Source organism: Anaerolineaceae bacterium oral taxon 439 (assembly GCA_001717545.1).
In the GTDB taxonomy this organism is placed as follows: Bacteria; Chloroflexota; Anaerolineae; order Anaerolineales; family Anaerolineaceae; genus Flexilinea.
Genome location: CP017039.1, coordinates 2419676 through 2650361 on the forward strand (window position 1 = coordinate 2419676; position 230686 = coordinate 2650361).

Sequence of the window (230686 nt, forward strand, 5' to 3'; positions counted from 1 at the left end):
GGTCCATATGCCGCGAGTAGTTCTCAATCCCCGCGCAGTACCCCGTCGCTCGAATCATCTCCAGATCAAAATTCGTCCGCTGCTCGATCCGCTGCGCTTCGAGGAACATCCCGCGATCCTTAAAATACCGGATCCGCTCCGCGAGCTCCGCTTCAATATCCGCGAGCGCCTGCTTCATGCGCGATTCTTCCGTGATATAGTGTTTCGCGGGAAAAACCTGAATTTCGTCTTCTACGCGAAGAACCTCCCCGGTAAGCGGATTAATCGCGGTAATTTTTTCGATCTCGTCGTCGAAATAAGAAATCCGGTACACGAGCGAATCTTCGTAAGCCGGATAAATATCGAGCGTATCGCCGCGGACGCGGAACGTTCCGGCGTGAAAGTCCGTGTCGTTCCGCTCGTAACGATTCTCGATCAGGTTGCGTAAAAGCGCGTTGCGGCGATGAATCGCACCGGTCTTCAGCGTAATCACCGCTTTCCCGTACGCTTCCGGATCGCCCAGACCATAGATACAGCTGACCGACGCAATAATAATCACATCCGACCGCGACGACAGCGCGGCAGTCGCCGCCAGCCGCAGCCGGTCGATCTCATCGTTCGTATCAACCTCTTTTTCAATATATAAATCACGGCGCGGAACGTAAGCCTCCGGCTGATAATAGTCATAATAAGAAACGAAATATTCGACCGCGTTATTCGGAAAAAACTCTTTAAATTCGGCGTACAGCTGCGCCGCCAGTGTTTTATTATGCGCCATGACGACGGCGGGGATTTGCAGCTCCTGAATAATATTCGCCATCGTAAACGTTTTCCCCGTCCCAGTCGCCCCTAAGAGGACCTGATGACGGTTGCCGGCGCGGACGCCGTCGACCAGCTCGCGGATCGCCTGCGGCTGGTCCCCCATCGGCTGATACGGCGCGTGAAGGTCAAAAAGTTGATGCATATCGAATCTCCGCTCTTATTATAACGGATATCGAACAGAATTTCAGAAAACCAACGAAAAATCGCAGGAACCGTTTTGACAACAGGTTTCAAATTAACGCATCAGACCCGCTTCCGCAGCGAAAACGCCGGCTCGGACTCAACCCGGACCCGATCCTCATGATCGATATAGCGCCAATACCCGTCGTCCAACCGGAACCCCTCGAAGCCCGCGTCCTTATAAAACGTCAGCGCCGCCTGATTCGATCGCGCGCAGTTCAGAATTAACAGCGGCAACCCCTCCCGCTGCGCGATCAGCTCCGCCATCTTCATCATCAATGTCCCCAATCCGCGGCCGCGAAATGGTTCTTTGACCCGGAATGAGCTGATAAACAGGTAGCGGTCCTCGGGACTGAACGTTGGGTTCGGCTCCTTCTTCGTAAGGAATACCTGCCCAACGATTCCGTCGTCCGGCGACTCAGCGATCAGCGCCGTCGTCAATCCGATCAGCTGGTTCCTGAAAACCTCGCGGTAGACCTTCCGATAACGCGCATATTCCCCGTCCCATTCGATCAGCGGCAAGTCCTCCTCGACCATCTTCCGGATCCTGACCCTATCCAACCATTCGCTCACCCGTCCCCCCTTTCCGCTCCGTCCGATCCAGCGCGCCCTCCCGTTCCAGCTCCGAAATCAGCCGCATCCGCAGCGCGGCCTCCTCTTCATCACGCTCGATCTCGCCGTCGATCCGCGCCGCGCGAAGCCGATCCAAAACCTCCCGCATCCATGCCCCCGGCGGATACCCCATCTTTTTCAGGAACGCGCCGTCGGTCGCCGGCCGCCGGTGACGCCAGCCGCATAAATAATCGCGAAGGAATGCGTGAATCGCGGCGTCGTCCGACATTGCGTCATAGCAAAACAGCGACGCGAACGGAACCTTTTCCAAAAAGAAAACCGCTTCGCTCCGCCGCGATTTCAGCTTCGCCGCGAACCCGCTGAAAAGCGATTCCAGCCCGCGGATCGCGGCGGCGACGCGCGCCGGGAACTGGAACCGATCGCAAAGCGCCTCGATCGTCGTCCGCCGCTCCGTTCCCAGCCAGGAAATCAGCCCTCCCCAGCTCGCCAGAAAATCCGGGAGCTCCGCGTCCGCCTCGATCCAGGCGCTGTCGAACGGAAACGCGACGAGACGGCGGTAATCCGCGGTGTCCTGCGTCGTCCAGTGCAGGTCTGGATGAACGTTTTTTAACAGGCCCAGCGCCTCCAGCCGCGCGAAACAGGCCGGCGGATCACTCTCCTTAAACAACAGCTGGAATTCATGGCGGATACGCTGACCGGAAACCTGCTTCAGGAGGCTCCCGCTCAAGCGCAGCCGTTCCAGCGTATTCGCCTCGATCGTAAACGCGAACCGCTGTTCAAAGCGAATCGCGCGGATCATCCGTGTCGGATCGTCAGTGAAGGAAAGCGAATGCAGCGTACGGATTTGCCGCTGCGTCAGGTCATTCATCCCACCCCAGAAATCGAGAAGATCGCCGAACGCTTCGCCGTCCAGCCGAAGCGCCAGCGTATTAATCGTGAAATCGCGCCGATGCAAATCCAGTTTAATCGAACTGCGTTCGACAGTCGGGAGCGCCGTGGGGTAATCGTAAAACTCTGTTCGCGCGGAAATCAGGTCGAGAGAATCGGGGAGTCCTTCGTTCGTTCCCGCCGAAAAGGGCGCCGCGCCCGGCTTCAGCGAACCAACCTCCCACTTCGCCGTGCCAAATTGCGGATGCGACCGGATGACGCCGCCGTATCGGCCGGCTAAGCGCCGCGCGACCGCAACCGCGTCCCCCTCGATAACAATATCGAAATCCTTAACCGGGAGCCCTAAGAGTAGGTCGCGGACAAATCCGCCGACGATATAAACCGGATATCGGAACTGCCGCGCGATCTCGGAAACGGCGTCGATCAGCGCCCGCGCCACGGGCGAAAGCGCCGCCGCTAATTTTTCGCGATAATTCCGCCGCTCGCATTGAAGTCCGCCGCGAAGCGCCTGGATCAGGTCGGTCCGCGTCACGATTCCCGTAATTTTCCCCCCGTCCGCGTCACGGACCGGAATCTGACCCCAGCCCGACAGGCTCATCATCTCGCGCACCGTCTCGACCATGTCGTCGGCGGTCACGGAATAATCGCCGATATCCATGATCTCAGAAATTGGTTTATTCAGCTGAAACGCGCGCGCATGATCGAGCTGACGACGGTTCAGCAGCCCGACCAGCCTCCCGTCCTGATCGACGACGGGGAAACCTTCATATCCGTAGCGCTGGACAATCGCCGAAGCCTCCTGAACCGTAAGCCCACTCTGGAGCGTCAGCGGATTCGCCGATTGAATCGACGCGACCGTCAGCGGCGGCGAAACGTACGCAGGAAGAATCGAAACCAGCCGCTCGCGAACCTCCGCCATCTTCGCGTCCGTCGTCTCGCTCTCGTCGAGCGCGATCAGCCCCGCCGCCGCGCGCGCGTGCCCGCCGCCATGAAAATTCTTCATGACCTGACCGACGTTGATCCGGTCGTTCGTCGCCCGCCCGATCATGCGCAGTCCGACCCTCGTCCGCAGCAGGATAAAAATCGCGTCCGGGTTCATCATGTCGCGTAAATAATGCGCGACGGTCGAGTATTCGTCATGAATATCCGTCGCGTCGGCGGTCGCTAAAACGATCTCTTCTCCCGCGATCCGAAGCGTCTCGGCCGACGCCAGGCAGCGGTCCGCCAGGACGAGCTGATTCTCGGTCAGCGGCTGACGCAGGTACCGCTGAAGAACGTTAAGATCCGCGCCCTGCTCGACGAGCCAGGTCGCGGCGCGCATGTCCTCAACCGTCGTCGAACCGTATGTCAGGTTTCCCGTATCCTCGTAAATCCCCAGGAGCAGCAAATTCGCCGCTTCCTGTCTCAGTTTAATTTCGCGACGGCGCAGCTCACGAATCAGAATACTCGTGCACGCCCCCAACGCTTCGAACCGGCAGTCCCAATCCGGCGACAACGACGTACCGGGAAGATGATGATCGACGACACTGATCTCCGTATCCGCGCCGACGAATCCCTGCGAAAAGAGACGGTGTGTATCGACAAGAAGGATCCGCGCCGCTTTTTCGTTCGGGAGCTGCCTGATCAGTTGAAACGGGAATTCGTTCCGATACTCTTTCAGGAAAACCGCGACGTTGCGGTTAACATGAATCGGACGCGCCGCGATATAATCAGGATAAATCAGCTGCGCCGCCGCCAGCGAAGCGATCGCGTCAAAATCCGCGTGTTCATGGGTAAAGATCAGCTTCATTTTCAAGCTCCAACATCGATCTCAGCCATACCTCCCTTTTATTGTACTTCAGGAGGAACTCCGTAATTCATGATTAAGCGGCGCTTACTTTTATACGGTTGGGCATGTGGAAATTTGAAACACAGACCAGACTTCACCAATTCCCGCGAGGCGTGTCAACTTATGGTAAAATATTTTCCGGCTTGGTTGAAAACCAAACGACACGATGGATTGATCATGGGGTCGTCGTGAGGAACAGCGTTAGGAAACGCCGCCGCGCGAGATACCGGGGAAAACTTAGAACGAAAGGAAATACTGAAATGGCGAAATGTGAAATTTGCGGAAAAACGACAACGTTCGGGCATAACCGAAGTTTCTCGCAGCGAGCGACCAACCGTCCGTTTTATCCCAATTTGCAGCGAGTGACCTTATTCGTCGATGGCGTGAAAGTCCGGAAGACGTTATGCACGAAGTGCATCCGCACCATGTCGAAAATCGAAAAGTAAACCTTCCAATTCTGCATATAAAAAAGAGGCTTGAGCCTCTTTTTTTTGCCGATTCGCCCGTCATACCGGGGCCGTCTTTCGAATCAGCCCCAATGGAGCGCTCAGCCTTCAAAACCGAATCGAAACCGGCTCGCCAGTATGCATCAGGTTTATCGCGTAGCTTCGCCGTTCCAGGGATCGGGTATAATTTTCAGACATGCGCAAGACCTTTTTCCGATCCGCACTTCTCGTCCTGATGGCCTGCATCCTCCGCCCGTACGTCGTGAACGGCTGTCCAGCTGGAACTCCCGGACAGCGGATCGAATTTCATATAGAAGCGCCCGGCGCGTCCCGACGCGGCGCGTTCGCCGTCTACGTTCCGCCCTGCTACGATCCCGACCGTAAGGACCCATATCCGCTCCTGATCCTGCTGCATGGACATGACATGTCGCTGCAAACCTGGGACCAGCTCGGACTCAACGCCGCCTACAGCAGCTACGCGAAGTCCGTTAACCACAAGCCATATATTATCCTGACGATTCTCGAATCGAACAACCTTATATCCCTTAACGCGTCCGAATTCGATCTCTTTATCCTGAACGATATTCTCCCATGGGTTGAAAGCAACTTCAACACCGGCGGAAGTCGAAAGCTCCGCGCGCTCGGCGGCATCTCCCGCGGAGCTTACTGGGCCGCCGATATCGTCTTCCGTCACCCGGATATATTCGAGACCGTCGGGCTGCATTCACTTCCCGGCTCCCCCTTCTACGACCTCGAGTTTCATTACCTCGCCGAAGAAGCCAGCGAAAACGGCGATACCTTTAACGTTTCCCTCGACATCGGCGAAAAAGACCCCTACGGCCCTGGAAGCCAGGTCTTCGAAAAACAGCTCGAAAACGAAAAAATCCCCTACCGATCGCTCGTTCAGCCGGGGGACCACTCGCTGTCTTACTGGGAAACGTATCTGGCCGATTATCTGACCTGGTACGGGAAATCGTTCGCCGTCGACGAGAAATCCGCGTCCAGCGGCAGCGTCGCCAAATAGCCCCGCGCGAAATCAATATCCGACCCCACCTGCCGAACCAGCGCACTGCTATTCGAAAACTTCATCTCCGGACGAATAAACGCATGGAAATCGATCCGCGCCGCTTTCCCGTACCCGTCGACCGACGCATCCAGCAAATACGACTCGATCGTCAGATCGCTCTTATCATAAAACGTCGGACGCACGCCGATCGCCGTCACCGAATCATACCGTACGCCATCCAGCTCGGTCCGCGTAACGTAGACCCCATTCGCTAAAACGATTTTCTCATCCGGAAAGCGCAGGTTCAGCGTCGGAATACCGATCTTCGTTCCAAGCCTTACGCCATGCAGGATCGTATTCCGGATAAAAAAAGGATAGCCGAGAAGCCGCTTCGCGTTCGAAACGTCTCCATCTCGAAGAAAAGCGCGAATCCGCGTAGACGAAATTTCCCCGTCAGGAAGCCGGAGACGCGGATGCACGATTAAATCGAACCCATACCGCCCGGCGACGCCGGCTAAAACCCGCTCCCTGCCCTCGCGATTTTTTCCCAGCGAAAAACCTTCTCCGACGCGAAGCTCCTTCATCCCAATCGCGCCCGCCAACCGGCGCAGGAACGCATCCGCGGATTGGTCCGCGAGCGAACGGTCGAACGGGACGGAGATCATCGCGTCCAGCCCCAACGCGGCCGCGAATTCAGCCCCCTCTTCCGGAAGCAGGAGACGACTATTGACCGGGAGACGGCCAAAAAAAACCGCCGGAAGCGGCGAAAACGTCACGAGGACGGTCGGGAGCTTCCGCCTTCGCGCGCCCGCGATCATCGGGACCAGAATCGAACGGTGCCCGATATGAAAACCGTCGTAAGCGCCGATCGCCGCGACCGAAGCGTCAAACCGAATCGAATCAAAATCGGAAGCCAGCAGCATACGTTCAGCTTCTCACGGCCCTGCGGTCGCGCCCCTTACGAAATAAGCACCTTTTTCGGCTTCCAGAGCGCCGCCTCAGCGTCATACTGAAGAACGGCGACCAGCTCGCCCTGAAGCGAGACCGCTTTCGCGAACGCCGAATCCATGTTGATCGCGGCTTCCGCCTGAATCGCCCTCCCGCAGCGGATATCGCGTTCCAACTCAAGATCAAGCTGGATCTCCGTAAAATCCGCCAACGAGTCGATCGCCGGGATCAGGTACTGGTACCAGTCCCCATTCTCGAACGCGGCCTTCAGCTCCTCCAACGTCGCAGCCTGGCGAAGCGAAAAATGACCGCTTTTCGTACGCCGAAGCTCGCTCAAATACGCGCCGCAGCCCAACGCCGCCCCGAGCTCATGCGCTAACGATCGGATATACGTCCCCGATGAACAGTCGACCTCGACGGAAATATCCGGCGGATTAAACTCAACCAGGTCGAAAGCGTAAATCGTAACGCGCCGCTCCGGAATCTCGAAAACTTCGCCGGCGCGCGCACGCTCGTACGCCTTTTTCCCGCCGATTTTCAACGCAGAATAATTCGGCGGGCGCTGGACAATTTCGCCGGTAAATTGCTTCATCGCCGCTGAAACGCTTTCCTCGTCCAGCTCCGGCGCGCCACCAGTCTTGACAACCTCGCCGTCCGCGTCATACGTATTCGAGACCGCGCCGAAAGTAAACTGCGCCTCGTAGCGTTTTCGATCGGTAATCAGGTATTCGCTGAGCCGGACCGCCGGCCCGACCAACAGGACCAGAACGCCGGACGCGCGTGGATCCAACGTTCCAATATGACCAATCCGACGGATTCCCGTTCCGCGCCGAACGATCTGTACGACGTCATGCGAAGTCATTCCCGGCGGCTTATCGACGACCAGAACGCCGGAAATCGTATTTTTATATTTCTTACTCTCTTCGTTCAATTTTACGTCCTATCTCGCGCCGTTTTAACCGGCGCCGGATCGTCAGAATATAACCGCCTCAACTTCAGAGCATAGTTTACCATGCATTACGCTGAGAAACCGCGGATCACGCCGAACGAGCTGCGCAAGAGATCATCAGCTTCGTCGCCGCGACAACCGCGTCGCGCACGTCCGCCAACCGTCCGGCAATATCCGCCCCGGCCGCGGCGATATGCCCGCCGCCGCCGAACGAACTCGCGACGCTGGCTACGTTATACCCGGGTTTCGCCCGCCAGGAAACCTTCGTCCGCTCGCCGTCCTCGGATTCCATGAAAACGATCGCAACCTTCACCCCGTTCGAGGACAACAGCCGGTTCACGACGTTCGCGTCGTCCCCATCCGGATATTTCGCCGCGACGCGTTCCGAATGCCGGATTGTACTCCAGATCAGCGGCAGCTCGACGACCGTATTCCGCAGCGCAGCTTCCCAAAGCGCGTTCGCTTCGAGCGAATGAGCCTTGATGACGTCAGCGAATATCTCATAAAGCTTTCCGCCCTGATCGACGAGCTCCGACGCCAGCCGGAGCGTCTTCGCCGAAACGTTCGACGTGCTGAAACCCTGCGTATCGGTCAACACGCCGGAAAGGAGGAAATTCGCGCTGATTTCGTCAATCTCCAGCCCCAGAACCGGCATGATTTCCGCCAGAATCTCGCAATTCGACGCCGCTTCCGCGTCAACATAGTTCAGCGCGCCAAAACCCGGATTCGAATAATGATGATCGATAACGATATCGGGCGTCAGCTCCGGACGTTCGTCAAAAAACGCGCCGCAGCGGTCGCGCGAACTGATATCCACGCAGATCGACAAATCAAACGCCTCTTCGGGCGCGCTCCGGACACGCTCCGGCAGATCGCAGCCCGAATTCGTCAACCAGCCCTCCTTCGGGAGCGGATCGCTGGAGATCAACTGAACCGATTTTCCGGCGTTTAAGAGCGCGCGTCCTAATCCAAAAAGCGATCCCAACGTATCGCCGTCGGGACGTATATGCGAAAAGATCGCGACCCGCGCCGCGTTTTCGATTTTTTCACGAATCTGTTCCAGAATTCTCTGATCGTACATTTTCGTCGACTCTCCTCTATATAAGATATATCGATATGTCCATAAACCCTGACGCCGCGGATAAACGCGGCACGATTAACAGACAGATCGCCCGGCGCTGACTTCTCTCCGGGCGATCTGGTATCCGTTCGCTTCATTCGGAACCATTCTTCCAATTCAGGAAACAGACGCTAACCGTTTCCGCCGGCGGTTCCTTCGTCCGGCGAGCCCGCGTCAGTTCCACCATCGAGACCCTTTTCGATCCGCTCCCGTTCGAGCGCATGGAACAATTCTTCCATCCGCGCTGCGTTTTCGGGCGTCGGGTCCCAATAGAAGCGCAGCCTCGGAAACTGGCGCAGATCGACCGACTGCGCCAGCCCGCGCCGAATATACCCCGCCGCGGACGTCAGCGCGGCGAGAACCTCGACGCTCCGCTCCATCCCCTCAACCGCCGAAACGTAAATCGACGCATATTCCAACTCGCGGTCCACCTTAACGCCGGTCACCATCACGCCGGACAGGCGCGGATCTTCAATTTCGTACAGGAACATCTCCGCCAGCTCGTCGCGGATCCGATCCTCGATCTTTCGTATTCTGATAGCTGAAGGCATCCAGCCCTCCTTTCAACCAGCGGGCGCGATCAGGAACCGAACCGGTTCAGCGTAAACGCCTCGATCAGGTCGCCCGGCTTGAAATCCTCAAAGCCTTTTATCCCAATCCCGCAGTCTAACCCGCTCTTCACTTCTTTAACGTCGTCCTTCTCATGCCGCAGCGACGTAATTTCGCCGGTAAAAACCTTCTCGCCTTCGCGGATAACATGCGCCTTCGCTCCGCGGCGCATCTCGCCTTCCCTGACCCGTGAACCAGCGATCGTCCCGACCTTCGAAATATTGAACGTCATCAGGACCTCCGCCCGACCGACCATCGTCTCGACAAATTCCGGCTCAAGCATTCCTTTAACCGCCTTTTCGACATCTTCCATCAGGCGGTAAATAACGTTGTAAATTCGGACCGAAACACCTTCGGTTTCGGCGCGCTTCCGGGTCGCCGGGTCTGCCTGAACGTTGAAACCCAGAACGATCCCATGCGACGCGGCGGCCAGCATGATATCGTTCTCGCTGATATTTCCGGCTTCGGAATGCAGAATATTGATCTTAATCTCGCCTTCTTTATTCAGCTCTTCAAGAGAACTGACAATCGGCTCCAGCGAACCATGGACGTCCGTCTTGATCACGAGACAGAGCTCCTTCGCCTCGCCCGCCCGGAAACGGGCAAACAGCTCTTCAAGCGTCGCTTTCGGCTGATTCGGCGCCAACGCGGCGTCGGCTTTCGCCTGCGCGATCACGGCGCGGGCTTCCTTCTCCGACGCGTACGTCTGGAAAACGTCGCCGGCGGCCGGAACTTCCGTCAGGCCCATGACCTGAACCGGGGTCGACGGACCGGCTTTCTGAAGCTTTTTCCCGCGATAATCGAACATGGCCTTGATCCGGCCCATCGATCGCCCCGCGAGAACGACATCGCCCATTTTTAACGTCCCGTTCTGAACCAGGAGCGTCGCCATGACGCCCTTCTTCGGATCGACGGACGCTTCGATAACCGTCCCGAAAACCTTTCCTTTCGGGTTGGCGAAAATATTCATGTCTTCCGCCGTCACCAGAATCGCTTCCAAAAGATCGTCGATCCCCTGCTTCTGTTTCGCGGAAACCGGAACGACGAGCGTATCCCCGTCCCATTCGTCAGGAACCAACCCCTGCTCGGAAAGCTGTTTCCTGACCAGATCCGGGTTCGCGTCCGAACGGTCGATCTTATTCAGCGCGACGATGATCGGGACCTGCGCCGCTTTCGCATGCGCAATCGCTTCCTTTGTCTGCGGCATGACGCCGTCGTTCGCCGCAACCACCAGAATGACAATATCCGCTCCCTGCGCTCCGCGCGCGCGCATCGCGCTGAACGCGGCGTGGCCCGGGGTATCCAGGAACGTGATCAGCTTTTTCTTCGTTTCGATCTGATACGCGCCGATATGCTGCGTAATTCCGCCCGCTTCGCCGACCGCGACGTCGGTATGGCGAATTGCGTCCAGGAGCGACGTCTTGCCATGGTCGACATGTCCCAGGATCGTCACGACCGGCGGACGTTGGATCAATGATTTTGGATCCTCCCGGTTGATCAACTGCCGCCAGAGCGGAATATCTCCGACGTTTTCTTCTCTCGTTTCCGCTTCGACCGTCGGCGGAACCGCCTCAAAGCCCAAATCGTTAGCAACAATCGCCGCCGTATCGAAATCAATCGTCTGATTGATATTCGCCATCACGCCGTTCATCATCAGGATCTTCATCACCTGAATACTGTTCGCCTGAAGCAAGGAAGCCAAATCACGAACCGAGATACTGTAAGGGATCTTAATTTTCTTCAATTCTTTTGTCATAGGTTCTCTCTCTCTTTCCGTGTCTTTTCCCTAATGATTAGGCGATTCTTTAAGCTCCGGTCGAGCCGTCTTCCGCCGGAAGCTCGTCCATCCATTTTATCAAATTAGCCTGATCCGTTTCGGTCAGCTCGATCTTCAGGTTCCGCGCTAACGAACCGCGCTGAATCGCCTTTTCCCAACAACTCCGTTTATCATGCAGATACGCGCCGCGTCCCGCTAACTTACCGGTCTTATCCAGCTGAACGCCGCCGTCAGTTCGGACGATCCGGATCAGCCCCCGTTTCGCCAGCACCTCGCGGCATCCGACACAGGTTCGCTGCGGGACATGTTTCGGACGTGGACCCTTTTTCGCGCCCATCGTCTACCAGCCCCAGTCCTCGTCCCCGCGGCGGTGTTTCTTGCGGACGACGGTTGAATCGCTGTCGGGGTCATACTCGATCTCGGTATTCTTCCTCCGGCCCTTCTTCTTCTTTTTACGGTCCGAATCGCCGGACACCTCGCCGAAGTCTTCCGAATAATCGATCTCGGACGCAACCGGGATCAGCTTGAACAAGTCGTCGAACGAAACGTCTTCTTCCGGTTCGCTCTCCGCCGCGCTTTCGGACGCAGGAGCCGTAACCGTCGTTTCCGCGGCCAAATCCTCAGCCGCCTCGCCGCTTTCCGCGGCCGGGGCCGGCTCGTCGGCCTCGCGTTCCGAATCCGCCGCCGGAGCCTCCGGCTCGGCCGCTTCTTCCTGCACCGGGGCCGGGTTGGCCTCCGCGTTTCGCCGATCCTCAACCAGCCGGACCAGCGACGCGATATCGTCCATAACGCTCGGCGTCGTACCCTGAAGCTTGAAAATCTCTTCCGGGTCGGCCTTGACGCTCTTATATAAATCCTCGACCGTCTTAAACCCATTGTACCGTAGAACCGAAACGACAAAGTTCGGCAGCCCGACCTCGCTGACCGGCAGCGCCATCAGCTCGTCGGACGGCTTCCCGGACTGGTACAGCTTCCGCACCGTCTCGCGGACCGTACTTTCGTTAAAGCCCGCCGTTTTCGCCTTTTCAACGCGATCGACAAAGCGGTTCAGCTTCTCATCCTCTTCAAAGTTCAGCGGATGCCCGTCGGATTTCTTCTGGAGTATTGCGCGGATTTCGTCCGGCGTCTCTTTTCCCTCGACGAAATATGAATCCCAGGCAAGCATGACGACGCGCTTATCCTGTTCCGGATCGGGAATCGTATAATCCTCCTGCGCGTCGTAAGCCGCTAAGATATCGGCCGCAGCCTCGCTGACGCTCTTGATATCGATCCGCCAATTTGTCAATTTCGCCGCCAGACGGGCGTTCTGGCCGTCTTTCCCGATCGCCAGCGACAGCTGGTCATCCGGAACGACGACAGTCGTGTTCCGTCCGCCGCTCAGGTAGACCCCGATCACCTTCGCCGGAGAAATCGCCTTCGCGATAAACAGCGCCGGATCGGGGTTCCATTCGATCACGTCAATTTTCTCACCACAGAGCTCCTTAACGATCGGCTGAATCCGCTTCCCCTGCATTCCGACGCAGGCGCCGACCGGGTCGATCCCGGCCTGCGTCGCAGAAACCGCGATTTTAGCGCGGGCCCCCGGTTCGCGCGCGATCGAACGAACTTCGACGATGCCATGAAAAATTTCCGGAACGTCGATCTCGAGGAGCCGGTAAAGGAATTTCCGATCGACGCGCGACAGGAGAATCAGCGGACCGCGCGGAGAATCCTTGACTTCGGTAATGATCGCGCGGATATGCTTATGAAGCTGAATCGACCGTTCTTCGTCGCGGATAACGTCCTTTTTCAGCAGCGTCCCTTCGGCTTTTTTATCCAGACCAATCGTGTATCCGTCCCGATTGATCGACTGAACGACGCCGGAAACGATCTCGCCGACCTTCTTTTCATAGTAGCCGATCTGCTCGGCGCGCTCCGCGTCGCGGAGCCGCTGCTGGATGACCTGGCGCGCGGTCTGCGCCGCGATGCGCCCGAAATCCTCCGGCGTGCTTTCGACGATCACGAGATCCCCGTATTCAGCGGCCGGATTAAATTGACGCGCCGTCTCCAGCGAAACTTCGGTCCGATCGTCGACGACGGAATCTACGACTTCTTTTTCAGCGTAGATCTGAAACTTACCCTCTTCGAGATTCAAGACCGCCTCGACGTGCTGCGCCGCGGAAGCGGTAACCGCTTTCCGATACGCCGATACCATCGCCGATTCCAACGCTTTGGTGACAACTTCACGCGAAAGCTGTTTTTCTTCAACCATCTCGTTGAACGCCAGAAAAAAATCAGTCTTCATTCCAACAAAATCTCCCAAATAAACCTGACGACGAATAAAAACAGAAGCGGGGCCGCCCCCACTTCCACAAATGCCAAATCTTGGGTTAAAATCCAATCTTCAACAACCACAATTTTAACATATTCCTCGCGACAACGCAAAAAACATGACGCCTTTTTGCGTGAAAATCTCCGGAGCCGCTCAATTCCCAAACGGCAGAGCGAAACCCGGGCTCCGGTTCTTCTCCTGCGCTGGACTGAATCGCGGCGCCAAAGCAAAAACGGACGGCGAAATTTTAAGAATAAGACATAATCCGCCGTCTGTAAGAAAATACTACCCACCGCGCAAGCCGAACGGGGCGCACGGGACTCCCTGAATTCCAATTTTCTATTTGCAATTACCCTGCCAAAACTGTATAATATGGGGAAAGTGGGATAAATTCCCATGATGTGCCAAAGAGGGCGGCGATTTCCCGGAAATCCCACCTTCCGCCGCAATCGAGGAAGCCGGAGTCCGGCTTGATCTGTTTAAAACGAGGTTGCCGAACAAATGTTCACTGGGTTTTACGAACATACCATCGATAAAAAAGGGCGCACGTCGCTTCCCGCTCGCTACCGGGCGGAATTAGCGCGCGGGGCTTATATTACCGTTGGAATCGATAAGAACCTCGTCATCTATCCAATCGAATACTTTGAGCGAATCGCGAACGAACTCAGTAAGTTCCCGCTCGCCGATCCAATCGCGCGGAAATATCGCCGGCGAATCTTCAACAAAGCGGAGCTCATCGAATTCGACGCCAACGGCCGCTTCCTGATCCCCAATTTCCTGCGCGACGAATTCCAATTCGGAGACGGCGACAAAATCGTTTTCGCCGGGTCAGACGAGTATATTGAACTCTGGACGACGGAAGCCTGGGAAAAAGCGGAAACCGAAACCTTCGACGACGAAGAAACGACCGCGCAATTCGCGCAGCTTTTCGATCGTCGTTCAGCGTAACGAAAAATTATCTTTAAAGAAAGGATCGCCATGATAACCCTCACGCCGCACTATTCCGTCATGCTCCCCGAAGTCCTCAGCGCGCTATCGCTGAGCGGAGCTTCGCGCTGCCTGGACGGAACGCTCGGCGCCGGCGGGCATACCGAAGCGATCCTTCAGCAGACCGCTCCGAACGGAACCGTCGCCGCTTTCGAGCTCGACCCGAACGCGATCGCGATCGCCAGGGAACGCCTCGCCCCGTTCGCCGGACGGCTGACAATCTATCACGCGTCCTACGCCGACGCGGTGGATTACCTCGAACCGGAAAGCCTCGACGGCGCGCTCCTCGATTTAGGCGTTTCTTCGATGCAGCTCGACAACGCGGAGCGCGGGTTCTCCTTCCTGAAAGACGGGCCGCTCGACATGCGTTTCGATCCCGACGGCGGAAGAATCAGCGCCGCCGAGTTGATCGCGTCCGCCAGCGAGGAAGAGCTCAGCGATATCATCTGGAAATATGGCGAGGAACGAGCCTCGCGCCGAATCGCCGCCGAGATCGTCCGCGAACGGAAAACGTCCGCATTCGTCACGACGACGCAGTTAGCAGAGTGCGTCGCGCGCGTTTTACCCCGCAATCCCAAAAGCGGGCGTCATCCGGCGACGACCGTCTTTCAGGCGCTCCGGATCGCGGTCAACGGCGAACTCGATACCGTCGAGAGCGCGCTTCCGCGGATCGCCGGCCTCCTGAAACCCGGCGGACGATTCGTCGTACTGACGTTTCATTCCCTCGAAGACCGGATCGTAAAAAACTATTTCCGCCGCGAAAGCGCGGACTGCCTCTGTCCTCCGGAACAGCTGGTTTGCAGCTGCGGTCACCGCGCGTCGCTGAAACGCGTCCGTATCGGAACGTTCCAGCCCGGGAAAAGCGAACTTTCCGAAAACGTCCGGAGCCGGAGCGCGAAGCTCCGCGTCGCCGAGAAGCTCCCGAGGGAGGACGCATGAACCGGCAGCAGGCCTACCGAACGCCCCCCTGGAAGAAGCAGATGCAAACGCTGATCCGCGTCGGGGCGGGATTAATTATTCTCTTCGTGATCGCGCTGGTTTACCTGAATTATTCGGCGCGACTCTCCGAAGTCCGGCTCAAGATCCAACAGGCCCACGCCGACCGGAATACGCTGATGCGCCAGATCGCGGAATATCAGACGAGAAGGGGCGCGCTGACCTCGTTCGAATCCATGCGCCGGCGCGCGGAGCAATCCGGCTACGCCGATATCGATTTTTACGACGATTCACAGTTCGTCTATCTCCCGCTCGACGGATACGACCCGAACGTGGAGCTGATCCGCGCGGATCGGTTTGCGCCGTCCGCGCCGCCCGTTTCGCTCCTGCGTCCGGAATACACGATCAGCCTGCAAACCTATCTTCGAGAGCGGCTCCTCGAATCGCCGAATAACGCCTGGGGGCTGCCATGAAGGATTTCGAAAAGCGCTTCCGTTTCTTTAATATTGCCGTCGCCGGGTTGGTTGTCTTCATGATTTTCCACCTGCTGACGATTCAGACGAACGCGAACGTGCTGACGCTGACCGAAAAGATCCGCGAAGAAACCGAGTATACGACGCTCTCGGTCAACACGGAACGCGGCAATATCTACGACCGCTCCGGCTACCTCCTCGCGGGCAACACTGTCGCATATACAATCCTCCTCGACCTGAACTTATCGAACGGGCATGGCGATTTTATTGCCGAATACCTCGCTCCGATTCTTGACATGGACGAGCAGACAATCCGCAAATACGCCGAAATTCCTTACGTCGAAAAACGCGCGGTTTCGGTTCCGATTAAAAATTTCGCCTCACGGCAGCAAATCGACCAGATCGACCAGCGCAAAGCGTTTTTAGCCGAGAAGAAAACGACCTCCCTCAAGTCCAAATCCGGATTCCAGGAGAATCTCGACGCGGTCAGCTATCTTCCGAACGTATACCGTTACTATCCGAACGGTTCTCTCGCTTCGAATATTATCGGTTTCTTCCCGTTCCTGAACCCGTCGGCCGGCGCCGCGTACGGAATTGAGAGCTATTACGACGAAATCCTCTCGTCCGAGACGATCCATAAAAAATTCGCGCTCGACCCGAATATTCCGGAAGTCCTGCCGTACCTGCCGTCAAACGCCGCGATTCACCTGACAATCGACCGCAAGATCCAATCGATCGCAGAGTCGCAGATCGAAGCCACCGTTACACATCAAAAAGCCAAGTCCGGAACGATCGTCATTATCGATCCAAAAACCGGCGAGGTCCAGGCAATGGCGACCTGGCCGCGGATCAACCTGAACAATTATTCGGAAACCGCGAACGTCTTCACCCGGGAAAACCGCTTCAACCCCGCCGTCATGCAGCCGTACGAGGTCGGGTCAGTTTTCAAGGTATTCACCCTGGCGATCGGGCTGGATTCCGGGACGATCCAGCCGACCGACGTTTACAACGACGTCGGCACGTTCGTCGTCGACGGCCAGACAATTTATAACTGGAACCGGATCGCCTCCGGGCCGCAGTCGATCACCGACTGCATGGCGCATTCGCTCAATACCTGCATGTCCTGGATCGCGACCGAAGTCGGGAAAGATAAATTCTACGAATATCTTCGCGCCTTTCATCTCGACCGCCCGACCGGAATCGAGCTGGCGGACGAGGAATACTATCCGTACGTCGAGCCCGGCGACACCGGCTGGACGAACCTGTCCCTCCCGAATCATTCGTTCGGGCAGGGGTTAATGACGACGCCGATCCAGATGGTCAAAGCGATCAGCGCTATCGCCAACGATGGGATCATGATGCAGCCGCATATCGTCAAAGCGATCGAATACGAAGACCATACCGAAATCGTCGAACCGGAAATCGTCGGGAACCCGATCAGCGCCGCGACCGCGCGAAAAGTCACGGAAATTCTGACGAATTCGCTCGAAGGCGAAGCCGAAACCGCGATGATCCCCGGAATGCATATTGCAGGGAAGACCGGAACCGGCGAGATCGCGATCGAAGGGCAGGGCTACGTCAGCAGCTTGACCAACGCCTCGTTCGTCGGCTGGGGGCCGTCGGAAAATCCGCAGTTCGTCGCTTATGCCTGGCTTCAGGAGCCGGCGGGGAATATCTGGGGGTCGGAAGTCGCCGCGCCGTTATTCGCCGACCTGATGAACGAAGTCCTGCCGTACCTGCGGATCCCGTATGACCGCCAGTACGCGAACGACTTCGCGCTCTTAGCCTGGAGCGGGGAACCGGCTCCGTAAATTAAATATAATTCTAAGGAAAGGAGGAGTAAAAATGTTTTCGCTTAACGAAATAATCGCCGCCCTCGGCGGCCCCGTTCGATCGGGGAGAAGTCTTCTTTTCAGCGAAGCCGTTATCGACAGCCGCCAGCTGATCAACGGGACGCTTTTCGTCGCGCTGACCGGCGAAAAAACCGACGGGCATTCGTACGTCACGGAAGCTTTCCGCAAAGGCGCGCTCGCCGCGCTCGTCAGCCGCCCGATCGACGGAACGCGCGCGCTCGACCTGCGGAGCGGCTCCGCTGTCCCGGAAGATCAGGTTCCGGAAGCGCCATTCTGCATCCTCGTTGAGGATCCGCTCCTCGCGCTCCAGAAAATCGCCGCCTGGCACCGCAGTCAGCTCAAGCTGACCGTCATCGGGATCACCGGAACCGTCGGAAAATCGACGACGAAAGAGCTGATCTGGGAAGTTGCGTCCCGCTCGTTCATGACGCTGAAAAACAGCGGCAACCTCAACAACGAAATCGGACTGCCGCTGACGCTCCTCCGCGCCGGGAAAGGCCACGAGGCCGCCGTTCTGGAAATGGGCTTCTACGTTCCCGGCGAAATTAAACTCCTCTGCGATATTGCCAGGCCGCAGATCGGCGTGCTGACCAACGTTGGAACGGTTCACGCCGAACGGGCCGGCTCGATCGAAAATATCGCCAGGGGCAAAAGCGAACTCGTCGCCGAACTTCCGGCGGACGGCGTCGCGATCCTCAACTATGACGATCCGTATGTCCTGCCGATGCGCGGCGTGACGAAAGCGGCGGTTCTCACCTACGGACTCGATAACCGCGCCGATCTCTGGGCGGACGAAATCGAAAGCTTCGGGCTGGATGGGATCCGTTTCCGGCTTCATTCGGGCTCGGAAACGTTCCAGATCCGCGTCCCGCTGATCGGAAGGCACTCAGTCCACACCGCGCTCCGGGCGATCGCTGTCGGACGCGCGTTGAAAATGCGCTGGGAGGAGATTTTCCGCGGCCTCGATAACGGCCAGTCGCAGCTGCGAATGTCGGTCATGATGAGCCGCGAGGGCGCAATGATCATCGACGATACCTACAACGCGTCGCCCGATTCTGTGATCGCCGCGCTTGACCTGCTCGACGAGATCCATAACGAGAAGGCGACGAACGCGAAGAAAATCGCGATCCTCGGCGACATGCGCGAGCTGGGACAGTACGAAATCCAGGGCCACCGGGCCGTCGGCCAACGGGCCGCGCAAAGCTGCGACGAGCTCATCGCCGTCGGCAGATCGGCCCGGGAAATCGTCTTCGCCGCCGTCAACGCCGGGATGAAACCGGAGAAAATAAAATGGTTCGCGACCGTCGCCGAGACGATCGAATACGTCGAACTGCGTAAGTTTGCGGAAGGCGAAACCGTTCTCGTCAAGGGATCGCGCTCCCTGCAAATGGAACAGATTATCGCTATCATGGAGAGCTGAGCAACAATGAACAACGCATCGTCAACCATTACGCTATCTATCCTCGGTTTCCTGATGACGGTTATCTGGGGAGAACCGTTTATCCTTTTCCTGAAACGGTTCCGCCTCGGGAAAGTCGTCCGCGCCGAAGGGCCGCAGGAGCAATTCGATAAGGGCGGAACGCCGACGATGGGCGGCGTCATGTTCATCGTTCCGACGCTCCTCGTCACGATCATGCTGAACGCCGCGTCCCTCTTCGGCGTCGATATTATCGGTCAGACGTTCGTTACCCCGATGGTCGCGCTCGTGATCTTCGGCATCCTCGGAGGAATCGACGACTGGATCGGAATGGATAAGCGGCGCGAAGGAAAGGGGTTCCGCGCGCGCGATAAATTTATCCTTCAAGTCGTCTTCGCGCTCGCGATCGCCTGGGCAATTAAATACGGATTGGGGATATCCTGCTTTTATTGGCCCGGGAACCCGGAACCGATCGAGCTCGGGTATTTCTTTATCCCGCTCGCCGCGTTTATTATCGTCGGCGAATCCAACGCGATCAACCTGACCGATGGAATGGACGGGCTGGCCGGAATGATCTCCGCGACCGCGTTCGCCGGCTACGGGATTATCGCCCTGATGGTCGGACAGCCGCATATCGGCGGGTTCTGCTTCATTATTGTCGGAGCGATCCTTGCGTTCCTCTGGTACAACGTTCATCCGGCGCAGCTGTTCATGGGCGACTGCGGTTCGCTTTCGCTCGGCGCAACGCTCGCCGTAATCGCGCTGATCACGGGCCACCTGCTCGTGCTGCCGCTGATTACGATTATCCCGATGGCGGAGACGCTTTCGGATATTATCCAAATCGTTTATTTCAGGTTTTCCGGTGGGAACCGTTTCTTCCTGATGGCCCCGCTGCATCATCATTTCAACAAACTGGGCTGGTCCGAGGTTCAAATCGTCCAGCGTTTCTGGCTGATCAGTATTCTCGCCGTCCTGTTCGGGGTCGCGATTTCAATGGTCTAACGATCGAAAAATAAAAACGATTTACAGGGAAACCGTATGGAAAACACAGTGGAAATCAAATCAACGCATTGGGACGAGAAAAATGTCGTGATCGTCGGGGCAGGCCGCCAGGGCCAGGCCGCCGCGCGCTTCCTGATTTCCCGCCATGTGAACGTTACGGTAACCGATCGCGCGCCCGGAGAGAAATGCGCCGCGGCGATCGAAGCGCTGAGCGGACTGCCGATCCGCTGGGTCACGGGAGGCCACCCGCTCTCGCTCCTGGACGAGGCGGATTTCGTCTGCGTCAGCGGCGGCGCCGACCTGCGGCAGCCTTTCCTCGCCGAAGCGGTTAACCGTGGGATCCCGCTTCTCAACGATACCGAAATCTTTTTTCAGGAGTCTCCGGCCCCGATTATCGGGCTGACCGGCTCGGCCGGAAAAACGACGACGACAACGCTCGTCGGACGAATCGCCGAATCCGACCGGCAGCGGCGTCATTCGCGGACCTCCGTTTTCGTCGGGGGGAATATCGGAACGCCGCTGATCGCGAGAATCGACGAAATCGGGGCGAACGACTGCGTCATTCTCGAATTATCGTCGTTCCAGCTTGAGCTCGTGACGATCAGTCCGCATATCGCCGCCGTACTGAATATCACCCCGAACCATCTCGACCGCCATGGCACAATGGAAGAATATATCCGCGCGAAACGGAATATCCTGAATTTCCAGTCCGAATCCGACTGGGCGGTCCTGAGCCGCGACGACGGGAACAGCGCCGCGCTCCGAACCGCGGTCCGGGGAAAATCAGCGACGTTCGGATTCGAACCGCCGTTCGGAGACGAGGCGATTGCGGTAGGGATCGACGAAGGCTTCGTCTTCGCGACGATCAACGGGAAGCGGAAAAACCTCCTGAAAAGAATTGAAATCAGCCTTCCCGGGCGGCATAACCTCTCCAACGTCATGGCCGCCGCCGCGATCGCGCTCAGCGCCGGCTTTGACCCGCTGTCGATCCAAGGCGGGATCCGCGGTTTCAGCGGCGTCCCGCACCGGCTCGAAACGGTCGGCAAGCTCCATGGCGTCCGTTATATTAACGACTCGATCGCGACCGCGCCGGAACGGACGCTCGCCGCTTTGAACGCGTTCAGCGATCCGATGATCCTCCTGCTCGGCGGGCGCGATAAAAAGCTTCCCTGGGGGAAGCTCGCCGACGAGCTCAACCGCAAGGCCAAAGCCGCCGTCTGCTTCGGGGAGGCCGGCCCGATGATCGCGCAGGCGCTCGAATCCAGCCCGGTCCGGAACCCGCGCTTCGTCGTCCGTCGGGCCGCTACAATGCTCGATGCGCTCGAAATCGCGAGGGAACTGGGCGAAGCCGGCGATCTTGTCCTTCTCTCGCCCGGAGGAACGAGCTACGACGCGTATAAAGACTTTGAAGAAAGGGGGAACGAATTCCGCTCATGGGTCAGATCGCAAATCTCCAATTCCTGAACCAGAAGAAAATCCGCGTTTCGACGCGGCTCCTGATCGACGTCCCGTTGATCATCGTCGTTTTTATGCTGGTCATGATCGGGCTGGTCTTCGTTTACTCCGCGAGCTGGTCATTCTCGATTCAGGCGTTCGACAACGCCGCTTACATGGTCAGCAAGCAGGCCCTCTGGCTCTTTCTGGGCGTCGCCGCCGCGCTGATCATGGGCTTCCTGATTCCCTACCGCTGGCTCCAGCCGCTCTCGCCGTATCTCCTGATCGGGACGATGATTTCGCTGTTGATCCTGCTGCTGATCCCCGCTGCGGCCGGCGTTACGCGAACCTTTTTCGGCGGCTCGGTTCAACCGTCCGAAATCGCTAAAATCGCGATTATTATCTACCTGGCCGCGCTGTATACGAAACGCGCCGAGCTCGTCGAATCCGGCGGGCTCCGCTCGCTCGAACCGTTTATTATCCCGACAATCTGCGCCGTTCTCGTCATGGTCCAGCCGGACTTCAGCGCCGCGATTACGATCCTCGCGCTTTCCGCGATGATCTACATGCTCGCCGGCGGGCAGATCAACTGGGTGATTACGATTCTTTTCGTCGCGCTCTTCCTGACGATAATCGCGTACTTTTTCTTCGATAAAGTCCGCGTCCGAACCGATGAATATATATCCGGCTTCCTGAACCCCGAAGAAGCCTCGTATCATATTCAGCGCGTCCTGAAATCGATTATCAACGGCGGCTGGTTCGGGACCGGCGTCGGAAAAGGAATCGGGAAAATGACGGGGCTGCCCGTTCCCTGGACCGATAGTATCTACGTCGTGATTATCGAGGAAACCGGCGTTGCCGGCGGAATCTTCGTCTTAGGACTGTACCTGATGATCCTCTGGCGCGGGTTCCGAATCTCGATCGGCGCCCCGGACGCTTTCGGAAAGCTTCTCGCCGCCGGAATAACGCTTTGGATCACGTTTGAAGCGCTCCTGAATATCGGCGTCCTGCTGAATATTTTCCCGTTCGCCGGAAACGCGCTCCCGTTAATCAGCTACGGCGGAACGAATATGGTCGTAACGCTCGGGAGTATCGGAATCCTGCTGAATATCTCGCGCCAGACCGCGATCTACAATCTTGAGAAAGGAAAGACCGTACCCGATGCGATGGTTAATCTGCGCGGGGGGACCGGGGGTGGCGTGTATCCAGCCTTGGCCGTTCTCCAAGAACAAAAAAGTAAAGAGAACGTCGACGAGATCCTCTGGGTCGGCGGCGCCGATGGTATCGAAAAACGGCTCGTCGAACGGGAAGGAATCCCTTTCAAGGGGATCGCCGCCGCCGGGCTGCATGGCGTCGGACTGAAGAGACTCCCGGGGAACCTGCTGCGCCTGATCCGCGGGTTCTTCGAATCGCTGGCGATTATCCGTGACTTTGATCCGGACGTCCTGTTTTTCACCGGCGGGTACGTCGGCTTTCCGGTCGCGCTGGCCGGACTTTTCCGGAGAAAGGTCATCTTCATTCCTGATATCGAGCCGGCCGTCGCGCTGAGCGCGCTGAGTAAAGTCGCCGACCGGATAACCGTCGTCGCCGAAGAAAGTCGCCGCTATCTTCCGAAACGCGCGAACGTCGCCGTCACGGGTTACCCGACGAGACCGGCGCTGACCGCCGTCCGCCGCGAAGATGCGCTCGCCGGGTTTGGGCTGGATCCCGAGCTTCCGACGGTCTTCTTCTTCGGCGGCTCGAAAGGCGCGGCCTCCATTAACAGCGCTCTCTGGAAAATCCTGCCGCGGCTCTGCGAACATGCGCAGGTCCTGCACGCGACCGGAGAGGCGAACTGGGGCGACGCGCGAACGAAGCTTGAAGCGCTCCCGGAAACGATCCGCGGCCGCTATCACGCTTACCCATACCTGCACGAAACGATCGGCGCGGCGTTCAGAGCCGCCGACCTGATCGTCTCACGGGCCGGCGCGTCGACGATCGGGGAATTCCCGCTTTTCGCCGTCCCGGCGATCCTCGTCCCATACCCGCATGCCTGGCGCTATCAGCGGGTCAACGCGGAGTACCTCGTCAACAAAGGCGCGGCCCTGCTCCTTCGCGACGAAGAGCTGACGGACGGATTGCTTCCGAGCGTACTTGACGTCTTAACCGACGCCGAAAAACGCGAACGCATGAGCGCCGCGATGCGCTCGCTCGCGAAACCGGACGCCGCGGACGCGATCGCCGCGGTCCTCCTCGAAGCCGGCGGCAAAACGAATAAAAAAAGAAAAAAATAACGGAGACGGAAACGGAAAATGCGAAACGGATTAAACGTACCCATTCATATCATCGGCATCGGCGGAACCGGCATGTCCGCGATCGCTGTCGTTCTGCGCGAGAGTGGCGCGAACGTCCGCGGTTCGGATCAGGCTGAATCCGCGATGACCGAGCGGCTCCGTTCGCTGGGGATTCCGGTTCAAATCGGGCATTCGGCCGAAAACGTCGCAGGCGCCGGTCTCGTTCTTTACTCCTCCGCCGTCCATCCGGAAAATCCTGAACTGATCGCCGCGCGCACGGCGGGAATCCCGACGCTGAAACGGTCCGAATTCCTGACCCGGCTCTTAGACGGGCGGAACCTCGTCGCCGTCGCCGGGACGCACGGGAAAACGACGACGACCTCGATGATCGCCTGGATCCTGACGCGCGCGAACGTCCGTCCCGGCTTCATTATCGGTTCAACGCCGAAAAATTCTGGAACGAACGCCGCCGCTGGAGCGTCGGAAACGTTCGTTATTGAAGCCGACGAATATGACCGGATGTTCCTTGGGCTGCGTCCGTCGACGGCCGTATTAACGCTGATCGAACCGGATCATCCGGACTGCTTCCCGACCGACGACGCCTATTATCAGGCGTTCCGCGACTTCATCGCCTGCTGCAAAGCCGGCGCGCGCGTCCTGATTTTCAGCGGCGATCCGATCCAGCGCCAGCTCGTCGAGGACTCCGGCGCGAACGTTTCCGTCCGAAGCTACGGTTTCGGCGCTGACGACGATTATCGGATCGAAAACGCCGAAGTCGCCGAAAACGGCGCTTATCGTTTTACGCTGACCGCGCGCGCTTCCGGACGCGGAGTCTCGATCCAGCTCGCCGTCCCGGGGCTGCATAACGTCGCAAACGCCGCCGCCGCGCTCGCCGCCGTCCTGGAATCCGCTGCGCTGCCGAACGAAGCCGAAGCGTTGAACACGGCCGCCGAAGCGCTTTCCGAATTCGCCGGAAGCGCGCGCCGTTTCGAAACAATCGCCGATCAGGACGGGGTCCTGGTCATCGACGACTATGCGCATCATCCAACCGAGATTCGCGCCGCGCTGTCCGCGGCGAAAAACGCCTGGCCGAAGCGGCGAATCTGGGCGCTCTGGCAGCCGCACACCTTCTCGCGAACGCGGCAGCTCCTCGACGCCTTCCGCCGAGCGTTCGGAGACGCCGATAAGCTCCTCATAACGCCGATTTACGCCGCCCGGGAAAACGAAAACGGGTTCTCGAACGCGGCGCTGAAAAAAGCGATCCGCGCCGTACGTCCGGACGCGATCTTCGCGGAGACGAACGAACGCGCCGCCGAGCTGCTGACGATGGGGCTGAGGCCCGGCGACGTCGTCCTGACGCTCTCCGCCGGGGACGCGAACCGGATCGGGCCAGCCGCCTTAGACGCGATCGCCCGCGAGGCCCGGCCGGCCAATCCAGCCGAGCTCGACGCACGGATCGAAAAGAACGCGCCGATCGCGATCATCTCGAACCTGCGCGTCGGCGGACCGGCGAAAGAAACGCTGATCGTGGAAAGCGAAGCCGAACTGATCGCCGCCGTCCGCGCGGCACGGCAAGCTGCGCTGACATTCAAGGTCGTCGGCGGCTTATCGAATATCCTTTTCAGCGACGACGGTTTCGCCGGACGAATCATCGTTAATCGTTCTTCCGCAATCCGGCTTATCGAAATCGGGAACGGCCGTGCCCGGATCCGCGCCGCCTCCGGCGTTCCGCTGAATTCGCTCGTTCGCGCGGCGATCGATTTCGGCCTGACAGGATTGGAATGGGCGACGCGGATTCCCGGCTCGGTCGGCGGCGCGGTCTACGGAAACGCCGGCGCGTACGGGAGCGAGATCAATGAAACGCTGCGAACGGTAACCGTCCTGAGCGAGGACGGACGCGTTATCAACCTCCGAAGGGACGAGATCCCGTTCGTTTATCGGGCGAGCGGCTTCAAGTCCGGCGAGCTGCGCGGGACGATCCTCGCGGCCGAATTCGAGCTCGCGTCCGGGGACCCGGACGCAATCGAAGCGCGCGCCGCTGAAGTCTGGGGAAAGCGTGAAAAATTCAACTTCAGGAACCAGGGATCGCTCGGCTCGGTCTTCCGGAACCCGAACGGGGATTACGCCGGACGGCTGATTACGGAATGCGGACTGAGGAACGCGGCGGAAGGAGGAGCGGCCGTCAGCGACTTCCACGGTAATATCTTCGTTACGAACCCGGGCGCGACCGCCGCCGATTTCCGCCGTCTCGTTGAGCGCGTCCGCACGGCGGTTCAGGCGAGCTTCGGGATCACGCTGCAAACCGAGATCGAGATTTACGAAGGAAAGGAGGACGCATGAACTTCGGATTCGGTTCCAACAATCGGGACCGCCTGGATCGGATCGGCGCCGCGCCCGGAAATAATCGAATCGAAAGTGAACGGCTGAAAACGAATTCGGAACGGATCCCGTCGAGGAAAACCAAATCCGGACGGACGTCCGCGCGGATCCTGTCGCTGATCAGCGCCGCTCTCTTCGCGCTCGCGCTTGGACTGTACCTGCGTCTTCCCGATTTCCGCGTCGCCTCCGTTCAAATTTACGGGCACGAGAACGTCAATCCGGAAGAACTGATCTACTACACCGGCATGAAAAACCAGGCGATCGGGACGGTTGATCCTGAGGTTATCGAACGGAATATCTTCCGCCGCTACCCGGAAAACCGCGCGATCAGCGTGCATGCCGCGCTTCCGAACCGTCTTGACGTCTACTTTGAGCAGCGGGTCGCCGCAGTCGAATGGAACTTCGGGGGAAGCCGCTTCTGGATCGACGAAGAAGGGTTCGTCTTTAACGAGAACCTTTCCGCCAGCCCGGAAATTATCGTCTACGCCAATAGCTTCCCCGGCGCGATGAATCGGAACGACCGTACGGTCCCGAAAAAATTCCGGAAGGAGATCGTCGATTCGGCCCGACGAATCTTCGCCGTCAAGCCCGCCGAATCACGGCTGAATTTCACGTATGATAACGGCTATGGCTGGGACAGCGGCAAAGGCTACATGCTCTGGATCGGCGTCAACGATTCGGGCCTGAACGAGAAAATGGCGATGGCGAACGGATTGGACCGGTATTTCAAAGCGAACGAAATCGAACCGGAAATGCTCAGTCTTGAGTTTATCAACGCACCTTATTATCGATTCGCGGATTAGAAAGATGGAAAAATTACATTTAGCAACAATTGACATCGGCACCTCGAAAATCTGCACGCTGATCGCTCAGGTCGAGAGCGAAAACGCGGTCAAAATCCTGGGCGTCGGGATCGAACCCTCGCAGGGCGTCCGCAAGGGCATGGTTTACGATATTCAGCAGGCGACCGCCGCGATCTCCAAATCGATCCGAAAAGCCGAACGCACTTCCGGGTTCCAGATTTCCGACGCGATTATTTCGATCGCAGGGTCGCATATCAACGCAATTAACAATAAAGCGACCGTCTCGATCGTCGGCGGCTGTATCGATGAATACGAGATTCGCCGCGTTATCGACTCGGTCAAAGCGGTTCCGATCCCCAATAACCGCACGATTCTGCATACGATGCAACGGACGTACAGCGTCGACGGTATCGAAGGCATCCGCAGCCCGCTCGGCATGTACGGACGGCGGCTCGACGTCGAAGCGCATATTATCACCGGCGCGACCGCGACCGTCGAGAACCTGAAGCAATGCATCCTCGCCAACGAGATCGAGGTCAACTCCTTCGTGCTGAATTCGTTAGCCGCCGGAGAGGTCGTCCTGAGCGATATCGAAAAGCAGAGCGGCGTTTTCGTCTGCGACCTGGGCGCGGGAACCGCCGATCTCGCGATTTATTTCAATAACGACGTCTGGCATACCAATTCGCTCCCGATCGGCGGCGCGCATATCACCAACGATATCGCCCAGATCTTCCATCTTTCATACAATCAGGCGGAAGAAGTCAAAAAAATTCATGGGTCCGCGCTTCCGGAGCTTATCGACGACGAGGAATTTTTCTACGCCCGCTCCTTCGGGCAGGAGGAATCGGCGAAATATTCCCGAAAAGAGCTGGCCTCGGTTATCTCCGTCCGCGTCGAAGAAATCTTCCAGCTTATCCGTCAGGATATCAAACGCTCCGGCATCGATCATATCCTCCCCGCCGGAATGGTCCTGACGGGCGGCTGTGCGCTGCTTCCCGGGATCGAGCGCGTCGCCTCGAACGTTCTCGGACTCCCCGTCCGCGTCGCGAAACCGGAAAACCTGACCGGCATGATCGATCAATTAGATAGCCCCGCCTTTTCAGCGTCTGTGGGCCTGCTGTATTGGCGGATGAAAACCGAAGTCATAGAAGATCCGCAATCCAGGAAAGCGGATCCCGGCGAAGCCTTGTCCAAGGTCAGGCGATTTATTCGGATGTTATTCCCATAGGAGCTGATAATGAACAGAATCAATAAATTAATACCCTGATCCAGCTCCGAGACAGGACTGAAAAATCTGTAAATCATGTACAATTTGGCGTATCACTTTGAACGCCTTGGTCAATAGAAATACTACTGCAATGGTATGGATGACAAGTAAGGGAATGGTGAAAAATGGAAAACACGTATCAGAACTTAGGCGAAAGCTCCGCTAATATCAAAGTCGTCGGCGTTGGCGGCGCGGGCTGCAACGCGATCAATCGCATGATTGAGAGCGGCATGCAGGGGGTTGAATTTATCGCGGTCAATACAGACGCGCAGGCGCTCATCGCATCCAAAGCGGATCAGCGCGTCCGGATCGGCGAAAAAGCCACGCGCGGTCTCGGCGCGGGGGCGAATCCGGAAGTCGGACGTCTCGCCGCGGAAGAATCGCGCGAGGAGCTGCGAACGGCGCTGAAAGAGGCCGATATGGTCTTTATCACGGCCGGAATGGGCGGCGGAACCGGAACCGGCGCCGCGCCCGTCATCGCCTCGATCTGCCGTGAAATCGAAGCGTTGACGATCGGCGTCGTGACGCGTCCGTTCGACTACGAGGGACTTCCGCGGGCGAACGCAGCGCTGACCGGGATCCGGACGCTGAAAAAAGAGGTCGATACGCTGATCGTCGTCCCGAACCAGCGCCTTTACGAAGTCGTCGACAAGAATACGCCGATGATCAAGGCGTTCCGCATGATCGACGATATCCTGCGCCAGGGGGTTCAGGGAATTTCCGAACTGATTACGCTCCAGGGGATTATCAACCTCGACTTCGCCGACGTGAAGACAATTATGTCGAACGGCGGCTCGGCGCTGATGGCGATTGGGGTCGGGATCGGCGAGAACCGCGCGGCGAAGGCGGCGGAAGCGGCGATTACGAACCGCCTGATCGATAAAAATATCGACGGAGCGACGCGGATCCTGTTCAATATTACCGTCGGCGAAGATTTTACGCCGTACGAACTCGAAGAAGCGGCGTCAATCGTCCGCGCGACCGCCGACCCGAACGCGAACTTTATCATGGGCGCTGTCCTCGATCCGGGCCTGAAAGACGAAGTCCGGATTACCGTCGTCGCGACCGGGTTCCCCGACGAGCTGGAAGGGAGCGATGAAACGCCGCAGTTTCCGCCCTTCGCCAGAGTAAAACCGGCGTCGGTACCGGATCGCCAGCCGACCGCCTCGAAAAACGGGAGCGCGCCGAAAAAGGAAAAAGAACCGGCCGAATTCCGCCGCCGTGAAGGCTCCGACGATATTCCTGCGTTCATGCGCCTGATGGATCGGAATTCATAAAAGAAAACGCCCTGAGCCTGAGGGAAATAAGGAAGAAGGGAACGCGTCCCTTCTTCCCGATACGTCTTCCAAATATGCCCGCCGCTGCGTTCGCCGCGATTTCGCTGGTACGGCCCGCCGCCTACCAATCATGCTTTCTTGCGATGATCAACCCATGATTGGAGCTGCCTAAAATCGACGGTTCTTCGCAGGTTCGGATATGATAATCGGCCCAGCGGTTAAAATACGCCGGTTTCAGGTCGTTGATCCGTTCGGCCAGCATGCGCGCCGTCCCGTCCTGAGCGAGATGATGACAGACGCGCACCGGAAACTCCGAAAGCATCGCTTCCATTTCGCTCGGCTTCGAGAACCAGGCGTCCGTCCAGAAACAATCCGGATCGTCGGACTTCATCGCCCCCTGCTCGATAATCGTCTGGTACCACTTTTCCTGTAGAAATTGCTTATTCTGCGTCGCCAGATGCGCGAAGGTAAAAAATTTATTAATATACGCAACATAAAGCATCCCGCCGCGCTTCAATACGCGCAGCGATTCCGCCAGCGCCCTGCGCCGGTCAGCAGCTTCGACTAAATGATAAATTGGCCCCATGCAGAATACTGTGTCGAACGTCTCGTCCGGGAACATGCTTAAATCGCGGGCGTCGTTCTGAAACGACTCGATCGAGAGATTCTGTTCTCTGGCTTTCCGCCGGATAATTTCGACGTAGGACGGCGTAATATCGAGCGCGGTAACGTCCAGCCCGCGCGCCGCGTAATACAGCGCGTATGCGCCGCCGCCCGCCGCAACGTCCAGGACCTTATCGCCCTCTTTCAGGTATTTATTCATGTAGACCAGCGTCGTCATAAACTCCAACCGGCGCACGTTATCCGCTTCCAAACGCTTATCCTCGTCGTACGTCTCGTACGCGCGGATTACGTTTTTCAAGGATGAATCCGTCGTTTCCATCATTTGTCCACCTCCGATAAATCCTGCGAATTGCGCCGGAACCGTCCGGCCTCGATTATAGATTAATTATAGTTCAGCCTCCATCAAAATCCGTCGAAAGCTCTCAATAACTCCCAGATCGCGGGCTTCGCCGAACGGCAGGGCCTATTTGCCGTACAATAATTGAAACCTTGCGAAAACGAAAAACGTCTTTCGTAATAAGAACAGGAGGCAATACGCATGAATTCCATCAGTTCCATCCTCAGCGCAAGCGGAGCGTCGATCCGAAAATCCTTCCGCCGTTTCCCGATGACGCAGGCCGCGTTAGCTTTATTCATTATCCTGACCGCATTCGCGACGGACTTTTTCGGGCGCGCGAACGGATTCAAGCCGATCGATCACGTCATAACGCCGTTCCTGATGATGCTGACGTTTGGTTTATTCCTGATTGAGGCGTCGGCGATCCGAAAGAATGGCATAAAAATCGGGATGATCGCGCTCGCGGCAGCGATCGCCGCCTTTTTCGCCCTGACGCATCCCGAAATCAATCCGATGAAGCTTGACGAGGCCGCCCGCGAAACCGTCGAACGCATCCGGACGTTTTACGTCGTTCTTTGCCTCTGCCTCGCGGTTCGGGCGATCCTGAGCCAGGCACATATTTCGATCGACGAATTCGCCAAAAAAATCTACGGCCATGGCTTCGCCGCCGCGATCGTCCTCGGCTGTTTTTCGCTTGGCGTCCTGCTCGTGACCGGAATTTTCGAGACACTTTTTCTTTCGGGGAGCTATGAACTGATCCCGCGCGTCTGGATTTTCTGCGCCCTGTCGTCGTTCTCGATCGGCGTTTTCTACGCGATCGAAAACCTGGATCAGGCACCGGGAAAATTCTTTATCACGATCGGGAAATATGTCCTGCTCCCGGTCCTGGCGCTCGCTTTCATGATTATCTACGGATATATCGCCAAAATCCTGATCACGCAGATCATCCCGTCCAACGAAATCTTCCCCATCCTGAGCAGCCTGTTCTGTATTGGCGCTCCGATCTGGACGATGAACCGCGCGATGGATCATGACGACCGCACGGGTAAGCTGGTCGACCTGCTGCCGCTGCTGTTTATACCGTTTATCGCGCTTCAGGGGTATTCGATCTGGCTGCGTATTTCCGAATTCGGGCTGACAACGACGCGTTATCTCGGCTGCGCGCTGATCGCGCTGGAGATCGTCTATTTCACGCTGTACTTTTTTCATGGACGGAAGACGGAAGGCGTCCTGACCGCCGCCGTCGTCCTCGCTGCGCTCGCCTACGTTGTTCCCGGGATTAACTCCCGCGACCTGCCGTTCAATCGACAGTTGGCTGCGCTGAACGCTTACGCCACCAACCCGGACACGTTCGACGAAAGCGATTTGTATCGCGTCGCCGGCGCTTACAACTACCTGAAATCCGTACCCGGCGGCATGGAGGCCATGGAAACGATTGACGCGAAGATCCTCGATAAAATCGAATCGCTCCCGCTCGCGAGGTCCGAAGACAGGAGCTATTACAATTTTTGGGGCGAAAATAACGAAAAAATCGACGTGATCGGTTTCTCCGCGATCCGGCCCAATATCTACTGTAACTCAGAGTATAATGAAACGGTCGACCTGAGCGCGATCGCCTGCTACCTGCCGGACAGCGCAGCGAAGGATCCGGAGCGCCGGCCGACGCCGTTCCTGACGATCGATTTCAGCGAAATCTACGCGACATACGCGACCGTTCGCAGCGCGGAATCCAGACAGCTGGAAACGAATCAGGTCCCGCTCCCGAACGGGGACGTCCTCTGGCTGGAATCGCTGTCGTTTGAAATCGACGAAAACGGAGAGGTTCGATACTTCTCCGCGAACGGGTTCTATCTAGAAAAATAGAACCCGTTTTCACGGAACCAACGAGGCGGGGGAAGTTTTACTTTTTCCCCCGCCGCTTTCTTTCTACGCCCGGCTCGTCCGGTTAACGCCCCATTTCAATCAGCCGCGGCGTCACCATCAGGAACGGATTCTCACTGGAAAATCGCAGCGTCTCGACCGGCACCTTCGCCGGATCGCCCGAATCCAGATCCGCTTCCTTCGCGATCGTCCGCTCAACGTTCAGAACGACGTAATTTGCTCCGTCAAACGTAACGTCCATCGACGCTTTTAAGAACTTGTCCCCCTCGGACATCGAGCATTTCAGACCCTCTACCCGCCAGGTCCGCTCGTCCTTCGCCGACCAGCTCCCCTCGTCGACGACCAACAGGTGAAAACCCGACAGGTCGCTGTATGAATGAAAATTCGATAGATTAAACGTCGATCCGTCATCCTTGAAAACGTCGGTCGCCACGCCGTTCGTCATCGCAACGACCGCCGCCCGCAGCGCCATTTCGCGCGGGAATACGGATTCAGGATCGCCGCTATCCGCAACGCCGTCTCCGCCCGCCGGGCCAGAGTCCGGCGTCTCAGGAACGTCCGCGGCAGCGCCAGTCTCCGGAGTCTGAGTCGCTGCGTCCTGAGGCCCCTCGTCGTCAGCCCGGATAACCTCCGCGGCTGGAGCCGGCAGCGGCGTTTCGGTGGCTTCCGGTTCTTCGCCCGCGTGGTCCGGAACGTTACAGGCAGGCAGCAGAATAACAACGGCCGTCAACAGTAAGCCAAGCATGATTATGATTGCAATCCGTTTCATCAATTCTCCTCAACTATCGTTATTTAAAAATCCTGGCGACATCATACGCGAACTTCGCCATCGACAAAAAAGCGAAGACCGGCATCGCCCTGTTCAGGACCCGCCGTTCCTTCTCGCCGATCAATCCTTCCCGAAACGCCGAGAAGATCCCGGCCAACGCCGCAGAGATCAGGCAGAACGCCAGGACCGAGCAGGCGCGATATCCCGACTGGAATACAGACGGCGAAAAGCCAATAACGAGGCGCGTCGAAAACCCCGCCACCAGGAGCACGCCCATCACAGCCAGATCCCGCCGTCGGTTCATGACCAAATAATATGACAGAATGAACAGCGCCAGGAACAATCCAAAAACAAAAAACTTGACAAAAGCATTCATCGAGTACCGCGTCGTCTCCGATATCAGTCCATATCGGCTGATCGGCGCGGCAATCACGTTCCCGAACGGGACCAGGCGTTCCGTCAGGTTAGAAAACTGCCGGTGGAACGCGCTGACGATCGCGAAAGGCACGAACGGAATCAGCGAATAAGCCAGACTTCGGAACTTTTTCCAGATCAGGTAAGTCATCCCTGCGCAGAGAAAGACAACCAGGAGATGATTCTCGACGATCAGCCACTGCAACGTCATCGAAAGCCCGATCTCGACTTTATCAAAAACGCTCAGTTTTCCGAAGAACGGCAGCCACCGCGTTTCTAAATACGTCCGGTTCCGATTTCCCGGCGACGCGAAAATAAAAACGCAGCAGGCCACGCTCAACAGCCAGAAAACGACGTTCGCGGCGCAGCTCCGTTTCCTCGCGGCCGTATAGACCAGGAAGCCCGTATAAGCGAACAGGATCACGACCATCATCTGCTCATTGTTCGCGCCATAAATCAGGCATGCGCCATACGCGATCAGCTCGTACCAACAGATCGACTCGCCATCCAGCCAGCGCCGGATCGGAACGAGCGACATCATGCCAAACGCGATCGGGCTCAGGTACGTCGTCATCGTCGCGATCCAGCCGGCCGAGCCAAGCTCGGTCAGCGGATACAGCAGGGCCACCCCGGCAACGATAAGATTTCCCGACCTGCGGTCCCCCTCGACGAAAAGCCGCGACAACGCGGACAACAGGACATACATCGAAAGGCCCATGAAAAGGGCGAAGAAAACCTGATTCCGCCCGGTCAGGTAGTACATCACAAAATTGATCAGGACACGCGACGCCCAGGTAAAGTACATTTCCCAAGCCCTGCTCCAGATTTCGGCGGCCGGTACGTCTCTCGTCAGGCGGATATTGACGAGATCGTCGCCACCCAGCCGCGCGAAATACAGGATAACCGCAAAAACCAGGCTGACGACGATAAAAATCAGCCGATCGTCCCCAAGCCAACGCTGAATCCGTGTTTTCATTGACGCCCGCCTTTCAGCGCTGCGCCCGTATCGATCAGCCGTTCCTTCCCTTGAATCTTTACGCGGATCAGGATCGTATACGAGCGCTTCGTCAGGTCGATCGGAGCGCGAGTCGGAATCAGAACCTCGAACCCGGCCCAGTCATAGTTCGTTCCGTCGTCCATCTCCGCCGTCACGTCATCGCGGAACGTTACCACCGTCGGAAGGAGGAACCCTTTTCCGGTCCCCTCCTCTCTCAGGACGACGTCGATCTCGACCGGCAGCGTTTCCTGATGACGTTCAATGATCCAGCCTTTAATCCGGATCATGGCCCCCGATTCGACCGTCTCCAGCGCGAATTCATACTTCTCCGCCGGGGACGCTAACGGAACGGAAGAGACGTCGAAAGATGGAATACGCGTGTCCTCCCAGACCAGGAACGCCCACGCGGCAGAGATCAAAAAAAGGGAACCGATGATAAACGGCAGGATAATCTTTTTTTGTTCGATCTTTTCCATACTCGACGCCTCCTATGCGTCAGGATACAGGAATCATACCATGAGGAACGCCGCGCGGCGCGCCGAAATTTCATCGGCAGAATTTCCTGTATAATTTTTGACATGAAAATAAGCCGCCGCGAAAAGCCGCTGTACGCCCTGACGATCGCGCTCATGGCCGTCTATTTCGTTCTTGGCTGCGGGATTTTCGACGATTACGGCTGCGGTCCGGACGAGGGAATCGAACGGCAGACGTCGCTCGTCAATTTCCGATACACGATCGAGCGGCTGCGGCTGCCAGTTCCGGATCGCTGGACGACGTTCCTCGCGTACCTGCCTGACCTGAAAGAATACCGGGACCGATATTACGGAACCGCGCTGCATCAGCCGCTCGTCCTGATCGAGGCGATGGGAAATTTTACGATGCCCGCCCGCAACTTCTATCGCATGCGTCATTTTTATACGTTTTTGAACTGGTACGCGGCGACGATCTTCTTTTACGCGCTGATCCGAAGACGCTTTGGCGACCCGCTGACCGCGCTGATCGGTTGGCTGATCCTTGTCCTGACGCCGCGCTTCTTCGCCGAAGCGTTCTATAATAATAAGGATATCCTGTTTACCGCCTGGACAATTTTTTCGCTCTGCACGGTCGATCGCTGGATCCAGCGGAAAACGGTTCGTTCCGCGTTGCTGACCGCCGCCGTCCTGGCGCTGACCGTCAATACGCGCCTGAACGGTCTGGCCTACCTGCCCATCGCGATTGCGATTTATTTTATCAGCGCGCTCCGGACGAAAGAAAAGCCACGGGTCGCGCTGACGCAGCTTCTCCTGATCGGATTCCTTTTTTTAATCTTCCTGATCGCGATTACGCCGAACCTCTGGGAATCGCCGCTGCCAACGCTGATCGAGACGTTTCGTTTCAGCGCCGCCCACCCGAACCACAGCGCGCAGGGGAACCTTTTTTTCGGAAAGCTGATCGACGCGTCGCTGTCCCGAAGGTACGTCGCCGTATGGATCGCGCTGACGACGCCGACAGGGTACCTGATTTTATCCGCTGCGGGGCTGATCCTCTTTTTTTTCGAAACGTTCCGCCGGCGGAAGACGTCCGAACCGCGCCCGTCGCAGCGAAGCGACCTGCTCGCACTGACGATCGGCGCCGTCCCGCTTTTATATATCGTGCTGCGCCATGTCACGATTTATAATACCTGGCGGCACTGTTATTTCGTATATCCTACAATCGTATATTTCGCCGCCTTCGCCGTCAACCGCTCTATCAGCAAGCTGCGCGCGGTTCCGAGTCCGAACGTCCGCGCCGGAATGGCGGGTCTCGCTGCGGCGTGCCTGATCGCGATGATTGGCGAGAGCGGCGTCTGGATCGCGCGAAACCACCCCTATCAGTTCGCCTATTTCGCCCCACCCGCGCGTCCGAACGCGGAAGCGTTTTCCGGGGACTACTGGGGAATCGCAACGCGCCAGCTCCTGGAAGCGATCGCTGAAAACGACCTGTCTCCCTGGATTCAGGTCAACCATCTCTACACGCAAACCGGCTCGATCAACCGTGGGAATCTCGCCGACGCGGACCGCGCCCGAATGGACCTGTCCTACGAAATCAACGATGATACCGACTATATCCTGTTCAGCCGGGATGAGAAGACGCTCGATCCGACTGACTTTCCCGGCTTTGAGCCATGGTACGAAATCCGCGTCGACGGCTCGCTGATTGGGGCAGTGCTGAAAAGAACCGGTGCGCCGTAGAATAAAAGGAATTTCTCTCTAATCAGAGGTCAAGGATATTATTTGCGATCGGGCAGGAACGTAGCCCATACATCGTGAAATTCGCATTGCAGTTGTTATCAGCTGCGGAAGAATTATCTTTTTTCTGGAGTTGATTATTTCCTTATCCGTACCGGAAACGGAGCAGCTTGCAATAACCTTACCGGCATTATTAAATATTGGAGCTCCAATACAAAATGTATTTTCCTCATGTTCCTCATTGTCAATAGCATAACCATTTACTCGGATTTCCCGAAGCTCATCTATTAATTTCGCCCTTTCCGTAATTGTGCTCTCTGTGAATCCAGGAAGACCTGCTTTCGATATAATCCTATCGATTTCTTCTTCCGAGAGGAATGCTAAAAATGCCTTCCCTATTCCGGTACAATGCATCATTGCCTGCATACCTACAACAGATCGAGACAATAATCGTCTCGAAGTCTCTATCGCGTAAATATAGAAAATCGCATTTCCATACCTCGTAGCTAAGTAAATCGATTCATTGCAAAAATCTCCAAGCTCGCGAATAAAAGGAGCCGCCTGGTCCCTTAACTCAACGTTTACTTTTGCATTTTGTGAAATTTCAATCACACGAGTTCCCAGAAAATATAAATCCTGTTCATCTTTTTCGATATAGCCGCATGAGACCAAAGTAGTTAACAAATGATATGTAGTCGCCTTCGGAAAGCCCAACTTTTCACTGATCGACGAAAGAGACAGCCTCGGTTCAACGCGCGAAAATAATTCAAGTATATCTATTGCTTTTTTTACTGATTTGATCATATTTATTACCTTTAGATTTTTCCTTTCTAAGCCGAAAGGCCATTGATGACATTTGTCCAAAGAATTAAGTCATAAATTACTTTACAAGCTAAGCAAAAGCGCCTTAGAATTACGTTAATTTCATATTGGCGAATTCTATTTCATAATATGAAACACAAAACCAAAAAACCGACAAAACATGACAAAAGGAACTCTTAACATTTCAGGAGAACAAATGGCAAGACTATCAAAAGTGAGCTTAGGGCTAAAGCGAACTGCGATTCGTGAGATGAATGAATTCAGTAAAGAATTCCCTAACGTCCTCTCCTTCGCACAAGGAGAGCCTGATTTCAATACGCCGCCACATATCGTAGAATCGGCGATTGAAGCGTTAAGATCCGGAAAGACAAAATATGCCCCAAACGCAGGAATTGACGAATTGAAGAAAGCGATTTCTCAAAAATACTTAGCCTCGCACAACCTGCTTTATAACTGGAAAACACAGGTCGTCATCACATCGTGTGGAATGGACAATCTCAGAATGGCTTCGTTGGCTATCTTAGATCCTGATGACGAAATGATCGTGCCCAATCCGACATGGAGCAATCATCCGAACCACCCATTCATGGCCTCAGGAAAAGCGATTGAAGTGCCTGTTTTTGAAAAAGATGGATTCATGTACGATATTCATGAGCTGAGGAAAAAAATATCAGGCAGAACGAAAGCCATTCTTCTAAACTCCCCTTCAAATCCGACAGGCGGAGTTATATCCCTGAAACAGCTTAAAGAGCTGTGTAATTTTGCGAAAGAAAACAATCTTCTAATTATCTCGGACGAAGTTTACGAAAAAATTATTTTTGACGATTTGTCTTTTTATAGCCCTGCGATGATCGATGGGATGCAGGATCAGGTGATCATCTGTAATTCCTTTTCCAAAACGTATGCGATGACAGGTTGGAGGCTGGGATATATTGTCGGCCCGGAAGACATTATCCATGGAATAGAAATGATCAATGAAAATTCAATTGCCAGCGTGAATACTTTTGTTCAATATGCCGGTGTAACAGCGCTAACCGCAACACAAGATTGTGTCACTCAAATGGTTCAGTTGTTTCAAAAAAGGAGGGATATCGTTTACGAGAAAATTAATAAGATTGACGGGCTAAGCTGCTTAAAGCCAAAAGGCGCGTTCTATGCTTTTATTAACATCCGTGAAACGGGATTAAAGTCAAAAGATTTTTGTACGATGTTGCTGAAAGATCAACAGGTCGCTTTGGTTCCAGGGATCGGCTTTGGAAGCGGTGGTGAAGGTTTTGTGAGGATGTCGTACGCGATATCCGAAGAAAAAATTCATGAAGGGATAGATCGCATTGCCAGGTTCATATCAACAATCCAATAACAAACTATTATTTTTACAGAGGTCCTATGTGTAAAAAAGCCACTGCTTTATTGCTTGCGTTAGCAACCATTGCACTTTTAATCACCGGATGTAAAGGAGGCTATCAAAACACAGCCGAAAATCAGGGTTCATCCAAAACCGACAAGCTTGAAGAAATCAAGACAAAAGGGACTTTGGTCGTCGGATGCGATCCGACAATTCCGAATATCATCTTTATGGACGAGGTGACGAGCGAGGTAACCGGATTCATTCCAGATATTGTAAATGGCTTCGCGGCTGAAATCGGAGTGGAGGTTCGGTGGGAAATCCTCGAATGGTCGGCCATGCTCACGGCCGTAAATTCAGGGAAAGTCGATATGATCGCTGCAAATATGAATATGACAATAGAAAGAGCAAGCCAAATCGAATTCTCCGCTCCCTGGCTCATTGACCATGCAAAAGCTTGCGTCGCAATCGACTCAGAATACCAAACATTTTCAGACCTTAATAAAGATGGAACAAAATTCGGAATCTCTTCTGGATCAGTTTACGAAGAAATAATCCCTAAACTGTTTCCCAAAAGCAAATCTGTCGTCCTGCCACTGGGAACATGGCAAGACGCCCTTCAAACAGGCGTCATCGATGTTGCGTATGACGACGGGATCGTCTTCGCTGGACCATTATCAACCAATCATACAATTCGCGTTTTAGAAGAGAACGGGATCTCGTATTTAAATGGATTCGCCTTTCCGAACAAAGACTATAAAACGCGCGATGTCTTTAACCTTTATCTTATGAAAATTAAAGCGTTAGGGCAATATGCCGATTTATATGAAAAATGGATGGGCTATCCATGGAAACCTGATCCAAGCGGAGTCAGTTTCTAAGCTCGAGATCTTATCCGCAGGCAAGAATATTGATCATCCATTTCTTGCCTGCGGACAACGAAATACGAAAGAGGATTCCAAAATGGTATTTAAATACCGGATTCTACTCGAAACATACCCACTTTTTATTAGCGGAACGCTTGTAACCATAAAGTATTCCATTCTCGCAATACTTTTAGCTATCGTCTGGGGGATCATAATCGGAAGCATTAATTTCTCCAAAAATCGAGGAATTGGTCTTATTACAAAATCATATGTAATATTTTTTCGGGAAACGCCATTATTAGTTCAGCTTTACTTTTTATTTTATGGTTTATCGCGTTTCTTCCCAATACCGGCTGGCATTTGCGGAGTTATAGGTCTGGTCCTGAATGACGGCGCTTTTATAGCCGAGATTATTCGAGGCGGCCTGCAAAGCATTGATAAAAGACAAACTGAAGCGTCCTATGCATTGGGTTTTTCAAACTTTCAGACTTTAATTTATTTCCTTATCCCCCAGGCCGTTCAGAAGACGCATGATTCTATAATGAATATTGTAGCGGTTATCATAAAAGACACCTCATTACTCATGTGGATCACGATCTTAGAACTGACGCATCAAACGCAGCAAGTAAACATAAAGAAATTCGAGCCCGTTACAGCCTTTGTAACCGGGGCCATTATATACTTCGCTCTTTTTTCATTCGTTCAAATCATCAATAAAATCTACAGAAAGGGCCTGACCAAACATATATGAATGTCAATGACCTGAAGATTATTTTCGTTGACGTTTTGATCAAGCAAGCGCTGCCTCTAACTTTACAGTTAACCTTTGCGTCGCTTCTGTATTCAATCATCATTGGTTTTACCTTAGGAGTAGTTCGAAGCTTCCGAATACCAGGAATCGACATGATCCTGGGAATATATGCGCAGATCGCACGAGCCGTGCCGGAAATGCTGATCCTTCTTTTTCTATATGCGTATCTAACTAAAGGCAGCGTTTTTTCAATCTCAGTAACGGCTATCTCCCTCGTTCAAGGCGCCTATATTATGGAAATTATCAAGGGAAGCTTACTCTCAGTTAACGCAGGACAATGGGAAGCAGCACGATCGTTGTCATTGAATACTTTTACAACTTTATTTAATATTATCATACCGCAAATACTGTTAATCGCATTACCCGCTCTCGTCGGTCAATTTGTATTACTGGTTAAAAGCACGTCGGTTGCGTCAACCATTGGATGTCTCGAGCTCACAAGGAGAGCGCAGCTCATCCTCCCAAGATACCCATTCCCACTGGCAATCTATGGGATGGTTTTGATAATCTTCTTTGCCATTTGTCATATTCTAACGATGCTTGGGGAAATCTTCGAAAAGAAAGTAACCAAGCTCATTATGGGGAGTGAGAATGAATGTTCAGTCTGATCAAGAAAAAATATTATCCATTCAGAATGTAACGAAACGTTTTGGCAAAAACACCGTACTCGATGAAGTAAATCTTGATGTCTACAAACATGATATTATAGGAATATGCGGTCCGAGCGGGGGAGGGAAAAGCACGTTTTTACGTGTGATCAATGGACTCGAGAAAGTCGATTCCGGAAAAATCTTCTATAACAACGAACAGCTAACCAAACAGAACGTCAAACTGTTTCGGAAATCGATTGGAATGGTATTTCAAAGTTTCAACTTATTCAGTAATCTTACCGTCATCGATAATCTCCTGATCGCGCCCACAAAGGTTCTCAGGCTGCGTCGGGAAGACTGCCTTCTACAAGCAAAAAGATATCTGGAGACGCTTGGAATCGGAGATAAACTCAACGCATATCCTCACCAACTCTCCGGCGGACAGCAACAACGCGTTGCGATCGTCCGCGCATTATTGATGAAGCCTGAGATTATGCTATTCGACGAGCCAACGTCAGCTTTAGATCCGGAAATGATTAAGGAGGTTTTAGATTCTATTCGAAAATTATCCGATTCCGGAATGACGATGTTGATCGTCTCTCATGAAATGTCATTTTTAAAAGAAATTTCAACCCGAATGCTATTCATGGAAAAAGCAAGAATACAGGTGAATTCCGGAACCCAGGATTTCTTCAATAATCCATCAGACGAACGATTGGTTCAATTCATGTCTGTTATTCTTAAAAAATAACCCATTCGGGATATCACATTAATCCCATTTTATCTATTATTCTAAAAAGGGCCGTCCCGAATCATCAGGACAGCCCTTCCTCAGGCGCATTCGATCTTACGTTCCCTCTTCCCACGAATTCAGGTAATGCACCTGTTCCTCGGTCAGCACGTCGCAATCGATTCCCATCGCCTTCAGCTTCAGCGCCGCAATCTCCCGGTCGATATCCTCCGGAACGGAATACACCTTTTTCGCCAGATCCGCATGATGCTGAATCATGTACTCAGCCGCCAGCGCCTGATTCGCGAACGACATGTCCATTACAGAAGCCGGGTGCCCTTCGGCCGACGCCAGATTAATCAGGCGCCCTTCCCCAAGAACATGAATCTTCCGTCCATCGGACAGCGTATATTCCTCAACGAACGGTCGGACGAGCCGTTTCCCGGACGCCATCTTCTCCAGCGCCGGAATATTCAATTCGCAATTGAAATGACCTGAGTTCGCGACGATCGCCCCATCCTTCATGACTTCAAAATGGTGCCGGTCAATCACGTTAATATCTCCGGTCACCGTGCAGAAAATATCCCCGACCTTCGCCGCCTCAGCCATCGGCATGACCCGGAACCCATCCATAACCGCTTCCAGCGCTTTCAGCGTGTCCACTTCCGTCACGATCACGTTCGCGCCTAAACCGCGCGCCTTTTGCGCCAGACCGCGGCCGCACCAGCCATACCCGGCGCAGACAAACGTCTTCCCGGCCAGCAGGATATTCGTCGCCCGGATAATTCCGTCGAGCGTCGACTGACCGGTCCCATAACGATTATCGAAGAAATGCTTCGTCATCGCATCATTCACGGCGATCACGGGAAACTCGAGCATCTTGTCAGCGGCCATCGCGCGCAGCCGGATCACGCCCGTCGTCGTCTCCTCCGTCCCGCCTAAAATATTCGGAAGCAGCTCGCGATGCGCTTTATGCAGCGTGGAAACGAGATCCGCCCCATCGTCCATCGTAATCTGCGGCTTGTGCGCCAGCGCGGCTTCGAGATGCTGATAATACGTCGCGTTATCCTCGCCCTTGATCGCGAATACCGGAATCTCTTCGTTAATAACGAGCGACGCCGCGACGTCGTCCTGCGTCGAAAGCGGATTTGACGCGACTAAAACGACGTCCGCTCCGCCCGCCTGAAGCGTTTTCATTAAATTCGCCGTCTCCGCGGTCACGTGCAGGCAGGCCGACATCCGGTACCCCTTCAGCGGCTTCTCCTTCGCAAACCTTTCTTTAATCAGTCGTAAAACGGGCATTTCGCGTTCAGCCCATTCGATCCGACGACGCCCGCCCTCGGCAAGCGATTCGTTCCGAATATCAAATTCAGCCATGATAACTCCTTCTTTTTTATTTCAATTCCGAATTTTACACTGAAATAACCGCTTCCACTCGAAAACGCCCCGGCTTTCAATACCACGTCCCGCCACTCGAATTTCCGGATTTCATCGCCGCAGATCCGAAAAAACATGGTAAGATAGAAAAAGGTAGAGGCGCGCCGCAGGATGAGTACCCGGATTCGCTACGATCCGCGAATCAGGATTCGGAGAAAGGAATCGGCGCCGAAGGAAACGCGTTTTTTACGCGGGATCGCGTTTTCTGGGCGGACGGAATAAGAGACGTCCGACTGTCGCAGCAATGCGGAGCGCTATCGTTAACCGGGTTCCGGAATATCCTGATTTACCGATCACCGATAAAACGATACACAGTTGATCCGCAGCAAAGGTCAACTGCTTTTGTTTAACCCGATCGCTAACGAAGCCCACCGAACGCTGATCATCATGCTTTGGAGGCTAACTCATGAACCAACCGATTTTTGAAGGTATCGCGACCGCTCTGGTCACTCCGCTTACGGACGCGGGGATCAATTTTGAACAATTCGGCACGCTGATCGATTGGCAGATCGACGCTGGGATCGACGCGCTCGTCATCTGCGGAACGACGGGCGAAAGCTCGACGCTCACGGACGAGGAACATCGCGCCGCGATCGAATTCGCCGTCAAGCGCGCGAACCGCCGCGTCCCGATTATCGCCGGAACCGGTTCAAATCATACTGATTACGCCGTCGATCTGACCCGCTTCGCCTGCGAAGCCGGCGCCGACGCCTGCCTCGTCGTCACTCCCTACTACAACAAGGCGACGCAAAAAGGGCTCGTCAAATATTATACCGACGTCGCCGACGCCAGCAGCAAGCCGATTATCGTTTACAACGTCCCGTCGCGGACCGGCGTCAATATCGAACCCTCGACGTACGCCGCAATGGCGGACCATCCGAACCTCCGCGCGATTAAAGAAGCCAATTCCAATATCGCCAAAATCGTGGAGACCTCGCGCCTCGTCCGCGGGAAGATGGATATCTATTCCGGAAACGACGATCAGGTAGTCCCAATCCTCTCGATGGGCGGGCGGGGGTGCATCTCCGTCTTATCAAACGTCCTCCCGAAACGGACGCGCGATATCTGTACGCTGTTCTGGAACGGCGATTTCCGCGCCGCCGCCGAGCTTCAGGGAGACCTGATCCCGCTGATTAACGCGCTGTTCTGCGAAGTGAACCCGATTCCGGTAAAAGCGGCCGTCGCCGCGATGGGGCTCTGTGACAATATGGTCCGCCCCCCGCTGACACCAATGGAACCGGCGAATTATGAAAAATTGATCGCGCTGATGCGCGCGGAAGGATTAGCCGTATGAAAATCGTTCTCAACGGCGCCTGCGGGCGGATGGGCCGGGAAATTCTCCGCCTGATCGAATCGGGGTATCATGGCGCGGAGCTCGCCGCTGCCGTCGACCGGAATGCGGCCGCTCAAAACGTCTACGCGAAATTATCCGATTTCCACGGCGAAGCGGACGTAATCATCGATTTTTCCACGCCCGACGCGCTCCCGGATCTCCTCGCGTTCGCGACGGAACGGAAACTGCCGCTCCTGATCGCGACGACGGGCCATAGCGCGGACCAGGCAGCCCAGATCCGCGACGCCAGTACGCGGATTCCCGTCCTCCATAGCGCCAACACGTCGATCGCGATCGTCCTCCTTACGGAGCTGATCCAACGGACCGTCGCCCTTTTCCCGGAAGCGGACGTCGAAATCGTCGAAACGCATCATAACCGCAAAGCCGACGCGCCCAGCGGAACGGCTTTAACGCTCGCTCGCGCCGTCCAGGCGGTTCGTCCCGCTGCGAAAATCCTGACCGGACGAAGCGGAGCGTCAAAACGAAAGCCGGAAGACGTAACGATTTCCGCCGTCCGCCGCGGAAATATCGTCGGAACGCATGAGGTCCTGATCTCGACCGATACGCAGACGATCACGCTGAAACATGAAGCGCACGACCGCGCGCTCTTCGCCGAAGGCGCGATCGCCGCCGCCGAAATCCTCGCGCGCCGGGGGCCCGGATATCTCACAATGCAGGATATTTTTGATGAACCGAAAGGACGGGAAGGATGACAAGGCGAATCCAGGTCGCCATCGCTGGGTATGGAAATCTTGGGAAAGGCGTTGAAGCCGCGGTATCTGCCGCGCCGGACATGACGCTCGCCGCCATCTTCACGCGCCGCAGTCCCGCCGAAGTCGCAGCCCGGACGCCGAACGTCCCGGTCCTGAGCCTGGATCAGGCGAAGCCGATGAAAACTTCGATCGACGTCATGATCGTCTGCGCCGGGAGCGCGACCGATTTGCCTGAGATGACGCCGGCGCTCGCCGCCGACTTTACCGTCGTCGACAGCTACGATCATCACGCGCTCATTCCGGATCATTTCGCAAAAGTCGACGCCGCCGCGCGTCGGGGCGGTACGTTAGCGCTGATCGCTGTCGGCTGGGATCCGGGAATATTTTCGCTGAATCGCCTCTTCGCGAGCGCCGTTTTCCCCAACGGAAGCGATTATACGTTCTGGGGAAAAGGCGTCAGCCAGGGACATAGCGACGCGCTCCGCCGCGTCCCCGGAGTCCGCGACGCCCGTCAATATACGATCCCACGTGAAAGCGCGCTCGCCCGCGTCCGCAGCTTCGAAAATCCGGTTCTTTCGACCCGCGAAAAGCACGTCCGAGCCTGCTTCATTGTCGCGGAAGACGGAGCGGACCGAAACGAAATCGAACGGACTGTGAAGTCGATGCCCGGGTATTTCGCCGGCTACGATACGACCGTCACCTTCGTGACGCAGGAGGAGCTCGACCGGGACCATCGCGGCATGCCGCATGGCGGTTCCGTGATCCGGACCGGTCGAACCGGTCCCAACCGGGACCATCCGTACCTGATCGAATATCATGTCGATATGGCGTCGAACCCTGAATTTACCGGCGCGATCCTGACCGCCTACGCCCGAGCCGCCGTGCGCATGCGCGAGCGCGGCGAACGGGGCTGCCGAACGGTGTTCGACGTCGCCCCGCGCGAGCTGTCCGCGATATCCGACGAGGAGCTCAGGGAAACGCTCCTCTAAGCGCATCTGCCGGGAACGGTTACACAAAGAAACCGCTTCGTCACCCAATAGCACGAAAAAAGCGATCAGAACCAAAAACAGAGCGACGTTCATACTATAATTCCCGTTGCATTTTAATGACGCCGAAGGATCTGTTTATGGAAAAGATTGTGATAAAGTTCGGCGGGAGTTCGCTGGCTTCCGCCGAACAGATTCAAAAAGCGGCGGCGATTATCCGCCGTCATACGGAAAGCTGTTATGTTGTCGCTTCCGCGCCCGGGAAGCGGTTCCCCAAAGATAGTAAAGTCACCGACCTGCTCTATCAGGCTTACGACGAGGCGGCTGACGGAAAAGATTTCTCAACAACGCTCGCGAAGATCAGGACCCGATTCGACGATATCGTGCGTGAGCTTCGGCTTGAGCTGTCGCTCAGCGCGGATTACGCCGAGATCGAAAACCGGCTCCGGACCGCGCGGGAACGCGACTTCATGGCCAGCCGCGGCGAATATCTCAATTCAAAGATTCTCGCCGCGTACCTCGGTTATCCGTTCGTCGATCCCGCGCGCGCCGTCGTCTTTCGCGAAAACGGCCGTTTGGACGCCGAAAAAACTGACGTCCAGCTGCGGGATGCGCTCGCGGGGCTGACCTTCGCCGTCATCCCCGGTTTCTACGGCGCGCGCCCGGACGGAACCGTTCAGACCTTTTCCCGCGGCGGATCGGACGTAACCGGATCGCTCGTCGCGAAGGCCGTCCGCGCGAAAGTTTACGAAAACTGGACCGACGTATCCGGGATGAAATCCGCCGACCCGAGAATCGTCCCGAACCCACGGACGATCCGCGTCATCTCGTTCAAGGAGCTGCGCGAGTTATCGTACATGGGCGCTACCGTGCTGCATGAGGACGCGGTTTTCCCGGTCCGCGAAGCCGGGATCCCGATCAACGTCCGCAACACCAACGCGCCGGACGAACCCGGGACGATAATCGTCGCCGAAAGCCCCGCCGACACGGCCGACGCTCCGATTACTGGGATCGCGGGCCGGAAAGGCTTCGCGACGATTTATATTGAAAAGAACATGATGAATCAGGAGATTGGTTTCGGGCGCAAGTGTCTGAGCGTTTTGGAAGACGCGAACGTTTCGTTTGAGCATATGCCTTCCGGAATCGACACGCTTTCGATTATCATCAACGCCGCCGAATTCAACGCGCATCGCGACGAAGTCCTGAACGGAATCGAATCCGCGGTTCATCCAGACTCGATCTCTTATGAAAACGACCTGGCGCTGATCGCCGTCGTCGGTCACGGCATGATGCGTAAAAAGGGGATTTCCGCCAGGATTTTTACCGCCCTCGCCAACGCTAAAGTCAATATCCGCATGCTCAATCAGGGGTCCAGCGAATTGAATATTATCATCGGAATCGAGGAAGCTGATTTCGAAACCGCGATCCGCGCGATTTACACTGCGTTTTACCCGGCTTAGAAAATGAAGAACTCTCTCTGATTTTCGAGAGAGTTCTTCGTTTAATCGTGTCGTCTTAGCTTAGAACGCCGGAGCGACCGAGCCCTTATACGTTTCCTCAAGGAACGTCTTCATCGCGTCGGAGGTCAGCGCCTGAGCGAGCGCGATAAACTGCGGAAGCGCCTGCTCGCCGTCACGGACGGCGACGACGTTCGCGTATTTCACGGCGGCTTCCGAATCCTTCGCCTCCTGCGCGATCGCGTCGGCGGTCGTCAGTCCGGCTTCAAGCGCATAGTTGCCGTTGATCACCGCGAGATCGACGTCCTGAAGCGATAACGCAACCTGGGCCGCTTCAATTTCCTGGATTTTGATTTTCTTCGGGTTGTCAACGATATCCTTCGCGGTCGCTTCCAGCCCCTTCCCCTCGGCAATCTTGATCAGCCCGTTCGCCTCAAGCAACAGCAGCGCGCGCGCTTCGTTCGTCGGATCGTTCGGGACCGCGATCGTCGCGCCTTCGGCTAAATCGTCGATCGACGCCGTCTTTCCTTTATACAGGCCCATCGGCTCGAAATGCACCGCGACGAGCGGAACGAGCGTCGTCCAGCTCGAATCCTTTTTGCTTTCCGACGCGTTAAAATCGTCCAGGTAAGGCTGATGCTGGAAGAAGTTCGCGTCGATCGAACCGTCTTCGAGCGACATGTTCGGGAGAACGTAGTCGGTAAACTCGACAATCTCGACAACAATCCCCATTTCAGCCAGACCGTCCTTAACCGCTTCGAGCATGACGGCATGTGGAACCGGCGACGCGCCAACTTTAATCGTAACCGGGTTTTCCTTCGAGAACTGGGCTTCGCCTGCGGTCATGCCGACCGCGGCCATCATCGCTTCCGAAGCGGCGATAACCGTCGCTTCCGCGTCTTTCGCGGAAATTCCCGAAGCCGCGGCAACCGTCGCAATCACATCCTCCGAGCTGGCCTGGGCGGCGGCCATCACGGCTTCCGAAGCGGCGGCGACCGTCGCCTGCGCTTCTTCAACGGAAATCCCGGCGGCCTCGGCGAGCGCGGCGGTCGCGTCGTCCGAAACGGAAACCATCGCTCCGGCAACCGCCTCTGCGACTTGATCAACCTCAACCATCGGAGTCGCGGTCGGGTCAGCGCTGCATCCGGCGATTGCCAGCGCAAACAGCGCGACGAGTACAAATAACATTTTCTTCATTTCTTTCACCTCATCACAAAATTTTGGTTTTGTAAACCGGGCGTCCGCCCGGGATTTACCTGTGAAATCGTTCAAAAGTCAGCACAACCTCAGACGACGGACAAAAGCCTACTGCGCCATGCGCCGGTCGATCTTCGCCGCGACCGCGCCGCCGAACCGCTGGAAAATCTCAACAATCAGGACCAGCAGGATAATCGTCACCCACATGATATCCGGCTGACGTCGGTAATAACCGTACCGAATCGCCAGATCGCCCAGCCCGCCGCCGCCAACCGCGCCGGCCATCGCATAATAATTGATCAGGCTGATAATCGTTATTGAGACGCCGCGAACGATCGACGGGAGACTTTCCGGAAGGAGGATCTTGAAAATAATCTGGGCGGAGGTCGCCCCCATCGCCTGACCCATTTCGATTAAGCCGCCTTCGACCTCAACGATCGACTGCTCGATCATGCGCGCGACGAACGGGATCGCCGATACGCTCAACGGCACGATCATCGCGTTCGGACCAATCGACGTCCCGACAATCAGACGCGTCAGCGGTAAAATCGCGACCAGAAGGATAATAAACGGAACCGAACGCCCGATATTGATCACGGAACTGAGAAACTGATAAACCGGCGGATTCGGGCGAATCGAACGCGGCGCGGTCACGACAACGAAAATCCCAAGGGGGATCCCAATCAGGTAGGATACCAGCGCCGTCGCCAGCGTCACGTACAGCGTCTGCCACGTCGCCAGGAGGAGTTCTCCGCGAAATTCGACAACCGCTGTTCCCAGGCCAATCGCCGTCCCCAAGATCCACGTCCAGACCGACGCGGCCGACGAACCGAACCAACTAAAAAATTCCATAGTTCCCCCGCGCGCTGCGATTTCCGTCCAGAAGGCGGCGCGTAATTTCAACGCTCGAATTCAGCAGCACCTGCCCAATTTCGCCCTTATCCACGATCCGCGACTGGTCGATCACAGCGACTTTGTTGCAAATCCGTTTGACGATCTCCATCTCATGCGTAATCATGACAATCGTCGTGTGGAACTCCTGATTAATATCCCAGAGCAAATCTAAAATCTGATTGGTAATCAGCGTATCGAGGGCGGACGTCGCCTCGTCGCAGAGCAGCACATCCGGCATCGTCGCCATCGCGCGCGCGATCGAAACCCGCTGCCGCTGGCCGCCGGAAAGCTGGGAGGGGAAATTCCGCGCCTTTTCGCTCAGGCCAACCAGACTCATCAGCTCTTCCACACGCGATTGAATCTTGACCCGCTCAACGCCGGCGATCTCCAGCGGAAACGCGATGTTCCGCTCGACGCTGCGCTGCATCAGCAAGTTCGGGCTCTGGAAGATCATCCCGATCCGCCGCCGGAACTCAAGCAGCGCTTTTCCCGTCAGCCGAACCGGCTTTTCGCCCTCAATCTCGCGAAAGACGCAGCGGCCATCGACGATAATCTCGCCGCTCGTCGGCTCCTCCAACAGGTTGATGCAACGGATCAGCGTTGACTTTCCCGCCCCGCTCATTCCGATAATCCCGAAAATATCCCGCCGCTCGATCACGAGATCCACATGATCTAAAACGACAAGATCTTCGCCTCCATTTTTGAAAATTTTACTGAGCTGCCGAATTTGAATCATCGTCTTCCTTATTCATTTACCAGCCGCAAAACCGGTAAACGATTCTTTACGATCACGGCGCCGAGAATATCGACCCATAAAAAAGAGGCCCTTTCCTATTTTCCAAGAGCCTCATGCAAATCTTCTCATGATTCGAAGCAGAACGACAGATTAGAACATGAAGCGGAACCGCCCAATCAGGCGGAAGCGCATCAACATTCCTTCTCCATTTCGTTCAATCGTTTTCATGAAAAATAGTTTAGTCGAATTCGGGTCAAAACGACGGCGGCGCCGGTAAAAACGTGACAAGATCGAGAAACGCCAGCCCACTCATCCCCAATCCGCACGGGCGGACGCCGAACGACGGTATAATTTTAACCATACGCAGAGGAATCCGCGGGGAAGCCTGACAGCGGGTCTATTTAGCCGCGCGGCGCGCCGATTCGGACGAGTAATAAGGTTCGCCGTTGGTTCCTTTCGAACAAACAGGAGACGCTTCATGGTTTTCGGAAGAACCGGAGGAATTCTCGAAATCCTCCTCATTTTAATCATCATCCTGATCCTTTTCGGTCCGTCGCGGATCGCGAAAGTAACCCGCGAACTGGGACGCAGCATCGCAGCTTTCCGGGAAGGGCTCAACGAAAAACCGAACGACACGCCCGCCGGCGGGCCCGATCCGGACGAGCCCAAAGAATAACCTCCAGGGCAAGGACATCCTTCACGAATGAATATCCTGAACGTCGGAATCCCGGAGCTCCTCCTCCTCGGGGTTATTCTCCTCGTAATTTTCGGCCCGGACCGTCTTCAGGACGAGGCGAAGAAAGCCGCGCGAATCGTCCGCGCCGTTACCCGTTCGGAAACGTATCGCGAAATCGCCGCTCTCGTTCAGGCTTTCCGCGCCGCGCCGCAGCGTGTCATGCGCGAGGTCCAGCTCGAAGAAATCGAGAAAGAAATCGCCTCGTTTGAGGACTGCGCTTCGGCTTCGGCCGGAACGGCCGCCCCGGCGACTCATTCTGAGAAACAGGAGCCGGAGCTTTGAAGCGGCCTTTGGAATCGGACGATTCGCTTTTCGCCGCGTTCAGGCCGCACCTGCGCGAGCTTCGCCGGCGCATTATCCTCAGCGCGCTGGCGTTTTTCGCCGCTTCGACCGTCAGCTTTATTTTCGCCGGACCGTTGATGGAGTTGCTGGCCCGCCCGGTCGGCGGCCTCGGATCGCTCCAATCGCTTGAAGTCACCGAAAACTTCACGGCGTCCTTTAACGTTGCGCTTCTCGGCGGCGCAATCCTTGCGAGCCCGGTGATATTGTACGAGATCGTCGCGTTTATCCTTCCCGGACTGAAAGAAAACGAACGGCGCTTCCTGCGCTTCCTCCTTCCTTCCTCAGCGCTGTTTTTCGTCGGGGGCGTCCTGTTCGCGTTTTTCGCGCTGCTGCCGACCGCGATCCCGTTCCTGACCGGCTTCATGGGGATTGAGACGCGGCTTCAAACCGGCCCGTACTTTTCGTTTACAACGGCGCTGCTGTTCTGGATTGGGATTGTATTCGAGCTTCCCGTCGCCGTCTTTCTCCTGGCAAAAGCGCGCGTCCTGTCCTCCGCGCTCCTACTCAGGAACTGGCGGATCGCGATCGTCGTCATCGCCGTCTTAGCCATGCTGATCACGCCGACCGTCGATCCGGTGAATATGCTGCTGCTGATGGCGCCGCTCGTCGTTCTCTTCTTCGTCAGTATCAGCTTCGCGAAAATCGCCGAGCGCGGCGCTCCGCCCAAATAAAAACGCGCGTCGTTCTTAAAGAACAGCGCGCGTTTTCAAGCCCGGAGCCTAAGGAGGAAGACGCCGGTGAAGAAATCGTCAATACCGGTAAAATCTCGAATTCAAACAAACCAGGAAAAACCCGATCAGCAAAAGCCAATAGTTATACTCCGACGCCATCGGAATATAGGTGAAATGCGCGATGATACCCAACACCCCGATAAAAAAACCGAATATCCAACCGCCGTTCATGCGTCCCACCCTCCAAATCAGTCTCAGTCAGTAAAAGGTAAGATGCAAGTAACATGCCAATCAGCGGATCTGGCGCGGATTTCGACCGTCCCGGCGCCGTCCGCGCCAAGCTCGATCACGGCGAATTTCGGATCGCCACGCCCGTAAACGTTCGCCTTTTCCGTCAACGCGCCCGGATTCACGATAACGCGGCCAGCGACCGCCTCCACCCGCGCCAGATGGGTATGGCCGTAGACCAGGAAGTCGTCGGACGCCGCTTCGGACGGAAAACCGAGATTCATCGTCCGGAGCGCAAGGCTCCGCCGCGCCGCCATGCGCCGCATCCTGAGATAATCCGCAAGCGACGACCCGTACCCATGGAACAGCAGGAGTGACCGCCGGCCAATCCGGAACCGGCGCATCGCCGGCAGCTTTCGCCAATCCAGGATATCGCGGTTCCCGCGCACGGGGTATATCGGCGCGATTTCCGCCAGCGGCGCGAGTCCCGGGAGCCAGGCAATATCGCCGGTATGCAGCAGCGCGTCCGGCTCAGCCGCCGCAATCGCCGCGGTCGCCTCCGCCGGAAGGCGTTCTCCGCAATTGAGATGCGTATCGCCCAGCGCGACGAGCCGGAGCCGACGATCCTCCGGGATCCGGAGCTCGTCTTCGACAACGCGTTCCCATCTTCTTCGAAAATCGTTATCCCACAAGGAACCGTCCAAAGTCATTTCCTCAATCTATTTTACAGAAGAAGCGTTCCATAAAAATTTCAGCTTAATCCGAACCGGGCCTGATCCGGCGCGCGCCTGATTTTTCTTATTATAATTTCGATAACGCCGGACTTCAGCTTCGCCGGCGGAAAGGTACGGCAAGAATCCGAATGGCTCCAATTCAATTCAAAATTCACAGTCTCGAAACCGCGGGCGAAGCGCGGGGCGTCGCCGTCGTCATCGACGTGCTCCGAGCCTTTACAACGGCCGCAGTCGCAACCGCCCTCGGCGCAAAAGAGATCCGCTGCGTCGGGACGATCGAAACCGCGCTGGCGCTGAAACGGGAGCTCGGGAACGCTCTCGTCATGGGCGAAGTCGACGGCTACGCGATTCCTGAATTCGACCTGAATAATTCGCCGCTGCGGCTGCGCGACAGCGACATTCGCGGAAAAACGCTGGTCCAGCGAACGACCGCTGGAACGCAGGGACTGATCCGCGCTGAGAACGCTGAGATCCTGTTCGCCGCGGCGCTCGTCACTGCGTCAGCGACCGCCGAACGCGTCCGCGCGCTCGATCCGCGCGAGGTTCATTTTATCGCAACCGGAATCACGGCAGACGGGCGCGGAGACGAAGACGTCGCCTGCGCCGAGGTCATCCGCGACCTTATCCTCGGCCTCCCGCTCCCCGATCCGGAGGCACTCGCCGAGCGCATTCGCGCCTCGAAGAACGGTCTGCGTTTCAGCGACCCGGCCTCCCGCGACCTGCCGGCAGGCGACCTTGATATCGCTTCAGAGCTCGACCGCTTTGATTTTGCCCTGTCCGCGGTCCGTCTTCGCGACGGCTCGATTCGGCTGATGCCGAAAAAAGGAGCCGGCGCATGAACCGTCGCCGACGCCCGCCGCTGGCCGCTTCGCGAAACCGGCCGCGCGCCTTCGCAGCCATCTTCATCTTCGCCGCTGTTTTTTTCCTGATTCTCCGTCCGGCTTCCGCCGAAGACGTAACGCTGATCGGGCCGAACGAGGCGCTCTATTCGCTGGGCGATCCGCTTTCCGCGGAGCTCCGAACCAGCGAAAACGTAACCGCGACCCTCGAAATCGCCGACGTGATCGTCGAAGCCGATCGCGTTCGCGTCCGCTTCTTCGCGCATGGGATTTCGCCGGCATGGGCGGTCAAGATTACCGATCCGCGACGGATGACTGGAAGCTACCTGCCGGTCATGGAATTGGGGCTGCCGTCGGGAGAATGGCTGACCCCATCGTCGGCGTCGCGTTACTCGCTGACGGTTACCGACGACGACCTGATCCTCGGCGGGCTGTCCGAATTCCTGACCGATGAAAAAGCTGATTTTCTGATCCTGAATTTCAATCAGCTGCCTTTCGATACCGAGCCGTTAGCCGAAGGTGCGTCATTCCCGCTCCTTCTCCTTCCGGGGGATCATAAGCGGCGGACCGCGATCGAAAACCCGCTCCGCGTCAGCGAAAACGGGATTACGTTCAGCCTGATGAATACCGCCGAGGCTCCGGCGACCTCCATGTTCCAGCCGGGGATCGCCGTCGACCGTCCCGGCGAATCGCTTTCAGGGATCGGCTGGGTAACGATGACCGCGGCCGATGGACGCAGCGTTATTCTCAGGCGCGACGCCAGCTACGGCTTTAATCTATCCGACGACAACCGGACCTACCTCCGCAACAGCTATTATTTCAACGCCAACGGCGTCGAAGGGCCGCTGACGATCGGGCTGGATACCTTTTACCTGACCCGCGTTATCGACGATCCGGAACCGGTCGTCTGGGCCACGGCGCCGGAAATCGGCGAATGGGCTTCGCTCGATCTCACGCTTCCGCTCGACGAATTTAAAGCGAAAATCACCGCTTACAAGGTCTTCGCCTCGCGCCCGACCGACGCGGATCATCGTCACGCGTACGTCCGACTCTGGATCGACACGCCCGAAGCCGTCAGCCAGATTTTCTTCAGCGCCGATCCGGACGGATCGACGCTGGCGGGAGACTGCGGCGTGGAACCGACGACCGAAAAATTCGCCTGCGACGTTCCGATCGCGTCGTCGCTCGTCGGCGACATGATCCTCTACGTCCGCTCATTCGAATACAGCGTGAATCAGCCGATGCAGATCAGCTGGACGCCGCGCCGCTACGCGAAAGCTGATCGCGAGCCCGCCCCGCTGACGCCGCTCAGCTATGACCTCAGCGGACTGAACGACGAAGCCGCCGCCGATCCGCGGCTGACCGACGCAGTTCATGCGCTCCTGAACCGCGGGTTCACGCTGCGCGGGAAACCGGGTTGGATCGTTCAGAAATCGACAACCGTCAACGCTATTCCCAACCCAGAGCGTCCCGCCTTAATCAACCGCGCGCTTTACGGGCGGAATCCGTTCGCTTACCGGACCGAAACCTACGAACGGATCGACGAGGCGGGAAACGTCGTCGAAACCGTCTCGCTGCAAAAGGATTTCAAGGGGAAACTGGTGAACGGGACCTGGACAAACGCCAATTTTCGAATTTCGCTTCCGAACGGTTACCGGATCGAGACGTCGAACGGGATCGGCTCCGGCTACGCGGCCCCGTACGTCTATGGGAAGGAATTCCTGTCGCTGATCGGGCCACCGGCAAAATTCGAAAAAGCTGAAGCCTGTGAAAACGACGCGAATCAGGATTTAACCTGTTTCACGTTTTCGCAGTCGCTCCTCCCGGAAGCCGCCGAAAATCGTCTTGACGCAACGCTCCGGTTCCGGATCGCGATCGATCTCGCGTCCGGCGAATGGACCGAGGCGGAAACGGAATGCCTTCTGAGCGAAACGGATACAGCGCATTCACGCTGCATCCTGACGACGGCGGAGAGCGTCGAATGGACGGCGGAGACGCCCGCCGAACTCCGGAGCGTCCTCGACCGGTATATCACGGAATACTGATTCGAAATGAATCAGAAATGAAGTCTGAAAAGGAGATTGGATCATGATCAGCGCAAAATTCCTCTTCCCGCAGAAATTTACCTGGGGAACGGCCACCTCGTCGCATCAGGTCGAGGGCGGTCATCCGGATAACAACTGGACCGCCTGGGAAAAGCAGCCCGGGCGGATTCTCGAAAACGGGCTGAGCGACCCCGGCTGCGACTGGTGGGGCGGCGGACGCTGGCGCGAGGACCTGACCCGAGCGGCCGAAAGCGGCCAGAACGCGCATCGATTTTCGATCGAATGGGCCCGGGTCCAGCCAACCCCCGACAGCTGGGACGAAAGCGCGATCGATTTCTACCGCGAAATCATGCGCGCGATGATCGAGCGGGGACTGCGCCCCATGGTCACGCTGCATCATTTCACCGATCCGCTCTGGTTTACCGAACAGGGCGGCTGGCTCAACCCGGCGGCGCCGGCGCTCTTCCGCGGCTACGTCGAAAAAATCGTCCCGGCGCTGAAAGAATTAACGAACGAATGGATCACGATCAACGAACCGAACGTCTATATCTACAACGGCTATCTCACCGGCGCGTTCCCGCCGGGAAAAGCGTTTGCGCTGAAAGAAGCGGCGGCCGTCCTGAGAATCATGATCGAGGCGCACGCGGCCGCCTACCGGGCGATCCACGAGCGCCAGCCGGAAGCCGCTGTTTCGATCGCGATCAATCATATGGATTTCATGAGCAAAACGCCCGCGCTTCCGGACCGCTGGACGACGGCTTTTTTCGACCGCGTTTTCAACCGTTCGTTTATCGACGTTCTCGCAAAAGGAAGCTTCTCTTATGGGCCGCTCCGGATTCGATCCGCCGCCGCCCGGAACGCCTTCGATTTTCTCGGGCTCAATTATTACACGGGCAAGCAGGTCCGGTTCTCGACGGACCTGAATCTGGCGATGAGCTTCCCGCCGGGAGCCTCGCTCAGCGACACCGGATTCCTCGCGAACGAGCCGGACTCTTTCGCGAACGCGCTCCGCTGGGCCGGGTCGTACGGAAAGCCCGTCGTCGTCACGGAAAACGGCGTCGAGAACGACGAGGATTCGTTCCGCCGCGAATATATCGGGGACCAGATTTACCAGCTCTGGCGCGCGATTTCCGCCGGAATTCCGGTTACCGGCTATTATCATTGGTCGCTCGTCGATAATTTCGAATGGGAACGCGGCTGGACGCAGCGGTTCGGCCTCTGGCGGCTCGACCTCGCGACCGGGAAACGCGAAAAACGCCCCTCGGCCGATTTCTACGCGGCGATCTGCCGAAAGAACGCGCTCGAAGCGGAGGATCTAAAAACCTACGCGCCTGTCGTCTACGATCGGATTTTTAAGGATTGACGCGGGCGGCCGCTATTCCCACTCCGGGTCCAGCTCAAAAATCCATGGACCGTATATTACGCCTGATTCAATCTCCAGCATTAATCTGTGCGCTTCCTGCTTCGTCAGGACTGTCTCGTCGAACAAATCCAACCGGACGGATGATTCGAACGAAAAGTCGATACCGGGCGGATTTCCGTTCGGTGTTTCGTTGCAGCCCACGTTTAAACCGGCTGCGACAGCTCGTTGATTTGACGCGAAACGCTCCAGAATTTCTTCGCAGGGATGAAACCTTTCGCGCGGGATCGCAAACGCCTCCTCAAACGTAAGCGTCAGCGGCGGTTCAATCTCAACATCCGTATCAAAATCAAATATAAACCGCTCGCATTTCTCACCCATCGTTTTTCCGTCAGCAAGCTTCTCATCCCACCAGTTCGGCATTCCCTGATTCTGCCTCGCTGCGACAGAACCGAACTTTACCATTTCCTGTCCGCCGAAAAGCGACCATTCGCCGGAATCCGGGGTCGAAAAGCAGACGTCAAAAGCCAACACCTTTTTATCCGCGGATTCGATTTCCTTTTCTGTATCAGACCATAATTCCCGCGATTCAATCGACAGTTTGACATCGATAATCTTCACCGTTATTCCGTTCACCGTTTCTTCCGCAATCGCCGGATCGCCCGGCTTCGGAAAATCCGGGGGTACTGTCGGCTCGATATACGTCAACGAATCTTCATCCTGCGCAAACCCGACCGACGGCAGTACAAACGAAAGACAGACAGAAAGCAGGATAAACGCCCATATCGATTTATTTTTTTTCATCATCGCTCCTTTCATGGCTGTGATTCGTCCGTATTCAGCGAATCGATCGTAAAGACCCATGGACCGTATATCACGCCCGATTCAATCTCCAGCGTCAGAACATGCGCTTCCTGCTTCGTCAGAATGGATTCGTCGTAACCGTTCAGATAAACGGACGCGTCATATTTGGAATCAACGCCGGGCGGATTTCCGTTCGGCATTTCGAAGCAGTTCACATCTAAATCCGCCGCCAATGCGCGGGGATTCGTCGCGAAACGGTTTAAGATATACTCGCAAGGATGCGCCGCTTTATGCGGAGACGTGAACAACTGATCAAACCGCAGCGTAAACGGCGGTTCAACCTCAATATCCAACTCGAAATCAAACGTATACCGCTCGCATTTCTCACCCATCGTTTTCCCGTCGGCAGGTTTTTCATCGCGTAAACTCGGCATCCGGTCCCATACCCAGGAACAATACTGATCGAAAAGCAGCATATCTTTCGTACCCCAAAGCGACCATTCGCCGGAATCCGGGGTCGAAAAGCAGACGTCAAAAGTCAACACCTTTTTATCCGCGGATTTGATTTCCTTTTCTGTATCAGACCATAATTCCCGCGATTCAATCGACAGTTTGACGTCCATAATCTTCACCGTTATTCCGTTCACCGTTTCTTCCGCAATCGCCGAATCGCCCGGCTTCGGAAAATCCGGGGGTACTGTCGGCTCGATATACTTCAACGGATCTTCATCCTGCGCAAACCCGACCGACGGCAGTGCAAACGAAAGACAGGCAGAAAGCAGGATAAACGCCCATATCGATTTATTTTTCATCTTCGTTCCTTTCATGGTTGAAATTCGTCCGTATTCAGCGAATCGATCGTAAAGACCCATGGACCGTATATCACGCCCGATTCAATCTCCAGCATTAATCTGTGCGCTTCCTGCTTCGTCAGCCTGGATTCGTCATAACCGTCCAAGTGAACGGACGCAATCGCAAGAGGCTCCATGCCATCCGGAACCCCCGTCGGAATATCCGTACAGTGAATCGTTATCCCGGCTTCGCGGGCACGCGGATTCGTTTCAAACCGCTCCTTCATCTCCCAGCATGCATCATATCCACCGTAAGGGATCATCCATAACTTGCTAATTTCAATCGTAATCGGGAGTCCGATCTTCGTTTCCAAAGCAAAAGCATATGTGTAGCGGGCGCATTTTTCGCCGGTTTCCTTTCCATCCGCTTTTTTTTCATTCCAATAGTTGTATCTCCCCTCCCAGCCGCGCGGCACATCGAAATCGCTTGTCGGCATAAGTGGCAAAATTTCAAGATGCCATTCGCCTATATCCGGCATCGAATAGCAGACATCCACCGATATAGCCTGAACGTCTGTCGCTCCGTTCTCGGAATACCCGAACTTTCTTTCAATCGACCGTTTGACGTTAATAATTCGAACGGTGTACCCATTAACCGTCTGCTCAACCAAGGCTTTATCGCCAGGATTCGCCAGCGTCAAATCAAGATCAGATTCGCTGGACGTTCCTAATAGCCATTCCCGGCTAACCGCGGCATCCGGCGAATCGGTCGTTGGATCCAGATCATCGCCGCTTTGCGCCGTCACGGCCGCCGAGAACGCAAACAGGACGCCGGCAATGAACAGCAACATCCCGTAAAATTTTCGTCTCCTCATTCTCCCGCCTTTCCGCCCGTCTTTCCGCATGGTCCGGATTCAGCCTGATCCGCCGTCTCCGGGCCATTCCTGATTCGCCGCTTAATTCGTCGGCGTGATCTTGAATATCCATGGACCGTATATCACGCCCGATTCAATCTCCAGCATCAGCGCGTGCGCTTCCTGCTTCGTCAGCCTGGATTCGTCATAACCGTCCAAGTGAACGGACGCAATCGCAAGAGGCTCCATACCATCCGGAACCCCCGTCGGAATATCCGTACAGTGAATCGTTATCCCGGCTTCGCGGGCACGCGGATTCGTTTCAAACCGCTCCTTCATCTCCCGACAGGGATAATATCCCCCACTTGTACTAACCTTTAATTCACTGAACTCAATCGTAATCGGAGGATCGATCTTTGTTTCCAAATCGAAATTAAACATATATCTCACACATTTCTCACCGATTTCTTTTCCATCCGCTTTTTTTTCATCCCAATAATTAAATTTTTCTTCCCAGCCCTGTGATGCAATAGAATCCGTTCTCAACATATCCGGCGGACCGTCAAGAAGCCATTCAATTGAATCCGGCGTCGTATAGCAGACATCTACCGATATAACCTGAACGTCTGTTGCCCCGTTCTCGGAATACCCGAACTTTCTTTCAATCGACCGTTTCAGGTTAATAATTCGAACGGTGTACCCATTAACCGTCTGCTCAACCAAGGCTTTATCGCCAGGATTCGCCAGCGTCAAATCAAGATCAGATTCGCTGGACGTTGCTAATAGCCATTCGCGCATCACTTCACCCTCGGTCGGATCATACTGAAGATCAAGTGAATCAGCAAAAACTAAGTCTGAAGCTAATATGCTACCACAGCAAATCAATAAATATAAACATATTATTAATTTTGTCTTTTTCATTTTTTTTAACCTACTTTTAAAATTATTTAACTGTCCCAACGCAATAATTATCGCCAGAAACCGGAAGACTTACTAATGAATACGGGTCTCCCCTTCCACAAGATTTCACATCTCTGGATGCATCGCCAACCATATTTGTATAAATACGGTAATCTTTGTCAACCGGACCCGCCGATCGTTCACTAAAGTGAGGTTGATAGCCATTCATTAAAAAGTAAACGGATCCACCAATATACTGGGGAGTAACTTTTTGATTCACGACTGTTGTCCATTTTGCATTACAGAACAACGATTTCCTTGTTGACACCTCTACCTCAGTAACAGACTTACGTAAATAATAAGTCGCCGCATAATCGCACCCAGTTGAGTGAGGGTTTAAACCATGACACCCCATTCCCTGACAACTCCCCGCATGCACGTTTACGACGCCGATTGGCAACGCAATACAGCACAGAACGACAAACAAAACCACAAAATTTATCAGCCGTTTCCTCATAATTTTCTCCTTTTTAATATGCAATACCTTATACCTTGCGCTCGCCCGATTCTCCCCAGGGCAACGGCGGATGTGCGGCGCCGTTGGCTGATAACAGTGTAATTCAGTTGGAAAGCGTCGTCAAGATGAATACGATTGAATGATTGAGAAGACGACGTTTCAACGTTGACCGGGAAACGAATTCCGAAAGAGAATCTTTCGAGCTTGCATTCTTGAACTTTATCAGTGATAAAATTATTTACGAGCCAGACTTACCGGAAAGCCTTCGCGCGATTGACAGCCTGAATATTTTTTAAATCGTGGGAACGCGGGGAACCCCTCGCATAAATTGACCAAGGAGAAAAACATGAAGAAGAGTATCGCAGTATTCATCGTTATTGCCGTTGCGCTCCTGAGTATCAGCGCAGTTCTCGCCGCCGACGTCGAAGTCACCTGGTGGCACAGGTTCACCGAAGGGCAGGAGGCTATCCTTCAGGAAATCATCGCCGAATTCAACGAGGCCAACCCGGGGATCAAGGTCGTCGCCGAATCGCAGCCGTACGACGGGTTCCTTGCGAAGGTTTACGAAGCCGTTTCAACCGGGACCGGACCGGATATAATCTTCAACTACGCCTCAACCGCCGCCGACTATATCCCGGACGGGCTGATCGTTGACCAGTCGAAATACATGGAATCCGATTATAAAGCCCGCGTTTCCGAAGGGATTTACGCCGAATCGACCGGCTTTGAGGACGGCGGTCTCTACGCCGTCGCGGTCCAGTCGACCGGTCCGATCCTCTTCTATAATAAGACGATGTTCGATAAGGTCGGGTTTTCCGCTCCGAAAACCTGGGACGAGATCGAGGAAGCCGCGAAGGCGATCTACGCCGAATATAAAATTCCCGGGTTCGCGTTCGACTCGCTGACCGACGGAATGCAGGCGTTCCTTCTCCAGGGCGGCGGCAAATACGTCGATCTCGAAAAGAAGACCGTCCTGTTCAATACGCCTGAATTCGTCGCCAGCGTCGACTGGTACGCGAAGGGCGTCAGGGAAGGCTACTTCGGATTAGCGCCGACGACGGGGAACTACTTCTCGAACGACATGAGCGCCCGACAACTCGCCGCCTACGCCGGTTCCTCCGCCGGACTTCCGTACCTCGACCTCGGCGACGACGAGCTCGCCGCCGCGCCGCTCCCGCAGACCGCCGGGGGGACGAACTGGGCTCCGGCCTGGACCCGCTCCGCGCTCGTTTTCGCCAGCGACGAAGAGACCGAAAGAGCCGCGGTGAAATTCGTCGAGTACTTTACGAATCCCGAAAACGCGGGACGCTGGGCGGAAGCCGTCGTCGCGTTTACGCCGTATAACGATACCGCGGAGCTCGATTCCTTTAAGGCGTTCGTCTCCGGGAATATCGCGCTGACCGCGCTCAGCGAGCAGGCGCCGTACGCCTACGCCCTCCCGAGCTTCACCGGCGCGAACACGGTCCGGGACGAGCTGAAAGCGCTGATCGAGAAAGTCGCAACCGACCAGATGAGCGCCGCGGACGCGGTTTCCGCCGCCGAAGCGACCTCGAACGCCGCGATGCAGGAATAATTCACGCTGTTCTTCACAGGAAGAGGGCTTTCCAGCCCCCTTCCTGTAAAACGCTCAGGCCCCCAGATGATGAAACCGATTAAACTTGTCGTCTTCATGCTCGACGCGCTTTGCACGCTGGACCTCGATCAGATCCGGACGCTCCCGAACATGGGCGCGATCCTGAACCGCGGTTCGTGCGTCCGGCATCTCGAGCCCATCTATCCGAGCCTGACGTACCCCTGCCATGTCGCCGTGATCACCGGCAACACCGCCAAAGGCCACGGCATCCCGCACAACGAGAAAGTCGCCGTCGAAAATCCGCGCGCCCCCTGGTACAACCAGCGCTCGGATATCCAGGGCGATACAGTTTTCGACGCCGCCCGCCGCGCCGGAAAAACGAGCTGCGCGCTGAGCTGGCCCGTAACCGGAAAGGCGGATATCGATTTCAATATGCCGATGATCGTGCCGATTTCCTACCAGGGCGACGACCCGTACCAGTTCCTCGCCGGGAACGCGTCGCAGTGCCTCCTGGACGCGTATTACTGGAAATACAGCCGCTATTTAAAAGGAAGGGACCGAAGCCTCGACCTGTTTACCATGGCGCTGGCGCCGGATATCCTTCGCGACTTCGGCCAGCCGGACCTGATGTTCATTAAAATGTGCGATCTGGACACGGTTCGGCACCAGAACGGAATCGATAACGATTTCGTTAAAGCGCAGCTGAAAAAACACGACGAGGAATTCGCCGTGATCGTCGAAGCGGTTCGCCGTCACGGCGAATTCGATCAGACGGCGTTCGTGATCCTCGGCGACCATGGACAGGCCGATATCCGCCGCACGGTCAACATGAACCTGCTCCTCCGCGATCATGGCTTCCTGCGGACCGACGCCGGGAACCGCCTGATCGATTATCAGGCCTATTGCCATTCCGCCTCGATGTCCGGATGGATCCAGCTGAAAGATCCGGGCGACGCAGCGCTCCGGGAAAAGGTATACCGGTTCCTTCTGACGCTGAAGGACGACCCGGAAAACCCGATCGGCGTCGTCCTGACGAAGGAGGAAGCGGAAAAGAACTACGGACTGACCGGGCCGCTCGACTTCGTCGTTGAAGGCGAGGAACCGACCGCGTTTGACGCGACGCTCGCCGGCGCCGACCTGTTTACGCCCTACCTGAAGCCCGGACGCTATTACTCCGTCGCCAGCCATGGCTACCTTCCCGAACGGGACGAAACGACGACGCTTTTCGCCGCCGGAGCCGGAATCAGGCCCGGCGTAACGATCGAACGGACTTCGATTATTAACGTCGGGCCGACGCTCGCCGCGCTGACCGGAATCGAACTCCGCGACGCCGAAGGAAGCGCGCTAAAAGAGCTTTTATCCGAATCGTAGAAAGGGACGAACCTCGGCAAAATGAAGATTACCCTCGATCATATCACAAAAAAATTCGACGAAACGATCGCCGTAAACGACTTCACAGCGCAGCTCCCTTCCGGACAGCTGCTTTGCCTGCTCGGGCCGTCCGGCTGCGGAAAGTCGACAATCCTGAACATGCTCTCCGGGATCATCCCGGTCACGTCCGGAAGAATCTTTTTCGACGACCGCGACGTGACCGAATCAGAACCGGAAAAACGCGGGATCGGCCTCGTTTTCCAAAACTATTCCCTCTATCCGCATATGAGCGTTCTGGAAAATATCTGCTTTCCGCTCGAAATTCAGGGCGTCAGGAAATCCGAACGAATTCGCCGGGCGACCGAATTAGCTGAAATGGTTTACGTGGACAACCTGCTGAAACGCCGCCCGGCTCAGCTTTCCGGCGGCCAGCAGCAGCGCGTCGCGATCGCCCGCGCGCTCGTCAAAAATCCGCAGCTCCTTCTTCTTGACGAACCGCTGAGCAACCTGGACGCGCGGCTGAGGATCGAGATGCGCGAGGAGATTCGCCGAATTCAGCAGGAGACCCGCGTCACGACCATCTTCGTGACCCATGATCAGGAGGAGGCAATGAGCATTTCGGACCAGATTATCCTGATGAAAGACGGATATTTACAGCAGATCGCCGGGCCGCTCGAAATTTATCGAAACCCGGCGAACGAATTCACCGCCGACTTCCTCGGCAACCCGGTCATCAACAAACTTGCCGGCGTCGTCCGCGGCGGAAAAATCGCGGTTCGCGGGGCCGACCGGCCGATCTCCGTTCCCGGCGCGGAAAAAATCGCCGACGGCCGGGAGGTTCACCTGTCCATTCGCGCGGAGAGCTTCGATCCGGCGCCGGCCGTGGACGCTGGGGCGGACGATCCCGCTAATTTCATTGAAGGCAGCGTCGTCGCGCTTTCCGTGACCGGGAAAGATACGCTCGCGAACGTTCGCGTCGGCGATTTCGACGCCCGCGTCTTTATCGACAGCGACGAAACGATCCGAGCCGGCGAAACGATCCGGCTGACGCTGAAACCGCGCGGCGTCTTCGTTTTCGACGCCCAAAGCGGCGACAGGCTGGTATAACGATGAGCTCCGGCGAAACTCCCGTAAAGAACGGTTCCTGGAAAAAGAAAATCGAGCCGTTCCTCTATCTCCTCCCGTTCGCAGTCGGCGTCTGTATTTTTACGCTGTACCCGATCGTCAACGTTTTCCTCCTCTCGATCAAGGAAAACTATAAGCATCTGACTGGCGCGTATTCCGGCTTCGGCTTCGCCAACTTCGCGTTTATCCTCAGCGACCCCTACTTTCTTCAGGCGATCCGGATCACGTTTCAGTACGTCCTCGTCGTCATCCCGATCGCCGTTTCGCTTTCGATTATCTTCGCGTCGCTGCTGAACCAGAATATCCATTTCAACGGAACGTTTCAGACGCTGTATTTCCTGCCGATGATTACCTCGGTGACGGCGGTCGGGCTGACCTGGAAATACATGTTCAACTATCGCAGCGGGATTATCAACTTTTTCCTCGGGCTGGCGGGAATTCCGGGCGTCAACTGGCTCCAGAATCCGAAAGCGAATTTCTGGGCGCTCTGTATTTACGGAGTCTGGAGCATGCTCCCATTTACGATTATCCTGCTCCTGTCAGGGCTGCAGAATATCGATCCGCGCTATTATACGGCGGCGAAGGTCGACGGCGCGTCCCCGATCCGGATTTTCTTCCGGATTACCGTCCCGCTCCTGTCGCCGACGATCTGGCTCGTCATCATTATCAACACGATCAGCGCGTTCAAAGTCTTCAACGAACTTTTCCCGCTCTTCTCCGGACCGGGAATCGGCCATAACCTGTACACGCTCGTTTATTATATTTATTATCAGTTCCGCGGACTGACGCCGCCGAAATACGGGCGCGCCGCGGCCGCGGCCGTCGTTTTATTCCTGCTGATCCTGATTTTTACCCGGATCCAGTTCCTGATCCGAAAATGGAACAGCCGCATCCAGGGAAAAGAATAACCATGAAAAAATTGAAACTGTCGACGGTTCTCCTTTATCTCTTCCTGATCCTCGGCGCAATGCTGATGGTTTTCCCGTTTTACTGGATGATCAGCGGATCGCTCAAGACCTCCGAAGGCATCAATACCTTCCCGCCGCAGCTCATCCCAACCGAAATCACGCTCAGGAATTATCGCTTCGCGCTCGAAACCGCGCCGTTCGGCCGCTACTTCCTGAACTCGGTCCTCGCCGCCGTATCGAGCGTAACCCTCTGCACGATGACGACGATCCTGGCGGCATTCGCCTTTTCGAGGCTGCGCTTCGTCGGCCGGGTCCGCGTTTTCGGCTGGCTGCTGGCGATGATGATGGTCCCGTTTGAAATGGTCGTGATTACGAATTACCGAACGATTGTGCAGCTGGGCTTGCATAACCGGTTAATCGCGCTGATAATCCCGTTCACGTCGAGTATTTTCTACACGTATATCTTAAAGAACTTTTTCGACTCGATCCCCGATTCGCTGTATCAGGCGGCCCGGGTCGACGGCTGCTCGAACTGGCGGTTCCTCTGGCGCGTCATGGTCCCGATCGCGCGCCCGTCGCTCTTCACGATTATCCTGCTGAATACGATCGCCAGCTGGAACTCGTTCATGTGGCCGATGCTGGCGACGAATTCGAAAAACGTCCGGACGCTCCCGTTCGGGTTATACACGTTCGTAACCGAAGGCGGCGCGCGGAACGAAATCATGATGGCGGCCTCGACGATCGTCGTCCTGCCGATGATCCTGCTGTTCCTCGTGACGCGGAAAAATATCGTAAATGGCGTCGCCCGCGGGGGGCTGAAGGGGTAAAAGAATTACAGATTGACAACAGAAGGCGGAATGAATCTGCGATGAAGAAATAAATTCATGCGCATTGGCGGGAGGATCATGAAACGCGCCAATGCGCATGAATCATCAGATATCGCCGACGAAACGTTTATGCCTTGATCACGGCCCGCCTGAGCGCCCGTTTTTTCCAGCCGGCCCGAAGCCCATACGCCGCGCACCCGATCAGGGTCAGCAGCGTAATCCAGTCGCCCAGCCGCTGTACCAGCGTCGTTTGGTAAAACGCCGTAATCCGTCCTTCTTTTTCGTTCTGGAGATCAACCGCGACAAAACCATGGTCGCCGAGATAGGGCCGGATCTCGACCGGATCTTTCCCCGGAGCCTCATACTCGACAACATAACCCGTGTAATACAACAGCGGAATTTCAAATCGCAGTCCGTCCGGAGGCAGCGTTTCAGTTTTGAATTCAAAGCTGAACCTGAGCGGCTTTCGATCGTGAGTCAGAACCTGCAGCGTCGGATCGTTGGACAGGACCGTGTCCTTATTTTTATCAATGAATTTATAATCCGATCCAACCGGCATGTATTCGCCGCCGCTCACGCGTAAGGATTCCAGATGCAGCGGATTATCCATGACCAAACGTAGCTGTATCGCGCTATGGTAAAGAGGAACAACCGAAAGCGCGCTGATCGCAACCAGCAGATAAAGCGCCGGCTTCCTGAACTTCTGCGGAATCAGAATTTCGCTGATCAGCCCTGCCGAAAGCGACAACAGGGGAACGGCAATGATCAAAACACGCCAGGCAAATTGAAGCCGGTTCGCGATCCATGAAAACAGGTACCACGGGAACCACTCTGTCGAAACGAATACCGCGACTAAACCGCTGATCAGGAAAAAAATTGCGAGCTGCTGATTGCGATTTTTGCTGTTTTTCTTCAGCGATAGAAATACCAGCGGCAATAACAGCAACGGCAGGCCCATGTTCGGATCATTAAACCGAAGCCAGTCAGGAGCCGCCGCAAAAGGATGCGAACCGGGGATAACCGACATTCCAGCCCGCCCACGAATCGATATCGTCGAAACTAAGATATTCGCAGTTGTTTTCGTCGTAAGCAGCTGCTCAGCCATCGCAAAATAAAACGACGCGCAGAATCCGATCACGATCAGTCCCGCTTTGATCAGCGCCGCCAGAATTTTTTTATTCTGAAGAATGTCCTTAATCCGGAACAGGAGGAAAATAGCAACGGCGATAAAAGCGAGAACAAGGCTCAACAGGTGGGACCAGGCTAATCCGATCACGCCAATCGCCAGAATATACCATTTATCTTCATGGTCATTGAAGATCTCGTACAACCCCAGAATAACGATCGGCGTAAACAGGAAGGACTGCGCTTCGCCCATGCCGCAGCGATAAAGAATTTCGATCAGCCGATGCGATGCAAACGCGTAAAAGACCGCGCCAATCAGGCCGCTGTACCTGGATTTCGAGATTCTGGAAACCGCCAGATAAAAACAGCCGATTGAAAGGAAATTCAGCAGGATGACAAAAATCTTATACGCCGTAATGGGATAAAAGCCCAGGAGACGCAAAACGGCGGGGAAATACATTGTCAGGTTCGGGTAAAACAAACCGTCGCCGTACCCGTAGCCTTCTAAGAAAAACGGATTCATCCGAACAGGGAACATGCCATTTTCCAGCCCAACCTTGATCCCTTCGACCCGCAGCAGGTGAAACATGTAATCGTCCGTTCGCAAATAGATTTTATTGTAAAAATATGGATAGGTCGTAATCACGGATATCGCCACAAGGAAGATCAATATTCTTTCGTTCGCGGGAGAGGATAACCTTCCGAATCGATCGAACCAGGAGGCGGAATAGAAAATACGCCAGCCCAGCAGCATAAACAGAATCGCTAAGAACAAAGATACAACAAAATGCCGCAGGATTGAATCGCGCGAAATGATAAAATCCGACTCAATATATACTTTTTTAAATAGAAAAGTTCCGCCAGCGGGATCGTACGAAACGCCGATTCGAACCTGCTTTGAAGTATCCAGGATTTCTAATTGAACGACTTCCTCCTTAACCCTCGGAAGAAACTCGTCCATCAGAATAATTTCATCATTGCTGTCAATCACAAAATAACCGTTTCCAATCGATTCAGTCACGACGTCAAAGTAAAACGTGTAAAGCCCTTTCTTTAATATCACCTGCGGCGTCAGGATATAATCGCCTTTTGAGTCTACCGCAGGAGAAAATTCTCTGTTAAATGTATAAATGTCGTAGAAATAAAAAATATCTTCATTGATGCTGTAAATAAACACTAAAGATACCAATATATAGAAGAATATTTTTACACGACGATTGGAAAACATTCGCAGCATACCTTCCTGATAGGAATATAATAGCTTATTATACAGTCTGATAAGCAAAAATCGACTTTTTGGTTATAAAAAAGGGATTCCGACGAGGCTGCCCCTCAAATCAGATTTTGGATCAATTCTGGGAAGGCAGTTCATAAAAAGACAGCCTCATCGTTTCGTTCTATACTTCAACCAAACCCATTATGAAAAAAATCGAATCAGCCCATCCCGCTTCCGCTTATTATCCCTTAATTCCTGAGTTCGCGATCCCCTCGACGAACTGTCGCTGAAGGATAAAGAACGCGACAATCATCGGCGTCACCGCCATCAGGCTTCCCGCCATGACCTGCGGAAAGTGGGTCGTATGCTCCCCGATGAGCAGCGCCAATCCCGCCGACAGCGTATACTTTTCCATTGAGCTGTTCACGATCAGCGGCCAGAGCAAGTCCTTCCAAACGGTCAGGCCCGACAGGATCGCGACCGAAACCAGCGCCGGACGGATCAGCGGCAATAGAATCCGGAAATAAATCCCGAAGAAGCTGCATCCGTCGATTTTCGCCGCGTCATCCAGATCGCGCGGAAGTCCGAGGAAAAACTGCCGCAGGAGGAACGTCGAAAAAACGCTGAAGATTCGCGGAAGGATCAACGCTGCGATCGTGTTCGTCAGCCCCGCTTTAACCATCAGGTCATACTGGGGAATGATAAAAATCTGCCCGGGGACCATCATCAAGCTCAGACAGAACACGAAAATCCCGTTCTTGAACGGAAAATCGAGGCGCGCGAACGCGTACGCCGCCATCGACGAAATCGCCAGCTCGCCAAGAATAACAAAAATCATGACTGTAAAGGTATTCAGGTAAAAGCGGCCGAACGGGAACTTCGACAGGATTACCTGAAAATTAGCGAAATCCCATCGCGCCGGCAGGAACGAAATCGGGATCCGAATACTTTCCTCATAATTTTTAAACGCCGTCAGGATCATCCAGATAAACGGCGTAACCGAAATCAGGACGGCGAACGATAAGACCGCATGAACCGCGATATCGGACCTTCGCCTCCCTGCCGTTCCCGCCGGCTGGTCCACAGCCGGATTCGTCGTCGTTTTCATTGCCAGCGACCTCCTCCCGCTACACTTCCTGATAAACCCATTTTTTCTGCAAGGCCAGCTGCAGCCCGGTAACGATCAGGATAATCAGGAAAAGAACGACTGTAATCGCCGAACCGTAGCCGTGATTCCCACGGATAAACGCCTCGTCGTAAAAATATGATACGAGCGAGCGCGCTGCCGAAAGACCGGCACTGTTCGGAGAGATCATCAAATAGATAAAATCGAAAATCTGGAACACGCCGATCATCTCCATCAAAGCCGCAAAGAAAATCGTCGGCGATAAAAGCGGAATCGTGATCCGGAAAAAGCGCGTCGTTTCGTCCGCGCCGTCGATCTCCGCCGCCTCGTAAAGCGATTTCGGAATCGCCTGAAGCCCTGCTAAGAAAACGATCATGCGCAAACTGACGTCCGCCCAGATCAGGACCGCCGAAATCGCGCAAAGAACGAAATTCTTATCCGACAGCCAGGCGATCCGCTCGCCGCCGAACGCCCCGATCCCGGCGTTCAGGATCCCGAATTCATAATTGAAAATCCATTTCCAGATCAGCCCGATCGCGGCGGGCATCGTCACCGCGGGAAGAAAAATCAGAGTCCGGTAAACGCCCGTCCCGCGAACGTTCCGATTCAGCAGCACCGCTAAAATCAGCGAAATAATAATCACGAGCGGAACGCAGATCAGGACGTACTTAAAGGTATTCGAAAGCGCGCTCCAGAATTTTTCCGAACCGAATAGCTTTTCGAAATTCCGGAATCCGGTAAAGCGAATCGCCCCGAACGTTTTCTTATTCGTCATCGAATAATAGATATTAACGAAAAAAGAATACACGAAAAATACGCCCAGCCCGATCAGGAGCGGACTGATCATCAGGTACCCCGTCAGGATTTCCTTCCGCTTCATCTCGGATCGCTTCCGCATAAAAAACATCTCAGGACTCCTTTCAAGCTCGGTTCTCCCGATCCTATCCTCTTCCGCCCGAAAACGGAAAGCGGCGAAAAAGACAAGGGGAAGACGCCCGACGAACGCCTTCCCCTTCACGCTCAAACGGTTACATGTCGGCGCGATATTCGGCGACAGCCTCGATAATCGCTTCCGCCATCTCCGCGACGCCTTCCCCGGGGGTCATCTCCTTCGAGAAAATCTTCGCCGCGTAATCGCCCATGATCGAAATCGTCGTCGCCAACGGACGATGGCTGGGGAACCGGACCGAGGAGACGCCCTGCTCAATAAAGACCGAGCCGTCGATATGCTTGAACGCGGGAAGGTACGCTTCCTGAGCCGCGAGATACGCCGGAATTTCGATCCGGGCTTCCGCCTGAATCCGGTTCGATTCCGCCCCGCTCAGGAACTCGATCAGCTTCCATGCCGCGTCCTTATTTTCGGAAAACGCGCTCATCGAGTACCCCAGCCCGCCGATTGCGCAGGTGTCGATCGTCCGCAGCGGCATCTTGATCAACCCGATTTCGCTCGCGAACGAAGCCTCGTCCAAAACCGACGATTTCCAGGAACCGACGTAAACCATCCCGGCTTTTTCCGAAAGGAAGAGATCGGTCGCTTTGGTATCGGAAAGGACCTTGAAATCAGGCATAATTTTCTCATCGATCAGCGAAACGATATCCGCGAACGCGGCGACCGCTTCCGGCGCGTCAAGATCGGTTCCTTTTTCGCTCTCGTCGAAAATCCTGAGGCCATCCTGTGAAAGAAGCTGAATATACGACGGCTGCGCCGAATCGATCTCCATGACCAACGCGTACTCATCCCCGCCGTTCGCGGCGATCGCGTCGCGGAGCTCGGCTCCCTTCGCGACGAATTCCGCCCAGCTCCAACCCTCAGCGGGAACGTCGACGCTATATTTTTCAAAAATATTCCGATTGAAAGCGACGACAACCGTATCCATTCCCTTCGGCATCGCGTACTGAACGCCCTCGTCGGCATAGGCGTTCATCGTCGTATCCAGCCAGGCCGCGCGATTCAATCCCGCCGCGTCGATATATGGATCCAACGGCTCAAGGATGCCCGCGTCCGTGTACTTCGTCATAAACGTATTCATCCAGAAAACGTCCGGCGCTTCTCCCGCGCCCGCCGCCGCGTCCAGCTTCGTCCAATATTGGCTCCAGGGGGTCAGCTGAATTTCGACATCGATCTCCGGATTGGCTTCCATGAATTCCGCGACGATCTCGTCAAAAACAGGACGCTGAACCTCGTCCCAGATCATAAACGAAATCCTGACCGGGTCCGCCGCGTTTACCGCGCCCGCGCCAAACGCCAGCGAAGCGATCGCCGCTAATAAGACCAGCCCATAAACCATTTTCATGCAATTTTTCATATTCTATTATCTCCTTTTTATTTTCCGTCGGCCCGCTCCCGCGACGGCCGTCGTTTCTATCCCCGGCGCCTCGCCGCTTACGCCGCCCGGACGCAGCTTTCTCGGATCGTGAGCGAATGCGGCAGGTAAACCTTGCGTTCCATTCCCTCTTCCCCCTGAATCCGCCGAAGGAGAAGCTCCGCGGCGGCGCTTCCGATCCGCTGAATGGGTTGGCGGACCGTTGTCAGGCGCGGCGTTACGAAATCGGAATACGGAATATCGTCAAAGCTCACGATCGATAAATCATCAGGAACCCGAATCCCGAGATCGCGAAACTTTCGGATCGCTCCGATCGCTGCCTCGTCAGACATGAAGAAAACCGCCGTAGGCGCCGAAGCGCTTCGCCCGATCGTCTCCGCCGCTTCAATCCCCCCCGCCAACGTGCAGCTCGCCGTGATTTCAAGAACAGGACCGAGCCCCGCTTCGGATAGCGCCCGACGAAAACCGCGCTTTCGAAGCGTTCCGGCCGAATACGATGCGCTGAAAACCCCCGCGATCCGACGATGACCGTTCTCGATAATGACACGGGCCGCGTCGTAAGCCGCCCGCTCGTCGTCGATTGAAACCGAATAATCCGCGTCGGACTCCGTCTGAACGCTCGCCAGGACAATCGGCGCGTGGAAGGACTGCCGGATCGGCATGAACTCCGCCTCAGTATTTTCATGAAGCAGGATCACGCCGTCCGTCACCCGCTCGCGCATCATCCGGAACGTTCTGAACTCCTGATCCGGGTCGCCCGAAAAATTCGAAACGATGACGGCGTATCCAGCCAACTCCAAAGCCTTCTCAATCTCGGAAATCAGCGCCGCATGAAACGAACCGGAAACGTTCGGCGTAACGATACCGATCAGCTTCGTTCGATGATGAACGAGACTGCGCGCGTTGAGGTTCGGCGAATACTGATAGCGATCGACCGTTTCGAGGACGCGCGCCGCCAGCTCAGGACTGACCTTTTTTGTTCCGTTCATGACGCGCGACACGGTCGCCGGGGAAACGCCTGCTTTTAATGCAATAAATCGAATATCAATCGCTGCCATTTTCACTTCCGAACCAGATCATTTCGTATATTGTGGTGTGAATTATAGAGGAAAACCTTTTCCTGTCAAGACGGATTCCAGACAAATCGAAAATCGATGACTTTAATCCCGTTTTCGTCATGATTTTCGAAAAAAACTGCGGTTCCCCTTGACAGGAAAACCTTTTCACATATTAATTGGCGGTATCGTATCGAAAGGATGAAAAATCATGTTTTTCCGTTACCCGATCGCAGATTTACATATTCACGCATTTTCGCCAGCCCAGGCGCAGGACGTTCTGGACATGGCGGACGAATTGCCCTACGCCGCTTTTAATATCCTGAGCGCAGCGTCTCTCGGCGCGCGCTTCGCGGCGAATAATCTCCTGTCGGCCTGGATCAAGCTGAAATCCGCCGGACGCGGGACCGCTTTCGCCGGTTTTTATTATCCGGAAACGGGTCTCCCGAGCGCCGCCGACTTCCTCGCCCAGGCGCGCCGATTCTACGCGCTCGGCTTCGACGGGATCAAAATGATGGATGGGAAGCCGGGAATCCGCCGGAAAAATAACGCCCCGCTCGACGACCCCGCTTATGACCCGATGTTCAGTTATCTTGAAGACGTCGGATTGCCGGTCGTGTATCATGTCAACGATCCGACGGAGTTCTGGGATTGGGATCGAATGCCCGAATGGGCGAAAGCGATGGGCGACCGGGTCTTCTATGGAAACGGGCTGTATCCGACGAAGGAGGAAATCGAAGGCGAAGCGCTCCGGATCGCAGAGAAACATCCGGCGCTCAAGCTCATCTTCGCTCATTTTTTCTTCACCGCCGACGATCTTGAAAAAACGGTCCGGATATTCGAAACCTACCCGAATATCCGGTACGATATTACGCCTGGATGGGAAATGTTCGAGGGGTTCGCCGGCCGCCGGGACGACTGGATCGCTTTTTTCGACAAGTACAAATCGCGTATTTTCTTCGGGACCGATACGACCTCGGACCACTGGCGCGTAACGATTGAAAACCTGCGCCGCGTTCTTGAAACCGGCGACCGGTTCGTCTCTTTCGAAGAGAGCTGCCATGGGCTGAACCTGAGCGAGGAAACGCTGCGAAGGCTGTACCTCGGAAATTTCCGCGACCTCCTTCCCGGTCCGCCGCGAAAGATGAACGTCGACGACTTATCAGAAGAGATGAATCGGCTGAAGAAAGGCGGGCTCCGTCCGGAGGTCCGCGCCGAACTGGACGAATACGGCGCAATGCTGGCCGCGCTCCGCGAACCCGAAAGGAGAGAAGCTTAAGATGAAACTGACGATCATCGGCGGAGGAGGCGTCCGCAGTCTTTTTCTCGCGAAATCTGTCGCGAGTCAGGCCGAAGCTTTGGGAATCGACCGGCTTGTCCTGATGGATACCGATCCGACAAAGCTGAAAATCTACGGAGGGCTGGCGCGGGATACCGCGAACTTTCTGGAACCGTCGCTGCGGGTTGAGCTGACGGAAGACGCAAATGAGGCGCTTACCGACGCCGACGCCGTCATCACGACGATCCGCGCCGGCGGGGACGAGCTGCGCGTTGAAGACGAGAAAATCGTTGAAGAGCTCGACCTCCTTCCGCAGGAAACGACCGGAGCCTGCGGGTTTGCGTTCGCGATGCGTTCGATTCCGGCACTGGTCCGCTACTGCGAGCTGACGCGGCGGGTGGCCAAAAAGGGCGCGCCGATTTTTAACTTTACCAATCCGGCCGGGCTGGTCACGCAGGCGCTCCAGGATCGCGGCTATGAATCCGCGCTCGGGATCTGCGACGCGCCGACGTCGCTGTTCGGTCAGATCGCAAAAATGGAAAGTGTTCCGTCCGTTGCGGTCGACGCGGAATGCTTCGGCTTGAATCATCTTTCCTGGTTCCGTTCGGTAAGGATCCAGGGTGAAGATCGGACGCAGCGGCTCCTTCACGACCCGCGATTGTACCGCGAAACCGACATGAAATTTTTCGAACCCGCGCTGGTCCAGCCGTATGGGGCGCTGTTCAACGAGTACCTCTACTACTATTACTACCGGGAACAGGCAGTCGCGAATATCCGGCGGGCGGGAACAACGCGCGGACGCCAGATCATGGAAATCAACCGCGCAATGACCGCCGCGTTCCAGGAAAGCGCCGCGCAGTCGCTCGAAGAGCGGCTCGCGATTTTTGAAACGTATTACGGACAGCGCGAAAACGCATACATGGCGGCGGAAACAGGCAAGAAACGAAATCAGGAATACCGGTTAGACTTAAACGCTGCTGAAGACGGCGGATATGCGGGCGTCGCGCTGCGGTACCTGCGAATTCGCCAGACCGGAAAACCGGGCCGAATGATCTTATCGATCCGAAACCGCGGCGCGATCCCGTTTCTCGAAGCGAACGACGTCGCCGAATTGAGCTGCACGATCGATCCGGACGGTTCGATTCGGCCCGACCGCCTGATCGAACCGCTCCATCCGGTCGCGGAAGAGCTGATACGCCGGATGAAGCTGTATGAACGCTGCGCCGCGTCAGCGATCCTGAACCGCGATCGCGCGCTCGCCCGCGACGCCCTTCAGCTTCATCCGCTCATCGCGTCCTACAGCCTGGCCTCGCGGCTCGTCGATCGCTTCTGGGAAAAATACGAACGTTCTTTCGAAGGATAATCTGAACGCCGGAGACTCTCCGGTTTGAAAGTGAGAAATGATGGAAGATTTCGTCGCCGCCGTAGCGCGAACCAATGTCGATTTGCTTTTTGATCGGGTTTCCTCGCTTCCGAACGAAGGAGAAGAACGCTACGCTGAAGGATTCGCAATGGAGCTCGGAGGAGGCCCGATCGCCACGCTGATTCACCTGCAGCGCCTGGGCGTCGCAACCCGTATCGCGAGTTATTTCGGCGGCGATTCTTTTTCCGCGTTCGCGCTGCGCGAGCTGGAACGCATGGGCGCGGCATCCATTACGAATCTATACGAAGGCAGCGCGATCCCGGTCAATATTTCCGCCGCAATCCTGACGCCAACCGACCGAACTTTCGTTTCCTATACCGGTCTCGACGGCGGGAACCGTCATGAAGCCAGCGACGCCGAGCTGGACCGGGCGTATACTGCCCTGAGGGGCGCGAAGCTTGTCGCCATGCAGCCGGGTTACCTGGAGCTGTACCGAAAACTCAGGCGGGAAGGAACGCGATTCGTCTTCGATATCGGATGGGAGGAGGATCCCGGCTTCCGAAAGTACGCCGAATATCTGAAGCTTGCCGATATCTTCACGCCCAACGAGAAAGAAGCCGCTCAGATCGCCGGAACGGACGATCCGAAAAAAGCGCTGGCGTACCTTTCAGAAACGTTCGCGTATCCGATCCTGACGCTGAGCCGGAAAGGGTGCCTTTTCCGGGCGGATGGGAAAACGTTCCTTGCCCCGCCGATCGATCAGGGACCCTGCGTCGACGCGACCGGAGCCGGGGACGCCTTCCTCGCCGGGCTGATTTACGGAATCCTGAGCGACGCTCCACTTTATCGCGCGATTACATACGCGAATATCCTCGGGGGAAACGCAGTGACCGCGCTCGGCTGCCTGACGGCGACGATGACGCGCGAGCGGCTAACCGCCTTGGCCGACGCGCATGAAGGCGACATTCAGCTATATACTCATTCCTGATCCACGCGCTCAAAAACCCCGTACGCGTCGTTCATCCCCGGATTCAGGATTTCCCGGAACCGGTACCGCTCGCAAAGGAACGGAAACGCGAGCGCTTCGCCCGGAACCGTCGCTAAATCCGCGGCGCAGAACCCTTCTTCATTAAACGGGACCCGCGCCATTCGCTGGTCCGGGATGAAAACGATCCACTTCGGTGGATCGGCGCGCACCTCTGTCAGGAACGTCTCCCATCGTCCCGTTCCCATCCGCGCCGAAAAATCGTACAGCGATTTCACGATAAAATAGCGCGACGGCGCCCTTCGCCCGCTCAGCAGGTACGGAGCGGCGCTCCCGCCCCAAATCAGGACCTTATCCTCAACATCCGTATTTTCTCGCAGGAAATCGCCCGTTTTCGTCATCGCCGACGGGTTCCGCGACGCGTAATTTTCGCCGAGAATCGAGAAAACCGGCAGGCTCATCAGCAGAAGGAAGAACCCGGTTCCGATCGCCAGACGGCGCGCTGAAAGGAGGAAACGCCCGGAGCTCCAACGCCAGATATCCGTCATCAACGCAGCGATCAGAACAAGATAAGCGGGAACCATCGGGATAAAATAATGCTGATAATTCATTCCCGACAATCCGGCTGAAACAACCTCGAACGGCAGCGCTGCGGCGGCCCACACGGTCAGCCATTCTTCCCGGATACAGCGATTGATCTCTCCACGACGTATCGATCGAACGATTTTCGCCAGCGCAGCGAACCATCCGATCAGGCCGAAGCCAAAGAACGGCGACAACGCCGGCAAAAACGTCAACGTCGTCCATCCGGTCGCCCAACGCGGCGCGCCGCTGCGCGCGGTGTAAATAAAATTATACGTATAGCTGCCATACAGATAATCGCGCAGCGCGCCCTGAGTAGCGAAATAGACGATCCAGAACAGATTTATGCAGATAAATCCGGCCAGGAGACATGATCCACCCTTCGCGATCCGTTTAAGCCGATCTGGGATGCAGGAATCCTCATCCAATCCTATTTCGAAAACGACGGTCAGCCCGATCCCCAGCCACGCACCGATCAACGACTGCTTTAAAGAGAACGCCAGCCCCATCAGCAAACCGGACGCAAACCAAAGTCCGGCTTTCGAGCGTCGCCCGGGGTCAACCGCTAACACGAGCGCCGCAGACTGGAACAGCAGCGCAAATTCTTCCGTATAATTTCCAAAATCAAGAAGACGAGCCAGGTGCAGCGTGCCAAAGAAGATCGCCCCCACGGCGATCCAGTCGCCGTACGCCCCGCGGATCAACCGAAACAGCATCAGCAACGCGCCCGTCAGGAATACCGCCTCCAACAGCCAGATACCCATCAGATTTCCGCCCGCGAACGTCAGCCCCAACGCGTTCAGATAAAAGATCAGCGGAGGTTTATGGTCCCATGCGTCGACATAGGGCAAGCCGCCCGATCGGATCCGTTCGCCAATATACGCGAAAATCGAAAAATCATGCGACGGGTAATAATTCCGCCGCAGCGGGAAGTACGCCGCGATCACGATCGCCAGCGCGGAAAGCGCGATCCAGCGCAGCCAGACGTTCCGCCCCCCGGCCCAGATCGATCGGAGCGTCCGACCATCCCGACGCAGGACCCAGATCACGGACTGAACCAGGATCAACGCCATGAAAAGCAAAACGGGAAAAGCCGCCCGTAAGTAAGCGGCCGCGCGATCCAAACCGGGATGATCATAATAAAATGCCGACGCGGCCGCCGCCCCGATCAGGAGCAGCGCCGCGCCCTGCGCGCGGACGAGCCAGTCCGCCGGAACCCGCCGCAGGCGCAGGGCCGCAGGGACCGCCGACGCTCCGACTCCGACGACAAGCGCCGCGAACAGGACCCGAAGCGCAGTCACGCGCCCGCCGCCGAGCCAGAACAACGCAAAAACTGCCGCCAATCCTTCAGCCGCGGCGATTCCGACAAATCGCTTCACATTCCGGCGCCCGCTCAAAAACTTTACGACGCGTCCGCGTCGATCGGGTCGAACTGATAAATCGGGCGGGAATGCGTCGTCGCCGCTTCAGCGCGATCCGCGAAATACGACCCCACGCGCCAGCCCGACGTTCCGTCCGTAAAAGCGCATTCCGCTTTAACGAACGCGTCCCGCTCCGCCGCGTCGGTCTCCGGATCCGACAGATATAAATTCAGCGCCTCGCGCAGCTCCGCTTCGCTGGATGCGACGCGGCCGGCTCTCGCGGCGCGGAATCGTTCGTGCGTCGGCCATTCGCCAATTTCCGACAGCTTCAAATCAAACTTTCCCGGCGTGTCCCAGCCGTTCGGCGCGTCGATACAGACGGCGATGATCGGCCGGCGATGAATCGCGGTTTCAACGATCATCGTCGAATACACCGTACAGAAGACATCCGACCAGGCCATCATCGACGCCTTCTCCGGCATGTCCTCGCCGGAATAGAAACCCAAATCCCCGCCCAGCGCGACCGGCTCAACGAGATGAACCAGCGGATTATCGGCGATCAGCGCGCGAATCCGGTTCGCTTCTTTTTCGAAAAGCGATCCGGGAATAAAATGATTCGGATGCAGCCGGATCAGCAGCTGCGTCGGTTCGCTCAGCGATCCATCGCTGACCAGCCGGACCAGCGCTTCAATATCCTGATAATTCGGCGAAAAGCTCACGAACGAGCAGGCGAACGAAATCAGTTTCCGCCGCAAGTCCAGCCCATGCAGCGCGAAATATTCCTCGCGACTCATCAGCCATTCCTTCCGGAAATAACCGTCATACGTCGGGATCCCGCCGACGTTGACCCGCTCCGGGAGCCAATCCGCCCCATCGGTCAGTTCGGTCTTCTGAATCTCGGACCAGGCGTTGGCCCATTGAACCGGAGCGCCGGGGAGCCGGTACGAAGAAGGGTTATCCCAGCCGATCACGGCATACGCGGTTTCAATTCCACGCGCCGCCGCCTCCCGAAGCAGGTAGCGATCCAGCCGCCAGCCAGCCGTGCCCGCGATCACCAGAGACGGCTCGTATCGGTCGAACAGATCGCCATAGATCGCCGACGTATATTTCATCTGCTGCCGGACATGCCGCTTCCGCAGCCAGCCCCATTTCCGCATCAGCGCCACTTTCGCACGGACCGACGGCAGGATCAGTTTCCCCCCGCGCGACGTCTCGAACGCCATCTGGCGCATGTGACTGTCGATCGCGTTCGTATTGACCCGGTCGGACCCGCCCATCCAGCGGATAAAATGGTTCCAGTATTGAATTCGATGATCCTTGTTATGGCTATACGCTTTCGCCTGATCAAGCCGCAGGCCTTCGAAGAACAAATTCTCGTCTTCAAATTTTTCGCGTATCTTGTCCACAACGCCGTCGTCCGTTAAAATAACGACGCGAAATCCTCTGTCTGAAATCGTCCGCACGACGTCCGTTTGCAGGAAGTATACGATCGCCAGTCCATGATCGGCGCAAATAAAAACCGTCCGCTGCAGCGGTCGGGACGTCCCCGGGCCTGATCGCGGTGTGTTAATCGTCGTCATTTCGTCAAAAAACCTCCCCTGCCAGGACTCAATCCTGCCCGTAATACAATTTGAAAATCCGGTTGTAGACCGCCAGAAGCAATTTCCTGACCGGCGTCCATTCCTTCCACCGGAACGGCGTTTTGCGCTCCGGCGCGGGAGACTTCTCGCGCGCCGACAGCGTATTGCTCAGGTTCATCGCATACGGTTCGAGCGGCATCAGGCGTAAATATCCCGCCTCGTTCATGCGCTGGTCCAGCTGCTTAACCTGTCCCATCGGCCGCGACATCTCGAACGGCAGGAACTCGCGCAGGACCGATTTATACGCTGTGAATTGCCAGTGCGACGCGCCAGCGAGCGCGGTCAGTCCGTTATACGTAAGCTTCTGGTCGGTCGAACGCTCGTAATGCGCCCGGATTTCGTCCTCCGACTGACCCAGGCTCAGGTCGAATTCGCGGAACGTCGAATACGCGATAAAATCGCCCGATTCAAGCGCCGCGCCCTCCGTCTCCCGCGCCCAGACTTCCGTCCGATCGTAATACGACGGGTTGGTTCGGAACGGCCGTGCGGTAACCATTCCAACGTTCGGGAACCCTTCTAAGAGCCGGAGCGACTCCCGAAGCCATCCCGCCGAAAACAGCGCGTCGTTATCCGTGTACGCGATAATTTCCCCCGGCGCGGCGCTGAAAATAACGTTCCAGGCGCCGCCTTTCCCGAGATTCTTTTCCGACAGGATCAAATACTGAATTCTGCCTGCGTTCCGCTCCTCCGTCAGGTACGCAACCACCTCGGGACAGCTCCCGTTATCGAAGACCATCAGGTCATAGTCAACATCCGCCGCGCCCTCGCGAATCGACCGCAGGCATACGTCCAGAACCTTTGGCAGCTGCTCATAATAACCGCTCACGAACGGGATATAGTTCAGGACCGCGACCGTGACCCGCGCCGGATGCGCGACGGTTTTGACGAACTTCGCCGGATTCTGCCCGAGACGCATCTTTATTTCCGTTCCTTTCCAGACCGAAGCGCGCGGCCGATTTTCAGCCGCAGCTCCCGATACGCTTTGATCGGATGGAAAACCGCGAAAAAAACGTTCCCGAGCGCTCTTGAATTCAACCGAATCAACGGAAAAATTTCGATCTCGCGAAAGAGCTTTTGCCAGCTGAACGGAAACGGTACAGGAACACACCCGTTCGTCAGCACATAATCGCAGTCGTTCAACGAGAAAATCGTGCGTTTTCCGCCGCCAATCTCAACGTTTTTTTCCGATTCCGGAAGGCGGTAATGCGACTGGCCGTTGGGAAGATGACCATAGTCGTGGTCCTGATGAATAATATCGATCGTCTCGGAGCAGTTAATCAATTTCCAACCGCTCCGCCGCGCCTCGTAAAACATCCAGTTATCCCAACCGGAACGCCCGATCGCAAAATCAGGAATGCGCTCGAAACAGGCGCGCGGGTAGATAAAATAATCGCTCCCACCGATCGGATGACGCCGGGCGCGCGTCCGGATCTCTTCCTTCAGCCGCGCTTCCCATCCCTCGGAAAACTCGATCGGCTCGCGCTGGTCAAGGTCCCATCGCTGACCCACAAGCAGGAATTTTTCCTCACGTTCGGCGACCCGCTTCGCGACGTCGACGAATTCAGGGAAAAGGATAATATCGGCGTTCACGTAAGCCAGAAGCGGCGCGTCCGACGTTCGCCGCGCGATATCGAAAATATCGCTCAGGAGCGGCGTCCCCGATTCGTTGCGCCTGACCTCCCCAACATAGCGGACGCCCAGCCTGTCCGCCGCCTCGCCGACGCCCGGATCGTCGCCGATCAGGACGATATCGACGTCGCGGCCCAGCGCTTTCCAGGAACGGATCGCGTTCGTCTGGATCAGCGCGATATGCGCCCGGTCGAATCCCTTCGGAGAAATAAAAATCGTCATCTCGCTCATACGTTTTCCCGGCCCCGCTCGTCGACCGCGTCGACGTTCTTCGCCTTCGTCAGGCGGTTCAGCTTCTCAATTTCAGGATGCGCCTCGACGAGCTTCAAAACGTCGAGCCAGCCGATCGTCAACGGATCGGGGATCAGGCGGAACAGCGCCCGCATCATCGCCAGATCCTCCGGCGTATCGACCGTCCAGCGATGACGACCATAGTCGGGGTCATGATCCATAATGCGCACCCTGCATCTTCCCTCGGTATTATAAAACCAGGGCATCACATGCTCCCGTTCATACAGCGCCTCCGCTTCCCGAAACGCCCGCGTCAGCCACGCCATCGAAACGATTTCCTCGTCCAGCCCGATCGGATATGTCCGCCGCCAGGGAGGGGGCAGGCGGTTCGCGGCAAAATCCGCGCCCTCATCCTCGTAAAAGCGGATCAGCGCGTCGATCAGCTCCGGATCAATCAGCGGACAATCGCCGGTCACGCGCACAACCCGATCCGCGCCGGATCCCAGCGCCGCATGATAAAACCGATCCAAAACGTCGTAAACCGAACCTCGGTAAATCCTGACCTGATTCGCGCGCGCCCAGTCGACAATCGGCTTGTCCGCGTCGTCCGTCGTCGTCGCGACGATCAGCTCGTCGATCAGCCGCGCCCGTTTTCCGCGCTGAACCGCCCAATCGAGCATCGGCCGTCCCGCGATCTCTTCCAGGACCTTCCCGGGAAGCCGGCTCGACCCCATGCGCGCCTGAATAATCAGCGTAGTTTTCATTTAAATCCGCTTATCCTCACCCTTTTCTGTTTTCGCCCGGACGCCGTTTCAGCCGGCGTTCCCAGCGGACAGCCCCGCAGCATGACGGATCGCGCTCGCATACGCCTCGGTAATCTTTCGAATATTCCGGCTCCAGTCCGCCTCGCTCTCAATCCGCAGCCGCGCCGAAGCGCCGATCGGGCGCAGCGTCGTCCGCCGCCGTGACAAAAAGAGCATGCGCTCCGCCATCGCGTCGCTGTCGCCGACCGGAAAAAGAAAACCGCTTTTCCCATCGTCGACCCATTCCAGATTTCCCGGTATATCCGAAACCAGAACCGGCAGCCCGCAGCCCATCGCCTCCAGCAGCGAAACCGACGATCCGTCGGTAATCGACGAGCTCAGGTACAAATCGGCGGCGCGGTAATAATCGACGAGTTCGTCGTACGGTTTCCGTCCAAGCCAATGGATCCGGCGCCGGACGTCCGCCGGAGCGGTCTCCGCCAACGCTTTCAACGCCGCGCGCTCCGACCCGTCCGCGAGAACCATCAACTGAATCGCCGCGTCCTCCGCCCCTGCCTTCAGGAACGCGCGGATCGTCGTATCGACGCGATAATTCGGTTCGAGCGATCGCAGGCTCAGCATCAGAAAATCCTCCGGCGGCGCGATCCCGCCGCGGACCGCGCTCGGTCCCGGCGAGAACCGTTTCGGATCGATTCCCCAGGGAAAGATCGTCGCCCGATCCTCCGGATAGCCCAGTGCCACCGCGCTTTCCAACTCCGTATAGCAGTCGCCCAAGAACCAGTCTGCGTTTTCCAACGCAAAAACCGCGCGCTCGCGCTGCCTCGGGTCGACGTAAATATCATGATTCAGGTCAAAACCCCAGGACATCGCGACATGCGGCCGCAGTTCCGCCAGCGCCGCAATATACGAAACGTCCGGAAGCGGACCGCTATGCAGAACGTCAGGCCGAAGCTCCGCCGCAACCGCTTTCAGGTCTGCCGCGACGCGCGGGTAATCGGCGGGTGATACGATCGACGTCCCCCAGCGCCAGTCCACAGCGCGAATCCCGCCGGGAAGCCCGCGCCCGTCCAGTCCGCGTTTCTCGTCGCATAACCGTAAAAAATAACCTTCGTGCCCCAGCGCGGCGATCGCGCTAAGAAAACGCACGTCGTGCGGCGTGTAATCGCGGGTAAAATATAAAACCTTCATGCGCCCGGTTCCGTCGGCGCCGCACACGGTCCGCCGGTTAAATCCGAATAGCGGATTTCCTTCCCAAACGGAAGATCCGTTTTCAGCTTCAGCCCGATCAACGCTTCGATTTCATTCGGTTTAACCGCGCCGGGAATCGCGGGGCGCAGCACATCCAGCATCTCGCGCGTAATCGTCTCGCCCGCGCTCAGGTCCCGCGCAGCGCGGACGCAGCGGCGCTGGATCACCCGCGTTTCCGATTCGTTCGGGTTGACCCGCTTGATTTCCGAACCTAACGCCCGTTCCAGCCGCCGCGTATTAACGACCATCTCCTCCCACGTCCGCGGGTTCATCGCGAACTTATGATCCGGGCCTTCGCGGGTATTATCGTCTGTAAAATGCTTCTCAATTACGCGCGCGCCGAGCGCGACCGCGCCGAGTACGGTCGCGTGTCCCGGCGTATGATCCGAGAGCCCGAGGATCAGGTCCGGCCAGCGCCGCGCATAATCCTTCAGCACGTTCAGATGAATATGATCAAAATTTTCGAGCGACGCCGTGTAATTCGTGTTGCACTGCATCAGAACCAGCCGCGGATTAATCGCGGTAATCGTTTCAACCGCGCGGGTAACGTCTTCGAGCGTTGACGCGCCGGTCGCGAGGAGGACCGGCTTTCCCTTCTTCGCGACCCGTTCAAGCGCTTCGAGCCAGTCGATATCGCCGGAGCCGATTTTATAAATCGGAATATAGCGGTCGAGATAATCGATCGACTCGAAATCGTACGCCGCCGAACAGTACAGAATCCCAACCTTGTCACATTCCTCCTGCAGCTCGCTCGACCAGGCGTCCGGGACGGAAACGTCCCGATACGTTTCGAAAACCGACTTGCGCCAGCTTGCCTGGTGCGACTGCTGACCGCCCATATTCCGGAAGCCATAGTCTGAAACGATCTTTTCGGCTTTAAAATTCTGGAACTTGGCGGCGTCCGCTCCTGCCTCCTTCGCCAGCCGGACAAGGGCTTTCGCCCGATTTAAATCACCGTCATGATTCGCGGCGATATCGGCAATAAAATAAACCGGACTCGCCGCCCCAACGGTCCGTTCTCCAAATTTCAATTCCATCGGTACTCCCAGAGTTTCATCGGAAATCCAGCCTTAAAATCGTCGCGGAACCCGGCGACGCCGGCGATCGGGTCCGGAACGTTCCCATCTAAAAATTTCGTCAGCCGATCGATATTCATCGCCAGGTTCGGCGACCGCACCGCGGCCAGACCGCTGTCGCGCCAGCTCGTCGGGCGGACGTTCTCCGGATTGAAGCCGAAGGCCTTCGCGATCTCGACCCCGAAATCATATTTACTCAGCGTTTTCGCCCCGAAGACATGAAAAACGCCGCGCTCGGACGATTCCAGGAGACGAACTAAAATCCGAGACAAATCGCGAACGTAGAGCGGGCTGAAAAAGACGTCCGTAAAACCGGAAACGACGCGCCCGGCCTTCAGGTTCGTATAAAAAAACTCGCTCAGGCTCCGACGGCCGCTTATCGACCAGCCGAAAAAGTTAACCCGCGCAACGATCGCGTCCGGATTCGCGCTGAGAACGTTCCGTTCGCCGAGCGCTTTACTTTCCGCGTATGAATTGATCGGACGGACCGGATCCGTTTCAGAATACCCGTTCGGGCCTGAAGCCTGACCGTCGAAAACCGCGTCGGTCGAAATATGTACGATCGGGATCGACCGTTTTCCCGCCGCCTCCGCGAAAAATCCGGGAACCATCCCATTTATCCAGCGCGCATCCTCAGGATTCTGTTCACAGGAATCAATATTTGCCATCGCCGCGCAATTCAGAATTGCGTCGGGTCGGATCTCGTCTACCAGCGCCGCCGCCGTGCCCGGAACAAAAAAATCCCTTTGAACAATAGCAAAGGGCAGCTCCTGCAGCAAGTTCCGGTTAACAACCCCGACAATTTCGTACGCTTCGCAGCTATGCAGCGCAAAATTCAATCCCAGGAGACCGGACGCGCCGGTCACCAATATTTTTTTCTTCGGTCCGCTCAATCGCCGCCTCCTGATATCTCCGCCTCAACCTGGGCGACCATTTTACGAATCCCGGGGATATCCAGCCAGGCTTGATTGTTGTCGCTTGAATACCGGTACCCGTCGGGACAGGGTTTCCCGACTTTTTCCCATTCGCGCCCGAACCAGGTCACGCCGGAAGGCTGAACGACGAACATGTCGTCCATTTCGATCGTATTCCGCGCTTCGTCGTCGGAAATCAGGACTTCATGCAGCTTTTCGCCCGGGCGAATACCCGTGTAGACAATTTCAGCATCCGGCGAGATCGCCATCGCCAGATCCTTAACCGCCATGCTCGGGATCTTCGGAACGAATACCTCCCCGCCGCGCATTTGCTCGATGCAGCGGATAACGAAACGAACGCCATCCTCAAGCGAAATCCAGAACCGCGTCATGCGCTCGTCGGTCACGGTCAGCTTGCCGTTGCCCCGCTGCCTCAGGAAGATCGGAACGACCGAACCGCGGCTCCCGACGACGTTCCCATAGCGGACGCAGCTCAGGCGCGTTTCCCGTCCGCCGGAATAGGCGTTGCTCTGAACAACCAATTTCTCGGCGGCGGCCTTCGTCGCGCCGTAAAGGTTGACCGGGTTGACCGCCTTATCGGTACTCAGCGCGAAAACCTTTTTGACGCTGGCGTCGAGCGCGGCGTCGATGACGTTCTGCGTCCCGAGAATATTCGTCTTAACGGCCTCGAACGGATTATATTCGCAGGCCGGAACCTGTTTCAGCGCGGCGGCATGAACGACGATATCGACGCCCTGGAACGCCCGGCGAAGCCGCTCCAAATCACGGATATCGCCGATAAAATAGCGCAGGCTCTCATGATTCTTCCCGGAAATCTGCATCTCATACTGCTTCAGCTCGTCGCGGCTCAGGACAATGATCTTCGCCGGATGATACTCGCGAAGCATGATATCGATAAATTTCTTCCCGAAAGAACCGGTTCCTCCTGTCACTAAGACGACTTTATTGTTCCATTCCATGAATCGACCTCCGTCGGGGCGCGTCTTTCCGCCGGTTCCCCGTAATTCGTGTTTTTAAGATACCTGAGCGGTCAAAACGCGCCGATCCGCTCAATTTTTTCAGATATTATAATCGGAATACCCCGCCCGCGTCAGGGTTTTTCGAGGAGGATCAGCGGATACTGGCCCGCTTCGCCGTATACCTCCGGCGCTTCGTTTTCAATCCGGAATAACCGACGCAGCGCCGCCTTCCCGTAAGGCGCATGAATCAGCGCCCGAAGCCAGCGAACCGAAACCGACCGCCAGCAACGGATCGAAATTTTCGCGTCCGGCGCGACTTTCGGCAATTCGCTCCGGATCCAGCCGGCGTCCAGCTTCCGAACGAAGGTACCGGTCGCTTCCGCGGCGGGCTTCGCGGGGCACGGCGCTTTCGCGCCCGGATCGTTTTTCTTCCCTACCGGAGCCGCCCTTCCGCGAAGCCTGGCGATCCAGCCGCCGGCCCGTTCCGCCGCGCGGACGAACGGAAGCCACCGTTTCATCATCTCCGACTCCGTCCAGCCGTTGACGACGGCGGCAATCCCGCCGGGCTTCAGAACGCGATAAATCTCGCCCCAGGCCTTACGCTGATCGGGAAGCTCCAGATGATGCAGCGTATGCAGCGAGACGACCCCGTCAACCGTCTCCGGCGCAAACGGCAGATTCGCCGCGTCGCCGACGACAAAAAGCCCGTGATCGCCGATTCGCTTCCGCGCTTCGAGAAGCGCCGTCAGCGATATATCGCAGCAGAGCCGATATCTAAACTTTTCGGAATACGTCAGGTACTCGGGATACTGGATCGGACCGCAGCCCAAATCCATCAGGATCCTCCCGCCGACCTTGAAATACGGCGTAATTCGCAAATGACAGGCATGGATATAGTCCGCCGAGACTGGGCGCAGGTCCTCATAACGCGCGTTCTGATAAAAGCCGTCAGATTCGAGTCGCCAGCCGATCCGATCGTAAAAAGCGCGGACGTTTTCTTTCGATTCCATCGCGTTACGCCGCTTTCCCGGATTCGAGCGTTAAAATCTTTGCCCAATCCATCGGCTCGCCGAGCAGGTAATTAAACGATGCGCCGTATTCCGCCTGCCCCTCGTCGCTCAGGACGGACGCGAACGGGCGTTTATCGTAATCGTCCCACATGCGGACGAGATGCCACGGGAAGGGGCGCGGATATTCGAAGAAGAACGAATAAGCGTAAGCCCAGGCTAAATAGACCTGTTCGCTGGTAAGGGCGGACTTCTCCGGATCGTCGAGGATCGAGCTGACCATTTTATAATACGTGACCCAGCTGGTTGGATCGTAAGTAAATCCGCGGTTCCGGTAATGCGTCTGACCGGCGACGACGACCGGGACCCCGCTCATCGCCATTTCCAGACCCATCGTCGTCGTATAAACCAGCCCGACGGTCGCGATATCGACAAGATCGTAGGAATTGGTTTTATCGGTCGGCGTGATCAGGTGAATATGCGACGGGAGATTCGGGCTCAGCGCTTCAACGACGTCGACCATCGACGTTCCATGGGTAAACTGCTCGCCCGGATGAACGCGGATAACGAGCTGCGCGTCGGTTCGTTCGAGGAAATACTGAATCGTCCGTTCGATCCATTCCGCCATATTGCGAGAAAACGTCTGCCGCCCCAGCGTCAGCGAATCTCCCAGAACGTTCGTCGCCAGAAAGACGACCGGACGATCGTCCAACCCCAGCGCCTCCCGGATTTTCTCCTGCCCGACGCGATCGGACCCCTGCCAACGACGCGAAAAATTTTCCCAGAGATCGGCTTTCTGCCGCGCGTTGAACATCGATCGCACCTTCTCCAAATCGCCGTCGGTCGCGAGCGCGTCCTTCCGAACGGCCCATAAATCGTCCGTCTCCTGGCGCATGACTTCGCGATTCTGCGCGATCCAGATCCGTTTGCGCTGTTCCCCGAATTCATACGTGGTAACCGGGATCCCGAGCCATTTCGCAACGCGGTACGCAACGCCCATTTCCTGAATCGTCCCGTTCGGAACGATGACCTGGTCCGGGTGGTTTGCCTGAATCCAGTTGTACAGCAGTTTCGCGAACGTTTCGTTCCGCTCGCGGCGCATTTTATAGAGCGCGTTGTCCTTGTCGAAATCCTCGACCTGAAGGGTATACTGCGTATCGTAGGTCGCGACTTCGTCGGCGATCGCGCTGATCTCTTCCGGGAAGGCCTTATAACTCGGGAACGACGGCATGAACGAATGCAGCTTCATGTACTTCTGCGTCGAATCGAGTACGCTCCTGGTATACAGGTCCTGCTTCCGGACGTCGAACTTATTGACGGGATTCTGCCAGTCCGCGTATGGAAGATAGCCGAACGTAACGTCATGGCCCGTCGCCGCAAAATACAGCGCCAGCGTCGCCGCCTCCTCGATCCAGTAGTGAAGCGAGGTAAAAACGAGGATTTTTTTCGGATTCTCCGTCGTCCGCCGGCCGGCTTCAATCTCGGGAAGCATCTTCGGCAGCCGGGCTTTCAGGTTCTTCAATGAGTACCGGGTTCCCGGCTCGTTATTTTTCTTAAACTGAAAATAAAATTCGGCCGTAAGCGGAATTTCGCCCAGGAACCGCGTGATAAGCTGTTTATATCCTATTGACATGATTCAACCTCTATTTCCCAGTCCAGTTTCGGCCGGATCAGTCCGGTCCGCGACTCGGCCCATTGGCTTCCCGGCGCGCCGGTCCCATCAACGTTGAACGTCAGCGCCTGTTCGTCATGAAAATAGCGCTTGATCCGAAACGAGCTGGCGTTTACTCCGACGACGAAACGTCCGTCGTTCAGCAGGTCCGCCGGAACCGTACAGCGGCTCCGGTACGTCCCCGCCCCCCGCGTCCCGAAAGTTTCGAATTTCTCCGGATCGTCCGAATCGAACGAGGTAAATACGAATTCGCCGCGCGTCGAAATCAGGTAGAACCCAACGCGCAGCCCGGTAATCGCCCCGTCCAGCCGGTAGGTAAATTCGATCTGGAACGGTTCCGTCGAGCGGACCGTATCGGAAACGATTCCCTGCGGGTTCAGGATTTTCAGAGAGGCGGGAACGAACGGCGCGGCGTCGGACGGGACCTCGTCCGCGCGCCAGCTCCGCTCCCCGCCCTGCGAAAATCCATGCGACAGGTAATAATCGACTGCTTCCGGCGTCGGCGACTGCATCACCAGCCTGCCCTTCTCGAGAACGACCGTCTCCGACGTCAGCCGCAGGATCGCCGACATGTTATGCGAAACGAAAAGGACGGTCCGGCCCGCGTTCGCCACGTCGGTCATCTTCCCTAAACATTTGCGCTGAAACTCGGCGTCGCCAACCGCCAGGACTTCGTCGACAACGAGAACCTCGGGTTCGAGATGCGCCGCGACCGCGAACGCCAGCCGCAGGTACATGCCGCTGGAATAACGCTTGACCGGCGTATCGATAAACCGTTCGACTTCGGAAAACGCGATAATCTCGTCGAGCTTCGACGAGATCTCCTGATTTTTCATTCCCAAAATCGCGCCGTTGAGGAAGATATTTTCGCGCCCGGTCAGCTCCGGATGGAACCCGGTCCCGACTTCAAGAAGCGAGCCGACGCGGCCATGAATTTTCGCGCTTCCGACGGTCGGATCGGTAACGCGGGAAAGAATCTTGAGGAGCGTCGATTTTCCCGCGCCGTTTCGCCCGATAATCCCGAGCGCTTGGCCTTCCTTCACCTTAAAAGAAATATCGTCGAGCGCCCAGAAGGTTTCCGCCTGATTTTCGCCTGACTGCGGATTGCGGAAGCGTTTGAGCCTGTCGGCGAGCGTTTCCCGGAACGTCCGGTACATCGTCGGCATCGAACCGATTTTATACCGCTTCCCGATATGACTGACCTCGACGGAATATCGATCGCTCATGGGCTCCTCCGTTCAGATGACGTCCGCGAAATCGCGTTCCATCCGGCGGAAATAAACCAGGCCGGTTATCAGGATCACCAACGAAATCAGCGACGAAAACAGCAGGCTCTGCCAGGGGAGCTGCGTATACGTGCCCAGCAAAGCGCGACGGAACCCGTTGACGACGCCGACCATGGGGTTCAGGTTATAAACCATCCGCCATCTCGGCGCGCGGATCAGCTCCGAGCCGTACGCAATCGGCGTCAGGTACATCCACAGCTGCGAAATAAACGGGATAATATACCCGATATCCCGATATAAAACGTCGAGCGCCGAAAACCATAAACTGACTCCAAACGAGGTCACAACCGTCAGCAGGAGGTAAAACGGGATCAGCAAAACATACCCGTTCGGCGTATACCCATAATAAATCATCACCCCGATCAGGATCGGCAGCGCGACGAAAAAATCGACGACGCTCGACAGTACGCTCGACATCGGCAGCACGACGCGCGGAAAATAAATCTTGGTAATCATGTTGCGGTTGCTGACGAGCGATTTGCTGCCGTTCCGAAACGCGTTCTCGAAGAGCTGCCACGGGAGAAGGCCGGCCAGCGAAAAAAGCGGGTACGGGATCCCGTCCGAGGGGACCGACGCGAGGTTCCCGAAGAAAATCGAGAACACGACCATCGTCATCACCGGCTGGATCACGGCCCAGGCGACGCCTAAAAGCGTCTGCTTATAGCGGACCTTCAGGTCGCGCCAGCTCAGAAAAAAAATCAGTTCGCGAAAACGGCCGAGCTCCCTTAAATCAATCAACCGCCAGCTGCTCGCTGGCTGAATCGTGATTTCCGGAATGATATCACCGCGCCTCGTCTCCAAAATCAATCAGCCTTTCGCCAGAATCATGTCGCGGTTCTCGACGTAATAGCGGATCGTTTCCCTGAGCCCGGTTTTGAAATCGGTTGTCGCGCGGAAGCCGAACGCTTTTTCGGCGCGGCTGACGTCAAGCGCGCGGCGCGGCTGACCGTTGGGCCTGGCGGCGTCGTAAGTTAACGCGCCGCCGTACCCGACTTCGCGCGCGATCAGCGCGGCCAGATCGCGGATCGAAATTTCCATTCCCGATCCGATATTAACCGGATCGGCGCCATCGTAACGCTCCGTCGCTAAGACGATTCCTTCCGCCGCGTCGTCGGCGTAAATAAATTCGCGCGTCGGCGTTCCGTCGCCCCAGATTTCAACCGAAGGCGCCGAAGCTAACTTCGCTTCGTAGAACTTTTGAATCAGCGCCGGAATAACATGCGACGATTTTGGGCTGAAATTATCGCGCGGGCCGTACAGGTTCACCGGGAGAAGGTAAATTGCGTTGAATCCGTACTGTTCCCGGTAGGCTTGCGCCTGAACCAGGAGCATCTTTTTCGCGAGGCCGTACGGCGCGTTCGTTTCCTCCGGATAGCCGTTCCAGAGATCGTCTTCTTTGAACGGGATCGGCGTAAATTTCGGATATGCGCAAATCGTTCCGATAGCGACGAACTTTTCGACGCCGCTCCGGTACGCCTCGTGCATCAGCTGAACGCCCATCATCAGGTTTTCATAGAAAAATTCAGCGCCGTGAAGCTGGTTCGCACCGATCCCGCCGACGTTGGCGGCGAGATGCAGAATGATTTCCGGGCGAGCGTCCCGGATTAAGCGCTTCACGCCATCCGGATCGACTAAATCATAATCGCGATGCGCCGGGATGAAGAGTTCGTCTACGCCGCGCGCCCTGAGCCGGTCCACGACGAACGAACCTAAAAAACCAGCTCCGCCGGTAACGCAGATCCGTTTCCCGATCAGCGGTGAGTGATCCCTGGATACATTCGTCATTTACGTTTTCTCCTAAAAACCTGGCATAAAAAAGCCAGAAATATAAAACGGTCCGATTGATTCGCGCTGCCGCAGGATCAAATCGTGGGACCGGCCGGGAGGTCGGACTTCCAGTTCATAAACGAAGCGTTTTTTCCCAATCCCGCCGGTAAAAAAGCCACCCGGAATAAAAAACGCTTTTCCAAGAACCCGATTGTACTATTATAATCGATTATGGAACAGGGTCAAGATTCGCCTTATACCAATAGAACGGCGCGGGGGGAGGCCATGCTCCTTCCTGCTTTTTGTCAGACTGATTGCAACTTCTTCTTTGTCAGAGTAAATGCAACCCTACTCGCCACAAACTGTTGTATTTACTTTCTCAACTGACACGCGAAAAATATCTGTAATAAAATGAGGCGGCGCGCGTTGAGGCGGACTAAAATACCCTATAATTAATTTTATGAGGAATGAAGTTTTTGTTTGTTTGAATAGCTGTATGTGTATCCTGCGAGAGATTCCCGTTTCGTCCAGCTTTGGTTAACGGTTCGACCGAAGCGACGGCGGACGAACGGAATTTCTCGCGTGTGCAGTTTAACGGCAGGGTGGTCCCGTTCGTTTTTCATTTAATACGATTGAATCAAAACGCCGCGCTGCGTGGCGTCATTCCTCTGCCGCCCCGTCCGGATCCTTTTGTCAAATTTAGGAGAATATCGTCATGAAAAGCAAAGTTTCCTTCCTTTTTATCCTCTTGATCCTCGCCGTTTTCGCCGTTTCCGCCTCCGCCGGCGCGGAAAGCGAAGGCGGTACGCTGACGATCGGCTTAAGCGTCGAACCGTTCACGATCGACCCCGCCGGCGGGGTTTATATTTCCGAAGCGCTCCTGATCCAGCAGATTTACGATCCGCTTATTTTCTCCGATCCGGAAGGCGAGCTCTATCCGGGTCTGGCGACCGAATGGTCGGCGAACGACGACGGGACCGAATACAGCCTCAAGCTCCGCGACGACGTCAGATTTCACGACGGAACGCCGTTCACCGCCGAAGCGGTTAAAGCCGCGCTGGACCGCGCGAAAGACGGGCTGACGCCGATCGCGGCGTCTCCGGCGCTCCTGACGACGTACGCTGGAACGGAAATTGTCGATGACACGACCGTTATCGTCCGGTTCAGCGAAACTAACGCGACTTTTTTACAGGATCTTTCGCGCGCATGGCTGATGATTCCCGCGCCAACGGCAGGAGAGAACGAATATATTGGGACCGGTCCGTTCGTTTTCGAATCCTGGGCGCAGCAGGACAGCGTCACGCTCAGAAAAAACACGGCATATAACGTTGCGCCTGAATTCATGACGCATAGCGGACCGGCATATCTCGACGAAATTATTTTCCGCTTCCTCCCGGAGCAGGCGACCCGCGCAATCGCGCTCCAGACCGGCGAAGCCCAGATCGTTCAGGATCCCTCGCCGGTCGACGCCTTGGCGATGATCGACGATCCAGATTATCAGGTCTTTACGTTTGCCGCTCCCGGCGTCCCTGCGCACCAGATGATCAACACGGAGAAATTCCCGACCGACGACCTGAACGTTCGAAAAGCGATGAATTACGCGGTCGATCAGGACGCGATCATGGAAGCCGGAACGATGGGGCTGACGCCCGCGGCGCATGGCATTATCACGCCAACGACCTGGGGGTATAACGCCGACGCGGACAATCTTTACCCGTTCGATCTTGAAAAAGCGAAATCGATTTTAGAAGAAGCCGGGTGGATCGACGAAAACGGCGACGGCGTCCGTGAAAAGGACGGGCGGAAGCTGACGATCGATTACCCCGCGCTCCCCGCTTACGAGGAACAGTTCATGGAGCTCCTCGCCTACGCGCTTCAGGACGCCGGTTTTGAAGTGAACCTGATGACGATGGACGACGCCGGTATTTCCGCCGCGGGCGGAGCCGGAGAGCATAATATCCTGAATATGGGCTGGCTCAGCCGCGATCCCTCTGTCCTGGCTTACATGTTCCTGTCGTCGAATATCGAAGGCGGTTCGGCGTACAGCCGCTTCCGAAGCGACCGCCTGGACGAAATCCTGACGCTCGCGCCGAAGACCGTCGACGCCGACGAACGAAAAGCGCTGTACGAAGAGGCGCAGTCGATTATCATGGAAAACGCGCTCGTTATCCCGATCCATGCGTACAGCAGCCTGTACATCGCGGATACAGCGGTCGAAAACTTTACGTTCGACGCGGAAGGATACCCGATCTTCTATAACGTTTCGCTCGCCGCTGAATAGGCCTCGGAACGATTCAGGAAAAACGGAGAAAATAACGTATTAAACGATGTGGAATTACTTAGGGCGACGGCTCCTGACCTCTCTCTCGATCCTGATCGGCGTGTCGGTTCTGACATTCCTGATGATCCACGTGATGCCGGGAGATCCTGTTAAAGTGATGACAGGGCGGCTTACGACGTCGCCCGAAAGAATTGAACAGCTGCGCGAGGAATTGGGATTCAACGCTCCGATTCCCGTTCAATACCTGAAATACGTCGAGCGCTTCCTGCGCGGCGATATGGGGACGAGTATCCGCAATAACCGCCCCGTCTTCGGCCAGATCAGGGAACAGCTCCCGAGCACGGTCAAACTGGCCCTGCTGACGATTACGATCTCGACGATCCTCGGCATCTTTGTCGGGCTTATTTCCGCCGCGACGAAATATTCGGTTCTCGATCGCGTCCTGTCGTTCGTCAGCCTGACCGTGATTTCGATTCCGACGTACTTCCTGGCGCTGCTGCTGATCCTCCTGTTCTCAGTTCGACTGAAATGGGTCCCCGCCGTCGCCCGGGCCGACGATCCGCGCGGGATTATCCTGCCCTCGATTTCGCTGGCGCTGGGGGAAGCGTTCTGGCTCGGACGAATCGTCCGGAACTCGGTTATCGAGGAAGCGAATAAAGCTTACCCAAACCTGGCGAAATCGAAAGGCGTCAGTCGCGTTGGAATCCTGGTACGGCATATCCTGCCGAACGTCCTGATCCCGATCGCGACCGCAATCAGTATCCAGCTCGTTTATATTCTCGCGGGGTCGGTCGTTATCGAATCGATCTTCGCCCGGCAGGGAATCGGAAGCCTCGCGGTCCTGGGGATCAAGAATCAGGATTTCCCGCTTATCCAGGGGACGGTAACGATCATGGCGGCGATTTATGTCGTCGTTAATACCATAACCGATCTTTTCTACGCGGTTGTCGATCCGCGCGTGAGGCTTGGATGAACGAGATTAATAAGCTTTACCGTGATAAACCGATGCCGCAGCAGAAATGCGTCAACCGGTTGCTTTGTAATTTCAATTTTGTTGCTGGCGCCTTGCTGCTGCTGGCGACGATTTTCTGCGCCGTGTTCGCCCCGCTGATCGCTACGCACGACGTCAACCAGGCGAACGCGCGCGAATCGTTCGTCGCGCCGAACGCGGATCACTGGATGGGGACCGATAAGCTGGGGCGGGATATCTGGTCACGGTTCGTCTTCGGCGGACGCGTTTCGCTCGTTATCGGGCTTACGGCGATGATTATCGGGATGTTCATCGGGACGACGCTGGGAATCCTCGCCGGTTTTTATGGCGGTTGGATCGATTCGGTGATCAGCTGGATGACAGAGGTCCTGATGGCTTTCCCGGGGATCCTGTTGGCGCTGACGATCATGGCGGTTCTCGGCTCCGGCGTTGTGAACGTTATTCTCGCCGTCGGGATCGGAACAATCCCGCAGTTCATGCGCATGGCAAGAAGCGCGGTCTTCAAGACGCGGGAGATGGATTTCGTCGACGCGGCGCGGACGATCGGCTGCAGCGACAGGCGGATCCTGTTTCGCCATATCCTCCCCAACATCCTGCAATCGGTGATCGTCCTGGCGACGCTCGGAATCGGCGGCGCGATTCTCGAAGGCTCGTCGCTGAGTTACCTTGGTCTCGGCGCACAGCCGCTTACGCCAGAATGGGGCGCGATGATCAACAATGGGCGAACGTTTCTTCAGAACGCCTGGTGGGTCAGCGTTTTTCCAGGGATGGGGATCCTGACCGCGATTCTCAGTATCAATATGCTGGGCGAAGGACTGAGCCAGGTTTTCGACCCGGTCAACCGATAAGAAGCGCTATGGGACGAAATAAACTGATTTTGAACGGGCGGCTGAAGCGGTTCGACCCGATGGTCCGCGCGGGCTGCGAAACGGTCCACGCGGCGATCCTGATCGAAAACGGACGGATTCGCGCGATCGGCGATCCGAACTCGCTGTCGGGAGAGACGGTTTCCGGACTGGAAACGATCGACGCGAAAGGCGCGGTCATTGTTCCCGGATTCGTCGACGCGCACACGCATTTTACCGAAATGGGGATGCAAAAATTTCAGCTCGACCTGAGCGGTCTTAAAACGAAACAGGAAATCCTGAACGCGGTTTCGCTCGAAAACGGTCGAACCGGAAGCGGGAAACCGCTTCTCGCGTTCAACTATGAATACGACCTGATCGATCCATCGGAACGAATCGGCGGGGACGATCTGGATCGGATTGCGGCGAACCGCCCGATCCAGATCACCGATCGGACGGGGCATATGTCAGTTACGACAAAGGCAACGCTCCAGGCGGCGGGGATCCGGATTAAAAACGCCGATTGTCTGAACTGCGAATTAGACTGCGATCTCGAACCGCGGCCGTTCAACGGCGAAATCTGCGGCACGGCAAACGGGCGGCTGTTTACGTTCATGAAAAGCGGCTTCCGCCGGCGGGCGAACCTGGAGATGGCTTGGAAAGAGGCGGCGGAAATCGCGGCTGCAAACGGCGTAACGACGATTCATGCGATGATTCCTGAAGACGAGATGGAAAGCCTCGTCGATTTCAGCGCGCAGCTTCCAATTCATTTAAATATTTTCACCGAAACGCATAACGTCCAGAAGGTTAAACAGGCCGGTCTCCGGCAGATTGGCGGATGCGGGAAGGTTCTCCTGGACGGCGATACCGGCCCGCACACCGCCGCCATGCTCGAACCGTACAGCGATCGGCCAAACGGGAGCGGTTTTTTATATTTCAGCGATGAGGAACTGGAAGCGTTCATGAGCGAAGCGCACGCGGAAGGGCTGCAAATCGGGCTCCACTGCGTCGGAGACGCCGCCAGCCAGCAATTCCTGCGCATCATTGGGAAGGTTATCGCTCGAAATCCGGAGAAACGTCTCCGCCACCGTATCGAGCATTTTTCATTCGGCACACCCGATCAGGTTCAGCAGGCCAGGCGGTTGGGCGTCGGCGTTTCGGCGCAGCCTGGATTTAATCATTTCTGGAACCATGAGACGTATATCGAGATTCTCGGCGAAGCGCGCGCGGGGCGCGTCGATCCGATCGCGTCGGTCATGAACGAAAACGTCGCGATCGCGTTCGGTTCCGACTGCACGGTGACGCCCTGTAATCCGCTGCTGGGGATCCATGCCGCGGTGAATCACAGCCTGGAAAAGGAGCGCGTCAGCGCGGATCGCGCGCTCATCGCGCATACGTTCGGCGGCGCGTATCTGGGGCAGGACGAGACCGATCGCGGAACGATCGCTGTCGGGAAGGTCGCCGATCTCGTTTTTCTGGAGGCCGATCCTGCGGAGGTACCCGCGAGCGAAATTAAAGAGATCCCGGTACTGCGGACCCTCTGCGGCGGAGAGACGGCGTTCCTGCGGAAGTAAGCGTGGTTGAACGGCAGTGGATTCTTGATTTACAGGTTGAAAACTCTTTTTGCATTTCCTCCCATAATTTTCTGATTTATTTTTTTGCCCGACCATTGGGATTAGTTCGCTTCCCTCCTTTTCTGAAATACGACATCATTATTCATCAAGAATTTATCCAACTGGATCTTAAGATCAGCGACTTCAGCGGCGGAAAGGTCCAGCAAAGGCCTTCGCACCGCACCCCCTGGGACGCCTCTCAGCGTTAAGATATTTTTAAAAATTGAAAGATCCCCTCCATATTTCAGAAATTGACAATGCTGATTCGTAATAAACTGAGCCCTCCGGGCACGATCGTAATCCCCCTTCAGGAAATACTTATATACAGCGACGAAAGCCTCCGGCATCGGACCCGAACAGCCTGAAACCGTCCCGTCGCAGCCCATCACCAAAGCCGGGAAAAAGAAATCATCGGCGCCAACCACAACGGAAAAATCACCGTCGCGGACAGTCAGATACTGTGAAATCCGCCTGAAATCAGGGGAACTATACTTTACCCCAACAACCTGAGGACAGGCGCCCGCGATTTTCTCCATCAGGGAGACAGAAATATCATTCTTCGCTAACTGTGGAATAACATAAGTGTAAACAGAAAAATCGTCCGGAAGAGCGCCGCAGATTTCAACATAATAGCGAAAAAGAACTTCATCCGAGCATCCAAAATAAGAAGGCGTTACAACGCCGATTCCATCAGCGCCAATCTTGTACGCGTGCCGACTCAGGCGGATAACGCTATCCAAACTCATAGCGCCCGTATGAATAAAAACGGTCACTCGTTTCGCAGCTTGCCGAACGACAGTTTCTGCGATCCGCTCCCTTTCTTCATCAGAAAGAAAATACATCTCCCCTGTTGTACCGCATGGATACAAACAGTTAACGCCCTTGGATATCAGGAACTCAACCTGTTCTTTAATTGCTTCATAATCCACTCGATGCTCAGAATCAAATGGAGTTGTCATAGCCGTAATTACTCCGAATAATTTCTTCATCATAATCCTTTCATCAGATAATTCAGCATTGCTGAATTTATTTCAGTTTATCAGAACTCATTTCAATAATAACGATCTCTCCTTAAGCTGTCAATAGCTATTTAATAACGACTGTACCCATGACATTTATCATATCATATATTAACAACAAAATAGCAAGATATCGTCATTTGAGGCTTCTTTAAACAAGAGACCTTATTTATCATATAATTAATTCCGTGAAGTTTTTTCAGCAAAAGAAGGATAAACCAAAATGCCGTTAGATAACGCTGTTGAACATAAAAATTTAGTCAGTTCCGTAATAAAAGCAGGACAAATATTAGACTGCTTTACGCCTGATAATCATCAACTGAATCTGACTCAGATAAGCAATAAACTTAATTTTCCAAAAAGTACGACGCTGAACTTATTGCAGACTTTAGAATTTGGAGGGTTCATCATTCGTGTTAAAGATTCCAATAATTACCAACTGGGATATAAAAATATGGAATTAGGCTATCGAACGATGACAAGCCTGGCAATTCTTCCCTACGCCATACCGCTGATAGAAGAACTCCAGGACAGGACAAACGAAATAATCTACCTGACGACGCACATAGAAGGAAAAGTCTTTTATCTACATTGCTCATATCCTAATAAGCCGACGGTCAGTTATTCCGTAATGGGAAAAATGCTCCCGATGCACTGTACGGGCTGCGGGAAGGCTATGCTCTCATACCTGGATATCGATTATATCGATAGAATTATCAAAACCTATGGATTAGCGCAATTTACGCCGAATACAATCACCACAAAAGAAGCGCTGCTGGAGAACTTAGAGCAGAGCAGAAATCGAGGTTACGCGATCGATAACCAGGAAGAAACTTCAGGGGTAAAATGCGTTGCGGTAGCGATCCGGAACGCATCCGGAAACTCGGTAGGAGCGATCAGTATTTCCGGCTCCGCACTTTCCATGTCGCAAGATAAATTTGACAACTACGCAGCGCTTTTATCAACATCCTGCACGATTCTTTCGCAGCAGGCAAAATTGTTCCCCGCGAGCATGATTTACTCATGAAGCGCTTATTATCACCTTCGATGCGCCATCACCGACAAATAAATCACCACCGACCCGGCTACGGCCGCATTCAGCGACTCGATCTCTCCCGCCATCGGCAGCCGCGCCAGCTCATCGCAGGCCTCCCGCGTTAACCGCCGCAGCCCTTCGCCCTCGCCGCCGACGACGATCCCGAGCTTCCCGCCCAGTCGCTTCAGCTCGATATCGGGCGCGTCCGGGCCGCCTTCCAACCCAACGACCCACCCCCCGACGTCATGCATCAGTTGAATTCCCTGCGCGAGATTCATCTGCACGATCGGAATATGCTCCGTCGCGCCGACTGAAGCGTGCGCCACCGCCGGCGTAACCCCCGCGGACCGCGCCGTCGGAATCACAACCCCATGCATCCCCGCCGCGGCAGCCGTCCGGATCAGCGAACCGAAATTCTGAGGATTCTGAATCAGGTCCAGAAACAGGACGAACAACGGCCGCCCGGACGCGGCGCAGCGCGCTTCAATATCCTGCCAGTCAGAATAGTGGAACCCGCTGACCTCAAGCGCCAGCCCCTGATGATTTTCGTCGATCCGATCCAACCGAGCGCGGTCCACGTACACAGGGGCAAGCTTCCGCTTCGCCGCCAGCTTCAAAATCTCCGCCATCCGCCCCTTAACTTCAGCGGTCCGAGAAACGTAAAACTGATATGTTTCCCGGCTTCGCGCCGAAAGGATTTCGTAAACCGCGTTCCGCCCCGTAATCCATTCTTTCATCCGCCGTCCTTACGATAGCCAGCGCCAGGACGTCCCGTCCCGCGAATCTTCGAGGACGACGCCGTTTTCCTTCAGCCGGTCGCGGACGAGATCGGATAATTCCCAGTTCTTCTCTGCGCGCAGCCGCAGCCGCAAATCAATCAACAGCTGAATAAACGGGTCGGCGCCCTGGGCCCCCTTCGCTTCGGCCTCCTCAAGCGTCAATCCGAGAACGGAGGTCAATTCTTTCAGCGTCGCCCGCGCTTCGGCGAGTTCGGCGCCGGTCGCTCCGGCGTCGCGGGTCGCGTTCATGACGCGGACCAATTCGAACAGCGCCGCCAGCGCCGCCGCCGAATTAAAATCGTCATCCATCGCGGCGATAAATTCGTCTTTCGCAGCCTGAACCTGATTTTTCAGCGCCTCGATCGAACCGGAAGGCGCCCCGCTCGCCGAGCCCGCCGCAGATTTCAGCGCGTTCCGAAGCCGCTCGATCGCTTTTTCCGCCTGATTCAGGACTTCTTCGTTAAAAATAACCGGATTCCGGTACCCTGAATTCAGGATCAGGTAGCGAAACGCGTCGGCGCTATGCGCTTCGAGAAGCTCGTCGATCGAAATAATATTCCCGACCGACTTCGACATCTTCTCGCCCTTGAGCTGAAGCATGCCGTTATGAATCCAATACGTCGCGAAACGCTTTCCCGTAAAACTCTCGCTTTGCGCGATTTCGTTTTCATGATGAGGAAAGATCAGGTCGTTTCCGCCGCCATGAATATCGATCGAATCGCCGAAAAGATGATAATTCATCGCGGAACATTCAATATGCCAGCCCGGACGCCCGGGGCCCCAGGGACTCTCCCAGGCCGGTTCGCCCGGCTTCGCGCCCTTCCAGAGCGCGAAATCCATCGGGTCCTCCTTCCGATCGTCGGCTTCCTTCCGGACCCCGACGCGCATGTCGTCCAGGCGGCGTCCCGACAATTTCCCATAATCCGCCTTTTCACGAACGCGGTAATAAACGTCCCCGTCAAGCGGATACGCGGCCCCCTTATCGATCAGCCCCCGAACCATCGCGATAATCTGACCGATTTCCTCGGTCGCGCGCGGATGATACGTTGCCGGAAGAACGTTCAGCGCCTCAAGGTTGCCGCGGAAATCGTTGATATACCCCTCCGCTAATTTAAACGGATCGACGTTCATTTCATGCGCCCGACGGATAATCTTATCGTCGACGTCGGTAAAATTCATCGCGAACCGGACGTCATATCCGCGATACATCATATACCGGCGGATAATATCGAAAACGACCGCCGACATCGCGTGTCCGATATGAGCCTTGTTGTAAACCGTCGGGCCGCAGACGTACATCTTAACCACGCCCGGTTCCAACGTTTCCAGCGATTCCTTCGTTCGTGTCAGCGTATTATACAGTTGAATCCCCATCTTTATTCCTCCGGTTCACCGCGCGGCGCGGTCAGCCAATCCGCGCACGCTCCTCCGCGATAATCGACGGGTCCAGCTTCCGGAACAGCGGCGAAATCTCGCCAAACCTCCGCCCCGCCGGGAGCTCCTGCCACGCCCATTTTCCAGCCGCCGGATCCGGATCATAGCGCAGCACGTTCCGCTCCCCCAACGCGTCCGAAACCGATTGGATATACGAATTTCCGAACAGCTGGTCGTCAAATCCCAGAATCTTATTCAGTTTTTCCGAACTGAACGGGAGCACCGGCGCGAACAGGATTTTCAGATTATTAATCGCCTGAAGCGCGTAGTAAACGCGCGTCCCCGCCGCTTCTTTATCCGTCTTAACCAGCGTCCACGGCGAAGTCACGTCCAGATAGCGATTCACCTCGCTCGACAGCCGCATCATCTCAGCTGCCGCGCTGCGGAAACGCGCCTTTTGAAGCTCGTCGCCGACCGCCCGGAATCCCAGCCGGATCGTATCGATCAGGTTCTCGTCCTCAGCGTCCGCCGCGGCCGGTTCCGGAACGCAGCCCCAGTGCTTATTCGCGAATGAAATAACCCGATTCGCAAGGTTCCCCCAGTTGGCAACCAGCTCGTTATTGTTGCGTTTCAGGAAATCCTCCCAATCCCAGTCCGAATCCTGCGACTCGGGCATCGTAACCGTCAGATAATATCGAAGCGGATCGGGATCATAGCGCGTCAGGAAGTCGTTCACGTAAACCGCCCAGTTCCGGGACCCGGAAATCTTCTGTCCTTCGAGGTTCATGAACTCATTCGCAGGAACGTCGTACGGTAAATTCAGCGGTCGATTCGAGTTCCCGTCGTAGAACGTCCCGAATTCAGTCCCGGTACCGATCAGCTGCGCCGGCCAGATAATCGCGTGAAACGGAATATTATCCTTCCCGATAAAATAATACGTCTTGCAGTCGTCATTTTCCCAGAACGTCTTCCACCGGCTCGGATCGCCCGTCAATCTCGCGTATTCGATCGTCGCCGACAGGTACCCGATCACCGCCTCAAACCAGACGTACAGGCATTTCCCTTCCTCGCCCTCGATCGGAACCGGAACGCCCCAGTCCAGATCGCGGGTAATCGCCCGTCCATGCAGGTCGTTCGCCTGAATCGATCCCAGCGACTGCCGGATGACGTTCGGGCGCCAGCTGTCCTCACGCGATTTCAGGAACGAGACAATCGCCCCCTGAAGCTTCCCCAGATCCAGATAGAAATGCTCCGTGTCGCGGAGCTCCGGAACGCTCCCATCCGTCTTCGTTCTCGGGTTCAGGATCTTTTCCGGCTCCAGCAGATTACCGCACTGGTCGCACTGATCCCCGCGGGCGTTCTCATAGCCGCAGATATAGCAAGTCCCTTCAACGTACCGGTCCGGAAGGAACTTCCCCTGCGAAACCGAATACCACTGCTTTTCCGTCGACCGGTACAGATAACCGTTTTTCCGAAGCGCCAGAAAAACGTCCTGCGAAACCTTAAAGTGGTTCTCCGTATGCGTACTGGTAAAAAGATCATACGAAATCCCGACATGAATCAGCATATCCAGAAAACTCTGATGGAAATGCTGGTAAACCTCGGTCGGCGTCGTCCCCTCGTTCTCGGCGCGAACCGTAATCGGCGTCCCATGCGCGTCGGTCCCGGTCAGAACGACCGTATCATAGCCCATCAGGCGATGCGTCCGACCGAAAATATCCGCCGGCAGGTGCGACCCCGTCAGATTCCCGACATGAATATAAGCGTTAGCGTACGGCCAGGCCGACGTCACCAAAACAGGTTGTTTTTTCATAACCACAAACGCCTCCGAATGAAGAAGGTACCTGAAACAGCAAAAAATCCAGTAAAATTCTATCACAACCTGTTCCCGGCGACGATTTTCCGCGTCAGAAGCGGACGGCGAGCGGGGAAGCGGTTCCTCCCGCGCCGCGATCCGGCGGAATTGGGCCGGATCAACGGAGCGGATAAAGAACCCGTCGGGCGGCGATTTTCGAAAGGGGTATGATTCAGGTATGTCGACGCGCAAGATGAACCAGCAGCAAATCGCCGCAATCCAGCGGTATCCCTATTGGGCTCGGAAACTCATCTATTTCTTCAACCGATTCCCGCTCCAGCTCTGGCTCGTTTTCCTCGGCAATTTCATCATCTCCGTCGCGTCATCGATGAGCTGGCCGTTCCTGAATATCTACCTGCGTCAGCGGCTCGGCCTCCCGCTCCATTTATCGACACTCCTCGCTTCCACGCGCGCCGTAACCGGAATCGTCGCATCGCTGACGATCGGATCCGTCTCGGACCGGTTCGGACGGCGCGGGATCATGCTGGCGTCCGTTATCGGCGGCGTCCTGTTCCATGGATGCATGGCCTGGGCGAATCAGGTCTGGGAATTTCTTCTCCTCCTCGCGGCCTGGGGCGCGCTCGACAATTTCTATTCGATCGGCTGCAACGCCATGGTCGTCGACACCGCCGACAAAGACAGCCAGCTTGAAGCGTTCTCGCTCAACCGCATGGCGCACAATACCGGAATCGCGATCGGCCCGATTATCGGCGGGATGATCGTGACCTATTCTTATCAGCTGAACTACCAATTCGCCGCCGCGATTTACGCCGTTCCCGCGCTGATGATCCTGTTCCTCGTTAAAGAGAGCCTGAAGAAACCGACGCCGGCGGCTCTCGCGGAAACGGGCCCCGGAAAATCGGGCGAAGCCATATGCCGCGAAACGAGCATGATCGACGTTTTTCGCGATCGGATCTTCATGGCGTCGATCGGCTTCCTGATCCTGATTACCGTTGGAACGTCGACCGTCTTCAACCTCCTGCCGCTCTACGCGAACGAGGTTTACCGGATTCCCGAAAGCCATATCAGTATCGTTTTCAGCGTCAACGCGATCCTCTGCGTCGCGCTGCAATTAGGCGCAGCGCGCGCCGCCGCCCGGCTTCACCCGTTTTCAGGCATGGTCCTCAGCGCGGGGTTATACATGATTGGGATTACCAGCTACGCCTTCTTCCCGTCCGTCGCCTGGTACTGCGCGTGCATGACGGTCATGACCGTCGGCGAAGTCATCCTCGCGCCGACGATGCTGGCGCTGACCGCGCGCCGCGCGCCGGAGGACGCCCGCGGACGGTACATGGGGATCTTCAATCTGGCTTATCCGTTCGGCTATGCAATCGGCCCTGCGATCGGCGGAAATATTTTCGAATATGTCTCGCCGCAGGGGATCTGGTATAACGGCGGGCTCTTCTGCCTGATCGCCATGATCGGATATAGCGTCCTCTACCGGAAAAATAAGAAGGAACAATGAAAATTATTCTTGAAAAGACCGCCGAAAAAGACAAACTATTCCCCAACGCTTTGCGCGCCTGAGCGGAGGGTCATGACGATCGGAAGAGAAGAGTTTTTAATCGGGAAAGCCGGAACCATGGGGAAACAGCGGCTGGACGAGGTTCTTCCCATACGGAAACGCGGCGAAGGCTTGACGCTCGAAACGTATCCGGAAAACCTGAAGAAGAAGAAGAAGAAGAAGAATGAGAAGTGAAGTGGAATCAACGTCTCAACCATTCTTCAATCCGGGCTGGAAAAAGAATTGAGCCGAATCGGAATCGAGGGCCCGCTTCAGCGGTACAGCTCCGGATAAGGATCCTCCTCACGGAGCTTCGCCAGCGCATACTCCATCGCAACCTTCACCATCCCCAGCAGCGGCGCCGCCAGCAGCGCGCCCAGAACGCCCAGCTTTCCGCTCAGGACCAAAATCCCGACAATCAGAAGAACCGGATGAATCCCGACCGCTTCGCTCATGATCCGTGGGACGACAATCGCGTTTTCAAGCTGCTGGATCAGGATATACCCCAGAACCGTGATCAGGGCCACGACCCAGGAACCAAACGGCAGGTAACTTGATCCGAAGACCACCGCTGAAAGAATCGCCGGGATCGCTGATAAGATCGGGCCGATATTCGGAATAATTTCCAGCGCCCCGGCGAGAACACCCAGCAGGATCGCCCCTTTCAGCCCCACCGCTGAGCAGAAGACCGCCGTCATGACCCCGATAATCAGCATCAGCTTCAGCTCACCGACAAAAAACTTCGTCCAAACATGGCTCAGCCGCGTCAGCAGCTCGCGAATTTCCGGCTGATACTGCTTCTTGAAAAAGCCGACGAGCTTCCCTTGAAGCTTATCGCCGTCGTTCGCGACATGAATCGAAATCATCAGCGCGGTTACAAACGACAGGATCGTCGAAAAAACGTTGCGCCCGATCGAAAACGCGGAGCTCAGGATCGTCGACCATTCGTTCAGAATCTGCGTCAGATCGATCTTCGACGCTTCCAGCGAATTCAGCCAGCGCCGCGCTTCGACAAGCGGCACGGATAAATCGATCGTTTCCGACCCGATTTTGAGACTGTTCACCTCCAGCTGCCGGATTGTATCCGCGAGCCACTTATCAACATTCTCAAAAATCGCCGGCAGGTACTGCGTCGCGAAATCGGTAACCCGCTCGATCAGGACCGGTAAAATCAGCGTCATCAGAACGACCAGAATCGCCAGCCCCAGTATGTAAGACGTGAGAACGGCGAGGCTGCGCGGGAAATGGAGCCGTTTTTGGAAGAAACCAATAAAAGGCATCAGCAGGAACGAAATACTCAGCGAAATAAAAAACAGCGTTAGATTATCCTGAACCAGGCGAACCGCCAGGACCCCAAGAATCATCATCGTCACCAGCGTAATATAACGGAGCTGCTGGCTCCATTTCCGATCCTCGGCGGAATACTTCGTTTCTTCCATCTTCCCTTCCCTTCAAAGCGTTCCCTTCGGCTCCCTGAAAACCGCGCGGGGCAGCTGTTTTCATCCTAATAGAAATTATGCGGGTTCTGCGGAACGCCGTTATACCGCATTTCATAATGCAGATGCGGTCCCGAAGAGTTCCCCGTCGACCCCATCGCGCCGATAATATCCCCCGGTCCAACGTAGTATCCACACTGTACATTATAGGACTCAAGATGAGCGTAGAGCGTCTGCCAGCCGTTGCCATGATCGACCATCAGAACGTTGCCGTACCCCCAATCGTTCCACCCGGCGTAGACGATAACGCCAGCGTCGGCGGAATAAATCGGATTCCCCATCTTCCCGCCGATATCGATCGCGCGATGATTGCTCGCTTCGCTGTAATCGTAACCAGAAATATACCGTTCCGAAGTCGGCCAGAGGAACGTACCGCTCCCGACCGGCCCGTCCATCACCGATTCACAGGCCCCCGGACCATAAATCGAAGCCACGGCCGGATTCTCCCGCGTCACGAACGGCGCGGACCAGGTCAGAAGCGAACGCGTCCCGCCCGGTACGACGAGCCACTTTCCCGCCGGAATATTCGGGTTTGAAAAATCGCCGATCGTCTCCAGACTCAATCCATTTGCCGGAAATTCGATAATCGACTCGGGCGTCACGCCGTAAACCTCGGCGACCGTATTCAGCCCGTCGCCCTCGTGCCATTCCGTATAAACGCCGTCGACCGGAAGAATATTAATATCCATTCCTTCCAGGAGCGCGTGCGGATCGTCATGCAGCGTGTACGGATTCCCCCAGAAAATCGTACTCGGTTTCAGGTTGAATTTTTCCGCAATCCCGATCACTGTATCGCCCCTGACGACATGATACGTCCGCACTTCATAGCGCGGCTTCATCGGCAGATCCGTATGCGACGTGCTCCTCCGCGTCAGTCCGGCGTTCAGCGGCAGCGTCTCGTTCATCGGATACGAAGGATCATAATAAGGAAGAACCGCGTCCATGTAATATGGTGCGGCGGAAGTTCCGCCGCTCGGACCGCCAATCCGTTCCGACCGAAGCACGAAAAAGGAATTCATCAGCCAGACGACAATAAAAAACAGAACGGCGGTCACGATCGCCGAAGCCGCGGTCAGGAGACGTTCCCCGAGCCCGGCGCGAACGATCGCGGACCAGATCGCCAGCCAATCCCGCTTCGGCGGCTCGTTCCCGTCCGGGCGCGACGGTTCGGACATACTTTGATTCATGCGTAAGATTATACCCCGTGAGTCCAACCAAAAAGTACCGTCGCCATTCGGTTCCGCCGCCCGCGCCGTTATAATTACCGCCATGCCAACGATTTATCCATTCACAGCTATCATCGGACAGCGGCGCATGAAACGCGCGCTGATCCTGAACGCGATTGACCCCAGAATCGGCGGCGTCCTGATCCGCGGCGAACGTGGAACGGCGAAATCGACCGCCGCCCGCGCGCTCGCGGAAATCCTCCCGGACGTCGAAACCTTCGCCGAATGCCGCTTCGGCTGCGCCCCGGACGACCCGACGCGCTGGTGCGGAGAATGCGCGATGCGGGCGGCGAACGGATCGCCGGGGACGCCGCGCGTCCGGAACACGCCGTTTATTAACCTGCCCGTTTCCGCAACCGAAGACCGCGTCGTCGGAACGATCGATATCGAAAAAGCGATTACGACCGGCGTCAGGTCGTTCGAACCGGGAATCTTAGCCGAAGCCAACCGTGGGATCCTTTATATCGACGAAGTCAACCTTCTCGAGGACCATGTCGTCGACCTGCTTCTCGACGCCGCCGCGATGGGGGTAAATCGCGTCGAACGCGAAGGGATCTCATTTGAGCATCCGGCCCGCTTTATCCTGATCGGGACGATGAACCCTGAGGAAGGCGACCTCCGGCCGCAGCTCCTCGACCGCTTCGCGCTCTCCGTCGATATCGTCGGGATTACCGATCCGCAGGAACGCGTCGAAATCATGAAACGGACGATCGGTTTCGAAACCGATCCGGAGGGGTTTCTCCGCGATTTTGCCGCGAGCGAAAACGAGCTCCGGAATAAAATCGTCGGGGCGAGGAACCGGATCGCCAGCGTCCGTTATACCTCGCGCGACCTGATCGCGATCGCGTCGCTGACCAGCGCTTTAAACGTCGAAGGTCATCGCGCCGATCTCGTGATCTTAAAAACCGCGCGGGCTCAGGCCGCGTTCGACGGCCGCGACCGTATCAACGAAACCGATATCGCCCTCGCCGCTGAACTCGCCCTTCCGCATCGGCTCCAAAAGGGCCCGCTCAACGAGCAGTCCGTCTCAGCGGACGAACTCAAAGTCCGGATCGACGGCCTCGTCGGCTCATTCAGCGAAGCCGAAGGCTTCAAAAACGCCGACGAGGTCGAAGAAGAAGCGGAAAAAAAAACCTCGTTCGCGCCCCGATAACCCTCCCCCAGGGCGTTGTTCCCAGCGGCGCAATGTATTCACATTCCGGCGACCAGATCTTTAACGACGTGGAGCTCAACTGGTGGGGGTATACCGACGTCGTTAAATTCGATAACGCCGACCTCCCCAGCGAAGATCATCGTCCCAAAACGCAGAAACGTTCCAACGGGAAACGCGCGAAAATCCGCTCCAGGACGCGCCGCGGAACGTACCTTTACGCGCGGCCGGCGCGGAACGACCCGACGGACTTAGCCCTGGACGCGACCCTCCGCGCCGCCGCCCCGTATCAGGCGCAGCGACGGACCGACAACGGCGACCGCCGGATGCAGATCCGCCGCGCCGACCTGATGCGCAAGGTGCGGTATCAGAAAACCTCCTCGCTTCTCATATTCCTCCTCGACCTGTCCTGGTCCATGGCGGTTCAGCAGCGCGTCAAAGCGACGCGCGGCGCGATCCTCTCGCTCCTGACCGACGCCTATCAGCACCGCGACCGGGTCGCGCTCATCACGTTTCAGAAAGACCGCGCCCGCCTCGCGCTCCCGCCAACCGGATCGATCATGCTGGCGGAACGGACGCTCCGAAAGGTCCGCGTCGGCGGAAAAACGCCGCTCTCCGCCGGCCTGTTAAAGGCGCACGAGGTTTTAGCGCGCGACCGCCGCTTCTATCCGGATTCAAACGCGCTCCTGGTCGTTTTAACCGACGGCGACGGGAACGTCTCGATCGGCGATGCGGCGCCGCTCGAAGAATCGAAGGCCATCGCCGAACGGATCGCCGCCGACCGCTTCCGCTCGATCGTAATCGACATGGACCCGAACGCGTTCGCCGAAGGCCTCGCGAATACCCTCGCGAAACAGCTCCGCGCACCGTATTATCAGCTCGCCGGCCTCGACGCCGACCAGCTCACGCGGATTATCCGCCGGGAAATATAACGGGATTACAGCCGGATTCAAAAACGTCCGGATAAACCGCGGCCGCAAAGAACCGCGTCCCCGCGCGGAACGGCGATAGTATAATAAGATCAATAACAAATCATTCGGCGCGCTGAACGCGGTTCAGCGCGCAGTGAACGAAGGAAAACTTATGGATCAAAAATATAATCTGAAAAACTCGCTCAAATCGATGATTTCGCTGCCGGGCGTCTCCGGGCATGAGAAACCGATTCGGGACGCCGTCCGGGAGATCTGGGCACCCTACGTCGACCGGTTCGAAGTCTCCCCGCTCGGGAACCTCTACGGAATCCAGGAAGGCGACGGCGGCGGCGCGGGAACGCCGCGGCGGAAAATCGCCTTAGCGACGCATATGGACGGGATCGGCATGGTCGTCGAGCGGATTTCCGGCGAGATGATCTACTTTGCGCCGATCGGCGGCTTCGACCCACGGATCCTTCCCGGCCAGGAAGTCCTTATTCATAGCGAAAGCGGCCCGGTCCCGGGCGTCATCGTTCAGCTCGCGCCGCACCTTCTTTCCCAGCCGTATCTCGATAAAGCGGTCCCGCTCGCGGACCTGGTCATCGATACCGGGCTGGGCGTCGACGGCGTCCGAGCTCAGATTCAGGTCGGAGACATCATCTCATACGCCAACTTACCGGTTGAAATGGGGAAAGACCACGTCGCCGGACACAGCCTCGATAACCGAACGTCGATCGCCGCCGTAACCGAATGCCTGCGGACGCTGCGGCGCATGCGCCACGCGTTCGACGTTATCGCCGTCGGAACGATTCAGGAAGAGGTCGCGCATTATTCAGATACGCTGATTAACGACCTGAACCCCGATATCGCGATTGCGATCGACGTTACCTTCGCTTCGGGCCCCGGAGCGGACGATTACCGGACGCGACCGCTCGGAAGCGGACCCTCGATCGGCTTCGGCGCGAATATTCATCCGGCGCTGGCGAAGAGCTTCTGCGACCTTGCCGAAGAAATCGACATGCCGTTTACCAGGGATCCGCTCCCGAACATGTCGGGAACGGACGCGGTCGCGATCCAGAACGCGCTCGGCGGCGTCATGACCGGCGTCATCAGTATTCCGCTGCGCTACATGCATACGCCGGTCGAGGTGATTACGATGAAAGACGTTCGGCGCGCGGGCCGTCTCATAGCCGAATATATTTCGCGGCTGACGGAAGAATCGTTCGCCGAATTAAAATGGGAGGATGAACTCGATGGTAAAAACCTTTAGCCCCAAAACAGAACTGCCGAAAATAACCGACGAACGCATCGACCTCCTCGAAAAACTATCAAACGCGAGCGGCGTTTCCGGCGACGAAGGCGCGATCCGCCGAATTATCCGCGAGGAAATCGCCGCGTCCGCCGACGAGCTCCGAACCGACGTTTTAGGGAACCTGATCGCCGTGAAAAAAGCGAAAAAGGCCGGCGCGCCGCGCGTCATGGTCGCCGCGCATATGGACGAAGTCGGATTCATGCTGAACGATAAAGAGTCGGACGGGATCTTCCGCTTCGCGACCGTCGGCGGGATCGACCCGCGTTCGCTCGCCGGGAAAGCCGTCCGGATCGGGAAAGACGCGGTTCCGGGTGTGATCGGCGCCTGCCCGATCCATCTTTCGCCCCGGAACGAGCTTCAGAACATATTGACGCTGAACAGCCTTCGGATCGACGTTTCGCCCGAAGTTACGAGCGTCGACGTCGGAAATTACGCCGTCTTCGCGACCCGGTTCAAGCGCCTCGGCAAAATCAGCCTCCTCGGAAAAGCGCTCGACGACCGGATCGGCGTCGCGACGCTGATCGAGCTCTTCAAAAACGCGCCGGAATCGATCGAACTGATCGCCGCGTTTACCGTTCAGGAGGAGGTCGGGCTGCGCGGGGCGAAAGCGGCCGCGCACGCGATGAACCCCGACGCGGCGTTCGTTATCGACTGCACCCCCGCGAACGACCAGCCAGCCCGTAATGGTTCAGAAAACGTCGAATACAAGACAAAATTAGACGAGGGCCCCGCGATTTACGTCATGGACGGGCGGACGCTCTACGACCGGCGCCTGGTCCGATACCTGTCCGACCTCGGCGACAGTTATAGCATTCGCTATCAGTACCGCCAGCCGCAGCCAGGCGGAACCGACGCCGGGCCGGTCCACCTCAGCAGGGAGGGCATCCCAACGATCAGCCTCTCCGTCCCCGGCCGCTACGCGCATACTGCCGCGATGATCGTCCGGATCGCCGACTGGGAAGCGTATTTGCAGCTGCTGACCGTCGCGCTGAGTCATTTCTCAGCCGACGTTCTTTCCGGCGAGCGGGAATAATTCGGATATCGATCAGCGAAAATCAAGGAACGAGAAAAGGAATTCGGAGGAATTCGCATGAAAAAAACTTTGGAAACTTTAACCCAGTGCTTCGGGCCGTCCGGAGCTGAGAACCGCGTCCGCGAAACGATCCGCGAAATGATCGCGCCGTTCGTCGACGAGCTGAAAACCGACGTCATGGGCAACCTGATCACTCGTGTCGGAACGAAAAAAGAAGGCGGGAAACGCGTCATGGTCTCGGCTCACATGGACGAAATCGGAGTCATGGTTTCGCATGTCAACGATCAGGGCTTCGCTTACGTCGCGATGGTCGGCGGCGTCAATCCGCTGACCTGCTTCGGGAGCCGCGTCCAATTCGCGAACGGCGCGCGCGGCGTCCTCTACGCCGAGACGGAAAAAATGAGCGGCGCGCCGAAAACGAACGAACTGTTTATCGATTTCGGCGTCAGCTCGAAGGCGGACTGTCCCGTCGGGATCGGCGACGTCGCGAATTTCGAACGGCCGTTTATTGACCTCGGCGGCCGCGTCGTCTCGAAAGCGCTCGACGATCGGAGCGGCTGCGCGCTGGCGGTGGAAACGATCCGGGCGCTGAAAGAAAAGAAAATCGACGGACCAAACGAAATTTATTTCGTCTTCTCGACGCAGGAAGAGGTCGGACTTCGCGGCGCGAAAACGTCCGCTTACGCGGTCGATCCTGATGTCGGCGTTGCGATCGACGTCACTCTCGCCGCGGACCAGCCGAACGGGCCGCAGGGCAACATGGTCCTCGGCGGCGGACCTTGTATCAAGGTTCGCGACGGCTCGCTCATCGCGCATCCCGCCGTCAACGCCGCCTTCAGGGACGCGGCGAAACGCGTCGATATCCCGATCCAGATGGAAGTCCTGCGCTTCGCGGGAACGGACGCCGGCGCAATCGCCGGGACCCGGTCGGGCGTCCCGTCAACCTGCCTCTCGCTCGCCTGCCGCTATGTGCATTCGCCTTCTGAAATGATCGACATGACCGACTTCGCGCAGGGCGTCCAGCTCCTCACCGAGTTCTTAGCGAAAGAAATCCGTCTTTAATGCCTGTCATGCATGACAGCGGCGGGGACGCATTGCCGCTCCCGCCGCTGTCAAAACTGTAAGGAACTGTTTATGATCATCACCCGGTCTTACCTGAACCGACGGCGCGGCATAGCCGCGATCGTGATCGCCGCGCTCGTCCTGCTGCTGAGCGGCTGCCGAACGGACGGGACCCCGGAACCCGGCGCCGGAACCGCGACGCCGTCGCGAACGGCCGCTTCGACGGCAACCGTCGCGCCCTCCGCCTCTCCCACGGCCGACGTTAACGCGACCGCGACCGCGATCCAGCTGGAAGAAAACGAACAGGCGCTTTTCGAGAACGCGGAAGCGGAAATCAGGGAAGTCCTGATGTGGCTCCCGCCCCAGTTCGACCCATCGCTGACCGACGCTTCCGGGACCGCGCTGGCCGGGCTCTTCGCCGAAATCATCGAAAATCATCCGAAAATCAAAATCGCGCATCGAATCAAGGACACCTCCGGAAACGCCTCGCTGATCAACATGCTGACGGTCGCGGCCTCCGCCGCGCCAAGCGCGCTCCCGGCGCTGATGATCCTCGATCGGAACAATATGATGACCGCCGTTCAGAAAGGCCTGATCTTTCCGATCGAGACAAAACTGTTTGCCGAAGCCGATTCCTGGTTCCGCTACGCGCGCGAATCTGCCGTCGTCGATAACGTCCGCTACGGGATTCCGGTCGCCGGCGATCCGCTCGTTTTAGTCTACCGGCCGGCGTTGACCGGCCCTGACATGAATAACTGGGAGGAGATCCTGACGCGCGGCCTTCCGATCGGATTCGAACCGAATAACGTAACCGACCTGTTCGGAATGTTTATCTATTTATCATTGGGCGGAAAAACGAAAGACGAGCAGGGAAAACCCTGGATCGACCAGGAGATCCTGACGCAGACGCTGAATTTCTTCCTGAACGGCGGGCAGAAAGGCGCTTTCCCGCCAGCGATCGCCAAGGACACGAACGTCGGCCAAAGCTGGCAGCAATTCACTGATGGAACGATGCAAATTACGGTCGCGAAGCTTTCCCAGTACCGGCATAACCAGCGCGCCGATTTTACGGCGATCCCGATCCCGCTGACCGACGAGAATGGCCCGTATCCGCTCGTCAATACCTGGAACGTCGTCGTCACGACGAAGGATCCGGAGCTCATGGCGATTGCTGTAGAAATCGCCGAAGCCATGGCGTCGCCGGAATTTAACGATCAATGGACCCACGCCAGCGGTTATCTCCCGGTCCGGAGCGGCGACCTGACCGATTGGAAAAGCGACATGGCTTACGACGATATTTACCGAATGAGCGCGTCCGCATCGCTCCTTCCAGGCAGCAATATTCTCAGCAAGCTGGTCCCGATCCTGAACAGCGCAATTTCAAAAGTTATTCTGACGGCGGCTTCGCCCGAGGCAGCCGCGCGCGAAGCGATCGAAGCTTTAAAATAAACGGAGCCGCCCGAGCGAAAAGCCAGTTCGGAAATCGAAGGAGGACGCGAAGAAAAAGATCATGAAAAACGAACAGAAAAAAGCAAACCTGAACTTTACCTGGATCCTGACGTTAGCCGCTATCGCCTGCGTCCTGATTATCTTTTCGACAATTATCGTTCGTCCGGCGAAAAACCCGCCGATTCAAAGCGCAGGTCCGGATGATTCCGGAAACGCACCGGAAGCCGCAGCGGAATGGGAAGCGCCGGTCGTTGAGAGCGGGAAGCGTTCGCTGGGAATCTTTATCGAGATTCCGGACGAGGTCCTCGACGAAATAGAGCCAACGTCCGCGTCCGTTCCCGAACGCCTGGCGTACCTGGATCCGGAATATTTTGAAAACCAGACCGAGACGAACGGAATTATATACGGCGGAACGGTTATCGCGCTCCTGATCTTCCTTTCAACGCTGGCGCTGCTGATCCTGGAGCGAATCCGCGACAGCGAAAGTCATGAGAAATAAAAGGAAACCGTTCTTCTATAAAGAAGAAAAGAAAAGAGGCGGCGCGATCGGGATCGTCCTGATCGTTATCGCGGTTTTCTTTATTTGGGCATCGGCGGTTCCGATCGTCCGGCAGCTCATTTTTCCGCCGCTTTATCCGCTGCTGACTTACGTTAAAAGCTGGGTCATTCCCGTCGTCCCCCCGATCAGCAAGGATTTCCTGAGCCAGACGATCTACGAAGTTCCCGACCTCCCTCCCGCGGAAGTCATTTTCGCCGAGAGTCTTGAAGAGCTTCAATCAGCGCAGGAAGCGCAGGCCGAAGGCGAAGCGTTCGGCAGTCACACGGACGAAGACGGTTCAGCCGCGATCAGCGCGTTGGATTCCCTGACGACGACCCCGACCGCGGCGATCCAATGGGTCTTCGTCAAGCCGACTTCCGATCCGTCGGACGCAGCCGCGAGCGCAGGCGGCGACCGGGACCTGTCCGCGGCGTACTTAACGCTGCCGACGGTCGAGCGCGCCGATTTATTCAACGATGGTCCGACCGCGCTTTCCGCCGTCCTCCGCTATTTGGGTCATACGACGAATCAGTACGCGATCCAACGGTCTCTCCGCCCCAGATACGCCGAACCGCCGGTCAGCCTCGATGAGCTTGTCGCTTACGCCGCGGAAAATCATCCTGAACTGACCGCGATCCGCCGCGTGAACGGAACCGTCGATCAGCTCGCGGCGCTCCTGGAAGCGGAGATTCCCGTCGTCGTTCCGATCCTCTTCGAAGCGCCGTTCCCAGCCCGGAGAGGAGACGATCGGCTGACGCGCCGGTTCGCCGTCCTGTACGGCTATGACGCCGCCGCGGGAACGGTCGCCGTCCGCGACGGAAGCGGCGCCGACCGGACGAACGTTCCGATCGCTGAATTCATGGAAAAATGGTACGCGTTCAGCCGGGAATACGCGGTCCTCTTCCACAGCGAAAAAACCGACGCGATCGCCGCGGCGCTCGGCGAAGATTGGGAACCCGAACGGAACCTCGAACGCGCGATCGAAAAATTCAGGACCGACGTCGCCAATCTGCCGAAAAATATCTATACGCAGCTGAATCTCATGCGGGCCATTGAGGAGAAAGGCGACGACCGCGAGGCGGCCGTTGTCTTTCGCGCCGCCGCAAACTTCCCGCTTCCGCAGCGGATCACCGAATTCGTCCCGTCGTTTTATAAAATCCTGTTTAACGCCGGGTTCGCCGATGAATTGATCGCCTGGACAGAGTATGGACTGAAATTAAATACGGAAGACGTTCGCGCGCTGATCTGGAAAGGATGGGGAGCTCTTTTGAAAAACGATACCGAGACGGCGAAGAGCCTCTTTGAGAAAGCCCTCGATCATGCGCCCGGGAACGAAGACGTTCTCTACGCGCTGAAATATGTTACCGATTATCGCTGAAACCGATACGGATAAGGAGATCAAAATCCATGAACCAACAGAAAAACAGAACTTTCATATATTGGCTGATCGCGCTCGGCGCTTTCTGCTTCGCCGCCGCCTGCGCCTTCGGGTACGTTATCTTCAACACGATCCTGCGCGGCAGCGAGGATCAGCGTTCGACGGTTGAAATCGTCAGCCACAGCGAACCAGCGTACCAACCTGAAACGGAAACGGCCCCAGACGCCGAAAGCGAAACGAACGCGAACGTCGAAACTCCCCCCCTCGGGACCGGCGACGACGCGGCGCAGCTCCCGACCGTGGAGCCAGCCGGCGGCGCGGACAGACCCACGGTCACAGCGGGAACCAGGACCGCCGAAACGGAAGGAACCGAGGACGAGGACGAGGACACGACGAAAAGCAGTGAAACGAACGCCCCTACCGGCGAAGAACTCAGCGAAGCGCAGCAAAAGGTGATTTCCAAAGTAGAGGAAATTCGCGGGCTGACCGCCGCCGAACCACTGACCGTCGTTTTCAAAAGTCGCGAGGAATTGCACGAAGATATCGTCAGAAACTTCAAATCTGCTCTGACCGATCAGGATTTCCAGGATGAGCGCGAATTATTAACGCTGCTCGGATTTATTCACGCGGATTTTGACGTCGAGGGCCTGTACGAAGCGCTGTACACCGAACAAATCGCCGGCTACTACGATCATGATCAGAATGTCATGATGCTGATCAAGGAGGCCGATCCGAGCGAAACGCTGCGGACGCTGGCGCATGAATACACGCATTTTCTCCAATTCAGCAGCTTCCCGACGCTTCGGCAGTACTATGACGCCGAATTCTGTGATGTGCACGGCGACGACTGTATCGTTGCGCGTTCAATTATCGAAGGCGACGCCGTGCTGACCGAATCGTTAGCGGTTCAGGATCCGCTCGTCATGCGCCTGCTGAATAAAAATCGAGCGACGGGAAATAACGATAATTCAACGTTCAGAAACGCGCCGCCGTATTATCAGGAATCCGTCCTGATCGAATACGTGTATGGGTTCCCGTTCGTGTACACGTACTTCTTAAACGACGGATTCGAATCGATCAACGATCTCCTCAGCGCGCCTCCCGCCTCCGTCGAGCAGCTTATCCATCCGGAAAAGTACGGAACCGACGAACCGGCGAGAGTTTCGATCGGGCTCTTCGATAAAGTCTTCGCCGACGCGGGCTGCGAATTCGTTCGATCCAGCGTTTTCAACGAACTGGATACCCGCTGGATGCTGACGCTGGGGATCGAGCCGGACTGGCGGATCAATGAACGTTCCGCCGCGCGCGCGGCGGAAGGCTGGAGCGGCGGGACGTTCTCGTTCGGACGCTGCGACGGGAAGGCGTATGTATTCAGCGAAACCCAATGGGACACGCGTCGGGACAGCGACGAATTCAGCGACGGGATGGAAATGTATTTTGACGCGCGCTTCGGCGCGGCGGAATCGGCGGGAAGCTGGCTCGGCGACGGACAAAAAATCCGGCTCCTCGAAGCCGATAATTCCGTCTTCTTCATGATCGTTCCCGAAGAATTCGAGCTGACAAAGATCGAGGGTATCATCGAAAAAATCGAATATTCCGAAGAAGTCGCGCTGTAAACCGGCTTTCGCTATCTAAACGGAGGAGGTCCGGACGATTATCGGCCCCTCCGTTCTTTTCCGTCAATGATCCGGGGTTCCCGGGCGGGGCGCCTCGAACGCACGGCCGGTCAGGCCCTCGATCCACTCCCGGACCTTTTTTTCATATCCGAGCTGACCCGGACGGTAGAAACCGCCGGCGACCCCGGACGGAAGATACTGCTGTTCGACGTAATGATTCGGGAAGTCATGCGGATAGCGGTATCCGGCGCCATGGCCAAAGCCTTTCGCGTCGCGCGACGGGTCCATCAGGTGAACCGGGACGGCGCCGGCCCCGTCTTGCTGAATCCGGTTCATCGCATCGAAAATCGCCATCGTCGAATTCGATTTCGGAGCGGTCGCGACGTAAAGAATCGCTTCCGCGATCGGGTAATACCCCTCCGGCATGCCGACGAATTCAAACGCCTGGATCGCCGCGGTCACGACGACGAGCGCGTTCGGATCCGCCAGTCCGACGTCTTCGCAGGCCGAAATCGCCAGCCGCCGCAGGATAAAACGCGGTTCCTCGCCGGCAATCAGCATCTTCGCCGCCCAATACAGCGCGGCGTCAGGGTCCGATCCGCGCAGCGACTTGATAAACGCGGAAATCGTATCGTAATGATAATCGCCGGCTTTATCGTAGCTGACCGCGCGTTTCTGAATCGATTCTTCCGCGATCCCGCGGGTAACGACGATCCCGCCCCGTCCGTCGGGTTCAGTACTTTCGACGGCTAACTCGATCCCGTTCAACAGGCTGCGCGCGTCGCCATTGCACAAATCGAGAAAAATCCGCCGCGCCGCTTCGTCCAGGACGATCTCCCGCCCGCCATAACCTCGTTCCGGATCGGTCAGGACTCGATCGATAATCGCGTTCAGCGATTCCTCCGAAAGCGGCTTCAGCTCAAAAATCCGGGACCGCGATAACAGCGCGCGGTTCACTTCGAAATACGGATTCTCCGTCGTCGCCCCGATCAGCGTAATCAGCCCCGATTCGACATGAGGAAGGAGAGCGTCCTGCTGCGACTTGTTCCAGCGATGAACCTCGTCTACGAATAAGATCGTCCGCTCGCGGTAAAGCCGCCTTCGCTCCTCCGCCCCGGAAATAACCTTCCGAAGCTCGGCAACGCCGGCTAAAACGGCGGAAACCGCTTCAAAGCGCGCTTTCGACTGCGCCGCGATCAGCCGCGCCAGCGTCGTTTTTCCGGTTCCGGGCGGCCCATACAGGAGAATCGAGGAAAAAAGGCGGTCGCTTTCGATCGCGCGGCGAAGTAATTTGCCCTTACCGAGGATATGCTCCTGTCCGGCGAATTCGTCGAACGTCCGCGGGCGCATTCGCGCCGCTAACGGCGCGCTGCGTTCCGAGGCTTCCTGCGCGCTGAATTCAAAAATATCCATAAATTCCGCTTTTAAGCCCACCGCCGCCCGGTTACCAGGTCATCGCGGTTTCGACTTTTTCCGGGCTTCCCGGGTTCCCGATCAGCGCTTTCCCAGTATCGAGCGACGCTAACCGTTCCATCTCGTTATCCGAAAGCGCGAAATCGAAGATGCGGATATTCGCTTGAATCCGGTCCGGGTGAACCGATTTGGGGATCACGGAGATGCCGGACTGAACCAGGAAACGAAGGAGGATCTGACCTGCCGTCTTTCCATGCGCCGCGGCAATCGTTCGAACGATGGGCTCCTCGAACATCTGGTTCGCGCGTCCCTGCCCCAACGGCGAATACGCCTGAGGCGCGACGCCGTATTTCGCGAGCCACCGACGCGCCGTTTTCCGCTGGCAGTACAGATGCGTTTCGATCTGATTCACCGCAGGACAGACCTTATTAAAAGTAATCAGGTCGATCAGCCGGTCGGGGTCCATATTCGAAACGCCGATCGCGCGGATCTTTCCCGCGGCATAGTATTCTTCAAGGACCCGCCAGGCCGCGTACACGTTGCCAAACGGCCAATGCAGCAGGACAAGATCCAGATAATCCATCCCCAGCTTCCGCAGCGACCCGTCCAGGCTCGCGCGGCAATCCTCCGTTTCGAAACTCCGGAACCAGACCTTCGTCGTAACGAACAGCTCCTCGCGGGCGACGCCGCAATTCTTAATCGCCGCGCCCACCGCCGCTTCGTTATCATAAAATTGCGCCGTGTCGATCAGGCGGTACCCGGCCCCGATCGCAGTCGTCACGCTCCGTTCGCATTCGGCCGGGTCTTTCACTTTATACGTTCCAAATCCAAAAACCGGCATCTCTACGCCGTTATTCAATTTAATTTTTTCCATCCTGTAAATATTCTCCTTTTTCAAAATCCGCGCGGTCGTAAGCTGATTATACCCTCCGCGCGCCGCTAAACGCCGAACCGGACCAAATCGGCAGAACGGGACCTGAGATTCGTCTATACTTTACGTGACTTTCATTAGGGAATGCGGATTTTTGACGCAATCTTAGCTATAATTAAGCTGAAAGCACGGCCAATCACTATTTCAGACCAGAAAGGAAATCTTATGAAAAATCGAATACTCTCTATTGTTCTCGTCGTTGTTCTTCTCGCCGCGACAGTCCTGACCGTCAGCGCACAGGACCTTGAACCGATTACGCTCACGATCATAGGGACCAACGACATACACGCCAACTATGCTGAAACGCCGGATCGGGTCGACGAAGGCCAGGTCGCCACGACCGGGAAGATCGGCTACGCAAAAATCAGCGCCTATAAGAAAGCGCTTGAGGAAAACGGGCCGGTCCTTCTCCTCGACGGCGGCGATACGACGCATGGACAGGTCTTCGCGACGCTCATGCAGGGCGAATCGATTATCATGCTCATGAACGAAGCCGGATACGACGCGATGGTTCCCGGGAATCATGACTTCAATTATGGCTATGAGCAGCTGCGCGAGCTCGAATACATGGCGGAGTTCCCGATCCTGGCGGCGAACGTTGTTTTCGCCGATACCGGGATGAGCCTGCTCCCCGAATATTCGATCCTGGCGATCGACGGGATCAAAGTCGGCGTCTTCGGTATCGCCACGCCGGAAACGCTGTATAAGAGCTCGCCGATTAATACGAAAGGCCTCGAATTCCTCGACCCGGCTGAAACCGCCGCGAAAATGGCCGAATTCCTCGATCCGCATGTCGACGTCGTCGTCTGCCTGACGCATATGGGGATCGACGAAGGAAGCGAATTCGTCAGCACCGATATCGCGGAAGCGACCGATAAAATTGACGTTATTATCGACGGCCATAGCCACACGAAGCTTGAAAAACCGATTATGATCGGAGACACCATGATCGTTCAGGCGGGCGAACACGGCCGTTTCCTGGATCAGGTTGAAATCGAGCTCCAGCCGGCGTCCGAGCGAACCGGACGCATGGAAATCCTGAATAAAAGCGCCAGGCTGGTCTCGTTTGAAGACCTGCTCGATCTTGAGCCCGATCCGGAGATCGTCGAAACGATCGCGGCGATCGATAAATTGATCGACGAGGTCGCGAGCGTCGTCGTCGGAGAATCGGCGATCGATCTCGACGGAGAACGCGAAACGAACCGGGCGAGCGAAACCAATTTAGGAGACCTGACGACCGACGCCATGCTCGAAGCGACCGGCGCCGACGTCGCGATTACGAACGGCGGCGGTATCCGCGCGTCGATCCCCGCCGGCGATATCACGGTCGGTCAGATTATTACGACCTTCCCGTTCGGGAATTACGTCGTAACCCTCGAAACGACGGGGCAGGATCTCCTCGACGCCATGGAACATGGGCTAAGGGTTTATCCTGAACCGAACGGCGGCTTCCCACAGATCGCCGGAATGACCGTCAAGTTTGATCCCGCCAGGGAACCCGGCTCCCGTGTCGTTGAACTCCTCGTCAACGGCGAACCGGTCGATCCGGAAAAGACCTATATCATGGCGACAAATAACTTCCTTGCCGTCGGCGGCGATCAGTACGAAATGTTCACGGATAATAAAATCGCGGGCGAATTCAACGCGCTTGACGAGATCTTAGCGGATTACCTGAGCGCGCATGAAATCAGCGAGATTCCGGTCGGCGAACGGATCATCGCCATCGAATAAACAATTCTTTATTGACGGGAGAAAGCGATTTTCCTCGCTTTCTCCCAACCAATAAGCCGCGTTCCTGAACGCGGTCTGGTTTTCGGCGATTCTGCCGCTTCTTCCCTGAAACCCTATTAAAATTATGGCATGAACATAAATATTTTCTCTCAAAAGTCAGATCAACCTGACTCCGGTTGGGAACGGGCCCGGATCGACGAAGTCACACGACGGCGGGAAGCAGCGCGTCTCGGCGGCGGTCAGGCCCGTATCGATAAGCAGCACGCGTCCGGAAAGCTCACGGCACGGGAACGGATCGACCTTCTTTTCGACCCGGGGACGTTTATTGAGCTGAACGACCTGATGATTTCCCGGATTACCGATTTCGGCATGGACCAGAAGGCGCATCCGGGCGACGGCGTCGTTACCGGCTACGGAAAGATCGACGGGCGTCTCGTTTTCGTCTCTTCGCAGGATTTCACGGTATCAGGCGGCAGCCTCGGCGAATATCACGCGAAACGTATTACCAACGTCATGGATAAGGCGATCGAGGTCGGCGCGCCGTTTATCACGATCAACGACAGCGGCGGCGCGCGAATCGAAGAGGGGCTCGACGGGCTCCTCGGGTACAGCGAAATCTTCAAACGCAATACCTGGGCGTCCGGCGTCATTCCGCAGATCGCGGTCATTATGGGCCCATGCGCCGGTGGCGCCTGTTACTCGCCTGCGATCTGCGACTTTATCTTTATGACCGAGGCCCATGCGCAAATGTACATCACCGGTCCGGCGGTCGTCAAGACGGTCACCGGCGAGGAAATCACGATGCAGGAGCTTGGCGGCGCAGCGGTTCACATGGAAAAAAGCGGCGTCGCGCATTTCGCCTGTGAAGACGACCGCGCCTGCCTCGAAGGAGTACGCCGCCTGCTGTCCTATCTTCCGCGGAACTGCCGCGAAACGCCGGCCGCGATCGATCCCGCAGGATCGGACCTGAGCGCGAGGCTGGAACGGATCATCCCGGAAGATAAGTCGACCCCATACAATATTAAAGACGTTATCGCCGCGCTCGCCGACGAAGACAGCTTTCTCGAAGTTCAGCCGTCGTTCGCGCTGAATATCGTCGTGGGCTTCGCCCGGCTGAACGGAAAAACGATCGGAATAGTCGCCAACCAGCCGAACTTCATGGCCGGGGCGATCGATTATCATGCTTCCGATAAGGCCGCCCGCTTTATCCGCTTCTGCGACTGCTTCAATATTCCGCTCCTGACGCTCGTCGACGTTCCCGCTTTTCTTCCCGGAAGCGATCAGGAACATAACGGGATTATCCGCCACGGCGCGAAGCTCCTTTACGCGTACGCCGAAGCGACCGTCGCGAAAATCAGTCTCATCTTGCGCAAGGGCTACGGCGGCGCGCTCCTGGCAATGAACTCAAAGACGATCGGCGCGGATGTCGTTTACGCGTTGCCGACCGCGGAAATGGCAGTCATGGGCGCTGAAGGCGCGGTCAACATCGTTTTCAGGAAGGATATCAGCGCTGCGTCCGACCCCACCGCGAAACGCGCGGAATTCGTCGAAGCGTACGAGAAAAAGTTCCTGAACCCGTATCGCGCCGCTGCGCGCGGATTCGTCGACGAAGTCATCCTGCCGGGCGAATCGCGGAGCCGCCTGATCGCCGCGTTTGAGATGCTGAAAAATAAGCGCCAGTCCCGCCCCGAGAAAAAGCACGGGAATATCCCGTTGTAACGCAGTTCTCCCTCTACCACAACCTCCCGAATTTTGCAACAGACATTTCGCCCATGCGCGAAAGCATGCTATAATAGTTTTCCTGTCGGTATGACTTTCCATCGTGCGGGTCGTTTTGTTGCGCCGAAACTGTCCTCGACTATCGGAAATCTTTTATCAGGAGGCTTGTTCCATGGCTACAAAACAGGCGACGAAGAATTACCAACGGATTCCCGCCGCGACTCCCATGCCGGACTTGATTGAAATTCAGCTCGATTCATTCGCTTTATTCCAAAAAGAAGGCATCGGCGAACTCCTCGCCGAAATCTCCCCGATTGAATCCTATACCAAAGGAATGAAGCTTTATTTTCCCGCCAAGGACGCGATCACGGAAGAATGGGGATTGAAATTCTGGTTCGGCGAATCGAAATTCACAGTCGACGAATGCCTCGAACGGGACATGACCTATTCGAAGCCGCTTTATGTGACCGTCCTGCTCGCCGGCGCGGAAGTTTCCGAGCCGATCCGGCAGGATATCTTCCTCGGCGACTTTCCGGAAATGACCGAAAACGGAACGTTTATTATCAACGGTTCCGAACGCGTCGTCGTATCGCAGCTCATCCGCTCCCCCGGCGTCTACTTTGAAGCGTCGCTGGATCGGACCACGGGGCACCGCATCGCCAACGCCAAGCTCATCCCGGATCGCGGCGCCTGGATGGAATTCGAAACGCGGAAGAACGATTACCTCGTCCTGAAATTCAACCGCAAGCGAACCGTCCCGATTTCCGTTTTCCTGCGCGCGCTCGCCGCGATCGACGACGGCGTGTCGACCGATTGCCCGCTGACGACCGGGACCGAAGAAGAGCTTATCGAAATCTTCAAAGACGTCGATACCAACCCGGACCGCCAGTATATCGCCGCCAGCTTCCGGCAGGAACCCGATTGGGAAAAGGATTACCCGAATATTCCGATCGCCGAAGCCGCGCTTCTCGAATTCTTTAAGCGGATTCGCCCCGGCGACCCCGTCACGCTCGATAACGCTCGTTCCTTCCTTCAGGAACAGCTCTTCGATCATCGCCTCTACGATCTCGAACGCGTCGGACGGTATAAACTCAATCAGAAACTCGGCCTGACCGATCATGTCCCCAGCGGCCATCGCAACGTCACGAAATGGGACGTTGTCGCGCTCGTTCGTCAGCTCATCGAAATCAACAACGGCGTCCGCGAAAAAGACGACATCGATCACCTCGGCAACCGCCGCGTCAAAACCGTCGGCGAGCTGATCAGCAACAAGCTGCGGATCGGGCTGCGCCGCATGGAACGCGTTATCAAAGAACGCATGTCGATTCGCGACCAGGAACGCGTCACCCCGGTCAGCCTCGTCAATATCCGCCCGGTCGTCGCCGCCATGCGCGAGTTTTTCGGCTCGTCGCAGCTGTCCCAGTTCATGGACCAGACCAACCCGCTGGCGGAGCTCCGCCATAAGCGTACGCTCTCGGCGCTCGGTCCCGGCGGTATCCGCCGCGAACGCGCCGGTTTCGACGTCCGCGACGTCCATCATACCCATTACGGGCGAATCTGCCCGATTGAAACGCCGGAAGGCCCGAATATCGGGCTGATCGGACGGTTAGCCAACTTCGCGAAAGTCAACGACTACGGTTTCGTCGAGACGCCTTACCGAAAAATTTACCGTTGGCTGCCGAAAGCCGATCCTCGCCTGATCAACCGGCAGGTCGCCGAAGATATCGTCGACGCCAACGGCAGCGTCATCGTCTCAGCCGGGAATCGGATCGCCGAAGAAAACCTTGCCGCGATCGCCGCTCAGGATCGGGCCGAAATCGCGATCACGCCGTATATTTCGAACGACGTCGAATACCTTTCCGCCGACGCGGAAGATAAATTCATCATCGCGCAGTCAAATATCCACATGAACGATTATCAGGAATTCGCCGACACGGAAATTTCCAGCCGGCTTCATTCCGAATTCTCGATTTTCTCGCCTGCGCAGATCGACTACATGGACGTTTCGCCGCAGCAGGTCGTCGGCGTCAGCGCCGCGCTGATCCCCTTCCTCGAACATGACGACGCCAACCGTGCGCTGATGGGCTCGAACATGCAGGCGCAGGCCGTTCCGCTCGTCGCCCCGGAAATTCCGCTGGTTTCGACCGGAATGGAAAGCTACGCCGCGATCGACTCCGGACAGGTCCTCACAGCGCAGTTCGACGGCGAAATCCTTTCCGTCAGCGCCGACGAGATTCAAATCCGCTACGATAACGGTACGCTCCGAACGCACCAGCTTCGCAAGTATCAGCGTTCGAACCAAAGCACCTGCATCGATCAGCGGCCAACCGTTACCAAAGGCGAACGGATCAAAGCGGGTCAGGTCCTCGCCGATTCCTCGTCGACAGTCGAAGGCCAGCTGGCGCTGGGCCAGAACGTCGTCATCGCCTTCGTCTCATGGGAAGGCGGGAACTACGAAGACGCGATCCTCGTTTCTGAACGCATCGTCATGGACGATAAGTTCTCTTCGGTCCATATCGAAAAACATGAACTTGAAGCGCGCGATACGAAGTTAGGACCCGAAGAAATTACCCGCGATATCCCGAACGTCGGCGACGAAGCGATTAAAGACCTCGACGAAGACGGGATTATCCGAATCGGCGCCGAAGTCGGTCCCGGCGATATCCTCGTCGGAAAAATCACGCCCAAAGGCGAAAAAGAACTCACGCCGGAGGAGAAGCTCCTCCGCGCGATCTTCGGCGAAAAGAGCCGGGACGTCAAGGATACTTCCTTAAAAATGCCGCACGGCGAACGCGGGAAGGTCGTCGACGTCAAGGTTTTCCGCCGGGACGAAAACCATGACCTTTCCGCCGGCGTTGAAACGATGGTCCGCGTTTCCGTCGCGCAGCGGCGAAAGCTGACCGCCGGAGATAAAATGGCCGGACGTCATGGAAATAAAGGCGTCGTTTCCCGCGTCGTTCCGATGGAAGACATGCCGTTTCTCGAAGACGGGACCCCGATCGATATCATCCTGAACCCGCTCGGCGTTCCCGGACGAATGAATATCGGGCAGGTCCTCGAGGTCCATCTCGGCTGGGCGGCGCTTCAGCTCGGATTCCGGGCCAAGACCCCGGTCTTCGACGGCGCGACCGAATACGAAATCGAATCCGAATTAGCGCGCGCCTGGATGCTGACTCAGGCGTGGGACGACATAACGAACCGCGCATGGGACTGGGTCAACGAAAACGACGTCGCTCCGGAACGGATCGAAGACGATAACGAAGTCCGCGTTCAGTACCTGACCTCGCATTTTGCCGATAAAGGTTACGACTTTTATCGGATGAATTCCGACGAATTCTACATGAAGCACATCATCTTTCAGGAATGGCTCTCCGAACAGGGGTATGATCCGGATTCAATCGTCGACTGGGAAGACGTTCAGCCGAACGCGCCCGTCCGCCTTCCGAAAGATACCGCGGCGATCAAGACCTGCCTGAAGCTTTGGATCGAGCGCAACGGCGGAACCGTCTCCAATCCAGACGACGAAGATTCGCTCCGAAACGAAGCGGCAAAGCTCAGCCTGGAGACCGGACTTCCGAGCCCGATCTGCGGAAAGCAGACGCTCTACAACGGGAAAACCGGCGAAAAATTTGACCAGCCGGTCACCATCGGCGTCATGACCATGTTGAAGCTGCATCATCTCGTCGAAGACAAGGTTCACGCGCGTTCGACCGGCCCATACTCGCTCGTCACGCAGCAGCCGCTCGGCGGTAAAGCGCAGTTCGGCGGCCAGCGCTTCGGCGAAATGGAAGTCTGGGCGCTCGAAGCCTACGGCGCGGCTTACACGCTTCAGGAAATGCTGACCGTTAAGTCCGACGATATTCAGGGCCGCGTCAGCACGTACGAATCGATCGTCAAGGGCAAACCGATCCAGGAACCGGGTCTTCCCGCTTCCTTCCGCGTCCTCGTCAAAGAGCTTCAGTCGCTCGGTCTCGCCGTAACCGCTGTCTTCGACAACGGCGAAGTCAATACCTTCGGCAAAGAGGAAGACCATCAGAAGAAAGCGCCGATCAGGACCAGCCTGACCGACAATATCAGGACCGACACGACCAAAATCAGTCTCGAGGACCTGCTCAACTGACACCGACGTCGTCTGAAGAAAAAAATGGGGCTCTGTACGGAGCCTCATTTTTTCAGATCTCGTTCTTTTCCAGCTTCCGCGTCAGCCAGGCGATCGTATCCCGCGCCGTTTCCTCAAGGCTCCGCGTCGTGTACCCCAGTTCGGACGCGGCTTTCGCGTGAGAAAAAAGCGCGTTCTGCGACAGCGTGTAAAGCGAATAGCGGGTAAACAGCGGCGACGACTTCCGAATCCTGGAAATCAGCGTAACCAGCGGAATGAACAGTCTCGTAAACCGGATCGGTAAATAAATCCGCGTCCGCGCCTTCCCAGCCGCCGCGGCGAGCGCGTCCAAAAACTCGCGGATCATATAGAACCGTCCGGTCAACAGGTATGTCTCCCCGCCCCGTCCGCTTCGCAGCGCGCCGAGAATTCCTTTAGCGACGTCGCGAACGTCGACGAAATCGAACCCGCCGCGGACCGCAATCGGCATCTTCCCTTTGAAGAAATCAACCGCCAATTTCATCATCTTCCCGCTCATCGGCGAATCCGGTCCGATAATTCCCGACGGATGAACGACGAGCGCGTCCATCCCCGACGACGCCTCGTCCAGGACCGCCTGCGTCGCGATCGCTTTCGTCCGGGCGTAATCCCCGACGACCTGACTCGGATCGAAACGCGAAATTTCGGTCTGAACCGTTCCTTTCGGAAGCTCGGGAAGCGCATGAACCGAGGAAACGTAGACGAACCGGCGGACCGCGGCGTCCTTCGCCGCCGCCAGCAGCGTCTTCGTCCCATTAACGTTGACATCGTACACGCGCGGATCGTCGCGATCCGCGATCGAAATCAGCCCGGCGCAATGAATCACGTTCATCTCTGTACCGCTATCGCGCGTCAGCAGCGCGTCGACGTCGGCCCGATCGCGAATATCGCCATAGTATATTTCCGGCGCCGACTTCGAGCCGTCCGGATTAACGTACGTTTCTCCCGAAAGCAGGAGCGCACGTACCTTCTCTCCAGCCGCCATTAAGTAACTGACGACGAACCTGCCTAAATGACCCGCCGCTCCGGTGACGGCGATAATCCGATTCATAGCGCCTCCTCTCCGAAACAGCCTGGGACTACCTCCTGTTTTCAAGCGTCTTCCTGATCCCGCAGCTCAACCTGTCGCTTATCTGGAAAGCCCTCGAAAAAACCGGAAGCCGCCCCGAGCCGCCCGGATCATATTCATCAATATCGCATTTGGATTATAACATTTTATCGCCCCGGATCAATCTATTCGAACGTGTCATTCAGCTGTATCAATCGAAATCGGGCAGCAGCATTTCTCAGGGACATACGTTTTCCGCTCGCTGAATTCACGCGCCTTCCCGTCGTTCCAGTTCCGAACCGGACGATAATATCCGGTAATCCGGCTGTAAACCTCGGTCGCCATCCCGCAGATCGGACAATGCGCATGTTCCCCCTTCAGATAGCCATGCTCCGCGCAGATCGAATATGTCGGCGACAGCGTATAGTAGGGCAGCGAATAATTTTCCGCGATCGTCCGGACGAGCGATTTCGTCGCCTGCCAGTCGGGCATCTTCTCGCCAAGAAAAACGTGAAAGACCGTCCCCGACGTATACAGCGGCTGAAGCTCATCCTGCAAATCGAGCGCGGCGAAAACGTCGTCGCTGAACGAAACCGGCAGGTGCGAGCTGTTCGTGTAATATGGGGCGTCGGACCCCTCGCCCGCCGTCCGAATTCCCGGGTACCGCTCCTTGTCATGCTTCGCGAATCGATACGCGGTCGATTCCGCCGGCGTCGCTTCCAGGTTATATAAATCGCCGTATCGCACCTGATACGTCTGGAGCCGCGCACGCATGAAGTTCAGCACCCGTTTCGCAAAGTCCATCGATTCCCGACGGCTCAGGTCAACCCCAATCCACCCCGCGTTCAGGCAAGCCTCGTTCATTCCGACAATCCCGATCGTCGAAAAATGATTCCGGAGCGTCCCCAGATAGCGCTTCGTATACGGATAAAAATCCGCGTTCATCAAGTCGGTAACGACCTTCCGCTTGATCGACAACGACCGTGCCGCGATATCCATCCGCGCCGCCAGCAGCTCGAAAAACGCCGTCTCATCCGCTGAAATAAACGCGATCTGAGGCAGATTGATCGTGACGACGCCGACCGAACCGGTATTTTCGCCGCTCCCGAAAAATCCGCCGCTCTTCTTCCGCAGCTCGCGTAAATCAAGCCGCAGCCGGCAGCACATGCTGCGAATGTCGCTCGGCTGCATGTCGCTGTTGACGTAGTTCGAGAAGTACGGCGTCCCGTATTTCCCGGCCAGTTCAAACAGCAGCCGCTGGTTATCATTTCGCGCCAGCTCGAATTCTTTCGTAATCGAATAGGTCGGGATCGGATACTGGAAGCCGCGGCCGTTCGCGTCCCCATCGAGCATCGTCTCCAGAAACGCGCGGTTGACCATATCCATTTCAGGCTGACAGTCGCCATAAGTAAAATCCATCATTTTCCCGCCGACGACCGCGGGCTGGTCCGCCTGATCCTCCGGGACGATCCAGTCCAGCGTGATATTTGAAAAAGGCGCCTGCGTCCCCCATCGGCTCGGCGTATTCACGCCGTAAACGAACGACTCAATACATTTCTTAACCTGATCATACGAAAGGCGGTCGGTACGGACGAACGGCGCGAGAAAGGTATCGAACGAAGAAAACGCCTGCGCCCCGGCCCATTCATTCTGCATGATACCCAGAAAATTGACCATCTGGTTGCAGAGGACCGAAAGGTGCTTCGCAGGCGAAGAAGTAATCTTGCCCTCGATTCCGCCCAGCCCCTCCGAGATCAGCTGTTTCAGCGACCAGCCGGCGCAGTACCCGGTCAGCATCGACAGATCATGCAGGTGAATCGCGCAGGAACGATGCGCGTCGGAGATCTCCTGATCATAAATTTCTGAGAGCCAATAATTTGCGGTAATCGTCCCCGAATTACTCAAAATCAGCCCGCCGACCGAGTACGTCACCGTCGAATTTTCCTTTACCCGCCAATCCGCGACCTTCAGATAATCGTCGACCGTCTTTTTATAGTCCAGCAGCGTTGACGCGGCCGAACGGATATTCGCGTGCTGTTTCCTGTAAAGGATGTAAGCCCGCGCGACTTCAACGAAACCGGATTGCATCAGGACCCTTTCGACGCTGTCCTGAATCGTTTCCACCGAAATCCTGCAATCCTCGCTCCGTTCGACAAAATCAGCGACCACGCGCAGCGTCAGCAGCTCCAGAACGTCGCCGCTGACCGCCGTTCCGGTCGAAACGAACGCCTTCTCCATGGCCGTCTGAATCTTCTGCGAATCGAAGTCAACGGTCGACCCGTCTCTTTTTTCAATCATGAATTTCATTTCTCATTCTCCTGTCTGTTCATGAATCACGTCATCGGCGAGGAATTCGCCGCGGAGCCTGACGTTCAGTCGTCCGGATCCCCGGATCCGCCCGACAATCGCGCGCAGCTCTTCCCGCGAATAGGCGCTGAGGCCCGGACGAATGACGTTCGGATTCGCTTCATACGACGAAAAAACGATCGGTTCCGCTCCAAGGCCCCAGTCCGCAATCGCGATCAGGTCTGCTTCACGATGAAAATCGCGGACAACGGTCGTCCGGAATTCCGTCTGGACGCCGCTCCCGAGGAGCAGCCCGATCGATTCCGCGATCCGGGCCAGATCCATCGTCTCCATTCCGCAGCTCTCGGCATAGCGCGCCGGGCAGTTCTTGATATCCATCGCGACACAGTCAACCAGCTCTTCGGAAAGAACCTCGCTCAGGCGCTCCGGGTAATATCCGTTCGTATCCAGCTTGACTTCCACGTCCAACGCGCGAACCGCTCGCAGCAGCTCGATCCCAGCTTCGGCGGCCAACGGCTCCCCGCCGGTGACGCAGACCGCCCCCAGCGTCGCGCGCCGCTTCTCGATAAAGCGCCGAACCGTTTCCCAATCGATCCCCTCGCGATTCAGCGCGATCCGTTCCGGAAGAACCAGATCGCGGTTATAGCAGAAAGGACAGCGAAACGGACAGCCGGCGCAAAATAACACGCTACACGGACGTCCGGGGAAATCGTTGAGCGAAACCTTTTGCCAGCCTGCCAGATGAAATCCTTTCGCCATTCGTCCCTTTCTTCCAGATTCATAAAAAAAACCATGTCCCGACCATCGAAACATGGATAGAAAGCAAGCTTTCACAGCATGACTTCTTTGGTTCGAAGAAGCATTCTCGATCGCAATTCGACAGGTAATCGGACTTCCGGATAACCGGTCACCGTAGCGCCACTGTGCGGGATTCACACCCGCTTCCCCCGATTCGAATCGGTAAAATTGATACCGCGATTATCGCCGATTCCGCTGAAACCGTCAAACCGTGAAATACACGAAAGAAACGGAATATCTGCCGATTTGAACAGGATTTATGAGCCTTTCTTCCGCCATTGGGCCCGGACAGATTTTAAAACTGGTGACGGACCTTTTGAAACGCGAGCTCGGACGATAAAAACGGCCGGCTCAGAAAAAGAAAAGTAAGCAAGCGACAATTTTATCTATATCTATATTATTTTGATATCAATAAATATTGATAAGTCTAAGAGGTATTGGTATACTTTTTTTGCCAAGTTAGAAAACGTAAAAAGTCTGCGTTTTTTAAATAAAATTCCATAAGAGAAAACAGAAAGGACTTTAGCAACATGAAGAAATTAATGTATGTCGTATTTTTGTTGTGCCTCGCCCTGTTGGTTGCCGGATGCAGCAAGACTGAACCAAGCCAGGCGAACCAAACAGATTCGACGTCGGAAGAAGCGGCGCCGGTCGCAGAAGCCGAGAAATCCGCCGTTGAAACAGCGATCGAAAAAGCTGAAAAAATGACCCTGGAAGAACTCGAAGCCGCGGCGAAAGCAGAATTAGAGGCGAATCCCTCGTTGACCTTCAACGCGGATTCGTTGACGTCTGGCGTCAAGAAAGCGTTAGCGGCTTTCGAAGAAAGATACGAATGGGCCGCCGGCAGGACCGAATACAACAGCAAAAAAGGAAGCGAATATCAGCCGAAACTCATCGCGGCTCAGAAAGCCAACAGCTATATCGCCGACTTCGTCATGTTCCAGGACGCGTCGTTTCTCAAAAACGCGATGCTGGATACCGGATTTCTTCTAAGCTACGTCCCGAACGGAGATGAGTTCAAAATTGCTGAAAGCGACCAGCAGCCTCTCGTCGGCGTAACTTTCAATAAAGTCTTCATCTATTACAACGCCAAAGTCGGCAAGGATCAGCTCCAAAACGTTTGGCAAATGACCGGCGCGGACGGAGAAAGTTTAAAAGGACTGAAAAACGTCTCTTACCAGAATCCGTTAGGCGAAGACATCAACATGAACTTCCTGATCATGCTGACCAGCGACGGAGCCTGCGAACGATTAACCGCCGCCTATAAAGAGTACTTCGGCGTCGACTACGATCCTGCGGCTGAGGAAGTCGAATACCAGAATATTGGCTATAAATTCATCGCCGAATTTATCAGGAACGTCGGCTATTGGCATAGCTCCGACACGAGTGAAATCAAAGAAATCAACAACTACGAAGAAGACGGACGGATTATTTTCGCAGGTCTCAATAAATTAAAAGACTACGAATATTATAAAGACGAATACGCAGAGACGGATCAGTACTATACGAAAACGATATCAGCGTCCGGCTGGAATACCGAAGTCCAGGGCTTCAACGGTTTCGTCTACAACATGTGGGCGTTGATCCCGCGAACGGCCCGCCTTCCTTATACGTCGAGCCTGTTCATCCGATACCTGCTTTCAGAAGAGGGCTTCAACAAGGGATGGGGCGGAATTCTCGGATATTATTCGCCGAACCAGCTGATTCCATCCGCCGAAGGCGATCTCCCGTTAGCGTCATGGAAAGAATCCTGCATCGTCGAAGACGTTAATTATATCGACGCTTCGTACGCGACGGTGATTAAGTTTATCAACATGCAACTCGCGGGGAACTAACCCCCGCTTCAGTCCCTTCGGGGCAGCCAATCATTGCAGAAAGGTAAAGCTTCTGAAAGGGGGGCCTCCTTATGGAAAATAGTAACGTTCAACGATTCAGGATCGGGAACGATATCCGGTCGTATCTTTCAAAACCAGCCAACGTCATTACGATCGTTTTTCTCGTCGTGCTGATCGCGGCGGTCGTGATCCCATTGTTCACCCTGCTGATCGGTTCGTTCAGGATCAACGGGAACCAGGAAGCTATCTACGTAGGCGGGGATCTCGTGGACGGAAGCTTTACCTTGAATCATTGGAAAGAGCTTCTGACAAGCCGCGACTTCAACTACGCAGTCATTAAATTCTGGCGCCCGTTAAGGCAATCAATCGCAATGGCCCTGTTAGCCTGCGCAATCGCGGTCGGTTTCGGCGGGATCATCGCCTGGTTCATCACCCGGTCGGACCTCGCCGGGAAAAAATTTATTTCAACGATTTTTATTTTCCCGTATATCATGCCAAGCTGGTCGATGGCCATGTTTTGGGAAAATTTTTTCAAAAATACAAGTATCAACGCGGGGAAAGGCATTTTAGAAACATTAACAGGAATTTGCGTACCTGAGCCGATCGTTTACGGCCTTTTCCCCTGCGCGATGAGTCTGGGGCTGCATTACGCCCCCTTCGCCTATATCCTGATCGGCGGTATTTTACGCAACATGGACGCTAACCTCGAAGAAGCGGCGCTCGTCCTGAAAGCGAGCCGCCTGAAGATTCTATATAAAGTCACGCTCCCGATCGTTTTTCCAGCGCTGATCTCCACCGTGCTCTTAGTTTTTTCGAGCAGTATCAGCAGCTTCGCCGTGCCTTTTTTCCTGAATAAAAGCAGTATCGACAGCGGGAATAACTTCATTTCCATATCGGTCCAAATGCGAAGCCTGATCAATTCGGGATTCACAAAAGGCCAGGGATACGTCGTCGCGATCGTTCTCATGATCTTCTCCATCATCATCTTAACCATGAACAATCGATTAACCGGCGCGCGAAAATCCTTCACGACGGTAACCGGGAAATCGGGACAGGTCTCGCTCGTAAAGCTCGGGAAAGCCAGAACCTTCCTCACAGTCTTTCTGATCCTGCTGACGGCCTTCTTTGCGTTCGCTCCGCTTCTCTCGTTCGCGATCGAAAGCTTTTTAGAAATCCCCGGCGACTGGTCTACGTTTACGCTCCGCTATTGGCTTTCTTCCGATCCGTTCGAAGGAAGCCTGAAAGGAGATACGATCGGTATCCTGAAAAGCGTGATCATGTGGAAAGCGCTCGGGCGAAGCTTAGGGCTTTCGGTTCTGGTTTCGCTGCTCGCCGGAACGTTCGGTATTTTTATCGGATACGCCGTAGCTTCAAAACGCGGAAGCAGAACGACCATGCTCGTGTCGAATCTGGCGTTCTTACCTTACCTGATTCCGTCGATGAGTTTCGGCGCGGTTTATTTAGCGCTGTCGTATACGAAAGGCTTCACCTGGTTAGACGGTTCGATGCTGTTGCTGCTTCTGGTCGGGTCAATTAAATTCATGCCGTTCGCGTCAAGGACGGCGACCGGAGCGATGATGCAGCTGTCCGGAGAGATCGAGGAAGCCGCGATTATTTTAGGCGTTCCCTGGTGGAAACGCATGGTCCGCGTCCTGTTCCCGATCCAGAAGGCGAGCTTTATCAGCGGGTTCCTGCTGCCCTTCGTTTCCTGCATGCGGGAATTATCGTTATTCGTCCTTTTAGCGGCGAGCTATACAACCCTGATTACCACCGTTCTGCAGGAATACAGCCGAACCGGATTGTCGCAGGCAGCTAACGCAATCAATTTATTGATCATTCTGCTCGTATTAATAATTCAATTTACCATCAGCAAAGTTACCGGCGCAAGCATTGACAGAGGCGTAGGAGGAAATTAAAATGCCGAAAATAACGTTAGAACACGTTGAAAAACGATTTGATAAATTCGTCGCCGTAAAAGATTTAAATATGGTTATCGACGATCGGGATTTTATTACGCTCTTAGGACCGTCCGGCTGTGGAAAGACGACGACGCTGCGAATGATCGCAGGGTTAGAATCCCCAACCGAAGGGAAAATTACGATCGGAGACAAGGTCGTTTTCGACGCCGCGGCAGGGATCGATATTTCGCCGGCGAAACGCGAGATCGGATTTTTATTTCAGAACTATGCGCTCTGGCCGCATATGACCGTTTTTCAGAATATCGCGTTCGGCCTGCAGAATCTGAAATGGTCGAAGCCCGAAATCCGTAAAAGAGTCGATGAGATGCTGACGATGCTGAAAATCGAACAGTTTGAACACCGATACCCGGGCGAGCTATCCGGCGGACAGCAGCAGCGCGTCGCGATCGCCAGGACGCTCGCGCCGAGACCGAAGGTTTTGTTTATGGACGAACCGTTATCCAACCTTGACGCGAAGCTTCGTCTCGAGATGCGAACGGAGCTGAAACGGCTTCATTCAGAAACGGATTCCACCTTTCTATACGTCACGCATGATCAGTTAGAGGCGATGACGCTGGCGACAAAAATCTGCCTGCTAAAAGAAGGCGTCATGCAGCAATACGACGCGCCGCTCGATATTTATAATGCGCCGAACAATATTTTCGTCGCCGATTTCGTCGGCAATCCAACCATGAATTTCATTCCGGCGCAAGTCAGGTTGCTGGACGCGCTGCACGCGGAAATCCAGGCTCTCGGGACGTCGTTCGTACTCAAAAGTAAGATTCCCCTGAATCCGATCGGCGAAAATTCCGCCGGGACGAACGCTGTCTTAGGCGTACGTCCGGAATTCCTGCACCTTGGATCCGGTCCGCATAAAGGAAAAGTCTACGCGACGCTTCCCGCCGGGATGGAAACAACCGTCAAAATAGATATGAATGATCTTATCCTGACTTCGGTAGAATTCGGCAGCGTTGACTATGAGCCCGACAGTGAAATCAATTTCGCTATTCACGGAAGCGAGATCATCCTGTTCGACGCCCAGACAGGGAATAAAATCGGCAAAGGAAAAGTCAGGTACGGCAATGAAGAGCTTCATTAAGCCCGCCGCCTGTTTTTTATACTCTTTTATTATTAAGGATTCAGAAAAAAATAAATGGCACTCGTAACGTTAGCATCAATTTTAAGTAGTACGCGGAAACAAAGCTACGCGGTCGGCGCTTTCAACTTCAACGGGATTGAGGATTCAAGAGGGATCTTAGACGCCGCGATTCAAAAGAAATCCCCTGTTATCCTGATGGCGAGCGTCAGCGCGGTAGCGTACTTCGGCGGACCAGAAGCGATCGCCGGATTCGTTCAGGGAATAACCCGATCGCTGGAAATCCCCGTCGCGCTGCATTTGGATCACGCCGAAGAACTCGATCTGATTTTCAGCTGCGTCGACGCCGGATTTACTTCGGTCATGATCGACGCGTCAAAAAAATCGTATGAAGAAAATATCGCGATCACGCGCGAAGTCGTCCAGTATGCGCATGAACAGAGCGTCTCGGTTGAAGCCGAATTAGGAAAAATCGGCGGAAGAGAAGAGAATATATCCGTATCGGCAAGAGAAGCTTCCATGACCGATCCGAAAGCTGTTCCCGAGTTCATTTCCCGGACGGGAATCGACGCATTAGCGGTCGCGATCGGAACCGCGCATGGTTTTTATAAGGAAGATCCCCTGTTGGATTTTGAGCGCCTGGAAAAAATCCGTTCGCTGACCGACACTCCGCTTGTCCTTCATGGCGGAACCGGACTGACCGAAGCGGATTTCATTCACTGCGTAAAATCCGGCATCAGCAAAATCAACGTTGGCACGGAGCTTAAATACTGCTGCAGCCAGACGGTCCGGAAAAGCGTCGAAACGCAGCCGGATCAGATCGATATCCGAAAATTGGTCGGGCCCGCGCGTAAAAACTGCGAAGAGATCGTTTTGAAGAAAATCGAGCTGTTCGGAAGCGCGAATAAAGGGTAAGCTTACCGCTTTACCTTGACAATCTGATTATCGAAAACCTCCTGCGAAAATCAGGAGGTTTCAGTATAAAAATCCGCCGCGCCCTGATTCGCTCTATTAACAAAATTCATAAACTGCCGCTCAAAAAAGGACTCCTGCTTTCAACAATTGAAGCCCGGTAAATTTGCCTTAAAGCAATATAGACAGGCAAGAAAAAAAGTGGCAAACTCTTAATCTAAGCGCAGGACAATCCTGTTCATAGCTCAGAGAAAGGAGATATCATGAGCAACGATAAACCTTCAAGGACCATTCTTTTAGCCGCATTCGTTCTCTTCACCCTTTTATTCGCCTTTAACGCCGCGACCGCAGATCAGGGCGCTGTCCAGCTGAAATCGCTGACGACAGATGAAAAGCTCTTTTCCGCGACAGCCTGCGTCGAGCTTCCATCGATTGACCCATGGTGGCCGGAGGTCGCCTTAGAGATCGACGGTGAACCCATGCCCGAAATCGGAATCACGCTCATCGACGCGAAGAAGCCGGAAACAATGCGCAGCAGGAATCGCTGTTACCTGTTTGAAATCCCGATTCAGCCGCGGGCGGAAAGAATCGGAACCGCCGTTTTCAGAATCGTCAGCGTCCTCCTGGACCGCCAGCCTGACCTCGCGAGCGAGGCGTACATAAGCACGCTGAAAAACCACGTTCAGAAAACCGTCCCAGAACTGGATTTCAAAATCGAAACGGTTCAGGCGGAAATGGGCGGCGGAATCAAGCTGACGATCAGCGCCAAACCGGACGATATGACGGAAGAAGAAGCCACCCGAATCATCCGGCAGGCCGCAAACCTCGAATTTCCGATCAATTGGGAGCTTCCGGTCCATGTTTACTAAGGCGGGAGGCAATCGAGAGCTGGGAATACCGGATTTCACCCGCCAAACTTGACAGCTTTCCAAACAACCCTATAATTAGCTCCATGAATCAAGAGCAGATCCACCACAGCATCCGACGACGAATCCGAATTCAAAATCATCCGCGGAGTTAACGGGTTCGTTTAATCTATCTGGTTATCAAAGACCTCCTGAATTCCGCAGGAGGTCTTTTTATATAAAAAAACAGGAGCCATTGAACATGTCGCAGAAATTGAACAAAGTTGTTTTAGCGTATTCGGGCGGATTAGACACTTCCGCAATTATTCCCTGGCTGATCGAAACGTACGGCTGCGAAGTGGTTTGCGCCTGCGCCAACGTCGGACAGGAAGAAGAACTCGCCGGACTGGAAGAGCGCGCGAAAGCCTCGGGGGCCTCGAAGCTGTACGTTCAGGACCTGACGGACGAGCTCTGCGAATCGTATATCTGGCCGATGATCAAGTCGGGAGCGGTCTACGAGAAAAACTACCTGCTCGGGACGTCGATCGCGCGCCCGATCGTCGCGAAATGGCTGGTTGAGATCGCTGAAAAAGAAAACGCCGACGCGATTGCGCATGGCTGTACCGGAAAAGGCAACGATCAGGTCCGCTTCGAAAACACGATTCAGGCGCTCAATCCGAATTTAGACGTCATCGCGCCGTGGCGCGTCTGGAATTTTACTTCGCGCGAGGACCTGATCGCGTATATCGAATCGAAAAACCTCCCCTATCCGGACACGGCGCGCAACCCGAAGCTGTTCAGCCGCGACCGCAACATCTGGCACATTTCGCATGAAGGCGGGCCGATCGAAGCGATCGACGCCGAACCGGACGAAGCCTGGTACGTGCTGACCGTGTCGCCGGAAGCCGCGCCGGATCAGGCCGAAACCGTCGGGATCGAGTTCGTCGCCGGAGAAGCCGTCGCGCTGAACGGAAAGAAAATGAAACCCGCCGAGCTCCTCCGCGAGCTGAATCGAATCGGCGGACGGCACGGGATCGGACGCACGAATATCGTCGAGAACCGGCTTGTCGGAATGAAATCGCATGGCCTGTACGAAAATCCGGGCGGCTCGATCCTCTACGAGGCGCATACACAGCTTGAATCGATTACGCTCGACCGCGACACGCAGCATTTTAAAGAGATGGCCGCCGTCCGCTATAGCGAGCTGATCTACAACGGCCAGTGGTTTTCGCCGCTCTGCGATTCGCTGAACGCTTTTTTCGCGGAAAGCAACCGCAGCGTTACCGGCATGGTAAAGCTCAAGCTGTACAAAGGCAATATCATCCCGGTCGGCATCTCGTCGCCCTTCTCCCTTTATTCCGAAAAAATCGCGTCCTTCGGGGACGTCACCCTCTACGACCACAAAGACGCGACCGGCTTTATCCGCTGTTTCACGCTTCCGAGCCGCGTCCGCTCCGCAATGGAAAAAGGTCAGGGTAAAGCGATTTCAGCCGATCTAAACTGAAGCTCACGGGCTTTCCGGCGAAAACCGAACGACAGTCAGCAGAGACAAGGGGTAAACATGCAGGAAAAAACAATCTGGTCAGGCGGACGGCTCAGCGCCGATCTCGACATCGATCTTTCAGCGCTGAATCAGTCCTTATCGATCGACCAGCGCATGGCGCAGCAGGATATTCAGGGAAGCCGCGCCTGGTGCAAGGCGATCGCGCAGGCCGGAATCCTTACGGAAGAAGAATTCCGACAGATCGACGCCGGCTTAGCGAAATCAGGCGCCGATTTAGCCGACGGAACCTTCCAATTCCGGCCGGACGACGAAGATATTCATTCCGCCGTCGAACGTCAGCTCAGCGAAGAAATCGGACCTGTCGCCGGAAAGCTTCATACCGGACGCAGCCGCAACGATCAGGTCGCGACCGATTTCAGGTTATGGTTAAAGGATCAGATCCCCGATCTCATCTCGGAAATCCTGCGGCTGGAAAGCGTCCTCGTCGATCGCGCCGAGTCCGACCAGGGGATCATTCTCCCGGGCTACACGCACTTCCAACAGGCCCAGCCGATCCTGCTCAGCCATTGGTGGCTCGCGCATTTCTGGGCATTCGAACGCGACCGCCGCCGCTTCATTGAAACGCTTGAACGGCTCGACGTCTGTCCGCTGGGGTCCGGGGCGCTCGCGGGAACGACCGTCCCGATCGATCGTTTCGCGCTCGCCGCCGACCTTGGCTTCCGTCAGCCCGCGGAGAACAGTCTCGACGCCGTTTCCGACCGCGATTTCGCCGTCGATTTCCTGTATAGCTGCGCGATGATCGCGACGCATCTCAGCCGACTCGCTGAAGCGCTCATCCTGTACACAACCGTCGAATATGGATACCTGACGCTCTCCGACCGCTTTTCGACCGGGTCCAGTCTCATGCCGCAGAAGAAGAACCCCGATTCGCTCGAGCTCGTCCGCGCGCAGGCCGGAATTCAGCAGGGACGATTAACCGCGCTGATGGCGGTATTGAAGGGACTGCCGTCTGCATATGATAAGGACCTTCAGGAAGATAAGCGGCTGACGTTCGAGGCATTCGATACCGCGGTCCTGACGCTGAAAGTCATGCGCGGCGCGATCGCAACGCTGACTGTCAACGCGGACCGCACCCGAGCCGCGCTGCGTCCGGACGCCTACGCGACCGACGCCGCCGATTACCTCGTCCGAAAAGGCGTCCCCTTCCGCGAGGCGCATCATATCATCGGGAAGCTCGTCAGACGGGCTGAACTCGCCGGAACGACGCTGGAACGGCTCCCGCTGGCGGACTGGCGAACCGAATCCGAACGTTTCGAAGCCGACGTATTTTCAATCTTTACGCCGGAAGCCGCCGTCGCCGCAAGGTCCGCGTTCGGCGGGACCGCGCCGGCGCGTGTCCGGGAAGGGATCCTGTTGGCTAAAGCCGCTCTTTCCGAACCGCTTTAGCTCCAGAGGCTCAGGCGGATCGACAATTCCGAACGGGCCAGGCCGGGATCAGGCGATCTTTTTCTCAGCCCGTTCGGTAGCTTTTTCTTTATACAGGAACAGCCCGATGAACATCAGGCCGGTCACGACCCAGGATATCGGATAGCAGGCCAAAGCCGTCATCAACGTCGGATGAATCGGAACAACGAGAAAAATCCAAAGAACGCGAAAGATACAGATCCCCAACAAACTCACCATCATCGGCAAAACCGTATCCCCCTGACCACGGATCGCGCCGGCGAGAACGTCGCAAAAGACATACGCGGCGTATAACGGCGAGATGAAGCGTAAAATCCGCCCTGTCAATTCGATCACATCGAGATCGTCAACCAGAAAAGTGGCTAACGGTTCGCCCCAGAGGTAAAGAACCGCGCTGATCGTCAGGATCAACAGGCATGCCATTCCTAAGCCGGCGCGAGTCGCCGACCGCGCGCGGCCGAACTTTTCCGCGCCGACGTTCTGCGCGACGAAGGTCGAAACGGCGATCCCGAACGCGTCTGAAATCGTCCAGATCAGGAAATCCAACTTTCCGGAAATCCCCCAGGCGGCAATGCTATTGACGCCGAAGGCGTTGATCCCGGTCTGAACGACAGTATTCGAAATCGGATACAGCGCAGATTGGATCCCGACCGGCAACCCCAACCTGAATATCGACGCCAGCTGACCGCGATGAAACCGGAGCCGGTTCAGCGCGATCCGGCAGGGCAGTTCCGTCCGGGTCAATTCCATCAGCAGCAGGACCGCGCAGATGAGCTGCGAAAGCACGGTAGCGATCGCCGCTCCCACGACCCCCAGCCGCAGCGCGGCGACGAACAGCAAATCCAACCCAACGTTCAGGAAATTCGCAACCACAAGATACAGGAAAGGCTGCCGCGAATTTCCTAACGCGCGGAGAATTCCCGAAGCCACGTTGAAAACGAGCGACGCGGCTATCCCCGCGTAATAGATCAGCAAATACCGCCGCGCATCTCCGGCAATCGCCGCCGGAACCTGAACACAACGTATCGAAACCGGCGCCAACACGCAGCCAAGAATCGCGAGCACGATTCCGCCGAGCGCCGCAAACAGGATCGCGGTATGGCTCGCTTCCGAGACCTCCCGATACTTTTTCGCGCCATAGCTTTGAGAAAGGAGGATCGTCGCCCCCGTCGCAATCCCCATAAATAAATTTACCGGGAGCCGCGTCAGCGTAAAAACCGATTCGATCGCCGCGAGCGCCGCTTTTCCTCCGTATCGACCGACGATCATCGCGTCAGCGGTCGTGTAGAACGACTGGAAGAGCGTCCCTGAAAAGATCGGCGCCGCATATTTCAGCATTTTCACCCATACGACCCCGTCGGTTAAATCAGTTTTCCTTAAAGATGTGTTCATGCGATCAACTCATTCTCGCCCCCGGGAACAGGGGCAAAGACAATTCTCCCCGGACCGCGCTAAATAGCGGCAGTTAAACCGGCAACGAGTCAGCCGCTCCGATCTGCGAACCGTCCTCGTCGCCGCGACTGTCGGAAAAGCCCCGGAGCCGATCCGGACGGGAACGGGCGGGACTTCTTCAATATCGCTTCTTCTATTTTGCGTATTCGATTGCGCGGCTCTCGCGGATAACCGTGACTTTAATCTGCCCGGGATACTGCATCGTTTCTTCGATCTGATGGGCGATGTCGCGCGCCATATACGTCGCCGCCAGATCGTCGACCTCCTCCGGCGTCACGATAATCCGAACCTCGCGGCCCGCCTGAATCGCGAACGAGTTCTCAACGCCTTTATAGGAATTCGCGATTTCCTCGAGCGTCCGGAGCCGCTTAATATAGAATTCAAGATCCTCGCGCCGCGCGCCGGGACGAGCGCCTGAGATCGCGTCCGCGGCCTCGACGACGACGGCTTCGATCGAATCCTGATCGACTTCATGATGATGCGCTTCAATAATATTGACGACCTTCATATTCGTACCATACCGTTTACAAAAATCCGCGCCGATCTTCGCGTGCGTTCCCTCGGTATTATGGTCCATGGCCTTTCCGATATCATGAAGCAGCGCGCCCTTCCGCGCCGTCTCAACGTCCGCCCCCAATTCAGAAGCGATAACGGAAGCCAGCTTCGCCGTCTCAACCGAATGCGCCAGCTGGTTCTGGCCAAACGAAGTACGGTACTTGAGCCGTCCAAGGACCTTGATAATTTCCGGATGCAGCCCCACGACGCCCGCCTGGAACGCGGCCTCCTCGCCGGCCTCAACGATCAGCTTCTGGACCTCTTTTTCCTCGTCCCGAAGGATTTTCTCGATATTCGCCGGATGAATCCTCCCGTCCAGGATCAACCGATCGAGCGCCCGTTTCGCGATCTCACGGCGAACGGGATCAAAACAGGAAATCATGACCGCTTCCGGCGTATCGTCAACGATGACGTCAACCCCGGCGGCCTGCTCAAACGCGCGGATATTCCGACCGTTCCGTCCGACGATCCGCCCTTTCATCTCTTCGCCGGGAAGATTCACCGTCGACGTCGTCACTTCAGCGACCTGATCCGACGCGACGCGCTGGATCGCCGTGACAATAATTTCACGCGCTTTCTTTTCGCCTTCGGATCGGGCCTCCTGTTCGACCTGCCGGATAATCCGCGCCATTTCGTTCCGGGAATCCTTTTCAACGGCCGCCATCAGCTCCGCCTTGGCCTCCTCGACCGTCATCGAGGCCACCCGCTGGAGCTCGTCGAGCTGTTTGGACGCCATCTTATCGATTTCGTTCGAGCGCTTATCGAGATTGCTCTGCCGTTTGCTGAGCGCCGATTCGCGCTGTTCGATTTTTTCAACGCGCGTTTCGAGCTCGTTCCGGCGCTTCTGAACGCGGTCGGACTCGCGCGAAACTTCGTTCCGGCGCTTCTGAAGCTCTTCTTCGCCTTCGTTGATCGTCTTAAGCGCTTTATCCATCGCTTCCGTTTCGATCTGCTGAGCGCGCTGTTTCGCGACGAGAATAATATTTTCCGCGTCCAGCTGCTGTTCGCGGACGAAACGGCTGTTCAGCATGCGCGTAAATAAAAAGACCGCCAACACGATCACCGCGACGACAACAATAACGGACAGAACAATCATCCACCATGTCAAACCAACCGAAGGATCCGGAACTTCCGGGAGGCCTTCGCCGCCGATTATGATGGACTGCGCTAATGCTTGCGAACGGTAGAGCGAGAAGGAAACGCTCTCCATCCCTTTCGACAAAATTTCCATTTCTCAAATTCCCTGTTCTCTGTTTAAATTCCGGTTTCGCCGTCGGCGTTGATCCCGTTCCAGGCCGCCCGAACTGCGCTGCGAATTACGTCGTACGTAAAACCGCGCCGGGCCAAATATCCGCTTAACCGGTTCCGAAAGGTCTCGCGATCCAATCCGCGCAACCGGCGCGAATACCGTTCCGCACATGCGAAAGCAGCCTCCCGATCGTCAACGTCCGCCAACGATTCCCTGATTACCGTTTCGTCTACGCCTTTTCGTTTTAATTCATACCGGAGCATCCGCACGCCGCGCGGCCTGAACTCGTTCCGATCCCGGATCCAATTCTCCGCGAACGCGCGATCGTTGAGATAGCCGAGCTCCCTGACCCGATCGATCGCCCGCGTTATCCGCTCTTCGGAATACCCTTTCAGCGCCAGCTTCCCGCGAAGCTCCGCTTCCGAATAATCGCGGCGGGCTAAATATTCGAACGCTTTTTTTAACGCCGACTCATCCTGAGCCCCGTCGCGAATTCGTTCAAGCTCCGCTTCGCTGAGTTCCTGACCCACCGACAGTTCCGCCGCCGCACGCATCGAAAGTCCGAAAGCGAATTCGCCGTCGATATCGACGCTGACACGGGAGGGATCGTACTTCTGCGGCTGGATCCGCGTGATTCGCCTCATGCTCATAAATTAAAACAACCATCCAGCTTCACGTCCGGAAAGCGCGGCGGCTGGATCGAGCGAAAAAAAGGGAATTCGGGCGGAGCCGCGAGCGGAAAGCTGAAAATCCGTCTTTGCCATGCGGCTTAAAGGGTTCATTTTCTCAAAAAAACGAGCTAAGCGAGCGTTCTCGCTCAAAAATATCCATCGAACGTCCGAAACGCGCCTCTATGCTATCGGCTGCCACGGTTTCCGGCGGTAATCATATTCAATTTTGCGTATATCATTGTACCATCAACCGGAACAATCTGCGAGATTTCATTCCCTGAATCTTTTGCAGAGCAGTCATCCGCACAACCAAATCACAATCCGTTAAGAAGGAATCAGGAGCTTACCCAGATTCCTTCCTGCCATTCCACCCATTCCGACGATCCTGCCCGATCATTTTCAACCGTCCGGAGCGATCGCTTACAACGGGTCGATCTTTCTCCCCTCCGATTCAGCGATCGCCAGATAGGCAAGAATGCCTTTGAAAGAATAATCTTCCGTCTCGATCGATTCTTTCGAAACCCCGCGCGCAAGGCCGATCTCAATGCTGAGCCGCTGCGAATTGGAAGCGTAGAAACCGGTTTTCTCTTCGAAAAGAACGTGAATAAATCCGTCTGCTCCCCACGAAAGATCCGGTTCATCATAATAGGCCCGGCTCTTTTCGTTCTGTACAATCTTATACAGCACGAACGACATTTCTTCCGGCTTCCATATCGCTTTCTGGTTATAAACACAATGAAAAGCATTGAACCGCGCCGCGTTCATCTGCCCGGCCGTGATATCCTTTTCGCCAATTTCCTCGATATCCAATCTGGATTTCAATTTCTCAACCAGCTCCGCGACCGACAGCGGTCCAATCGGAATCAGGTCCCTGTACGCTTCTACCTGTTCCGGATACGATTTCATCACGCCCTCATTCCGACGATCCTGCCCAATCATTTTCAACCGTCCGGAACGATCGCTTACAAACGGATCGATCTTTCTCCCTTCCCATTCAGCGATCGCCAGATGGGCAAGAATGCCTCTGAAAGAATAATCTTCCGTCTCGATCGATTCTTTCGAAACCCCGCGCGCAAGGCCGATCTCGATGTTGAGCCGCTGCGAATTGGAAGCGTAGAAACCGGTTTTCTCTTCGAAAAGAACGTGAATAAATCCGTCTATCCCCCACGAAAGATCCGGTTCATCATAATAGGCCCGGCTCTTTTCGTTCTGTACAATCTTATACAGCACGAACGACATTTCTTCCGGCTTCCATATCGCTTTCTGGTTATAAACACAATGAAAAGCGTTGAACCGCGCCGCGTTCATCTGTCCGGCCGTGATATCCTTTTCGCCAATTTCCTCGATATCCAATCTGGCTCTCAATTTCTCAACCAGCTCCGCGACCGACAGCGGTCCGATCGGAATCAGGTCCCTGTACGCTTTCACCTGCTCCGGCTCCGGATACGATATCATCACGCCCAAACCGGCCTCATTCGCTCTCGCTGAACGGCGTATACACGAAGCCGATCGCGTCGATCGGAAATTCGCCGACAGCCCCCGCGTCAATCTCCAGCGTCAGGCCGATCTTCCGCGGCCGTTCGTAATATTTATCCGTCGTCCAGGAGCCGATCTCGACCCACTGCGCCGGGAGATTCGCCGGCACGGTTACCGAAACGGTCTCGGTTCCGGCGTCCGACGCGATCAGCTGCCGATCGACGGTCAGCGAATAATTCCCGGTGATACCGCCCTTCGTCGTCGGCATCCAGGCGTACAGGCGGTATGTCCCGATCGGCCATGGCTCGACCCCGGGCAGCGTAAATTTCACCTTTTCCTTCGGGTTCAGGACCCGCTGAAAAGACCCGTCCCAGGCGTCGTCGCTCCGCTCGCGCATCGCGTAATCCTTCCCAATCGTATCGCCGGCCAAATCGTCGCGGACATAGCGCGTCGAGCCGGAAGGCAGCGCGTTCAGCATGGCGATATCCGCCGATCTGCGCGGCACGATCAGGAGCCGATCCATCGAAACAATCGTATATTCGTCGCGTTCTTCCCAGGACGTCGTTACCGTCAAAACCGAATCGGACGGCTGGATATAGTAAAGGCCCAGGCTGCGCCAGGTATCGTACGCCTGGACCGGATCGTATTGACTCGTCATATAAACGACGTCGGACGATCCCGCCAGCGGCGTCAGCGGCTGGTCGCCGAGCTGAACCGTGAACGAGAGCGTCCCGCCTGACGAGAAAACCGTATCCATCATATACAGCTCGTACAGCCCCGCGCGCAGCGGCCGGTCCATGAACCAGCGAATCCAGCCCGCCGAATACGTCGCGTACCATTCCTCCTGATACAGCGCTTTCCCCAGGTCCGCCGCAATCTGCTTCGACCCGGTCCAAAGCTCGCTGTCCAGCGGCGGGTTGATTTCTGCGCTTGAATCGACATGCAGCTCGATAACGCCGTCCGGGGAATCCGGAACGGCCGGATCGATCTCGCCGCCGTCCGCGATCCACCAGGTTGAAAGCGGCTCCGGCGTATTCGTCGGGATCGGCGTTACCGTATTCGTCGCCAGCGGCGTAATCGTCGCCGTCGCGGCCGCGGTCGGCGACGGCGTAACCGGCGTCGGCGTATTCGTCGGCCACCAGACCATCTGGTTCCGGATCGCCGGAGCGTATAACCAGCCGAAATAAACCGCCAGGAAAGCGGCCAGCATGGAAGTAATCGTCCGCCCGATCAGGTTATACCAATCGATCGATCGACGCGGCCTGGACGGCTGCGCCGGGGCCGGGGCCTGCGGCGAAGAGCCCTGCGGCGCCGTCATTCCAGCCGGCGGGACCGGCGGAATATAAGGGGCACCCGGATCAGAGGCGGAGCGGCGCTGCGCCGGGTACGGCTGCGATCCGGGCGACGGGATCTTCTGTCTTATCGGATACCCCGCGCCGCCCGGACGGCGTGCGTCCGAGCCGGGGTTCGCGTCCGGATGATTCAGGTTGGAAGAATCGGAGTTCATCAGTTTTTCTACTCTGCCTCGGTTCAGAAGTTCAAAAAAGGTTCCCGTGGAAAACCGTCCAGCGGCAGCCTCAGGAAATTATAACAAAGAAAAATAGTATAATTCTTGCATATGAAACGGCTCCGCCAACCCCGAACCTCAATCCGCGCCGCGGCGTTGCCCGCGCTGATTCTCGCGGCGGGAATCGGACTCGCGTTTTATCAGCTGACGCCCGGGAGCGAACTGACGCTGAAGCTGAAAATATCGCTGGCCGGAGTCGTCGTGATTTCCGCGCTCGCGCTGACGTTCCTGATCCGGGGGCTGATCGAACGACTCCGGCTCTCCCGCGTCCAATGGTCCTTCGCAATTGGCGCGTCGGTCGCGCTGACGATCTTCCTCGTTTTCTGGTTCGGCCTCAGCCTGCCGCATAAAAAAATCACGCTGCCCGAAAAAACGATCACGCTCTCGATTGATGCGTCGGGAATTCCGCAGCGATCGAAACGCCGCTACGTCTTCCTCTCGCTGCACGACGGATTCCAGGGCGTCCCGCTTTCCGCGTTCAGCGCCAGCGGCGCATGGCGGCGCGAAAACGACCGGCTGACGCTGGAAATATCGGCGACGGAAAGCGCCGCGCTCCAGTTCACCGGCAAAGTCGGTCATGAAATCGCGATTTTCGCGGAACAGCGCCCGGACAGCGGTATCCTGACCGTCGACTGGGGGGACGGGCTCGCGCAGGAGATCGATTTGTCCGACGCTCCCGGCGGCGCCGAGCCGATCCGCGTCGCGCATCGCTACGGGAGCGAAACGCTTTTTTTTGAGCGGGTCGATTTCGGATTGAACCTGCTGTCCGCGATCGTCCTGATCAGCGCGTTTTTCGTGCTTTATTTCGCACTGACGTTTTCTTTCGTCGCGCGGCGCAGCCCGTCCTTCCGCGCCGTCTTTCTCCTGATCAGCGCGGCCGCCGTCGCCATGCGGATTTTTAATATTTTCAATCTCCCGCTCGACTGGGACGAGGGAACGTACTCCCGCGCCGCGATGCGCTACGCGGATAAGGTCCTGACGCTGAAGCTCGCGGATATTCCCGCGATCGAATACAACCATGAGCATCCCGCGCTGGTGAAGCTCGCGTTTTCCGTCCCGATCGTTCTCGACGGGCGCGAATCGTTCGAACGGATCGGACTGCCGTTGAACGAAAAAGCGCAGCTCCAGCGCGAGGACCATGCGATTTTTACTTCCCGATTTGTCAGCGCCTTTTTCAACGTCCTGACGGCGCAGGCGCTGAGCAGCCTGATCCATCCGGTCGCGGCGTTCTTTTTCATGATCCATTCGATGATGTCGGAGATGGGGTCGACGGCACGGCTGGAAGCGATCCCGGCGTTCTTCTCGTTCCTTTCCATTATTTTCGCCTGGCGGGCGCTCAGGGAACAGATCTGCGCGCGTCCGTCCGAAGACGCGGTCTTCGACCGGAAGAGCTGGCTGCTTTCGTCTGCCTGCCTGGGCGCAACCGCGGCGTCGAAGGTCATCTACTGCGTCGTCGCGTTCGCGATCGGGACCGCGCTCCTGACCGCTTTTTTCCGTGCGCCGCGCCGCCGCGCCGAGCTCCTTTGGACGTCGATTCTTTACGCGCTGATCGCGCTCGCGGCGTTTTTCGCGCTGAACCCGTCGCTTTGGTATGATCCGCTCGGGCGAATCGCCGGCATGTTCAATTTTCACAGGAATTACCAAACCGATCATAACAGCCTCCACCCGGCGTATCAGCCGCTGATCTGGATTTTCCGCTCCGTCCCGCTGGCGAAGCCGGGAGGAGGGATCCTGAGCCCGGTCCAGCGCAACCCGTTCGGCCTGATTTTCGCCGCGGACGAGCTGATTCTGATGCTGGCGATAGCCGGACTGCCGCGGCTTTGGAAACGGTCCTCGATTTTTATCGGCTGGCTTGCCGCCGGCGTCGCGTTCATGTTCGTCTGGGGAACGAAATGGCAGCATTACACCTGTATTATTACGGTTCCGATCTGCGTCGCCGCGATGTATGGGGTTTTCGCGTTCCAGGAAAAACTCGGGCGGTATAACGCGGTTCCCGGGAACAACCGTGGCGGCCAAACGCCGGATGATTTTTGAAAAACCGCGGATCAGGGGTCAAAATACCCCCGCCGGTCCGCAGCGCAGCATTAATGAAATCGTTAATGAAAGAAGGAAGAAGGTACCATGGCAATTAACAAGGAAGCAGCACTCGAATATCATCACCGCAACGGCGTTCCGGGGAAGCTCTCCGTCACGCCGACCAAGCCGCTTGACACGTTTATCGACCTCAGTCTCGCTTACTCGCCGGGCGTCGCCTATCCGGTTCTCGAAATCGAAAAGGACCCCGCCGACGCGTACCGGTATACCAATAAGGGCAATCTGGTCGCCGTTATTTCCAACGGGACCGCGATCTTAGGACTGGGCAGTCGCGGCGCGCTTGCCTCGAAACCGGTCATGGAGGGAAAAGGCGTTCTCTTTAAGAAGTTCGCCGGCGTCGACGTTTTCGATATCGAGGTAGACACGACCGATCCGCAGCGGTTCATTGACGCCGTCGCCGCGATCGGGAACACGTTCGGCGGCATCAATCTTGAGGATATCAAAGCGCCGGAATGCTTCCTGATCGAAAAAACGCTTCAGGAAACGCTCGATATCCCGGTTTTCCATGACGACCAGCACGGAACGGCGATTATCCTCGCCGCCGGTCTCCTGAACGCGGCCGAAATCGCCGGGAAGAAAATCGGCGAGCTGAAAGTCGTGATGAACGGCGCGGGCGCGGCCGGGATCTCCTGCGCAAGGCACCTGATCCGGATCGGCGCCGACCCCAAGAAAATTTACCTTTGCGACTCGGCCGGGCTGATTTATCAGGGACGAACGGAGAAGATGACGCCGGAGAAGCGCGAGTTCATGAACGGCGCGGGCCCGGCAGCGTTGGCCGACATCCTCCCCGGCGCGGATGTCTTTATCGGACTGTCGATCGCGGATATCCTGACCGAAGAAATGGTTAAAAGCATGGCGGAGAATCCGTTTATATTCGCTCTCGCGAATCCCAACCCGGAAATCAAGGTCGAAACGGCGAAGCGCGTCCGCCCTGACGCGATTATCGCGACCGGACGGTCGGATTACGCGAACCAGATCAATAACGTCCTCGGCTTCCCGTATATTTTCCGCGGAGCGCTCGACGTCCGCGCGAAACGGATCAATGAAGAAATGAAACTGGCGGCGTCATACGCGCTGGCGGAGCTGACAAAGCTTCCGGTTCCGGATTCCGTCCTGAAATCCTACGCGCTGGATAGCTTATCGTTCGGACGCGATTATATCGTCCCGAAAGCGTTCGACCCACGCGCGAAATGGATGGTCTCGTCGGCGGTCGCCCAGGCCGCGATATCAAGCGGCGTCGCCCAAAGTCCAATCGATATCGACGAATATCAGGCGCGGCTTGGGAAAATGTAACCCGCCTGCGATTAATATGGAACCCGGGGAGAGCGGACGGGAACCCGCTTTTCCCGTTCTTCGTTCCGGACGTTCTACGATATAATTTGAAGCGACAGACACGAAAGAAGGGGATCGATCGGACCAGATGACGCAGCAATTCCAAAGTACCGCCGAAATCCAGGCGCAGGCCGAATCCGCGCGAAAGCGCGAAATTGACTTCCCGATGACGCTGATCGGCGCGGGCTGCGTGCTCGGCTGCGGTGCGCTGATCTGGGCCGGATTCGCCAATCCGGACGCATTCGGCCGCCTGAGCGACAGTCTGGTCACGCTCTTCTTCATAGCCGCGACGCTGCTGACGCTGGCGATGACGATCCTGAACGTCGCGCTGATATCGCTGACCGCAGGACTCCGCCGGACGCTCCCCGAAAAGCTCGGCGCGGCGAACGAAAAGGTTCAAAGCGCAGGCCCGATCGTCCTGGAAGCGATGAACCGGCTCGCTGATCCGCTCATTCGGCTGATCGCGAATTACAGCGCCGTCGCCGCGCTGTTGAAGCGCAAAAAAGCCGCTGCCGACGCAACGCCAGGGGAAGAAGACAGATCGCTATGAAAGACGATAACCTGAGATTGAAAACGATTCTTTACGGAGGCCTGATCGGCCTGTTCGTCGGCCTCGCTTCCGCGTTGATCAAGGTCAGGCGCGCCGAAGAAAAAGGTCAAACCATTTCGTTCTCATCGAAGGATTCGGTTCGGCTCGGCTCGGCGATTTTCGACCTGATCAGCCGCCTTTCCTGAAAATCCAGACGGGACTACCGTGACGATCGCGCCGTTCTTACCAGTTATCCTGATCGGTGGATTCCGGATCGACTATATTATTTCGCCGAAAGGCGAAGCGTTTAACCACGTTCCCGGCGGACATCTTTTTTACAGCGCCATCGGCCAGCAGTTCTCCGACCGCCAATTCGGCCTCATTTCCCGCGTCGGGCGCGATTATCCGGAAGCGTTTCTTGCCTCGCTTTCAGCGCTCGGGATCGATCTCCGCGGCGTCAAACGCGCGATCGAGGCGTTCGATCAGCGCTTTTTTATTCATTATGACGCGAATCATGAAAAAGACTATGCGCATCCGTTAGCTCACTTCGCGTCCGAACGCCTTCCGCTCCCGAAAGCGCTGCTCGGATATGAATTCAGGCAGCCAACCTTTTCGCAGCTCACTCTCCGCAGCGACGAAACGATCATCCCCCGCGATATTCCACCGGATTATCTGGACGCGACGATGATTCATCTCTGCCCGCAGGATTTCCTGACGCATACCATCATCCCGCAGGAATTCCGTCAACAAGGCGCGAAGCGTATCACGCTGCGGGTCAATCCGGATTACATGATCCCGCAGTTTCTCCCGAAGATTGAATCGCTGGTCGGCGGACTGCATGTGCTCTTCTGCGACGAGAGCGACCTCCAATCGCTTTTCAGCAACTCGCCCATACGGGAGCTCCCCGACCAGCTTCGAACGATCTGCGGCATTGGCGTCGACGCGGCAGCCGTTTTCCGAAATGACGACGTTTATCTCCATGATCAGAGACGCGGCGAAGCGCTGAAGATCCCGACGGGCTTTGGAAAGGCGGAGAACCGGACCGGACTGAAAGACGCGTTCTGCGGTGGAATGGTCGGGGTCCTCGCAAAAACGTATCAGTTCGCTCCGGCGCTCGCCGGCGGCGTGGCGGCGGCTTCGGTCGTCGCTGAATCGCCGGATCCGCTCTTCGCGTTTGAATCGATTCCCGGTCTCTTCGACGCGCGCGCGAAGCATCTCCTTTCCTCGGTGGAAAAAGTCGTTCCGGTCAAGCCTCCGCGGAAATGGCGTCGGAGCCCAACGCGCTGATCAACGGCATTCTTCATCGTTTCATCCAACGCGGCTCATGAAAACCAAAGAATCGATTAAAATGATTTCAAAGACTTGAAAAACTTTTTTAGTTTTCCACAAATAAGGTTATAAAAAGATCGAAAATTAACTCGCTTTAAAAAAAACCAGAAAAAGGAGCCCAACGACATGAAACAACTCGCGAAACTGTTTTCCGGAATTGTTATCGGATCGATCGCCGGGATCGCGGCAACGATCATTTTCTCGCCGAAAAAACGGACGGAATGGTTCGACGAGATTCAGGATCGGACCCAGGACGTTCTATCCGAATTCAATAAAGCCGCGGAAGCCTATAAAACTGAAATGCAGAACGATTTAGCCGAACGCCGCCAGAATTAACGCCCCGCAGCGCGGGGAATTTTCGTCTCAATCAGAAATATCCGCTTCGCGGGAGATTTCAATCGTGAATTTTCCCGCCACGCGCGACGCACGGTTCATCGATGTCACGCCGAAGACGCAGGGCTCCTCCTCCCCGTCAGAACCGGCAAACGAACAGTCAAATCGAACCGGAACGTCGGGAGCGGATCTTTCCGTCCAATACAGCGGATCTTTTTTATTTTCGATCAGCTCCAACGCTGAATCCGCCGCCCCGGCGGGCAGGACGCGGCCCACCACTCCAAACGGAAGCGGGAGCCGGTTTTCCGCGACGATAAACCCGTCCCGCGACGTCCTCCAGCCCGTTTTTCCGGTTTCACCCACCTCTACCGTGTCTTCATAGCCAATCGCATCGATCCGAAAATCGTCCAGAAGAACCCCGTCGCCGCTGACCGCCTGGTCCGTGATAACGTCGAATCGAAGCGTCAGCCGCTCCCCGGCGAACTCGCTGATATCGAGCTCCATCCGTTCCCAGTCTCCGTTCCGTCCGCTCAATCCGTTCCCCAAACTGAATTCGGCAGTCCGGTCCTCCTGTCCGCCCGGAAGCGGAAGAACCCGCCAGTTCGCCCCATCGTCAATCGACGCCAACAGGTATAAATAATCATAATCCGGTTCCAGGTCATAACGGATCGAGAACGAGAAGCGGATCGGCACGGCGTCCCCCGGAAGATTGAAGACGCGTTCCAGGGACGCAACCGAATTGTTTTCCGCCCCGGACCAGAAGAAAGGTCCATCGTTCGATTCGGCGATCGCGGTCAGAGGGACCGTCGGCTCGAACGCAACGCTGATCCGCGCGCCGCCATCGCGGCAGCCCACGCTGAAAAAACGGGTTCCATACGGAAGCGTCTCGCCCGAAATCGTCCCGTTTTCACAGCTCAGCTCCGTTATCGACGCCGCACGGTCGGGAACCGGCGCGCGATCGAGCGAAAGGTAGCCGTTCTCCGTCCGCTCTTCGAAGAGCAGCGCCAGATTCGCCTTGACCCAGTCCAGATAGACGTCGTCGGCGCTTAGCTCCGAGCCGACCGCCGCCAGCGCTTCGTCCAGACCGTCCAGGTTATTCCCCTGCGCCAGGGCCCAGGGGCGCAGGAATTCAACGCCGAATCGTTCGCTCACGTATTTAACGAACAGGTACGACGCGCCATAGTTGGGGATCGCCGACGGTTCCGTCCGCCAGAGCGTCATCGACGTATCCGGATTGCGGAAGAACGCGTTCTCGTACATGTCGCTGAACCGTTCGCCCGTAAACGCTTCGGCGAAGCCGGAAAAGCCCTCGTCGATATTCGAGCCTTCGTTCGCATCCTGAAAAAAATGGATCATGTGCTGGAACTCATGGCTCAGCGTATTCACGATTCGCGCTCCGTCATAACGGAGAAGCTCGTCGCTCAGCATGAACATCTCCATCCCGTTCGATTTCGGGACGATATCCGGATGAACCGTGTCGCGCGAAGAGAAATAGCCTAAGATCCCGCGCCCGAGCTTATTCGTAATCAGCGCATGAATTCGCCGATCGCCGTCAATTCCGGGAGACGCTTCCGACCCAAAAACCTGATGCATCAGCGGAACTACCCGCTCGTCAAAATCGCGCAGCCCCTCCACAATCGTTTCCGGAAGCTTCCGGCTCAAATCCCGATCGAGCCAGACGACGAGCGAATCGCCGATCCAGACAATCTCGCCGTCAGCCTCGACCGTTTCCGAGTTATCAGAGTCGATAATGTAGAAAATGCGCCGGTCTCCGATTTTCCAGTCCGGCGGAACGAGCGTCCGCAGCGGGACCGTCGTTTTCCCATAACGAAGCGCAAGATCTTCCCAATCAAACGCCCCGTCGCTCTCCGACGCCGCCGGAAAAACCGCGGCGGGACGATCCCATGCGGCCGAAACAGACCGGCCCTCCGTCAGTCCCAGGGCCCGGCAGCAAATCAGCGCCATCAGAACCGCCGCGCCACGCCGAAGCTTCATGCGTCGTCCCTCCGATCCAGGGCGGGACAAGCGGCGAGCGACGCCCCGGCGCTGATCCCGACGCTGACCCAAAGGTACGGGAGCGCGAACGTATCGACGCTGAACCCCTCGATTAAAAACGCGATCAGCGTAAAACAGGCGGCCAATCCCACAGACCGCAAAATGGGCGCCGCGTTCCTGGACAGCCGCCGCGCCGCCGCGAACGACGAGATCAGCCAGCTCGCAAACAAGGCGAACCCGATCACGCCGGTTTCCGCCAGCAGCCGGATCCAGAAGCTCTTGATATTCAGCAGCGTTTCAGATCGAAAAAGCAGGTCCCGAACTTCAACAAGCCGCAGCGCAGTCGGCGAAAGCACGTCCGAAATATAGAACCCCGCCTGTCCCAGCCCTGCGCCCATGATCGGTTTTTCCGAGAAAACGTTCCAGCCAGCTTCCCAATACACGAAGCGCGAAGCCAGGCTCAGTTTCTCAGCCAAATACGCCGCCGCGTCGGACCGCCCGCTCAAATTCAGCGTAAACAGCTCGCGCATTCGATAATCGAGCCGCGTCAGCGTCCAAAGCACAAGAAAGCCAACGGCCGGAAGCAGGACGATCAACGCCAGGACGCGCAGCCGCCGCCGTCTTCTCGCCGCCAGATCGGGAACCCGACCGGACGAAAAAGAGCTCCGTCCAATCGCGAGCGCGCTCAGGACCAGCGCAAACGCCGCCAGTCCGACCCGCGACAACGTCAGGTACAGCACCACCGCGCCGAGGCCCAGCAGGATCGTTTCAATCGTCATCCGCCCGCGCCGCCAGTCATGCGCGGTTGTTCCCTGAACCGTCGCCGCCAGCCACCAAGGCAGGTACAACAGGTTCAGCTGATGCGCCAGCCAGGACGGCTCCAGCGTAAATCCGACGAAACGCTGGCGGAAAAGCGTTCCGACCGAAAAAACCGACTGCGCCTGACGCATCCAACCCGGATAGCCCTGACGCGTATACCAGAAAGCTGCCTGAAGCAGCGTCCAGATCAGGACGATGACCCCGCTCCAATTGATCCAACGCATCGCAGCGCGAATCCGATCCGGCGTCTGGCAATATGCCATTGCCGTCAGAAAAAAGATCAATCCAATCGCTAACGTCAGCGACGCGTTCAGCGCGCTGCGCAGCGGGGACGCGTTTTTATAAAAAACTCCTTCCGAGCCGGGGAACCGCGCGAACGTCAGCGCCACGGCGACGAGCGCGAACAGGAAAATCGGCGCCGCGGTTGAAGCGAATTTCAAGCGCCCGTTGATCCAACGCGGAAACAGCCACCCAATCAGCAACACCCCCGCGATCAGCCCGGAAGGCGCGGCGACAACGTCCGACCCAACCAGCCGAACGATCAGCGGCATGGAGGTCACCGGCAACAGCAGGAAAAAAGACGCCCAGACGATCGGCCACAGCCGGCTCCAGCGAACAACAAAAGTTCGACCGTTCATGCGCCCGTCCGCAGCTCCCGTTCGCGCCGGATCAGCGAAGCGATCCAGGCGACGGCAGCCGCAGCCACCGCGCCGAGAATCGCGCCGCAAAGCGCGAAGACCGCGCGCGTTCCCGTCAGCCGCCGTATTCGAATCCCGTCAAAATCCGGCGTTCCAAACCGAAGCGCCGATGAAACCCCCGCGCTAAGCCGTTCATAATCCGCCGCCTCCGCGCTCAACCGTTCGATCTCCCGGTCCAACGCCGCGCCGCTCAGGTCGCAGCGTTTCGAGGAGGGTTCCGCGGCTAAATCCAGCCCGCAGCGGACTATCCCCGCCAAAGCCGAACGTGCGGCGTCGGCTTGAAGCGCAGAGCGAACCTTCGCCGCCAGCACCGCCGACGTCGATTCCAGCCAGAGCTGCGCCCGAACCAACGCTTCAACCTCGGACGAGCCTCGAACTGACAGGATCATGCGGTCGTTCGTACGCTGAACCGAGGCGATCGCCCGAAAAGCGGCCGGCTGGAGCCCCGTTTTCGCGGACACGCCATTCAAAACCTCCGCCGAAACCGCGACATCTTCACAGGCGGCGATCATACGATCGACGTCCAGATCGGAAAGCGCCCCAGTCGCCGAAAAATCGACCGAAAGCGACTGCGCCGCGCTCGCGAGATAAACCGGAGCGGATAAATCTGAAAGAAAGACGCCGGCGATCCCGCCAACCGCGATCAGCAGCGCCGTCAGCCACCAACGTTTTACGAAGAAATTCAACAGATATTCCATGCTCCCAATTATAGCCGCTTCTTACACACGTTTTTCTACTCGCTTTTATCCGGGAAAGACCGATCGGACGAATCATAATCGCGGTTCTGCACGCTTCGGTCGGATTTATAATGGATTGAAAGAACAGGTTGAAATCCGGCGAAAAAGGGAAAAAACCGCGAAAATCCGCCGGAAATTGAAAAAAAAGCGAAAAAGAAAGGGCTTTTTCCCGGCATTCCGGGGTAAAAACATGAATAAAACCGAAAATCAGCTGTCAGAAGCGACAGCGGAAAAACCGCGCCCGTTCGCGATCATCGAACGGCTCCTCATCGGGAAGCCGTTAGCGACCGAAGCGTTGGCGCATGAGACGATCGGGAAAGGCGTCGGCCTGGCCGTCTTCGCTTCCGACGCGTTATCGTCCATGGCGTATTCGACGCAGGAGATGATGTTCGTGCTGGCGGCGGCGGGAACGGCGGGATTCAATTTCATCATGCCGCTGACACTGCTGACCGTCGCGCTGCTGGCGTTGCTGACAATTTCGTATGAACAGACGATCCACGCCTATCCGAACGGAGGCGGCGCCTATATCGTTTCCCGCGATAACCTGGGCGACGTTCCGGCGATGATCGCCGCGGCCGCGCTGCTGACCGATTATATTCTGACCGTCGCGGTCTCGATCTCCTCCGGCGTCTCGCAAATTACTTCGATCTTTCCCGAATATTACGCGTACCGCGTCTGGATCGCCGTTGTCTTCGTCCTGATCGTCATGCTCATCAATTTACGCGGAGTCAAGGAAGCCGGAATCGTCTTCGCGATCCCGACGTATATCTTTTTAGGCGCGATTGCCCTGATGGTCCTGATCGGATTCTTCCGATTTTTTACCGGATCGCTGGGGACGGTCGTCGATCCGCCGCGGCTGGAAATCGACGGCGGGTTTCAGGCGGTCAGCCTTTTCCTGATCCTGAAGGCGTTCGCGACCGGAACGACCGCGCTGACCGGCGTTGAAGCGATTTCGAACGGGATCACCGCGTTTAAAGAACCGCGGACGAAAAACGCAGGCCAGACGCTGATGATGATGTCGACGATTTTAGGCGTGCTGCTGATCGCGGTTTCCTTCCTGAGTTTCCGCGCGCAGGCCGTTCCTTCCGAATTGGAAGGAAATATTTCGCAGCTCGCGCGCACGGTCTACGGCTCAAAAAACCTGCTCTACCTGATTACCGTCGGGGCCACGATGATTATTCTGGTCATGGCGGCGAATACGGCGTTCGCCGGGTTTCCGCGGTTGAGCGCGATCCTCGCGCAGGACGGATTCCTCCCGCGCCGGTTCGCCTGGAAAGGAACGCGCCTCGTCTTCACGTCCGGAATTATTTTCCTGTCGATCGTCGCGATCGCGCTGATCCTCTTCTTTCAGGCCAGCGTCAACCGCCTGATCCCGCTGTACGCGGTCGGCGTTTTCTTCTCGTTCACGCTTTCGCAGTTCGGCATGGCGAAGCGATGGCGAAAGAGCGGGCGGCTTTCCAGCGGCGAATCGATCGAGACGCATGGGAATCCGTTGACGTACGATCCAAAATGGGCGTTCAAAATGATCGCCAACGGTGTCGGCGCGGCCGCCTCCGCAGCGATCGCGCTCGTTTTCGCCATTACAAAATTTACCTCGGGCGCATGGGTGATCCTGATCCTGACGCCGCTCCTCGTTGTCCTCTTCGCGCGGATCAAACGTCATTATGACTGGGTCGCGCGCAGCCTGTCCCTGAGCCATGGGGTATCGCGATCGGTCGAGATTAATAAGAATCATATGATCCTGCTCCTGAGCGGCGTGCATCAGTCTTCGCTGAAAGCGTATCATTACGCGAAAACCTTAGCGCCGGAGCTGGAAGTCGTTCATGTCGAAATCGACCCGGAAAAAACCGAAAAAATGCGCCAAAGCTGGGAGAAATGGAGCGACGGCGATCCGCTGATCGTGCTGCCCTCGCCGTATCGGCACTTGCTCACGCCGATCCTGAAATTTATCACCGACCGCGCCAACGCGTTAGCTCCCGACGAAGTCCTTACGGTTCTCGTCCCGCGTTTTATCAGCGACGCCGTCGGCGGCTCGCTTCTCCACGCGAATAACGCGGACGTGCTGCGAAAGGCGCTGATCGGGTTCCCGAAAATCGTCGTTACCGAAATTCCGTTTAACCTGAACGAAATTAAATAGCCGGTTTATCCAAGGAAAAATTGGCTGTCATATTCTTTCCGCCGGGAGGAATCTTTTATCGGAATAAAGTGATATAAACGGAGACATGAACAAATCGATCGCATTCGCACATTTCTTTTTCTTTTTTGGCTTTGATCGCCGGCTGAAACCTGTGCAGCGCGGATAGATTTGCTCGTCCAACCGGATAAGCGACCTCCTGCACGGGCAGGAGGTTTTTTTATTCCGGGAACCGATTCCGTTCAATAGAGGAGAGAACCATGTTAAAGAAGAGAATTTTATCTGTGTTGATTGTCGTTTTGACGCTTTCGCTGTCCGCCGGTCTCGCCAGCGCACGGGACGCTGAATCGCGCTTCAGCGTCGGCGTCCTGCAGCTCGTTGAACACGCGTCGTTGGACGCCGCCTACGAAGGCTTCGTCGCAGGATTGGCGGAAGCCGGATTTGTCGTGGACGAAAACCTGACGATCGATTTTCAGAACGCCCAGGCCGACCAGTCGAACATGGTCACGATCAGCGAACGTTTCGTCAAGAATAAGGTCGACCTGATCCTCGCGATCGCGACCCCGGCCGCTCAGGCGGTCGCCGCCGCTACGACCGAAATCCCGATCGTTTTCACGGCCGTTACCGATCCGGTCGAAGCCCGTCTCGTCGAAACGCTCGAAGCGCCGGGAACGAATATCACGGGCGTCAGCGACGCTGGCCCGATCGATGAGCAAATCGAACTCATCGCCGCGCTCGTTCCCAAGGCTAAAACGATCGGGATTTTGTACAATTCATCGGAGGTCAATTCAGAAATCCAGGCCAAACAGGCGGAAGCGGCCGCCAGGCGGATCGGACTGGAAGTAAAGTTCGGGACGGTCGCCTCGGTCAACGATATCGAGCAGGTCTTAACGTCGATTTCGGACGACGTCGAAGCGATTTACCTGCCAACCGATAATACCTTCGCCTCGGCGATGGCGAATGTCGCCAAGGTCACAGAAGCGAAAAAGCTCCCGGTCATCGCCGGAGCGCAGAGCATGGTCGAAGAAGGCGGACTGGCCACGATCGGGCTCGATTACTATAAGCTGGGCTTGCAGACGGGCGCGATGGCGGCGAAGATCCTGAACGGTGAAAGCGAACCTGCGACGACGCCGGTTGAGACGCTTCAGGATACCGATCTGATGATCAATTTTGATACCGCGAAAGCGATCGGCTATACTTTCCCGCCCGAAATTCTCGCGGAAGCCACGATCAGAATCGGGAAAGAATAGTTAAATAAAAGCGCCCGCGCGGATCGGATCGAAGATTCAGTCCTGACGCTTTAGCGCTTTGCACTGTAACGCTTTATGGTGGTAAAATAAGGGAAACGAATCGTTAAGCGGGAACGCTTCGCGCGCCCGCATTTTACAAGTTCATCTTTTCAGGAGCTACGTTATGAAAAAAGCTGTCTTTACCCTGATTCTCGCGCTCTGCCTCGCGATCCTGACCCCGTTCGCGTCGTTCGCCCAGACCGACGCTATCCAAATCGGCGTCCTTCAGCTCGTTGAACATCCGGCGCTGGACGCCGCATACAAAGGATTCGTCGACGGGTTAGCCGAAGCCGGATTCGTCGACGGCGAAAATATCGAAATCGACTTCCGCAACGCGCAAGCCGACCAGTCGAATCTGATGACGATGAGCGATCGTTTCGTTAAGAATAACGTCGACCTGATCCTCGCGATCGCGACGCCCGCGACGCAGTCCGTCGCCTCGGCGACCAGCACGATTCCGATCCTGTTCACCGCTGTAACCGATCCGGTCGCAGCGCGCCTCGTCGAGAGCTGGGAAAAGCCGGGACTGAACGTGACCGGCGTCTCCGATATCGGCCCGATCGAAGATCAGATTAACCTCTGCCGGCGACTCCTCCCGGAAGCGAAAACGATCGGGATCATCTATAACTCGTCCGAAGTCAATTCGGAGGTCCAGGCCAAAGAGGCCGAAAAGTACGCGAAAGAAGCGGGCTTCAAAGTCGAATTCGGGACCGTAACTTCGGTCAACGACATCGAGCAGGTCGCGACTTCGTTAGCCGCGAAATCGGATATCTTCTACGTCCCGACCGATAATACGATCGCCTCAGCGATTCCCAACCTCGTCCAGGTCGCACAGGAAAAAGGACTCCTGATCGTCGGCGGCGAAGAAGGCCAGGTTGAGTCCGGCGCCGCCGCCACGATCAGTATCAGCTACTATAAATTAGGCCTGCAAACGGCAGCGATGGCGGTCAGGATCCTGAAAGACGGAGCAACCCCGGCGGATCTTCCCGTCGAAAAGCTTGAAGATACCGACCTGATTATCAATCAGGCTTACGCCGATGAAATCGGCTACACGTATCCGAAGGAGATCCTCGACGCCGCGAATACGGTTTACTGATTTGAAATCGCCGGGGAAGGCCGGTCCGATTCAGACGATCGGTCGCTGTCTTCCGCGCCTTTCGGAACTCGAAAAGTATCGAAATCACGCGCGACGACCGTATTCGGAAAAACCGCCGCCGCTTCCCGGAGGATATTGCGGTCGCGGTACCGGCGCGAAACATGCGTCAGGAAGAGCCGACCGACCCCGGCGTCCTTCGCCAGCTGCGCGCTCATGCGCGCGGTCAAATGCGAATAATGCTTCGCCATATCGGCGTCTTCTTCAAGGTAGGTCGCCTCGATAACGAGCGCGTCCGCGCCGCGAACAATATCGACGAGCCGACGCGGCTCGCCGCAGTCGCCAACGACGACCAGCCGCGTCCCAGGGATTTCGTCGCCTAAAACCTCCGTCCCGGAGATGACCCGTCCGTCCGGAAGCGTAACCGAGTTTCCCAGCGCCAATTCGCGCCGCCAGGGTCCCGGCGGGATCGAAAGCGCTTCCGCCCGTTCGGGTAAAAACGGTCGCCGGCTCTTGCGCTCGAAAATATAGCCGAACGAATCCGTGCCGCGATGCACCACCGGGAAACAGGACAGACAGAAATCCGCCGTTTCCAGGATCGGACGATCCGGGTCAACTTCATTGAATTGAATCATCGCCGGGACGCGCGTCCCGCGGCAGACGATTTTCGTCACCAGGTCATTAACCCGAGCCAGCGTCTCGCGTCCGCCATACAGATGAATCGCGTCCATCGATTCCCAGCGGATCATCGTCGAGAGCAGCCCCGCGACGCCCAGAATATGATCCAGATGCCCATGTGTCAGTAAAATTCTATTCAGGTTCCGGAATCCCAACCCGGACATCAGGATCTGCCGCTGCGTCCCCTCGCCGCAATCCACTAAAAACCGATTCTCCGCATAGCGGATCATCAACGCCGGCAAGGACCGCTGAATCGAAGGCGCGGATGCCGATGTGCCTAAAAATGTCAGTTCAAACAAGCCGATTTTCTCTGCTTTCCGATATTTTTCTCAATAGCTCTCGCCGTTTATTGTACCAAAGACGGTATCCGGCGCCGCGGGCCCGGGCCGATTCCCGATATATAAAACGCGGGGACTCCGCCTTGCGCGGAATCCCCAGATCATTTACAATTTAACCGGGCAACGGCTTCTCGGGTGACCCCCTCATCCGGAATGTCCGGATTGCCCATTTTTTATTGACTGACGCACGTTACCGACCGCCGTAATGCGTCCCGCACTGCGCGATCTTAAGCGTATCGTCCGCGATCCAAAAAACAAGCCGGTTCTTCTCGTCGATCCGAACGCTCCAAAGCCCCGATAAGTCGCCTTTCAACAGTTCCGGCTTTCCGATTCCGTGCGTCCCGTTCCGCTCGATATCCAGAATGAGCTTATTAATCCGTTTCAGCGTCTTCCGATCCTGCGCCTGCCAATACAGATACTCCTCCCAAGATTCATCCGACCAGACTTTTTTCATATGACATCAACATCGATCAATTCATGCACGATGCCTCTGCCAGATTCTATCTGAGAAATTGATTTCTTTAATCTCGCCATGTTTTCCGGACTGTAAAACGGATCGGCGGAGACCTCGAACGGGATCCGCATTTCGTTCCCAAGCTTCACTAAAAAGATATTGATCGCAGTCGTCATCGACATCCCAATCGCCGCACACGCGTTCTCCGCGTTCCGTTTAACCGTTTCGTCCACCCGAATATTAATCTGCGCCATCGCTGCGCTCCTTTCTACTACGCCAGAATTATAAAAAATTATAGCTTTTGTAAACAGAAACACTACAATATTTCTATACAATCGAATGAGGGCTCGCGCTGCCCGTCAATCCGCTCGGAACCGCAGGAAGCGCCGCCAGAAGCCCATTTTATAATACGCGCCGACGAAAACGCTGCAAAGCGTCCAGGCGATCACGATCGATAAAAAGACCATTCGATAATCCTGATGAATCCTGACCAGCGTATACGCGGCCGACACGCGGATAACGACGTTGCAGGTAAAACTCGCCATCAGCGGCGCGACCGAATCGCCCATTCCGCGGACGGCGCCGCTCAACACGACGTAGGTATTGACGAGGACGTAACCGATCGACAGGACGCGCAGGATTTCCAGCCCGACCTGAATGACCTCCTGATCGCCGGTAAACATGTACATCAGATTATCGCCGAAGAAGAAAATCAGGAGCGCCAGAACCAGCGTCACGCCCTGACTCAGGATCAGCGTCATTTTAATCCCATGCTTCGCGCGGTCGAGCCGTTTCGCGCCGATATTCTGACCCACGAACGTCGTGATCGCGATCGCAAACGAGTTCATCGGCAGCATGACGAATTGATCCATGCGGGTGACGGCGGAATAAGCGGCGATAACTGTCGAGCCGAACTGATTGATCAGGTTCTGCTGAAGGAGAAAGCCAACTGAGAAAATCGACGTCTGCAGCCCCGCCGGCATTCCGATTTCCAGGATCCGCCGCCCCAGCGCCCAGTTCAGCCGATAACCGCGGAGCCGAATATCGTAATCCTTCTGCTTGACTGCGAGATGAATAAACGTTGTAACCGCGGCGATCAGCTGCGCGCTGACGGTCGCCCAGGCCGCGCCCTCGATCCCCATCTTCAACCCGAACACGAAAAGGATCAGCAGCCCGATATTTATAACGTTCGAAATAATTAAATAGACGACAGGCGAAAACGAATCGCCGATTCCGCGGAAAATCCCCGAAAGAATATTGAACAGGAACATCGGCAGCAGGCCCATGAACATGATCCGCGTATACGTCGTCGCCATCGCCATAATGTTTTCCGGCGTCCCGGTCCAGATCAGCAGCGTTTTTGAAAATAAAGCGCCGACAATCGTCGCGAAGATCCCGCCGCTGACCGTCAGCACGAGCGATATCAGAATCGACTCGTTCAGCTTTTTCCGATCGCCGGCGCCGAAATTCTGCGACACGACGACGGTCGCGCCGGTCGAAATCCCCGTGAACAGCCCGATCAGCAGGTTATTAATCGGGTTATAGACGCCAATCGCCGCGAGCGCTTCGCTTCCGACGCGATTCCCCAGAATAATCGCGTTAACCGTGTTATACAGCTGCTGAAAGACATTGCCGACGATAAGCGGGAGACAGAAATTGAGAATATGCCGAAGCGGCGCGCCCTCGGCCATCGAATGATCCGGTTTTTTAATCATCAGGTTCATCGCAGGCTCCCAGCAGGTCTGTCCAGGCCGGATCCGTCTGAACGATTTTTACGCCGCGCTATTGCGCCGCGATCATCGTCAGCACGGAATATCAAAATCAACTGTCAAAAATCGGCAGATCGATCACGGTCGTCCAGAAAAACGCGATCATCGCCAACAGGTAGCGCAGGTTCTCCCGATCGTCCGCCACAGCGACCGGCATATCGATCTGGTTCAGGATCGATTCCGATTTCTTACTCGGCGAAAACATGGCTTCCAGACGGCTGCGAAAGTCCATTTCTTTCTGCTGCAGCCCGTATGAAAACCGCAGCTCCGCCTTCCCGGCTTCCTCCGCCTCGCGCATCTCGTCAAACGAATATGACCGCTCCCAATCAAAATCCTTCGCGCAGGAATACACGCATTTCCGATGCCGCGCCGGCTGAAAATGCGCAATGCCGACCCGAGTCCCCGCCGCGTCGAAAATCCGGTTCGGATACGTCGTTACGAAGCGAAAAAGGCGATGGTTCGGATAGAGAACTTCGACCGCCCCGAGCGGTTCTTCGTCCGCCGAATACAGGTGGACCCGCCGCGCGGTCAGGTTGCGTTTTTTATCGAGAAGAACCTTCTTCGACTCATCTTCCGGGATAAAGCTTCCGTAAATTTCCTCCGGCGTATTGATGTCCGGGTTGAACGGGTTGTACCTCGCGACCAGGAATGCGCCTTTTTTCTGATATTCCGCAGGCTGCTGATAGACGAAGGGGCTGACGAACGAGAAAGCGTATTGATGAAATGTATCCGAGAAATGGACGATCCGATTCACCGTTCCCTCGACAGGGAACCGGATAGCGTTAAAATCGATCATGATAATCATTTCCTATTCTTACTCAAGTAGTTTTTTCTGACGCATTTCTTACACACATCTTCCCTTTTGATTATAACCCGCGAATCCACCATAATCCAAAACTCCCCCAACCGCATTCGCGTCATGCCAGTCGGAGGTTCCTCCGGAAGCGCGGGTGCGTTTCGAGCCGAAAGCGGACGAACGCCGCGTTGGCGTAAACCTTGCACAAATGAGGATGAATCAGCCGGCTCGCGCGAAACCCAGTTCCGAGGCTGAAGCTTAAGGCAGTTGGAGGCACTGACGATCCGTTGTTCAATATCAACATTCTCCCGATACATCTCGTATATGGACGCAACTTAGGCGAACTCCCCGGACTCAAGGTTCATCCTGCGCCGAAAAACGCCGTACGATCGCGGGCGAGCGATCTCCTGATCGTCCTGATATCGATTGAAAACGGGAAAGTCGGCGCGGAAACGCTCGCCGAATGGAACGAGCTGATCGCTGCGTCCTATTTTACCGCTCGCGGTTCGTTTACAATGGGATTCACCGCCGCGGTCAGATCGTTCGCGGACACGCTGCAAAAAGAGTTCCGCGATCGCGAAGCGCCAAACGTGCTTCTGAATCTGGCCGTCATTCGCGATCGGACAATGCTCGTCGGGCATTCGGGTCCGGTAACGACGACAGTGGTCTGCTCGGATCATGTTCAGAATTTTCAGGACATGTCGTCGGAAGGCGCTCGTCAGGCAACGGAAGGGCTCCGCTTTTTTCAAATCGAACTTCATTCCGGCGATATTATTTTCCTGTCCCCGTTCGTCCCGAGCGGCTGGACGAACCAGTCAATCCTTGAAGCGATGAGCTCGTCGCCGGTCAACGTCATACGGTACCTGCTGAATCAGGCGAACGGGAATCTGCAATGCGCCGTTATTCAGGTTAAGGTCGGGCACGGCGAAATCAGCTACCGGTACAAATCGCCGATCGTCGCCAGGGTTGAACTCGGCGGCGCCGGTCCGGACGAGGACGACGTTTACCAGCCGACCCCTGAAGAGATCAGCGAAATCGAGGACCGGATCCGCGCCGCCGAAGAACCGGCCAGAGCGCCAGAGAACGGGCCCGCCGTCCCTGCGTCCTCCAACCGACCGCTTTTCCGTCTTCGCGTCCCCGCCGACCCGTTCCCGTTTACGATCCAGAAAAGACCGCTTCCCGAAAATAACGCGGCGTCCGACGAAGAAAACCGCCGAACGCGCCTTGAAGCGATGGGGAAAGTTGAGATTCCGACGTTTATCGGCGAGAGCGAAGCGCGCCGCCGATCGGAAATCAACGAACCGGAGACGCGCTTGGAAGAAACTGGCCCGAGCGAAACGCCGGACGAAGAAACCGGAGCGCCGTTCCAGAGCGCCCGCGAACGCGTCCGGGCCGAACGGAGGAAACGCGGAACGTGTCCCGCCGCCCCGCCCGCCGCTCGCGGGCCCAAGCCGAAGCGAAAACGCGTCCCGCTGAAAAACGTCCTTTTCGTTCTCGCGCTGACGATCCTGATCCCCGCGATCGTCGGGGTCGTCGTGATCGGGTGGTACGTGTCGAACTCGAATCAGAGTTCCTACCGCGTCAACTTAAGCGGCGCGGTATCTTCCGCTAAAATCGCGCTCGCTTACGACGATCCGACGCTGAAACGAGCCGCCTGGGAAAAGGTTATCGAATTTTTAGACGAGGCGAAAAAATTCGGTTCGTCAAACGCGGCGTCCGAGCTTCGCGCCCAGGCGAACGAATCGATCGACCAGCTCGATAACGGCATCCCGATTCGCTACTATTACGCGCTGGCTGCGTTCCTTCCCGCCGAAACCAACCTGATTAAATTAGAAGCCGCCGGCGATTTCCTCTATGGGCTCGACGGGACGAGCGGCGGGATTTTACGCTTCGCCCGAAGCGATAAAGGCTTTCTCGCAGATCGTACGTTCCGCTGCGGCCCCGGAACGTACCCTTCGTACGCTGATCCCGAAGAAAACGATCCGATTTCGGTTGGGAAGATCGTCGATTTTACCATCCTCCCGATCGAAAACGCGCTCGATCGAATCCTGATCGGCGTCGACCGGACGGCGAACGTTCTCTACTGTTCGCAGAATCTTCAAGGCGCGGCGGGGACGATCCATCCCCCTGTCGGCGGGTGGGGCGAAATCAGCGCGATTCAATTCGAAAACAGGCGGCTGTACCTTCTCGACGCCGGGAAAAACGCGATTCAAAGCGTTCCTTACCTTGGAAAAAGCGGCGTCGGGTCAGACGCTGAATCGTACTTCGGCTCAAAGGGACCGCCGCTGTACGACGTAATCGATTTCAAGATCATCAAGACGGACGTTTTCCTGCTCCGAAAAAACGGCGGAATTGACGTCTGCGACTATAAGGGATATGCGCCGGACTGCGATTTCGTCGAAACGGTCAGCTCGGCGGACGGGCTCCGGACATTCCGGATCGCCGACCGCGGCTTCTTCGATATCCAGGTCAACAACGCGCCGGACACTTCGCTTTATCTTTTCGACCGCAGCCGGCAATCGATGATCAATCTGACGCTGAAGCTTAACCTCGTTCGTTACCTCGTTCCCGACCGCTTTAAGAGCGACGCCACGGACGAAACCGCGACCGCTTTTACCTTCTTTGACCGGGCGACGCCGATATGGGCGGCCGGGAACCGGCTTTTCGTTGGGACGCTTCCCTGAAGCTCCGGAGCGCTACGGGACGAAGATATTGTACTCAAATTCGCAGAATGTCTCCTGATCGTTTTTCAGCGCATACGCCGACGTAAACTTCCCGTCGCCCCCGACCTCGTCCGGCGCAACCATAACGATCGAATATTCGATTTCGTCGTCGATCGCGACGGTTCCCTGCGGAAGGGCGTAGGCGTAAATCGGCGTTTTTTCCGCTTTCAGCCCGGAAACCCATTCCATCATGACTTCGTTCCCCCACTCTTTCGACCCGGTATTCCGAATTCGAATCGTAAAGTTAAACTCAGCGCCGCGGCTGAATTCGCCGTAATAATACGGGCTCAGCAGCGTCGTTTCGCAGTCATATCCGGACGGATTCGGCGTCCGCGTCGGCGTCAGCGTAGGCTGCTGCGTGCCCTCCGGGACCGGGGTCACGGTTGGGAACCGCGCTAACGCTTCGAGGGCATCCAGCCGTTCCGACAGCTCGGTAATTTCCGCCCGCAGCGCCGCGTTTTCCTCCTCCAACGCTTTCAGGCGGTCTTCGAGCAGCGAAGCCGCCTGCTCCACGATTTTATCCAGATCGATTGACAGCGGCTCGATCACGTCCAAGTCCGGCTCAGCAAACGTCGGAACCGTTGGAGTCCTCAATAACGGGATCGAATTCGGTGTTGCGTCCGTTTGTGAATAGACCGGCGAATGGCGAATGAGCCCGACGAAGGGCGCGGCCGCGATCAGGATTCCGATCAGGACGCGTCCAGCCAAGGCAGATTTTTTTCTTTGGTTCATGTTGACCTCCTTTGGAATGAAAAAAATCATTCCTGAATTTAAGTGTACCTGGAATCCGGTTGAATTTTTCCTCCCAGCCGCTCTCTTTTCGTGAACGGTCATGACTTTTCGCGCTTCCGGAACCGAACGAAGCGAAATCCCGGTAAAATAATTTTATCGCTTTAGTTCGTTAGCGCAATAAATGAAAGGAGTTCGTATGAAAAAGTCAACCTTATGGGCGATTATACTGGTCATCTTATCCGTTTTTTCAATCGCGGGCTGCGCCGGAGAAAAGGGCGCTGAAAAGGTTACTTACCGAGTCGCGACCGATCCTGTCTGGCCTCCGTTCCAGATGATCGACGAGGAAACGAAAGAAATTATCGGATTCGAGACCGATCTCGTCCGAGAAATCGGCGCAGCCGCCGGCTTCGACGTCGAATTCGTTAACGTCAGCTTCGACGCGCTGATCGCCGGAATTTCCACCTGCCAGTATGATATCGCCGCCTCGACGATCACGATCACGGAAGAGCGAAAGAAAACGACGCTGTTCTCGGATCCGCTCGTCAAGCTCGGACAGGTCATGACCGTCGGCGACGGTTCCGATCTCGCGGAAAAAGACGATTTCGCCGGAAAGATCGTCGGCGGGCAGACCGGGACGACCGGCGCAATCATGGCGCAGGAATGGGAAGCCGAAGGTGTGAGCGTTTACCGTGGGTACGATTCGATCGATCTGGCGTTCCTTGACGTCAAGAACGGACAGCTCGACGGCGTCCTCTCGGATAATACGATGGCCGAAAGCTACGTTAAGACGCTGGGCGGACTGAAAATCGTCGGGCCGCTCTACTCCGAAGAGGAAATTGCGATCGCGATCTGCCGAAGTAAGCCGGAAATCGCGGAAAAGATCAACGAAGCGCTGAAAAAACTTCACGAGAACGGGAAATTCGACGAGCTCTATCGTAAGTACTTCGACTCCGAAACGTAACGATCGAGGCGAAGGACGCAGGAGCGAATGTACGGAATCTTCGACGCAGTGCGAGCGCTAAGCGGTTTCTCGTTATAATAAAACGCGGAAACGAATCACGCAGGAGATATTTAAAAATGAAAAAAGGTTTAATTACGACGCTGATTATCCTTGCCGTCATCGCGGTTATCGCTGGAATCTGGTTCTTCACGCAGCCGAAAGAAACCGTCTATCGCGTTGGAACGGAGCCGACCTGGCCGCCATTCGAAATGATCGACGAAACGACGAAGGAAGAAACCGGGTTTGACATCGAGCTGATCAAAGCGATCGCCGACATACAGGGCTTCAAAATCGAAATTGAAAGCACGAGTTTCGACGGCCTGATTACCGGAATCGCAAACGGAACGTTCGATATCGGCGCCTCCGCGATTACGATTACCGAGGAACGCAAGGCGCAGATGCTCTTCTCCGAACCGTACATTTCAATCGGGCAGATCATGACCGTCCGCGAAGATTCTGAATGGGTTGAAAAAGCGGATTTTACCGGAAAGGTCATCGGCGCGCAGCTCGGTACGACAGGCGCGATCCTGGCTCAGGAATGGGTCGACGCTGGCGACGGCCCGGCGGAAGTTAAGAAATATGATACGATCGACCTGGCTTATCTGGACCTGAAAAACGGCCAGATCGACGGCGTATTAGCCGACGACACGATGGCGGCCGGATACATCAAATCCCTCGGCGGGCTGAAGACGGTCGGCAAACCGTATTCAGGCGAAGACCTCGGTTTCGCCGTCGCCCCGGGACATGAAGACCTGGTCAGGCTGATCAATGAAGGCGTCGCGAAATTAAAGGGAAACGGCGAGTATCAGAAACTCTTCGACAAGTATTTCACCGACGCGCAATAAAAGTTAAAAAGACTGGTTCCGAACAAGAGAGAAAGCGGGTTTTCACCCGCTTTTTTTTACTTCACCCATATTATCAATTCCCGTACGCGCGTACGGGTTCAGAAAGACAACGACGGAAGGCGCAGCGATAAGCAGCTCAGGCCGCCGTCCTGTTTCCTGAACTCGCTGACCTGAATCGTCGTCACTTTAAATCCGGCGTCAATGAGCAGCTGCCGCGTCTTTGGGAAGCCCTCCGGGAAGAGGACCGCGTCTCCTAAACGAATACAATTCGCCGCATATTCTTCTCCCGGATCGACGCTGATCCGGCGGTACGACGCAAAAGCCGGGTGCGCCAGAATCGCCTCCAAGCCGATCACCGTGCGATCGCCTATATAGCTTATCCCGGTTTTGAGATGCAGCAGGCCCTGAATCTCCAGAATGGATACGAAATCATACGTAAACCCGTACCGGGCTACGATCGCGGCCAGCTGATCCGCGCCGGCCCGGTTCGTTCGCTTTGAGATGCCGATAAAGAAATGATCCTCCGCCCGGCAGATATCGCCGCCCTCGAGCGTCCCCGGAGCCTCGATCCGTTCGATCCGATCGCCGTAGATTTCACGGATTGTCGGCTCGATCCGGGCGGTTTCGCCGTTCCGATTCTTTGTCGCAGGGTTCGTCAGGATCGCCACGCGATCCGTCACGATCGCCGGGTCTTCAACGAAGCAGCTGTCCGGGAAATCGTTCATCGCCGGCAGCGTTTTAACCGGAATTCCCGCCGCGTCAAACGCCGCGATATAGGCTGAATGCTGCGATTTCGCCAGAGCAGCGTCCGCTTTTCCAAGCAGCCCCGGGGTCAGGCCCTGCCAGAAGGAATCGGAAGGGGTCCGCACGATGGCTCGTTCAATGATATTCATAAATCAGTTATCCTTTCTCTCCGCGTCGATTAAAAAACTATCGCTATCTTACCATCATTCCTGAATCTTCGCGCTTTTTTCGCGATCCCCCGATCAGCCGTCCGCCTGATCGGCGTTGACCGTCCCGGCGAAGATGCGTTCGAGAAGGCGGTGGAAGAGAAAAACAGATTTTTCGTAAGATGCGACAAATACAGACAGCGGCGCAGTCCACGCCGCCAAAGACAAGCACCCTGGTTCCCTGAAATCGGGAAACCAGGTTACAGAATTTTACTCAAGAATATTTTCGTCCGCTCCTCTTTTGGATTGGTAAACAGCTCGCCGCGCGGGCCTTCCTCAACGATTTTTCCGGAATCCATCAGCACGCAGCGATCCGCCGCCTGCCGCGCGAAGCCCATTTCATGCGACACGACAACCATCGTCATCCCATCGTTCGCCAGCCGGACCATGACTTCAAGGACCTCCTGGATCATCTCCGGATCGAGCGCGCTCGTCGGTTCGTCGAACAGCATGATCTCCGGATCCATCGCCAACGCCCGGGCGATCGCGACGCGCTGCTGCTGACCGCCGGAAAGCTGAAGGGGGAACGCGGACGCCTTCTCGTAGATCCCGACTTTATCCAATAGCGCCAGCGCTTTCTTCTCAGCCTCTTCCGCCGACCGGCCGAGAACGATTTTCTGCGCCAGCGCGACGTTCTCCAGGACGCTCAGATGTGGAAAGAGATTAAACTGCTGAAAGACCATTCCGACCTTCATCCGCAGCCGATTGATATCCCAGTCATGCACAACCGAACGGTTATCGACGAGAATATCCCCCTCGTCGATCTTTTCGAGCCGGTTGATACTTCGAAGAAGCGTCGATTTTCCCGATCCGGACGGGCCGATGATCATGACGACTTCGCCCGGATAAATATCAAGCGACACGCCGCGAAGCGCCTGAACGTCGTTTTTAAAATATTTATAAACGTCGCGAATACGGATAACAGGGTCAGCCGTTTTTTCCATCATTATTTCTCCAATTTCGTCTTATTTTCGACGATCCTGGCGATCCGCGCCGAGATCAGCGTCATCAACAAGTACAACAGCGCCATCATCAGGTAAGTTTCAATCGGACGAGAGCTGAACGAGAGAAATTCCCGCCCGCGCCGCGTCAGATCCGCGACTGAGACGACCGAAATCAACGAAGAGTCCTTCAGGAGCGCGATAAACTCGTTGCCGATCGTCGGCATGATCGAACGGTACGCCTGCGGCAGGATCACATACCGCATCGATTGCGACTTGGTCATTCCCAGCGACCGCGCCGCTTCCATCTGCCCCGTTGGCAGCGCCTCAATTCCGGCGCGAACGATTTCCGCCATGTACGCGGCGTAGCAGATCGAAATCCCGACAATCGCCATGACAATCGGATTAGCGAGGTACTGCTGAAACGGACGGAAATGAATCGCGTTCCCGACCTGAACGATCAGGGCCGGAACCGCAAAGTACCAGACCAGCAACTGAACCAGCAGCGGAATTCCGCGGATAATCTCAACGTAAACCGAAGTGACCCCGTAGATCACCCGGTTCTTCGATACGCGCCCCAGACCGCAGATCAATCCCAGAATCATCGTCAGGGCAAACGTCGTAATCGTTATAAAAATCGTCACGACAATTCCGTCCTGAACGAAGGTTAAAATTCGTCCGTACGGATCGGGCCGAAAGATCACCAGCAACAGGATCAGGGCAAATACGACGGCGACCAGGCCCCACCACGCGTCGATCGCAGAGAGCTCGCCAGCCTGCGGGAGTTTCGCGATCTTGCCGGAAATCGGCTCGCTCGCTTCTTTTTTCGATTCATTGCTCATTTTCAATCATTCTCCATCATGCGGTCAGGATCGGCGTCAATCGCGCCGCGCCGCTTAAAATCTGATTTCACCGTCCGGGAATGGATCAACGCAAATTTTAACATATACCGGCTTGGGTAGATCGGTTTTCGGAACGCGCGCATGATTTTACCCGCGAAGATCCGCCGAGAGCGCGTCAAGCTCGGCTTCAAATTTCATTGCAGTTTTTTCCCGGGAGAAGTCGTTTCGGATCGCTTCTCTCCCGTTCCGCCCCATTCGCCGTCCGCGCTCACGATCGGCCGCCAGTTCGGACGCTGCGTCGGCCAACGCTTCCGCGCAACCCGGCGATACGAATATGCCGGCGTCATAGCGTTCGACGACGTCCCGGATCACGCCGTCAATCTGGCAGAGGACCGGTTTTCCAGCCGCCATGAAGTCGAAAACCTTATTCGGATAAGTCGTCGTAAATTCGGGAATTGCCTTTAAAATCGCCAGCCCGGCGTCAGCCGCAGCAATCAGGTTTTTAATTTCCGCTTTCGAAACCGGCGGAAGGAAGGTCACGTTCGCAAGCTTCAACGCCTCCGACAGCGCGACTAATCGCGCTTTTTCTTTCCCGCTCCCGACGAAAACGAAACGAATCGCCGCTCCGCGGTCCCTGAGGATCCGCGCGGCGGCCAGCGCAATATCGAGATCGTTCGCCGGCCCGTGCGCCCCGGTATACATGACGACAAATTCGTTCTCCTTCCGCCAGGAAGCGGTTCCAGCCAAGTCTACGTTTTCGTCAGCAGTAAACATCTCCACATCCGCGGCATTCGGGACAAGCGCCGGCGTTTTCCCGCTCAACCGCTGAACATGCGGAATGAAGCCGGGGGAATTGACAATGATCCTGTCCGCCTTCCGATACAGGAAACGTTCCAGAAGCCGCGCGCCCCAGATCAGGACAGGATTTTTCAGCACACCCATCCCAATCGCGAAATCAGGCCACAGGTCGCGGATTTCGAGAAGGAACCGCGCCCGTTTCCGCCGCGCCGCCGCCCAGGCCGAAAGCGCCTGAAACAGGTTCGGGGACGTTCCCCATACGACGTCAACGTCCGCGACCGACAACGCGAGGCGATACGATGAGAACATGAACGAAAAAAACGCAAACAGCCGCTGAACGAACCCCCGGTGCAGTCCGGATGAAGTCGGAGCGTACAGGATCCGGATTCGATCGACCGTCTCTTCGCGAGGCGTATCCGTCCCGCGCTTCGCCTCGCCGGTCAGATAGCTGACCGGGGAAGTAATCACCGTGAGCCGGTATCCGCGCCGAATCAGCCAGCGCGCCAATTCGATATGCCGCGTTCCGCCGGCCTCGCCGGTCGTCACGAACGCCTGATGAATCAACAGAAGATGCATTGTCTTTCTCCGCTTCGACCTCTTTATCCGTTCTCCCGCCGCGGGCGAACGTCAAGCCGAAAATCCGACCTGAGCGTAAACCTTCCGCTTGCGGCGACCGTGAAGACGAGCGAAACCGCCGGAAGGAGCGTCGCGTAAACCGGGGAAAACCATCCCATCAGCGCCGCCGCTTCCCATGGGATCGGACGAACGGCGCCAATTTCACGGAAAACCTTCCCTCCACGAAGAAGCGTCGCCCCAATTCCCAAAACGCGCTCGCCCTCGACGCAGAGACAAAGAGAAAACGCCGCGAATCGCGCACGGATTTTCCCGTTCTCGATCAGGAACTCCACCGGCGCTTCGGGTAAAAGCCAATTGATCCGCGCGGTCCGTACGGCGTTCGAATCCGAACGGACACTGTCTTCGACGAGCCAGCCCGTATCGGCGCGGCTGAGCCGCCGCTTCGCCGTCGCGCCCATGGAACGATACGCGAAATGCTCCGCCATGACGGTCGCGGTTCCGGCTTCTAAAATCCGCGCCGAACGCCAGTCCAGCCAAAGGAATTTCCCCGCGTCGGTCATCGGCTCGATATCGTCGATCACGAGTCCGTTATGCAGCGAGGCAAGCTTCAAGCGGTTCTCAAAACCCGCCGCGCCGTTATAGCGGTAGGTCCCGGGGTCCAGAACGATCGGCTTTCCCTGCGCCCAGATGGATACGTGAAGCTGGTCAGACTGCGCCGGGCGATCGCGTCGAAAGGCTACCGCGCGTAAACTCGCCCATCCGTCCGCCCGCTCCAGCCTTAACGCCGTCCGATCCAGATAAGAAACCGGGAATTCAACGCCGATCAGGCTTTCAGGGAGCGGCTGCGCCCGGAGCCAGACGCCCAGCTCGTCCCATGGACCGGGGGCGAAAAAAGGCCGACCGAAAAAAACCCGCGCGCAGGCCTGAAGCGTCGGACGGTAATCGCCGAACGGGGAACCAAACGCAAAAAGCAGCGCGCCATCGTTATGACCCACGTTATTCGCGCCTCCGGACCATGAATCGACCTCGGCGGACAGTTTTCGGATCGACCGCCGCAGCGGCAAAATCAATTCCATCGGCCAGGTCATGCCGCGCTGCTGCAGCAGGAAATTCACCCAGAGGACCAGTTGAAGCGCGAAACGATGATAATTCGCGCTGTATTGAACGTATTCGCCGTCGGGAAGGAGCTGCGCCTTGAGGGCGGATTGAAAATCGCGCCAGCCGGTTCGGAAATAGCGCTCGCTTCGGCTCCCGTCCGGGAAAATCGCGCCGGCGGTCATCAGCCCCGCCGCTTCCGAGAGCCAGTGGTTATTATTCTGCGCAATTGCGTAATCGCGCGTCGTCAGGATCCGTTCCGCCGTGCAGCGCGCCATTCGTTCCAGAACCGGATCGGGGAAAGGCTCCCGCCCTGCGCTGAAAACTGAAACCGTCAGCGCAACCTGGATCAGGCGCAGCGCGGTTTCCTGCGCCGAAAGCGCCTGAATTCCGTTAAACGGCGGATTTCCTTGAAGGAATCCGTTCAGGATCGCTCCGAACGCCGTCGGATAACGAACGTCAGACGTCAGCGTCCATCCGCGCGCTAAATCTTCCGCCCAGCTGAACCGCGCGGCTTCCCAAAGATCCTTGACGTCGCCGTCCCGCGGCGCCTGAACCCGGCTCCAATGTTGATCGGGGCAAAACACGGAAAAAAGCAGCGGCGTCCGCGCCCCGGTCCGATAGGGCCGATAAAAGCCGGCGGCGATTTCGTCAGCCGAATCGATCGCGCGCGCCCGATTCGGACTCGCGAGCGCTCGAATCGCGGAAAAATCGAAACCAGCGAGCGGAACAAACCGAGCCGCGCCAAGCGAAGAATCGATCGCTTTCCCGGCTCGCTCCTCACGAAGCCGCGCCAGCCCGCTCCACAGCGTCAGGCGGTAGCGAAAATAATGAAAAAGCTTTCGCGACCCAAGCGCGCAAAGGATTTTTACCCCGGTCCGAAGATTCATTCGCCGCCGTTCAGGCTAATTTCCGAAAGACTTTCGACCGCCGGAACCTGAATACCGTCTTTTTGACGGATCGATTCAACCGCCGCAAAGCTCGCGAGCGACGCCGTGAAGATTTCGTCCAGCGGAATCGGCGCTGCCCCGCCGTTCACAGCCGCATCGACGAACGCTTTCCAGGAACGGCTATGCCCTTTGTCCATCCGGAGCCCAGCTTTCGTTTTTTTCATCTCGCCAGCGTTCCAGGTATCCAATTCACGGAAATCGCTGAGAATCGCGATTCGCCCGCCGCTGAAAGCCTCGATCCGCTCTTTCATGCAGGATCGGTCGCCGTTGGCCAGGTACTGAATCGTTCCAAACGATCCGTCGGCGAGCGCGATTTGAATCGCGGCGTTATCGTCCTGATAACGCCCTGAATTCGGAAGCGCCAGAGCCTGAACCGAGAGCGGAAGCGCCCCGGTCAGGTAAGTCAGGAAATCGATCATGTGGCAGGCTTCGCCGATAATCCGCCCGCCGCCAATTTCCGGGTCCTGCGTCCAGTGATTCCCCGGGAGAAAACCGGCGTTGACGATATAGTTGATCGCCAGCGGTTCGCCGCTTTCAGCCAGAAACGATTTCATTTTTTCAGCCAGCGGCGCAAAGCGGCGATTATATCCGACCATGAGAAGCTGGTCCGGATTCTGCGCCGCCGCCAGGTACACGGAACGCAGTTCGTCGATCGTCAGCGCCAGCGGCTTTTCACAGTAAACATGTTTTCCGGCGTTCAGCGCGCGCACCGTCAATCCGCTATGCGCATGATGACGCGTGAGGATCACGACCGCGTTAACGTCCGGATCCTGAATCACGGCGTCAGCGTCCGCGGCGACCTTTGAAAAACCGAATTTCTCGCCGGCCTCCCGCGCCGTTCCTCCGCGTTCCGACGCGATCGACGTCAGCGTCACCGGCGCGCCCTCGAGCCGCATCATCGGCAAAAAGGTCGCGTTTGCATAATTGCCGGCCCCGATCACGCCGACCGAAACCGGACCTGGCGCGATATCCGAACGGAGCGCGACCGCCTCCGCCGCGCCCGGCTCCTTCGCCGTCGGCTCATATTGAAGAAGGACGCCCAAATACGGTTCGCCGCTCTTTCCTTTAATAAGATCATACGCACGGACGCCCTCCTCGATCGGGATGCGATGCGAAATGAGCGGTTCGGTTCGAACCGCGCCGCGCGCGAGGAGCGAAACGAAACTTTCCATGTTCCGGCCTTCCGTCCAGCGAACGTACCCGATCGGATAATCCTGCCCCTTTTCCTCATACGCGGCGTCGTACCGGCCCGGACCGTAGGAACGCGAAACGGTAAAACGGATTTCCTTTTCATAGTAAATCTTCCGCGGAATATTCAGCCCGACCGCGCCGATCGAAACGACCGTCCCGCGATCCCGGCAGAGTTCCCCCGCCAGCGCGATCAGGTCACTTTCCTTCGACCCGGCGCAGATCAGCACATGATCAAAACCGCGCGCGCCGACGAGCTCCGCCGCTTTCGCTTTCACTGCGTCATTATGGCAGGCGTCCGCACCCAACTCTTTCGCCAGCGCGATTCGCGCTTCAGAGATATCGATCCCCAGCGTCACGCAGCCGGCCGCTTTGGCAATCTGAACCGTTAACAGGCCGAGCAGCCCCAGCCCGATCACCAGAACCGATTCGTCGAGCCTTGCCTCCGACAGCCGGAAGCCATGCATCGCGACCGCGCCCAACGTCGTAAACGCCGCCGCTTCGTCCGAAACGGTATCGGGAAGCTTTACGAGTAAATTTTTCGGAACGAGTTCGTATTCCGCGTGAACCGCGTAAGATCCCCCGCCGCAGGCAACCCGATCGCCGACACTGAACCCTTTCAGCTCAGGCCCGACGGCGACGATCACGCCCGCCGATGAATATCCGGGGAACATCGGCTGATCCAGACGGTTAAACGCTGATTCGAGCGTTGGAAGCAGGCCCTCGCGTTTCGTTTTCTCCAGAACCTGTTTTACGAGGTCCGGACGCGCGATCGCTTTTGCGGCCAGATTTTTCTCGGCAAATTCAGACGTCGTTCGTTCCGTCCCAGCGGACACGAGCGAGAACGTCGTCCTCACCAAAGCGAAACCCTTTCCCGGACGCGGAATCGGTACGTCCTTGACAAGAATAGAACCGCTGCGCATGTTTTGAATGAGTTGTTTCATGAAAGCTCCGTTTCCGTTCGAAAATCAGGCAACCCGATTCCACGATCCATCAGCTCCCAAACCGCGCTCCGCTCATGACGCCAGGAAGCGGGAGCCGAAGCCCTGAGATGATCCATCGCTGGGAATAGTTCCTGAAAATTCCGAAAATAATCAAAAAGAGCAGCACCGCGCAAATAATCAGCGCTGCCAGAAACCAGATATCCTCGATCTTTCGTTTCGGACTTTCCGAAGGCGGCGGTCCCGGAATTTCAGGATCATCGCCCGTCGTCTGGTCATACTGATCGCGCATCGTCGTCAGCCAGCTCGCCTCTGGATTCAGCGTCTTTGTCGGCGAAATTTCCGTCGCCCGGAGCCGATAACGCTCCGTCATTCCGAAAATCGAGAGATCGCCGCTCGGGCGCGAATTCAGGATGAGCTTCTGGACATTTTCCGATTCATAAAGCGCGTCCGGCTTCGTCAGCGCGGCGATAAACTCCGCGATCGAGGCGAAGCGAAAAACGATCCTCGGCGACAACGCGCGCATGATTGCGTAATCGGCGTTATTCGGAAGCTGGCAGCCCAGCTGCGCAGGGGAACGCAGCTCGTCGTTCATCGCCCGCGTCGGCGCGTCGAGCGGGGTAATTCCGGTAATCGCCCGATAAATCGTCGCTCCCATCGCGTAAACGTCGCTCCAGGGCCCCTGAGCCGCCTGGCTGGTATACTGCTCCATCGGAGCGTACCCAGGCTTGACGATCGTTCGGACGCTCTTCGTCTCATCCTCGCGGCGAAAACGCGCCGCGCCGAAATCGATCAGCTTCGCAACGCCATCCGACGTGATAAAAATGTTATCCGGCGCGATATCGCGATGAAGCATGCCTTCATGATGGACCGTGTCAAGCGCTTCCATTGTCGGCAGCAACAGCGTCAACGCTTCCTGAAACGAGATCCGCCCGCCGCGAATCGCTAAATAATCCTTCAGCGAGTTTCCTTCAAGGAATTCCATCACGAAATAACCGGTATTATTCTCAAAGAAAAACGAAATAACGTCGACGATATTTGGCTGACCGCTGAGTCGGGAAAGAATCTGCGCTTCCTTATTAAAAAGCTCCAGCCCGCGTCGGAAGAACGCGCCGTTATCCGGGTTTGTCGGCTGAACGCGGCTCCCGGCCCGAAGAACCGAACCGCTCGGGAAGTATTCTTTAATCGCGATACGGCGTTTGGAATGCAGCTCGTATCCCAGATAGGTAATTCCGAAGCCACCCTGACCAAGGACCCTGCCGACGAAAAACCCGTCGTGAAGGATCGTTCCCAGCGGAAGCGCCATTCCGCGGTCCCCTTCCGCCGCGTTATCATAACCGCAGACCGGACACGGATTCGCCCCGTTTATTCCGGAAAAGCAATTATAACAAGTCTGCCCCATCAGTCCCCGCGTTCCTTCCTTCAATACCCTCTCATGCTAATTTTATCATTGCAGAATACGTTCCAAGCGGAGGCTGCCTGAAATCTCGGCGTCCGGAGTTTCCGGCAATGTACCAAAGGCCAGCCGGGAGTTGGCTCGCAGCGGCAATAAATCGACTATAATTGATTAAAACGTTTGGCTCCTTGCCGGCTAAGAAAAAAGGAAATTCACATGGAAACAATTATCGAACAGGTATACGGACGAGAAGTCCTCGATTCACGGGGCAACCCGACGGTTGAAGTTGAAGTCGTTTTGGCCGACGGTAATTATGGCCGCGCCGCCGTTCCGTCAGGCGCTTCGACCGGTATTCATGAAGCGTTGGAGCTTCGCGACGACGATAAAGAACGCTATGGCGGTAAAGGGACGCTGAAAGCCGTCGAAAACGTTAATAACGAAATCGCCGACGAATTGATCGGAATGGACGCGACGGATCAGATCGAAATCGACCGCATGATGATCGATCTGGACGGAACGAAAAATAAAGGGAAACTGGGCGCGAACGCGATTTTAGGGACCTCGCTCGCGGTCGCGAAAGCGGCGGCCAACTCGTTAGGATTACCGCTCTACCGCTATATCGGCGGCGTCTGGGCGCATACGCTCCCGGTTCCGATGATGAATATTCTTAACGGCGGCGCGCATACCGGCTGGCAGTCGACTGACTTCCAGGAATTCATGGTCATGCCGTTTGGCGCTGAATCCTTCGCCGAAGGGCTCCGCTGGGGCGCGGAAATCTATCATAAGCTCAAAGCCGTTCTCAAGAGCCGCGGCTACACGACGCTCGTCGGCGACGAAGGCGGATACGCCCCTGCGTTGAAGACGAACGAAGAAGCCGTCGAAGTGATCCTTGAAGCGATCGAGAAGGCTGGATACAAGGCCGGCGTCGACGTCGCGATCGCGCTCGACCCCGCCAGCTCCGAACTCTACGACGAAGAAACAAAACGCTACAACCTGCGCAAAGAAGGCAAAATGCTTTCCAGCGACGAGATGGTCGCGTTCTGGAAGAACTGGATCGACAAGTATCCGATCGTCTCGATTGAAGACGGCCTGGCGCAGGACGACTGGGACGGATGGAAAAAGCTGGTCGCTGAAGCCGGGGACCGCCTCCAGATCGTCGGCGACGATCTCCTCGTGACCAATCCGGAACGCGTCCGCCGTGCGATCAAAGAATCCGCCGCCAACGCGCTCCTTGTCAAGTTCAACCAGATCGGTTCGCTGACCGAAACGATCGAATCCGTTGAAACCTGCCAGCGCAACGGATGGCGCGCGGTCACGTCGCATCGCTCCGGCGAAACCGAAGACAGCACGATCGCCGACCTGTCGGTTGCGCTCAACATGGGCCAGATCAAGACCGGCGCTCCTGCCCGGTCGGACCGTGTCGCGAAATACAACCAGCTGCTTCGGATCGAAGAAGAGCTGGGCGACGCCGCCGTTTACGCCGGTTGGAACGCGCTCGCTTTCCGGGCCAATAAGTAAATCCGCCATGCGCGGGCGCAGCGCGGCCATCGTAAAATGTCTCGCGCTGAATTAAAAATTCGTTTGAAATTGCTGGCGAATCCCGTTCTATTGTTGAGCGGCGATTCGCCAGTTTATTTTATATCATTTTATTTCCATTATATGCGGTTGATTTAATGAACTGCGATTTTATCGGTCGCTGTTTTCCCGGCCAAATCAATAACTTCGGAGCATAATTCCCAGCGAAAGACTATGAGATATATGGGATAGTTTTTACAGAGATAGACGGGGACAGCAACCCGCATCAGAAACCTTAATAATATAAAAGAAAGACCGAAGATATTATTTACAATTCACCGATCGGCGACAATTGAAATGACTATATCATCGACAAACTTACAGAGGAAGAACGCGCTGAAATAGACTTGAGAGCGGCGCTGATCGGGGAATTTATTAAAGCCCGTAAGGAATAAGGCGTATCAGGAGGCGCGAACCGAAGCCCAGATTTTGAAACCTTCTTCTGAATTCATCGTATATCTAATAAAGAAACAGTGAATCCCGTCCCCTCAGCGCGCAAACCGGATAGAATTAAGCTAGCGAAATCCAACCGAAGGAGAAGAAATATGGATATCGAAAAAATTATCAAGGAAGTCCGCGAAGCGATTATCGAAGGCAGCGAACAGGTCGCCAATTCGATCATGGACAGCGAAGCGTTTGAAAAATACCGAAATTCCCCTGATAAAATCGGGGATTTCGTCGACGATCTTTCCGTTGGGATTAATCACCTCGGCGATCAGATCGGCGACTGGTTTGAAAAAGCCAAAGAATCGACCGAACCAGTTCGCAGGAGAACCAAGGCGGCGATCTACGAACGGATTTACGCGGAATACCGGAAAGCCGGTCTTCCATTCGGCGATACGCACGACGGTTTCATGAAATGGGTCAACCAAAACGGGACGGAGCTCCGCGCCGGTCTTGAGAAAGGCCTCGACGGAAGCCGGGAGGCGATCCTCAGCGCCGCGAAACAGGCGAAATCGGCGATCGAAAACGCGCTTCAGCCGAAAAATAACGATGAGGCAGAGGAAGTCGACAGCGTTATAATCGAAGAAACGATCGACCGCGTCCTGAAAGAAACCCGGAACACGGATCAAAGCGTTTCCAAAGACGCGTAGTTTCCGCCGGGTCAGGATAAATCATGAGAGGGCCTTGCGTTCAGGCCCTCTCTTCTCTTTCCTCATGCCATCCGTTCGCTTTATCCGTCGACCGGCCTGGCGAAAATCGCACGGCGATCGGTATATCCGCCGTCCAGCGATTCATTTTCGCAGGTCACCAGCACGATCGATCCCGGATTCGGAACCGTCAGCGTTTCGATCGTCTCAAATTCGTCCGGCGCAACCAGCCGGTTTTCATACACTTCAAACGTCAGGATCGTCCCATCGCCCTTCCGGACGAAGATCCGGTCGCCGGTTTCCAGCGTCCCGATCGTCAGGAACGGCCCCGCCTGATCCGGACCCAAATGATTATGTCCCGCCAAGATCGAAACCCCGTCGCCGGGAAGATCGAACCCCTCCAGGACGCCGACCTGCGAACGCAGCGAGCTGACGTCCCAGGTATTTTCCGCGAACGGAACGACGACGATTTCAGCCGTGATATTCGCAATCGGCAGCTCCAGCTGCATTCCGGTCGACGGCAGCGCCATCGCCGGGGCGTTATTCAAACGCGCAAAACCCGTTTGCGGAATGACCACGAACTTATCGCCCGGATCAAACGGAACGTTATGATCGTTGGGAACCAGACCAGGAACGGGAGCAGCAGCCAGCGGCAGCTTCGCCTGAACGGCGTGACCGGCATCCGCGCCAGCGACTGGGTCCGTATCAGCGGGCAACGCCGAGGTTCGCTCTGAAACCAACTGCGGAGCCGAATCCGGCGCCGTTTCGATCGGCAACGTTTCAGCCGGCGTTTCCGCAGCCGCATCGGGGAACTTCGCCGCACCGGAGCCCGCGAAATCTTCCTCGGGCAGCGGCATTGCGTCAAACGGCGATTCGGTAAGAGCATCGGGCAGCGCCTCAGACAGGCTCGCCGGCGCGTCCGCCCCATCATACGCCGAGTCTTCGGTTCCTGTCGCAGCGTCCGCGTCCATCGACTCCGCGACCATTTCAGCGGCAGAATCCGGCTCAGAGGGGATCGGATTTCCAAGAGCCAACGAAACCTCGCTCCCGTCCGGCGCGTAAAAGCCATCCAGGACATGCGGGTTCCAGGTTTGAATTCCGTCCATACCAGACGTCAACGCCTTCGCGCCGGCGAGCAGGATCGGCTCGCTCTTCCCTCCATCGGCGCGAACTGGATAAAACGTCGCCGCTTTCGCGAGAAGCGTCTCGTCAACGTTATTCGAACCAGCGCCCGGAGCCGTCTGCGTCGGCTCAGCCGCAGCAAACGAAGCCACCGGAGCGGAAAGGGCCGCCGCTTCCGATGTCCAGATCGGCGTCAGCTCGATCGAATTTTCCATGACAATTTCCTCGCCGATCCCGTACGTCCGGCCGCCGGCCTCCCGCCAACCGGTGATTACGAAACCGCTCCTGACCAGCGGATCCGGACTCCCGTCCGAAGCGATCCCGAAGTTCCCTGAAATAACCGCCTTATCGCCTCGGCGATATTCCGTCCAGTCTTCAACGGCCGTCCCGGATTCCGCTCCGTCGGCTCGGTAGGCAATCGTCAGTCGATCGTCGGCGGCCGATTCCGAGATCGTCACTTTCGTATCGCAATAAACCGGTAAGTAGAACCGTTCCGTATCTTCCTCGACGGATACGCGCAGCGTATACGTTCCCGGCTCGATAAACTGCCCCGCCTGACAGCTGTCGAAAGCGACGCCGTCAACAGAGCAGGCGAAAATCAGCGCGGCGTCGGAAACGGGCTTTTTTCCCGAGCCGGAAACGAGGAAAACGTCCGCGTCAAAATATTTTTCAAACGCGTCAAGCCAATTTCCGGTACCGTCATAGACGATCGGCGCTTTCTGATCCGACAGGTCTATTTCAGTTTCACAATAGTTCACCGCGCTGCATTCGATCTCGGCAGCCCGAACGGCTCGAACGCCGAGCACAGCGAAAACGCCGATACAGATCAGCAGCCCAATCCAGAGTTGACGAACTCCGAAGCGTCTTATTTCAATATGGTTCATTCCGCTTTCACTCCATTTCTCCATGTGGGTGTTCCACAAGCTCAGCCAATAAAGTCCTGTTTCTTTTTCTGTGCAATTGTTATGCCAGTCTGGAGAAAAGCGGAAAAAGGGAAACACGCTCAGCTTTCGCCAAGAAATCGATAAACGATGCGACGGAATTCGTCTTCGTCGACCCTCGTCTCCGCTCTCAGCGCCTGCATCGTCCGGACCGCGTTCCAACCCGCCTGACTGGCGCGCAGGTTGTCGCTGGCGTTGATATCCGCGCCAATCATGCGGATTTCCGCGTCAGGATCAACGCGCCGGTTCGCCAGCGCCGCCCGCGAAACGACATGCGCCAGAAGTTCGCGAAGCTGATCGAGGAAAAACTGCTGCCGTTGTTCATAGCCGCGATAGGCTGACCCGCCCGACGCCTCCGCCGAGGCTTTATTCTCCGATTCGGGCTCCGCGAGAAAATGCAGCGGGACGCCGGCGCCAACCGCGATCATCTTTTTCAGCGCGATCCCATCCTCCCCGGCTTCATGGCTTTCAAGCCGGGGCGAAAGGACCGACCAGTCCTCCTGCTCCGTCGTGACCAGAATCGATCCAGGGGAAGGCGGCTGCGCGTTGAGCGCTTTCTGACGCAGCGTCCGCTGGGCCTCGCTGGCCAGTCTCGATTTGACGACGAAAAGAAAACTGTTTCGATAGCGGTTCAGCCGCGCGCGATCCTCGAGCCATCCGGAATAACGGCGGATCCATTTGATCACCGGAACCAGATCAGAGCTGCCCCAGACCGTCCCGACCGGCCGATTTACCGCGACATGATAAATCGCGTCCGCAGCGGTCGGAAGCGTCCGATCGGCGGCGGCGACGCGTTCCGTCCGATATCCGACGGGGCCGTCGAACGCGCCCGAACCGGCGCGGATTTCGTAAGCGACCGCCGTCTCGGCATCATTCGGAAGCGTATCGATCCGGACAATCGCCGCCGCCGGAACCGCGCGAATATATGTCTGCCCGCCCGCGTCGGTCGTCAGCCGCAAAAATAGATTTCCGCTCCGCGCCAGCTCGTCCGACCAGTCCGCGACACGGCGATCGAGTTGATTGAGCGGATGGTTCCAGAAGCTTCGCAAAAAACGTTCCGTCTCCGGGTCGGATACCTGAAACGCGACGCCGCGCCCGACGACGTACTGCGTCGTCAGCGAGACGATCCGCCGGGCCAACGGATTCTCGTACCAGGCTCTTAACGACGCCATATATCCGGAATTTCCGTCCAACCCGTCGGGATGACCCGACGTTCCCCGCGGGCAGGCCGCAAAATCCTCCGTCTCCGAAAACGCTCCGCCGGTCGTTTCGCCGAAAACGCGCGCCAGAAGCCGCCGAACCAATGATTGTTCGCTCATCGTACCCTCCGCTGATTCTGAGTTGTTTTCGATTAACCGTAACGGGAAGGAGGGAAAAAAAGAACCTGTGAATTTTCATAGGTTCTCGCTCATCGCAGCGCTTCTCCAGAAATTTACGGGAAGCCTGACCATGGAATTGGGATCAACGCCGTTTCGGGCGGATGACTTTTTTTCAGATAATCCCCATCTTCTTCCGATTCGTTTCCATCCAATCTTTCGCGTAATCGACCAGCAAGCGAACGGGGACCAGTTTACTTTCCGCCGCGCCGATCCGCCCGTTGAGGACTGCGCCCGTTTCAGATTCAAAATCCGCCCCCAACGCAGGGAAATCGGCGGAATACCAATCCGGCTCCTCAAACCAGACCCATTCTCGCTTTCCATCTTTAATCATCGCGCAACCGGAGCGCGTCGTTCCGGTCCGGCCGGATAAGACTTCGGCTAAATGCAGCGCGGTACAGCATTCATACGAAACCCCAATCATCAACGCCTGCGCGTTCAGCCGGTACAGCGCCCCAAGCGGACTATCCATGCCAAACGCAGGCGTCAGGACATGGGTTTCAAGAATCTGGCTGCTGTATTTCCCGTTGGCCGTGAACGAAGCCTGCGGATGGTTCGAACGGCGGGTTTTGGGATAAACGCGGAAAAGCTCGGGAATACGTCCAACCCCGCGAGTTGGGGTGCGCTCCTTATCAAAGGGCGGCATCTCCCGACAGATCGTCTCAAACCAATCGTTCGGAACAGGAGGATTTCGCCATTGGCCGGGGTCGCTGTTGTCGCTCGATTGCGCCGGCATGACAACCGTCCCGCTCCCGCCGACTATCGACAGCAGCGCGTCGATCACCGTCCGTTCGCCGCCGACCGTCCAACCGATCTTCGAGAGGGACGAATGAACGATGACGACGTCTCCATTCGTCAGCCCGATCGATTTCAAGCCGGTCCGAATACTTTCAAACGTATTCGGATATTCGCTTCTTTCGATGACGCCCCGCTCCCCTTGCCCCTCGCTGACGCGCATGCAGCCTCTTCCTGTCCAAGCCGAATCAAAAAGTCTTTCAGTCCGAACCGAACCGTAAGTTTATCGCTAACTGCCCGAAGCGCCGGAATCCTCAGCGTCAAAAACGAAATACTGAATATCGCTGAATTCGCAGGATTGCCCATAATCGAAATTGGTCCCGGAAAAAACCGTGAGGCCGGCGTCGCCCTTCATGAACCAGGAGGCGTCGGTAACCGTCCCCATCAGCCGTCCGTTGTACATGACGGTCAGCTTATTGTCAACCGCGATCAGCGTCAGCAGCGCTTCGCCCTCTAACGACCAGGTCCCATAGGAATACTGAATAATCGGAGCGAAGCTCCCGTTCCGAACTCCCTGAAGGTAAATCAGCCCGTCAAGCGCGATAAACGCCTGGACATAGTTCGACGCATCGATGCGTCGAATCGTAAAGCCGCAGCCCGCATGTGGAAAATCCGGATGATCGTACGCCGATTTGAACTTAATCTTCGCCTGGACCATCGCGTCAAATGCGTGATGATCAAACATTGCCTGATCGAAATAGCCCATATTCGCCAACGTCAGCGTTTTCCCCTCGATCGGGTAAAAGCGCCCTTCGACGCTTGGGATCCGCCCTTTCAGGTAAAGCATCCGCAGCGATCGCGACAGGTCGTCCGGAACGCCCCCGCCGGGAGCTGCCTCCGCGGCGACGGGCTGCGGCGAGACGGAAACGCTGAGGCGACGGAAATCGATCGTCGCCGGATCCGTTCCGATCGGCTGAGCGAAGAGGCCAATATTACCATCCGAATTCCCAACCCGGAAGGCATCGACAAAATCGCCCGCGATCAGGAAATCCGCCCACGCGCCGCGGACCTGAATCTGAACCGGAATCATGTCGCCGGGATCGACCGAAGTAAACGGCGTAAACGGGATCAGCTCGCGCCAATCGCCCGCCTCGTTCCGAAACAGCGCGTACGTCCGATCCGAACAGGCCATGAAGTTGTAAAATGAGCCCGCCTTTTCGGCGAATACAACCCCGGAACAGGCGTAAGGCTCAAACGCCGGCATCTGCACATCCATTTCAATCTTCAGCTGGTAATCGGCCGGGATCGTCAGGTTTGGAATCGCAGCCAGACTATATTTCCTGTCCGCAGACTGGATCGTCCACCGGTACGCGCCGTCAGCCAGGCTGCGGCTGATCGTAACGCCGGCCTCCTGCATATCGCCTAACGGAAGCGCGAAGTTTTCCGGCTCCGCGATCGAATCTTCAAAAACAGGGACCCAGATCGTTTCGTCCGCGGGCGGCACTGCGTCATCCGCCGCGCACGCCGGAAAAGCCGCCGCACATGTGAAAAGAACCGCCGCAGCGAGTACCAGCGCCCATTCGGCGCGCCGGAAGCGAAAGCCTGAAAAGCCGAAAGAATCGATTCTCTTTTTATTCATGATTTCTCCTGATATCCTATCCTCCCGCCCGCCTACAGCAGCGAGACCGGGTCCATTTCAAAACGCGCATCGCCGAAATTAAACCCACGCAGCGTATCGGCGATCCGCGCTCCGCGCAGGACAACCTGCCAGCGGTAACGATCGTTCAGCTTCTGATAAAAACAGGGTGTCGGACCGATCAGGCGAATTTCTCCGCCGCGCTGCGCGATGACGTTTCGGAGCTCCGCCGCTACGCGAAGACAGCGGGACTGAGCCCGCTCCGGGCTTCCGCTGATGATCAAAACACGCGCCATTCTCGAAAACGGCGGGTACCCCAACCTGCGTCGATACGCCAGCTCCTGCGTATAGAACGCGTCGGCGTCGCCCGCGACCGCCGCAGCCAACGAATAACGCTCCGGCTGATACGTTTGCAGTACGGCGCGACCGGGGGTTTTTCCCCGCCCGGCGCGTCCGATAACCTGCGTCATGAGCTGATAGATCTGCTCATCGACGCGATAATCCAGCAGCCCGCCGCCAATCTCCGCGAGAACGACGCCGACGAGCGCGACGTCGGGTAAGTCGAGCCCCTTCGAAACCATCCGCGTTCCGATCAACATGTCCGCCTCCCGGTTCATGAAACGCGACAGAATCTCCTCGACCGCGCCTTTTCGCCCGGTCATATCCGAATCCATGCGCAAAATCCGTGCCTGCGGGAAGGTCTCTTTCGCGAGAAGCTCGACCTGTTCAATGCCAGCGCTGAACCGATTGATCTCCGTCGATCCGCAATGCGGACAGACGTCGGGAACCGCGGCCTTGTAGCCGCAGAAATGGCATTCCAGCCGCCCGGTCGACTGATGCAGCGTGAGATTCAGGTCGCATTTCGGGCACTTGAACGCCTCGCCGCAGGCAGCGCAAAACGTATAAGAAAACGAGCCGCGCCGGTTCATGAACAGGATCGACTGACGCCCCGCGGAAAGCGTCCGGTTCACCGCGCCGACCAATTCCCGGCTGAAAAGCGATCGATTCCCGTCCTTAAGCTCCTCTCGAAGATCGACAACGGTCGCCTCTGGGACGGTCGCCAGCCCGGGACGCGCCGTCATCCGCAAAAAAGTCCAACCGGACCGCTCCGCCTTGTACCGCTGCGCGACCGTCGGTGTTGCCGAGCCGAAAACGACGGCCGCGCCGGCAATTTTCCCGTAAGCGACCGCCAGTGGGCCCGCCGAGAAATACGGCGCGCTTTCTGATTGATAATACGAATCGTCATGGCACTCGTCCATCAGGATCAGGCCCAAATCCGGTAACGGAACGGCGAAGGCGGAACGCGTCCCGACGATAACGCGGGCACGCCCGGATCGTCCCGCGTTCCAGGCGTCGAACCGCTGACCTTCAGATAATTTCGAATGATAAACTGCGACCTGCCCCGGGAACCGGGCGCGGAAACGTGCGGCGAGCTGCGGCGTCAGGGCGATTTCCGGAACCAGGACCAGGACCTGCTTTCCGAGCGCGATCGCCTCGCCGGCAGCGCGCAAATAGACCTCGGTCTTCCCGGAACCAGTAACGCCCTGAATCAGCGCTGCGCCGTCGCCATCTCCACCTCGCAGCCGATAAGAAATCGCGGCGACCGCGGCCGCCTGCTCCTCCGTCAGCCGGATATCCGACGGAGCCGGATACTTCTCAGGGAGCGTCTCCGTATATTCCCGGGCGACGTCAAGCTCGACGATTTCCGCCAGCCCCAGCTTACAGAGCGCCGTCAGATCAGCCGTACTCCCGCCGCAGGCATGAATCGCCTCCGCCGCCTGCGCCGGGGAATCCTGATTCCGCAGCCAGGTTACAATTTCACAGCGCCGCGTTTGAGCCGGTTCGGATTTCGCCAGCCGCCCCTTCCGCTCCCCGGCGAAGGCCCGCCCCGCTTCCGTAAGCCGAACGCCTTTGACCGTCCTTTTCTTATCCTGCGGCCTTTTCAAAGCCAACCGGCGCGCAACTTTCCCCGACCGGATCAGGCGGCCAATGACTTTACCCAGCTCAGCCTCGAACGGAAATTCAGCCGTCAGCGCTTTTTCCGGAACCGCGGCGCCGGTCGCACGTTGAAGTTCGGCGAGCCTGCAGAAAACGCGATCGCCGATCGGCGCCGATGGATCGAGGGAATCCTCGAAAACGCGCCCCTGAAGAGGCTCCGCGTCGAGGATCTCGGGCGGGATTTCAAGGAACGCTTCGGATAAGCGCCGAATCTTCTCGGGCATCACCACATTCATGCAGGCGGACAACGGAGAAAGCGTCCATTTCGCAAGGGCAAACCCTAATTTCAACTGGGCCGCAGTAACAATCGGAGCCTCATCGATCAGGAAAAGAACCTCTTTCAGCCGGTCAATCTCGCTCGAAGCCGCGAAACCGATGATCATTCCCTGAATATAATCGCCGCCGAGCGGAACCGCGACGAGACTTCCCAGCGCCGCCCGGTCACGAAGCGATTCGGGAACCGCGTAATCAAAGACCCCCTCGCCCCGCGGAATCGCGGTCAGAACCTTCGCGATCCTTCTTCCGTCCCGGGATTTCACTTCATTCGCAGCGCGATCCAATTTCATTCCTCGGCCATTTCCCGTTCAGCGGAGAAAATACCACCAATACAGCGACAATGCGTTGACCAACATCCCGACAATCGTCAAGAGGATAAAAAACCAGGATGCCCGACCGCGCATTCCCGCCGCCATCAGGAGAAAAAGCGGGAAGACAAAATCCATCAGGTAGCGGTACCCGATCTGCTCCGCCCCGGTATTATGATACAGCAGCAGCATTCCAACCGAAAGCAGGATCGAAATCCAGGCGCCAACGCGCCAGATATCGGTCCGGACGCGTTTTCCGGACGGAACGTCTCCGCGCCGGAAAGCGTAAACGATCGGCGGCGTCATGATAAAGATCGAGTACCCCGCGATTCCCGGCCGAAAATAAACCGATCCGCCGTCTATCCCGACGCGCGGCAGCGCCGTTATCATTACGCGCCAATTCGTCGGAAGGAAATGCGGATGGAACATGCCGTACCGACGGGCGGCTTCAACGATGAAAGGAGCGCCATTAATCGTCACGTACCCGAAATCAAGCCCATCGCCAAACCGCAGCCAATTATACGCCAGCAACAGCGCGACCGAGAGAACGACCGGAATCGCGGCCTGAACCGACCAGCAAACAAACGCCCGCAGAGGAAACGTCCTAAGCGTAAACGCCCCGCGCGCGTACATCCGCGCGAGCATGATCCCGGCGAGAAAAAAAGCTGTCGGGAAAACGTTCGGGCGGCAGAGCATCGCGCAGCCGAGCATCGCGCCGATCAGCCATGGAGAGCCGCCGCGCAGCGTCGCCAGACAGGACAACCCGATAAAACAGACGGTCATCAATTGGGCGACAAACCACATCTGCCCCAGCGTAACGAGCCAGGGATTATTCGTGCCAAGCGCGAAAGCAACCGCCAGCCAGAAAATCGCGGCATCGCTCAGATCGAAAAATCCTGCTCGGATCGCCGCGCGTACCGTCCAGATCAGGATCAGGACGTTCAGCGCGCCAACCAGCGCCGAAACGACGGTCATATTCACGCCATCCAAACCAAGCCAGGCGACGAACGGAATCAGGACGAGCGCAGGCATCGGCGGATTTGGAACGTACCAGCGCCCCTGGAACAGGGTCAGATCATGATTCGTCAGCGGATTTTCCAGATACAGCCTTCCCTTCAGGAACGCGTCCGCCAATTCACCCCAGTACGCCTTCGCCGGCGTATCGGTCCGGATCACCCAATAAGCGGTCAGCCGGAAAGAAGCGAACGTCAGCGCAAAGATAAACGCGTCGGTCAGAAAAGATACGAGCCAATCCGGAACCCGGTTCCCCTTTCCCCTGGACACGTGCGTCAGCGCCAGCAGTCCCGCGAACATCGGAGCCGGAAGAAACGTTACGCCCGCATGAAACAACCGGCGGCCCCAGTCAATCGAATCATAATACATGAACCCGGCCGCAAAGATGAGCAGGAAAAGACAGATTCCGCTCCATCGCAAAGCCGGTCTGTCTCGATCCCCTCCAGCTCCCAACCGTCCGAGGTACAGCGAGAGCTGAGCCGCCAGCAGCACGATCCAAACCAGCAGCGGGCCCAAACGCGCAGCGATCGATCGCGCCGTCCCGTCCAGCGCATGCGCCGGGCCGGCCGCGAAAAAAAACAGCGCCGCCGTCAGCCAGAAGAATCCCCATGCCAGCAGCCGGGCGGCGTTTGCCGCAACCCGAAGCGCATGGGACGTACGCAGGCTGCGCTCGATCCGATCCGCGAAAACGGATACGCCAAACCAGCCGGCGTCAGCGGCGATCATCAGCGCGACGATCAGCAGCCGTTCACGCGACAACCCGAACAGAACGGCGCTCCCGCGCTCAGACCGCGTCCAAACGCTCAAAACGATCGCCAGGATCCCCTCGATCCCTGAAAGCAGCGCAATTCGCCGCAGCGTCGGCGGACGACGCTGCGATATCGAGAACAGTTCGTTCAGACCCATGAGATAATTTTACTGCAACGAAGGACGAAAGCGAAACCCCGCAGTTGGTATAATGGCAGTATCATGCTTATTGGGAGGATTGAGATGAACAACAAAGATTTTTTACGAATCAACGTCGGTTACCTCTTAAATCAAGCGGTCGGAACTTATCGCGACGTTGATTTTGAAACGCCGCATCTTGAAATTGACGCTGATTTCCAGGTCGAAAACTTTAAAGGGACTGCGCGACTGAGTCGCGTCCAGCAGGGGATCCTTGTGCAGATGAATTGCGAAGGAGATACGGAAATCGACTGCGTCCGCTGCCTGACGCCGTATACGCAGCATTTAACCGTCGAATTTGACGAACTGTTCGCGCTCCCCAACCTGCGGCAGAATCAGGACGCCGATAATTTCCTCCCCGAAAACGGAAATATCGACCTCTTCCCGCTTGTAGACGAGTTCATGACGATGGAAATCCCGATCAAGCCGCTCTGCGACAAAAACTGCAAGGGACTTTGCCAGGAATGCGGCGCAAATCTGAACGTTGAAACATGTGAACATCACGCCATATAACACGCTTTTACAGAAAAAAAGCGGCTTGAGGCCGCTTTTTTTGTAAAAATCCGAGGATCACCTCTTCCGCAGCATTGCGACCGAATCAGCCGCGGGCTTCAGCTCGCGGAACCGTATCGTCACGACGAACCCGTCGACTTGAACGAGATACTCCGACGGAAGATCGCCAACCTTCAGTTGATACGAGTACGGCTGGCCGGCGTCGGTCATCCCGATCATATCTGTCCATCGATACGTCGTCACCCCGTTGGGGAACGAAACCCGTTCCAGATTCAGCGCTGCGTCGTTGAGGCTGCGCTGCAGCGTCAGTTCAACGGTCGGATGCGGCCCCGGAACGTCGATCCAGCGAATCTCAGCGTCGATCTTTCCCGACTGCTGATACAGCACGGGTTCATAGCGGTAGGTCACGGTCAGACCTTCCGGAACGCCCGAATAATTTACCAACGGCTCAGCGTTAACTAACGCGTATCCAAAAGCGCCGCCCTGTTCGTCGGTCATCGGCAAATTTTTCCATACGTAAGCGAGTTTCCCATTCGGGATCTCAACCGTATCGATATTTTCGTTCGTTCCGTCCGGAAGCGACCGTTTCAGCGATACGACCGCGGTCGGATGCGTTGTTGAGTTCCCTTCCCAGGCGATACGACCGATAACGTCGCTCACCGGCGGTTCGTATCGATTCAGGAGGGTTAAACCATCTTCAATCTTTCGATAATTTTCCGGAACGACCGGTTCGCCGATCGAATATTCGTAGGGAACGCCCTGATCGTCGTACAACGGGAGCGCGCTCCAGGAGACCGCCTGATTCGTGACGCCGGTCGTCGTACCCGCTTCAAGCTTCCGCGGTTCGCCGACCGCTTCGCCGTTACAATAAAGCTGAATCTCGACGGCAGGACGCGGCAGCTTCATCCCGTTTTCCCATTGAATCGTCCCCTGAACCGAGCCGAGCGGCGACTGATACGTGTAAACCGCTTTCAGCCCATCGACGGACGCCTCATAGTTAGCGATCGCGACACTGTTCATCAGCGAATAGGTATACAGGTTGCCTTCCGCGTCCGTCAGCGGCAGCGAGGGCCAGACATGCGTCGTCACGCCATCCTGGAATGACGTTGAACCGACCGATTCGATAACGCCCCCTTCCGCGCGGCGCATCAGCTGGACCGTGACGGTCGGGCGGGGATCCGGTCCATTTTTCCATTCGATTTCCCCGGTAATATCCTCTGATTTTGAAACGTACCGGTTTGTAATTGTCGTATTGTCCGTTTGGAGCTGCTGGTAACCCTCCGGGACCTCAACCTGCCTGATCCGATAAGCGTAAGCGCGTCCGTTGGCGTCGGTTTCCGGGACCGCGGTCCAGGTCATGACGCTTTCCGCCGCACCGATCCCTTCCGGAGCGTCCCCCGCCGGCATCTTGTCTTCGCCATAGGGGACGCCGTCTCGAAGCAGCTGGAGCTGGACCGCCGGACGCGTCAGCGCAGATCCGCCCACCCAGACGATCCGAAATGCCGGCGTGATCATGCGCGTCTGGTACCGCTCGATAATCCGAAGCGGCTCCGTCGGATCGCTTTCGTCATTCCAGCGTTCGTCGTCCCCCGTCAGGTTTTCAACGGAATACTGGTAAGGGACTCCCTCGCCGTCAGTCCGATCGACGCACCAGGTTATCGTTTCCGTCGTCTTCGCCGTGCCGGCGGGCTGCGGCGAGGGTCTGACCATGACCGGATTCGTGGGCGCACAGATTTTCCCGCCAATACGATCCGCGGACGTCAGCGTCACCGGTACCGCTCCCCCATTCCCGCTCGTGCGCATCAGCTGCAAGCTTGCGTCTGACCGCTGAAGCTGACCGCCAAAACGGACGAGCTCGGCCTGAACCGGGATTTTTTCAGATTGATACGCGTACGTCAGCGTCAATCCGTCTTCGGTAACGAGATAATTCGCCGGCGGATTTGGATCGTGGACCGTATATCGGTACGGCTGGCCGACAGCGTCGGTCTCGGTCACGTCCAGGCAGTCCGCCGAACCGCCAGTCGCCTCATCGCACCAGGCGATCTCCGCGCCGCCATCGCTGTCGAAAGCGGTATCCGGGGAAACCGTTCGCAGCGCGCCGACACGCTGACCGTTCCGCCGCAATTCCAGCGTAATTTCCGGACGCGGAAGCGCCGAGCCTCCGATCCAGCGCACGAGGAGCCGCGGAGAGATCGAGCGCGAATGATACGTGCTGAGAAGTCTGAAAGGATCAGATTCGTCAACCGATTCCGTCCAGAGCGGCGAATCGCTTTCAGTCTCAACGACCTGATACGTAATTGGGTTACCTTCTGAATCATATTCATCGACGCACCAGTTGACCGCAACGGTCAGCGGATTCACGTGCACCGCGTCCGGATCCGGGTTCAGCAAAAGCGGGTTAGCCGCTTCACAGCTGACGCCATCGATTCCATCCGCGGCGGTCAGCAGGACATCGCGCGCTCGGCCCTCCCCGTCGAGCTGCTGCAGTCGCAGCTCGGCAGACTGCCGCACGTACTGACCGTCAATCCAGACCTTTTGAACTCGAACGATTTTCTTGTCCGATCGGAACGCATGCGTGATCGTCAGCCCGTCGACGGAAACGTCATAATTCGCCGCCGGAACCGGCTCAGCGACGGAGTACAGGATCGGACGTCCCTCAAGATCGGTCTCGGGCAGCGCGCTGAATCCGGCGTTGGGGAAGGCGCGGATGAGATCGATCGCCTTGCCCGCGCTCGTCCCGGAAAGTCCGTCCGATTGAAGCGTAACCAGGCTGCCAAGCTGCGTTCCGTTACGAAGGAGCGCCAACGTGATCTCCGGATGAACGTAGTTCGCGCCCCCTTCCCAGTTCACGATAATTTTCGGCTCAGCGGCCGGAATCCGATAGCGCTTGACGAGTTGAAGCGGGGAATCGGCGCTCGCCGGAAGCCAATAAGGAGACGTCTCCGCCTCAGCTTCCGTCAGGAAATATTCGATCGGCTCCCCGCTCGAATCCGTCGCGTCAACACACCAGGTCACGCTGATCCGCGTTTGATCGTTCTCGGTCAGCGCGCTGACCGGGATCAGCGTCGCCGGATTTTCCATCGCGCAGCTTTTCCCTTCGATGACATCCTCCGCGCCGATCAGGACGCGTTCCGGATCGCCCCCCGCTGCACGCCGCATCAGCACAACCCGAACCGGAAGGCGCTTCAGTTGACCGTTGATCCAGGTAACCCCGCCGGTCACGCCCGTTTTCGGCGGAACGTACGTATTCGTCACGGTCATTCCCTCCTGAGCGGCGCGGTAGTTTTTCGGCGCGTTCGGCTGATTCAGCGTGTAAACGTACGGTCTCCCCGTCGAATCGGTCGCGGTCAGTCCGCAATCAGGCGCAGACTGCAAATCATAGCAGCTATCGATCGTGAACTTCGTTTCCGTTCCCTCGCCCGGAGCCGCGGTCAGAAGAATCGAATTTCCAATCCGGGTCCCGTTCCGGTAAAGTTCGAGAAAAACCGGCGGACGGAACGTCTTCTCACCCTGAACCCAGACGACGCTTCCCGACAATGAGATCGGAGGCGGATTATAGCGAAGCGTCAGCGCCAGCGGCGCGTCCGACGCCACGGCTTTCGCTTCCCAATTCTCGGTCAGCTTTTCCACCTCGATCTGATATTGAATTTTCGAACCGTCAGCCGCGAATTCGTCAACGCACCAACGGACCTGCCGCGACGAATCCATGTCAGGATCAGGCGGCATCATATAAACCGGATTTCCCGCAGCGCATTCGCTTCCTTCGATCCGGTCCGCCTCGGTCAGATCGACCGGCCGTGCGGCACGGGTCGCGGGGTCAACCTTCAGCAGCGAAAGAAAAACCGGGCTGCGTACCGTCTCGCCGTCGATCCAGGTCAACCGCGCGTCGACGCCGATTTTCCGGGATTGGAAGACCGCGGTCAGCTTCATCCCATCAGGCGTAAGCAAGTAATTCTCCGGCGCCTCGACCGGGTGAATCGAGTAAATCATCTCGCTGCCGTCGATCGCTGACGCGGGCAGATCGTCCGGCGTTAATCCGGGAATCAGCGAAAGCAGCGAAACCGGAGCGCTCACGCCTGCCCCCGATCTCCCGTCCGAAGCGAAATGAAACGCGGGCGCAACCGCCTCGCCGTTTCGGCGCAGCTCGAGCGTCAGCGCAGGATGAAGCGCCGTATCGCCGCCAACCCACTCAATCGTCAGCCGCGGATCCGCAGGAAGTACGCGAAACGTTTTTACAATCTCCGATGCCGAGTTCTCGCCGGCCGAGCTCGCCCAAGGCGTCTCTTCGTCCAAGACACGCTCTCCCCCATCCTCTTCGACAAAATAATTGTACGGATTTCCGTCGATATCCGTTTCAGGGACGCACCAGGTAACTGACTCGGTGATCTCGTCCGGCTGATCCAGCGCCCTGATCGGCGCGACGGTCACTGGATTAACGACCGTGCAGTTCTGATTCGAGACAGTCGTCAGCATATCCGCCGAAACCGCTTCTGTCGTCCCATTCGCGTTCCGGCGAACCAACCGCAGCCCGACCGATTCGCGCATCAGCTGGCCATGGATCCAGGTTACCTTTCCTGTGACCGGGACCGTCCGCGGGATCAGCGTGTTCGTAACCGTCAGGCCTTCCGTTGAACTCGTGTACCCTTCCGGCTTGGCCGGCTGAATCACAGTGTAATCGTAACGGAACCCGAATTCATCGGTCACCGGAACGTCCTCCCAGGTCGCCTCGCTCTCCGTCACGCCCGGCTCTTCCGATTCTGGAATAACGGCCGGTCCTCCGTAAAGACTCCCATTCTGGAGCAGCAGCAGGCTTGTTTTTGGACGGATAGCGTCCGGTCCGCCGCGCCAATAGATTTTCGCGCTGAGCGAACGGAGCTCCGACGTATAGTTCAGCATAATCGAAAGCCCGTTTTCCTCAGCACGATACGTCGAAAGCGGTTCGGCGAGGACCATCCGATAGGAATACGGATTTCCCAGAGGATCAACTTTCAAAAGATTCTGCCAGGTGTACGACGTCACACCGTCCGGAATCGTCACGGTATATAAGTTGGTCAGCGGTTCAATCAGCCCGGCCCGCTGCAGCGTGACGCGGACCGCCGGCCGCGGTGAAATTCCCCCTTCCCAGATCAGGGTCCCGGTTACCGAAATCACGTCCTCAACGAAAATATTCTCGACAATCATCGAGTTTTCGCGCTTGGCATACCCCTCCGGCGTGATCGGCTGCGTCACGCTGTACACATACGCCGAACCGTCCGCGTCGGTTACCGGGACATCGTTCCAGGTCACGGATGACTGTTCAACGCCGGGGACCAACGACGCTGGGATATAGCGCACCGGCCCATAAGGGATCCCGTTTTGAAGCAGCACTAACGAGGTTCGAGGCCGATACATCATCTCGCCACCGATCCATTTCACGTAACCGATAAACGTTGCCGTTGATACCGATCTCGAAAATTTCAGGTCCATTCCGTCGATTGCTGAAACAAACCCATCGGGAACGCTGTCGGCCAACGCGACCTGATAGCGATACCGCCCGCCCAGAGGATCCGCCGCGGGAAAATCCCCCCAACGATACAGCTCTGTACCATCGGCGACGGCCACTTTCCGGAGATCGGTCCGAATTCCGTTTGAATCGATCCGAACCAGGGTCATCTGAACGGTCGGATGCGGCGGGGCGCTCTCACCCCAGTCGATCACCGATACCAAAGACTCCACCCCTCGAACCGTTTCCGCCGGCGAAAGCGTCTCGGGATTGGCTAACCGGAGAGACGGCCGCTGCGCAGCGGGGGCGGGCACCGAATCCAGAACCGGATCCATTTCGTCCAGACGCCGGGCCTGAACCGCTCGCGCGGATACGGCAAAGCCGGCGAAGCTAAAGAGAATCAGAAAAACTGCGACGGATTTCCGCAAAAAACCGGCGATATCGGCATAGGAATAGAGAGGTTCGTCCTTGGATTTCATACCATTTAATTATATCAATGGAAGCCCCATAGCGCAAAACATTGATTTTTTCTTTTATCTCAACTGATAACTAATATTTATCCGCCAACAGATCATCTAAAAACAGATGACAACAAAACCAAACTAAGCCACGATCCGCGAATGGGCGGATCCAGGCCATGACTTATAAATCGAAAGAGGCGGGGAAAAACCCGCCTCTTGTAAACTTTTACGCCTTACTTCACTTCGATCAGCACGGCCTGAACCACGCGCCGATAGGCGTACCGGTCCGTCTTCTCGCTGTAATCCTCACAGGTCAGCAGCGTGATCCACGTCCCGTCCTTCTCCGCCATCACCGTTTCGACGTCCTGTTCCGTGACCTGCTTCGTTTCACGGACCTCATACACGTATGTCTTCCCGAAGGCCTCGATTTCCACCTGGTCTCCATACCCCAGCGTCTTCAGTCCCGCGAACGGTCCCGGATTATTGTACGCATCCCAGACATGCGCCGTGATCACCGAGTTCCCGGCCCACGTCGGATATGCGCTCCCTTCCAGGTACCCCGCCTGCCCGTTCAGCCAGCTCACGTCCCAGTTCCCGTCCGTCTTCTGCACGCCCGTGACGCCCAGCTCCACGTTCAGCTTCGGGATTCGCAGCGTTATCTCCGACGCCTGGTATTTCTTCGCCGCCGGCTGCTCGCCGACCGTCGTCACTTTGCCCGGCGTGAACCCAGTCCGCGGCAGCCCGTTCGAATACGCCATTCCTGGCGGCAGCGGCAACCCGTTATTGATATAGTATTCCGGCGGCAGGTCCGGATCATCGACATCAGGTTGCTCATCCACTCCCCACATCCGATTCGTGAACGTACAGAGGATCACTTCACCGTCATCCAGCCCGTAGTACGCCGACATCGTGTAGAACTCTTCCCGCGTCTCTAACGTCCCGACCCGTCCGCGCTCCACGCATTTTACCGAATGCTTCGTCCATCCGTCATGCTCCAGCTCCAGCGACTGCCACTGCTTCCCGTCCGGGACCGCTCCCGTCTTGATCAGGTACTCTCCGTCCCCGATTTCGCCCGACAGCACCCCGATGAAGCTGAATCTATCGCCCGCTTTCGCCGGGATCGTCACTTTTTTCGCCATAATCGTATTCGGCGGAACGTTCACAAACGTTAACGTCACTTCTTCCTTCGGTTCCACCGTCACCGTCGCCACCGTTTCCCAGTCCGTCGCCGTAAACGACCCCGTCGGTCCGTAGCTGTACGTTCCGACCCGCTGGTCCCCCAGCGCTTTCAGCGGTCGCCGCCCATGCACCGAGCTCGTCACGATCACGTCGATCGTCGTCCACCCTTCCAGGTTCTGCTGCACGATCGTGTACTGCCCCGGCGTGACTTCCTGCACGTTCGGCGCGCTCGTCGTCGACAGTTGGAACGGCAGCAAGCCGGTTCCACCCGTCGCATAGTTGTAGTCCGGGAACCCGCTGTAGTCCGGGTTCAGATACGTCGTATTCTGCGTTACGACTCGCCCGGCCTGCAGGTTGCGCAAATTATAAGTGCAGCGAATATCCTTCTCAAGCGGCATCTGCGGAATCGAGAAGAGCCCGGTCAGCTTCCCGTAGAAATCCACCTTCGCGTCAACCGTCAGCGGTTCGTCCAGCGCCGGATCCGTGCTGTCCAGCGGCCGCGCCACACAGCTGATGCTGTCCACCGCCCAGACCTCGGTATCCAGCTTCGGGATTGAGATCCGGTACGTCTCGAGATTCATGTTATCGTGCATAACGGTCGACGGCGTAACCGCTTCTTCGCCGTTATAGTCAAGGTCCTGCGTCGGGCGTACATCCGTATCGCTGCGAACCTCGACGCCAAATTTCTGGTCCGAAAGCGGCGAGGCAACAACGCCGACCGTCAGCCGGCTTAGCTTCGCGTTGACCGCCGTCAAACCCGTTTCCGTCTTGAAGTAGCCCGCCGGCGTGAAGTCGTTCCCGCTCGCGTCAACTTCCTGAACGGTGAACGTGTAAGATTCGCCACGCAGCGTCATCAGCGCAACGTTCGGCCAGGTAACCTCCGTCGTCCCGTCCGGAAGCGGCTGAATCGCGGCTGAAGGAACGTCTTCGACGGGGCCGCCGACAACCTGACGCCGGACCTTCAGCCATACCGTCGGCCGCGGCGCGGGCCCAAGACCCCAAGCCTTTTTCCCGACGATCGGGCCGGACGGCGGAACGAACGTATTCGTCACGGTCAACCCATTCTCCGCCTTCGTGTAATTCGCCGGTTCGTAATCCGCGCCGCTCGCGTCAACTTCCTTCACTGTGAAGATATACGGCTCGTCCGCATGATCGCGCAGCTCAATCCCGGTCCATTTCGCTTCGACCGTTCCGTCCGGAAGCTCGACAAGCGGAGCCTCGGCGAGCGGGACTTCCTGAACCGGACCGCCCTGGATATTGCGGTAGAGCTTGAACCACACCGTCGGACGGACGGACGCTTCCCCGTTGACCCAGACCTTCGTCGCTGTAACTTCCGCCTTCGGCGGCACATAAGTATTCGTCAGGCTGAGCCTGTTCGGCGTCATTTCCGAGAGCTGGATCCCGCCCGGCTGGTCGATCGTTTCCGTGAAATTCTCCGGAACGTTCGGCTGATGCACCTTATATGTCAGCGGGTTCCCATCCTCGTCCGTTATCGGCAGCGTGATCGTGTTCGTCGTCCCGCCGCCAGACGGGAAGTCGACCGTATAGGTATTTCCTTTGTTGTCCGTAACCGTCGCCAAGGTTGCCGGCGGTGTCGCCGGTCCGCCGATCCAGTTGATCTCGACCTGGAGCGGAGCGCGCGGAACGACGTACGTATTCGTGACCGTCAGCGTCGCGTTATCGATCCCCGTGCCAAAGTTCGCGACCGGAGCTTCCTCAACCGTATAAGTATACGGCCGGCCCATCTGATCCATTGCGTTCAGGTTCGGGACAACCTCCGTCCAGACTTTCGGATCCCCAGCCGTCGCGTTCGCCACGGTCAGCGTATAAGTTCCAACCGTTTCGCTTCCAGCCACGCCGGCCGTCGTCCGTTTCAACGTAAACGTCACGTTTACCGGACGGCCGCCGACCCATTTCTTCGTCATGACCAGATTTCCGTCCTGATTGAACGGCGTCGGCTTGAACGTATTCGTAACAAGCAATCCGGCTTCAACCTTGGTCCAGTTCGCGGTTAATCCGTTGACCTCCTGAACCGTGTACGTGTACGGCTGACCGTTGAAATCGGTTTCATCGACGCACCACTTCGCATCCAGCGTCACCGAATCCGGTTCGCTCGCCCCAGCGGCCGGGGTCAGCGTCACCGGGTTCGCCGTTTCACAGGATAAGCCCGTAACCGTCTGCAGCTCGCCTGCCGGGACCTGCGTCGCCATCCCGCCGCCGACCGAGCGGAAGAGCGCCAATTCAATCGGAGCGCGCAGCATCTGCCCCTTGATCCAGGTCTTCTGGCCCGTCAGCGAAATAACCGGCGGGACATAGCGATAGACAATCTCCATCCCATTTTCATTCGGATTCGGATAATTCGGGACCGGCTGGTCGTTATGAATCGTATACGTATACGGACGTCCATAAGTGTCCGTCGCGGGCAGGTTCGGCCAGGTTTTTTCCGTCGTTCCCGGCGGGACCGCGACCCCGGTTTCGACCGTTTCCGGCGGCAGGCCCTCAATAACGCGCGTCAGCGTAATCTGCACGCCCGGTTTCGGGTCCGGCCCGCCCTGCCAGGTAATCTTGCCGACCTGATCCAGGAGCGTCGGCGCGAAGGTATTCGTAACCGTCGTCGCGTTCGTCTGCGTCCTCGTGAAATTCGGATGGCCCGCGCTGACCTCCTGAACCGTGTAGACATACGGCTGACCGGCATCGTTCGTTTCCGCGACGCACCACCCCGCCGTCAATTCGTCCGGATCGGCCGCGGACATCGTATGATCCGGCGTCAGCGTTACCGGATTTTCGCTCGCGCAGGGATCGCCCGGCGTCAATGGCGTCGATCGCAGTTCAGAAGCGGGAACCTGCTCCGCGGGCGCGGTTCCGACCTGGCGGAAGAGCGCCAGTTGGATCGGCTGACGCAGCGTCTGCCCCATGCTCCAGATTTTCTTCCCGGAAATATCGACCGTCGGCGCCTGGTACCGGTACGTAACCTTCAACCCGTTCTCTTCACGCGTGTAATCGCCGACGCTGCCGGAATGATGATGCAGCGTATATATATATGGGTTCCCGTCGAGGTCGGTCGCCGGAAGGCCCGACCAGGTCTGCGTCGTCGTCCAATAGGACGAAGCCGGGACCGTCGCATCCGGGTTGACCGGGATCGCCGTTTCCGTTCCTCCCGCGATCTTTCGCTTCAGCGTCACCGTCACCGCCGGTTTCGCGTCCGGGCCGCCGACCCATTCGATTTCGCCGGTCACGTCGCCGTTACTGTTATTAATCATCGGCGGGACATAGGTATTCGTGACCGTCTGGCCCGCTTCAGCCTTGGTATAGTTCGCCGGCGCGGCCGTCTCAACAACCGTATAACCGTACGGCGTCCCGTCCAGCTGCGTCTTCGGCAGGTCGGTCCATTCAACCGTGTTTGTCGCCACGCCCGCGGCCGTCGCCGCCGGGATCGTCTTCGGATCGCCGGACCCGCCGTAGAGATTTCCATCCTGCATCAGCAGCAGCTCAACAGCCGGACGCAGCAACGCGCTCCCGTTCACCCAGTTTTTCGTCCCAGTGACAGTGATCCGCGGCGGAATATAACGCAGGTGGATCTTCAAATCTTCGTTGACCGGGATTTCGGTCGTTCCGTCCTCGTCGACCTTCTGATACAAACCGGGGACGGTCACAACGTCGACCATATATGTATACAGCTTGCCGCTCGGATCGCGTTCGTCGAGGCCGGTAAACACGTTCGACAGCGTCCCGTCCGGAATATTCACCGGCGCGCCGACCGCTTCCTTCGTCCCGCCATCGGTAATCCGGTACAGCTGCATCCTGACCGCCGGCCGCGTCAGCGTACCGCCGTCGAGCCAGACAATTTCGCCGGTTTTGGAAACCTGATTCGGGAAGAACTTATTCCGAACGGTCATGCCCGTATTCTGACCCGTCAGCTCGTTTCCGGCGTCGTCAACCTTCTTGAACGTTCCCTCCGCGAACGCCGGCACGGTCGTTTCGTCGACACGGTACACATACGGTCTTCCCTGCGGATCGTTTTCCGGCATGTCTTCCCAGGACGCCGTCCCTTCGGCGACGCCCGTCGCCGTCGTCGCATCGATCGTCTTCGAGCCGACGGCTTCTTCCGCCGCCATCGAATCGCTCTTCCGATACAGCGTCAGCGTCACATCCGGACGCGTCAGCGTTTCGCCGCCGATCCATTGCTTCGTTCCAATCAGGCCCGATAAATAAGTATTCGTAATCGTTCGCGTCGCCGCGTCGATCGTCTTCCGATATTTCAGCGAATCCGGATTCGCCGTGTCCAGTTCCTCGTCTACCGAGAATTCGTACGGAACGCCCTCTGGATTGTTGACGTTCGTATACCAGACAACCGCGTCTTCCGTATTTCCCGGATTCGTTCCATCCTCGATCCGAACGCCGTTCTCCGTCGCGTAGGTTTCTCCGGCCTTGGTAAACAGCTCGCTGACAGGAACTTTCTCAGCCGTTCCGGCCGCGACCTTTCGATACAGCGTCAGCGTCACCGCCGGCCGCGTCGATCCCGCCCCGCCGCTCCAGACCTTCTTCGCATTAATTTCAGCTTTCGGCGACACGTACTGATTCGTTACCGTCAGAATCCCGTTGTCAACCGTTTTCACGTACAGCGGCGTCAGATTCTCGTCTTCATCGATCGTAAAGAGATACGCGATCCCGTCGGGATTCTTTTCATTCGTGTACCATTTCACGATCAGCGGGTCGCCGTCACGGATCGTCACGCCGTTTACCGCCGCATAATCCGAGGCTGGATGCGCCGCGTCCGTGAACAGCTCAGCCGCCGGGACCTTTTCCGCCGTGCCGCTCGGAATGCTTCGGTACAGCGTCAGCGTCACATCCGGACGCGTCAGGCTGGACCCGCCGATCCATACTTTGTTGCCGAACTTCTCGATCTTCGGCGAACGGTATTTGTACGTCAGCGTCAGCGTATCGTTCTCGGTAATGACCGTCGGCGTCGTTTCATTCTTAACCTTATCGAAATTCGTCTGGGGCGCCGTATCGTCGATCCAGTATTTGAATTCCTCGCCAGTCGCCTGATCCGTCTTCGGGAGATTTTCCCAGACATTCTTCCAGTCATGACTCGCGGCGGCGTTTTTATCCAGCGTCACCGTGCCGATCACTTCGACCGCCCCGGTCGGACGCTTCCGCTTCAGCTCGATGGTAACGCTGTCGCGGTCGCTTTCCTGGCCGCCAACCCATTTCACGTCTCCGGTAACCTTCCCGTCCCCATTGACGAGCGGCGGTTTATAGGTATTCAGGATCGCCATTTCGCCGTATGCAGCCGCCGTCGCCGCGTCATACGCGTACGTCTTTTCATAATTCGCCGGCGCGGTCGTCGACGTCAGCGGATCGCCGGTGGGCGTCAGCCCATCCCCGATCTCTTCGTCAAAATAATAGACAACCGGCGAACCGTTCCGATACGTCTTCGGAACGTACCAGTAGAACGACTGCGTCAGGAGCCCGGCCGCCGTCGATTCGGGGACCGAAACCGTCCCCGCCGTCTCGTACGTCACGCCCGGCGTCGATCCGTTCGTAAAGATCGCCGCCGGAAGAAGGTCTCCGCCGACCGATTCCGGCTTGACGAAGCGTCCGTCCTCCGTCTTAATATACAGCCCAACCGTAATCGCCGGACGTTTCAGCGTCGACGCGCCGTTCCAGTTCTTCGTTCCCTTGATTTCAACGTATTCGATCCGATACGTGTTAACGATCTCCATGCCGTTTTCCGTCTTGTCGTATCCCGACGGCGTTAACGGCGCTTTATTCGCGTCCGTCTCGATCAGCGTATACGTATACGGGCGGCCCATGCTATCTGTCTTCGGCAGGCTGTCCCATTTCTTTTCAACCGTCCATTTTTTATCGCCGTTCGCTTCCGTCGCCGCAGTTCCAATCGCGGCCGCCGTCGAAACGTCGATCGGATCGCCGACCGTCTCCGCCGTTCCGCCCGGAACCGTCCGGCTGAGCTGCATGTAGCTTTCCGGCTTCCCTTCAGGCCCGTTAATCCAGCTCGCCGTTCCCGTCAGCGGCGCGTCCGCCGTGTACGTCGGGACTTTATACGTGTTGGTTATCTTTTCCAGCTGCGGATTCCCATTCGCCGCCGCGGTCGTTTCGTGCGTCACCGTCCAGTTTTCCGGATCGGGAAGCGTTTCTTTAACCGAGTAAACGTACTTCACGCCGTCAATACCCGTTTCGTGAACGCACCAGGTCTTCGCGATCGTCTGCGTTGCGTTCGCGTCCGTCGCATCCGTGCTTGGCGTCAGCGTGACCGGGTTCGCCGTTTCACAGGTCTGTCCCGTCAGCGCTGCCTGCAATTCCGTATCCGGAACATCCGTCGGATCCCCCGCTGCGCCTTCCGGCTTCCGTTGCAGCGTTAAGGTAATATTCTGACGGAGCGTCTGTCCGTTTTCCCAAACCTTTTCCGCCGAAATCGGGATCACCGGCTGAACGTACTGATTCGTGACAGTATACCCGTCGATATTCCCGACCTGCGCAACAGAACCGTTGATTGTCGTCTGATAATTCTGAAGTTCCGTACCATTCGCTCCATCGCGGTTTTCCTTAACCGTGTAAACGATTCGGGTCCCATCCGATTTGACCGAAGGTAAGTTCTTAAACTCGCCGAGCCAGGTATTCTCATCGGCCGGGTCTGCGTTCGCATCCGTCAGCGTCAGCGACTTGTCCTCAACCTTGACGCCGTCCGCGTAGAGATCGATCGTAACCGCCGGACGTGTTTTCCCATCCCGCCAAACCTTCTTCACCGGGAACGCGACGTTCTTCACGCCGGTCACCGAGTTCGACGTGCCAAACAGCGCGCCCATCGAATACGAGACCGCAAAAGAGTTCGTCGACGTATCGTATCCCGTTTCGTAGTTCGACGCCGTGTCCGGTCCGATCATCGGCAAGTCGAAATAATGTTTCGAGAGCGGCTCGATTTTCTGACCCGCCTTAAGCTCGATTCGTACCGCCGTAACCGTGGACCAGTCGGCGGCCGTCGCCTGCCAGGCGCAGCCGCCCGCTCCGGCGTCTTGAACACCGACGACCGGATCCATCGTCGGATTCGGAGTCGTACAGTATTTAATATCGTACTTATCGGTCGCATTTCCGGTCGCCGGACCCGTCATCACGCCGTCGAACTGCGAGTTGCGCGCCGGAGAAGTCGAACCGGGGATCTGATAGTTCGAATCACCTATCCGCGGCAGTACGTCATAAATCAGGACGTTCCCTTCCGAGGTTGTCGACTGGTTATTGATTTGGATCCGGTAAACATACGGCTCGTTCAATGGCACCGGCGCGTCAGTCTTTCCAGCTGGCTTTCCCGCGGGGAAGATGAATTTCTCGGAGTTGACGACCGTCGGGATTGTCGCATTGAACGTCGCGTTCATCCGGATCGTCAAATCACTTGTCGATCCGTCGTTGTTCAGGTCGAGAACGTCCGGACGCGGGTACGTATTCGGGTTATGCGCCGGGTTCGTGTCCACCCCGTTCCCGATCCCAAACACCAGGTTTCCGCTCGCGTCTTTCGCAGCATACGGACGATTGGAAGCGTTCGTTTCTTTCGTAATCGAGGCGACATCTTCCCATTTCCAGAAATAGTGAACTTCATTTGCCTTGTCGCTGGGAATCTGTCCCGCCTGCGCGGCGTGTTTCGTCTCATAAATCGAGACAAGCGGCATCGGGATCGCGTCCTCGTTGATCTTCAATTTGAACCACATCCGCAGCGGAACGCAACCGTTCGCCGGCGGATTTTTCCAAACATCTCGCGTTTTAAAGTCTTTAAATTTGATCTTAACCGCTTTCAGTCCCGTTCCCTGAAAATCGGGAATGACCGTCGCAGAATCCACATACGACGCGATCGAAGCGTTCGTTGCCCCCCCCGCCCAGGTTTCGACCGTGTAGCCGGTATAATCCGCGCCAGGGGGAAGGAGCGCCGTGACCGAGAGACCTTTAATCATGGCGAAATCACATAGAGTCACATAGGTCCGTGCATCGAGCTGCGAACCAAGCTGGGTCGCGCCCTGACCAACGTTCGCGCTTTCCATCACAAAGCTCGGCGCCTTATACGTGTACCAGATCGGCGTACTCGGAACGGACAGCTGGCTCGGGACGTTCCCGCCAGGCAGCATCAGTTCCTGGTCAATCGAGGCATAGTTACAGAAAGCGTTCAGGTTCTCCGAGCCGCTCCCGTCCGGTTTACATTTCATCGGGGGCTGATCCAGTTGGGTCGTACTTCCCGGTTTGAACGGATATTGATGGAACGTTTCCTGATACGGATTAAGCAATTTCTCATCGAGGTGGATCGTGAATGCCCAGCCCGCGGGGAGCGTTTCCCCGGGGTCAAAAACAAATTCAAGACGATCGTACTTTCGGGTATTCCCGCCTAACGTCGCGTATGGCGCGCCCGCGTCAGCCGCTGCAATCTGCGCTGCAACCGCAGCGTCCGCATCCGGATCGATATCCGTGAGATACGTATCGCTTGAACCGGTGCTCGGCGTGACCGTAAGAACGTCGTACCCGCTTCCATCGCTTTTATAAGCGTGAATCTTAAGCTTTTGAACGATGGCCTGTTGATAAGAATAAGGGCGGCTAGCAAAACGAATCTTCGAGATGAATAACCGCGGGTCGAGATTATAATCGACAATTTTGTTGATATGAAGCCCGTTGCTGTTGCGGTTTTTAACCGAAATTGAATGTCCAAAGTTCGCCAGATCCAGCGATCCGAGCGCAAAATTGCGCGTATCCGGCCAGTATCGATCTTTCGCCAAGTTCGTGGGCATCGACCCCAACAGCCTGAACTTGAGCGTATCCGCCGCATTGGAGAGCGTTTCAAACTGAGGATCATAATTAACAGGCTCCAGATCCTTAAGCGTTCCGCTCATGACTATCTCTTTATTGACGATCGCGTTCGGGTAGCGTAAACAGAACCCCTTATTATTCAGTCCGTCCGTGATTGCGTTTCGAATTTGAGTGTGATCGGTTGTGTCGGCAATCGCCCCTTTCACGTCATAATCCAGGACGAGCTGATTCCCGACCTGTGTCCAGCCGGGACTGAGCGCCGCATCAAAAACCGCCGTACAAGTCGATTGGACAGCTGTTCCCGAGCTCAAATCCACGCAGGGATACGTCGGCAGGTCAATAACCGCCTTCCCTTTCGGGAAATAGCGCATCTTGGCGCCAATGTTTGAAAAGTTCGGCGGATTCGCCGTCGTGACGTGATACCGAAGCGGAGATGTCTGAGCCGGGTCAATGTAGGTAAACCCGCCGCTCGTGATTCCATTGCCGGCGTAAAGGTTTTGGTTATCGGCGTAGTTAGCATTATCAAAATCCGGAGAGCTATTAAAAAGCCACATCGTCGGCGGATCGTTCGCTAAGACGAACGGGTCCGCCATCGGGGAGGCTTCCTCGATCAGGGAACCATCCGACGCGAGCAGTTCCGTTTTCGGCGAAACAACAACGCCATTCGGAATGACGTTCTGAACATGATTTAGGATATTGACGTCGAACGATCCTTTCGTGACAACCGAAATATCTTTCAACGAGATTTCGACGTACATGTTATTCGCATCGGCAGTGACCCTGTAGGTCTTGGCTAACGAATTTCCGGCAGTGTCAACTCTATAATAGGAAGGGATGCCGCTGAAATACTTCTTTGGAAAAGTCAGCCGAATCTTTCCTCCTGTCAGCGTCGAGGTAAGCGTCGTACCGTCGAGCTTGACGGACATAACTTTCATGTCATTGTAATGATACCCACCTGGGGGATTCGTCGCCGTACCTTGACCGAGACGCGAAATGGAGACAATCGCTCCGCGTCCCTGCGCGATCGCGGCGCCAGCGAAACCCAGGAATCCGATCGCGGCGATCAGCAGCCAAATAAAACGAGTAAATCGGGTCATTTTCATTTTTACAGCTCCTATCCAGACGACAAAACAAATAATCTAACGCATCTATTCAATTATTTAATCCCGAACGGAATACGCCTGTCCCATTCCACATCATGGTCATATCCCATTTTTCGGCCTGATCTGCGTCGCCGCTATACACAGGCCTGACTTCCCGGCGAGAGAAGCAAAACGCCGAACGCTCCTCCGATCGCTTTCGCAAACCACATCGACGCTGTCAGCAAACAGACCAGAAGATCATTCATTGCCGGACTTCGCCCATTCAGCCCTGAAAGCCTCATTCGATTACCTTTCTCGTTAGAATGACCGAGCCCTTTCAATCAGGCAGTCGTTCATTATACCTTTTTTCTACTTATTTTGTCAGACCGCTTATTTTTTCATTAAGCCGCGTCCATTGATCAATAAAGATCAGATACATTACCTGACATCAGGCAACGCTGAACAGACCCTGCGCCCACCCGTTCGCATGCGCGTTTCCCGGCAGCTGGTTCCAGAAGCTTCCGGTTATCGATATCCGGTCGCGCCGCCCGTTCGCATGCGCGTTTCCCGGCGGCAACCGCAATCGGTTATCCACAGCGCAGCGTCAGAATCAAGGGGCAAAGACAACCAACAGATGACTGTCCGAAAACACGATCCTGATACGACATACGGCAACCTCCTGCTTTCTCTTCCTGACAATCCTTTATGACGCGATACACAGCTGAAAACGAGTCCCAGATGAGTTGAATGAAGCTGATAGCGTTTGTATTCCATAAGAATTATAACGGATTTTTTAATAAAAATTCAGGAAAGTCTGGATTCAAACCGATCGAAAGAATTTCAGTGAATTTTCTCCCTCTATCCCTCTGAAAAGTCATAGTTGAACGAGCGATCCGAACCCGCTACCCTTCGCTTAACGTCATTATTTCGCTATCAAAGAAAGGAACAGCACATGACACAACCGAACCAGTCTAAGGACCAGCGCCGCGAAACGTTCCCGGTCGTCGGGACGCCCGAATCCGGCGGCGATTTCGAAATCGTCGCGATTTCCGCCGGAGAAGGGAACGGTTGGAAATTCAGCGAAGACGTCCTCCGCCGTTCGCTCGCTCTTTTTGACGAAGCGCAATGCTTCATTGATCATCTTCAGCCGGGCGCTGCCGCCCGGCATTCCGTCCGCGATCTCGCCGGGATCCTGCGCGAACCGCGCTGGGACGAACGCACGAAAGCGATCTGCTGCCGGCTGACGCCGCTGGGCCCGGCCGCAGAGCTGCTGAAACGGGTCGGGGCGGCCGTTTTAGCCGAACCGGATATCCGCTCGAACGTCGGCTTTTCCGCCGACCTCGGCTTCAGCGCCGACGGCCGCGTCGTTACCGAGCTGAAACGCGTTTACTCGGTCGATCTGGTCGTGAATCCGGCGCGCGGCGGCGCGTTCAAAGCCGCGCTCGAAAAACTGTCGCTCGTAAACGGCGGAGAATTCGATTCGCTCCGCGACGCGTTCAGCGTTCGCGGCGAAGAATCCAAACGCGAAACGGACGCCGAAAAAAAGCTCTGCGCCGCGCTCCTGGACGAATCGCTCCGCGCCGCCCGGCTCCCCGCCCCGGTCGGGGACCGGATCCGCGCGAAGTTCGCGGGAACCGTCTTTTCGCCCGAGGCGCTGCGCGCTGAAATCGAAGACGCCCGCGTCATGCTCAGCGCGGTAACCGGACGCGAAGCGGTTCGCGGCGTTTCCCCTGCCGCTTCCGCCCGGATGACTGACGGCACGGACGAAATTACCGCGGCGCTGCATGACCTTCTCGGCGCGGAACGGCCCGCGGAGCTGAGCGGGCTCCGGACCGCGCGGCTGAGCGGAATCCGCGAATTTTATACGTTGGTAACCGGAGACGTCGATTTTCATGGCGGCTACGATCCCAGCCGGGCGCAGTTCGCGACGACCGCGGACCTGCCGGGAATCCTGAAAAACGCGCTGAATAAGCTCGTGGTCCAGCGCTGGGATGAGCTCGGTCGGAGCGGCTACCGCTGGTGGGAGCCGATCGTCACCGTTGAACATTTCAACAACCTGCAAACGATCAGCGGCGTCCTCGTCGGCGAAATCAACCTGCTCCCGAGCGTCAACGAAGGCGCGCCGTACGCGCCTCTCGGCGTTAAAGAATCGAGCGAAAGCGGAAGCTGGACTAAGTACGGCGGTTATCTCGGGCTGACGATCGAGATGTTCGAGCGCGACGACACGCTTCGCCTCCGGCACTTTCCGCAGAAATTAGCGACCGCCGGGCTGCGCCGAATCTCAGCGCTCGTCGCCGCCGTTTTCACGGACAACGCCGGGACCGGACCGACGCTCGCCGACGGGAAAAACGTCTTCGACGCGGCGCATCATAATTCAGGGACGGAGCCGCTGAGCGCCGAAGCCTGGGAAAAAGCTTCCGCTGCGATCTATAACCAGCCGCTCCTGATCCCGACCGGCGGGGTCCAGCCCAAACAGGCCGTCGACGCCCGCTACCTGATCGTCCCGCGCGGACTGCGGCTGACCGCCGAAAGGATCCTGTACCCGACGCTCGCTTATGCGCCGACGATCCACAGCGAAAATCTCCAGCGCGGCCATCAGGGCGACGTCCTGACCTGTCCGGAGTTCAGCGACGCGAACGATTGGGCGGCCGTCGCCGATCCGAAGCTGACCCCCGCGATCTTTATCGGCGAACGCTTCGGACTCCTGCCCGAAATTTATATCGCCGACGGTCAGGTCAGCGGCGCGCTGTTTACCCATGACGAGGTCCGGATCAAAGCGCGTCATTTCCTGTCGGTCTTCACGGCGGACCACCGCCCGCTGTATAAATCGAACGTCGCCGGCGAATAAGCGCCGGGTACTGGATCTTCATTGTTACATTAATTAATGAAAGGAAGGAACCACAATCATGAAACAAGTCCTCACCTCACGGAAATTCTGGGCGGCGCTCGTCGCCCTCCTCTACTCGTTTCTGAGCGCGCTCGCGCCCAACTTCCCGATCAGCGAAGAGCTGGCGGTTAACGTTGTGACCGTTCTTGCCGCTTATATTCTCGGCGTCGCGCTGGAAGACGGGCTCAGGGGATCGAACCCGGCTCCGAAACGGCCCGCGACAAAAAAATCGCCGGAAGCCTGAAGCGCACGGAGAGCGGAATCGCCGGGTGAAGCTGCCCTGAGGATAAGGGGACACCCCTTATCCTCAAAAAATCCCGGCTTCAGCGGGGACACGCCCCGCTCCTGATATCAGAGGGAATACTATGCGCAACGATTTCACCTTTTATCTCAACCTGATCCGCGGTCTCGCCGCTGACGAAGCCGGAAAGCGTTTCCCGGATGCGATGCTTCGATCCGCGCTGCGTCAGGCGCTGAACGATTATCAGCGCGCCTTTCCGAGACTGCGAACCGTCCCGGCGCGCGCCGCCTTCGTCGACGAATTCAGTCTCAGGATCAACGTCCCGGTCCCAGAGGACGAGATCATCGTCGGCCTGCGTCTCCCCAATCCTGAAAGCGAGATCGTCCTCCTCGAAGGCGACACGGTCCACCGCGAAAACGGCCACCTCCTTCTCCGGCTCGCTCCCGAACTCCATCGCCGCGTCCGCCGGATCGGCGCTTCGAAAATCGATCTCGTCCTCAGCGCGCCGCAAACCGTCGCTGGACTCGACGAAAACATGACCGAAACGACCGTCCCATCGCGGCACGCGTCGACGCTCGCGAAAGGAGCCGCGGCGGCCGCGTCCGGTATTCGTGCCGCCGCCGTAACCGAGGTTCATGGGAAACGCGTCGAAGAAATAACCGCGCTCAGCTCGGCGGCGAAAACGCTCTTCAGCGAATTCCGCGGCGAGCTTGCCGAACTCGGAATGACGGAAACCGGCTGCATCAGCGCGCTCCCGAACGGACCGTCTTTTCCGATCTGAAGGAGGGAAAATGAGCGAAAGGAACCCGCCGCCGGACTGGATCCCCGGCGAAAACTGCGACCTGATCCTGGCGCATGCGAATCATGAGCCGGTTCCGCTGGTCTGCGCGCCGACGCGCTATGATCCGACCGGTTCGCGCGTCCGGATCCATTACGAAGTCTATCCGAACGAGGACCCGAACGGACCGCCGCGAAAAATCCGCCATCTCTGGTTCCGTGCGCTGATCGCAGAACGGGTCCTCGCGCCGGACGGGTCGTTCTTCCCGGTCGACGGCGAAGCGCTGCGCCGGCGGCTGATCCGGATCCTTCGCGAGGAAAAAGACCTGACGTTGACGACGAGAGCCGGAACGATTCTCGGTCTTTATGGAAAGGATCATGTCGTCATCCGGTCGATCTACGCCGAAGCGGAAACGCTTGAAATTCATCTCAGCACGCTGAGCCTGAACGATCTTCCGCCAGCCGCGAAGGATACCTGGCTCGCCGAAGCGCTCAACGCGCGTTCCCGCTGGGGAACGGCCGTCTGGCGATAGCCCCGTTCCCTTCTATATTAAATAAGGAGTATTCAGATGCCCTACCCGTTATCTTCAGCCGTTCAGCCCGGCGATCCAACCCTCGCCGATCAGTATAATCAGTTGCGCAGCGACGCCCTTCGCCTCGGCGCGTCCGAAAGCGAAGCCGTCCCCCTCGCCGGGCTTCTCCGGGCGTACCGTTCGCCGCTCCGGTTCTCAATTCGCGGGACAACGCTTCAGCTCGAAGCTTCCGAAAACGATCCATGCGCGCTCCTCATCAACGGCTTCGCGCTCGAAACGAAAGCGCCGCTGACGCTGACCCCAACGGGGTTCCCTGCCGGAGAACGGATCGCCGTCTGTGCGCTGCGTTCCGCCGGATCCCCCTCGTTCACGCTGACCGCGAAAAAAGCGAACGAACCGATCGGCGTGGACGAACGGAAACTCGCCGAACTGACGCTGACCCCGGAAAGCACGATCGAATCCTTCCGCCTGACCGACGCTGACAGCGTCGCCGATCCGGACGGCGCCGGCGAAGGCTGCACCGCGCGTTGTGACGGGCGCTTAACGCTCGTCAGCGGCAATCCCTGCCCCGCGTTCGACGTCCCGTCGGCCGATACGCTCTGCTGGACCCCGTATCAAGGCAACGAAATCGCCCTTCTCCGCCCGAATCAGGGGTGGCGGACCTACCGGTTCGACGAGCTGCGTCTGCCGCTGAGCGGGATGGACGCGACCGCCTGCCAGGATATTTTCGTTGGGAAGGGCGCCGCCGGCGTCGAGCTGCGCTCGGTTCCCTGGTCGTCGTTGACGAACCGGGCGCAGCCGCTTGCCCGGCGGGACGGCGTCCTTGTTCTCGAAGCCGATCCGGGCCTCCGTTACGTGGGAACGATCGCGCTGAGCGGAGCCGGGAAAACCCGCGACACGCTCAGCGAACGCAATATCTGGAATCTCTATGGACAGGAATTCCGACCGCTCCGGAAATCAGCCGCAGCCGCACAGCTGGGTCCCGCCGCCGTCAGCCGTTGGTCTCCCTACGTCCGCGACAAAAATGCCGTTGTCAGCGCAGTGATCGGCCTGAGTCAGGGCGATTTTTCTCTGACCGCGGTCGGCTCGCTCCATGCCGTCAGCGCGGGAAGCTACGCCGTTCTCGGGATCGCGATCGACGCCGACCTTGACGATCCCGACCTGATCCTGAACAGCGCCGACCTGGCCGCGCATGCGGCTGCCCCCGGTCCGCTCCATGCGCTGATTTCCAGCCGCGGAACGACGCGCCACCTCGGGAAACACGTTTACGCCATGATCAGTTATTCATCCGGCCCCGGACAAATCTTCAACGGCAGCTTCCTGGCGCAGGATCAAATCGGCCTCTGCGGCGGATTTTACGGGTAAACCGGCTCCGGTCCGGACCGCTGCCGATAATAAAACGCCAACGGTCGAAAAAACCGGAATGCCAATTCAAGTATAATCGTCACATGCTTAACACGTTGATTCTTCTGGTCGGCGACCTTTTCGTCGTCGTTTTTCAGGGCTTTTATATGGGCGTCGGCATTCGTCAATCTGCCGGCGTCCAAAATATTCTGGGCATGACCGTTCCAACCCTGGCCGTCTGGCTCGTGCTCAGTCTCCCTTTAGGCGTCTACCGCGACATTCCGAACCATGAGGAACGCGCCGCCGTCGTTCCCAAAACCGACGCGAATCGGAAAGGCTTCGCCGCGCTTCGCCGGAACCTGCGAAACCTGGGCCAGCTGCTGAAAAAGTCGATCGAATCCGAACGTCTTCTCTCGTTAGCTGCGGTCTGGCTGGGGACCTCCGCCTTTGCCGTCCTGTATCAGACATGGTATTGGAACGCAGTTCTGAAAGTCGGGATCCCCTTTTCGATCCGATTCGCAATTTATTTTGCAGTTTTCGGCGGGAACCTGCTGATCCTCTGGCGTGCCGGCTGGACGCTTTTTATCGCGGTCCGCGTTTTCGCGCGAAAATTCGTCCCCATCCGCGTCGCCTGCTACCTGATAACGTTGGGAATCGTCCTGTTCCAGCTTCCCGCAATCCTACTGACCGTTCGTTACAACGACCGGCGCTTCACGCTCGAAAACGTCGAAACGGTCCCCGGCCGGACCGCGATCGTCTTCGGGGCTGGCGTTTACCTGAACGGGAAACCTTCCGGCGTCCTGAGCGACCGCGTTAAAACCGCCGCCGCGCTGTATCAGGACAGAAAAATCGATACGATCCTGCTGAGCGGGGATAATTCCGCCGAAAGCCGACGCGAAGTCGACGTCATGGCCGAGCTCAGCGCCGAACTCGGCGTCCCCGAGAAGGCGCTTCTCCGCGATAATCTCGGCTTCAGCACGATCGAAACCTGCCGGAACGCCGTCGAAACCTTCAAGCTGCATGAAGCGGCGCTGATCACTCAGGATTTTCATACGACCCGCGCGCTGTATAACTGCGATCAGTTCGGATTGAACGCGATTTCGGTCGCTGCCGACCGCGCCTCCTATAATATCTTTGGATGGGCGATGTGGACGCTGCGGGACTGGAGCGGGCTGACGCTGAGCTGGCTTTATTTCAGGGGTCGGTAAATCCTTCGGATTAGATTATACTAATTACAGCCTGGTAATTTTTATTCTTTCTTTAACCTCACAGCCCTCCAACTATGCTAAAATTAATCCGACGGTTCAAGGGAATGAATCGTCGAATCGTTCCGATCAGAGCAATGAATTGAGGATTTTTATGAAAAAATATATATGCCCCGCGTGCCAGTACATTTATGATCCGTCCGTTGGCGATCCCGACAGCGGAATCGAACCCGGAACCGCGTTTGAAGACATCCCGGACGATTGGGTATGCCCGATCTGCGGCCTTGGCAAAGCTGATTTCGAGCTCTACGAAGAATAAAGGTCTTTTATTGGCTGAACGCGATCGGGCGCGGACAGGAACCGCGCCTGATCGTACGTCGTCCCGAACCGGATTCCGGGAGAATCCGTTCGGAAAAATCAAAAAAAGGGAGATTAGAAAATGGAACTCAAAGGTTCGAAAACTGAAAAAAATTTAATGGCGGCGTTCGCCGGCGAATCGCAGGCGACAAATAAGTATGCCTTCTACGCTTCCGCGGCGAAAAAAGAAGGCTATGAGCAGGTCGCCGCAATCTTCACCGAAACCTCCGGCAATGAGCGGGAACATGCCAAACTCTGGTTCAAATATTTGCATAACGGCAAAGTCCCGTCCACCAGCGTCAACCTGCTGGATGCCGCCGCCGGCGAAAATTATGAGTGGACCGACATGTACAAATCGTTCGCCCAAACCGCCCGCGAAGAAGGATTCATGGAAATCGCAGCCAGGTTCGAGCTCGTCGGAAAGATCGAAGCGGCTCACGAAAAACGCTATCGAAAATTAGCCGCCAACCTCGACGACGGCAAGGTTTTCGACCGGGACGAGGAAGTCGTCTGGATTTGCCGCAACTGCGGTCATCTTCATCTTGGGAAGAAAGCCCCGGAAATCTGCCCCACCTGCGCGCATCCGAAAGCTTTCTTCGAAATCGCCGCCGATAATTACTGAAACCGCTTGAGTTCTCATTAAAGAGACGGGAACGGGCTGCCCTTTATCGAAAAGACAGCCCGTTTTTTTATTCAACCGCGCAAATCTTATTTTCTCTTCCGACCGCCCGGTTCAGTCAAAGCTGTCCCGCGCGGACAGCCTCGTCAAGCTCCGCGCGAACCTCCGCCGGAATCACGAACTCAGGCGCGCCCATCGAACCCGGCCCGACATCATACTTACCGAAAACAATCACCAGCTCGCCGAGATCGTTAAAATAGTAACCGTTATTCTCCCGAACAGCCGCCAGAACGACGTCCCAATCCAGCGGTTCGTCCGGTTCCGTCAGCCCGTCGATCCAGAAAACCTGATTTTCGTCCGCCGCCATGCGCAGGCGCATCTGCCGCAGGATTTCGTCACGCAAAATCGCCGCCGCGCTTCCCGGGATGAAATAACCGTCGAGCTCGATCAGCGCACGCGTCCGCCGGTCAAAGTTGAAAAACGACGTCGTATAATAAGACGACCCCGCCGCCGAATAATACGTCAGCGCCAACGTCAGCGTCGAACCGCCCCCGTCCGAAACCCGGAAATCATAGCCAACCTGATAATGCGGCGCGTCTTCGACCGTGTAATCCGATAAAATCGCCCGCGCGTCGTTCGCGAATTCGTCAATAACCGTGTACGCGGCCGAGCGGAACCGCTCGTTAAGGTCCGCCTCCCGCGCCGCGTCGGCCAGCCCGCGGATTTCCGGGACGCGGACAAACGCCTCGTAAAATCCGATCCGATTTCGATATTCGATCGATTGGATAAAATGAACCCCGTCCGGATCGCCGGATTTTTCGGAATCGCCCGCCGCGAAAGCCGCGTTTTCGAGCCGTTCGCCCGATCCCGTCGAAAAAGCGTCATGCGAACCCGGGGCCTCCTGAATCGTCGCTTCCGCCGTATCGCTCGGACCCGGCGCGGGATCCTGCCACACTGACTCGACGCTCCCGTCCGGGGCAAAATACGAGCCGGGCCAGGCCTCCGTCGGAGACTGCGCCCGAACCGCCCCCGCCGCCAGCGCCGCGGCGCAGAAAACTATAGCGATCGTCTTTTTCATCAGGGATTTCCATCCTTTCCACTTCTTCCTGAAGTCGGACGCCGGGACGGATCCGCTCCGGCATCCAACTTTACCCTGCTTACTGATTGAAAATCGTTTTATCCATCTCGGTCAGAACGCCCATCGGAATCGTAAACTCCGGCGTACCCATGACCCCCGGCGCAACTTCGTATTTATTGAACGCAACGACCAGTTCGCCAAACTCATTAATATAGTAACCGTAGTTATTCCCGACATTCGCAAGAAGATCGTCCCAGTTCAGCTCCATCTCGCCGTTTTCTCCCGCGTTCTCGTCGATCCAGTAAATCGTTTCCGGATCCCGATCCATCTCGGCGCGCATCTGCCGCAGGATTTCGTCGCGCAAAATTGACGCGGCCGCGCTCCCGGGGATAAAATAATCGTCCATGAGGATCAGCTCGCGCGTCTGCCGGTTGAAATTGAAGTACAGGTTCGAACGATAAGAAGAGCCGCCCGCTGAAAAGTACGACAGCGCCAGCGTCACGACTGACTCGTTAGACGTCACGATATCGAAATCATAGCTGAGATAATAGTGCGGCACGTCTTCAACCGCATATTCGTCCAGAACCGCTCGGCCTTCGCGCTCGAACTCGTCCATCGCGCTGTACACGATACTTCGGATAAAATCGTTCAGGCTCGCCTGCTGATCCGGGTCCGCCATCCCGCGGATCTCGGGGATCTGCATCTCCGCCTGATAATTCCCGATCGAATAACTGTATTCGATCGATTTGATAAAATGAATCCCGTTCGGATCGCCAAACTTTTCGAGACCGCTGTAATCGTCCGTCATGTCCAGCATCGAGGACGGATTTTCGATCCGCTCCGCGGTATCCTCGGTATAGCCCTCGTACGCCCCAACCGCCTCGCCTTGAACCGGCGTTCCCGCCGGATCATCGTCGCAGTCCGTCACCCGCAGCCCATCCTGATAATAGTAGCCGCATTCATAATCCCGATTCGCCGGCGCCATGCCCTGCGCCTGGACCGCCGCGGCCGCCGCAAAAATCGCGCCGCTCAAAAGAAGTAAAACTGTTTTTTTCATGTTTTTTTCCTTTCCGATCCCGTTTATCGAAAACGGGACCATTCACATCCTTAAAGACGACGCCGGAACAAAAAAGTTCCGGCTCTGAAAAAAATTCTCACCTGCAGTCCGGCGTTTTCAGCTCGCCAGCGCGATCATCGCCATCGTACAGATCACAAGATGCGTCTTGAAATCCTCAATAATCAGGTGTTCGTCGGAATTATGAATCCGCGTCGATTCCCGATTCGGGAACTCCGGCCCAAACGCGACAAAATTCCCGCCGAACTTCTTCGCGTACGTTCCGCCGCCAATCGCGAAGGGCTCCGCTTTCGAATCGCCGCTGACCGCCCGATAAACGTCCATGAGCCGGCTGACGACGACGCTGTCCTTCGGGACGTAATGAGGCTCGGCGCAGGAGACTACCTTGTATGAAAGCCCGTACCGCTTCGCCATCGTATCGTACCTTGTCTTCATCGTCTCAAGCTTCAGCGAAACCGGATAACGGATATCGACGCAGAGCGTCCGCTCGGCCGCGTCCCAGCGGATCATTCCTAAATTCAGCGTCAGCCGCCCCGATTCTTCGTCGGAGGCGGCGAGCCCAAGCGTTTCGCCGCCCGTTTCCCGCCCGATCTCGCGAGCGATAAAGCGGAGCGTCGGGTCGTCCTCCGAGCCAAAATAGCGCGTCAGGATCTTCGCTGCGCTGACGATCGCGTTAACGCCGATCTCCGGCGTCGATCCATGCGCCGCCAATCCTTTGACCAGGAGACGAACGTTTCCATCGGGATCCGTCGTCGCTTCGGCGCCGTATCCGTCCGTATCGTCCGGAACGATCGACGCCAAAAGGCTCGCCGCGTCGACGCGCTTCCCGTCGAGCGTCACGATCGCTTCCGCGGGGACCGCGTTCAACGCCTCCCCGCCGCTGAACGAGAGAATCGGCGAATCGGCGGCCGGGAACGAAAGCTCCGTCCAGAGATTCCCTTTTTCCGCGAAAATCAGCGGGTATTCAGCGTCCGGCGTAAACCCCATCGTCGGCAGCGGCCGATGCTGAACGTAGTATGCCATGCAGCCGGATCCCTGTTCCTCGTTCGTCCCAACGATCAGCTGGATCTTCTTTTTCAACGGCAGTCCCAGATCGCGGATAATTTTCAATCCATAAAACGCGCCGACCGACGGACCCTTGTCGTCGGTGACGCCGCGGCCATAAAGCCGCCCGTCGCGTTCAACGAGCGTAAACGGATCGCTTGTCCAGCCCTTCCCGGCGGGAACGATATCCAGATGCGCCAGGACGGCGATCGCCTCAGCGCCGTCGCCATAGCTGACCGTTCCGGCGTAATGATCAACGTTGTCGACCGCGAACCCGTCCACCGCCGCACGCTCCAGAAACGCGTTCAGCGCCCGCGCCGGCTCCCTTCCGAACGGGAAGCCCGGCTCCGTCTTCCCCCGCTCGCTGTTAATCGCGACCTGCGTCGCTAAATCCTTTACGAAATCCGGCCAATACGCCTCGACGCTGGCGCGAACCTGTTCAGTTAATTTCACTAAATTTTCCATGTCCGAAAAATCCTTTGCTTAGACGAAGATAACTTGATTATAGTCGATTTCGCCGAACGGGAACCGCCTTCTCTCCGGCGCTTCCTTCCGCAATTTGGTAAAATAGACGCATGATCCCAATCTTCAAAAGATTCGCGAAGGCCCTCCCGTCCGCGGCGCTGAACGCGCTTCTCTACGGGACGGAAGTCCGCTTCAATCCGCGCCTTCTCTTTCGAACCGCCGCGGTAAAATCCGCCCCGCCTCAGGGCCGGCGGCTCCTCGTCGACGTCACCCATCAGGTCCGCAACACGCAAAAAAGCGGGATCCCGCGCGTCGTCGCCGGAATCGCGCTGGCGTTTCTCAAGCTGAGCGCGGAAGGAGAAATTTCGACCGCGGTCGAATTCGTCCGGCTGATCAACGGGACGCTTTTCAGCGCGAAACGCTACGAGGAGCGCCTCCGGGAACTGCCGCCCGGGACGCTCGGCCGGGACGCCGAAATCCGAATCAGCTCGGGCGACGATATCCTCATGATCGGCGCGAACTTCGACCGGTTCGACCAGCTCATTCCCTGTTTCGAGCGCGTCCGCGCCGCCGGCGGAACGACCGCCTCCGTGATCAACGACCTGATGCCGTTTGAAAATCCGGACTGGTTCCCGGAAGATTTTCTCGCCGTTTTTACCCGGACGATCCCCGAACTCATACAATGGTCGGATATTGTCTTCTGTGTCTCGGAAACGACGCGCGCCGAAACGGAGCGCTGGATCCGCCGGAATCTGCCCGCGCGTCTGAACGGCGTCCGGCTGGCCGTCTTCGATCAGGGAGCCAACGTGGGGAAGAACGATGATTCCGACGCGGGGGAACTTCGCCCTGAGCTCGAAGCGTTCCTGACCGGAGCCGCGAACCGCTTCCCGATCTTCACGCAAGTCAGTCTCCTCCAGCCGCGCAAAGGACAGGATTTCGCGCTCGACGTCTTTGAAACCCGCTGGGCGCAGGGCCGCGAGGAGCGGCTCGTCTACGTCGGACGGAAAGGCTGGAAAGCCGACGCGCTTTACGAGAGAATCCGGAATCATCCGGAACGCGGCCGCCGTTTCCTTTTCGTCGAAAACGCGAGCGAATTCGAACTGGCGCGAATTTACGACCGCTCGGTCGCGCTGATCTCGCCGTCGCGCGGCGAAGGCTACGGCCTTCCCGTCGTTGAAGGCGCGCTGCGCGGAAAGCCGGTCATCCTGAGCGACTTACCCGTTTACCGCGAAATCGCCGGAGAAGCCGGGTTCTTCTTCCCGCTCGACGACCCCGCCGCTTTTAACCGCCAGATTGACGCAGTATTAGCGATCGATCCGGAAGAACGGCTCCGCCGCGCGCGTTCGATCCGAATCGGGACCTGGCGGCAGGGCGCGCTCGATATCCTGAACGCGTTCGCGAACGCGGAAACGAAAACGCGGAAGGAAAAACCATGACCGCTTCCATCGCCGAAATAACCGAACCGGTCGCGCTGATTTCCGGGCCGCGCCTCCGCGAAAATTACCGGAAGCTCCGCGAGCTCGCCGGGACGGATGTCCTCGCCGTCGTCAAGGCAAACGCCTACGGTCATGGCGCGATCGAAGTCAGCCGCTGTTTAGCGGAGATCGGCTGCCCCTTTTTCGCCGTCGCCCGCTTCTCGGAGGCGGTCGAGCTGCGGCATGCCGGGATCGAAACGCCGATCCTCGTCCTCGGGCGGATCGCCGCCGAAGAAGCGCCGTACGCCGCCCGTCTCAGGCTGCATGTCACCCTCTTTTCCGCAGAGCAGGCGCGTCAATACGCGAGCGCGCTCCGCAGCGCGAAACGTACTCTCAAAGTCCATATCAAAATTGACACGGGCATGGGCCGCCTCGGCCAATTTCCCGTCGACGCGCCAGACTTTATCCGCTCCCTCGGCGCCTTTTCCAGGCTCGAAATCGCCGGTATCTATTCGCATCTCGCGACCGCCGACAACGCCGACCGCAGCGCCGCCGAACGGCAAACCGCCGATTTTCAGGCGCTCATCCAAACGCTCGAAAGTACCGGCGACCGTCCCCCGCTCGTTCATGTCGCAAACTCCGCGGCGATCCTGACCCTCGATCAGGCGCGCGCGTTCGACCTGGTCCGTGCCGGGATCGCGCTTTACGGCCTGGAACCTTCGCCGGACTGCCCCCTGCCCGCCGGAATCGAACCCGTTTTATCGCTGAGGACCCGGGTCATCTCCATACGGACGTTTCCGCCCGGGAGCGCGATCGGATACGGCGGACGCTACGTCGTTGGGACTGCGCCCGAAAAAATCGCCGTGATCGCGGTCGGTTACGCCGATGGGTTCCGACGGGTCGCCGGGAACGCGGTCCTGATCGGCGGGCGAAAACTCCCGATCGTCGGAACGGTCTGCATGGATCAATGCATGGTCCGCGTTCCGGACGAGCTCCCGGTTAAGGAAGGCGACGAAGCCGTCCTGATCGGGCGGCAGCGCGGCGCATCGATCAGCGCCGACGACCTCGCGCGCCTGTGGGGAACGATAAATTACGAGGTTACTTCCGGACTGTCGGCGCGCGTCCAAAGGGTCGTCGCATGAACCCGACCGGCGAGAGACGAATCGAATCCCTGTCGAGATGGAGACTGCCGCCGGAAATGCCGTTCGCCGTCATGCGCGAGCTGCAAGACTTTTCGCGCATTCAGCAACGCCTCCTCTTCAATCGGGATATCCTGTCGGCTTTCGATGCGCATGCGTTCCTGCTGCCCAGGCCGTTCCACTCGCCGTTCGAGCTGAAAACAATGCGAACCGCGGTTGAAACGATCCTTGAAACGATCGACGCTGACGGGAAAATCGTCGTTTACGGCGATTACGACGTCGACGGCGTGACCGCGTCCTCTCTCCTCGTCCAGGCGCTCCGGGCGCTGGGCGCGGACGCCTCCGGCTATATTCCGAACCGCTTCGAAGAAGGCTACGGAGTCAACCCCGCCGCCATCGAGCAGCTCGCCAAAAGCGGGACCGCGCTGACGGTTACGGTTGACTGCGGAATTCGCTCGCCCGAAGAAGTCGAACTGGCGAAGTCGCTGGGAATGAAAATGATCGTCACGGATCATCATGAGCCCGGTCCCGTCCTCCCAGACGCATCCGCCGTCATTAACCCCAAGCGTCCGGACGACGCTTATCCGGATAAAGACCTCGCCGGCGTCGGGCTGTCGTATAAGCTCGCCGCCGCGCTGTTGTCGGCGCGTCCCGTTCCCGGCGTCCGCGCTGAAGACTGGCTCGATTTCGTCGCGATCGGAACGATCTGCGACATGGTTCCGCTGCGTGGAGAGAACCGGGATCTGGCCCGCGCCGGACTCGAATTGCTGCGGAAGTCGTCCCGCCCCTGTATCGTCGCGTTAGCGCAGGTCAGCGGCGTCGAAGTCCCCAAAATCGATTCGCAATCGATCGGTTTCAGCTTCGGACCGCGCCTGAACGCGGCTGGACGCCTCGAAACCGCGATGCTTTCGTTTAATTTGATGATGTCCGCCGATAAGGACGAGGCGCTCCGTTTCGCCGAAGAGCTTAACGTTATCAACCGCCAGCGGCAGGCCATGACCGAAGAAATCCAGCAGTCCGTCCTCGCCGGAATCGACGAAAACGCGGTCCCGCCGATCGTCTTCGCCGCGGACGAGTCGTACAATATGGGCGTCGTCGGCTTAGGCGCATCCCGGATCACTGAAAAACTCAACCGCCCGGCTATCGTCGGCGCCATCAGCGGCGGCGAAATCCGGGCGTCCTGCCGCTCGATCGCCGACTTCAGTATCATCGACGCGCTCGACAGCTGCGCCGGGCTGTTCGTCCGCCACGGCGGTCATCCTATGGCGGCCGGGTTCACGATTTCAACGGCAAACTGGGACGCGCTCCGGGAACGGCTGACGCTGTACGCCGAAGAGCGCCTCAGCGGGAAAGACCTTCGGCCTGTGAAAGACGTCGAAGCCGAGCTGAAAACCGCATACTGCAACGAAGAAACCGTCGCGCAGATCCGCGCGCTCGAACCGTTCGGGACCGGGAACCGCGAACCGCTCTTCCTCCTCCGCGCTGTCCGCGTCAAATCCGCG

Annotated in this window: 174 protein-coding genes, 2 pseudogenes and 1 other annotated feature (2 of these 177 cut by a window edge); of the genes and pseudogenes, 90 read left to right on the top strand and 86 right to left on the bottom strand. The window is 56.8% G+C overall.

What is annotated here, in order from left to right:
* The 3 genes from BEQ56_10770 to BEQ56_10780 form a co-directional block, all read right to left on the bottom strand.
* Positions 1–943: the start of an excinuclease ABC subunit B gene (locus BEQ56_10770; protein AOH43913.1), read on the bottom strand. It extends 1109 nt beyond the left edge of the window; only the first 943 of its 2052 coding nucleotides appear in the window; its start codon is at positions 941–943; the stop codon falls past the left edge of the window.
* 101 nt (positions 944–1044) lie between these two features.
* Positions 1045–1518: a hypothetical protein gene (locus tag BEQ56_10775; protein AOH43914.1), complete on the bottom strand. Its 474-nt coding sequence runs from the start codon at positions 1516–1518 to the stop codon at positions 1045–1047.
* A gap of 16 nt (positions 1519–1534) precedes the next feature.
* Entirely contained in the window at positions 1535–4231 is a 2697-nt protein-coding gene (locus BEQ56_10780; GenBank protein AOH43915.1) for a hypothetical protein, read from the bottom strand.
* 299 nt (positions 4232–4530) lie between these two features.
* Between BEQ56_10780 and BEQ56_10785 the strand changes: the two genes are divergently transcribed.
* Together BEQ56_10785 and BEQ56_10790 are read left to right on the top strand one after the other, a co-directional pair.
* Positions 4531–4716: a 50S ribosomal protein L28 gene (locus BEQ56_10785; GenBank protein AOH43916.1), complete on the top strand. Its 186-nt coding sequence runs from the start codon at positions 4531–4533 to the stop codon at positions 4714–4716.
* Between the two features lie 196 nt (positions 4717–4912).
* Positions 4913–5740: a hypothetical protein gene (locus tag BEQ56_10790; GenBank protein AOH43917.1), complete on the top strand. Its 828-nt coding sequence runs from the start codon at positions 4913–4915 to the stop codon at positions 5738–5740.
* Here BEQ56_10790 and BEQ56_10795 read toward each other — a convergent pair.
* From BEQ56_10795 to BEQ56_10825, 7 genes are all read right to left on the bottom strand, one after another.
* Positions 5668–6645, bottom strand: a complete 978-nt coding sequence (locus tag BEQ56_10795) for a riboflavin biosynthesis protein RibF (protein ID AOH43918.1) — start codon at positions 6643–6645, stop codon at positions 5668–5670. The genes BEQ56_10790 and BEQ56_10795 overlap by 73 nt on opposite strands.
* Before the next feature lie 35 nt (positions 6646–6680).
* Complete coding sequence (locus BEQ56_10800; GenBank protein ID AOH44515.1) at positions 6681–7532, bottom strand: tRNA pseudouridine(55) synthase TruB; 852 nt, start codon at positions 7530–7532, stop codon at positions 6681–6683.
* A gap of 175 nt (positions 7533–7707) precedes the next feature.
* Positions 7708–8700, bottom strand: coding sequence for a hypothetical protein (locus BEQ56_10805; protein AOH43919.1), 993 nt, complete (start codon positions 8698–8700; stop codon positions 7708–7710).
* 170 nt (positions 8701–8870) lie between these two features.
* Positions 8871–9290 carry a ribosome-binding factor A gene (locus BEQ56_10810; protein ID AOH43920.1) on the bottom strand — a complete coding sequence of 140 codons (420 nt, stop codon included), beginning with the start codon at positions 9288–9290 and terminating at the stop codon, positions 8871–8873.
* A 29-nt stretch (positions 9291–9319) separates the two neighbouring features.
* On the bottom strand, positions 9320–11104 hold the full coding sequence (locus tag BEQ56_10815) for a translation initiation factor IF-2 (GenBank protein AOH43921.1): 1785 nt from the start codon (positions 11102–11104) through the stop codon (positions 9320–9322).
* A 49-nt stretch (positions 11105–11153) separates the two neighbouring features.
* Positions 11154–11462 (bottom strand): hypothetical protein, encoded by a 309-nt coding sequence (locus BEQ56_10820; protein AOH43922.1) that lies wholly within the window; start codon positions 11460–11462, stop codon positions 11154–11156.
* A 3-nt stretch (positions 11463–11465) separates the two neighbouring features.
* A complete protein-coding gene (locus BEQ56_10825; protein ID AOH43923.1) occupies positions 11466–13409 on the bottom strand; it encodes a transcription termination factor NusA in 1944 nt (647 codons plus the stop codon).
* 528 nt (positions 13410–13937) lie between these two features.
* On the opposite strand from BEQ56_10825, the gene BEQ56_10830 reads away from it, so the two are divergent.
* The 12 genes from BEQ56_10830 to BEQ56_10885 all read left to right on the top strand — a co-directional run bounded on the left by BEQ56_10830 (position 13938) and on the right by BEQ56_10885 (position 29537).
* Positions 13938–14384: a hypothetical protein gene (locus tag BEQ56_10830; GenBank protein AOH43924.1), complete on the top strand. Its 447-nt coding sequence runs from the start codon at positions 13938–13940 to the stop codon at positions 14382–14384.
* A gap of 30 nt (positions 14385–14414) precedes the next feature.
* The gene (locus BEQ56_10835; GenBank protein AOH43925.1) at positions 14415–15362 is read left to right on the top strand and encodes a 16S rRNA (cytosine(1402)-N(4))-methyltransferase; all 948 of its coding nucleotides are present in this window, start codon (positions 14415–14417) and stop codon (positions 15360–15362) included.
* The gene (locus BEQ56_10840; protein AOH43926.1) at positions 15359–15832 is read left to right on the top strand and encodes a hypothetical protein; all 474 of its coding nucleotides are present in this window, start codon (positions 15359–15361) and stop codon (positions 15830–15832) included. Before BEQ56_10835 ends, BEQ56_10840 begins: the two co-directional genes overlap by 4 nt.
* Positions 15829–17643 carry a hypothetical protein gene (locus BEQ56_10845; GenBank protein AOH43927.1) on the top strand — a complete coding sequence of 605 codons (1815 nt, stop codon included), beginning with the start codon at positions 15829–15831 and terminating at the stop codon, positions 17641–17643. Before BEQ56_10840 ends, BEQ56_10845 begins: the two co-directional genes overlap by 4 nt.
* Before the next feature lie 34 nt (positions 17644–17677).
* Positions 17678–19105, top strand: a complete 1428-nt coding sequence (locus BEQ56_10850) for a hypothetical protein (protein AOH43928.1) — start codon at positions 17678–17680, stop codon at positions 19103–19105.
* 6 nt (positions 19106–19111) lie between these two features.
* Positions 19112–20104 (top strand): phospho-N-acetylmuramoyl-pentapeptide-transferase, encoded by a 993-nt coding sequence (locus BEQ56_10855; protein AOH43929.1) that lies wholly within the window; start codon positions 19112–19114, stop codon positions 20102–20104.
* Between the two features lie 36 nt (positions 20105–20140).
* Entirely contained in the window at positions 20141–21568 is a 1428-nt protein-coding gene (locus BEQ56_10860; protein AOH43930.1) for a UDP-N-acetylmuramoylalanine--D-glutamate ligase, read from the top strand.
* Complete coding sequence (locus tag BEQ56_10865; GenBank protein ID AOH43931.1) at positions 21538–23811, top strand: hypothetical protein; 2274 nt, start codon at positions 21538–21540, stop codon at positions 23809–23811. Before BEQ56_10860 ends, BEQ56_10865 begins: the two co-directional genes overlap by 31 nt.
* An 18-nt stretch (positions 23812–23829) precedes the next feature.
* A complete protein-coding gene (locus BEQ56_10870; protein AOH43932.1) occupies positions 23830–26151 on the top strand; it encodes a hypothetical protein in 2322 nt (773 codons plus the stop codon).
* Positions 26148–26993: a hypothetical protein gene (locus tag BEQ56_10875; GenBank protein AOH43933.1), complete on the top strand. Its 846-nt coding sequence runs from the start codon at positions 26148–26150 to the stop codon at positions 26991–26993. Before BEQ56_10870 ends, BEQ56_10875 begins: the two co-directional genes overlap by 4 nt.
* A 4-nt stretch (positions 26994–26997) precedes the next feature.
* A complete protein-coding gene (locus BEQ56_10880) occupies positions 26998–28221 on the top strand; it encodes a cell division protein FtsA (GenBank protein ID AOH43934.1) in 1224 nt (407 codons plus the stop codon).
* A 164-nt stretch (positions 28222–28385) separates the two neighbouring features.
* Positions 28386–29537 carry a cell division protein FtsZ gene (locus tag BEQ56_10885; GenBank protein AOH43935.1) on the top strand — a complete coding sequence of 384 codons (1152 nt, stop codon included), beginning with the start codon at positions 28386–28388 and terminating at the stop codon, positions 29535–29537.
* A gap of 121 nt (positions 29538–29658) precedes the next feature.
* Here the strand turns inward: BEQ56_10885 and BEQ56_10890 are convergent, their stop codons facing one another.
* Positions 29659–30459 (bottom strand): hypothetical protein, encoded by an 801-nt coding sequence (locus tag BEQ56_10890; protein AOH44516.1) that lies wholly within the window; start codon positions 30457–30459, stop codon positions 29659–29661.
* A 240-nt stretch (positions 30460–30699) separates the two neighbouring features.
* Between BEQ56_10890 and BEQ56_10895 the strand changes: the two genes are divergently transcribed.
* Positions 30700–32361, top strand: coding sequence for a hypothetical protein (locus BEQ56_10895; protein ID AOH43936.1), 1662 nt, complete (start codon positions 30700–30702; stop codon positions 32359–32361).
* 82 nt (positions 32362–32443) lie between these two features.
* Here BEQ56_10895 and BEQ56_10900 read toward each other — a convergent pair whose 3' ends face one another.
* The 3 genes from BEQ56_10900 to BEQ56_10910 are packed head-to-tail and all read right to left on the bottom strand — an operon-like array spanning position 32444 to position 35035.
* Positions 32444–33148, bottom strand: a complete 705-nt coding sequence (locus tag BEQ56_10900) for a hypothetical protein (protein ID AOH43937.1) — start codon at positions 33146–33148, stop codon at positions 32444–32446.
* Positions 33149–33167: 19 nt separating this feature from the next.
* Positions 33168–34538, bottom strand: coding sequence for a hypothetical protein (locus BEQ56_10905; protein AOH43938.1), 1371 nt, complete (start codon positions 34536–34538; stop codon positions 33168–33170).
* Positions 34535–35035 (bottom strand): hypothetical protein, encoded by a 501-nt coding sequence (locus tag BEQ56_10910; protein AOH43939.1) that lies wholly within the window; start codon positions 35033–35035, stop codon positions 34535–34537. The genes BEQ56_10905 and BEQ56_10910 overlap by 4 nt, the downstream gene beginning before the upstream one ends.
* 102 nt (positions 35036–35137) lie before the next feature.
* Between BEQ56_10910 and BEQ56_10915 the strand changes: the two genes are divergently transcribed.
* A complete protein-coding gene (locus BEQ56_10915; GenBank protein AOH43940.1) occupies positions 35138–36769 on the top strand; it encodes a hypothetical protein in 1632 nt (543 codons plus the stop codon).
* A gap of 18 nt (positions 36770–36787) precedes the next feature.
* Here the strand turns inward: BEQ56_10915 and BEQ56_10920 are convergent, their stop codons facing one another.
* Positions 36788–37570, bottom strand: a complete 783-nt coding sequence (locus tag BEQ56_10920) for a hypothetical protein (protein ID AOH43941.1) — start codon at positions 37568–37570, stop codon at positions 36788–36790.
* Between the two features lie 214 nt (positions 37571–37784).
* Here BEQ56_10920 and BEQ56_10925 point away from each other — a divergent pair, with 214 nt between their 5' ends.
* The 5 genes from BEQ56_10925 to BEQ56_10945 all read left to right on the top strand — a co-directional run bounded on the left by BEQ56_10925 (position 37785) and on the right by BEQ56_10945 (position 41951).
* Positions 37785–38948 carry a hypothetical protein gene (locus BEQ56_10925; protein ID AOH43942.1) on the top strand — a complete coding sequence of 388 codons (1164 nt, stop codon included), beginning with the start codon at positions 37785–37787 and terminating at the stop codon, positions 38946–38948.
* A gap of 173 nt (positions 38949–39121) precedes the next feature.
* Positions 39122–39814: a hypothetical protein gene (locus BEQ56_10930; GenBank protein AOH43943.1), complete on the top strand. Its 693-nt coding sequence runs from the start codon at positions 39122–39124 to the stop codon at positions 39812–39814.
* An 82-nt stretch (positions 39815–39896) separates the two neighbouring features.
* Complete coding sequence (locus BEQ56_10935) at positions 39897–40550, top strand: hypothetical protein (protein ID AOH43944.1); 654 nt, start codon at positions 39897–39899, stop codon at positions 40548–40550.
* Entirely contained in the window at positions 40547–41218 is a 672-nt protein-coding gene (locus BEQ56_10940) for a hypothetical protein (protein AOH43945.1), read from the top strand. The genes BEQ56_10935 and BEQ56_10940 overlap by 4 nt, the downstream gene beginning before the upstream one ends.
* Entirely contained in the window at positions 41202–41951 is a 750-nt protein-coding gene (locus BEQ56_10945; GenBank protein ID AOH43946.1) for a polar amino acid ABC transporter ATP-binding protein, read from the top strand. Before BEQ56_10940 ends, BEQ56_10945 begins: the two co-directional genes overlap by 17 nt.
* 96 nt (positions 41952–42047) lie before the next feature.
* Here BEQ56_10945 and BEQ56_10950 read toward each other — a convergent pair whose 3' ends face one another.
* The gene (locus tag BEQ56_10950) at positions 42048–43307 is read right to left on the bottom strand and encodes an adenosylhomocysteinase (GenBank protein ID AOH43947.1); all 1260 of its coding nucleotides are present in this window, start codon (positions 43305–43307) and stop codon (positions 42048–42050) included.
* 466 nt (positions 43308–43773) lie between these two features.
* On the opposite strand from BEQ56_10950, the gene BEQ56_10955 reads away from it, so the two are divergent.
* The 4 genes from BEQ56_10955 (at position 43774) to BEQ56_10970 (ending at position 47859) form a co-directional block, all read left to right on the top strand.
* The gene (locus BEQ56_10955; protein ID AOH43948.1) at positions 43774–44661 is read left to right on the top strand and encodes a 4-hydroxy-tetrahydrodipicolinate synthase; all 888 of its coding nucleotides are present in this window, start codon (positions 43774–43776) and stop codon (positions 44659–44661) included.
* A complete protein-coding gene (locus tag BEQ56_10960) occupies positions 44658–45413 on the top strand; it encodes a 4-hydroxy-tetrahydrodipicolinate reductase (protein ID AOH43949.1) in 756 nt (251 codons plus the stop codon). Before BEQ56_10955 ends, BEQ56_10960 begins: the two co-directional genes overlap by 4 nt.
* Positions 45410–46402, top strand: coding sequence for a diaminopimelate dehydrogenase (locus tag BEQ56_10965; GenBank protein ID AOH43950.1), 993 nt, complete (start codon positions 45410–45412; stop codon positions 46400–46402). The genes BEQ56_10960 and BEQ56_10965 overlap by 4 nt, the downstream gene beginning before the upstream one ends.
* A 137-nt stretch (positions 46403–46539) precedes the next feature.
* The gene (locus tag BEQ56_10970; protein ID AOH43951.1) at positions 46540–47859 is read left to right on the top strand and encodes an aspartate kinase; all 1320 of its coding nucleotides are present in this window, start codon (positions 46540–46542) and stop codon (positions 47857–47859) included.
* Positions 47860–47919: 60 nt separating this feature from the next.
* Here the strand turns inward: BEQ56_10970 and BEQ56_10975 are convergent, their stop codons facing one another.
* The 3 genes from BEQ56_10975 to BEQ56_10985 form a co-directional block, all read right to left on the bottom strand.
* Complete coding sequence (locus tag BEQ56_10975; GenBank protein ID AOH44517.1) at positions 47920–48828, bottom strand: metal ABC transporter substrate-binding protein; 909 nt, start codon at positions 48826–48828, stop codon at positions 47920–47922.
* Between the two features lie 333 nt (positions 48829–49161).
* Entirely contained in the window at positions 49162–49839 is a 678-nt protein-coding gene (locus BEQ56_10980) for a methionine ABC transporter permease (GenBank protein ID AOH44518.1), read from the bottom strand.
* 52 nt (positions 49840–49891) lie between these two features.
* Positions 49892–50683, bottom strand: a complete 792-nt coding sequence (locus BEQ56_10985) for a hypothetical protein (protein ID AOH43952.1) — start codon at positions 50681–50683, stop codon at positions 49892–49894.
* Between the two features lie 478 nt (positions 50684–51161).
* On the opposite strand from BEQ56_10985, the gene BEQ56_10990 reads away from it, so the two are divergent.
* The 3 genes from BEQ56_10990 to BEQ56_11000 are packed head-to-tail and all read left to right on the top strand — an operon-like array spanning position 51162 to position 52432.
* On the top strand, positions 51162–51359 hold the full coding sequence (locus tag BEQ56_10990; GenBank protein ID AOH43953.1) for a hypothetical protein: 198 nt from the start codon (positions 51162–51164) through the stop codon (positions 51357–51359).
* Between the two features lie 27 nt (positions 51360–51386).
* Positions 51387–51701: a hypothetical protein gene (locus BEQ56_10995; protein AOH43954.1), complete on the top strand. Its 315-nt coding sequence runs from the start codon at positions 51387–51389 to the stop codon at positions 51699–51701.
* An 8-nt stretch (positions 51702–51709) separates the two neighbouring features.
* Positions 51710–52432 carry a twin arginine-targeting protein translocase TatC gene (locus tag BEQ56_11000; GenBank protein ID AOH44519.1) on the top strand — a complete coding sequence of 241 codons (723 nt, stop codon included), beginning with the start codon at positions 51710–51712 and terminating at the stop codon, positions 52430–52432.
* Positions 52433–52686: 254 nt separating this feature from the next.
* Here BEQ56_11000 and BEQ56_11005 read toward each other — a convergent pair whose 3' ends face one another.
* On the bottom strand, positions 52687–53352 hold the full coding sequence (locus tag BEQ56_11005; protein ID AOH43955.1) for a hypothetical protein: 666 nt from the start codon (positions 53350–53352) through the stop codon (positions 52687–52689).
* 170 nt (positions 53353–53522) lie between these two features.
* Between BEQ56_11005 and BEQ56_11010 the strand changes: the two genes are divergently transcribed.
* The 3 genes from BEQ56_11010 to BEQ56_11020 are packed head-to-tail and all read left to right on the top strand — an operon-like array spanning position 53523 to position 57641.
* Positions 53523–54233, top strand: coding sequence for a hypothetical protein (locus BEQ56_11010; protein AOH43956.1), 711 nt, complete (start codon positions 53523–53525; stop codon positions 54231–54233).
* Positions 54230–56278, top strand: a complete 2049-nt coding sequence (locus BEQ56_11015) for a hypothetical protein (GenBank protein AOH43957.1) — start codon at positions 54230–54232, stop codon at positions 56276–56278. Before BEQ56_11010 ends, BEQ56_11015 begins: the two co-directional genes overlap by 4 nt.
* 43 nt (positions 56279–56321) lie before the next feature.
* The gene (locus BEQ56_11020) at positions 56322–57641 is read left to right on the top strand and encodes a hypothetical protein (GenBank protein AOH43958.1); all 1320 of its coding nucleotides are present in this window, start codon (positions 56322–56324) and stop codon (positions 57639–57641) included.
* 12 nt (positions 57642–57653) lie between these two features.
* On the opposite strand, the gene BEQ56_11025 is transcribed toward BEQ56_11020, so the two are convergent.
* The 4 genes from BEQ56_11025 to BEQ56_11040 are packed head-to-tail and all read right to left on the bottom strand — an operon-like array spanning position 57654 to position 60885.
* Positions 57654–58457, bottom strand: a complete 804-nt coding sequence (locus BEQ56_11025; protein AOH43959.1) for a hypothetical protein — start codon at positions 58455–58457, stop codon at positions 57654–57656.
* Complete coding sequence (locus BEQ56_11030) at positions 58454–59269, bottom strand: hypothetical protein (GenBank protein ID AOH43960.1); 816 nt, start codon at positions 59267–59269, stop codon at positions 58454–58456. The genes BEQ56_11025 and BEQ56_11030 overlap by 4 nt, the downstream gene beginning before the upstream one ends.
* Complete coding sequence (locus tag BEQ56_11035; protein ID AOH43961.1) at positions 59266–60138, bottom strand: hypothetical protein; 873 nt, start codon at positions 60136–60138, stop codon at positions 59266–59268. The genes BEQ56_11030 and BEQ56_11035 overlap by 4 nt, the downstream gene beginning before the upstream one ends.
* 51 nt (positions 60139–60189) lie before the next feature.
* Positions 60190–60885, bottom strand: a complete 696-nt coding sequence (locus BEQ56_11040; protein ID AOH43962.1) for a hypothetical protein — start codon at positions 60883–60885, stop codon at positions 60190–60192.
* A 965-nt stretch (positions 60886–61850) separates the two neighbouring features.
* On the opposite strand from BEQ56_11040, the gene BEQ56_11045 reads away from it, so the two are divergent.
* The 5 genes from BEQ56_11045 (at position 61851) to BEQ56_11065 (ending at position 67308) form a co-directional block, all read left to right on the top strand.
* Complete coding sequence (locus tag BEQ56_11045) at positions 61851–63077, top strand: hypothetical protein (protein AOH43963.1); 1227 nt, start codon at positions 61851–61853, stop codon at positions 63075–63077.
* A gap of 66 nt (positions 63078–63143) precedes the next feature.
* Complete coding sequence (locus BEQ56_11050) at positions 63144–64448, top strand: hypothetical protein (GenBank protein ID AOH43964.1); 1305 nt, start codon at positions 63144–63146, stop codon at positions 64446–64448.
* 21 nt (positions 64449–64469) lie between these two features.
* Positions 64470–65555, top strand: coding sequence for a sugar ABC transporter ATP-binding protein (locus BEQ56_11055; protein AOH43965.1), 1086 nt, complete (start codon positions 64470–64472; stop codon positions 65553–65555).
* Between the two features lie 2 nt (positions 65556–65557).
* Positions 65558–66481 (top strand): hypothetical protein, encoded by a 924-nt coding sequence (locus BEQ56_11060; GenBank protein AOH43966.1) that lies wholly within the window; start codon positions 65558–65560, stop codon positions 66479–66481.
* A 2-nt stretch (positions 66482–66483) separates the two neighbouring features.
* Positions 66484–67308: an ABC transporter permease gene (locus BEQ56_11065; protein AOH43967.1), complete on the top strand. Its 825-nt coding sequence runs from the start codon at positions 66484–66486 to the stop codon at positions 67306–67308.
* A gap of 127 nt (positions 67309–67435) precedes the next feature.
* Here the strand turns inward: BEQ56_11065 and BEQ56_11070 are convergent, their stop codons facing one another.
* From BEQ56_11070 to BEQ56_11090, 5 genes are all read right to left on the bottom strand, one after another.
* Entirely contained in the window at positions 67436–69661 is a 2226-nt protein-coding gene (locus BEQ56_11070; protein AOH43968.1) for a hypothetical protein, read from the bottom strand.
* 229 nt (positions 69662–69890) lie between these two features.
* Positions 69891–70757 carry a sugar ABC transporter permease gene (locus tag BEQ56_11075; protein AOH43969.1) on the bottom strand — a complete coding sequence of 289 codons (867 nt, stop codon included), beginning with the start codon at positions 70755–70757 and terminating at the stop codon, positions 69891–69893.
* Between the two features lie 19 nt (positions 70758–70776).
* The gene (locus BEQ56_11080; protein AOH43970.1) at positions 70777–71682 is read right to left on the bottom strand and encodes a sugar ABC transporter permease; all 906 of its coding nucleotides are present in this window, start codon (positions 71680–71682) and stop codon (positions 70777–70779) included.
* A 121-nt stretch (positions 71683–71803) separates the two neighbouring features.
* Entirely contained in the window at positions 71804–73081 is a 1278-nt protein-coding gene (locus tag BEQ56_11085; protein AOH43971.1) for a hypothetical protein, read from the bottom strand.
* 77 nt (positions 73082–73158) lie between these two features.
* Positions 73159–74157 carry a hypothetical protein gene (locus BEQ56_11090; GenBank protein ID AOH43972.1) on the bottom strand — a complete coding sequence of 333 codons (999 nt, stop codon included), beginning with the start codon at positions 74155–74157 and terminating at the stop codon, positions 73159–73161.
* 208 nt (positions 74158–74365) lie between these two features.
* Between BEQ56_11090 and BEQ56_11095 the strand changes: the two genes are divergently transcribed.
* The 3 genes from BEQ56_11095 to BEQ56_11105 are packed head-to-tail and all read left to right on the top strand — an operon-like array spanning position 74366 to position 77784.
* Positions 74366–75433 (top strand): hypothetical protein, encoded by a 1068-nt coding sequence (locus BEQ56_11095; GenBank protein AOH43973.1) that lies wholly within the window; start codon positions 74366–74368, stop codon positions 75431–75433.
* Between the two features lies 1 nt (position 75434).
* Positions 75435–76796 carry a hypothetical protein gene (locus tag BEQ56_11100; GenBank protein ID AOH43974.1) on the top strand — a complete coding sequence of 454 codons (1362 nt, stop codon included), beginning with the start codon at positions 75435–75437 and terminating at the stop codon, positions 76794–76796.
* Positions 76797–76833: 37 nt separating this feature from the next.
* The gene (locus BEQ56_11105) at positions 76834–77784 is read left to right on the top strand and encodes a hypothetical protein (GenBank protein ID AOH43975.1); all 951 of its coding nucleotides are present in this window, start codon (positions 76834–76836) and stop codon (positions 77782–77784) included.
* Here BEQ56_11105 and BEQ56_11110 read toward each other — a convergent pair.
* The 14 genes from BEQ56_11110 to BEQ56_11175 form a co-directional block, all read right to left on the bottom strand.
* Positions 77775–79742: a hypothetical protein gene (locus BEQ56_11110; GenBank protein AOH43976.1), complete on the bottom strand. Its 1968-nt coding sequence runs from the start codon at positions 79740–79742 to the stop codon at positions 77775–77777. The two genes, BEQ56_11105 and BEQ56_11110, sit on opposite strands and share 10 nt — an antisense overlap.
* 23 nt (positions 79743–79765) lie before the next feature.
* The gene (locus tag BEQ56_11115; protein ID AOH43977.1) at positions 79766–81304 is read right to left on the bottom strand and encodes a hypothetical protein; all 1539 of its coding nucleotides are present in this window, start codon (positions 81302–81304) and stop codon (positions 79766–79768) included.
* 28 nt (positions 81305–81332) lie between these two features.
* Positions 81333–82280 (bottom strand): hypothetical protein, encoded by a 948-nt coding sequence (locus tag BEQ56_11120; GenBank protein ID AOH43978.1) that lies wholly within the window; start codon positions 82278–82280, stop codon positions 81333–81335.
* Between the two features lie 2 nt (positions 82281–82282).
* Positions 82283–83224: a hypothetical protein gene (locus BEQ56_11125; GenBank protein AOH43979.1), complete on the bottom strand. Its 942-nt coding sequence runs from the start codon at positions 83222–83224 to the stop codon at positions 82283–82285.
* On the bottom strand, positions 83221–83988 hold the full coding sequence (locus tag BEQ56_11130) for a hypothetical protein (GenBank protein ID AOH43980.1): 768 nt from the start codon (positions 83986–83988) through the stop codon (positions 83221–83223). Before BEQ56_11130 ends, BEQ56_11125 begins: the two co-directional genes overlap by 4 nt.
* Before the next feature lie 48 nt (positions 83989–84036).
* Positions 84037–85203, bottom strand: coding sequence for a hypothetical protein (locus BEQ56_11135; protein ID AOH43981.1), 1167 nt, complete (start codon positions 85201–85203; stop codon positions 84037–84039).
* On the bottom strand, positions 85173–86273 hold the full coding sequence (locus BEQ56_11140; GenBank protein AOH43982.1) for an N-acetylneuraminate synthase: 1101 nt from the start codon (positions 86271–86273) through the stop codon (positions 85173–85175). Before BEQ56_11140 ends, BEQ56_11135 begins: the two co-directional genes overlap by 31 nt.
* Positions 86264–87205, bottom strand: a complete 942-nt coding sequence (locus BEQ56_11145) for a hypothetical protein (protein AOH43983.1) — start codon at positions 87203–87205, stop codon at positions 86264–86266. The genes BEQ56_11140 and BEQ56_11145 overlap by 10 nt, the downstream gene beginning before the upstream one ends.
* Entirely contained in the window at positions 87202–88206 is a 1005-nt protein-coding gene (locus BEQ56_11150) for a UDP-N-acetylglucosamine 4,6-dehydratase (inverting) (GenBank protein ID AOH43984.1), read from the bottom strand. Before BEQ56_11150 ends, BEQ56_11145 begins: the two co-directional genes overlap by 4 nt.
* Positions 88207–88337: 131 nt before the next feature.
* Positions 88338–89216: a hypothetical protein gene (locus tag BEQ56_11155; protein AOH43985.1), complete on the bottom strand. Its 879-nt coding sequence runs from the start codon at positions 89214–89216 to the stop codon at positions 88338–88340.
* A gap of 4 nt (positions 89217–89220) precedes the next feature.
* Positions 89221–90846 carry a hypothetical protein gene (locus BEQ56_11160; GenBank protein ID AOH43986.1) on the bottom strand — a complete coding sequence of 542 codons (1626 nt, stop codon included), beginning with the start codon at positions 90844–90846 and terminating at the stop codon, positions 89221–89223.
* The gene (locus BEQ56_11165) at positions 90837–92111 is read right to left on the bottom strand and encodes a hypothetical protein (GenBank protein ID AOH43987.1); all 1275 of its coding nucleotides are present in this window, start codon (positions 92109–92111) and stop codon (positions 90837–90839) included. Before BEQ56_11165 ends, BEQ56_11160 begins: the two co-directional genes overlap by 10 nt.
* Before the next feature lie 12 nt (positions 92112–92123).
* On the bottom strand, positions 92124–92972 hold the full coding sequence (locus BEQ56_11170; protein ID AOH44520.1) for a phosphate ABC transporter permease: 849 nt from the start codon (positions 92970–92972) through the stop codon (positions 92124–92126).
* Between the two features lie 6 nt (positions 92973–92978).
* A complete protein-coding gene (locus BEQ56_11175; GenBank protein AOH43988.1) occupies positions 92979–93956 on the bottom strand; it encodes a GDP-fucose synthetase in 978 nt (325 codons plus the stop codon).
* 697 nt (positions 93957–94653) lie between these two features.
* Between BEQ56_11175 and BEQ56_11180 the strand changes: the two genes are divergently transcribed.
* From BEQ56_11180 to BEQ56_11195, 4 genes are read left to right on the top strand one after another with little or no spacing between them, the layout of a single operon-like run.
* Positions 94654–96219, top strand: a complete 1566-nt coding sequence (locus BEQ56_11180; protein ID AOH43989.1) for a hypothetical protein — start codon at positions 94654–94656, stop codon at positions 96217–96219.
* A gap of 46 nt (positions 96220–96265) precedes the next feature.
* Complete coding sequence (locus BEQ56_11185; GenBank protein AOH43990.1) at positions 96266–97192, top strand: hypothetical protein; 927 nt, start codon at positions 96266–96268, stop codon at positions 97190–97192.
* 32 nt (positions 97193–97224) lie between these two features.
* Entirely contained in the window at positions 97225–98058 is an 834-nt protein-coding gene (locus tag BEQ56_11190) for a hypothetical protein (GenBank protein ID AOH44521.1), read from the top strand.
* Positions 98059–98066: 8 nt separating this feature from the next.
* Complete coding sequence (locus BEQ56_11195; protein AOH43991.1) at positions 98067–99629, top strand: hypothetical protein; 1563 nt, start codon at positions 98067–98069, stop codon at positions 99627–99629.
* 101 nt (positions 99630–99730) lie between these two features.
* On the opposite strand, the gene BEQ56_11200 is transcribed toward BEQ56_11195, so the two are convergent.
* Entirely contained in the window at positions 99731–100657 is a 927-nt protein-coding gene (locus tag BEQ56_11200; protein ID AOH44522.1) for a dihydrodipicolinate synthase family protein, read from the bottom strand.
* A gap of 253 nt (positions 100658–100910) precedes the next feature.
* Here BEQ56_11200 and BEQ56_11205 point away from each other — a divergent pair, with 253 nt between their 5' ends.
* Complete coding sequence (locus BEQ56_11205) at positions 100911–101714, top strand: hypothetical protein (GenBank protein AOH43992.1); 804 nt, start codon at positions 100911–100913, stop codon at positions 101712–101714.
* Between the two features lie 11 nt (positions 101715–101725).
* On the opposite strand, the gene BEQ56_11210 is transcribed toward BEQ56_11205, so the two are convergent.
* Genes BEQ56_11210 through BEQ56_11220 form a run of 3 tightly spaced genes read right to left on the bottom strand, consistent with a single transcriptional unit; the run spans position 101726 to position 105689 of the window.
* A complete protein-coding gene (locus BEQ56_11210; GenBank protein ID AOH43993.1) occupies positions 101726–102460 on the bottom strand; it encodes a 23S rRNA (guanosine(2251)-2'-O)-methyltransferase RlmB in 735 nt (244 codons plus the stop codon).
* 9 nt (positions 102461–102469) lie between these two features.
* On the bottom strand, positions 102470–103876 hold the full coding sequence (locus BEQ56_11215; protein ID AOH43994.1) for a cysteine--tRNA ligase: 1407 nt from the start codon (positions 103874–103876) through the stop codon (positions 102470–102472).
* A 31-nt stretch (positions 103877–103907) separates the two neighbouring features.
* On the bottom strand, positions 103908–105689 hold the full coding sequence (locus BEQ56_11220) for a methionine--tRNA ligase (GenBank protein AOH44523.1): 1782 nt from the start codon (positions 105687–105689) through the stop codon (positions 103908–103910).
* Between the two features lie 220 nt (positions 105690–105909).
* Between BEQ56_11220 and BEQ56_11225 the strand changes: the two genes are divergently transcribed.
* Complete coding sequence (locus tag BEQ56_11225) at positions 105910–107196, top strand: hypothetical protein (GenBank protein ID AOH43995.1); 1287 nt, start codon at positions 105910–105912, stop codon at positions 107194–107196.
* A gap of 311 nt (positions 107197–107507) precedes the next feature.
* Here the strand turns inward: BEQ56_11225 and BEQ56_11230 are convergent, their stop codons facing one another.
* Together BEQ56_11230 and BEQ56_11235 are read right to left on the bottom strand one after the other, a co-directional pair.
* The gene (locus BEQ56_11230) at positions 107508–108674 is read right to left on the bottom strand and encodes a hypothetical protein (protein AOH43996.1); all 1167 of its coding nucleotides are present in this window, start codon (positions 108672–108674) and stop codon (positions 107508–107510) included.
* A gap of 65 nt (positions 108675–108739) precedes the next feature.
* The gene (locus tag BEQ56_11235) at positions 108740–109906 is read right to left on the bottom strand and encodes a hypothetical protein (protein ID AOH43997.1); all 1167 of its coding nucleotides are present in this window, start codon (positions 109904–109906) and stop codon (positions 108740–108742) included.
* A gap of 94 nt (positions 109907–110000) precedes the next feature.
* On the opposite strand from BEQ56_11235, the gene BEQ56_11240 reads away from it, so the two are divergent.
* From BEQ56_11240 to BEQ56_11280, 9 genes are all read left to right on the top strand, one after another.
* On the top strand, positions 110001–111110 hold the full coding sequence (locus BEQ56_11240; GenBank protein ID AOH43998.1) for a magnesium chelatase: 1110 nt from the start codon (positions 110001–110003) through the stop codon (positions 111108–111110).
* 182 nt (positions 111111–111292) lie between these two features.
* Complete coding sequence (locus BEQ56_11245) at positions 111293–112039, top strand: hypothetical protein (GenBank protein ID AOH44524.1); 747 nt, start codon at positions 111293–111295, stop codon at positions 112037–112039.
* 151 nt (positions 112040–112190) lie between these two features.
* The gene (locus BEQ56_11250) at positions 112191–113288 is read left to right on the top strand and encodes a hypothetical protein (protein ID AOH43999.1); all 1098 of its coding nucleotides are present in this window, start codon (positions 112191–112193) and stop codon (positions 113286–113288) included.
* A complete protein-coding gene (locus BEQ56_11255; protein ID AOH44000.1) occupies positions 113272–114363 on the top strand; it encodes a hypothetical protein in 1092 nt (363 codons plus the stop codon). The genes BEQ56_11250 and BEQ56_11255 overlap by 17 nt, the downstream gene beginning before the upstream one ends.
* 57 nt (positions 114364–114420) lie before the next feature.
* A complete protein-coding gene (locus BEQ56_11260; GenBank protein ID AOH44001.1) occupies positions 114421–115425 on the top strand; it encodes an aminopeptidase in 1005 nt (334 codons plus the stop codon).
* Positions 115426–115497: 72 nt separating this feature from the next.
* Positions 115498–116874: a hypothetical protein gene (locus tag BEQ56_11265; protein ID AOH44002.1), complete on the top strand. Its 1377-nt coding sequence runs from the start codon at positions 115498–115500 to the stop codon at positions 116872–116874.
* Between the two features lie 61 nt (positions 116875–116935).
* Positions 116936–117373 (top strand): hypothetical protein, encoded by a 438-nt coding sequence (locus BEQ56_11270; GenBank protein ID AOH44003.1) that lies wholly within the window; start codon positions 116936–116938, stop codon positions 117371–117373.
* Positions 117363–118790 carry a hypothetical protein gene (locus tag BEQ56_11275; protein ID AOH44004.1) on the top strand — a complete coding sequence of 476 codons (1428 nt, stop codon included), beginning with the start codon at positions 117363–117365 and terminating at the stop codon, positions 118788–118790. Before BEQ56_11270 ends, BEQ56_11275 begins: the two co-directional genes overlap by 11 nt.
* Before the next feature lie 29 nt (positions 118791–118819).
* Positions 118820–120406 (top strand): hypothetical protein, encoded by a 1587-nt coding sequence (locus tag BEQ56_11280; GenBank protein ID AOH44005.1) that lies wholly within the window; start codon positions 118820–118822, stop codon positions 120404–120406.
* 63 nt (positions 120407–120469) lie between these two features.
* Here the strand turns inward: BEQ56_11280 and BEQ56_11285 are convergent, their stop codons facing one another.
* Both BEQ56_11285 and BEQ56_11290 read right to left on the bottom strand, forming a co-directional pair.
* The gene (locus BEQ56_11285) at positions 120470–121819 is read right to left on the bottom strand and encodes an AAA family ATPase (protein AOH44006.1); all 1350 of its coding nucleotides are present in this window, start codon (positions 121817–121819) and stop codon (positions 120470–120472) included.
* 31 nt (positions 121820–121850) lie between these two features.
* Positions 121851–122693, bottom strand: a complete 843-nt coding sequence (locus BEQ56_11290; protein ID AOH44007.1) for a hypothetical protein — start codon at positions 122691–122693, stop codon at positions 121851–121853.
* Positions 122694–122915: 222 nt separating this feature from the next.
* On the opposite strand from BEQ56_11290, the gene BEQ56_11295 reads away from it, so the two are divergent.
* From BEQ56_11295 to BEQ56_11305, 3 genes and pseudogenes are all read left to right on the top strand, one after another.
* A complete protein-coding gene (locus BEQ56_11295) occupies positions 122916–124481 on the top strand; it encodes a hypothetical protein (GenBank protein ID AOH44008.1) in 1566 nt (521 codons plus the stop codon).
* A gap of 192 nt (positions 124482–124673) precedes the next feature.
* The gene (locus BEQ56_11300; protein AOH44525.1) at positions 124674–126200 is read left to right on the top strand and encodes a methylmalonyl-CoA carboxyltransferase; all 1527 of its coding nucleotides are present in this window, start codon (positions 124674–124676) and stop codon (positions 126198–126200) included.
* 172 nt (positions 126201–126372) lie between these two features.
* Positions 126373–130230: pseudogene (locus BEQ56_11305) on the top strand (DNA-directed RNA polymerase subunit beta).
* A 142-nt stretch (positions 130231–130372) separates the two neighbouring features.
* Here BEQ56_11305 and BEQ56_11310 read toward each other — a convergent pair.
* The 3 genes and pseudogenes from BEQ56_11310 to BEQ56_11320 all read right to left on the bottom strand — a co-directional run bounded on the left by BEQ56_11310 (position 130373) and on the right by BEQ56_11320 (position 134452).
* The gene (locus tag BEQ56_11310; protein AOH44009.1) at positions 130373–131389 is read right to left on the bottom strand and encodes a hypothetical protein; all 1017 of its coding nucleotides are present in this window, start codon (positions 131387–131389) and stop codon (positions 130373–130375) included.
* A gap of 243 nt (positions 131390–131632) precedes the next feature.
* Positions 131633–133684, bottom strand: a pseudogene (locus BEQ56_11315) (ribonucleoside triphosphate reductase).
* 12 nt (positions 133685–133696) lie between these two features.
* Positions 133697–134452 carry an anaerobic ribonucleoside-triphosphate reductase activating protein gene (locus tag BEQ56_11320; GenBank protein AOH44010.1) on the bottom strand — a complete coding sequence of 252 codons (756 nt, stop codon included), beginning with the start codon at positions 134450–134452 and terminating at the stop codon, positions 133697–133699.
* A gap of 101 nt (positions 134453–134553) precedes the next feature.
* Positions 134554–134679 (bottom strand) — a binding site (cobalamin riboswitch).
* A gap of 342 nt (positions 134680–135021) precedes the next feature.
* On the opposite strand from BEQ56_11320, the gene BEQ56_11325 reads away from it, so the two are divergent.
* The 7 genes from BEQ56_11325 to BEQ56_11355 all read left to right on the top strand — a co-directional run bounded on the left by BEQ56_11325 (position 135022) and on the right by BEQ56_11355 (position 144087).
* Entirely contained in the window at positions 135022–136326 is a 1305-nt protein-coding gene (locus tag BEQ56_11325; protein ID AOH44011.1) for a hypothetical protein, read from the top strand.
* 71 nt (positions 136327–136397) lie between these two features.
* Positions 136398–138242, top strand: coding sequence for an ABC transporter permease (locus tag BEQ56_11330; protein AOH44012.1), 1845 nt, complete (start codon positions 136398–136400; stop codon positions 138240–138242).
* Between the two features lies 1 nt (position 138243).
* Positions 138244–139383, top strand: a complete 1140-nt coding sequence (locus tag BEQ56_11335; protein AOH44013.1) for an ABC transporter — start codon at positions 138244–138246, stop codon at positions 139381–139383.
* Between the two features lie 54 nt (positions 139384–139437).
* Entirely contained in the window at positions 139438–140295 is an 858-nt protein-coding gene (gene kbaY, locus BEQ56_11340) for a tagatose-bisphosphate aldolase (GenBank protein ID AOH44014.1), read from the top strand.
* A gap of 260 nt (positions 140296–140555) precedes the next feature.
* On the top strand, positions 140556–141161 hold the full coding sequence (locus BEQ56_11345) for a hypothetical protein (protein AOH44015.1): 606 nt from the start codon (positions 140556–140558) through the stop codon (positions 141159–141161).
* A gap of 250 nt (positions 141162–141411) precedes the next feature.
* Positions 141412–142641 (top strand): argininosuccinate synthase, encoded by a 1230-nt coding sequence (locus tag BEQ56_11350; protein AOH44526.1) that lies wholly within the window; start codon positions 141412–141414, stop codon positions 142639–142641.
* 57 nt (positions 142642–142698) lie between these two features.
* Positions 142699–144087 (top strand): argininosuccinate lyase, encoded by a 1389-nt coding sequence (locus tag BEQ56_11355; GenBank protein ID AOH44016.1) that lies wholly within the window; start codon positions 142699–142701, stop codon positions 144085–144087.
* 48 nt (positions 144088–144135) lie between these two features.
* Here the strand turns inward: BEQ56_11355 and BEQ56_11360 are convergent, their stop codons facing one another.
* The 5 genes from BEQ56_11360 to BEQ56_11380 form a co-directional block, all read right to left on the bottom strand.
* Complete coding sequence (locus BEQ56_11360; protein AOH44017.1) at positions 144136–145497, bottom strand: MATE family efflux transporter; 1362 nt, start codon at positions 145495–145497, stop codon at positions 144136–144138.
* A 193-nt stretch (positions 145498–145690) separates the two neighbouring features.
* Entirely contained in the window at positions 145691–147208 is a 1518-nt protein-coding gene (locus tag BEQ56_11365) for a ribonuclease Y (GenBank protein AOH44527.1), read from the bottom strand.
* A 158-nt stretch (positions 147209–147366) separates the two neighbouring features.
* Positions 147367–148011 carry a hypothetical protein gene (locus BEQ56_11370; protein AOH44018.1) on the bottom strand — a complete coding sequence of 215 codons (645 nt, stop codon included), beginning with the start codon at positions 148009–148011 and terminating at the stop codon, positions 147367–147369.
* 441 nt (positions 148012–148452) lie between these two features.
* Positions 148453–149496: a hypothetical protein gene (locus BEQ56_11375; protein AOH44019.1), complete on the bottom strand. Its 1044-nt coding sequence runs from the start codon at positions 149494–149496 to the stop codon at positions 148453–148455.
* A 7-nt stretch (positions 149497–149503) separates the two neighbouring features.
* On the bottom strand, positions 149504–151015 hold the full coding sequence (locus BEQ56_11380; GenBank protein AOH44020.1) for a hypothetical protein: 1512 nt from the start codon (positions 151013–151015) through the stop codon (positions 149504–149506).
* Between the two features lie 111 nt (positions 151016–151126).
* Here BEQ56_11380 and BEQ56_11385 point away from each other — a divergent pair, with 111 nt between their 5' ends.
* The 6 genes from BEQ56_11385 (at position 151127) to BEQ56_11410 (ending at position 156695) form a co-directional block, all read left to right on the top strand.
* Positions 151127–153109 carry a hypothetical protein gene (locus BEQ56_11385; GenBank protein AOH44021.1) on the top strand — a complete coding sequence of 661 codons (1983 nt, stop codon included), beginning with the start codon at positions 151127–151129 and terminating at the stop codon, positions 153107–153109.
* An 87-nt stretch (positions 153110–153196) separates the two neighbouring features.
* The gene (locus BEQ56_11390) at positions 153197–154462 is read left to right on the top strand and encodes a malate dehydrogenase (GenBank protein AOH44022.1); all 1266 of its coding nucleotides are present in this window, start codon (positions 153197–153199) and stop codon (positions 154460–154462) included.
* A gap of 127 nt (positions 154463–154589) precedes the next feature.
* Positions 154590–155051 (top strand): hypothetical protein, encoded by a 462-nt coding sequence (locus BEQ56_11395; protein ID AOH44023.1) that lies wholly within the window; start codon positions 154590–154592, stop codon positions 155049–155051.
* A complete protein-coding gene (locus tag BEQ56_11400) occupies positions 155048–155236 on the top strand; it encodes a hypothetical protein (protein ID AOH44024.1) in 189 nt (62 codons plus the stop codon). Before BEQ56_11395 ends, BEQ56_11400 begins: the two co-directional genes overlap by 4 nt.
* 19 nt (positions 155237–155255) lie before the next feature.
* Positions 155256–156317: a hypothetical protein gene (locus tag BEQ56_11405; GenBank protein AOH44025.1), complete on the top strand. Its 1062-nt coding sequence runs from the start codon at positions 155256–155258 to the stop codon at positions 156315–156317.
* A 168-nt stretch (positions 156318–156485) separates the two neighbouring features.
* Positions 156486–156695, top strand: coding sequence for a hypothetical protein (locus BEQ56_11410; protein AOH44026.1), 210 nt, complete (start codon positions 156486–156488; stop codon positions 156693–156695).
* A 27-nt stretch (positions 156696–156722) separates the two neighbouring features.
* Here the strand turns inward: BEQ56_11410 and BEQ56_11415 are convergent, their stop codons facing one another.
* From BEQ56_11415 to BEQ56_11425, 3 genes are read right to left on the bottom strand one after another with little or no spacing between them, the layout of a single operon-like run.
* Positions 156723–158687: a hypothetical protein gene (locus BEQ56_11415; GenBank protein AOH44027.1), complete on the bottom strand. Its 1965-nt coding sequence runs from the start codon at positions 158685–158687 to the stop codon at positions 156723–156725.
* Positions 158684–160144, bottom strand: coding sequence for a hypothetical protein (locus tag BEQ56_11420; GenBank protein AOH44028.1), 1461 nt, complete (start codon positions 160142–160144; stop codon positions 158684–158686). The genes BEQ56_11415 and BEQ56_11420 overlap by 4 nt, the downstream gene beginning before the upstream one ends.
* Complete coding sequence (locus BEQ56_11425) at positions 160141–160902, bottom strand: hypothetical protein (GenBank protein ID AOH44029.1); 762 nt, start codon at positions 160900–160902, stop codon at positions 160141–160143. Before BEQ56_11425 ends, BEQ56_11420 begins: the two co-directional genes overlap by 4 nt.
* 229 nt (positions 160903–161131) lie before the next feature.
* Here BEQ56_11425 and BEQ56_11430 point away from each other — a divergent pair, with 229 nt between their 5' ends.
* The 3 genes from BEQ56_11430 (at position 161132) to BEQ56_11440 (ending at position 165460) form a co-directional block, all read left to right on the top strand.
* On the top strand, positions 161132–163078 hold the full coding sequence (locus tag BEQ56_11430) for a permease (GenBank protein AOH44528.1): 1947 nt from the start codon (positions 161132–161134) through the stop codon (positions 163076–163078).
* A gap of 257 nt (positions 163079–163335) precedes the next feature.
* A complete protein-coding gene (locus tag BEQ56_11435; protein ID AOH44030.1) occupies positions 163336–164325 on the top strand; it encodes an ABC transporter substrate-binding protein in 990 nt (329 codons plus the stop codon).
* Positions 164326–164488: 163 nt separating this feature from the next.
* Positions 164489–165460, top strand: coding sequence for a hypothetical protein (locus BEQ56_11440; GenBank protein ID AOH44031.1), 972 nt, complete (start codon positions 164489–164491; stop codon positions 165458–165460).
* Here BEQ56_11440 and BEQ56_11445 read toward each other — a convergent pair.
* The 5 genes from BEQ56_11445 to BEQ56_11465 all read right to left on the bottom strand — a co-directional run bounded on the left by BEQ56_11445 (position 165454) and on the right by BEQ56_11465 (position 169501).
* Entirely contained in the window at positions 165454–166434 is a 981-nt protein-coding gene (locus BEQ56_11445; protein AOH44032.1) for a ribonuclease Z, read from the bottom strand. The genes BEQ56_11440 and BEQ56_11445 overlap by 7 nt on opposite strands.
* A 229-nt stretch (positions 166435–166663) precedes the next feature.
* Positions 166664–166927: an addiction module protein gene (locus BEQ56_11450; GenBank protein AOH44033.1), complete on the bottom strand. Its 264-nt coding sequence runs from the start codon at positions 166925–166927 to the stop codon at positions 166664–166666.
* Positions 166924–167181 carry an addiction module antitoxin gene (locus BEQ56_11455; protein ID AOH44034.1) on the bottom strand — a complete coding sequence of 86 codons (258 nt, stop codon included), beginning with the start codon at positions 167179–167181 and terminating at the stop codon, positions 166924–166926. The genes BEQ56_11450 and BEQ56_11455 overlap by 4 nt, the downstream gene beginning before the upstream one ends.
* Before the next feature lie 105 nt (positions 167182–167286).
* Entirely contained in the window at positions 167287–168642 is a 1356-nt protein-coding gene (locus tag BEQ56_11460; GenBank protein AOH44529.1) for a hypothetical protein, read from the bottom strand.
* 106 nt (positions 168643–168748) lie between these two features.
* The gene (locus BEQ56_11465) at positions 168749–169501 is read right to left on the bottom strand and encodes a hypothetical protein (protein ID AOH44035.1); all 753 of its coding nucleotides are present in this window, start codon (positions 169499–169501) and stop codon (positions 168749–168751) included.
* Positions 169502–169779: 278 nt separating this feature from the next.
* Here BEQ56_11465 and BEQ56_11470 point away from each other — a divergent pair, with 278 nt between their 5' ends.
* Positions 169780–172176: a hypothetical protein gene (locus tag BEQ56_11470; GenBank protein AOH44036.1), complete on the top strand. Its 2397-nt coding sequence runs from the start codon at positions 169780–169782 to the stop codon at positions 172174–172176.
* Between the two features lie 12 nt (positions 172177–172188).
* Here the strand turns inward: BEQ56_11470 and BEQ56_11475 are convergent, their stop codons facing one another.
* The gene (locus BEQ56_11475) at positions 172189–172947 is read right to left on the bottom strand and encodes a hypothetical protein (protein ID AOH44037.1); all 759 of its coding nucleotides are present in this window, start codon (positions 172945–172947) and stop codon (positions 172189–172191) included.
* Positions 172948–173143: 196 nt separating this feature from the next.
* On the opposite strand from BEQ56_11475, the gene BEQ56_11480 reads away from it, so the two are divergent.
* Both BEQ56_11480 and BEQ56_11485 read left to right on the top strand, forming a co-directional pair.
* Complete coding sequence (locus tag BEQ56_11480) at positions 173144–173908, top strand: hypothetical protein (GenBank protein AOH44038.1); 765 nt, start codon at positions 173144–173146, stop codon at positions 173906–173908.
* A gap of 116 nt (positions 173909–174024) precedes the next feature.
* Complete coding sequence (locus BEQ56_11485; protein ID AOH44039.1) at positions 174025–174792, top strand: hypothetical protein; 768 nt, start codon at positions 174025–174027, stop codon at positions 174790–174792.
* A 98-nt stretch (positions 174793–174890) separates the two neighbouring features.
* Here BEQ56_11485 and BEQ56_11490 read toward each other — a convergent pair whose 3' ends face one another.
* From BEQ56_11490 to BEQ56_11520, 7 genes are all read right to left on the bottom strand, one after another.
* Complete coding sequence (locus BEQ56_11490; protein AOH44530.1) at positions 174891–175679, bottom strand: hypothetical protein; 789 nt, start codon at positions 175677–175679, stop codon at positions 174891–174893.
* A gap of 263 nt (positions 175680–175942) precedes the next feature.
* Positions 175943–176689: a peptide ABC transporter ATP-binding protein gene (locus BEQ56_11495; GenBank protein ID AOH44040.1), complete on the bottom strand. Its 747-nt coding sequence runs from the start codon at positions 176687–176689 to the stop codon at positions 175943–175945.
* Complete coding sequence (locus BEQ56_11500) at positions 176689–177525, bottom strand: amino acid ABC transporter permease (GenBank protein AOH44041.1); 837 nt, start codon at positions 177523–177525, stop codon at positions 176689–176691. Before BEQ56_11500 ends, BEQ56_11495 begins: the two co-directional genes overlap by 1 nt.
* Before the next feature lie 147 nt (positions 177526–177672).
* Positions 177673–178899, bottom strand: a complete 1227-nt coding sequence (locus BEQ56_11505; GenBank protein ID AOH44042.1) for a hypothetical protein — start codon at positions 178897–178899, stop codon at positions 177673–177675.
* 23 nt (positions 178900–178922) lie between these two features.
* The gene (locus tag BEQ56_11510) at positions 178923–180884 is read right to left on the bottom strand and encodes a hypothetical protein (protein AOH44043.1); all 1962 of its coding nucleotides are present in this window, start codon (positions 180882–180884) and stop codon (positions 178923–178925) included.
* Positions 180881–183076 carry a hypothetical protein gene (locus BEQ56_11515; protein AOH44044.1) on the bottom strand — a complete coding sequence of 732 codons (2196 nt, stop codon included), beginning with the start codon at positions 183074–183076 and terminating at the stop codon, positions 180881–180883. Before BEQ56_11515 ends, BEQ56_11510 begins: the two co-directional genes overlap by 4 nt.
* Before the next feature lie 49 nt (positions 183077–183125).
* Entirely contained in the window at positions 183126–184475 is a 1350-nt protein-coding gene (locus tag BEQ56_11520; protein AOH44045.1) for a hypothetical protein, read from the bottom strand.
* Positions 184476–184679: 204 nt separating this feature from the next.
* Between BEQ56_11520 and BEQ56_11525 the strand changes: the two genes are divergently transcribed.
* Together BEQ56_11525 and BEQ56_11530 are read left to right on the top strand one after the other, a co-directional pair.
* Positions 184680–185987 carry a phosphopyruvate hydratase gene (locus tag BEQ56_11525; protein AOH44531.1) on the top strand — a complete coding sequence of 436 codons (1308 nt, stop codon included), beginning with the start codon at positions 184680–184682 and terminating at the stop codon, positions 185985–185987.
* A 602-nt stretch (positions 185988–186589) separates the two neighbouring features.
* Complete coding sequence (locus BEQ56_11530) at positions 186590–187138, top strand: hypothetical protein (protein AOH44046.1); 549 nt, start codon at positions 186590–186592, stop codon at positions 187136–187138.
* Positions 187139–187218: 80 nt separating this feature from the next.
* Here BEQ56_11530 and BEQ56_11535 read toward each other — a convergent pair whose 3' ends face one another.
* The 6 genes from BEQ56_11535 to BEQ56_11560 form a co-directional block, all read right to left on the bottom strand.
* A complete protein-coding gene (locus BEQ56_11535; GenBank protein AOH44047.1) occupies positions 187219–189165 on the bottom strand; it encodes a hypothetical protein in 1947 nt (648 codons plus the stop codon).
* Between the two features lie 95 nt (positions 189166–189260).
* Positions 189261–190517, bottom strand: coding sequence for a hypothetical protein (locus BEQ56_11540; protein ID AOH44048.1), 1257 nt, complete (start codon positions 190515–190517; stop codon positions 189261–189263).
* Positions 190518–190689: 172 nt separating this feature from the next.
* Positions 190690–191532, bottom strand: a complete 843-nt coding sequence (locus tag BEQ56_11545) for a hypothetical protein (protein AOH44049.1) — start codon at positions 191530–191532, stop codon at positions 190690–190692.
* A gap of 66 nt (positions 191533–191598) precedes the next feature.
* Positions 191599–192948: a hypothetical protein gene (locus BEQ56_11550; GenBank protein AOH44050.1), complete on the bottom strand. Its 1350-nt coding sequence runs from the start codon at positions 192946–192948 to the stop codon at positions 191599–191601.
* Between the two features lie 32 nt (positions 192949–192980).
* Complete coding sequence (locus BEQ56_11555) at positions 192981–195509, bottom strand: primosomal protein N' (protein AOH44051.1); 2529 nt, start codon at positions 195507–195509, stop codon at positions 192981–192983.
* A gap of 18 nt (positions 195510–195527) precedes the next feature.
* Positions 195528–197447 (bottom strand): hypothetical protein, encoded by a 1920-nt coding sequence (locus tag BEQ56_11560; protein AOH44052.1) that lies wholly within the window; start codon positions 197445–197447, stop codon positions 195528–195530.
* Positions 197448–197531: 84 nt separating this feature from the next.
* Between BEQ56_11560 and BEQ56_11565 the strand changes: the two genes are divergently transcribed.
* Positions 197532–197999, top strand: a complete 468-nt coding sequence (locus BEQ56_11565) for a hypothetical protein (protein AOH44053.1) — start codon at positions 197532–197534, stop codon at positions 197997–197999.
* Between the two features lie 57 nt (positions 198000–198056).
* Here the strand turns inward: BEQ56_11565 and BEQ56_11570 are convergent, their stop codons facing one another.
* Together BEQ56_11570 and BEQ56_11575 are read right to left on the bottom strand one after the other, a co-directional pair.
* Positions 198057–203960 (bottom strand): hypothetical protein, encoded by a 5904-nt coding sequence (locus BEQ56_11570; GenBank protein AOH44054.1) that lies wholly within the window; start codon positions 203958–203960, stop codon positions 198057–198059.
* A gap of 215 nt (positions 203961–204175) precedes the next feature.
* Positions 204176–215026: a hypothetical protein gene (locus tag BEQ56_11575; protein AOH44055.1), complete on the bottom strand. Its 10851-nt coding sequence runs from the start codon at positions 215024–215026 to the stop codon at positions 204176–204178.
* Between the two features lie 931 nt (positions 215027–215957).
* On the opposite strand from BEQ56_11575, the gene BEQ56_11580 reads away from it, so the two are divergent.
* The 8 genes from BEQ56_11580 (at position 215958) to BEQ56_11615 (ending at position 222971) form a co-directional block, all read left to right on the top strand.
* Positions 215958–217853 (top strand): hypothetical protein, encoded by a 1896-nt coding sequence (locus BEQ56_11580; GenBank protein ID AOH44056.1) that lies wholly within the window; start codon positions 215958–215960, stop codon positions 217851–217853.
* Between the two features lie 58 nt (positions 217854–217911).
* Positions 217912–218136, top strand: coding sequence for a hypothetical protein (locus tag BEQ56_11585; GenBank protein AOH44057.1), 225 nt, complete (start codon positions 217912–217914; stop codon positions 218134–218136).
* 121 nt (positions 218137–218257) lie between these two features.
* A complete protein-coding gene (locus BEQ56_11590; GenBank protein AOH44058.1) occupies positions 218258–218914 on the top strand; it encodes a hypothetical protein in 657 nt (218 codons plus the stop codon).
* 10 nt (positions 218915–218924) lie between these two features.
* The gene (locus BEQ56_11595) at positions 218925–219443 is read left to right on the top strand and encodes a hypothetical protein (protein AOH44059.1); all 519 of its coding nucleotides are present in this window, start codon (positions 218925–218927) and stop codon (positions 219441–219443) included.
* 36 nt (positions 219444–219479) lie between these two features.
* Positions 219480–220808, top strand: a complete 1329-nt coding sequence (locus tag BEQ56_11600; protein ID AOH44060.1) for a hypothetical protein — start codon at positions 219480–219482, stop codon at positions 220806–220808.
* Between the two features lie 83 nt (positions 220809–220891).
* Positions 220892–221995, top strand: a complete 1104-nt coding sequence (locus BEQ56_11605; GenBank protein AOH44061.1) for a hypothetical protein — start codon at positions 220892–220894, stop codon at positions 221993–221995.
* A gap of 151 nt (positions 221996–222146) precedes the next feature.
* Complete coding sequence (locus BEQ56_11610) at positions 222147–222311, top strand: rubredoxin (protein ID AOH44062.1); 165 nt, start codon at positions 222147–222149, stop codon at positions 222309–222311.
* 120 nt (positions 222312–222431) lie between these two features.
* Positions 222432–222971 carry a rubrerythrin gene (locus BEQ56_11615; protein ID AOH44063.1) on the top strand — a complete coding sequence of 180 codons (540 nt, stop codon included), beginning with the start codon at positions 222432–222434 and terminating at the stop codon, positions 222969–222971.
* A gap of 115 nt (positions 222972–223086) precedes the next feature.
* On the opposite strand, the gene BEQ56_11620 is transcribed toward BEQ56_11615, so the two are convergent.
* The 3 genes from BEQ56_11620 to BEQ56_11630 all read right to left on the bottom strand — a co-directional run bounded on the left by BEQ56_11620 (position 223087) and on the right by BEQ56_11630 (position 226630).
* Positions 223087–224046, bottom strand: coding sequence for a hypothetical protein (locus tag BEQ56_11620; GenBank protein AOH44064.1), 960 nt, complete (start codon positions 224044–224046; stop codon positions 223087–223089).
* Between the two features lie 79 nt (positions 224047–224125).
* The gene (locus BEQ56_11625; protein ID AOH44065.1) at positions 224126–225103 is read right to left on the bottom strand and encodes a hypothetical protein; all 978 of its coding nucleotides are present in this window, start codon (positions 225101–225103) and stop codon (positions 224126–224128) included.
* Between the two features lie 117 nt (positions 225104–225220).
* Positions 225221–226630, bottom strand: coding sequence for a hypothetical protein (locus BEQ56_11630; GenBank protein AOH44066.1), 1410 nt, complete (start codon positions 226628–226630; stop codon positions 225221–225223).
* A 110-nt stretch (positions 226631–226740) separates the two neighbouring features.
* On the opposite strand from BEQ56_11630, the gene BEQ56_11635 reads away from it, so the two are divergent.
* The 3 genes in view from BEQ56_11635 to BEQ56_11645 are tightly spaced (each overlapping or abutting the next) and all read left to right on the top strand, a layout consistent with a single transcriptional unit that may run on beyond the window.
* Entirely contained in the window at positions 226741–228066 is a 1326-nt protein-coding gene (locus BEQ56_11635; protein AOH44067.1) for a hypothetical protein, read from the top strand.
* A complete protein-coding gene (locus tag BEQ56_11640) occupies positions 228063–229187 on the top strand; it encodes an alanine racemase (protein ID AOH44068.1) in 1125 nt (374 codons plus the stop codon). The genes BEQ56_11635 and BEQ56_11640 overlap by 4 nt, the downstream gene beginning before the upstream one ends.
* Positions 229184–230686: the 5' portion of a single-stranded-DNA-specific exonuclease RecJ gene (locus tag BEQ56_11645; protein AOH44069.1), read on the top strand. Its footprint extends 234 nt past the window's final position; the window shows 1503 of its 1737 coding nt (coding positions 1–1503); its start codon is at positions 229184–229186; the stop codon falls past the right edge of the window. Before BEQ56_11640 ends, BEQ56_11645 begins: the two co-directional genes overlap by 4 nt.

What these genes read in the sequence shown, in the direction of transcription:
- BEQ56_11100 (AOH43974.1), top strand. Translation starts at nt 75,435, where the DNA reads ATGAAACTGACGATCATCGGCGGAGGAGGCGTCCGCAGTCTTTTTCTC.
- BEQ56_11025 (AOH43959.1), bottom strand. Translation starts at nt 58,457, where the DNA reads ATGAAAGGAGCGATGATGAAAAAAAATAAATCGATATGGGCGTTTATC.
- BEQ56_11625 (AOH44065.1), bottom strand. Translation starts at nt 225,103, where the DNA reads ATGAAAAAAACAGTTTTACTTCTTTTGAGCGGCGCGATTTTTGCGGCG.
- BEQ56_11460 (AOH44529.1), bottom strand. Translation starts at nt 168,642, where the DNA reads ATGATTAAAAAACCGGATCATTCGATGGCCGAGGGCGCGCCGCTTCGG.
- BEQ56_11190 (AOH44521.1), top strand. Translation starts at nt 97,225, where the DNA reads ATGCCGCAGCAGAAATGCGTCAACCGGTTGCTTTGTAATTTCAATTTT.
- BEQ56_10845 (AOH43927.1), top strand. Translation starts at nt 15,829, where the DNA reads ATGAAGGATTTCGAAAAGCGCTTCCGTTTCTTTAATATTGCCGTCGCC.
- BEQ56_11415 (AOH44027.1), bottom strand. Translation starts at nt 158,687, where the DNA reads ATGAAGCTTCGGCGTGGCGCGGCGGTTCTGATGGCGCTGATTTGCTGC.
- BEQ56_10995 (AOH43954.1), top strand. Translation starts at nt 51,387, where the DNA reads ATGAATATCCTGAACGTCGGAATCCCGGAGCTCCTCCTCCTCGGGGTT.
- BEQ56_11115 (AOH43977.1), bottom strand. Translation starts at nt 81,304, where the DNA reads ATGACGACGATTAACACACCGCGATCAGGCCCGGGGACGTCCCGACCG.
- BEQ56_11200 (AOH44522.1), bottom strand. Translation starts at nt 100,657, where the DNA reads ATGAAGAAATTATTCGGAGTAATTACGGCTATGACAACTCCATTTGAT.
- BEQ56_11280 (AOH44005.1), top strand. Translation starts at nt 118,820, where the DNA reads ATGAACCAACAGAAAAACAGAACTTTCATATATTGGCTGATCGCGCTC.
- BEQ56_11455 (AOH44034.1), bottom strand. Translation starts at nt 167,181, where the DNA reads ATGGCGCAGATTAATATTCGGGTGGACGAAACGGTTAAACGGAACGCG.
- BEQ56_11085 (AOH43971.1), bottom strand. Translation starts at nt 73,081, where the DNA reads ATGAAAAATTGCATGAAAATGGTTTATGGGCTGGTCTTATTAGCGGCG.
- BEQ56_10795 (AOH43918.1), bottom strand. Translation starts at nt 6,645, where the DNA reads ATGCTGCTGGCTTCCGATTTTGATTCGATTCGGTTTGACGCTTCGGTC.
- BEQ56_11260 (AOH44001.1), top strand. Translation starts at nt 114,421, where the DNA reads ATGAAAAAAACTTTGGAAACTTTAACCCAGTGCTTCGGGCCGTCCGGA.
- BEQ56_11310 (AOH44009.1), bottom strand. Translation starts at nt 131,389, where the DNA reads ATGAATCGGATTATCGCCGTCACCGGAGCGGCGGGTCATTTAGGCAGG.
- BEQ56_11365 (AOH44527.1), bottom strand. Translation starts at nt 147,208, where the DNA reads ATGATTGTTCTGTCCGTTATTGTTGTCGTCGCGGTGATCGTGTTGGCG.
- BEQ56_11355 (AOH44016.1), top strand. Translation starts at nt 142,699, where the DNA reads ATGCAGGAAAAAACAATCTGGTCAGGCGGACGGCTCAGCGCCGATCTC.
- BEQ56_11285 (AOH44006.1), bottom strand. Translation starts at nt 121,819, where the DNA reads ATGGATATTTTTGAATTCAGCGCGCAGGAAGCCTCGGAACGCAGCGCG.
- BEQ56_10820 (AOH43922.1), bottom strand. Translation starts at nt 11,462, where the DNA reads ATGGGCGCGAAAAAGGGTCCACGTCCGAAACATGTCCCGCAGCGAACC.
- BEQ56_11250 (AOH43999.1), top strand. Translation starts at nt 112,191, where the DNA reads ATGGATCAAAAATATAATCTGAAAAACTCGCTCAAATCGATGATTTCG.
- BEQ56_11335 (AOH44013.1), top strand. Translation starts at nt 138,244, where the DNA reads ATGCCGAAAATAACGTTAGAACACGTTGAAAAACGATTTGATAAATTC.
- BEQ56_11185 (AOH43990.1), top strand. Translation starts at nt 96,266, where the DNA reads ATGTGGAATTACTTAGGGCGACGGCTCCTGACCTCTCTCTCGATCCTG.
- BEQ56_11345 (AOH44015.1), top strand. Translation starts at nt 140,556, where the DNA reads ATGAGCAACGATAAACCTTCAAGGACCATTCTTTTAGCCGCATTCGTT.
- BEQ56_11465 (AOH44035.1), bottom strand. Translation starts at nt 169,501, where the DNA reads ATGATTATCATGATCGATTTTAACGCTATCCGGTTCCCTGTCGAGGGA.
- BEQ56_11440 (AOH44031.1), top strand. Translation starts at nt 164,489, where the DNA reads ATGAAAAAAGCTGTCTTTACCCTGATTCTCGCGCTCTGCCTCGCGATC.
- BEQ56_10815 (AOH43921.1), bottom strand. Translation starts at nt 11,104, where the DNA reads ATGACAAAAGAATTGAAGAAAATTAAGATCCCTTACAGTATCTCGGTT.
- BEQ56_11150 (AOH43984.1), bottom strand. Translation starts at nt 88,206, where the DNA reads ATGGAATGGAACAATAAAGTCGTCTTAGTGACAGGAGGAACCGGTTCT.
- BEQ56_11020 (AOH43958.1), top strand. Translation starts at nt 56,322, where the DNA reads ATGATCAGCGCAAAATTCCTCTTCCCGCAGAAATTTACCTGGGGAACG.
- BEQ56_11140 (AOH43982.1), bottom strand. Translation starts at nt 86,273, where the DNA reads ATGGAATTGAAATTTGGAGAACGGACCGTTGGGGCGGCGAGTCCGGTT.
- BEQ56_11045 (AOH43963.1), top strand. Translation starts at nt 61,851, where the DNA reads ATGAAGAAGAGTATCGCAGTATTCATCGTTATTGCCGTTGCGCTCCTG.
- BEQ56_11130 (AOH43980.1), bottom strand. Translation starts at nt 83,988, where the DNA reads ATGAAAACTACGCTGATTATTCAGGCGCGCATGGGGTCGAGCCGGCTT.
- BEQ56_10915 (AOH43940.1), top strand. Translation starts at nt 35,138, where the DNA reads ATGAAAATAAGCCGCCGCGAAAAGCCGCTGTACGCCCTGACGATCGCG.
- BEQ56_11330 (AOH44012.1), top strand. Translation starts at nt 136,398, where the DNA reads ATGGAAAATAGTAACGTTCAACGATTCAGGATCGGGAACGATATCCGG.
- BEQ56_11040 (AOH43962.1), bottom strand. Translation starts at nt 60,885, where the DNA reads ATGCGCGAATGGCTATTAGCAACGTCCAGCGAATCTGATCTTGATTTG.
- BEQ56_11175 (AOH43988.1), bottom strand. Translation starts at nt 93,956, where the DNA reads ATGACGAATGTATCCAGGGATCACTCACCGCTGATCGGGAAACGGATC.
- BEQ56_10960 (AOH43949.1), top strand. Translation starts at nt 44,658, where the DNA reads ATGAAAATCGTTCTCAACGGCGCCTGCGGGCGGATGGGCCGGGAAATT.
- BEQ56_11380 (AOH44020.1), bottom strand. Translation starts at nt 151,015, where the DNA reads ATGAACTCCGATTCTTCCAACCTGAATCATCCGGACGCGAACCCCGGC.
- BEQ56_11160 (AOH43986.1), bottom strand. Translation starts at nt 90,846, where the DNA reads ATGTCAATAGGATATAAACAGCTTATCACGCGGTTCCTGGGCGAAATT.
- BEQ56_11050 (AOH43964.1), top strand. Translation starts at nt 63,144, where the DNA reads ATGATGAAACCGATTAAACTTGTCGTCTTCATGCTCGACGCGCTTTGC.
- BEQ56_11585 (AOH44057.1), top strand. Translation starts at nt 217,912, where the DNA reads ATGAAACAAGTCCTCACCTCACGGAAATTCTGGGCGGCGCTCGTCGCC.
- BEQ56_10805 (AOH43919.1), bottom strand. Translation starts at nt 8,700, where the DNA reads ATGTACGATCAGAGAATTCTGGAACAGATTCGTGAAAAAATCGAAAAC.
- BEQ56_11425 (AOH44029.1), bottom strand. Translation starts at nt 160,902, where the DNA reads ATGGAATATCTGTTGAATTTCTTCGTAAAACGTTGGTGGCTGACGGCG.
- BEQ56_11055 (AOH43965.1), top strand. Translation starts at nt 64,470, where the DNA reads ATGAAGATTACCCTCGATCATATCACAAAAAAATTCGACGAAACGATC.
- BEQ56_11235 (AOH43997.1), bottom strand. Translation starts at nt 109,906, where the DNA reads ATGTCCGAACCGTCGCGCCCGGACGGGAACGAGCCGCCGAAGCGGGAT.
- BEQ56_11420 (AOH44028.1), bottom strand. Translation starts at nt 160,144, where the DNA reads ATGAACGGTCGAACTTTTGTTGTTCGCTGGAGCCGGCTGTGGCCGATC.
- BEQ56_11515 (AOH44044.1), bottom strand. Translation starts at nt 183,076, where the DNA reads ATGAAACAACTCATTCAAAACATGCGCAGCGGTTCTATTCTTGTCAAG.
- BEQ56_11255 (AOH44000.1), top strand. Translation starts at nt 113,272, where the DNA reads ATGGTAAAAACCTTTAGCCCCAAAACAGAACTGCCGAAAATAACCGAC.
- BEQ56_11075 (AOH43969.1), bottom strand. Translation starts at nt 70,757, where the DNA reads ATGAAAACGACGACGAATCCGGCTGTGGACCAGCCGGCGGGAACGGCA.
- BEQ56_11105 (AOH43975.1), top strand. Translation starts at nt 76,834, where the DNA reads ATGATGGAAGATTTCGTCGCCGCCGTAGCGCGAACCAATGTCGATTTG.
- BEQ56_11195 (AOH43991.1), top strand. Translation starts at nt 98,067, where the DNA reads ATGGGACGAAATAAACTGATTTTGAACGGGCGGCTGAAGCGGTTCGAC.
- BEQ56_11600 (AOH44060.1), top strand. Translation starts at nt 219,480, where the DNA reads ATGCCCTACCCGTTATCTTCAGCCGTTCAGCCCGGCGATCCAACCCTC.
- BEQ56_10940 (AOH43945.1), top strand. Translation starts at nt 40,547, where the DNA reads ATGAATGTCAATGACCTGAAGATTATTTTCGTTGACGTTTTGATCAAG.
- BEQ56_11485 (AOH44039.1), top strand. Translation starts at nt 174,025, where the DNA reads ATGAAAAAAGGTTTAATTACGACGCTGATTATCCTTGCCGTCATCGCG.
- BEQ56_11265 (AOH44002.1), top strand. Translation starts at nt 115,498, where the DNA reads ATGATCATCACCCGGTCTTACCTGAACCGACGGCGCGGCATAGCCGCG.
- BEQ56_11400 (AOH44024.1), top strand. Translation starts at nt 155,048, where the DNA reads ATGAAAGACGATAACCTGAGATTGAAAACGATTCTTTACGGAGGCCTG.
- BEQ56_11560 (AOH44052.1), bottom strand. Translation starts at nt 197,447, where the DNA reads ATGGGTCTGAACGAACTGTTCTCGATATCGCAGCGTCGTCCGCCGACG.
- BEQ56_11210 (AOH43993.1), bottom strand. Translation starts at nt 102,460, where the DNA reads ATGAAAGAATGGATTACGGGGCGGAACGCGGTTTACGAAATCCTTTCG.
- BEQ56_10810 (AOH43920.1), bottom strand. Translation starts at nt 9,290, where the DNA reads ATGCCTTCAGCTATCAGAATACGAAAGATCGAGGATCGGATCCGCGAC.
- BEQ56_11060 (AOH43966.1), top strand. Translation starts at nt 65,558, where the DNA reads ATGAGCTCCGGCGAAACTCCCGTAAAGAACGGTTCCTGGAAAAAGAAA.
- BEQ56_10920 (AOH43941.1), bottom strand. Translation starts at nt 37,570, where the DNA reads ATGATCAAATCAGTAAAAAAAGCAATAGATATACTTGAATTATTTTCG.
- BEQ56_10780 (AOH43915.1), bottom strand. Translation starts at nt 4,231, where the DNA reads ATGAAGCTGATCTTTACCCATGAACACGCGGATTTTGACGCGATCGCT.
- BEQ56_10865 (AOH43931.1), top strand. Translation starts at nt 21,538, where the DNA reads ATGGGTCAGATCGCAAATCTCCAATTCCTGAACCAGAAGAAAATCCGC.
- BEQ56_11520 (AOH44045.1), bottom strand. Translation starts at nt 184,475, where the DNA reads ATGGGGCAGACTTGTTATAATTGCTTTTCCGGAATAAACGGGGCGAAT.
- BEQ56_11480 (AOH44038.1), top strand. Translation starts at nt 173,144, where the DNA reads ATGAAAAAGTCAACCTTATGGGCGATTATACTGGTCATCTTATCCGTT.
- BEQ56_11450 (AOH44033.1), bottom strand. Translation starts at nt 166,927, where the DNA reads ATGAAAAAAGTCTGGTCGGATGAATCTTGGGAGGAGTATCTGTATTGG.
- BEQ56_11555 (AOH44051.1), bottom strand. Translation starts at nt 195,509, where the DNA reads ATGAAATTGGATCGCGCTGCGAATGAAGTGAAATCCCGGGACGGAAGA.
- BEQ56_10905 (AOH43938.1), bottom strand. Translation starts at nt 34,538, where the DNA reads ATGAAAACACGGATTCAGCGTTGGCTTGGGGACGATCGGCTGATTTTT.
- BEQ56_11500 (AOH44041.1), bottom strand. Translation starts at nt 177,525, where the DNA reads ATGAGCAATGAATCGAAAAAAGAAGCGAGCGAGCCGATTTCCGGCAAG.
- BEQ56_11180 (AOH43989.1), top strand. Translation starts at nt 94,654, where the DNA reads ATGAAAAGCAAAGTTTCCTTCCTTTTTATCCTCTTGATCCTCGCCGTT.
- BEQ56_11370 (AOH44018.1), bottom strand. Translation starts at nt 148,011, where the DNA reads ATGAGCATGAGGCGAATCACGCGGATCCAGCCGCAGAAGTACGATCCC.
- BEQ56_11295 (AOH44008.1), top strand. Translation starts at nt 122,916, where the DNA reads ATGAAAAATCGAATACTCTCTATTGTTCTCGTCGTTGTTCTTCTCGCC.
- BEQ56_11640 (AOH44068.1), top strand. Translation starts at nt 228,063, where the DNA reads ATGACCGCTTCCATCGCCGAAATAACCGAACCGGTCGCGCTGATTTCC.
- BEQ56_11475 (AOH44037.1), bottom strand. Translation starts at nt 172,947, where the DNA reads ATGAACCAAAGAAAAAAATCTGCCTTGGCTGGACGCGTCCTGATCGGA.
- BEQ56_11010 (AOH43956.1), top strand. Translation starts at nt 53,523, where the DNA reads ATGGCTCCAATTCAATTCAAAATTCACAGTCTCGAAACCGCGGGCGAA.
- BEQ56_10935 (AOH43944.1), top strand. Translation starts at nt 39,897, where the DNA reads ATGGTATTTAAATACCGGATTCTACTCGAAACATACCCACTTTTTATT.
- BEQ56_11395 (AOH44023.1), top strand. Translation starts at nt 154,590, where the DNA reads ATGACGCAGCAATTCCAAAGTACCGCCGAAATCCAGGCGCAGGCCGAA.
- BEQ56_10800 (AOH44515.1), bottom strand. Translation starts at nt 7,532, where the DNA reads ATGACTTCGCATGACGTCGTACAGATCGTTCGGCGCGGAACGGGAATC.
- BEQ56_11320 (AOH44010.1), bottom strand. Translation starts at nt 134,452, where the DNA reads ATGGCGAAAGGATTTCATCTGGCAGGCTGGCAAAAGGTTTCGCTCAAC.
- BEQ56_11595 (AOH44059.1), top strand. Translation starts at nt 218,925, where the DNA reads ATGAGCGAAAGGAACCCGCCGCCGGACTGGATCCCCGGCGAAAACTGC.
- BEQ56_11385 (AOH44021.1), top strand. Translation starts at nt 151,127, where the DNA reads ATGAAACGGCTCCGCCAACCCCGAACCTCAATCCGCGCCGCGGCGTTG.
- BEQ56_10900 (AOH43937.1), bottom strand. Translation starts at nt 33,148, where the DNA reads ATGAAACGGATTGCAATCATAATCATGCTTGGCTTACTGTTGACGGCC.
- BEQ56_10950 (AOH43947.1), bottom strand. Translation starts at nt 43,307, where the DNA reads ATGGCTGAATTTGATATTCGGAACGAATCGCTTGCCGAGGGCGGGCGT.
- BEQ56_11015 (AOH43957.1), top strand. Translation starts at nt 54,230, where the DNA reads ATGAACCGTCGCCGACGCCCGCCGCTGGCCGCTTCGCGAAACCGGCCG.
- BEQ56_11230 (AOH43996.1), bottom strand. Translation starts at nt 108,674, where the DNA reads ATGGAAGAAACGAAGTATTCCGCCGAGGATCGGAAATGGAGCCAGCAG.
- BEQ56_11205 (AOH43992.1), top strand. Translation starts at nt 100,911, where the DNA reads ATGCCGTTAGATAACGCTGTTGAACATAAAAATTTAGTCAGTTCCGTA.
- BEQ56_11565 (AOH44053.1), top strand. Translation starts at nt 197,532, where the DNA reads ATGAACAACAAAGATTTTTTACGAATCAACGTCGGTTACCTCTTAAAT.
- BEQ56_10875 (AOH43933.1), top strand. Translation starts at nt 26,148, where the DNA reads ATGAACTTCGGATTCGGTTCCAACAATCGGGACCGCCTGGATCGGATC.
- BEQ56_11155 (AOH43985.1), bottom strand. Translation starts at nt 89,216, where the DNA reads ATGGAATCGAAAGAAAACGTCCGCGCTTTTTACGATCGGATCGGCTGG.
- BEQ56_11540 (AOH44048.1), bottom strand. Translation starts at nt 190,517, where the DNA reads ATGAGCGAACAATCATTGGTTCGGCGGCTTCTGGCGCGCGTTTTCGGC.
- BEQ56_10850 (AOH43928.1), top strand. Translation starts at nt 17,678, where the DNA reads ATGTTTTCGCTTAACGAAATAATCGCCGCCCTCGGCGGCCCCGTTCGA.
- BEQ56_10945 (AOH43946.1), top strand. Translation starts at nt 41,202, where the DNA reads ATGAATGTTCAGTCTGATCAAGAAAAAATATTATCCATTCAGAATGTA.
- BEQ56_11065 (AOH43967.1), top strand. Translation starts at nt 66,484, where the DNA reads ATGAAAAAATTGAAACTGTCGACGGTTCTCCTTTATCTCTTCCTGATC.
- BEQ56_11125 (AOH43979.1), bottom strand. Translation starts at nt 83,224, where the DNA reads ATGAGCGAGATGACGATTTTTATTTCTCCGAAGGGATTCGACCGGGCG.
- BEQ56_11165 (AOH43987.1), bottom strand. Translation starts at nt 92,111, where the DNA reads ATGAGCGATCGATATTCCGTCGAGGTCAGTCATATCGGGAAGCGGTAT.
- BEQ56_11070 (AOH43968.1), bottom strand. Translation starts at nt 69,661, where the DNA reads ATGTTTTCCAATCGTCGTGTAAAAATATTCTTCTATATATTGGTATCT.
- BEQ56_11580 (AOH44056.1), top strand. Translation starts at nt 215,958, where the DNA reads ATGACACAACCGAACCAGTCTAAGGACCAGCGCCGCGAAACGTTCCCG.
- BEQ56_11430 (AOH44528.1), top strand. Translation starts at nt 161,132, where the DNA reads ATGAATAAAACCGAAAATCAGCTGTCAGAAGCGACAGCGGAAAAACCG.
- BEQ56_11535 (AOH44047.1), bottom strand. Translation starts at nt 189,165, where the DNA reads ATGGAGAAATGGAGTGAAAGCGGAATGAACCATATTGAAATAAGACGC.
- BEQ56_11080 (AOH43970.1), bottom strand. Translation starts at nt 71,682, where the DNA reads ATGTTTTTTATGCGGAAGCGATCCGAGATGAAGCGGAAGGAAATCCTG.
- BEQ56_10925 (AOH43942.1), top strand. Translation starts at nt 37,785, where the DNA reads ATGGCAAGACTATCAAAAGTGAGCTTAGGGCTAAAGCGAACTGCGATT.
- BEQ56_10985 (AOH43952.1), bottom strand. Translation starts at nt 50,683, where the DNA reads ATGATTCAAATTCGGCAGCTCAGTAAAATTTTCAAAAATGGAGGCGAA.
- BEQ56_11570 (AOH44054.1), bottom strand. Translation starts at nt 203,960, where the DNA reads ATGAAATCCAAGGACGAACCTCTCTATTCCTATGCCGATATCGCCGGT.
- BEQ56_10835 (AOH43925.1), top strand. Translation starts at nt 14,415, where the DNA reads ATGATAACCCTCACGCCGCACTATTCCGTCATGCTCCCCGAAGTCCTC.
- BEQ56_10790 (AOH43917.1), top strand. Translation starts at nt 4,913, where the DNA reads ATGCGCAAGACCTTTTTCCGATCCGCACTTCTCGTCCTGATGGCCTGC.
- BEQ56_10975 (AOH44517.1), bottom strand. Translation starts at nt 48,828, where the DNA reads ATGGCCGCCGCCCAGGCCAGCTCGGAGGATGTGATTGCGACGGTTGCC.
- BEQ56_11605 (AOH44061.1), top strand. Translation starts at nt 220,892, where the DNA reads ATGCTTAACACGTTGATTCTTCTGGTCGGCGACCTTTTCGTCGTCGTT.
- BEQ56_11030 (AOH43960.1), bottom strand. Translation starts at nt 59,269, where the DNA reads ATGAAAGGAACGAAGATGAAAAATAAATCGATATGGGCGTTTATCCTG.
- BEQ56_11220 (AOH44523.1), bottom strand. Translation starts at nt 105,689, where the DNA reads ATGAAAAAACAACCTGTTTTGGTGACGTCGGCCTGGCCGTACGCTAAC.
- BEQ56_10910 (AOH43939.1), bottom strand. Translation starts at nt 35,035, where the DNA reads ATGGAAAAGATCGAACAAAAAAAGATTATCCTGCCGTTTATCATCGGT.
- BEQ56_10990 (AOH43953.1), top strand. Translation starts at nt 51,162, where the DNA reads ATGGTTTTCGGAAGAACCGGAGGAATTCTCGAAATCCTCCTCATTTTA.
- BEQ56_11630 (AOH44066.1), bottom strand. Translation starts at nt 226,630, where the DNA reads ATGGAAAATTTAGTGAAATTAACTGAACAGGTTCGCGCCAGCGTCGAG.
- BEQ56_11290 (AOH44007.1), bottom strand. Translation starts at nt 122,693, where the DNA reads ATGGAAAAAATTAAATTGAATAACGGCGTAGAGATGCCGGTTTTTGGA.
- BEQ56_11390 (AOH44022.1), top strand. Translation starts at nt 153,197, where the DNA reads ATGGCAATTAACAAGGAAGCAGCACTCGAATATCATCACCGCAACGGC.
- BEQ56_11530 (AOH44046.1), top strand. Translation starts at nt 186,590, where the DNA reads ATGGATATCGAAAAAATTATCAAGGAAGTCCGCGAAGCGATTATCGAA.
- BEQ56_10965 (AOH43950.1), top strand. Translation starts at nt 45,410, where the DNA reads ATGACAAGGCGAATCCAGGTCGCCATCGCTGGGTATGGAAATCTTGGG.
- BEQ56_11275 (AOH44004.1), top strand. Translation starts at nt 117,363, where the DNA reads ATGAGAAATAAAAGGAAACCGTTCTTCTATAAAGAAGAAAAGAAAAGA.
- BEQ56_11545 (AOH44049.1), bottom strand. Translation starts at nt 191,532, where the DNA reads ATGCGCGTCAGCGAGGGGCAAGGGGAGCGGGGCGTCATCGAAAGAAGC.
- BEQ56_10840 (AOH43926.1), top strand. Translation starts at nt 15,359, where the DNA reads ATGAACCGGCAGCAGGCCTACCGAACGCCCCCCTGGAAGAAGCAGATG.
- BEQ56_10955 (AOH43948.1), top strand. Translation starts at nt 43,774, where the DNA reads ATGAACCAACCGATTTTTGAAGGTATCGCGACCGCTCTGGTCACTCCG.
- BEQ56_11225 (AOH43995.1), top strand. Translation starts at nt 105,910, where the DNA reads ATGTCGACGCGCAAGATGAACCAGCAGCAAATCGCCGCAATCCAGCGG.
- BEQ56_11270 (AOH44003.1), top strand. Translation starts at nt 116,936, where the DNA reads ATGAAAAACGAACAGAAAAAAGCAAACCTGAACTTTACCTGGATCCTG.
- BEQ56_10895 (AOH43936.1), top strand. Translation starts at nt 30,700, where the DNA reads ATGAATTCCATCAGTTCCATCCTCAGCGCAAGCGGAGCGTCGATCCGA.
- BEQ56_10970 (AOH43951.1), top strand. Translation starts at nt 46,540, where the DNA reads ATGGAAAAGATTGTGATAAAGTTCGGCGGGAGTTCGCTGGCTTCCGCC.
- BEQ56_11035 (AOH43961.1), bottom strand. Translation starts at nt 60,138, where the DNA reads ATGCGGAAAGACGGGCGGAAAGGCGGGAGAATGAGGAGACGAAAATTT.
- BEQ56_11495 (AOH44040.1), bottom strand. Translation starts at nt 176,689, where the DNA reads ATGATGGAAAAAACGGCTGACCCTGTTATCCGTATTCGCGACGTTTAT.
- BEQ56_11435 (AOH44030.1), top strand. Translation starts at nt 163,336, where the DNA reads ATGTTAAAGAAGAGAATTTTATCTGTGTTGATTGTCGTTTTGACGCTT.
- BEQ56_11120 (AOH43978.1), bottom strand. Translation starts at nt 82,280, where the DNA reads ATGCGTCTCGGGCAGAATCCGGCGAAGTTCGTCAAAACCGTCGCGCAT.
- BEQ56_11575 (AOH44055.1), bottom strand. Translation starts at nt 215,026, where the DNA reads ATGAAAATGACCCGATTTACTCGTTTTATTTGGCTGCTGATCGCCGCG.
- BEQ56_10775 (AOH43914.1), bottom strand. Translation starts at nt 1,518, where the DNA reads ATGGTCGAGGAGGACTTGCCGCTGATCGAATGGGACGGGGAATATGCG.
- BEQ56_10870 (AOH43932.1), top strand. Translation starts at nt 23,830, where the DNA reads ATGCGAAACGGATTAAACGTACCCATTCATATCATCGGCATCGGCGGA.
- BEQ56_10830 (AOH43924.1), top strand. Translation starts at nt 13,938, where the DNA reads ATGTTCACTGGGTTTTACGAACATACCATCGATAAAAAAGGGCGCACG.
- BEQ56_11090 (AOH43972.1), bottom strand. Translation starts at nt 74,157, where the DNA reads ATGGCAGCGATTGATATTCGATTTATTGCATTAAAAGCAGGCGTTTCC.
- BEQ56_11550 (AOH44050.1), bottom strand. Translation starts at nt 192,948, where the DNA reads ATGAATAAAAAGAGAATCGATTCTTTCGGCTTTTCAGGCTTTCGCTTC.
- kbaY (AOH44014.1), top strand. Translation starts at nt 139,438, where the DNA reads ATGGCACTCGTAACGTTAGCATCAATTTTAAGTAGTACGCGGAAACAA.
- BEQ56_11505 (AOH44042.1), bottom strand. Translation starts at nt 178,899, where the DNA reads ATGCATCTTCTGTTGATTCATCAGGCGTTCGTGACGACCGGCGAGGCC.
- BEQ56_11590 (AOH44058.1), top strand. Translation starts at nt 218,258, where the DNA reads ATGCGCAACGATTTCACCTTTTATCTCAACCTGATCCGCGGTCTCGCC.
- BEQ56_11215 (AOH43994.1), bottom strand. Translation starts at nt 103,876, where the DNA reads ATGGGGATTCAACTGTATAATACGCTGACACGAACGAAGGAATCGCTG.
- BEQ56_10785 (AOH43916.1), top strand. Translation starts at nt 4,531, where the DNA reads ATGGCGAAATGTGAAATTTGCGGAAAAACGACAACGTTCGGGCATAAC.
- BEQ56_10880 (AOH43934.1), top strand. Translation starts at nt 26,998, where the DNA reads ATGGAAAAATTACATTTAGCAACAATTGACATCGGCACCTCGAAAATC.
- BEQ56_10825 (AOH43923.1), bottom strand. Translation starts at nt 13,409, where the DNA reads ATGAAGACTGATTTTTTTCTGGCGTTCAACGAGATGGTTGAAGAAAAA.
- BEQ56_11325 (AOH44011.1), top strand. Translation starts at nt 135,022, where the DNA reads ATGAAGAAATTAATGTATGTCGTATTTTTGTTGTGCCTCGCCCTGTTG.
- BEQ56_10885 (AOH43935.1), top strand. Translation starts at nt 28,386, where the DNA reads ATGGAAAACACGTATCAGAACTTAGGCGAAAGCTCCGCTAATATCAAA.
- BEQ56_11410 (AOH44026.1), top strand. Translation starts at nt 156,486, where the DNA reads ATGAAACAACTCGCGAAACTGTTTTCCGGAATTGTTATCGGATCGATC.
- BEQ56_11360 (AOH44017.1), bottom strand. Translation starts at nt 145,497, where the DNA reads ATGAACACATCTTTAAGGAAAACTGATTTAACCGACGGGGTCGTATGG.
- BEQ56_11510 (AOH44043.1), bottom strand. Translation starts at nt 180,884, where the DNA reads ATGAATCTTCGGACCGGGGTAAAAATCCTTTGCGCGCTTGGGTCGCGA.
- BEQ56_11615 (AOH44063.1), top strand. Translation starts at nt 222,432, where the DNA reads ATGGAACTCAAAGGTTCGAAAACTGAAAAAAATTTAATGGCGGCGTTC.
- BEQ56_11095 (AOH43973.1), top strand. Translation starts at nt 74,366, where the DNA reads ATGTTTTTCCGTTACCCGATCGCAGATTTACATATTCACGCATTTTCG.
- BEQ56_11610 (AOH44062.1), top strand. Translation starts at nt 222,147, where the DNA reads ATGAAAAAATATATATGCCCCGCGTGCCAGTACATTTATGATCCGTCC.
- BEQ56_11240 (AOH43998.1), top strand. Translation starts at nt 110,001, where the DNA reads ATGCCAACGATTTATCCATTCACAGCTATCATCGGACAGCGGCGCATG.
- BEQ56_11635 (AOH44067.1), top strand. Translation starts at nt 226,741, where the DNA reads ATGATCCCAATCTTCAAAAGATTCGCGAAGGCCCTCCCGTCCGCGGCG.
- BEQ56_11620 (AOH44064.1), bottom strand. Translation starts at nt 224,046, where the DNA reads ATGAAAAAGACGATCGCTATAGTTTTCTGCGCCGCGGCGCTGGCGGCG.
- BEQ56_10860 (AOH43930.1), top strand. Translation starts at nt 20,141, where the DNA reads ATGGAAAACACAGTGGAAATCAAATCAACGCATTGGGACGAGAAAAAT.
- BEQ56_10855 (AOH43929.1), top strand. Translation starts at nt 19,112, where the DNA reads ATGAACAACGCATCGTCAACCATTACGCTATCTATCCTCGGTTTCCTG.